This is a genomic window from Taklimakanibacter deserti (assembly GCA_003574785.1).
This window is the reverse complement of the sequence record QORU01000003.1, coordinates 1-226,224: the sequence shown is the minus strand read 5'-3', so window position 1 is coordinate 226,224 and position 226,224 is coordinate 1. Positions and strand designations below refer to the sequence as shown.

General features: G+C 61.6%; 227 protein-coding genes, 1 tRNA gene, 1 other RNA gene and 2 pseudogenes. 104 read left to right on the top strand and 127 right to left on the bottom strand.

The genetic code is table 11. From position 1 onward, the window contains the following. Window positions 1–247: 247 nt before the first annotated feature. Window positions 248–706, bottom strand: a complete 459-nt coding sequence (locus DS839_RS07160) for a GNAT family N-acetyltransferase (protein WP_119269613.1) — start codon at window positions 704–706, stop codon at window positions 248–250. A gap of 140 nt (window positions 707–846) precedes the next feature. On the opposite strand from DS839_RS07160, the gene DS839_RS07155 reads away from it, so the two are divergent. From DS839_RS07155 to DS839_RS07140, 4 genes are all read left to right on the top strand, one after another. Then, window positions 847–2,151: a M24 family metallopeptidase gene (locus DS839_RS07155; RefSeq protein ID WP_119269612.1), complete on the top strand. Its 1,305-nt coding sequence runs from the start codon at window positions 847–849 to the stop codon at window positions 2,149–2,151. Between the two features lie 9 nt (window positions 2,152–2,160). Continuing rightward, the gene (locus DS839_RS07150; RefSeq protein WP_119269611.1) at window positions 2,161–2,844 is read left to right on the top strand and encodes an isochorismatase family protein; all 684 of its coding nucleotides are present in this window, start codon (window positions 2,161–2,163) and stop codon (window positions 2,842–2,844) included. 94 nt (window positions 2,845–2,938) lie between these two features. Continuing rightward, a complete protein-coding gene (locus tag DS839_RS07145) occupies window positions 2,939–4,498 on the top strand; it encodes an ABC transporter substrate-binding protein (RefSeq protein WP_119269610.1) in 1,560 nt (519 codons plus the stop codon). Window positions 4,499–4,519: 21 nt separating this feature from the next. Beyond that, window positions 4,520–5,407: an alpha/beta hydrolase gene (locus tag DS839_RS07140; RefSeq protein WP_119269609.1), complete on the top strand. Its 888-nt coding sequence runs from the start codon at window positions 4,520–4,522 to the stop codon at window positions 5,405–5,407. On the opposite strand, the gene DS839_RS07135 is transcribed toward DS839_RS07140, so the two are convergent. From DS839_RS07135 to DS839_RS07105, 7 genes are all read right to left on the bottom strand, one after another. After that, window positions 5,355–6,113: an SDR family NAD(P)-dependent oxidoreductase gene (locus tag DS839_RS07135; RefSeq protein WP_119269608.1), complete on the bottom strand. Its 759-nt coding sequence runs from the start codon at window positions 6,111–6,113 to the stop codon at window positions 5,355–5,357. The genes DS839_RS07140 and DS839_RS07135 overlap by 53 nt on opposite strands. Then, entirely contained in the window at window positions 6,110–6,844 is a 735-nt protein-coding gene (locus DS839_RS07130; RefSeq protein WP_119269607.1) for an SDR family NAD(P)-dependent oxidoreductase, read from the bottom strand. Before DS839_RS07130 ends, DS839_RS07135 begins: the two co-directional genes overlap by 4 nt. Window positions 6,845–6,847: 3 nt before the next feature. Then, entirely contained in the window at window positions 6,848–8,170 is a 1,323-nt protein-coding gene (locus tag DS839_RS07125) for an aspartate aminotransferase family protein (protein WP_119269913.1), read from the bottom strand. Between the two features lie 20 nt (window positions 8,171–8,190). Continuing rightward, complete coding sequence (locus tag DS839_RS07120) at window positions 8,191–9,018, bottom strand: ABC transporter permease (RefSeq protein ID WP_119269606.1); 828 nt, start codon at window positions 9,016–9,018, stop codon at window positions 8,191–8,193. Continuing rightward, on the bottom strand, window positions 9,015–9,920 hold the full coding sequence (locus DS839_RS07115; RefSeq protein ID WP_119269605.1) for an ABC transporter permease: 906 nt from the start codon (window positions 9,918–9,920) through the stop codon (window positions 9,015–9,017). Before DS839_RS07115 ends, DS839_RS07120 begins: the two co-directional genes overlap by 4 nt. Window positions 9,921–9,981: 61 nt before the next feature. Next, complete coding sequence (locus tag DS839_RS07110) at window positions 9,982–11,133, bottom strand: ABC transporter substrate-binding protein (RefSeq protein WP_162918359.1); 1,152 nt, start codon at window positions 11,131–11,133, stop codon at window positions 9,982–9,984. 44 nt (window positions 11,134–11,177) lie between these two features. Further along, window positions 11,178–12,305, bottom strand: a complete 1,128-nt coding sequence (locus tag DS839_RS07105; protein WP_162918358.1) for an ABC transporter ATP-binding protein — start codon at window positions 12,303–12,305, stop codon at window positions 11,178–11,180. Between the two features lie 241 nt (window positions 12,306–12,546). Between DS839_RS07105 and DS839_RS07100 the strand changes: the two genes are divergently transcribed. Together DS839_RS07100 and DS839_RS07095 are read left to right on the top strand one after the other, a co-directional pair. Further along, complete coding sequence (locus DS839_RS07100) at window positions 12,547–13,407, top strand: MurR/RpiR family transcriptional regulator (RefSeq protein WP_119269603.1); 861 nt, start codon at window positions 12,547–12,549, stop codon at window positions 13,405–13,407. Next, window positions 13,404–14,363 carry a glutaminase gene (locus tag DS839_RS07095; protein WP_119269602.1) on the top strand — a complete coding sequence of 320 codons (960 nt, stop codon included), beginning with the start codon at window positions 13,404–13,406 and terminating at the stop codon, window positions 14,361–14,363. Before DS839_RS07100 ends, DS839_RS07095 begins: the two co-directional genes overlap by 4 nt. On the opposite strand, the gene DS839_RS07090 is transcribed toward DS839_RS07095, so the two are convergent. Genes DS839_RS07090 through DS839_RS07080 form a run of 3 tightly spaced genes read right to left on the bottom strand, consistent with a single transcriptional unit; the run spans window position 14,360 to window position 17,055 of the window. Then, the gene (locus DS839_RS07090; RefSeq protein WP_119269601.1) at window positions 14,360–14,971 is read right to left on the bottom strand and encodes a cysteine hydrolase family protein; all 612 of its coding nucleotides are present in this window, start codon (window positions 14,969–14,971) and stop codon (window positions 14,360–14,362) included. The two genes, DS839_RS07095 and DS839_RS07090, sit on opposite strands and share 4 nt — an antisense overlap. Before the next feature lie 4 nt (window positions 14,972–14,975). Further along, window positions 14,976–15,707, bottom strand: a complete 732-nt coding sequence (locus DS839_RS07085; RefSeq protein WP_162918357.1) for an N-formylglutamate amidohydrolase — start codon at window positions 15,705–15,707, stop codon at window positions 14,976–14,978. A 31-nt stretch (window positions 15,708–15,738) separates the two neighbouring features. After that, window positions 15,739–17,055, bottom strand: coding sequence for a glutamine synthetase family protein (locus DS839_RS07080; protein ID WP_119269599.1), 1,317 nt, complete (start codon window positions 17,053–17,055; stop codon window positions 15,739–15,741). A gap of 250 nt (window positions 17,056–17,305) precedes the next feature. Here DS839_RS07080 and DS839_RS07075 point away from each other — a divergent pair, with 250 nt between their 5' ends. Beyond that, the gene (locus DS839_RS07075) at window positions 17,306–18,604 is read left to right on the top strand and encodes an LLM class flavin-dependent oxidoreductase (RefSeq protein WP_119269911.1); all 1,299 of its coding nucleotides are present in this window, start codon (window positions 17,306–17,308) and stop codon (window positions 18,602–18,604) included. Window positions 18,605–18,607: 3 nt separating this feature from the next. On the opposite strand, the gene DS839_RS07070 is transcribed toward DS839_RS07075, so the two are convergent. Together DS839_RS07070 and cysP are read right to left on the bottom strand one after the other, a co-directional pair. Next, on the bottom strand, window positions 18,608–19,618 hold the full coding sequence (locus tag DS839_RS07070) for a heparin lyase I family protein (protein ID WP_162918356.1): 1,011 nt from the start codon (window positions 19,616–19,618) through the stop codon (window positions 18,608–18,610). Between the two features lie 94 nt (window positions 19,619–19,712). Next, window positions 19,713–20,717, bottom strand: coding sequence for a thiosulfate ABC transporter substrate-binding protein CysP (gene cysP / locus DS839_RS07065; RefSeq protein ID WP_119269597.1), 1,005 nt, complete (start codon window positions 20,715–20,717; stop codon window positions 19,713–19,715). A 257-nt stretch (window positions 20,718–20,974) separates the two neighbouring features. Here cysP and DS839_RS07060 point away from each other — a divergent pair, with 257 nt between their 5' ends. The 11 genes from DS839_RS07060 to DS839_RS07010 all read left to right on the top strand — a co-directional run bounded on the left by DS839_RS07060 (window position 20,975) and on the right by DS839_RS07010 (window position 33,505). Then, window positions 20,975–22,948: a GNAT family N-acetyltransferase gene (locus DS839_RS07060; protein WP_162918355.1), complete on the top strand. Its 1,974-nt coding sequence runs from the start codon at window positions 20,975–20,977 to the stop codon at window positions 22,946–22,948. Window positions 22,949–22,999: 51 nt separating this feature from the next. After that, the gene (locus DS839_RS07055) at window positions 23,000–24,736 is read left to right on the top strand and encodes an adenylate/guanylate cyclase domain-containing protein (RefSeq protein WP_119269595.1); all 1,737 of its coding nucleotides are present in this window, start codon (window positions 23,000–23,002) and stop codon (window positions 24,734–24,736) included. 249 nt (window positions 24,737–24,985) lie between these two features. Next, on the top strand, window positions 24,986–25,987 hold the full coding sequence (locus DS839_RS36885; RefSeq protein WP_119269594.1) for a helix-turn-helix transcriptional regulator: 1,002 nt from the start codon (window positions 24,986–24,988) through the stop codon (window positions 25,985–25,987). A gap of 159 nt (window positions 25,988–26,146) precedes the next feature. After that, the gene (locus DS839_RS07045) at window positions 26,147–27,373 is read left to right on the top strand and encodes an ABC transporter substrate-binding protein (protein ID WP_119269593.1); all 1,227 of its coding nucleotides are present in this window, start codon (window positions 26,147–26,149) and stop codon (window positions 27,371–27,373) included. 102 nt (window positions 27,374–27,475) lie between these two features. Then, window positions 27,476–28,201, top strand: coding sequence for an ABC transporter ATP-binding protein (locus tag DS839_RS07040; protein ID WP_162918354.1), 726 nt, complete (start codon window positions 27,476–27,478; stop codon window positions 28,199–28,201). A 1-nt stretch (window position 28,202) separates the two neighbouring features. Continuing rightward, window positions 28,203–28,886 carry an ABC transporter ATP-binding protein gene (locus DS839_RS07035; RefSeq protein WP_368911296.1) on the top strand — a complete coding sequence of 228 codons (684 nt, stop codon included), beginning with the start codon at window positions 28,203–28,205 and terminating at the stop codon, window positions 28,884–28,886. A 5-nt stretch (window positions 28,887–28,891) separates the two neighbouring features. Further along, entirely contained in the window at window positions 28,892–29,776 is an 885-nt protein-coding gene (locus DS839_RS07030; RefSeq protein ID WP_119269590.1) for a branched-chain amino acid ABC transporter permease, read from the top strand. Continuing rightward, on the top strand, window positions 29,773–30,798 hold the full coding sequence (locus tag DS839_RS07025) for a branched-chain amino acid ABC transporter permease (protein WP_119269589.1): 1,026 nt from the start codon (window positions 29,773–29,775) through the stop codon (window positions 30,796–30,798). The genes DS839_RS07030 and DS839_RS07025 overlap by 4 nt, the downstream gene beginning before the upstream one ends. An 11-nt stretch (window positions 30,799–30,809) precedes the next feature. Beyond that, window positions 30,810–31,949: an aromatic ring-hydroxylating oxygenase subunit alpha gene (locus tag DS839_RS07020; RefSeq protein ID WP_162918353.1), complete on the top strand. Its 1,140-nt coding sequence runs from the start codon at window positions 30,810–30,812 to the stop codon at window positions 31,947–31,949. A 10-nt stretch (window positions 31,950–31,959) separates the two neighbouring features. Next, window positions 31,960–33,039, top strand: coding sequence for an arginase family protein (locus DS839_RS07015; RefSeq protein ID WP_162918352.1), 1,080 nt, complete (start codon window positions 31,960–31,962; stop codon window positions 33,037–33,039). Between the two features lie 103 nt (window positions 33,040–33,142). Continuing rightward, entirely contained in the window at window positions 33,143–33,505 is a 363-nt protein-coding gene (locus tag DS839_RS07010; RefSeq protein WP_119269586.1) for a hypothetical protein, read from the top strand. A gap of 62 nt (window positions 33,506–33,567) precedes the next feature. Here the strand turns inward: DS839_RS07010 and DS839_RS07005 are convergent, their stop codons facing one another. Together DS839_RS07005 and DS839_RS07000 are read right to left on the bottom strand one after the other, a co-directional pair. Then, window positions 33,568–34,980 (bottom strand): ATP-binding protein, encoded by a 1,413-nt coding sequence (locus DS839_RS07005; RefSeq protein ID WP_119269585.1) that lies wholly within the window; start codon window positions 34,978–34,980, stop codon window positions 33,568–33,570. Then, the gene (locus tag DS839_RS07000; protein WP_119269910.1) at window positions 34,977–35,699 is read right to left on the bottom strand and encodes a response regulator; all 723 of its coding nucleotides are present in this window, start codon (window positions 35,697–35,699) and stop codon (window positions 34,977–34,979) included. The genes DS839_RS07005 and DS839_RS07000 overlap by 4 nt, the downstream gene beginning before the upstream one ends. 283 nt (window positions 35,700–35,982) lie before the next feature. Here DS839_RS07000 and DS839_RS06995 point away from each other — a divergent pair, with 283 nt between their 5' ends. After that, a complete protein-coding gene (locus DS839_RS06995; RefSeq protein ID WP_119269584.1) occupies window positions 35,983–36,267 on the top strand; it encodes a hypothetical protein in 285 nt (94 codons plus the stop codon). Window positions 36,268–36,320: 53 nt separating this feature from the next. Then, on the top strand, window positions 36,321–36,554 hold the full coding sequence (locus tag DS839_RS06990; RefSeq protein WP_119269583.1) for a hypothetical protein: 234 nt from the start codon (window positions 36,321–36,323) through the stop codon (window positions 36,552–36,554). Window positions 36,555–36,902: 348 nt separating this feature from the next. Here DS839_RS06990 and DS839_RS06985 read toward each other — a convergent pair whose 3' ends face one another. Continuing rightward, window positions 36,903–37,172, bottom strand: a complete 270-nt coding sequence (locus tag DS839_RS06985; RefSeq protein ID WP_119269582.1) for a hypothetical protein — start codon at window positions 37,170–37,172, stop codon at window positions 36,903–36,905. Window positions 37,173–37,786: 614 nt separating this feature from the next. On the opposite strand from DS839_RS06985, the gene DS839_RS06980 reads away from it, so the two are divergent. Continuing rightward, window positions 37,787–38,269 carry a Crp/Fnr family transcriptional regulator gene (locus tag DS839_RS06980; protein WP_119269581.1) on the top strand — a complete coding sequence of 161 codons (483 nt, stop codon included), beginning with the start codon at window positions 37,787–37,789 and terminating at the stop codon, window positions 38,267–38,269. On the opposite strand, the gene DS839_RS06975 is transcribed toward DS839_RS06980, so the two are convergent. After that, the gene (locus DS839_RS06975) at window positions 38,259–39,035 is read right to left on the bottom strand and encodes a metallophosphoesterase family protein (protein ID WP_119269580.1); all 777 of its coding nucleotides are present in this window, start codon (window positions 39,033–39,035) and stop codon (window positions 38,259–38,261) included. The genes DS839_RS06980 and DS839_RS06975 overlap by 11 nt on opposite strands. Window positions 39,036–39,233: 198 nt before the next feature. Here DS839_RS06975 and DS839_RS06970 point away from each other — a divergent pair, with 198 nt between their 5' ends. Continuing rightward, window positions 39,234–39,554: a hypothetical protein gene (locus DS839_RS06970; protein ID WP_119269579.1), complete on the top strand. Its 321-nt coding sequence runs from the start codon at window positions 39,234–39,236 to the stop codon at window positions 39,552–39,554. 28 nt (window positions 39,555–39,582) lie between these two features. Here the strand turns inward: DS839_RS06970 and DS839_RS06965 are convergent, their stop codons facing one another. From DS839_RS06965 to DS839_RS06915, 11 genes are all read right to left on the bottom strand, one after another. After that, a complete protein-coding gene (locus tag DS839_RS06965) occupies window positions 39,583–40,902 on the bottom strand; it encodes an anti-sigma factor antagonist (protein ID WP_119269578.1) in 1,320 nt (439 codons plus the stop codon). A gap of 8 nt (window positions 40,903–40,910) precedes the next feature. Beyond that, window positions 40,911–42,128 (bottom strand): HlyD family secretion protein, encoded by a 1,218-nt coding sequence (locus tag DS839_RS06960; RefSeq protein ID WP_162918351.1) that lies wholly within the window; start codon window positions 42,126–42,128, stop codon window positions 40,911–40,913. Between the two features lie 178 nt (window positions 42,129–42,306). Next, window positions 42,307–42,774 (bottom strand): cyclic nucleotide-binding domain-containing protein, encoded by a 468-nt coding sequence (locus tag DS839_RS06955; RefSeq protein WP_119269576.1) that lies wholly within the window; start codon window positions 42,772–42,774, stop codon window positions 42,307–42,309. Window positions 42,775–43,941: 1,167 nt separating this feature from the next. After that, on the bottom strand, window positions 43,942–44,511 hold the full coding sequence (locus DS839_RS06950) for a DUF2478 domain-containing protein (RefSeq protein ID WP_119269575.1): 570 nt from the start codon (window positions 44,509–44,511) through the stop codon (window positions 43,942–43,944). Then, window positions 44,498–44,806 carry a hypothetical protein gene (locus DS839_RS06945; RefSeq protein WP_119269574.1) on the bottom strand — a complete coding sequence of 103 codons (309 nt, stop codon included), beginning with the start codon at window positions 44,804–44,806 and terminating at the stop codon, window positions 44,498–44,500. The genes DS839_RS06950 and DS839_RS06945 overlap by 14 nt, the downstream gene beginning before the upstream one ends. A 10-nt stretch (window positions 44,807–44,816) precedes the next feature. Next, on the bottom strand, window positions 44,817–45,608 hold the full coding sequence (locus DS839_RS06940; RefSeq protein ID WP_438816506.1) for a peptidylprolyl isomerase: 792 nt from the start codon (window positions 45,606–45,608) through the stop codon (window positions 44,817–44,819). A gap of 114 nt (window positions 45,609–45,722) precedes the next feature. Then, a complete protein-coding gene (narI, locus tag DS839_RS06935) occupies window positions 45,723–46,502 on the bottom strand; it encodes a respiratory nitrate reductase subunit gamma (protein WP_119269572.1) in 780 nt (259 codons plus the stop codon). 13 nt (window positions 46,503–46,515) lie between these two features. Then, complete coding sequence (gene narJ / locus DS839_RS06930) at window positions 46,516–47,223, bottom strand: nitrate reductase molybdenum cofactor assembly chaperone (RefSeq protein WP_368911292.1); 708 nt, start codon at window positions 47,221–47,223, stop codon at window positions 46,516–46,518. After that, window positions 47,220–48,746 (bottom strand): nitrate reductase subunit beta, encoded by a 1,527-nt coding sequence (gene narH / locus DS839_RS06925; RefSeq protein ID WP_119269571.1) that lies wholly within the window; start codon window positions 48,744–48,746, stop codon window positions 47,220–47,222. Before narH ends, narJ begins: the two co-directional genes overlap by 4 nt. Then, entirely contained in the window at window positions 48,743–52,483 is a 3,741-nt protein-coding gene (locus DS839_RS06920) for a nitrate reductase subunit alpha (RefSeq protein ID WP_119269570.1), read from the bottom strand. Before DS839_RS06920 ends, narH begins: the two co-directional genes overlap by 4 nt. Window positions 52,484–52,497: 14 nt before the next feature. Continuing rightward, window positions 52,498–55,236 (bottom strand): nitrate/nitrite transporter, encoded by a 2,739-nt coding sequence (locus DS839_RS06915; protein WP_119269569.1) that lies wholly within the window; start codon window positions 55,234–55,236, stop codon window positions 52,498–52,500. A 159-nt stretch (window positions 55,237–55,395) separates the two neighbouring features. Between DS839_RS06915 and DS839_RS06910 the strand changes: the two genes are divergently transcribed. The 8 genes from DS839_RS06910 (at window position 55,396) to DS839_RS06875 (ending at window position 65,162) form a co-directional block, all read left to right on the top strand. Next, the gene (locus tag DS839_RS06910; protein WP_368911291.1) at window positions 55,396–56,136 is read left to right on the top strand and encodes a helix-turn-helix domain-containing protein; all 741 of its coding nucleotides are present in this window, start codon (window positions 55,396–55,398) and stop codon (window positions 56,134–56,136) included. 369 nt (window positions 56,137–56,505) lie between these two features. Beyond that, the gene (gene acs / locus DS839_RS06905) at window positions 56,506–58,464 is read left to right on the top strand and encodes an acetate--CoA ligase (RefSeq protein ID WP_119269908.1); all 1,959 of its coding nucleotides are present in this window, start codon (window positions 56,506–56,508) and stop codon (window positions 58,462–58,464) included. A 251-nt stretch (window positions 58,465–58,715) separates the two neighbouring features. Beyond that, window positions 58,716–59,021: a DUF485 domain-containing protein gene (locus tag DS839_RS06900; RefSeq protein WP_119269567.1), complete on the top strand. Its 306-nt coding sequence runs from the start codon at window positions 58,716–58,718 to the stop codon at window positions 59,019–59,021. After that, window positions 59,018–60,709, top strand: a complete 1,692-nt coding sequence (locus DS839_RS06895) for a cation acetate symporter (protein WP_119269566.1) — start codon at window positions 59,018–59,020, stop codon at window positions 60,707–60,709. Before DS839_RS06900 ends, DS839_RS06895 begins: the two co-directional genes overlap by 4 nt. 77 nt (window positions 60,710–60,786) lie before the next feature. Continuing rightward, a complete protein-coding gene (locus DS839_RS06890) occupies window positions 60,787–62,604 on the top strand; it encodes a DUF294 nucleotidyltransferase-like domain-containing protein (protein ID WP_119269565.1) in 1,818 nt (605 codons plus the stop codon). Further along, window positions 62,604–63,278 (top strand): 3'-5' exonuclease, encoded by a 675-nt coding sequence (locus DS839_RS06885; RefSeq protein WP_119269564.1) that lies wholly within the window; start codon window positions 62,604–62,606, stop codon window positions 63,276–63,278. Before DS839_RS06890 ends, DS839_RS06885 begins: the two co-directional genes overlap by 1 nt. Before the next feature lie 235 nt (window positions 63,279–63,513). After that, on the top strand, window positions 63,514–64,020 hold the full coding sequence (locus DS839_RS06880) for a cyclic nucleotide-binding domain-containing protein (protein ID WP_119269563.1): 507 nt from the start codon (window positions 63,514–63,516) through the stop codon (window positions 64,018–64,020). Between the two features lie 209 nt (window positions 64,021–64,229). After that, complete coding sequence (locus DS839_RS06875) at window positions 64,230–65,162, top strand: endonuclease/exonuclease/phosphatase family protein (protein WP_119269562.1); 933 nt, start codon at window positions 64,230–64,232, stop codon at window positions 65,160–65,162. 25 nt (window positions 65,163–65,187) lie between these two features. Here the strand turns inward: DS839_RS06875 and DS839_RS06870 are convergent, their stop codons facing one another. Then, window positions 65,188–66,261, bottom strand: a complete 1,074-nt coding sequence (locus DS839_RS06870; RefSeq protein ID WP_162918350.1) for an ABC transporter transmembrane domain-containing protein — start codon at window positions 66,259–66,261, stop codon at window positions 65,188–65,190. Between the two features lie 140 nt (window positions 66,262–66,401). Here DS839_RS06870 and DS839_RS06865 point away from each other — a divergent pair, with 140 nt between their 5' ends. Further along, on the top strand, window positions 66,402–67,742 hold the full coding sequence (locus tag DS839_RS06865; protein WP_162918349.1) for an OmpP1/FadL family transporter: 1,341 nt from the start codon (window positions 66,402–66,404) through the stop codon (window positions 67,740–67,742). A 90-nt stretch (window positions 67,743–67,832) separates the two neighbouring features. Here DS839_RS06865 and DS839_RS06860 read toward each other — a convergent pair whose 3' ends face one another. Next, complete coding sequence (locus DS839_RS06860; RefSeq protein ID WP_119269559.1) at window positions 67,833–68,672, bottom strand: universal stress protein; 840 nt, start codon at window positions 68,670–68,672, stop codon at window positions 67,833–67,835. 257 nt (window positions 68,673–68,929) lie between these two features. Here DS839_RS06860 and DS839_RS06855 point away from each other — a divergent pair, with 257 nt between their 5' ends. The 5 genes from DS839_RS06855 (at window position 68,930) to DS839_RS06835 (ending at window position 73,570) form a co-directional block, all read left to right on the top strand. After that, a complete protein-coding gene (locus DS839_RS06855; RefSeq protein WP_162918348.1) occupies window positions 68,930–69,439 on the top strand; it encodes a Crp/Fnr family transcriptional regulator in 510 nt (169 codons plus the stop codon). A 106-nt stretch (window positions 69,440–69,545) separates the two neighbouring features. Continuing rightward, complete coding sequence (locus tag DS839_RS06850) at window positions 69,546–70,073, top strand: Hsp20/alpha crystallin family protein (RefSeq protein WP_119269557.1); 528 nt, start codon at window positions 69,546–69,548, stop codon at window positions 70,071–70,073. Window positions 70,074–70,230: 157 nt separating this feature from the next. Further along, window positions 70,231–71,196, top strand: a complete 966-nt coding sequence (locus tag DS839_RS06845; RefSeq protein WP_119269556.1) for a helix-turn-helix domain-containing protein — start codon at window positions 70,231–70,233, stop codon at window positions 71,194–71,196. A gap of 137 nt (window positions 71,197–71,333) precedes the next feature. After that, window positions 71,334–72,854, top strand: a complete 1,521-nt coding sequence (gene adh / locus DS839_RS06840; protein WP_119269555.1) for an aldehyde dehydrogenase — start codon at window positions 71,334–71,336, stop codon at window positions 72,852–72,854. Window positions 72,855–73,150: 296 nt separating this feature from the next. Next, window positions 73,151–73,570: a c-type cytochrome gene (locus DS839_RS06835; RefSeq protein WP_162918347.1), complete on the top strand. Its 420-nt coding sequence runs from the start codon at window positions 73,151–73,153 to the stop codon at window positions 73,568–73,570. Between the two features lie 14 nt (window positions 73,571–73,584). Here the strand turns inward: DS839_RS06835 and DS839_RS06830 are convergent, their stop codons facing one another. The 3 genes from DS839_RS06830 to DS839_RS06820 all read right to left on the bottom strand — a co-directional run bounded on the left by DS839_RS06830 (window position 73,585) and on the right by DS839_RS06820 (window position 74,986). Continuing rightward, window positions 73,585–74,016 carry an ion channel gene (locus DS839_RS06830; protein ID WP_119269553.1) on the bottom strand — a complete coding sequence of 144 codons (432 nt, stop codon included), beginning with the start codon at window positions 74,014–74,016 and terminating at the stop codon, window positions 73,585–73,587. Window positions 74,017–74,078: 62 nt separating this feature from the next. After that, window positions 74,079–74,543, bottom strand: coding sequence for a thioredoxin family protein (locus DS839_RS06825; RefSeq protein WP_119269552.1), 465 nt, complete (start codon window positions 74,541–74,543; stop codon window positions 74,079–74,081). A 29-nt stretch (window positions 74,544–74,572) separates the two neighbouring features. Next, on the bottom strand, window positions 74,573–74,986 hold the full coding sequence (locus tag DS839_RS06820; protein ID WP_119269551.1) for a universal stress protein: 414 nt from the start codon (window positions 74,984–74,986) through the stop codon (window positions 74,573–74,575). 208 nt (window positions 74,987–75,194) lie between these two features. Between DS839_RS06820 and DS839_RS06815 the strand changes: the two genes are divergently transcribed. Both DS839_RS06815 and DS839_RS36340 read left to right on the top strand, forming a co-directional pair. Continuing rightward, window positions 75,195–75,995 carry a trypsin-like peptidase domain-containing protein gene (locus DS839_RS06815; RefSeq protein ID WP_119269550.1) on the top strand — a complete coding sequence of 267 codons (801 nt, stop codon included), beginning with the start codon at window positions 75,195–75,197 and terminating at the stop codon, window positions 75,993–75,995. A gap of 157 nt (window positions 75,996–76,152) precedes the next feature. Beyond that, complete coding sequence (locus DS839_RS36340) at window positions 76,153–76,467, top strand: hypothetical protein (protein WP_162918346.1); 315 nt, start codon at window positions 76,153–76,155, stop codon at window positions 76,465–76,467. A 54-nt stretch (window positions 76,468–76,521) separates the two neighbouring features. On the opposite strand, the gene DS839_RS06810 is transcribed toward DS839_RS36340, so the two are convergent. From DS839_RS06810 to groL, 6 genes are all read right to left on the bottom strand, one after another. Continuing rightward, entirely contained in the window at window positions 76,522–77,214 is a 693-nt protein-coding gene (locus DS839_RS06810) for a CBS domain-containing protein (RefSeq protein ID WP_119269549.1), read from the bottom strand. Window positions 77,215–77,238: 24 nt separating this feature from the next. Beyond that, a complete protein-coding gene (locus DS839_RS36880; protein WP_368911286.1) occupies window positions 77,239–78,078 on the bottom strand; it encodes a universal stress protein in 840 nt (279 codons plus the stop codon). 124 nt (window positions 78,079–78,202) lie between these two features. Beyond that, window positions 78,203–78,430, bottom strand: a complete 228-nt coding sequence (locus DS839_RS06800) for a ChaB family protein (RefSeq protein ID WP_119269547.1) — start codon at window positions 78,428–78,430, stop codon at window positions 78,203–78,205. An 11-nt stretch (window positions 78,431–78,441) separates the two neighbouring features. Next, window positions 78,442–79,608, bottom strand: a complete 1,167-nt coding sequence (locus DS839_RS06795; RefSeq protein ID WP_368911284.1) for a DUF2333 family protein — start codon at window positions 79,606–79,608, stop codon at window positions 78,442–78,444. 68 nt (window positions 79,609–79,676) lie between these two features. Continuing rightward, the gene (locus tag DS839_RS06790; RefSeq protein ID WP_119269546.1) at window positions 79,677–80,000 is read right to left on the bottom strand and encodes a c-type cytochrome; all 324 of its coding nucleotides are present in this window, start codon (window positions 79,998–80,000) and stop codon (window positions 79,677–79,679) included. A 21-nt stretch (window positions 80,001–80,021) separates the two neighbouring features. After that, window positions 80,022–81,644, bottom strand: coding sequence for a chaperonin GroEL (gene groL / locus DS839_RS06785; protein ID WP_119269545.1), 1,623 nt, complete (start codon window positions 81,642–81,644; stop codon window positions 80,022–80,024). Window positions 81,645–81,822: 178 nt separating this feature from the next. Between groL and DS839_RS06780 the strand changes: the two genes are divergently transcribed. Further along, window positions 81,823–82,347 carry an Hsp20/alpha crystallin family protein gene (locus tag DS839_RS06780; protein ID WP_119269544.1) on the top strand — a complete coding sequence of 175 codons (525 nt, stop codon included), beginning with the start codon at window positions 81,823–81,825 and terminating at the stop codon, window positions 82,345–82,347. Between the two features lie 105 nt (window positions 82,348–82,452). On the opposite strand, the gene DS839_RS06775 is transcribed toward DS839_RS06780, so the two are convergent. Beyond that, window positions 82,453–82,965, bottom strand: a complete 513-nt coding sequence (locus DS839_RS06775; RefSeq protein WP_119269543.1) for a hypothetical protein — start codon at window positions 82,963–82,965, stop codon at window positions 82,453–82,455. A gap of 113 nt (window positions 82,966–83,078) precedes the next feature. Between DS839_RS06775 and DS839_RS06770 the strand changes: the two genes are divergently transcribed. From DS839_RS06770 to DS839_RS06755, 4 genes are all read left to right on the top strand, one after another. Continuing rightward, window positions 83,079–83,576, top strand: coding sequence for a cytochrome b (locus DS839_RS06770; RefSeq protein WP_119269542.1), 498 nt, complete (start codon window positions 83,079–83,081; stop codon window positions 83,574–83,576). Window positions 83,577–83,607: 31 nt separating this feature from the next. Further along, on the top strand, window positions 83,608–85,998 hold the full coding sequence (locus DS839_RS06765; RefSeq protein WP_119269541.1) for a phosphoketolase family protein: 2,391 nt from the start codon (window positions 83,608–83,610) through the stop codon (window positions 85,996–85,998). A 127-nt stretch (window positions 85,999–86,125) separates the two neighbouring features. Beyond that, a complete protein-coding gene (locus tag DS839_RS06760) occupies window positions 86,126–86,419 on the top strand; it encodes a DUF1488 family protein (protein WP_119269540.1) in 294 nt (97 codons plus the stop codon). Between the two features lie 49 nt (window positions 86,420–86,468). Then, window positions 86,469–87,491 carry a magnesium transporter gene (locus DS839_RS06755; protein ID WP_119269539.1) on the top strand — a complete coding sequence of 341 codons (1,023 nt, stop codon included), beginning with the start codon at window positions 86,469–86,471 and terminating at the stop codon, window positions 87,489–87,491. 198 nt (window positions 87,492–87,689) lie between these two features. Here DS839_RS06755 and DS839_RS06750 read toward each other — a convergent pair whose 3' ends face one another. The 10 genes from DS839_RS06750 to ccoN all read right to left on the bottom strand — a co-directional run bounded on the left by DS839_RS06750 (window position 87,690) and on the right by ccoN (window position 96,464). Continuing rightward, the gene (locus DS839_RS06750) at window positions 87,690–88,121 is read right to left on the bottom strand and encodes a c-type cytochrome (RefSeq protein ID WP_119269538.1); all 432 of its coding nucleotides are present in this window, start codon (window positions 88,119–88,121) and stop codon (window positions 87,690–87,692) included. A 19-nt stretch (window positions 88,122–88,140) separates the two neighbouring features. Next, window positions 88,141–88,377: a hypothetical protein gene (locus DS839_RS06745; protein WP_162918345.1), complete on the bottom strand. Its 237-nt coding sequence runs from the start codon at window positions 88,375–88,377 to the stop codon at window positions 88,141–88,143. Between the two features lie 216 nt (window positions 88,378–88,593). Next, the gene (ccoS, locus tag DS839_RS06740; RefSeq protein WP_119269536.1) at window positions 88,594–88,749 is read right to left on the bottom strand and encodes a cbb3-type cytochrome oxidase assembly protein CcoS; all 156 of its coding nucleotides are present in this window, start codon (window positions 88,747–88,749) and stop codon (window positions 88,594–88,596) included. Then, complete coding sequence (locus DS839_RS06735; RefSeq protein ID WP_119269535.1) at window positions 88,746–91,043, bottom strand: heavy metal translocating P-type ATPase; 2,298 nt, start codon at window positions 91,041–91,043, stop codon at window positions 88,746–88,748. Before DS839_RS06735 ends, ccoS begins: the two co-directional genes overlap by 4 nt. Beyond that, window positions 91,040–91,528 (bottom strand): FixH family protein, encoded by a 489-nt coding sequence (locus tag DS839_RS06730; RefSeq protein WP_119269534.1) that lies wholly within the window; start codon window positions 91,526–91,528, stop codon window positions 91,040–91,042. Before DS839_RS06730 ends, DS839_RS06735 begins: the two co-directional genes overlap by 4 nt. Then, a complete protein-coding gene (gene ccoG / locus DS839_RS06725) occupies window positions 91,525–93,066 on the bottom strand; it encodes a cytochrome c oxidase accessory protein CcoG (protein WP_119269533.1) in 1,542 nt (513 codons plus the stop codon). Before ccoG ends, DS839_RS06730 begins: the two co-directional genes overlap by 4 nt. Window positions 93,067–93,073: 7 nt before the next feature. Beyond that, window positions 93,074–93,955, bottom strand: a complete 882-nt coding sequence (gene ccoP / locus DS839_RS06720; protein ID WP_119269532.1) for a cytochrome-c oxidase, cbb3-type subunit III — start codon at window positions 93,953–93,955, stop codon at window positions 93,074–93,076. 1 nt (window position 93,956) lies between these two features. Continuing rightward, a complete protein-coding gene (locus tag DS839_RS06715; RefSeq protein WP_119269531.1) occupies window positions 93,957–94,115 on the bottom strand; it encodes a cbb3-type cytochrome c oxidase subunit 3 in 159 nt (52 codons plus the stop codon). Between the two features lie 6 nt (window positions 94,116–94,121). Next, window positions 94,122–94,847 (bottom strand): cytochrome-c oxidase, cbb3-type subunit II, encoded by a 726-nt coding sequence (ccoO, locus tag DS839_RS06710; protein ID WP_119269530.1) that lies wholly within the window; start codon window positions 94,845–94,847, stop codon window positions 94,122–94,124. A 9-nt stretch (window positions 94,848–94,856) separates the two neighbouring features. After that, window positions 94,857–96,464, bottom strand: a complete 1,608-nt coding sequence (gene ccoN / locus DS839_RS06705; RefSeq protein ID WP_438816500.1) for a cytochrome-c oxidase, cbb3-type subunit I — start codon at window positions 96,462–96,464, stop codon at window positions 94,857–94,859. Window positions 96,465–96,590: 126 nt separating this feature from the next. On the opposite strand from ccoN, the gene DS839_RS06700 reads away from it, so the two are divergent. Continuing rightward, the gene (locus tag DS839_RS06700) at window positions 96,591–97,115 is read left to right on the top strand and encodes a hemerythrin domain-containing protein (RefSeq protein WP_119269529.1); all 525 of its coding nucleotides are present in this window, start codon (window positions 96,591–96,593) and stop codon (window positions 97,113–97,115) included. 16 nt (window positions 97,116–97,131) lie between these two features. Here DS839_RS06700 and DS839_RS06695 read toward each other — a convergent pair whose 3' ends face one another. The 5 genes from DS839_RS06695 to DS839_RS06675 form a co-directional block, all read right to left on the bottom strand. Beyond that, window positions 97,132–98,262 carry an ABC transporter permease gene (locus DS839_RS06695; protein WP_119269528.1) on the bottom strand — a complete coding sequence of 377 codons (1,131 nt, stop codon included), beginning with the start codon at window positions 98,260–98,262 and terminating at the stop codon, window positions 97,132–97,134. Window position 98,263: 1 nt separating this feature from the next. Next, complete coding sequence (gene rbbA, locus DS839_RS06690) at window positions 98,264–101,002, bottom strand: ribosome-associated ATPase/putative transporter RbbA (RefSeq protein WP_119269527.1); 2,739 nt, start codon at window positions 101,000–101,002, stop codon at window positions 98,264–98,266. Further along, window positions 100,992–102,089, bottom strand: coding sequence for an HlyD family secretion protein (locus DS839_RS06685; protein WP_119269526.1), 1,098 nt, complete (start codon window positions 102,087–102,089; stop codon window positions 100,992–100,994). The genes rbbA and DS839_RS06685 overlap by 11 nt, the downstream gene beginning before the upstream one ends. Before the next feature lie 198 nt (window positions 102,090–102,287). Beyond that, window positions 102,288–103,157, bottom strand: a complete 870-nt coding sequence (locus tag DS839_RS06680; RefSeq protein ID WP_119269525.1) for a universal stress protein — start codon at window positions 103,155–103,157, stop codon at window positions 102,288–102,290. A gap of 36 nt (window positions 103,158–103,193) precedes the next feature. Further along, a complete protein-coding gene (locus tag DS839_RS06675; RefSeq protein WP_368911275.1) occupies window positions 103,194–103,856 on the bottom strand; it encodes a Crp/Fnr family transcriptional regulator in 663 nt (220 codons plus the stop codon). A gap of 229 nt (window positions 103,857–104,085) precedes the next feature. On the opposite strand from DS839_RS06675, the gene hemN reads away from it, so the two are divergent. The 9 genes from hemN (at window position 104,086) to DS839_RS06630 (ending at window position 112,569) form a co-directional block, all read left to right on the top strand. Next, window positions 104,086–105,504 carry an oxygen-independent coproporphyrinogen III oxidase gene (gene hemN, locus DS839_RS06670; protein WP_119269523.1) on the top strand — a complete coding sequence of 473 codons (1,419 nt, stop codon included), beginning with the start codon at window positions 104,086–104,088 and terminating at the stop codon, window positions 105,502–105,504. Between the two features lie 248 nt (window positions 105,505–105,752). Beyond that, on the top strand, window positions 105,753–106,025 hold the full coding sequence (locus DS839_RS06665) for a host attachment protein (protein ID WP_162918344.1): 273 nt from the start codon (window positions 105,753–105,755) through the stop codon (window positions 106,023–106,025). 570 nt (window positions 106,026–106,595) lie between these two features. Beyond that, a complete protein-coding gene (locus DS839_RS06660; protein WP_368911274.1) occupies window positions 106,596–106,916 on the top strand; it encodes a c-type cytochrome in 321 nt (106 codons plus the stop codon). A gap of 237 nt (window positions 106,917–107,153) precedes the next feature. Continuing rightward, window positions 107,154–107,606 (top strand): host attachment protein, encoded by a 453-nt coding sequence (locus DS839_RS06655; protein WP_162918343.1) that lies wholly within the window; start codon window positions 107,154–107,156, stop codon window positions 107,604–107,606. A 27-nt stretch (window positions 107,607–107,633) separates the two neighbouring features. Then, complete coding sequence (locus DS839_RS06650; protein WP_119269520.1) at window positions 107,634–108,044, top strand: hypothetical protein; 411 nt, start codon at window positions 107,634–107,636, stop codon at window positions 108,042–108,044. A 14-nt stretch (window positions 108,045–108,058) separates the two neighbouring features. After that, entirely contained in the window at window positions 108,059–109,033 is a 975-nt protein-coding gene (locus tag DS839_RS06645; protein WP_119269904.1) for a zinc-dependent alcohol dehydrogenase family protein, read from the top strand. A gap of 92 nt (window positions 109,034–109,125) precedes the next feature. Continuing rightward, entirely contained in the window at window positions 109,126–109,971 is an 846-nt protein-coding gene (locus tag DS839_RS06640) for a universal stress protein (protein WP_119269903.1), read from the top strand. Between the two features lie 95 nt (window positions 109,972–110,066). Next, entirely contained in the window at window positions 110,067–111,623 is a 1,557-nt protein-coding gene (locus DS839_RS06635) for a PAS domain S-box protein (RefSeq protein ID WP_119269519.1), read from the top strand. Between the two features lie 76 nt (window positions 111,624–111,699). Then, a complete protein-coding gene (locus DS839_RS06630) occupies window positions 111,700–112,569 on the top strand; it encodes a universal stress protein (protein WP_119269518.1) in 870 nt (289 codons plus the stop codon). 96 nt (window positions 112,570–112,665) lie between these two features. On the opposite strand, the gene DS839_RS06625 is transcribed toward DS839_RS06630, so the two are convergent. Continuing rightward, window positions 112,666–113,394, bottom strand: coding sequence for a response regulator (locus DS839_RS06625; protein WP_119269517.1), 729 nt, complete (start codon window positions 113,392–113,394; stop codon window positions 112,666–112,668). Between the two features lie 134 nt (window positions 113,395–113,528). Between DS839_RS06625 and DS839_RS06620 the strand changes: the two genes are divergently transcribed. The 10 genes from DS839_RS06620 (at window position 113,529) to DS839_RS06575 (ending at window position 125,984) form a co-directional block, all read left to right on the top strand. Then, entirely contained in the window at window positions 113,529–114,233 is a 705-nt protein-coding gene (locus DS839_RS06620; RefSeq protein ID WP_119269516.1) for a helix-turn-helix domain-containing protein, read from the top strand. Window positions 114,234–114,242: 9 nt separating this feature from the next. After that, window positions 114,243–114,734: a hypothetical protein gene (locus DS839_RS06615; RefSeq protein WP_119269515.1), complete on the top strand. Its 492-nt coding sequence runs from the start codon at window positions 114,243–114,245 to the stop codon at window positions 114,732–114,734. Between the two features lie 84 nt (window positions 114,735–114,818). Further along, window positions 114,819–116,705 (top strand): heavy metal translocating P-type ATPase, encoded by a 1,887-nt coding sequence (locus tag DS839_RS06610; protein ID WP_119269514.1) that lies wholly within the window; start codon window positions 114,819–114,821, stop codon window positions 116,703–116,705. Window positions 116,706–116,711: 6 nt separating this feature from the next. Continuing rightward, complete coding sequence (locus DS839_RS06605) at window positions 116,712–119,456, top strand: bifunctional acetate--CoA ligase family protein/GNAT family N-acetyltransferase (protein ID WP_119269513.1); 2,745 nt, start codon at window positions 116,712–116,714, stop codon at window positions 119,454–119,456. Between the two features lie 43 nt (window positions 119,457–119,499). Beyond that, window positions 119,500–121,071: a bifunctional aminoglycoside phosphotransferase/ATP-binding protein gene (locus DS839_RS06600; protein ID WP_119269512.1), complete on the top strand. Its 1,572-nt coding sequence runs from the start codon at window positions 119,500–119,502 to the stop codon at window positions 121,069–121,071. A 74-nt stretch (window positions 121,072–121,145) separates the two neighbouring features. Next, window positions 121,146–121,985, top strand: coding sequence for a universal stress protein (locus DS839_RS06595; protein ID WP_119269511.1), 840 nt, complete (start codon window positions 121,146–121,148; stop codon window positions 121,983–121,985). Window positions 121,986–122,029: 44 nt separating this feature from the next. Continuing rightward, the gene (locus DS839_RS06590; protein ID WP_119269510.1) at window positions 122,030–122,347 is read left to right on the top strand and encodes a hypothetical protein; all 318 of its coding nucleotides are present in this window, start codon (window positions 122,030–122,032) and stop codon (window positions 122,345–122,347) included. Window positions 122,348–122,613: 266 nt separating this feature from the next. Further along, window positions 122,614–123,453 carry a universal stress protein gene (locus DS839_RS06585; RefSeq protein ID WP_119269509.1) on the top strand — a complete coding sequence of 280 codons (840 nt, stop codon included), beginning with the start codon at window positions 122,614–122,616 and terminating at the stop codon, window positions 123,451–123,453. After that, a complete protein-coding gene (locus DS839_RS06580) occupies window positions 123,429–124,055 on the top strand; it encodes a hypothetical protein (protein WP_368911271.1) in 627 nt (208 codons plus the stop codon). Before DS839_RS06585 ends, DS839_RS06580 begins: the two co-directional genes overlap by 25 nt. Window positions 124,056–124,349: 294 nt before the next feature. Then, window positions 124,350–125,984 (top strand): arylsulfatase, encoded by a 1,635-nt coding sequence (locus DS839_RS06575; protein WP_119269902.1) that lies wholly within the window; start codon window positions 124,350–124,352, stop codon window positions 125,982–125,984. A gap of 369 nt (window positions 125,985–126,353) precedes the next feature. Here DS839_RS06575 and DS839_RS06570 read toward each other — a convergent pair whose 3' ends face one another. From DS839_RS06570 to DS839_RS06550, 5 genes are all read right to left on the bottom strand, one after another. Beyond that, complete coding sequence (locus DS839_RS06570; protein ID WP_119269507.1) at window positions 126,354–126,863, bottom strand: hypothetical protein; 510 nt, start codon at window positions 126,861–126,863, stop codon at window positions 126,354–126,356. A gap of 13 nt (window positions 126,864–126,876) precedes the next feature. Beyond that, complete coding sequence (locus tag DS839_RS06565) at window positions 126,877–126,969, bottom strand: tryptophan-rich sensory protein (RefSeq protein ID WP_119269506.1); 93 nt, start codon at window positions 126,967–126,969, stop codon at window positions 126,877–126,879. 70 nt (window positions 126,970–127,039) lie between these two features. Then, window positions 127,040–127,426 carry a hypothetical protein gene (locus tag DS839_RS06560; RefSeq protein WP_119269505.1) on the bottom strand — a complete coding sequence of 129 codons (387 nt, stop codon included), beginning with the start codon at window positions 127,424–127,426 and terminating at the stop codon, window positions 127,040–127,042. A gap of 387 nt (window positions 127,427–127,813) precedes the next feature. Further along, window positions 127,814–128,263 carry a DUF6691 family protein gene (locus tag DS839_RS06555; protein WP_119269504.1) on the bottom strand — a complete coding sequence of 150 codons (450 nt, stop codon included), beginning with the start codon at window positions 128,261–128,263 and terminating at the stop codon, window positions 127,814–127,816. Window positions 128,264–128,268: 5 nt separating this feature from the next. Further along, the gene (locus DS839_RS06550) at window positions 128,269–128,700 is read right to left on the bottom strand and encodes a YeeE/YedE family protein (protein WP_119269503.1); all 432 of its coding nucleotides are present in this window, start codon (window positions 128,698–128,700) and stop codon (window positions 128,269–128,271) included. 415 nt (window positions 128,701–129,115) lie between these two features. On the opposite strand from DS839_RS06550, the gene DS839_RS06545 reads away from it, so the two are divergent. Further along, a complete protein-coding gene (locus DS839_RS06545; RefSeq protein WP_119269901.1) occupies window positions 129,116–129,490 on the top strand; it encodes an EF-hand domain-containing protein in 375 nt (124 codons plus the stop codon). Window positions 129,491–129,600: 110 nt separating this feature from the next. Here the strand turns inward: DS839_RS06545 and DS839_RS06540 are convergent, their stop codons facing one another. After that, window positions 129,601–130,248, bottom strand: a complete 648-nt coding sequence (locus DS839_RS06540) for a BON domain-containing protein (RefSeq protein ID WP_119269900.1) — start codon at window positions 130,246–130,248, stop codon at window positions 129,601–129,603. A gap of 487 nt (window positions 130,249–130,735) precedes the next feature. On the opposite strand from DS839_RS06540, the gene DS839_RS36330 reads away from it, so the two are divergent. From DS839_RS36330 to DS839_RS06525, 4 genes are all read left to right on the top strand, one after another. Then, window positions 130,736–131,014 (top strand): hypothetical protein, encoded by a 279-nt coding sequence (locus tag DS839_RS36330; RefSeq protein WP_162918342.1) that lies wholly within the window; start codon window positions 130,736–130,738, stop codon window positions 131,012–131,014. Window positions 131,015–131,184: 170 nt separating this feature from the next. Next, window positions 131,185–131,619: a CBS domain-containing protein gene (locus tag DS839_RS06535; protein ID WP_119269502.1), complete on the top strand. Its 435-nt coding sequence runs from the start codon at window positions 131,185–131,187 to the stop codon at window positions 131,617–131,619. 169 nt (window positions 131,620–131,788) lie between these two features. After that, the gene (locus DS839_RS06530) at window positions 131,789–132,568 is read left to right on the top strand and encodes a universal stress protein (protein WP_119269501.1); all 780 of its coding nucleotides are present in this window, start codon (window positions 131,789–131,791) and stop codon (window positions 132,566–132,568) included. A gap of 86 nt (window positions 132,569–132,654) precedes the next feature. Beyond that, the gene (locus DS839_RS06525; RefSeq protein ID WP_119269500.1) at window positions 132,655–132,870 is read left to right on the top strand and encodes a hypothetical protein; all 216 of its coding nucleotides are present in this window, start codon (window positions 132,655–132,657) and stop codon (window positions 132,868–132,870) included. A gap of 46 nt (window positions 132,871–132,916) precedes the next feature. Here DS839_RS06525 and DS839_RS06520 read toward each other — a convergent pair whose 3' ends face one another. Continuing rightward, window positions 132,917–133,333 carry a c-type cytochrome gene (locus tag DS839_RS06520; protein ID WP_162918341.1) on the bottom strand — a complete coding sequence of 139 codons (417 nt, stop codon included), beginning with the start codon at window positions 133,331–133,333 and terminating at the stop codon, window positions 132,917–132,919. Window positions 133,334–133,684: 351 nt separating this feature from the next. On the opposite strand from DS839_RS06520, the gene DS839_RS06515 reads away from it, so the two are divergent. Next, window positions 133,685–134,134 carry a universal stress protein gene (locus DS839_RS06515; protein WP_119269498.1) on the top strand — a complete coding sequence of 150 codons (450 nt, stop codon included), beginning with the start codon at window positions 133,685–133,687 and terminating at the stop codon, window positions 134,132–134,134. A gap of 57 nt (window positions 134,135–134,191) precedes the next feature. On the opposite strand, the pseudogene DS839_RS06510 reads toward DS839_RS06515, so the two are convergent. Beyond that, a pseudogene (locus DS839_RS06510) lies at window positions 134,192–136,198 on the bottom strand (mechanosensitive ion channel family protein). Window positions 136,199–136,746: 548 nt separating this feature from the next. Here DS839_RS06510 and DS839_RS06505 point away from each other — a divergent pair. After that, the gene (locus DS839_RS06505; RefSeq protein ID WP_119269497.1) at window positions 136,747–137,613 is read left to right on the top strand and encodes a sensor histidine kinase; all 867 of its coding nucleotides are present in this window, start codon (window positions 136,747–136,749) and stop codon (window positions 137,611–137,613) included. A 198-nt stretch (window positions 137,614–137,811) separates the two neighbouring features. On the opposite strand, the gene DS839_RS36325 is transcribed toward DS839_RS06505, so the two are convergent. Next, on the bottom strand, window positions 137,812–138,180 hold the full coding sequence (locus DS839_RS36325) for a hypothetical protein (protein ID WP_162918340.1): 369 nt from the start codon (window positions 138,178–138,180) through the stop codon (window positions 137,812–137,814). Window positions 138,181–138,280: 100 nt separating this feature from the next. Between DS839_RS36325 and DS839_RS06495 the strand changes: the two genes are divergently transcribed. Next, the gene (locus DS839_RS06495; RefSeq protein ID WP_119269495.1) at window positions 138,281–139,891 is read left to right on the top strand and encodes a CYTH and CHAD domain-containing protein; all 1,611 of its coding nucleotides are present in this window, start codon (window positions 138,281–138,283) and stop codon (window positions 139,889–139,891) included. Between the two features lie 38 nt (window positions 139,892–139,929). On the opposite strand, the gene cax is transcribed toward DS839_RS06495, so the two are convergent. Further along, complete coding sequence (gene cax / locus DS839_RS06490; protein WP_119269494.1) at window positions 139,930–140,979, bottom strand: calcium/proton exchanger; 1,050 nt, start codon at window positions 140,977–140,979, stop codon at window positions 139,930–139,932. A 696-nt stretch (window positions 140,980–141,675) separates the two neighbouring features. Here cax and DS839_RS36875 point away from each other — a divergent pair. From DS839_RS36875 to DS839_RS06475, 3 genes and pseudogenes are all read left to right on the top strand, one after another. Further along, entirely contained in the window at window positions 141,676–142,017 is a 342-nt protein-coding gene (locus tag DS839_RS36875) for a Na+/H+ antiporter NhaC family protein (protein ID WP_368911268.1), read from the top strand. A gap of 13 nt (window positions 142,018–142,030) precedes the next feature. Further along, window positions 142,031–142,944, top strand: a pseudogene (locus DS839_RS36870) (Na+/H+ antiporter NhaC family protein). Window positions 142,945–143,475: 531 nt separating this feature from the next. Then, a complete protein-coding gene (locus DS839_RS06475) occupies window positions 143,476–143,817 on the top strand; it encodes a hypothetical protein (protein ID WP_162918339.1) in 342 nt (113 codons plus the stop codon). A 322-nt stretch (window positions 143,818–144,139) separates the two neighbouring features. Here the strand turns inward: DS839_RS06475 and DS839_RS06470 are convergent. After that, window positions 144,140–144,215, bottom strand: a tRNA-Glu gene (locus DS839_RS06470). Between the two features lie 78 nt (window positions 144,216–144,293). Beyond that, on the bottom strand, window positions 144,294–144,644 hold the full coding sequence (locus DS839_RS06465) for a DUF6476 family protein (protein WP_119269491.1): 351 nt from the start codon (window positions 144,642–144,644) through the stop codon (window positions 144,294–144,296). Here DS839_RS06465 and DS839_RS06460 point away from each other — a divergent pair. After that, window positions 144,643–145,641 (top strand): RluA family pseudouridine synthase, encoded by a 999-nt coding sequence (locus tag DS839_RS06460; RefSeq protein WP_119269490.1) that lies wholly within the window; start codon window positions 144,643–144,645, stop codon window positions 145,639–145,641. The genes DS839_RS06465 and DS839_RS06460 overlap by 2 nt on opposite strands. Here DS839_RS06460 and DS839_RS06455 read toward each other — a convergent pair. Beyond that, window positions 145,636–146,394, bottom strand: coding sequence for a bestrophin-like domain (locus DS839_RS06455; RefSeq protein ID WP_119269489.1), 759 nt, complete (start codon window positions 146,392–146,394; stop codon window positions 145,636–145,638). The two genes, DS839_RS06460 and DS839_RS06455, sit on opposite strands and share 6 nt — an antisense overlap. Before the next feature lie 212 nt (window positions 146,395–146,606). Between DS839_RS06455 and rpoH the strand changes: the two genes are divergently transcribed. Beyond that, entirely contained in the window at window positions 146,607–147,521 is a 915-nt protein-coding gene (gene rpoH, locus DS839_RS06450; RefSeq protein ID WP_119269488.1) for an RNA polymerase sigma factor RpoH, read from the top strand. 68 nt (window positions 147,522–147,589) lie between these two features. On the opposite strand, the gene DS839_RS06445 is transcribed toward rpoH, so the two are convergent. Next, window positions 147,590–148,207, bottom strand: coding sequence for a CAP domain-containing protein (locus DS839_RS06445; protein ID WP_119269487.1), 618 nt, complete (start codon window positions 148,205–148,207; stop codon window positions 147,590–147,592). Window positions 148,208–148,421: 214 nt separating this feature from the next. Between DS839_RS06445 and DS839_RS06440 the strand changes: the two genes are divergently transcribed. Continuing rightward, a complete protein-coding gene (locus tag DS839_RS06440; protein ID WP_119269486.1) occupies window positions 148,422–149,210 on the top strand; it encodes a hypothetical protein in 789 nt (262 codons plus the stop codon). Window positions 149,211–149,721: 511 nt separating this feature from the next. Here the strand turns inward: DS839_RS06440 and DS839_RS06435 are convergent. Together DS839_RS06435 and DS839_RS06430 are read right to left on the bottom strand one after the other, a co-directional pair. Beyond that, a complete protein-coding gene (locus DS839_RS06435; protein ID WP_119269485.1) occupies window positions 149,722–150,588 on the bottom strand; it encodes a hypothetical protein in 867 nt (288 codons plus the stop codon). A gap of 1 nt (window position 150,589) precedes the next feature. After that, entirely contained in the window at window positions 150,590–151,882 is a 1,293-nt protein-coding gene (locus DS839_RS06430; RefSeq protein ID WP_119269484.1) for an adenylosuccinate synthase, read from the bottom strand. A 328-nt stretch (window positions 151,883–152,210) separates the two neighbouring features. Here DS839_RS06430 and DS839_RS06425 point away from each other — a divergent pair, with 328 nt between their 5' ends. Continuing rightward, a complete protein-coding gene (locus DS839_RS06425) occupies window positions 152,211–152,462 on the top strand; it encodes a hypothetical protein (protein WP_119269483.1) in 252 nt (83 codons plus the stop codon). Between the two features lie 30 nt (window positions 152,463–152,492). Here the strand turns inward: DS839_RS06425 and DS839_RS06420 are convergent, their stop codons facing one another. From DS839_RS06420 to DS839_RS36320, 4 genes are all read right to left on the bottom strand, one after another. Beyond that, entirely contained in the window at window positions 152,493–154,172 is a 1,680-nt protein-coding gene (locus DS839_RS06420) for a mucoidy inhibitor MuiA family protein (protein ID WP_119269482.1), read from the bottom strand. 95 nt (window positions 154,173–154,267) lie between these two features. Then, window positions 154,268–155,380 (bottom strand): helix-turn-helix transcriptional regulator, encoded by a 1,113-nt coding sequence (locus tag DS839_RS06415; RefSeq protein WP_119269481.1) that lies wholly within the window; start codon window positions 155,378–155,380, stop codon window positions 154,268–154,270. 16 nt (window positions 155,381–155,396) lie between these two features. Further along, the gene (locus tag DS839_RS06410; protein ID WP_119269480.1) at window positions 155,397–156,503 is read right to left on the bottom strand and encodes a helix-turn-helix transcriptional regulator; all 1,107 of its coding nucleotides are present in this window, start codon (window positions 156,501–156,503) and stop codon (window positions 155,397–155,399) included. A 402-nt stretch (window positions 156,504–156,905) separates the two neighbouring features. Further along, a complete protein-coding gene (locus DS839_RS36320) occupies window positions 156,906–157,133 on the bottom strand; it encodes a hypothetical protein (RefSeq protein ID WP_162918338.1) in 228 nt (75 codons plus the stop codon). A gap of 370 nt (window positions 157,134–157,503) precedes the next feature. Between DS839_RS36320 and DS839_RS06400 the strand changes: the two genes are divergently transcribed. Next, a complete protein-coding gene (locus tag DS839_RS06400) occupies window positions 157,504–157,797 on the top strand; it encodes a hypothetical protein (protein ID WP_119269478.1) in 294 nt (97 codons plus the stop codon). 107 nt (window positions 157,798–157,904) lie between these two features. Here the strand turns inward: DS839_RS06400 and serA are convergent, their stop codons facing one another. From serA to DS839_RS06385, 3 genes are all read right to left on the bottom strand, one after another. Continuing rightward, window positions 157,905–159,491, bottom strand: coding sequence for a phosphoglycerate dehydrogenase (gene serA / locus DS839_RS06395; protein WP_368911265.1), 1,587 nt, complete (start codon window positions 159,489–159,491; stop codon window positions 157,905–157,907). A 211-nt stretch (window positions 159,492–159,702) separates the two neighbouring features. Beyond that, complete coding sequence (locus DS839_RS06390; protein ID WP_119269476.1) at window positions 159,703–160,830, bottom strand: phosphoserine transaminase; 1,128 nt, start codon at window positions 160,828–160,830, stop codon at window positions 159,703–159,705. Window positions 160,831–160,939: 109 nt separating this feature from the next. Further along, entirely contained in the window at window positions 160,940–161,746 is an 807-nt protein-coding gene (locus DS839_RS06385; protein WP_162918337.1) for a FadR/GntR family transcriptional regulator, read from the bottom strand. Between the two features lie 176 nt (window positions 161,747–161,922). On the opposite strand from DS839_RS06385, the gene DS839_RS06380 reads away from it, so the two are divergent. The 7 genes from DS839_RS06380 to DS839_RS06350 are packed head-to-tail and all read left to right on the top strand — an operon-like array spanning window position 161,923 to window position 167,872. Further along, window positions 161,923–162,603 (top strand): amino acid ABC transporter permease, encoded by a 681-nt coding sequence (locus DS839_RS06380; protein ID WP_119269474.1) that lies wholly within the window; start codon window positions 161,923–161,925, stop codon window positions 162,601–162,603. A gap of 5 nt (window positions 162,604–162,608) precedes the next feature. Further along, on the top strand, window positions 162,609–163,268 hold the full coding sequence (locus DS839_RS06375; RefSeq protein WP_119269473.1) for an amino acid ABC transporter permease: 660 nt from the start codon (window positions 162,609–162,611) through the stop codon (window positions 163,266–163,268). 27 nt (window positions 163,269–163,295) lie between these two features. Beyond that, window positions 163,296–164,210, top strand: a complete 915-nt coding sequence (locus tag DS839_RS06370) for an ABC transporter substrate-binding protein (RefSeq protein ID WP_119269472.1) — start codon at window positions 163,296–163,298, stop codon at window positions 164,208–164,210. A 58-nt stretch (window positions 164,211–164,268) separates the two neighbouring features. Then, on the top strand, window positions 164,269–165,060 hold the full coding sequence (locus DS839_RS06365) for an amino acid ABC transporter ATP-binding protein (RefSeq protein WP_119269471.1): 792 nt from the start codon (window positions 164,269–164,271) through the stop codon (window positions 165,058–165,060). Then, entirely contained in the window at window positions 165,057–166,205 is a 1,149-nt protein-coding gene (locus DS839_RS06360) for a mandelate racemase/muconate lactonizing enzyme family protein (protein WP_119269470.1), read from the top strand. Before DS839_RS06365 ends, DS839_RS06360 begins: the two co-directional genes overlap by 4 nt. Window positions 166,206–166,236: 31 nt before the next feature. Next, on the top strand, window positions 166,237–166,611 hold the full coding sequence (locus DS839_RS06355) for a RidA family protein (protein ID WP_119269469.1): 375 nt from the start codon (window positions 166,237–166,239) through the stop codon (window positions 166,609–166,611). 13 nt (window positions 166,612–166,624) lie between these two features. Continuing rightward, complete coding sequence (locus DS839_RS06350) at window positions 166,625–167,872, top strand: FAD-dependent oxidoreductase (protein ID WP_368911372.1); 1,248 nt, start codon at window positions 166,625–166,627, stop codon at window positions 167,870–167,872. Window positions 167,873–167,940: 68 nt separating this feature from the next. On the opposite strand, the gene DS839_RS06345 is transcribed toward DS839_RS06350, so the two are convergent. After that, window positions 167,941–168,510 carry an outer membrane protein gene (locus DS839_RS06345; RefSeq protein WP_119269467.1) on the bottom strand — a complete coding sequence of 190 codons (570 nt, stop codon included), beginning with the start codon at window positions 168,508–168,510 and terminating at the stop codon, window positions 167,941–167,943. Between the two features lie 203 nt (window positions 168,511–168,713). On the opposite strand from DS839_RS06345, the gene DS839_RS06340 reads away from it, so the two are divergent. Then, window positions 168,714–169,640 (top strand): DMT family transporter, encoded by a 927-nt coding sequence (locus DS839_RS06340; RefSeq protein ID WP_162918335.1) that lies wholly within the window; start codon window positions 168,714–168,716, stop codon window positions 169,638–169,640. A 3-nt stretch (window positions 169,641–169,643) separates the two neighbouring features. Here DS839_RS06340 and glmM read toward each other — a convergent pair whose 3' ends face one another. From glmM to ruvC, 18 genes are all read right to left on the bottom strand, one after another. Continuing rightward, the gene (gene glmM / locus DS839_RS06335; protein WP_119269465.1) at window positions 169,644–170,990 is read right to left on the bottom strand and encodes a phosphoglucosamine mutase; all 1,347 of its coding nucleotides are present in this window, start codon (window positions 170,988–170,990) and stop codon (window positions 169,644–169,646) included. 72 nt (window positions 170,991–171,062) lie between these two features. Further along, a complete protein-coding gene (folP, locus tag DS839_RS06330; protein WP_119269464.1) occupies window positions 171,063–172,115 on the bottom strand; it encodes a dihydropteroate synthase in 1,053 nt (350 codons plus the stop codon). A gap of 298 nt (window positions 172,116–172,413) precedes the next feature. Further along, window positions 172,414–174,348, bottom strand: coding sequence for an ATP-dependent zinc metalloprotease FtsH (gene ftsH / locus DS839_RS06325; protein ID WP_119269463.1), 1,935 nt, complete (start codon window positions 174,346–174,348; stop codon window positions 172,414–172,416). Between the two features lie 120 nt (window positions 174,349–174,468). Next, complete coding sequence (gene tilS, locus DS839_RS06320) at window positions 174,469–175,740, bottom strand: tRNA lysidine(34) synthetase TilS (RefSeq protein WP_119269462.1); 1,272 nt, start codon at window positions 175,738–175,740, stop codon at window positions 174,469–174,471. Beyond that, window positions 175,727–176,767 carry a tol-pal system protein YbgF gene (ybgF, locus tag DS839_RS06315; RefSeq protein ID WP_119269461.1) on the bottom strand — a complete coding sequence of 347 codons (1,041 nt, stop codon included), beginning with the start codon at window positions 176,765–176,767 and terminating at the stop codon, window positions 175,727–175,729. Before ybgF ends, tilS begins: the two co-directional genes overlap by 14 nt. A 145-nt stretch (window positions 176,768–176,912) precedes the next feature. Continuing rightward, window positions 176,913–177,407: a peptidoglycan-associated lipoprotein Pal gene (gene pal, locus DS839_RS06310; RefSeq protein ID WP_119269460.1), complete on the bottom strand. Its 495-nt coding sequence runs from the start codon at window positions 177,405–177,407 to the stop codon at window positions 176,913–176,915. A gap of 354 nt (window positions 177,408–177,761) precedes the next feature. Then, window positions 177,762–178,262 carry a peptidoglycan-associated lipoprotein Pal gene (gene pal / locus DS839_RS06305; RefSeq protein ID WP_119269459.1) on the bottom strand — a complete coding sequence of 167 codons (501 nt, stop codon included), beginning with the start codon at window positions 178,260–178,262 and terminating at the stop codon, window positions 177,762–177,764. Window positions 178,263–178,386: 124 nt separating this feature from the next. Continuing rightward, entirely contained in the window at window positions 178,387–179,721 is a 1,335-nt protein-coding gene (gene tolB / locus DS839_RS06300; protein ID WP_119269458.1) for a Tol-Pal system beta propeller repeat protein TolB, read from the bottom strand. Window positions 179,722–179,731: 10 nt separating this feature from the next. Next, complete coding sequence (tolA, locus tag DS839_RS06295) at window positions 179,732–180,664, bottom strand: cell envelope integrity protein TolA (RefSeq protein WP_119269457.1); 933 nt, start codon at window positions 180,662–180,664, stop codon at window positions 179,732–179,734. A 3-nt stretch (window positions 180,665–180,667) separates the two neighbouring features. Further along, window positions 180,668–181,147, bottom strand: a complete 480-nt coding sequence (gene tolR / locus DS839_RS06290; RefSeq protein WP_119269456.1) for a protein TolR — start codon at window positions 181,145–181,147, stop codon at window positions 180,668–180,670. A gap of 2 nt (window positions 181,148–181,149) precedes the next feature. Beyond that, window positions 181,150–181,860 carry a protein TolQ gene (gene tolQ, locus DS839_RS06285; protein WP_119269455.1) on the bottom strand — a complete coding sequence of 237 codons (711 nt, stop codon included), beginning with the start codon at window positions 181,858–181,860 and terminating at the stop codon, window positions 181,150–181,152. A gap of 218 nt (window positions 181,861–182,078) precedes the next feature. Continuing rightward, entirely contained in the window at window positions 182,079–182,522 is a 444-nt protein-coding gene (ybgC, locus tag DS839_RS06280) for a tol-pal system-associated acyl-CoA thioesterase (protein ID WP_119269454.1), read from the bottom strand. Then, complete coding sequence (gene ruvB / locus DS839_RS06275; protein WP_119269453.1) at window positions 182,515–183,567, bottom strand: Holliday junction branch migration DNA helicase RuvB; 1,053 nt, start codon at window positions 183,565–183,567, stop codon at window positions 182,515–182,517. The genes ybgC and ruvB overlap by 8 nt, the downstream gene beginning before the upstream one ends. After that, complete coding sequence (locus tag DS839_RS06270; RefSeq protein ID WP_119269452.1) at window positions 183,564–184,007, bottom strand: hypothetical protein; 444 nt, start codon at window positions 184,005–184,007, stop codon at window positions 183,564–183,566. The genes ruvB and DS839_RS06270 overlap by 4 nt, the downstream gene beginning before the upstream one ends. After that, window positions 184,004–184,621, bottom strand: coding sequence for a Holliday junction branch migration protein RuvA (ruvA, locus tag DS839_RS06265; RefSeq protein ID WP_119269451.1), 618 nt, complete (start codon window positions 184,619–184,621; stop codon window positions 184,004–184,006). The genes DS839_RS06270 and ruvA overlap by 4 nt, the downstream gene beginning before the upstream one ends. Further along, a complete protein-coding gene (locus DS839_RS06260) occupies window positions 184,618–185,043 on the bottom strand; it encodes a type II toxin-antitoxin system VapC family toxin (protein WP_119269450.1) in 426 nt (141 codons plus the stop codon). Before DS839_RS06260 ends, ruvA begins: the two co-directional genes overlap by 4 nt. After that, window positions 185,043–185,300 (bottom strand): type II toxin-antitoxin system Phd/YefM family antitoxin, encoded by a 258-nt coding sequence (locus tag DS839_RS06255; protein ID WP_119269449.1) that lies wholly within the window; start codon window positions 185,298–185,300, stop codon window positions 185,043–185,045. The genes DS839_RS06260 and DS839_RS06255 overlap by 1 nt, the downstream gene beginning before the upstream one ends. A gap of 69 nt (window positions 185,301–185,369) precedes the next feature. Beyond that, window positions 185,370–185,897, bottom strand: a complete 528-nt coding sequence (ruvC, locus tag DS839_RS06250) for a crossover junction endodeoxyribonuclease RuvC (protein ID WP_368911256.1) — start codon at window positions 185,895–185,897, stop codon at window positions 185,370–185,372. 41 nt (window positions 185,898–185,938) lie between these two features. Here ruvC and DS839_RS06245 point away from each other — a divergent pair, with 41 nt between their 5' ends. Next, the gene (locus DS839_RS06245; RefSeq protein WP_119269448.1) at window positions 185,939–186,787 is read left to right on the top strand and encodes an alpha/beta fold hydrolase; all 849 of its coding nucleotides are present in this window, start codon (window positions 185,939–185,941) and stop codon (window positions 186,785–186,787) included. Between the two features lie 20 nt (window positions 186,788–186,807). Here DS839_RS06245 and DS839_RS06240 read toward each other — a convergent pair whose 3' ends face one another. The 3 genes from DS839_RS06240 to DS839_RS06230 are packed head-to-tail and all read right to left on the bottom strand — an operon-like array spanning window position 186,808 to window position 188,640. Then, entirely contained in the window at window positions 186,808–187,221 is a 414-nt protein-coding gene (locus tag DS839_RS06240; RefSeq protein WP_119269447.1) for a PIN domain-containing protein, read from the bottom strand. Continuing rightward, window positions 187,211–187,441 carry a hypothetical protein gene (locus DS839_RS06235; protein ID WP_119269446.1) on the bottom strand — a complete coding sequence of 77 codons (231 nt, stop codon included), beginning with the start codon at window positions 187,439–187,441 and terminating at the stop codon, window positions 187,211–187,213. The genes DS839_RS06240 and DS839_RS06235 overlap by 11 nt, the downstream gene beginning before the upstream one ends. A 56-nt stretch (window positions 187,442–187,497) precedes the next feature. Then, window positions 187,498–188,640, bottom strand: coding sequence for a helix-turn-helix domain-containing protein (locus DS839_RS06230; RefSeq protein ID WP_119269445.1), 1,143 nt, complete (start codon window positions 188,638–188,640; stop codon window positions 187,498–187,500). A 118-nt stretch (window positions 188,641–188,758) separates the two neighbouring features. Here DS839_RS06230 and DS839_RS06225 point away from each other — a divergent pair, with 118 nt between their 5' ends. Continuing rightward, window positions 188,759–189,562 carry a class I SAM-dependent methyltransferase gene (locus DS839_RS06225; protein ID WP_119269444.1) on the top strand — a complete coding sequence of 268 codons (804 nt, stop codon included), beginning with the start codon at window positions 188,759–188,761 and terminating at the stop codon, window positions 189,560–189,562. Between the two features lie 34 nt (window positions 189,563–189,596). Here DS839_RS06225 and DS839_RS06220 read toward each other — a convergent pair whose 3' ends face one another. Further along, window positions 189,597–190,346 carry a YebC/PmpR family DNA-binding transcriptional regulator gene (locus DS839_RS06220; protein WP_119269443.1) on the bottom strand — a complete coding sequence of 250 codons (750 nt, stop codon included), beginning with the start codon at window positions 190,344–190,346 and terminating at the stop codon, window positions 189,597–189,599. Window positions 190,347–190,580: 234 nt separating this feature from the next. Between DS839_RS06220 and DS839_RS06215 the strand changes: the two genes are divergently transcribed. Next, window positions 190,581–190,916, top strand: a complete 336-nt coding sequence (locus DS839_RS06215; RefSeq protein ID WP_119269442.1) for a hypothetical protein — start codon at window positions 190,581–190,583, stop codon at window positions 190,914–190,916. Between the two features lie 12 nt (window positions 190,917–190,928). Here DS839_RS06215 and DS839_RS06210 read toward each other — a convergent pair whose 3' ends face one another. From DS839_RS06210 to DS839_RS06195, 4 genes are all read right to left on the bottom strand, one after another. Next, the gene (locus tag DS839_RS06210) at window positions 190,929–191,750 is read right to left on the bottom strand and encodes a TIGR00282 family metallophosphoesterase (RefSeq protein ID WP_119269441.1); all 822 of its coding nucleotides are present in this window, start codon (window positions 191,748–191,750) and stop codon (window positions 190,929–190,931) included. A gap of 7 nt (window positions 191,751–191,757) precedes the next feature. Then, window positions 191,758–192,357, bottom strand: a complete 600-nt coding sequence (locus DS839_RS06205) for a 5-formyltetrahydrofolate cyclo-ligase (RefSeq protein ID WP_119269440.1) — start codon at window positions 192,355–192,357, stop codon at window positions 191,758–191,760. A 57-nt stretch (window positions 192,358–192,414) separates the two neighbouring features. Continuing rightward, window positions 192,415–192,573: non-coding RNA, 6S RNA (gene ssrS / locus DS839_RS06200), on the bottom strand. Between the two features lie 59 nt (window positions 192,574–192,632). Then, the gene (locus tag DS839_RS06195; protein WP_119269439.1) at window positions 192,633–193,346 is read right to left on the bottom strand and encodes a 3-keto-5-aminohexanoate cleavage protein; all 714 of its coding nucleotides are present in this window, start codon (window positions 193,344–193,346) and stop codon (window positions 192,633–192,635) included. 72 nt (window positions 193,347–193,418) lie between these two features. Between DS839_RS06195 and DS839_RS06190 the strand changes: the two genes are divergently transcribed. Next, window positions 193,419–194,009, top strand: a complete 591-nt coding sequence (locus DS839_RS06190) for a CGNR zinc finger domain-containing protein (protein ID WP_119269438.1) — start codon at window positions 193,419–193,421, stop codon at window positions 194,007–194,009. Here the strand turns inward: DS839_RS06190 and DS839_RS06185 are convergent. Next, window positions 194,006–194,359: a cell division protein ZapA gene (locus DS839_RS06185; RefSeq protein WP_119269437.1), complete on the bottom strand. Its 354-nt coding sequence runs from the start codon at window positions 194,357–194,359 to the stop codon at window positions 194,006–194,008. The genes DS839_RS06190 and DS839_RS06185 overlap by 4 nt on opposite strands. A gap of 5 nt (window positions 194,360–194,364) precedes the next feature. Further along, window positions 194,365–194,652, bottom strand: coding sequence for a DUF4164 family protein (locus DS839_RS06180; RefSeq protein WP_162918334.1), 288 nt, complete (start codon window positions 194,650–194,652; stop codon window positions 194,365–194,367). 164 nt (window positions 194,653–194,816) lie between these two features. Here DS839_RS06180 and tkt point away from each other — a divergent pair, with 164 nt between their 5' ends. The 4 genes from tkt to DS839_RS06160 all read left to right on the top strand — a co-directional run bounded on the left by tkt (window position 194,817) and on the right by DS839_RS06160 (window position 199,746). Beyond that, window positions 194,817–196,853 (top strand): transketolase, encoded by a 2,037-nt coding sequence (gene tkt / locus DS839_RS06175; protein WP_119269898.1) that lies wholly within the window; start codon window positions 194,817–194,819, stop codon window positions 196,851–196,853. 83 nt (window positions 196,854–196,936) lie between these two features. Continuing rightward, window positions 196,937–198,142, top strand: a complete 1,206-nt coding sequence (locus tag DS839_RS06170) for a phosphoglycerate kinase (RefSeq protein WP_119269435.1) — start codon at window positions 196,937–196,939, stop codon at window positions 198,140–198,142. After that, a complete protein-coding gene (locus tag DS839_RS06165; RefSeq protein WP_119269434.1) occupies window positions 198,139–199,161 on the top strand; it encodes a class I fructose-bisphosphate aldolase in 1,023 nt (340 codons plus the stop codon). Before DS839_RS06170 ends, DS839_RS06165 begins: the two co-directional genes overlap by 4 nt. 69 nt (window positions 199,162–199,230) lie before the next feature. After that, complete coding sequence (locus DS839_RS06160; RefSeq protein ID WP_119269433.1) at window positions 199,231–199,746, top strand: cupin domain-containing protein; 516 nt, start codon at window positions 199,231–199,233, stop codon at window positions 199,744–199,746. Here the strand turns inward: DS839_RS06160 and DS839_RS06155 are convergent. Then, window positions 199,743–199,919 (bottom strand): YdcH family protein, encoded by a 177-nt coding sequence (locus DS839_RS06155; RefSeq protein ID WP_119269432.1) that lies wholly within the window; start codon window positions 199,917–199,919, stop codon window positions 199,743–199,745. The two genes, DS839_RS06160 and DS839_RS06155, sit on opposite strands and share 4 nt — an antisense overlap. Window positions 199,920–200,081: 162 nt before the next feature. Between DS839_RS06155 and DS839_RS06150 the strand changes: the two genes are divergently transcribed. The 4 genes from DS839_RS06150 (at window position 200,082) to rpsU (ending at window position 202,278) form a co-directional block, all read left to right on the top strand. Beyond that, the gene (locus tag DS839_RS06150; RefSeq protein WP_368911251.1) at window positions 200,082–200,249 is read left to right on the top strand and encodes a YdcH family protein; all 168 of its coding nucleotides are present in this window, start codon (window positions 200,082–200,084) and stop codon (window positions 200,247–200,249) included. Then, a complete protein-coding gene (gene purE / locus DS839_RS06145) occupies window positions 200,246–200,740 on the top strand; it encodes a 5-(carboxyamino)imidazole ribonucleotide mutase (protein WP_119269430.1) in 495 nt (164 codons plus the stop codon). Before DS839_RS06150 ends, purE begins: the two co-directional genes overlap by 4 nt. 97 nt (window positions 200,741–200,837) lie before the next feature. Continuing rightward, entirely contained in the window at window positions 200,838–201,932 is a 1,095-nt protein-coding gene (locus DS839_RS06140; RefSeq protein WP_119269429.1) for a 5-(carboxyamino)imidazole ribonucleotide synthase, read from the top strand. Between the two features lie 112 nt (window positions 201,933–202,044). Continuing rightward, complete coding sequence (gene rpsU / locus DS839_RS06135; protein ID WP_119269428.1) at window positions 202,045–202,278, top strand: 30S ribosomal protein S21; 234 nt, start codon at window positions 202,045–202,047, stop codon at window positions 202,276–202,278. Between the two features lie 258 nt (window positions 202,279–202,536). Here the strand turns inward: rpsU and DS839_RS06130 are convergent, their stop codons facing one another. Further along, a complete protein-coding gene (locus DS839_RS06130; protein ID WP_368911249.1) occupies window positions 202,537–203,343 on the bottom strand; it encodes an inositol monophosphatase family protein in 807 nt (268 codons plus the stop codon). 133 nt (window positions 203,344–203,476) lie between these two features. Between DS839_RS06130 and DS839_RS06125 the strand changes: the two genes are divergently transcribed. Beyond that, on the top strand, window positions 203,477–205,375 hold the full coding sequence (locus tag DS839_RS06125) for a propionyl-CoA synthetase (RefSeq protein WP_119269427.1): 1,899 nt from the start codon (window positions 203,477–203,479) through the stop codon (window positions 205,373–205,375). A 45-nt stretch (window positions 205,376–205,420) separates the two neighbouring features. Here DS839_RS06125 and DS839_RS06120 read toward each other — a convergent pair whose 3' ends face one another. The 14 genes from DS839_RS06120 to DS839_RS06055 form a co-directional block, all read right to left on the bottom strand. Then, on the bottom strand, window positions 205,421–205,600 hold the full coding sequence (locus DS839_RS06120) for a hypothetical protein (RefSeq protein ID WP_119269426.1): 180 nt from the start codon (window positions 205,598–205,600) through the stop codon (window positions 205,421–205,423). Between the two features lie 16 nt (window positions 205,601–205,616). After that, window positions 205,617–206,732 carry a WD40 repeat domain-containing protein gene (locus tag DS839_RS06115; RefSeq protein WP_119269425.1) on the bottom strand — a complete coding sequence of 372 codons (1,116 nt, stop codon included), beginning with the start codon at window positions 206,730–206,732 and terminating at the stop codon, window positions 205,617–205,619. Then, window positions 206,729–207,217, bottom strand: a complete 489-nt coding sequence (locus DS839_RS06110) for a hypothetical protein (protein ID WP_119269424.1) — start codon at window positions 207,215–207,217, stop codon at window positions 206,729–206,731. The genes DS839_RS06115 and DS839_RS06110 overlap by 4 nt, the downstream gene beginning before the upstream one ends. Window positions 207,218–207,262: 45 nt before the next feature. Beyond that, on the bottom strand, window positions 207,263–209,290 hold the full coding sequence (locus DS839_RS06105; protein ID WP_162918333.1) for a sigma-54-dependent Fis family transcriptional regulator: 2,028 nt from the start codon (window positions 209,288–209,290) through the stop codon (window positions 207,263–207,265). Window positions 209,291–209,335: 45 nt separating this feature from the next. Continuing rightward, entirely contained in the window at window positions 209,336–209,824 is a 489-nt protein-coding gene (locus tag DS839_RS06100) for a hypothetical protein (RefSeq protein ID WP_119269422.1), read from the bottom strand. Between the two features lie 163 nt (window positions 209,825–209,987). After that, window positions 209,988–211,031 carry an NAD(P)-dependent alcohol dehydrogenase gene (locus DS839_RS06095; protein WP_119269421.1) on the bottom strand — a complete coding sequence of 348 codons (1,044 nt, stop codon included), beginning with the start codon at window positions 211,029–211,031 and terminating at the stop codon, window positions 209,988–209,990. 33 nt (window positions 211,032–211,064) lie between these two features. Then, window positions 211,065–212,696 (bottom strand): molecular chaperone GroEL, encoded by a 1,632-nt coding sequence (locus DS839_RS06090; protein ID WP_119269420.1) that lies wholly within the window; start codon window positions 212,694–212,696, stop codon window positions 211,065–211,067. A 49-nt stretch (window positions 212,697–212,745) separates the two neighbouring features. Then, window positions 212,746–213,570 carry an iron-sulfur cluster assembly protein gene (locus DS839_RS06085; protein ID WP_119269419.1) on the bottom strand — a complete coding sequence of 275 codons (825 nt, stop codon included), beginning with the start codon at window positions 213,568–213,570 and terminating at the stop codon, window positions 212,746–212,748. A 5-nt stretch (window positions 213,571–213,575) separates the two neighbouring features. Further along, complete coding sequence (locus tag DS839_RS06080) at window positions 213,576–214,595, bottom strand: amidohydrolase family protein (RefSeq protein ID WP_119269418.1); 1,020 nt, start codon at window positions 214,593–214,595, stop codon at window positions 213,576–213,578. Between the two features lie 104 nt (window positions 214,596–214,699). After that, window positions 214,700–215,071, bottom strand: coding sequence for an MmoB/DmpM family protein (locus tag DS839_RS06075; protein WP_119269417.1), 372 nt, complete (start codon window positions 215,069–215,071; stop codon window positions 214,700–214,702). Between the two features lie 6 nt (window positions 215,072–215,077). Continuing rightward, on the bottom strand, window positions 215,078–216,148 hold the full coding sequence (locus DS839_RS06070) for an aromatic/alkene monooxygenase hydroxylase subunit beta (protein WP_119269416.1): 1,071 nt from the start codon (window positions 216,146–216,148) through the stop codon (window positions 215,078–215,080). Window positions 216,149–216,206: 58 nt separating this feature from the next. Beyond that, entirely contained in the window at window positions 216,207–217,244 is a 1,038-nt protein-coding gene (locus DS839_RS06065; RefSeq protein WP_119269415.1) for an NADH:ubiquinone reductase (Na(+)-transporting) subunit F, read from the bottom strand. Between the two features lie 84 nt (window positions 217,245–217,328). After that, the gene (locus DS839_RS06060; protein ID WP_162918332.1) at window positions 217,329–218,999 is read right to left on the bottom strand and encodes an aromatic/alkene/methane monooxygenase hydroxylase/oxygenase subunit alpha; all 1,671 of its coding nucleotides are present in this window, start codon (window positions 218,997–218,999) and stop codon (window positions 217,329–217,331) included. A 474-nt stretch (window positions 219,000–219,473) separates the two neighbouring features. After that, on the bottom strand, window positions 219,474–220,211 hold the full coding sequence (locus tag DS839_RS06055) for a matrixin family metalloprotease (protein WP_119269413.1): 738 nt from the start codon (window positions 220,209–220,211) through the stop codon (window positions 219,474–219,476). Between the two features lie 192 nt (window positions 220,212–220,403). Here DS839_RS06055 and DS839_RS06050 point away from each other — a divergent pair, with 192 nt between their 5' ends. From DS839_RS06050 to DS839_RS06035, 4 genes are all read left to right on the top strand, one after another. Beyond that, on the top strand, window positions 220,404–221,549 hold the full coding sequence (locus tag DS839_RS06050) for an MFS transporter (RefSeq protein WP_119269412.1): 1,146 nt from the start codon (window positions 220,404–220,406) through the stop codon (window positions 221,547–221,549). A 30-nt stretch (window positions 221,550–221,579) separates the two neighbouring features. After that, window positions 221,580–222,335 (top strand): SDR family oxidoreductase, encoded by a 756-nt coding sequence (locus DS839_RS06045; protein WP_162918331.1) that lies wholly within the window; start codon window positions 221,580–221,582, stop codon window positions 222,333–222,335. A gap of 30 nt (window positions 222,336–222,365) precedes the next feature. Next, on the top strand, window positions 222,366–223,145 hold the full coding sequence (locus tag DS839_RS06040; RefSeq protein ID WP_119269410.1) for an SDR family NAD(P)-dependent oxidoreductase: 780 nt from the start codon (window positions 222,366–222,368) through the stop codon (window positions 223,143–223,145). Between the two features lie 164 nt (window positions 223,146–223,309). Beyond that, a complete protein-coding gene (locus DS839_RS06035) occupies window positions 223,310–224,095 on the top strand; it encodes a hypothetical protein (protein ID WP_119269409.1) in 786 nt (261 codons plus the stop codon). Window positions 224,096–224,119: 24 nt separating this feature from the next. Here the strand turns inward: DS839_RS06035 and DS839_RS06030 are convergent, their stop codons facing one another. From DS839_RS06030 to DS839_RS36865, 3 genes are all read right to left on the bottom strand, one after another. Next, window positions 224,120–225,136: an AraC-like ligand-binding domain-containing protein gene (locus tag DS839_RS06030; protein ID WP_119269408.1), complete on the bottom strand. Its 1,017-nt coding sequence runs from the start codon at window positions 225,134–225,136 to the stop codon at window positions 224,120–224,122. Between the two features lie 118 nt (window positions 225,137–225,254). Further along, a complete protein-coding gene (locus DS839_RS06025) occupies window positions 225,255–225,668 on the bottom strand; it encodes a hypothetical protein (protein WP_119269407.1) in 414 nt (137 codons plus the stop codon). A gap of 351 nt (window positions 225,669–226,019) precedes the next feature. Next, a partial coding sequence (locus DS839_RS36865) for a hypothetical protein (RefSeq protein ID WP_368911246.1) occupies window positions 226,020–226,224 on the bottom strand: 205 nt, incomplete at its 5' end.

Sequence of the window (226,224 nt, the reverse complement as noted above, 5' to 3'; positions counted from 1 at the left end):
GGATTTCGACAATGATGGCGAAGAACACGGCAATCTTCGCCGCCCATGGCGCAACGACGCGGTCGAGCGCCGCGCTTAGGCAGAGCATGCTGGTCATCTGATGGTCCTTGTCGGAAGAGAGAGCAACGGAATTTACAGAAGCAATGCGCCCGGCAGCAGGCACGCAGTTTCCGACTCTGATATTTTCCAACACCACGGCTTGGCCCGCAATGTCAAGAGATAAAAAACTGGAATAGTCACAGGCGGTTCATAGCGTCAGCTTGTAGCCGACATGGCTGCCGGTGAAGCCGAGCCTCTCATAGAAGCGATGTGCATCGGAACGTCTCTTGTCCGTCGTCAGCTGGACGAGATCGCAGCCCTTCGCCCGGCATTGATCGATCGCCCATTCGAACATCCGCTGCCCGAGCCCAGATCCGCGGTGCTTCGCCGCAACCCTGACGCTCTCGATCTGGCCGCGCCACGCCCCTTTGCGCGACAGTCCCGGGATGAAGGTGAGCTGCAAGCTGCCGACCACCTCATCGCCGAGGACAGCGACCGCTTGCAGTTGTCGGGGATCGGCGTCGATGGCCTGGAAGGCCTCCAGATATTTGGGGTTCAGCGGAGAGCCGGTATCCTCGCGCTGTCGACCCAGGCCATCATCGGCCAGAAGGGCGATGATCGCCGGGATATCTGCGGCCCGGGCGCGGCGAAACGTGACTCCTGTCATTGCGGCTGACTCCATGAGGGTATGAATAAGATCGCATCAGGCGATGATCAAAGCACATTTTTCTCTCAAAACTGCACATTCGTCACCGGCGAAGTCGGCCATTTTCGAGCTTTCCCGGCATTCGAAAGGATTTGCGGCATATGAGCATCGTCGTCTTCAACCCCGACAAGGTCGATGATGTCGACTTCGGCGATCATATGCGCCATCCGGCGGCCGATGAGCCCGCCAACAACATGTGGCTGTCGGACACCGAGCCCCCGGCCGTAGACGCCGTGGCGCTGCGGCGCGAGCGGCTCACGAAGCTGCGCCAATGGATGAAAAAGGCCGATTACGGCGCCGTGCTGCTGTTCGATCCCTACAACCAGCGCTATGCGACCGGCTCGCGCAACATGTTCGGCTATTTCCTGCGCAATTCGACGCGCTATTTCTTCGTGCCCGTCGAGGGCCCCATCATATTGTTCGAATATCCCCAGAGCTACCACGTCTCGACGAAGCTCGACACGGTCGATGAGGCACGCCCGAGCAAGCTCGTCTGGTCGTCGGTCTCCGGCAAGGACAATGAGACGGCGGGGCCCTTCGCGGCCGAGATCGCCGACCTGATGCGCGAGCATGCCCCCGGCAACCGCAAGATCGGTCTCGACCGCTGCAGCCACCTCCAGGCGCTGGCGCTCGAAAAACAGGGCCTCGATGTCAGGGATTGCCAGGGCGAGATCCTCGCCGTTCGCGCGGTGAAGACGCCGGAGGAGATCAAATGCCTCCAGATCAGCATGACGGGTGCTGAAGCCGCGGTCGCGGCGGTGCGCGATGCGATCAAGCCGGGCATCACCGAGAACGAGCTTTTTGCCGTCATGTATCACGAGGTCATCCGCCAGGGCGGCGAGTTCATCGAGACCAGGCTTCTGACCTCGGGCCAGCGCACCAATCCCTGGTTCAGCGAGGCGAGCGGGAGGCGCGTGCGGCCCGGCGAACTGGTGGCGCTCGACACCGACACCATAGGCTGCTTCGGCTATTATTCCGACTTCTCCCGCACCTTCCGCTGCGGTCCGGGCAAGCCTTCACCCTATCAGAAGGCGCTCTACCGCATGTCCCATGATCAGGTGCAGCACAATATCGGCATCATCAAGCCCGGCATGAGCTTCCGCGAGATCGCCGAGAAGGCCTGGAAGATCCCCGAGCGCTTCATCGATCAGCGCTATACCTCGGTCATGCACGGGGTCGGCATGCATGGCGAGACACCCTTCATCGCCCATGCTATGGACTTCGCGACTTATGGACGGGAAGGCACGATCGAGCCCGGCATGGTGGTGAGCGTCGAAAGCTATATTGGCGAGAAAGGCGGCCGGGAAGGCGTCAAGCTCGAAGACGAGCTCCTCGTGACCGAGAACGGACCCCAGCTGATTTCCCGCTTCCCTTACGAGGACGAGTTGCTGGGCACGGAAGTGTGAGAGTGTGAAATGAAGACGGCGATTTCCTTTGCAGACAAGAAGGTTGCCTTGCTGCTGGTCGACCTGCAGGAGGAGCAGCGCCGCGACCCGCTTTACTCCGTCTTCGGCTTCGACAATGTCCTGGCCAACGCCGCCAAATTGCTGGCGGGGGCGCGCGCGACCGGCCGCCTCGTCGTCCACGCGGCCTATCGGCGCGACTTCGCGCAGCACCCTCCCCGGCCTTTCGAGCCCGTGACATCGGACGGCAAGCCTACCTTCAGCGACGCGGTCAATCCGCTGACCGCGATCTGCACGGAAGTGGCGCCGCAAGGGTCGGAGCCCGTCATCTACAAGAACGATGCCAGCGCCTTCTGCGAGGGAAATCTGCAGCCCCTGCTGAGCGAAGCACAGATCGAATGGCTGGTGATCGCGGGGGTGTGGACGGAGGCTTGCGTCGCGGCAACGGTGCGCGACAGCGTCGCGCAAGGATACCGCGTTCTCCTGGTCAAGGACGCTTGCGGCAGTGCCACCTCGGCGATGCACAAGACCGCCGTGATCAATCTCGCCAACCGTCTTTATGGCGGCGCGGTCACCGATACGGCGGGCGCCATGGAGCTGCTCGACGGAAAGACGATCCAGGCCTGGGTCGCCGAGCGCCCCGTGCCGATCCTCTTCAATTTCACCGATGCGGCCGACCGCTATGCCGAACTCTGATCCCTGCACATAAATCGACGAGAGTTGAACATTTGAGCCTATGACTGCGGTCTAGTCTTTCTCCAAGCACAACAGAGTTTCGGAGGAGACTGTCATGGGAAAGCTCGACCGCCGCGCCTTCATGCAATCGGCACTCGCCGCGGGCTTAAGCCTCACCGCTGCAAATGTCCTCTGGTCGAAGGCCGCGCGCAGCGCGCCGGCCAAAGGCGGCTTGTTCCGCGCCGGCCTCGATGACGGCAACACCACCGACAGCATGGATCCCGCGACCACCAATTCGCGCTTCATGATCACCATGGCGCATACGCAGCGCAATTTCCTGACCGAGATCGCGCCCGACAACGGCGTCAAGGGCGAACTCGCCGAATCCTGGGAAACCTCCGGCGACGCCAAGACCTGGATGCTGAAGCTGCGCAAGGGTGTCGAATTCCACAATGGCAAGACCTTCGACGCCAATGACGCGGTGGCGTCCCTCAACCATCATCGCGGCGAGAAATCGACCTCGGGCGCCAAATCGCTGCTCACGTCGGTCGAGAGCATCAAGGCCGATGACAAGAACACCGTCGTCGTGAAACTGTCGAGCGGCAATGCCGACCTGCCTTATCTCCTCACCGACTATCACCTGGTGATGCTGCCGGCCGATGGCGAGGGCAAGGTGAGCTTCGCCAATGACGCAGGCTGCGGCGGCTATGTGGTGAAAAGCTTCGATCCGGGCGTCAAGGCGACGCTCGAGCGCTTCAAGAATTACTGGAAGGCCGACAGCGCCTATTTCGACGGGGTGGAATATACGGCGATCCCCGACGTCAATGCACGCCAGACGGCGCTGCTCAACAATTCGCTCGACGCCATGATCGAATGCGACTTCAAGACTGTGCATATGCTGGAGCGGGACAGCAATCTCAAAGTGGACGAGGTGCCGACCGGCACGCATGTCTCGATGCCGATGTTTCAGGATGTCGCTCCCTTCGACAATCCCGATGTCAGGCTCGCCTTGAAATATGCGGTCGATCGCGAGGCGACGGTCAAGATGGTGGTGAACGGCCACGGATCGATCGGCAACGACCATCCGATCAGCCCGATCATGCCCTATTATGACGGCTCGATCGAACAGCGCGCCTATGACCCGGAGAAGGCCAAATTCCATCTCAAGAAAGCCGGCCTCGAGAACCTCAAAGTGGACCTCTCGGCCGCCGATGTCGTCATCACCTCGGGCGTCGACATGGCGCTCCTTTTCCAGGAGACGGCGCGCGCCGCCGGCATCGAGGTCAATGTGATCCGCGAGGCCAATGACAGCTACTGGTCCAATATCTGGCTCAAGAAGCCCTTCTGCCTGGCCGGCTGGGGCCAGCGTCCGACGCCCGACATCATCTTCACGCTGGGCTATGCGGCGGGCGCCGACTGGAACGACTCGCATTTCAAGGACGATCGCTTCAACCAACTGATGCTGGAAGCGCGCGCCGAGCTCGACCAGAAGAAGCGGGCCGAGAAATATGGCGAGATGCAGCGCATCCTGCACGACAAGGGCTCGGTCATCATCCCCTTCTTTCGTAACTGGATCTATGCCCGGCGCGCCAATGTCGAGCATGGCGACAAGCTCACCTCGAGCTGGCCGCTCGATGGCGCGCGCGGCGCCGAGCGCTGGTGGTTCGCCTCATAGGCGGGGTATGCTGCCCGCCGCATGAGCAGACGCGATTCTCTTCGTCTCGACTGGCGGCGGGACAATATCAGGTTTCTGAGAGCCCATTATGAGCAGGCCTGCCGGGCCCCGCCCAAGGGCGCTCATGAATGGCTGAGCCTCGATGTCGGCGGGCGGCTGATCCGCCTTCTGATCCACGACGCTGCGGCGCCGAGCGACCGCGCGATCATCTACTTCCATGGCGGCGGGTGGATCGTCGGCTCGCCTTCGACCCATGCCGACATAACGAGCGCCCTCGCCGCAACGACCGGCCTGCCGGTGATCTCGGTCGACTATCGTCTGGCGCCCGAATTCGTGGCCGAGGACATGATCTCGGACGGTCTTGCCGTGCTGCGGCATTTTCTGGGCCGATATGAATCGGCCATTCTCTGCGGCGATTCGGCCGGTGGAGCTTTGGCGCTTGCGGTCGAGTGCAATGCCGGCGAGCTGAAGGAGGACATCATCGGCGTGGCGAGCTTCTATGGCTGTTTCGGGCTTTGGGCCAATGCCGCGCTGCATCAGGCTTCCGCCGTGAGCGACGGCCTCGATACCCTGAGCGTCAGACGCTATTGGCAGGCGGCCAATCGCAGCCAGGGCTTGAGCCCCTACTCCATCCCGGCGCTTGCTCATGCGCAAGGCTGCCCGGTCCATCTTCTGATCGCCGGCCGTGATCCGCTGTGCCGCGATTCATTGGCCTTGGCCAACGCCCTCAAAGAGAAGGGTCGCCCCGTCACCATCGACATGCAGGCCTTCGCGGATCACAGCTTCCTGCAGGATCCGCGTCTGCACCGCGCCAGGGAGAACGCCTATCGCGGGATCGCCGACTGGATCTGTGCTCTCAATAGCGCCCGACCTGAAGCCCGCCATCGACGACGATCGTCTGGCCGGTGATGTAGCGCGCGGCCTTGGACGCCAGGAAGGTGACGACATCGGCCACATCCTCGGGCTCGCCGAGCCGGCCCATGGGAATGATGGGTGCCGCGGCCTCCGCCCCATCCGGCCCCAGCGAATGCTCCTTCGACAGGAGCTGCGCCGTCCTTATATAGCCTGGTGCCACCGCATTGACCCGGATCCCCGACCGCGCCAGCTCGACCGCAAGCCCGCGCACCAGGCCGATGACGCCCGCCTTGGCGGAGGAATAATGCGCATGCTCGTTCCAGCCATAGGTGCTGCCCATGATGGAGGAGAGGGCGACGATGGCGCCCGACTGGCGCTGGCGCATGCCGGCGAGCGCCGGCCTGATGATGCGGAACACGCCCTTGAGGTCGATGTCGAAAGTGTAGTCCCAGCGTTCGTCGCTCAATTCGGCGAGCGGCACCTTATGCGCGATGCCGGCATTGGCGATGACGACGTCGATGCGGCCACGGCGCTTCTCGACCTCGCCGATGAGCGCATCGGCCGCCATGCTCGAGCGCACATCGAGCTTGCGGAATTCGGCCGAGCCGCCCGACTGGGTAATTTCACCGGCGACGGCGGTGCCTTCCTTCTCCAATATGTCGGTGACGACGACATGATCGCCGAGCGCGCCGAAAGCGCGGGCGGTGGCGCGGCCGATGCCGATGCCGCCGCCGGTGATGATGACGATGCGCCGGCTCATAGCATCACATCCCCTGAATTGGCGCCCAAAGTCTGGCCGACGAACAGGCTTGCCGCGGGCGAGGCCAGGAACGACACGACGGCAGCGATTTCCTCGGGCTCGCCGAAGCGGCCGAGCGGCAATTGCGCCGCCTTCCGGTCCTGCCAGTCCTGCGACAAGGCCCTGACCAGTGGCGTATTGATGGGCCCCGGCGCCACCGCATTGACCCTGACACCCTGGCTTGAAACCTCGCGCGCCAGCGACTTGGTCATGCCGATGATGGCCGCCTTGGCGCCGGAATAATGCACGAGCTCGACGCCGCCGATCTGGCCGAGCTGCGAGGCGATATTGATAATGACGCCGTCCCGGGCCTTGAGCATCTCCGGCAGGACGGCCCGCATCATGAGGAAGGTGCCCCGCACATGCACCGCGAACATGCGGTCGAACTCGGCGGGCGTGATCTCGGCGAATGTGGCCTGATGGACATGGCCGGCATTGTTGACGAGGAGGCCGATTTCACCCAATGCCGCGCGCGCCCGCGCCACCAGGGCCGCGACATCGTCTTCGCGCGAGACATCGCCTGCTTTCGCCGCGGCCTTTCCGCCCTTCGCCTTGATGCTGGCGGCGGTCTCTTCGGCGCGCTCGCCATGGAGGTCATTGACCAGCACGCCATAGCCGTCCTGCGCCAATCTCTCGGCGATGGCGCGGCCTATGCCCGATCCCGCACCCGTAACAATCGCTGACTTCGTCATCTATCACCATCCCGCAAATTGAGCGACGGCCGCATCATCGACGCGTCCCGCCTTGGCATCCTTGATCGCCTGATCGAGGATACCGACCGCAATGTCGACCTCATCGCGGCTGATGGTCAAGGGCGGCGTGATTTCGAGCACATTGCCGCCGACATAATGGACGACCGCACCGAGTTCAAAGGCGCGATAGACGGTACGCTGCGTCAGCTTGCGGTCGCGCCCATTGCTCTTGCGGTCGGTGACGAGCTCGAGTCCGATGGCAAGGCCATGGCCGCGTACATCGCCGATGACATCGCTCGCTGCCTGGCATTTGCGCAAGCTCGCCATGAAATAGCTCCCCGTCTCCTTAGCCCGCGCCGGCAGATCTTCCTCGATGAGCGTGCGCATCACCTGCCGGCCGACCGCGGTGCAGATCGGATTGCCGGCCGTGGTGAGAAGTGCCGAGGCCGCGGGACCATCGAGGATTTCCGCCGGTCCGACCGCGGCGCTGAGCGGCAGGCCGCCGCCGATGACTTTCCCGAAAGTGACGATCTCGGGCACGATGCCGTCGAGCTGGAAGGCATGCAGCACGCCCGGCCGGCCGAGGCCCATTTTCACCTCATCGACGGCGAGCGGCACCTTGTGCTTACGGCAGAGCGCATGGAGGGCGCGGAGATACCCCTTCGGCGGCACGACCAGGCCGCCATCCGACAGGATGGGCTCGACCATCAGGCAGGCGACATCGCCCTTGGCAAGCTCGCGGCCGATCTCATCGAGGCTCGCCTCGACGCTCGCTTTGACCGGATCGGGACCATCGACATGCGGGCGGAAGGGATTGGGATAGGTCGCGAGATAGAGATCGGGGTCGGCGGCGACGCCGGCGTCGATATGGACGCCGGACACCCGCATGGCGACGCCCATGCCGCCATGATAGCCATGATGGAAGGCGATGATGCGCCGGCGTCCCGTCGCCTTGCGGCAGGCGCGCAGCACGACGTCATTGGCATCGGTGCCGGCATGGCCGAAATAGACGCGGCGGTCGCCGCTGCCTGGTGTCAGCGCCAGAAGCTCCTCGGCGAAACCGACCGAGTCGGGATGCACCGCGGAAAGCCCGCCGGCGCCGGCGGGCCTTCGCGCCGCCCGCATCATCGCTTCGAGGATCTTCGGATGCCCATGGCCGAGGCCGGACGCGGTCCAGGTCGCCGAGAGATCGATCAGCCGGCGCCCGCCATCCTCGATGAGCCAGCAGCCCTCGCCCTCGACCACCGCCAAGGGGAAGAAGCGCAGCTTCTCTATGCCGGCGACGGCGAGGCGGTCGCGCTCGATCAGACTCAGATGGTTCGACATGTCGGTTCCTTTATGGAGATTCATTTGTCGCGGCGGCCGAACAGCAGCCAGAAGGCGATCCCCACGATCACGGTGCTGACGATGAGGATGATGACATTGAGCGAATAGATCAGCGGCACATTCGAGGTCTTGGTGGAGGCTTGCTGCCACAGATAGATCGGCAGGGTCTCGATCCGCCCCCTCAGATAGATCGAGCGGGCGATCTCGTTGAAGGAGAGAAGGAAGGCAAAGAGCCCGCCCGAAATGATCCCGTCCTTGAGCAGCGGGAATTCGATGTCGCGGAAGCGCTGCCAGGCATTGGCGCCGAGATCGGCGCCGGATTCGAGGAGCCGCGTGTCGAAGCGCAGCGCCACCACCAGCACCGCGAGGAGCGCGAAGGGAAACGACCAGACGAGATGGCCGGCGAAGAGCGACCACATGCCCATCTTGAGGCCGAGCAGCACTCTCAGATAGAGGAACAAGGCGGTGCCCACGACGACGCCCGGGATCATCAGGGGCAGCAGCGTCACCGCGAGGATCGCGCTTTTGCCGTGCCGGATGCGCGGAATGGCGCGCCCGACGAGCGTGGCGCAGACCATTGAGGTGAGCGCCACCGCGATGCCGAGCAGCACGCTCAGCCACAGAGGCCAGAGCCAATTCGTGTTGGTGGCGAGCGCATTGTACCATTGGCCGGTGAAGTCGCCCGGAATCCCGCTCAAGGGCTCGCCCGAGACCGACATGACCATGAGCCAGAAGATCGGCGCATAGATGCCGGCCAGCGCCAGAATGCCGGTGAGCGCGCCGAGCTTTTTCCAGATCGGCCATTCCGAGATGGAGGGCGTGTAGTTGAGCGGCAGGGCTTTGCTCATTTGGGCGCCTTCCGCGCCTGCCGTCTCTGTTTCAGGCGTCCACCGAGCATAAGCGCCAGCAGGGCGGCAAGCCCCGCCATGATCGCCAGCATGAAGACCGAGAGGGCGGCCGCCACAGTGTAGTTGAGTACCTGCAGCAGGCTTTTCACCGAGGAGGCCAGCACCACGACTTGGCCGCCGCCCAGGAGCTCCGGCACGACCGGATCGCCGATCATGGGGATGAAGGTGAAGATGAAGCCGGCGCCGAGACCGGGCAGCGCGAGCGGCAGGATGACATGCCAGAAGGTGAAGGCGGGCGAGGCGCCGAGATCCTTGCTGGCCGCCAGCAATTCATCATCGATGAGGCTGACCGCCAGATAGAGCGGGAAGACCATGGGCGGGAAGTAAGGCCCGATCAGCCCGACGATGACGGCGAATTCCGAGAACAGGAGCCAGTCCAGCGGCCGGTCGGTGAACCCGATAGTCATGAGAAACGCGTTCACCGGGCCGTTGAGCCCGAGGACGGCGCGCCAGACGATGGTCCGCGCCGATATGCTGAGGAAGAAGGGAATGGTGAGGGCGGCGAGCGTCACCACCTTGACCGGCGTCGAGCGCGTGCCTTTCGCGAGCCACACGGCGAAAGGCACGGCAAGTGCGAGCTCGATCGCCGTCACGACCGCCGCGATCCGCAGGGTCCGGATCGTCACCTCCCAGCGCCCGGAGGACAGAAGGTCGCGATAGGCTTGCAGGTTGGGCTCCCAGACGAGCTGGAAATTCTCGAGCTTGAGGAACGACCACAGGACGAGGCCTAAAAGCGGCAGGATGACGATGAGTGTCCAGGCCGCGATCACGCCGGAAAAGCCGAACGGGCTGACGCCGCTCGGGCTCACGAAGCGCGTTATGGAATTGGACGGCAAAGGCATCGATGGGGGCTCGAAAAGATGCCGGGGCTAGTTGCCTGCCCCCGGCCGTTTCAGGAGGTGATCAAGCCTGCTTGAAGCGCTGCCATTCGGCTTCGATCGCCTCGACATGCTTGGGCGCCGCATTCTGCCAGTAATGCGGCAGCGCCATCTTCTGCTCGACCTTGTCGATATTGAGCTTGATGGCGGCGAGGTCCGCCTCGCTCAAGCTCTTGGACTTGGCGAATTCGAGAGCGGCCTGCGGATTGGCCGTCGCATAGCCCTGCTGGATGGCCATTTGCGCGCCATAGTTGCCGCCGAGGAACCAGTCGAGCGCCTTGTAGGCGCGCGCCAATCGCTCGCCTTCCGCCTGCGACGGCAGATAGGCGCCGATCATCCACTTCGAATAACCTTCCTTCATCGAGGCGTAGCGCACATTCTTGCCGTCGCGCAGCAATTGCTTGATCACCGGCTCCCAGCATTCGGCGATGACGACCTCGCGGTTGCCGAGCAGATCGACCGACTCTTCATAGGAATGCCACAGCGCCCGGAACTGGCCGGCTTTCTTGCGCTCGATCAAGAAATCGGCGGTCATCTTGGCTTCTTCCGGCGTCATGTTGGAAGGATCGGTGATCGCCTTGCCTTTGCTCATCAGATAGAGCGCCGCATTGGGCAGAGTGGTGAGCCAGGTGTCTTCGAGCGCGATCTTGCCGAGGAGCTTCTCGTTCTCGAACACCATGCCCCAGGAGAAGGGCTCGCTCTCCTTGATGTCCTCGACGTGATAGCCGAAGGAATCGGCATTGAACACGATCGGCACGCCATATTGCGTGCCGTCGGGCCCTTGCAGCAGGGCGCTCGACTTCACCGAATCCGCAACCGCCCCCCAGAGCTTCATCGCATTGGGATCGATTTTCTGGAACTGGCCGCCGGTGCCGAGCCGGTCCTCGATGCCGCCATCGAAGATGAAGATGTCATAGGTGTCGCCGGCTTCATTGGCGACGACTTCCTGGACATACAGTCCGGGATCGCTGTTGACGCCGACGAAATCCATCTTGAGGCCGGTGTCGGCCTCGAAGGAGCTCCAGTCCGGGAGCGCCACCGTCGACACGCCCATGATCTTGACCGTGCCGCCATCGGCCAGCGCCGGCCGCGTGATCACATAAGGCATCGCCAGGGCTGCCGCACTTGCCTTGAGCAGCGTGCGGCGCGACAGCTTCGCATTATTGTTGGACTTCATCTGAGCATCTCCTCCTGTTTTCTGGTTGATCCGGCAGCCGTCCGTCAGGCCAAGGGAATGACGACGGTGTTGGCGTGTCGCCATTCGATCTTGAACTGATCGGGAAGCACGACATGGTCGTCCCACAATCTCAGGCGCACATCGCCCAACGGGCATGCAGCGACCACGTCGAGATATTTGCCCTTGTAGACTCGGGCTTTGAGCTTGGCCTCGAGCACATTTGTGTCGGATGCGCGCGGCGCGCGTTCCTTGGCGAGCTTCACCTTTTCCGACCGGAAAGCGATGGCGACCTGATCGCCTGCGCTGGGCGGCGTGGCGCCGGTCCACATGCCGCGCAGAGCCACGCCATTGGCCGTGGCCGATATGAGATTGCCGTCGACGCCCGTGACCGTGCCGGCAAGGATGTTCTCCATGCCCATGAATTCGGCGGCGAAGCGGTTGACCGGACGGTCGAACAGATCCTCGGGCCGGCCTTCCTGGACGATCTCGCCATGGCTCATCAGGAGGATGCGGTGGCTCATGGTCAGCGCCTCCTCCTGGCTGTGGGTCACATAGATGAAGGTCATGCCGAGCGCCTGATGCAGCGCCAGGAGCTCGATCTGCATCTCGAGGCGCAGCTTCTCGTCGAGCGCGCCCAAGGGCTCGTCGAGCAGCAGGATGGCGGGCTTCAGCACCAGGCTGCGGGCCAGCGCCACGCGCTGCTTCTGGCCGCCGCTCAACTCGCCGATGCGGCGGCCATACATGTCTTCGAGCTTGACGAGCTTCAGCATGTCTTCGGCCTGGCGGCGGCGCTCGTCGGGCGGCACCTTGCGGACATGCAAGCCATATTCGACATTCTGGCCGACGGTCAGATGCGGAAACAGGCCGTAATGCTGGAACACCGTCGATACATTGCGGTGATTGGCGGGCACATGCGCCATCTCCTGGCCTGAGAGCGTGAAGGCTGAGACCGAGGTCGGCATTTCGAGCCCGGCGATCATGCGCAGGAGCGTCGACTTTCCCGAGCCGCTCGAGCCGAGAAGAGTCAGGAACTCCCCGCGCCTGACCCTGAGCGACACGTCTTTCAGCGCGACCACCTGGCCATAGCGGTGATGCAGATTGTCGATCTCGAGGATGAGATCGGCGGGCGCCGGGGCTTTGCCGGCAACCCCTGCTGTGGCGCTTTCGCTCATGATGTGACTGTCGGGGGAAATATGCGCTCTCTCCATTGGCCCCTTGCGATCCTGTCGATCCCCTGCTCATCCCCGAAGGGCTTGCGAAGCTCTTCTACGGCTTCCTCATAAAACAAATACCTGTTTCATTTTCTCTCCGCAATATATAAAATGGATCAAATAGTCCAAATCGGGCATTGCCCGTCATTTCCAGCCGAAAGCCGGCACGGGTATAGTTGCGCGAGTAGCCAGAGGAGCACCGGTGAGCACCACGACAGCCCAGACCATCGCTGCGCGGATCCAGCTTCATGAGGAGACCTTCACGCGCAAGGAGAAGCGGATCGCCCGGGTGCTGACCACGGGCTATCCGACGGCCGGCCTCGAAACCGTCGCCGAGCTTGGCCGCAAGGCCGAGGCGAGCGGCGCCACCATCCTGCGCTTCATCGGCAAGCTCGGCTTCGCGAGCTATCCGGAATTCCAGGAAGCTTTGCGCGACGAGCTGACGGCGACGCTCGAATCTCCCCTCGCCCGCTATCAGACGGCCGATGCGCGCATGCATGAAGGCGACACGCTGGCGCAATATGCCGGCTGGGCCGGGATGTTGCTGCGCCAGGCGGCGGAAATGATTCCCGTCGCCGAATTCGACGAGGTGACGAAGCTGCTCGCCAACGAGAAGGTTTCGGTGCATTTGATCGGCGGGCGCTTCAGCCGCTCGATTGCCGAGATATTCGCTTTTGGCCTGATGGGCGTCCGCCGGCATGTCCATCTGGTGCATGTCGAGGCTCGCCGGATGGTCACCGACCTCCTGGAGATCGAGAAGAAGGACATCGTCGTCGTCTTCGATTTCCGCCGTTATCAGGACAATGTGATCGAATTCGCAAGACTCGCCCATGAAGCGGGCGCGACCTTGGTCGTCTTCACCGACAAATGGCAGTCGCCCGCGGCCAAGCTCGCCCATCATGTCTTCGCGCTGCCGGTCGCAGGTCCCTCGGTCTATGATTCGGCCCTTGCCACCGTCATGTGCGTCGAGGCCCTGATTTCGCGCCTGGCTGAACGGCTCGGCGCCAGCGCCGAGCGCCGCGTCGCGCGCATCGAGGAGCTGCACGGACGCCTGGCGGAATGACGCTCACTCCCGAAGGGCTTGAGCACACACCGACGCTCGACACGATCATCGAAGGGATCACCTGCCGCATCGCCGAGCGATCGGATCGCGGACGCCCCGCCGATTATATCCCTGAGCTCGCTCGCGCCGATCTCTCCCGCTTCGGCATCGCGGTCGCGACAGCCGACGGCCGGCTGGTCACGGGCGGCGATCGCGACATGGGCTTCTCTCTGCAAAGCATTTCCAAGGTCTTCACCTTGACTCTCGCTCTGGGCCAGGTGGGCGATGCGCTGTGGCGGCGGGTCGGGCGCGAGCCCTCCGGCAATCCCTTCAATTCCATCGTGCAGCTCGAATATGAGCAGGGCCGGCCGCGTAATCCCTTCATCAATGCCGGAGCGATCGCCGTCACCGATGCGATACTCTCCGGTCACCAGCCGCGCGAGGCGCTCGGCGCCATCTTGCGCTTCATCCGCTTCGTCAGCGACGACGACGGCATCACCATCAATGAGGACGTCGCCCGCTCGGAGAAGGAAAACGGCTTCCGCAACATCGCGCTCGCCAATTACATGCGCTCCTTCGGCATTCTCGAGAATCCGGTGGATTATGTCCTCGGCGTCTATTTTCACCATTGCGCCATCGAGATGAATTGCCGGCAACTTGCGATGGCGGGGCGCTATCTCGCTTTCGGTGGGCGGCACACGCCGGGTGGCGCGCGCGTCGTCTCGGCCGAGCGGGCGCGGCGCATCAACGCCCTGATGCTGACTTGCGGCCATTATGATGGCTCCGGCGATTTCGCCTTCCATGTCGGCCTCCCGGGCAAGAGCGGCGTGGGCGGTGGAATCCTCGCCATCGTTCCCGGCAAGGCATCGATCGCCGTATGGTCGCCCGGTCTCGATGCCAATGGCAATTCCTGGCTGGGCGCTGCGGCGCTCGAGCAATTGGCGAAGGAAATGCGCTGGTCGGTCTTTGGCGATTAACCGATCTCCGTAAGAAGTTCTTCCGTCGTCCGGATGCGGCAGTAGCCCTTGAAGGCGGCAAGCGCATTCTGGTGCCGCTCGGCGGTTTCCGTGGCGCAGGCATCGGCGATGCAGGTCATGTAGAAGCCGCGATCGGCCCCGTCCCTGACGGTGTGATCGACGCATTGATCGGTCAGGAAACCCGTCACCAGCACCGTGTCGATGCCGATATTGCGCAGCACATAGTCGAAGACCGTCGAATTGAACAGGCTCGAGGAGGTCTTCGGCAGGACAATCTCGTTCGGCTCGGGCGCGATCGCGGCCGGGATCTGCGCTTCCCACGATCCTTTGGGGAAATTGAAGCCGGAGAGCTTGTAGTCGAGGCTGCGATCGCGCCCATCGAGCGTCAGGCTTTCGATCACCGTGAAGATGACATCGATGCCGGCCTTGCGGCTCGCCCGGATGAGCTTACGGATATTGGGCAGCGTCTCGCGCGTCACGAGATCGTAAAAATAAGGACGCTTCTCGCGTTCCTTGTCGCTATAGGTGGCGTTCTGGACGTCGATCACCAGAAGAGCGGTCGATTTGGCAGAGATGGGCCTCGTCCGCGTGAGCGTGTGGGCGTCCATGGCATCAGCCGTTGAGCGTGGTTTCGGCATCGCGGAAGGCTGCTTCGAGCATCGCGGCCAGTTTGCGCTGGCCAGAGCAGCTCGCGATCAGGTCCTGGCAGATTTCGATCTCGATATAGGGTACCTGCCCCGCCGCGCCATGCACCGGCACCGTGTAGTCGCCCTGGAAATCGATCACATAAGGAACATTCCGCCCGACCCGGAATTCGCCAAAGCTTTGCAATCGCTGCAGCATGCGGTCGGCGATGGCGCTCGTTCCGCCATGGATCACGCCGATATCGCAATCGCGCGTCTGTCCGCCGAAGACGCGGGTGAAGCTGTGCATCGCGCAGAGGATCGGCGGGCGCCCGAGAGCTATGGTCCTTTGCTGGATCATCCGCGCCACCGCCTCGTGATAGGGCGTGAAGATCTCGGCGATACGCTGCTTGCGCTCAGCCTCGTTGATATCGACATTGCCGGGAACCTTGCGGCCGTCGCTCTCGATGGGCATCGATGTCGCGATGCCGGGCTTGCGGTTGCAGTCGATCACCAGGCGCGAGTAGCTCTGGCCCAGCAAGGGCGCATCGAGCCGGTGCGCCAGCCAATGGCAGGTGCTGAAGATGCCGATATCGACGGCGATGTGGTCCTCGAGATCGGCGGGCCCGACGCCCAGCGTTCCGAGCTTGGCCGGAATCGCATTGCCGGCATGATCGCACAGGAGCAGGAACGGTGATTGCCCGTTTTCGTGGGCGATCATCACCGGTTCTGGGTCGCCCTCTTGCAGGAGCTCAGTAGACTTCAACATAACGCTTGATCTGCTCGTTGAGATCGAGGTCCTTCACAAGCTTCAACTCGCTGCGCTTGTGGGTGAGATAGGCATTGACGAAATCGGCACCCATCCAGTCCGCGATGCGCTTGTCGGCGGCGAATTCATCGAGCGCCGCGCCGAGGCTTGCGGGCAAGCGGCTGAGACCGCGCTTGCGGCGCTCCTCTTCCGGCAATTGGCCTGGATCGCCTTCCGTTGCCGCGGGCAATGGCAGTCGGTCGCGAATGCCCTGCAGTCCGGCCCATACCAGGGCGCCGAGCGTCAGATAGGGATTGGCGGCGGCATCGGCGGCGCGATATTCGAGATTGAAGCTCTTCCTGGCATCGGTGCCCGGCAGCTTGGACAAGGGACAGATGCGCACGCCCGCTTCGCGGTCCTTGTCGGCAAGATTGTTGTAGCTGGCGCTCCAGCGGTTCGGCTGCAAGCGCTCATAGGAGACGGCCGAAGGCGCCGTCAGCGCCACCAGCGCCGGCATGGCCGAGAGGATCCCGGCGGTGAAATGCGCCGCCGCCTCGCCGATCCGATGGGGCCGTTCGGGGTCGAAGGTTTGCGGCTTGCCGTTCTTGTCCTCGAGACTGAAATGCACATGCACGCCATTGCCGACGGCGCCCGCTCCCATCACCGGCGAGAAGGTCGCCTTCTGGCCCAATGCGCGGGCGACGCTGCGCGTGATCTCGCGCAAGCGCACGGCATCGTCGGCGGATTTGAGTCCAAGCGCCGGCCGGCACGTGACTTCGAATTGCTGCGGCCCATATTCCGGCAGCACCATCTCGGGATCGATGCCGTTCTCATCCAGCGCCTGCATCAGACGCTGGGCGAAAGCGCCCTGCAGGCGCATCGCATCGAGCGAATAGGCATCGCCGAGGCGCGGTGTGGCACCGGTATAGTGGAATTCATGCTCGAAAGCGGAGTTGAGCCTGAGGCCCGTTTCCGCTTCGAGCGCATCGAGCCCCTTCTTGAGCCAGCTGCGCGGGCAGCAGGACCAGGGCTCGCCATCGAGATCAAGGAGGCTCGCCAACAGGAAACGTTCGCGCGGCCGGTCGGGACCGTGCTCGACGGTCACCTCGGTCTCCGGCGCCGGCATCATGATGAGCTCGCCGCGCGGTCCCCAGGGCGTGTCGACGATCTGCCCGAAAGTGGTGATCATCAGATTGCTCGGCGCGAGGCCCACCCCGCTGCGCAAGCGGCTCTTGAGATCCTTGCCGCGAAAGCCCTTGCCCTTCACCTGCCCGGCATAGTCGCAGATGCAGACCATCACGATATCGTCTGGTTTCTTCATCGCTATCGCGTTTCCCCTTTCGATGACGAGCCCTTATCAGAATGGAATGATAATTCCAATACACAAAAAACATATATCATATGGAATAAAAAATTCATTCCTGATCCGAGCCTCAGGATTTTTCCTCAGCGCGAGAGAAAATCTAAGTTGTCATAGGCAGGAGCCAATATCGATATCCAGGAAACCAGCCCCGTCCCGCCCCAAGAGGTCCCTCGTGTCCCCATCCCGCCAGCTCCGTCTCGGCGCCTTCATGCGCCCAGTCAGCATCCATACCAGCGCCTGGCGCTATCCCGGCGCCTTTCCCGATGCCAATTTCAATTTCGCGCATCTGAAACGCTTCATCCAGACGCTCGAGCGCGGCAAGTTCGATGCCTTCTTCATGGCCGATCATTTAGCGGTCATGAACATGCCGATGCCGGCCTTGAAGCGCAGCGCCACGGTGACTTCCTTCGATCCCTTGACCCTGCTGCCGGCGCTGGCGGCGGTGACCGAGCATATCGGCCTCATCGCCACCGCCTCGACCACCTATAACGAGCCCTATCATGTGGCGCGCAAATTCGCGTCCCTCGATCATCTGAGCGGCGGGCGCGCCGGCTGGAACCTGGTGACCTCCGCCAATCCGGACGAGGCGCTGAACTTCAGCCGCGATGAGCATGTCGAGCACGGCGCCCGCTACAAGAGAGCGCGCGAATTCTACGACGTGGTCACCGGCCTCTGGGACAGCTGGGCCGATGACGCCTTCACCCGCGATGTCGAAAGCGGCATCTATTTCACCCCTGAGAAGCTGCATGTGCTCGACCACAGGGGCGAGCATTTCAAGGTGCGAGGTCCGCTCAATATCGCGCGGCCCGTTCAGGGCTGGCCGGTCATCGTCCAGGCCGGCGCCTCGGAAGCGGGCCGGCAGATCGCCGCCGAAACCGCCGAGGCGGTCTTCACCGCGGTCAACACTCTTGCCGACGGGCAGCGCTTCTATGCCGATGTGAAGGGCCGCATGCGCGCTTTGGGCCGCGACCCCGATCACCTGAAAATCCTGCCCGGCGCCTTTGTCATTGTCGCCGACACGGTTGCCGAGGCCAGGGCGAAGAAGAAGCATCTCGACAGCCTGGTCCATCCCGACAGCGGCATCGCCTCGCTCTCGGTCAGGCTCGGCACCGATGTTTCAGGGCTGGATCTCGATGGCCCCTTGCCCGAGATCCCGGAATCGAATGCCAGCAAGAGCGGCCGCGACCGGCTCGTAGCGCTCGCCAAGGCGGAGAACATGACGGTCCGCCAGCTCGCCCAATATGTCGGCGGCGCCTTCGGCACGCTCGAGATGATCGGCACGCCTCAGACGATCGCCGATCAGATGGAGGAATGGCTTCTGACCGAGGCTTCCGACGGCTTCAACGTCATGTTCCCTTATCTGCCGGAAGGCCTCGATGATTTCGTGACCCGCGTCGTGCCGGAGCTGCAGCGGCGCCAAATCTTCCGGACGGAATATGAGGGCCGGACCTTGCGCGAGAATCTGGGCCTGCCCCGGCCGAAGAACCGATATTTCGAGAAGGATTAATCCTCACTTTGGAAGGACGACTGATCTGTCGCAATTGCCGACGTTCCGGCTGACGCAAATCTGATCGACCAGAATATCGGCGCTCGTCCTCACCTTGTCTCTGTAATGTCCGAACTTGAACTTGATCCGGTTGGGAAATTCGACCTTTTCCTGATAAGCGTGCTCGGCCCTGACGATGAAACGGCCATTCGCGTAGATCTCGAAGACGGACTCCCGCACCCCGCCGGCCTTCACCAGATAAGTCATGCGGACCCATTGCTTTGAAGGATCGGGCAGGCTGCTCAAATCATCTTGGGCGTAGGCGGTGAGCTTTAGATTTTGCGGTACGCACGGATCCGCCGGTTCATTCATCTTGTTGTTCAGGCACTCGAGCGGTGCGATGGGGATGAGCGTGGCGTTTCGCTTGCCCGCGATCTTGCTCGGATCGCCGGGGCTTTTGGCGATCATGCACCGGCAGAAGCCGTCCTCGACGGTGACGTGCAGCACGCCATTGTCGAAGCGCTGGGCGAGGAACGGACTGTCATTCGGACCGAGCTTCTCATATTTCCACTGGGCGTTGACCCACCGTTTCGAGCCGACAGTGGGCAACGCGTTCCCTTCCGCGCCGACGATCTTGAAGTTGATGCTGTACCAGTTGCTCTCATTGTCCTTGTGCCAGTCATTGCGGTCCTTGAAGCGCAACTCGTTTCGCTGAATGCTGCCACCATTGGCATCGACCGCCCTGCCCACGGCGAAGGGGTCGATGAGGCTAGGTCCGAGCCTCTCCATCGCGAAGGCTGGATCGCCGCAGCTGAGATCGGTCGAGCTTGGATTGATGCGATTGCGCAGGAAGCTATCGGGAGCCTCTGGAGCATGATCGAATTCCAGCTTCTTTGGGTCTGCCTGGCAAAAGTCCCAAATGGCCCTCGAAGCGGCTTCGCTGTCGAAATCGTCTTTCCGTTCAGTGCCCGCGGCCGGCAAGGACGCAGCCACAATGAGGAGGCTGAAGCCGAGGAGACGAAAGAGAGCGCCCATGACCGTCCACCAGAAGTCCGCAAAGGTGCCTTCGCGGCCAGGCAACTTTGCGTAGCTTTTCTGGTTTTAGCAACTGCGTCCCCTTCAGGCGCCTTCAGCGGGCGACATAGAGCTCATCGAGGATGCCGCCCGAGCCGAAATGTTCCTTCGTCAATTTGGGCCAGCCGCCGAACACGTCCTCTACGGTGTAGAGCTTCACCTCCGGGAATTCGGCCTTGTGACGCTCGACCACGCTCGGCTCATGCACGCGGTTGCCGAACTGGACGATGATCTCCTGGGCTTCCGGCGTGTAGAGGAAATTGAGATAGGCCTCGGCAATGGCACGCGAGCCACGCTCATCGGCAATCTTGTCGACGACGCTCACCGGGAATTCGGCGATGACGCTGGTGGGCGGCGTCACGGCCTCGAACTTGCCCTGGCCATATTCTTTGGCAATGACCCGCGTTTCGGCCTCGAAAGTGATCAGCACATCACCGATCTCGCGCTCGATGAAGGTGGTGGTTGAGCCGCGCCCGCCGGTATCGAAGACCGGCACATTGGCGAAGAGCTTCTTGATGAAGTCGCGAATCTTCGCCTCATCGCCGTTGAAGGCTTCCCGCGCATAGGCCCAGGCGGCGAGATAGGTGTAGCGGCCGTTCCCTGAGGTCTTGGGGTTGGGAAAGACCACTTTCACGTCTTCACGCACGAGATCGCCCCAGTCCTTGATGCCCTTGGGATTGCCTTCGCGCACCAGGAAGGACGCGAAGGAATAATAGGGGGAGGCGTTGTTGGGCAGCCGCTTCTGCCAGTCGGCCGCGACGAGGCCGCCCTTGTCATGCAGGATCTGGACATCAGTCACCTGGTTGAAGGTCACGACATCGGCTTCGAGTCCTTCGAGGACGGCGCGCGCCTGCTTGGAGGAGCCGGCATGCGACTGGTTGATTTCGAGATCCTTAGCCGTATCGGCCTTGTATTTGGCGATGAACGCCTTGTTGATCTCGACGAAAAGCTCGCGCGCAATGTCATAAGAGGCATTGAGGATGGAGCTCGGCTCTTCGGCCTTGGCCGGCGCGGCGAAGGTCATGGCGGCAATGGCCAGCGCCAGGAACAGCTTTTTCATAAATCCTCCAAGGGGATAGAGAAGGCGGGCAGGAGTTCTATTTAAAATCCCGATTGTTCTATAAAAAGAACGACATGGCTGTCAAGGCGAAGCGACAGATATTTCCTTAGGGCAAGTCTGAAAAAATGTATCTCGTGGGGGACTTTGTGTGTCCCGCCAAACACGATTCCGCCAATGACCGATCGCAGTTTTGTTTCTTGCCTGGTGACTGGTCGCGCGCGAATACTATGAGCGGCAATAGCTTGGGGGCAGGCAAAATGAGCGTTTCGGAAAATCCGACACTGGCAAGTCTCGGGGCAAAGCTTGTCGATGCGAAGCAGGCTCTGGCGGCGATAAAACCGGGAAACCGCATCTATCTCGGTACCGGCTGTGCGGCGCCGCGCGGGCTGATCGCGGCACTCGAAACGATGGAGGGCGCCCCGGCAGATCTCGAATATGTGAGTTTCCTGACGACACTCGCCTCATCCGACAAGCCGGCCGAGCCCATAAGCCGATATCGTCATCGTTCCTTCTTTGTCGGCAGCGACATCCGCGATCTCGCAAGTACGGGCCGCCTCGAATATGTCCCGATCGCCCTCGAGGACGTGCCGGTTCTCCTCGCCAATGGCAGGCTCCCCATCGATGTCGCTTTGCTGCAGGTCTCAGTCCCCGATGGGCGTGGCTTCGTCAGTCTCGGCGTGTCGGTCGACCTGGCGCCGGCGGTCCTGAAGGTCGCCCGCCATGTCATCGCCGAGATCAACCCGGCGATGCCGCGCACTCATGGCGCGAGCTTCGTCCATATCGACCGGTTCGACGCCTTTGTGAATGTCGAGACACCGATCACTGAATATCGTCATCCGCCGGCGGGCGACACGGCGGACCGGATCGCGCGCTATATCGCCGCCATCATCGAAGACGGATCGACATTGCAGATCGGCCTCGGCCGCGTTCCCAACGACGCCCTGCAATACATCAAGGATCGCCGCGATCTCGGCATCCACAGCGATGTCATTACCGACGGCGTCATGAGCCTCGTCGAATCAGGCGTCGTGACCGGACGCCGCAAGACACCGCACCGCGACCGGATCGTCGCCAGCTACTGCCTGGGGACACGGCAGCTCTATGATTTCGTGCATGACAATCCGCTCTTCGATTTCCGGCCCATCGAGGAAGTGTGCGATGCCCGCGCCGTGGCGGCCAACTATCGCATGGTCTCGATCACCCAGGCCTTTGCCATGGATTTGACCGGCCAGGTTTGCATCGATCAATTCGAGGGCCAGTTCTATGGTGGGCTCTCGACTCAGCATGCCTTCATGCGCGGGGCCGCCCAATCGGAAGGCGGCAAGCCCATCGTCTGCCTCGCCTCGAGGACCGAGGCCGGCGCCTCGCGGATCAAGCCCTTGCTCGAGGCCGGAGACGGCGTCGGCATCGGGCGCTTCAACGTGCATTATGTCGTCACCGAATATGGCATCGCCTACTTGTTCGGGAAATCCATTCGCGAACGGGCGCTGGCCATGATCGAGATAGCGCATCCCGATCATCGCGATGCTCTGATCGAAGCCGCCAGGAAGCTGGGCTATGTGCCGCGCGAGCAGTATCTCGGCTCTCAAGGCGCTTATCCCGTCCAGGAGGAACGGCGCCTGACGCTCCTCAATGGCGCCGAGGTCCTGATCCGTCCGGCGCATGCCGCCGATGCCGATGCGCTCCGAGCCCTCTTCCATCGCCTGTCACCCGACGATGTCTATACGCGTTTCTTCCGCAAGGTGCGCTCGCTCGCCTATCAGGACCTGCAGACGCTGTGCAATGTGAACCACGAGACGCAAGTGGCCTTCCTCGCGGTGACTGGCCCCCGCGAGCACGAGGTGGTGGTGGCGAGCGGCTGCTATTTCCTCAACCCGACCACCAACCTGGCCGAGGTCGCCTATATGGTGGCGCCCGAATGGCAAGGCCAGGGGCTTGGCAGCGCGCTGCAGGCGCGGTTGCAGGAATACGCCATGGCGCGCGGCGTCAAGGGCTTCATCGCCGAGATTCTGGCGAGCAACGAGCGCATGGTGCGCCTTGCCGCGAGTGCGACTGGTGTCGCCACTACAACGCGCGAGGACGACACGCTGCAGGTGACGACCCTCTTCTCGGATCGTCCGGCCGCAAAGCCCGCCGGCGAAGCAAAGCCCGCAAAGTCCGGCAATGGCGCCAAGGAGAAGCCGGCAAAAACGGCGCCCAAGCGCAAAAGCCGGCGATCCTCAGCAAAGTGAAAATCCTGCACCGGGGCTGGCGCTTCACTTGCCGCCGGGTTAGATGACCGCATGACCATCAGCCTGACGATCCGCAAGAAGATCATGGCCATCGCCGTGGGACTGATCGTCCTTATGGTGATTACCGCGATCCTGTCGCTGGTCTGGGTCATGCAGGTGGAGCATCGGATCCAGGATCTCGCCAACAGCTATATCCCAACCTATGGGCATCTGGCCCGGACGAATATCCGCTCGCTCGAGCGGGCATTGGCGCTGCGCCGCATGGTGATCGAGAAGATGCAATCGCCGGCGGGGAGCGAGAAGTTCGCGGAGATCCGCCAGCTGTTCGAAAGCAAGGACCGCGAGGTCGAGAAAGAGGCGCAAGCGGCGCGTGACCTGATCAACGGCCTGATCGAGAGACGCAAGGCCTCTGCCGAAGATGCCATCGCGCTGGTCCGGCTCGAGGACCGCATCGGCACCGCGATGGCGGACACGCGACGCCTGTTGAACAGCGAGATCGAGCATCTGTTCTCGGCACTCGATACCGGCAACGCCCCGGCGATATCCGACAGTCTCGGCCGGGTCGATGCCCTGCGCGACGACCTCATCCAGAAGCTCGATTCGATCCGCGCCGACATGCTGGCCCTGCTTCAGGCGGATGCGGCGGCGACCGTTGCGAAACAGCGCCAGGCCTTGGTGATCGCCGCGATCCTGACCGCCCTTGCCGCCCTGCTCGGTCTGGTGTTCGCGCTACTGGTCAGCGGCGGCATAACGCGCCCCGTTCTTCGCCTGCTCGAAGGAACACGCGCGGTCGAGGCCGGCAATCTCGACCAGACGCTCGCCGTCACGTCGCACGATGAGATCGGCCATTTGACCACGGCCTTCAACCGGATGGTCGAGCAATTGCGTCTCAAGGAACATATCCGCCGCACCTTCGGCAAATATGTCGATCCCCGCGTGGTCGAGGGACTGATCGATCACCCGGATCTCGCCGCCGAGGGAAAGCACCGGGTCATGACCGTGATGTTCTGCGATGTCAAAGGTTTCACCGGCATCAGCAAGGAGACGACGCCCGAGGGGCTGATCAAGGTCATGAACCTCTACTTCTCGGCGATGTCCGCGCCGGTCCGCGCGCAGGGCGGCATCATCGACAAATATATCGGCGATGCGATCATGGCCTATTGGGGTCCACCCTTCACCGAGCCTGGCGACCAGGCGCGCCAAGCGAGCCTTGCCGCCCTCGCCATGCTGGAGCGCGTGGCTTCCCTGCGGCTCGAGATCGCCGAGCTCCTCGGCATGCGCTCGCTCCCGATACAATTCGACATCCGCATCGGCATCGCCACGGGCGAGGCGCTGGTCGGCAGCATCGGTTCGGAGCTGATGATGAGCTATACCGTCCTCGGCGAGACGGTGAACCTGGCATCGCGGCTCGAAGGCGCCGGCAAGCTCTATGGCAGCCACATCCTCGTATCCGCCGACACGGTGGCGGGTGCCGCGGGGACCATCGAGACGCGCGAGATCGATCGTGTGGTCGTGCTGGGCGAGACCCGGCCGCAAGCCATGTTCGAAATCATGGGGCGCCCAGGCGAGCTCACAGGCCCCCAGATCGAGCTCAGGGCCCGGTTCGCCGAAGGCCTCGCGGCCTATCGGGCACGGCGCTGGGACGAGGCCCGCAGCGCCTTTGCCGCTGGCCTCGAAGCCGTTCCCAATGACGGGCCGTCACTGGCCTTCATCAAGCGCATCGACGGCTTCAGGACGGCACCGCCTCCTGAGAGCTGGGACCGGACCTGGCATCTGGATCATAAATAGGTTTCGACCAACGTTCCGGCGCGGTGCTCCCGCCGGCCCGGAAGGCGCAAAATCATTGATTTCAGAAGGCAGTTTTCCTAATCTTTCCAGTGAGAAGGGATAGGGTCGAACCATGCGAGCGAGAGGCCTGAGGCCGTTTCGGGGACCGAGAATGTGTGGCGCCACCCGTCCCTGCCGGGCCGTTTCGTGCTAGCGAAGACCTCTTCCTTTCCTGTCTCGACCGAACCCGCTCTGGACTTGCCGCGGCTCATGGCCGAATTGGCCGGCATGGCGGAAGCCATCGGCGCGCGCGACTTCTACGGCGTGGTCCTCTCCGCACTCGGCCGGCTTCTCGACTGCGAGCGCCAGATCGCCGTGCGCTATGCGCAATTCGCCAAACCGCAGTTTCTGGCCAACAATTCTCTGAGCGCCGAGGCCGAAGAGGTCTATATGCGCGAGCTCTATCGCATCGACCCGCTGCTGCGCCTGGTGCGCACCCAGGTTCGCGACCGCGTAATGACGGCGCTCGAGATGCATGGCGAGGAGACCGACAACCTTTATTTCAAGAACCTGTACCAGTCCGCCCGCATCTATGACGAGATCGTCGTCCTCTTGCCGGCGGTCGGCGGCGTCTGGGTGGCGCTCTGCCTCGATTTGCATGACCGGCCGTTCAAGCCGGCCGAGGTCGATTTCATCCGCCACATCTATCCGCTCATCGAGAACCTGCATGGGCTGCATATATCGAGCTGCCTGTCAGGCCATCGCGGCGGCTATCTCAATGACAGCCAGCTCGCCGTCATGGTCGTCGACGCCCAGGGCCTTCCCTGCTTTCGCAATGGAATATGGAGCGGCAAGGTGAGTGCCGGCGAGGAGGACATCATCTGCAGCGTGTCGCAAGGCTCGCGCGAGGGCGTCCATTCGCTCGATGAGCTCGATGTTGTGCATTGGGAGACGCTGGAAGCCGGCAACGCCGTGGCGCCCGGCGGCCGGATATTCATCATCGAGCGCCGCTCGCCCGGCTATCTTGCCGTCGACAGCCTGTTCAACCAGGTGACGACCGACTACCGGCTGACGCCGCGCGAATGCCAGATCCTCAGGCACGGCTTGCGTGGGCTTTCGACGGCCGCCATTGCCAAGCACCTCGATATCGGTGCCGGCACGGTGCGGAACCACAAGCATCGGCTCTACAGCAAGCTCGACGTCACCTCGGAACGCGAGGTCGCATCGCTGATCTTCGACCGGATTTTCACGGATTCGGCCCGCCGCAACTGATACTTGCGGGTGATTCAAGCGCTGAACATCAAGCCGCCCGCCAATGGTGTCTGTTGTTACCATTGTCAGTATTTGAGGCCGGTGATTAACTGCCTTCCCAAGCTGGTAACCGGCCGTCAGAGCCGGGAATCCAAGCGCCATAAGGGAAGGAATGCCTCAATGAGCCTCACATCAGTGCTGCGCACCGCAGCTCGCGGATTGGCCGTTTTTGCGCTCGCGGCCATCGTCGGTTCAACGTCCCTGGCCGCCCGTGCCGACACCATCAAGATCGGCGCGCCCATACCGCAAACCGGCCCCTTCGCCAGCGACGGCGGCGTCATGGAGAAAGCCATCAAGCTCGCCGTGGAGGACCTGAACAAGGCGGGCGGCGTCCTCGGCCAGCAGGTCGAGGTCACCTTCTTCGATATCGGCGACCTGTCGCCCGACAAGCTGCAGGCCGCCGCCGCCAACCTGATCGACCGCGGCAAGGCGGATTTCATCGTCACCGGCTATGGCGGCTTCGGCCCGGACATCCCGGCCTTCTGCCCGCAAGGCGTGCCCTTCATGCACAATGACGCCTTCACCAGCGTCGTCGACATGATGAACAGCATGGGCTGCACCGCTATCTTCAATGCCTCGGATGTCGAGTCCGCCTATGGCAAGGTGATGTTCGACCAGATCATGGCGCTCGGCCATCAATTCCCGAACAAGAAGCTCGCCATCGTCCACGGCCCCTATGAATGGGAGTCGGGCCTCACCAAGGCCATGGCCGATGCCGCCGTCGCGCAAGGCTGGGAAGTCGTCGTGAACGAAGAGGTGCCTTATGAGAGTGTGCAATGGCAGGGCATCCTGAGCAAGATCCGCGATGCTAGTCCCTCGCTCGTCCATATCGAGGTGCTCGACGCCGGGCTGACCTATACGTTCCTCCAGCAATATTTCGACAGCCCGGTCAAGGGCGCCCTGGTGAATGCGGGCTACGCCGCGAGCGTTCCGGCCTTCGGCGACGTCATCGTCCAGGGCAAGGTCGAAGGCGTGCTGGGCATGACGCTGTCGGCGCAATTGCCGGGGCCTGAGGGCGATGCCTTCGTCAAGAGATGGCAGGCCGCCTATAATGAGACGCCGCCCTGGAGCCTCGCCGCCCAGCTCTATGATGAAGTCAATATGTGGGCGGCGGCGGTCGCCAAGGCCGGCAGCGCCTCGGACCATCCCGCCGTCGTCAAGGCGCTCAAGGAGATGAGCTACAAGGGACTGACCGGCACGCTCAAATTCGACGATCGCTTCAAGATCCCGACCAGCGATGCCAGTCAGCCGGCCTTCCTCTTCCAGGTGCATGACAAGGGCCTGAAGACACTGATGATCGGGACCAAGAAGACCAGCGACTTCGCCTTGCCGGACTGGACGAAATAGGCCGGAGACGGCAACGGAGGAAATGGCGGCGAGACCAGGAACGCCATGCAGGCACATGCAATGCACTCAGGGGGCGCTGTCGCTCAACCGGCGGCGCCCATCATGTCGCTTCACCAGGTGAGCCGGCGCTTCGGCGCGCTGAAGGCGCTCGACGATCTGAGCTTCGACATCATGAGCGGCGAGATTTTGGGGATCGCCGGTCCTAACGGCGCGGGCAAGACCACGCTTCTCAATGTCTGTACCGGCGCGCTGACGCCATCGGCGGGCTCCATCACTTTCGAAGGCCGCGCCGTGGCGGGCCTGCCGGCGCACCGCTATTGCGGCCTCGGCATTGCGCGCACTTTCCAGATCCCGCAGATCTTCTCGTCCATGTCGGTTGCCGACAATGTCGCGACCGGCGCGCTGTTCGGCCCGGCACGCCATTCAGGCGCCGCCGCGGTCAAGGCCAAGGTGAGCGAAGTCCTGGCGATCACCGGCCTCGCGGGTGAGCGCGACCTGCCCGCGAGCCGCGCCGATCTCCTCACCCGCAAGCGCATCATGCTTGCCGCGGCACTCGCCACCGAGCCCAAGCTCATCTTCCTCGATGAGCCCCTGAGCGGCCTCAATGCCGAGGAAGTCGACATCTTCGTCGGCCTGTTCCACCGCCTCCATGCCTTGCTCGGCCTCACCCTGGTCGTGGTCGAGCACAAGGTGCGCGCGCTCGCCTCTCTCTCCGATCGCATCCTCATCCTCAATGCCGGATCCAGCCTATGCCTCGACCGGCCGGAGGCGGTGCTCCGCGATCAACGGGTGATCGACATCTATCTGGGAGCCCGGAATTTTGCTTAGCGTGCGGCACATCGACGTCTTCTATGACGATCTCCACATCCTGCACGGAGTCTCCCTCGAGGTCGGCAAGGGCGAGCTCGTCGGCGTCGTCGGCGCCAACGGCCATGGCAAGAGCACGCTGCTCAAGGCGGTCTGCGGCCTGGTGCCGGTCACGGCCGGCGACATCGTCTATGCGGGCGAAAGCATCAGGGGCAAGCCCGTATCCGATCTCGTCGCCCGCGGCCTCGTCTATGTGGCCGAGGACCGCCGGCTGTTCCCGGACATGACGGTCAGGGAAAACCTGCTGCTCGGCGCCTATCTCGACCGCGGCCGCCAATTGGAGCAGGACTCACTCAAGCGCGTCTTCGACCTCTATCCGAGGCTGGCGGAGCGGGAAGCACAGCTTGCCCGCACCTTGAGCGGCGGCGAGGCGCAGATGCTGGCCTTGGGCCGCGGCCTCATGTCGGCGCCTCTTCTGCTCGCCATCGATGAGCCGTCTCTCGGCCTCGCCCCCAAGCTCGTCGACACCATGCTGGAAACGATCGCCGCGCTGAAGCGCGCCGGCACCACGATCCTGCTCGTCGAGCAGAGCCTGGGCCTCATCGACGGCATCGTCGACCGGGTCTACCGGTTGGAGGAAGGGATCATCGTGGACGAAACGGTGTTCGCCTCGGCGGCAAAACCAGCCGCACATGTGAAAGGCTAGGCGCCGTGGAGCAGTTTTTCGCCGTGCTCTTCGGAGGGATCGCCCAGGCGGCGGTCTACAGCATCATCGCCGTCGGCCTGTCCTTGGTCTATGGCACCGCCCGCACGCTCAACTTCGCCTATGGCGGTCTCTACACGACCGGGGCTTATATTTCCTGGGTCCTGACCGTCGGCTATCTCGGTCTGCCTTTGTGGCTCGCGGTTCTCCTCTTGATCCCGATCCTCTTCTTCATCGGCGTCGCGATCGAGCGCTTCATGCTGAGGCCGCTCAGGCGCGGTAGGAACTGGAAGGTGACCGCCATGATGGTCACCTTGGGCCTCGCTTTCGTGCTCGACAACGCCAATCTCATCCTCTTCGGCGCGGTGGCGAAGCCGATGCCGGCCTTCATCGACGGCACCGTCTCGATCTTCGGTGTCGCGGTCTCGGCCTATAGGCTCGCCGTGCTCATCATCGCGCTCCTGATCGTCGCGGCCCTCGAGCTCTTCCTCAACCGCACCCGCTTCGGCTGGGCGGTGCGCGCCGTGGCCCAGGATATCCAGGGCGCGCGCCAGGTCGGCATCGATGTCAACCGCATCTTCAGTTTCACCTTCGGGCTCTCGGTCGTGCTGACCGGCTGCGCCGGCCTCCTGCTCTCGCCCATCTTTCTCATCTCGCCGCAAGGCGGCTGGGAGCCGTTCCTGAAAGCCTTCGTGATCGTCGTCCTGGGCGGGCTCGGCAGCACCAGGGGTGCCGTTGTCGCCGCCTTCTTCTTAGGGCTGGTCGAGGCGGCCGTCGTCTACAAACTGGGCGCCAGCTGGACCATGCCGGTCTGGCTGGTGACATTGCTCCTTGTACTGATGATCCGCCCGCAGGGCCTTCTGGGCCGGGGCCAGACCGAGGCCGCCGGATGACGGAGACCCATGCCACCATGACATCGCCGAGTGGTGCGACCAGGTCTCCGGCCCGCGGCGGCGACCTTCTCTACTGGGCGGTGGCGGCGGCTCTTGCCGTCGCCGGCATGCTGATCACCGACAGCTATGTCCAGCATGTCCTGATCCTGTGCTTCCTGTGGTGCATGGTCGCCGCCGCCTGGGACCTGACACTGGGCTATGCCGGCATATTCAACTATGCGCAGATCGCGCTCTTCGCCGCCGGCGCCTATGCGACCGCGATGCTCACCTTGAAGCTCGGCGTGCCGCCGCTCGCCGCCATCACGGCCGCGACCGCCATCACGGCCTTGCTGGGTCTGGCGATCGCCCTTCCTTGCCTCAGGCTCCAGGGCGAATATGTGGCGCTCTTCACCTTCTCGGTGCATCTCGCCATGCCGCCTTTGATCCAGCTCGCCAAGGGCTGGGGCACGGGCGGCACCATGGGTCTCCTGGGCGTGCCGCCGATCAAGATTTTCGGCGTCACGCTTGGACCGATGAACAAGATCGGCTGGTACTATCTCGCCCTCGCCACCGCCGCGGTCAGCGTTTATGTCATCTATTTCATCGTGCTGCGCAGCCGCACCGGGCGCGCTTTCGTCGCTTTGCGCGACTCCGCCAATTTCGCGCGCTCGCTCGGGATCAACGAGTTCAAATACCGGCTGCTCGCCTTCACTCTGTCGGCGCTGATCACCGGCTTCGCCGGCGCCCTCTATGCCCATTACACCTCGGTCGTGACGCCGAAGATCTTAGGGAACGAGTTCATCCTGCTCGCCATCGTGATGCTGGCCATAGGCGGCATCGGGCGTTTCCCGGGCGCCGTCCTCGGCGCCTTCGTGGTGACCATCCTCAATGAGCTTCTGCGCGATGCCGGGACCTACCGGCTGCTGATCCTCGGCATGCTTGTCGTGCTGACGCTGCTGTTGCTGCCGCAGGGGCTCGCCTCGCTGAAGGACCGGCTGCTCGGCCCAGGCGGCAAGCGCAAGACCAGAAACACAGGCGAATGAATGGAGGCGTGATGAAGCCGCAAGCGAATGAGAATATCCCCACACTGCGCGGCGCCAGGCAGCGCGAATATACCGATGCCCTGACCTTCGAGCAGGAGCTGGCCCAGGTCTTCGACAAGGACTGGGTGATGGTCGGCCGCCAGAACAGCATCCCCGAGCCCGGCAATTATCTGACCGCCGCCCTCGGCCAGCGTCCCATCGTCTGCATCCGCCAGAAGGACGGGTCGATCCGGGCCTTCGCCAATTACTGCCTGCACCGCTATGCCAGATTGCTCGACGGGCGCGGCAAGGCGCGCCGCATCGTCTGCCCCTACCACGCCTGGACCTACGAGATCACCGGGCAATTGATCGGCATCACCGATCCGAAGGGCTTCGGCAATGCCTGCAAATCCGAGATGGGCCTCGAAGAGCTCGCCTGCGAGGTCTGGCTCGGCTTCATCTTCGTTTCCTTGCGCCGCGACCTTCCCTCCATCGCGAGCAAGCTCGCGCCACTGGCCCAGCATCTGGCGCGTTACGATCTCTCTTCCTATGACGACCGCTACGTCTTCGACGAAGAGATCTGGGCCGGCAACTGGAAGCTGGTCTATGAGAATTTCATCGAGTGCTACCACGTGACCTATTCGCACAAGCAATCGATCGGGCCGACCAATCCGACCCGCCTGGCGGAGCTCGGGCCCCGCAGCCACCAACAATTCTCGGTCCACTACAATCCCTACCGGCCCGAGGACCTGCCCGAAGTGCATAATGACGCGCTCGATGAGGACGAGCGCCGGCGGCTCCTCGTCATCGGCATCTATCCTAACGCCCTTATCGCCATCGACGCCAATTTCGTGTGGTGGATGATGCTCGAGCCGCAGGCCGTCGACCGCACCAACGGCCGCTGGGGCCTCTCCTTCACGCCGCATGCCATGACCAAGATGAAGGACCCTGCCGCTTTTGCCGAGAAGATCCGCGAGGTGATCCATACCGCGACCATCGAGGACAAGCAGGTGGTGGCGGCGGTTCAGCAGGGCGTGCGCTTCGGCGCGGCCGAGCCCGGCTTCCTGCATGGCACGCTCGAGATCTATGTCGACGAGTTCCGCCAGTATCTCGACCGCATGCTGGGCCGGAACGAGCCGACGCTTGCCGGCAAAGCCAAAGCCAGACGCTAGAGGAGTGATGATGAAAGGTTTTTCGAAGGAGAAACGCGAACGCTTGCAGGCCTTGGCCAAGGGCGAGTTCCTGCAGAGCAGCGATCCCCGGATCGATGCCTTCCTCAAGCGCATGGAGACGGAGAAGGCGCCGGTCTTCGCCGATGTCTTTGCCGGCGAGATGAGCTTCTTCAATGCGCCGCGGCGCTCCGACCTTGCCGAAGTGGACTTGGCCTGCATCGGCATTCCTTTCGAGGCGAGCGCGCCGGTGCGTGGCGGCACGCGGCTCGGGCCGCGTTCGTTCCGCGAATGGTCGAAGGTCAGGGGGCCGGTGCATGACGTGTGGCGGACCATTCCCTTCGAGCTCCTGAGCATGGCCGATGTCGGCGATATCGGCTTCGACAGCCCGCATGATGTCGATGCCTGCGTCGCGACGATCCGTAAGACTTTCGCGGAATTCCGCCGCCGCGGCATCACGCCTTATGCCGTGGGCGGCGTGCATACGATGACCCATCCGATCCTTTCCGGCCTCGCCGCCGGCGAGCCGATCGGCCTGGTGCAGATCGACGCCCATGCCGACACCGCCCGCGGCAGCTTCCAGGGCAATCGGCTCAACGACTGCAGCGTCTTCCTCAATGCGGTGCTGGACGAGGCCATCGATCCCGAGCGGACGATCCAGATCGGCATGCGGGGCTCCCTCAGCCCCTATTGGGATTTTTCGCGCGAGGCGGGCATGCGCCTCATCCCCATGCACGAGGTCTATGAGCTGGGGGTCAAGGGCGTGATCCAGGAGATCCGCCGCGTCATTGGCGATGGGCCTTTCTATTTCACCCTCGACACGGACGGCATCGATGCGACCTACTTGCCTGGCACCGAGCTCCCCGAGCCCTTCGGCTTCACGACGCGCGAGATCGTCCAGATCATCCGCGGCATGCACGGCATGGACATCGTCGGCGCCGACCTGGTCGAGCTCTGCCCGCCCTATGATCCGAACGGCATTTCCGCCAATATCGGCGCGGCGCTCGGCTTCGAAACGGTCTGCCTATTGGCCGAGGCGCATGTCCGCCGTTACGGCCGGCGGCGGAAGACGCACTGGGACAAACCGCGCTGACCGCCATTTGATCCAGCTGAACGATACGTGTACAGAGCAAGCATGAGCGTGCTACTGTCGAGGGCCCCGCAGAAAGCTGGGTGCTCTGAGTGGAGTGCTAGCAATGTTCAAGCGTCTGAGTGCCGGTGGTATGGCCCTGCTTGCCGCTCTCGTCATTAACCCTAACATCGGCCAGGCCGGAGCCGATCTCGATGTCACCGGCGGAGCGGCCGCTTACCCGGTGCACTATTATCCCGACTATCGCGTCTATCCGGGTTATCCCTACTACTATGACTACGAGTATATTTCCTGCGCCGAGGCAAGACAGGTCGTTCGCGCCCATGGTTTCAATCGCGTCAAGGTGCTGCGCTGCGGCGGCGAGGTTTACAAGTATCAGGCCCTCAGGCGCTACCGTCCCTGGATCATCCGGGTGAGCGCGCGTTCAGGAAGAGTCATCAGCGCGAGACCGCTACCGGGCTATTATTGAGCGTGGACGGCGCTGGCGCATCTGCGGCGGCGTCGATGCTTTGAGCCATGAGGCCGCGAGGCTCACGCCACCTTGGGCAGCGACAGCACCACCCGCATGCCGCTCTCTTCGCGCCGATACATGCTGATGTCGCCGAGATGCGCCCGGGCGATGCCGCGGGCGATGGCGAGGCCGAGACCGATGCCGCCCGTCTCGCGGTTGCGCGAGCCTTCGAGGCGCTTGAACGGCTTGAACACCTGCTCGATGTCGCTTTGGGCGAGCCCCTGCCCTTCGTCCTCGATGACCACATTGATGTTCTGCGCCGCCTCCTCGATCGAGACGCTCGCTCTCTTTCCATATTTCACCGCATTGTCGATGAGATTGGTGAGACATCTTTTGAGCGCGATCGGCCGCCCGCTGCACAAGATGCGCGGCGGCGTCGCCTTTTGGTCGAGGCGGACGTCGGGATAATCATCGCACACCGCCTCCACCAGCGAGACAAGGTCGATCTTGGCATCGGGCTCTTTCTTCACCTCGTGGCTGGCGAAGTCGACGACCGACTGGATGATCTTCTCGATCTCCTGCAGGTCGGCGAGGAGCGCCGGCGTCCCGCTCTTCTTCTTTAGAAGCTCGAAGCGCAGGCGCAGCCGCGTGATCGGCGTGCGCAGGTCATGCGCCAGTGCTGCGGCCAGATGCTCGCGCTCGGCCACATAGTCCTGGAGCTTGGCCTGCATCGCATTGACCGCCTTGACCGCGGCCTTCACCTCGCCGCTGCCGGTCTCGGGCAGCGGCGGCCGGTTGAGGTCGTCGCCGAGCGCGCTCACCGCCCGCTCGAAGGCGCCATAGGGCGCCGTGAGCTGCCGGATCGTCCACAGCGACAGGAGGATGATGGCGATCGCCGCACCGCCATAGAGCGGCATGCTTTCCTGCGTCAGGACCGGCGGATCGGGCGTCACCGGCGTTGCGAAATTGAGCCACTGCCCGTCGCTGAACTGGATGGCGACGGTGAAGCGGCCGCTCTTGCCGAGGGTCGAGGCGGCCTGCAGCAGAAGCTCCTCGACATCGCCCGGCTGGTCGATGGGTGCCGCCGCATGGTTCGAGGGCGGGCGGTTCGCGCGCGAGGGCCCGTCCTCGCGCACCCTGATGTCGGTGACCCCGTTCTTGGCGAGCTTGGCGACCAGTATGTCCTCAAGCTCGGCCAGCTCGTCATCGCTCGGCAGCGCGGTCGCGACCGCGGGCTGGCCCGACATCGCCAGAGTGAGCGAGGGATTGGCCATCTCGGTGAGCAGCGTCTGGCGCAGATCGGGCGATGCCGCGTGGAAGGCCTTCGCCAGAGCGACGGTGCGCTCGCCGAGCCGGAAGAGCTCGAAGGAGCGGCCGGCATTGGAGACGCCGTGTGCGGCGATCACGAGGGTCAAAGCTTGCGTGGCGATGAGGCCCGCCACCAGGATCAGAAGGATCCAGGCGGGCAGCGATTGCGGGAAGAGCCGCTTCATTGCGGCCGGACCTCCGAGGAGAGCATGTAGCCGCCGCCCCGCACCGTGACGATCGGGTTCACCGCCTTGGCGCCGCCGGCGAGCTTCCGCCGCAGCCGGCTGACCAATATGTCGATGCTGCGGTCGAAGGACTGCGCCGCATGGCCTTGGGTGAAGTCGAGAAGCTGGTCGCGGCTCAAGGTGCGGCGCGGATGGGTGACGAACACGCCGAGCAGGTCGAACTCCGCCATCGTCAGCGTGATGACGACATTGTCGGCGCTCCACAGGCGGCGCTGCGCCAGGTCGATGGTCCAGTCGTCGAAGCGCAGCACCTGGCTCGGCCGGCCGTCGGGCTCGGCGGCCGCCGTCGCTGTGAAGCGGCGGATGACCGCGCGCACCCGGGCCAGGAGCTCGCGCGGCTCGAAGGGCTTGGCGATATAGTCGTCGGCACCCATTTCGAGCCCGACGATGCGGTCCGCCGTCTCGTTGATGGCGGTCACCATGATGATCGGCACTTGCGAACGGCCGCGGATGTCGCGGCAGAGATCGAGGCCGTTGCGGCCTGGCAACATCACGTCGAGGACCACGAGATCGAAATCGTGCCGGCGCAATTCGCTCTGCATCTGGGCTTCGTCATGCGCTACACCCACGCGATAGCCGTGGCGTTCGAAGAAATGCCGGATGAGATCGCAGATTTCGCGATCGTCATCGACGACGAGAAGATGGCCGGCCTGCTTCACCGTCAAGGATGCTCCATTACAGATCCGTAATGCGCCGAAGCGCTCATGCGTCGGGCCATATCACAGGGAGAGATCGCGTTCCAGTTAACGCTCGGCAAGCTTATGGAGATGCCGGCGGGGCGATTGTTTCCGTAGCCGGGAGACGGGAAACATGCCGTTACAAAGACAGGGTCCGGCGGAAAAATTGCGGAAACGCAGGGGCATTACTGATGGGCTCGACAATGACACGCAAGCGCCGACACCTTCAATGTCCCAAGTGATCCATATATCGAGGCGACGGAGCTTGCGTTTCATCTGTCTCGCGGTGCTGGCAGGCGGCCTCCTCATGCCGCCCGGCCTCGGCGATGCGGCGACGAGTGAGACGACCAGGTCTCAACGCTGCAGCATCCTGCAGGACCAGCTCAACGCCGAGATCAAGGCGCATGCCGGATCCGGCCGTTCTGCCAACGCCGCGACCATCGGAGCGAAAGCCAGGAAGCTCTGTGCCGGCGGTAAGCCGGCGCAAGGTCTCAGGGCCTATGTGAAGGCGCTCCAGCTGCTCGGGGTCCAGCCCATCGACCCTGAATGACGAAGGCCGCGGCGCTGCCTCGGTCTTTCCCAACGACTGGAAAGGATAATGCGATGAATAGACTCTCTCTTGCCGCTCTTGGCCTCGCCTCGGCTCTCATGATCTCGGGCGCAGCGCTCCAGGTGGCGCCCGCCCATGCGGCGACCACCGCCGCGACGGCCACGAAAACCAACGTCGTCCAGCAGGACACCACGAAGAAAAAGAAGAAGATCGTCCAGCATCACAGCAAGAAGCCGGTGAAGCACGCTTCGAAGAAGAAGAAAATGCCGGCGACGCCGGCGACCTGAAGCGGCGGACCGGGGTGAGCCCGGCAACGGGCTCACCCCGCATTTTTTCTTGCCGAATTTTTTACTGTTGCGAGGCCGCCATGACAGCCGCTGCCGCATTGCTCTGGTATATCGTCGTTGCTGGCCCGCAAGGCGGGCTCGCCGTCCTGCCGAGCCCGTTCGATGGCCGCGAGCAATGCCTCGCGGCCGTCAAGGAATAAGAAGCAACGAAGCCTCCGGCGAACTGGACGCTGCAATGCGTGCCGGGTGGTGCGACCGTCGGCGAGGACGATGTGCCGGATGAAGGCGCGCCGGCGGAGCCGGCGCAGTAGGCAAGACGGCTCAATATCGCCGTCACGCCGTCTCCGGCTACTTCAGCTGTTCCAGACAGTTCCCCGCCGCGTGGCCGGCAGCCTCACCCTCGGCCATCGTCAGCTTGCCTTCGGCGATCATCTTTTCGACTATGGAGACAACGATGCTGCGGCCCGTGGAGGGCGTCGGGTTGCTCGCAAGAGTGGATGCGTAGATCTGCTTGGCGGCAGGCGGAAGTGAAGCGGCGCACGCATCGGCGGCTTTCTGGTCCGCATAGGCCGCGGTCGTCAGGCAGGCAAGGCACAAAAAACACAAGATGGTCTTCATGTCGTCGCTCCTTCGCAAGCAGTTCAATGGACTTCCCAATCACGCAATCGACCCGATCCCCTCTCGCGAGAGGTCAAGCGAGAGATGGGCAGGCTGATGCCCAAATTCGCTCATTATTTAAGTCTGGATATTTTTGGTTCTCCCAAGGGAAACTCTAGCCCGCGCTGTGTTCTTCCACAAACAGAATAAAAAGATGACGGAATTCCAATGACTTGTGCGTCCAGGTTTGCGACAACCCAGCATGTCTTAATTCGTTGCTTTCGCTTGGCCCGGGCCAGGGTCCAAACTATGCCCATCTATCCGTGAATACGTCCCAAGGCAGCCCCGACATGAAGTCCCGCGCCATGACGGACATGTCACGCAGCGCCTGTGATCCTCCGGGCCGCTCCGGGCCGCCACGAAGATGCTCCCTCGCAGATCTTCATGAAGCGCATCGACGGCCTGATGGCGATACCCCTGGGCGACAGTTGGGATGGATCCTGGCGGCAGGACCAGACATAGCCGGGCTGCCGAAAATTTGAGCACGAATGGCCGCAGAACGCCCGGTTTTCGGCCTCGCTCGCCGTCTGCCTTCTCGATAGGATTGCAAGGCGACAGGCGGGAGACGTTCATTCGTGAAAAGAGGGCTTCCTCCCTACGAAGAGAGCAAGAAAATCGCGGTTGCGGCCGGCACGGTATTGCTGAGCGAGGGGACGAAATCGGGCCGCATCTATATTCTCGATGAAGGGACGCTCGAGGTCGCGCGCGGGGAGACGCAGGTCGCCGTCGTCAGCGAGCGGGGATCGATCTTCGGTGAAATGTCGCTGCTGCTCGATTCGGCGCACACCGCGACGGTGCGGGCCGTCACGCCGGCGGTCCTCTATGAGTTCATCGATGGCGCGGAATTCCTGAGGTCGGATCCCGAGACAGCATTGCTCGTCGCGCGCTTGCTGGCCCAGCGACTTTATTCGGCCACGACTTACCTTGTCGATCTGAAGCGCCAATATGCCGGCCACGGCACGCATCTCGCAATGGTCAGCGAAGTGCTGGCGAGCCTCGTCCACCAGCAGCCCGGCGAGTTCCTCCCCGGATCGGAACGGCAAGACTCTAAATCATGACCCAGGCTGGCGGCCGCGTGAGGCGCGGCAGGGGCAGCGCCAGCGGCTCGTCGAGGCGGAAGGATTGAATGCCGGCGGACGACATCCAGACCGCCTCCTGAAGCTCGGTGTCGAACATGATATGCGCCGGCGGCGCGCCCGAATGGCAACCGGTATTGAACACCCATGTCGGACCGATACGGTCGACCCATGAGCCGCCTTTGACGAAAGGCGATTGATGGACATGGCCCGACAGCACGATATCCGGCTGATAGCGGGCGATCCACCCGCTCAAGACCGAGTCGCCCGAATCGCGGCTGCCGGTCCAACTGATCGGCGAACGGTCGGGCGGCGCATGATGCACCCAGATCCACCGTCCGGTGCGCTTGCGCGCGTCGGCTGCGAGTTGGGCTTCGACGCGCTCACGCACCATGGGGCCGTCCCACCAGGGGCATACGGAGATAAGGGTATCCTCGATCTCGATTGTGTCGCCGTCGGACGAAACTCTACTGTGCCGGCAATCCGCGACCCATTTGGCGATCTTTTCGCCCGATGTATCGCGCGAATCGAGATCATGATTGCCGGAGCAGATGAGGATATGCGTCTTTTGGCACAGCAGCTCCATGTATTTCCGAATGACGACGGTTTGCGCCCAGCCTTGCACCAGCGAGCTGAGGTCGAGATGATCGCCCGCCAGGATCACCAGATCGAAGCGATCGGCCTCGTTCACCACCCAGTCGAATTGCGGCAGCGAATAGTGCAGATCGGCGACGACGAGACATCTCATGTGGAGTCCACCGCAGTGCTGGATGGACCCTAGACGAAAACGGGATCATGTCCAGCGCGGCAAATTGCTTGTCCGTCAAACGGTTCGACGTAGCAGGCTCAATCTGATATCATCTGTTCAGAAATGACCCGCGGCTGAAGCTCGAAAGCTTTCAAAAGGCATTGAACGAAATTATTCCAAAGGAAGCCTTTAAGCGCCATGACCTCTCGTAAGACCCGGAAGGACAGCAAAACCAAGGGCGGCCAGATCGGCGCTGAGCACGTCCGTTCCGTCGTCGAGCAGGCGCGCAAGAGCAGCCACGATCTCGTAGCCGCCGGCGTCAATCGTGAGCGCCTCGAGGGCCGCCTCAGCCAGATCGAAAAGCACCTGGACCAGGAGGATCATGATCCAGTGAAGCTTCGTTCGGTGCTCACCGAGCTGCAGGCGGACCTGATCGCAGTCGAGAACAGGCTGATCGACTCCGGTGTGCTGCAGGTGCTGCATCAGATCCTGGGTACTGGCGTCCCCCCGCCGCGCTGATCCGATCGAAAGCTTGCGAAGAATCGGCTCAGGCGTAGCTTGCCAGCGCCGCACCCTCGTCCGGGAAAATCTTGATGATCGCGTCAAATCCGCTGACCTTGAAGACCGTGGCGACGTTCTCCTTGAGGCCACAGATGGCGAACTGGCCGTTGTCTCCCTGCAGGCGCTTGGCCGCGACGAGCAGGCTGCGAAGCCCCGCGCTGCTTATGTTCGTGAGATCGGAAAAGTCGAGCAGGACGCTGGTTTCGCCGCCGTCGATCGAGGCGGATAACCGGCCCTGAAATTCGCCTGCGGTCCGGGCATCGAGACGCCCTTGCGCCGCCACCACCAGGACAGTGCCTTTCTTTGACTTCTGCATGTGCATGCCGGGCGTCCTCAGCGTGACTTCGCCGCTCCCCGTGCTGCGTGCAACGGTTCTCCCAAGAGGGGCCGCCGACAAGAGAATGGTGATTTCGGCGAGGGCGGAGACGTCGGCGCGGCTGATCTCCTCGGCGAGCGTCGTCTTCAGGGCCTCGACGCGGCGGTCCGCATCGCCGAGCGCCAGCTTGCCGTCGACTCCGAGCGCGACCTCGATGAACACCTTGTCGCCGGCGCGGCGCGAGCGCACATGCTCGAGATGGTCGTAGTCGCTGAAATGCCGGGCGAGCGCCCGGTTGACGGCGATCTGGATCTCTTCCTCGACCGTGCGGTCGAGCAGATCCGGCAGGCCGGACCGCATCATCTCGACCGCGTTGATGACCATGATTGCGGCGACGAAAGCCGAACCGATGGCGTCGGCCCAGGCGACGATCACCTCATTCAGCGAGACCGCGGCAACCGTCATGGTCGCCTGGACGAACAGCGAGGAGAAGAGCTTGACGACCCGCGCGCGCAATTGCGCGCGCATGATGATGGAACCGCCCGATCGTGCGGCGCGGCGCATCGCGTCCCAGGTGATGATGTTGGCCAAGGTGTTGACGGCGCCCAGCATCGCCGCAAGCGCAAGCCCGAACGGCGCGCCCAGCGACTTTTCTCCGGCGAGGATCTCCAGGACGCCGATCGCGATCCAGACGGCGCCGCCGAACATGCCGGCCGCGATCGACAGGCTCGCCACCTGCTCCAGCTTGCCGTGCCCGAACTCGAAACCGCTCAGGACGCCGCGATGGATCCGTCTCATGACGACCAGAGAGAAAATCTCGATGGCCAGCATCAGCGACGCGCGCAGCGCCTCGGCCAGCATGGTGAAGGAGCCGCCGAAGAGCGAGACCTGCACCATGGCGGCGACGATCGCGCAATCGGCCAGGATGGCCCAGAAGATGGAGCGCTCCCTGGCGTGCTGCTCGGCCGTGATCATCGAGTGCCGGGGCATCGCGCTCGTCACAGCCGCAGACGGGCCAGAACGACCTGGATCAGGCCGATATCAGGGAAGTCGACATGGGCGGCGTGACCGATCGCGCAAGCTCCGATCTCCGCCGGATCCGGCGGAAGCCTGACAATCGCCTGGCCGATGCCCGGATGCCGGCCCTTGGCAATGGCGGCCAGATCATCGGCACCCAGTGTTGCCGCCGACCCCCGCAACAGCAGGACGGTGCCATGATGCGTCGTGCTCTCGCCTTCGAGCACGACATCCGCCTCGGCTCCAACATTGAGCAGCGCCACTTCTATATCCGACACCGGGACATCGACGAGCAGAATGCCGCAGTCGATCCAGCTCGCCACCGGCGTGCCGGCGCGGACATCGCCGCCAGGCGCCTCGATCAGGCTCCATACTCTGGAGTCGGGCGGCGCCGAAACGACCGCGGTGCGCTGCTTGCTGTAGATATCCTTGGTTGCGTCGGCCACGGCCTGCGCCGCGGCCGCCTCGGCCTCGGCGACGGCAAGGTCCGCCTTGGCACGCTCGAGTTCGAGAAGCGCCGTTTCGAGACTGCGCTGCGCGGTGGCCCCGTCCGTGCCGTCATCGAGGAGGAAAACACCTCGCGCTGCCGCATCGAGTTGAACCGCCTCCTGCGCGAATAGGGTCTCGGTCTCGGTCAGAAGCCGCTGATGCTCGATGACAAGGCCCATCGCGGTTTCAAAGGCCGATTGCGAGGTCGCTCCGGTTTTTGCGAGCTTCGCCATCCGCTCGGCCTGGGCGCGTTCGAGCTCCAGCCGGTTGGATAGAAAGGCAATGATCTTGCGCGATCCGTCGATCTTGGCCTCGAGTTGCCGCCGGAATGTGGCGGCATAGTCGGACGCCAGCCGTCGGCGATCCTCGACCACACGCTCGAGCCGCGTGACCAGGTCCTTGTGGCCTTCCAGGCGGGCGATGGCGGCGTCGCGCTGGGCGAGCGCCTCGGCCAGCCGCGTGCTGTCCGCCAGCGGGTTGTCCAAGCCGACGATTCGCCCGTCACTCCCCACCCGGTCACCGGGGCGAAGCGGATTGGCGTCCAGATAGCCGTCGATCGGCGCGCGGACGATATTGATCCAGGTGGTGACGGCGGCGTCGCGGACGATGATCGAGCGCAGATACGGGCCACCGATCCAGATGATGTAAGCCAGCAGCGCGGCAAGTCCGAGGCCGACAACCAGCCGCGGCGACTCCATGAGCCGTTTCACGTGTTTCTTCCCCAGCACCCTAAGAAGGCGTTCTTTATATTACCAGCACCCTAAGAAGGCGTTCTTTGCATTACATGTATTTGAACATGTATTTGAATTTCAATGAGTCCCGGTTCGGCCGGCGCCGACGCTGGAAGCCGCAGAAGCGGTGCTCTCAGGGCTTTGATGTTTCGGCATTTCAGCCTGCAGGGCTCAAGAGCTTCTCCAGCTTTTCTATCGCCTTGTTGATTACCCCCGGGCGTTTGTCGGATTCCAGATCCCGTTTGATTTCAACAATGACTTCATTGGCGGCGTCGAGACGCCGCGCAAGTATCGCAGAAACGTAAAGCAAGGCCGCCACGTCCCCGGTCAGCAGCGAGGACGCCTTGGCAACGTGGAATTCGGACCGCTCTAGGGTGCGCACGTCGGCGGTGTGAGGCTTGTCCAACAGGAGGGCGAGCTCGCCAAATACCGCGCCGGGCTCGGAGACCGTGGCGATCTGCACGCCGTCTCTGACGATCTCGACCAGACCTTTCCGAAGAATGAACAGTTGCCCGGTCGTCGACCCGGCCGCCAATACGGTTTGTCCGGGATTGAAAGTCGATGCCGCGAGGGACGTGAGACTCTTACTGAAGGTGGCAAGGTCCGGAATTAACGCCATGTCCATGGTCCTTTCTCAGGTCTCCAAGGCGTCTCAGCAGGGTTTGTTGTGCAAGAGTTGGGCACCGGACCACTAAGGCGTCGAGGCGCTATGGCTAAGTCTTTGATTTGATTGGCGCCCCCTAGGGGAGCAGCGGGATCTAAGTAAATCAATGGGTTAACGAGAAGTGGGACACCGAAATCTCCCACACAATTATTAGCAATCTTGCCTCTAATGTCCCACCAAATTTACCCCCCCGCGGCCTCATGCCATCCTTGCCGTAGCTGAAGCAGGGCATCACAATTGCCTCCTATATTTTTTGCCTCTGGCGGGTTTTCCGGCGCACAGAATACTGCCACCGATGGTGACGGACTTCAACGATGGAAGCCACTAAGAAACACTGAGACGCGGGCAGACGTTTCCAGTTTGAGGCGGTCGCCCGCCCTAATCCCGCAGAGCCGTCCTATAGCCTCGAAGACGGCCGCCAGACTTTTTTGCCGCTGCGGTCCTGGTCTTGAGGACCGTCTTCTCATGCTCGATTCTGGCGTTGTCGGCAGAGGAATACGATCAGCATCAGGGCCTTGTAGCGCTTTGGTTGAATGCCATTCGGTCAGTTCCCGACCGGCCGCCGCTACGAGGGGAATTGGACACACTGCCGCAGCCGACGATACGGACTGGGAAATGAGAGGAGCACGCGTTCGGTCGAGGACACCGCGCTTAGTCTTGGCTAGCGAATACTTGAATTTCTGCGTGTTCGCGCCTCTCAGTACGCGCCGGAATTGTCGGATCCTAAACAAGGAGCACACAATTCTCTTCGAATAGCGCGAACTTAGGTCAGCCTATGACGCCACATGCAATCCTGGGAAAATCGAGAAAACAAGAGCCATTCAGGCGAAAAAGGCTGCGCATCTTCCCTTCCGGCTTAAGAGCCAAAAAGCCCGACTAGTGGCAGGATGAGCATTTAGCCATCAGGATTTTCATCAGTTCTCAAAGAAAGATGACCGAGCGAGAGGAGCTCCAATTTCTCTCTGGCTTGACACACTGCGCACACGGTCGCTCTAAAGCTCATTGATATCTCTAGACTGTCGACCCAATCCACAATTGGATTGCGGCGCTCATGCGAGAGGGCTCAAGATCCGAGCGGCCAATGGAACGACCAAATGAATGCCAGCATGCCGGCGACCGGCACCCGATTCATGCGGCCCCCGCCATTTCCGCACGCATCGGCCAGAGGTCTGACGTCAGATATTGCACCGCGGCGAGCCGATCAGAGTAGAGCCCGGGCAGTTCGATCTCACGCGCAAATCCTGCCGAGAAATCGCGAAACGCCGAGAGATTGATCAATGGAACACCGATCAGGACAGAAACGGATAGCTCGATCGCCTTGGCCATCAGCCCCCTGAAACCACCGCCTTCGACCTCGGTCTTGCCGAATTTGCAGAGGACTAACAAATCGGTTTGGTCAGACAGCCCAGCGGCGGCCGCTTCACAGGCGCGGAGCAGTTGATCGGTATTTAGGACACAACCACGAGCCTGCGGACCGCGATCGTCCGATATCCCCCGAAGTTCGCCAGTCGCGAGATCCTGCAGATGAATGTCGCATTTCAGGCGGCCAGGTTTCCGCTGACTACGCTGAATGAGGCCCGCCAATCGCATGCCGCGATCGGCCATGAGCGCGGTAACTTCCTGCAGAAAGGCCTCGAACTGCACGCTGTCGGAGTAAGCGATTGCAGTGATGGGATAGGTTCGATCAGCGAACTGCATGGTGGACTTCCTGCGTGCCTGGACTCTGTGGTAAAGCCTTCTCGAGAATGGCGCGCATGGCCGTCAGGCCCGGATCTTCCGCACGATTCATGATGCCGATGAGCTGGGTCCAGAGATCGTCAGAGGCGGTTTCCATAAAATTGCGCACGGCCGAGCCAACGATATCGGCCGGCAAGCGACCGGACTCCTCGGCAGCAGCGGCCAGGCGCGTGAGCAAAGCAGGCTCGTCGACAGCGGCGAGAAGGCCCATGGCGACCTCCGGATCATCAAGCGAAGCAATGAGGTTTCCGAGCATCGCGCGGCACTCACTGCACCAGCGGCGACGCGGAGCCGTCGATCGCAACTCCGCTGATATCCGCCCGGCCGACAAGCAGAGACAGATACTGCGCCGTCGCTTGCCGCTGGACATGCTCGAGCAGATAGGAAGCGATGCGCTCCCGCACGACCTCGAAAGGCAGCTGGCGGCCATCAATCCGCCGGGTCAGGCGAATGAGATGGACGCCATAGCGCGTCTCCACCGGAGCTGAGATTTCGCCGGGGGCGAGATCGACGAGCGCGGCTTCGAACTCCGCTGTCGTGTCGCCCGGCCCGATCTGGCCCAGGCTGCCGCCAAGGGACGCGGATGGGCAATCCGACCAATCCCGTGCCAATGCCGCGAAACACTCCGGCGCCGTTGCCAGGATAGCTCCGAGCGCTGACGCCCGTTCGCGCGCCGCTGCGAAAGCATCCTCATCATCGCGACGTGCGCCGATCAGAATGTGATCGGCTTCATAAAGCAACGGCGTCACGAAGCGATGGAGATTGTTCCCATAATAGCGGCGGAGCGTCTCTTCATCCGCCTCGGGAATGCGGACTTCGCGTTCGATGAGGCCACGCAACTGGGCGTCTTCTGCCGTCTCGCGGCGCCCATCCGCGTCGGTTTTCTGTTCCACACAAATGTCAAGACGGAGCGCTTCCTGTCGGAGCAGCTCCCGAATGACCAGCGCACGGGTCGCTGCCCGCCAGCCTTCGCCAGGATTGCGGGCCGGAAAATTCTGTACCTCGGCGGCGATCGCCTTGCGCGATATCGCCACGCCATTGACGGTCACCGGCGGCATCGCCACGCGTTCACGCGAAGGCTTCGTGTCAGGTGTCGCGGGTCGATGCTCGTGCGGATGCTCAGAGGATGGTTTGCGGCCGGCGGCGTGGTTGATGATGATCGCGGTCATGATTTACTCCGCAGGCTGACGGGCGGGGGCGCCAGCGGCAGATTGCACCGGCGCCTCGGACCGGACCGCCGGTACGGGCGCGGGCGATCGGCGCTCCGCAAAGCGCGTGCGCACGACCTGATAGCCGGGACGGCCGAGGTACCAAATCGGCGCACTCCAGACATGCACAAGCCTTGTGAAGGGGAAGACCAGGAAGATGGTCATCCCCAGAAGGAGGTGTGCCTTGAAGATCGGATGTACGTCGGAAACGTAGCTCGCCGCTGAGGGCTGCAAGGTGAGAATGCCCTGTGCCCAGGTCATGAATTTAACCATCTCGTGGCCGTCCATGTGACCGAGCGAGACAAAGATGGTGGAAAGGCCAAGAGCAAGTTGCAGCCAAAGCAACAACAAAATGGCGATGTCGCCAAAACTGGACGTGCTTCGGATCCGGGCGTCAAACAGCCTGCGGTGGGCAAGAAGGGCTATGCCAATAAAGCAGGCAATACCGGCGATGCCGCCGACAACGATCGCCAGCCCTTGCTTGAAGCTGTGCGAAATGCCGAGCGCGTCAAATATCCAGATCGGCGTCAGCAGGCCTACGAAATGACCGGCGAAGATCGCGAGGATGCCCACATGGAAGAGATTGGAGCCCCAGCGGAGCTGGCGCCGGCGCAGCAGCTGCGACGAGCCCGTCTTCCACGTGTACTGCTCACGGTCGAAGCGGATGAGGCTGCCGAGGAGAAAAACCGTCAGGCAGAGATAGGGATACCAGCCAAAGAGCACGTAGTTGATCGCGTTGGACATTGCTCCTCCTCCGCTAGGTCGCGTTGTGCCGCACGTCGCGATTGGCGGCGCGCATCTGGATTCTCAACCGGTCGATTGAGCATCCGTCGGTCGCATTTCCTGGGCCGAAGGTGACGGCGGTTTCCTCCCAGGCGGCATCGATGGCGGCCAGGTCAGCCGGCTCGTCGCCGGCTTCGATCGTGGCATCGACCCGGGCGACCTCGCCGGCAATCGAAAGTATGGCCGTGAAGACGGCGGCATAGGCTTCGTTCCGCTTGGCCAGCTGCTCCTCGAGCAGCGCGAAGATATGCGCGGTCTCCCTGAGAAGACCTCGCGCCTCTTCAATCGGGCTGGCGGAAAGGTATTCCAGGAATAGCGGAATAAAATCCGGCAGCTCCCTGGTGGACAAAAGTAACCCGCTCTTCTGATAGTGTTCGACCAGGTCGACCATCGCCTGACCGCGAACGCGGCTCTCGCCGTGAATGTGCTCGAAAAGATGCAGCGAGTGCCGCCGCGTCTTGTCGAACAACTCGACATAGCGTTCCTGCAGATCATACAGGTCCACTGTGCTCAGATCGGCAAGCAGAGGCCTCAACTGTTTCGCTGCTGCTTGCGATACCAGCCCCTCGCTCGCAATCGCCGCCTCGATTTCCGGGACAGCCGTCGCGAGCTCCCTGGTCGGATAGGTAAGGAGCACCGACAATGCCTTGAAGGTTCTGTTCGAGAGCTGTTCGGTCATCATGCGATCTCCATCGGGTTCGCCGGCCGCTTGGTCGGCTTGGTTCCGAAGAGATTCGTCTCCGTGGAGCCGCCCGAGCAGCCGTTTCCGAAGGAGAAGCCGCAGGAGCCGCGCATGTCCTGCGCATCCTCGCTCCATTCGCGGTGTGCGGTCGGGATGACGAAGCGATCTTCATAATTCGCGATCGCCATCACCTTGTACATCTCGTCGATGGCCGCACCCGTCAGGCCAACCCGCACGGCAATCGCCTCATCGAGGCGGCCGTCGATCGTCTTGGCCCGCATGTAGCTGCGCATCGCGAGCATGCGTTCGAGCGCCAGCGCCACCGGCTCTTCCTTCCCGGCTGTCAGAAGATTGGCGAGATACTGGAGCGGGATGCGCAGGCTGCGCACGTCCGGCATGTCGCCATCGACACCCATCTTGCCCGCGGCCGCTGCCGACTGGATCGGGGAGAGCGGCGGCACGTACCAGACCATCGGCAGCGTCCGGTATTCCGGATGCAAGGGGAAAGCGATCTTCCATTCCATCGCCATCTTCCAGACCGGCGAGAGCTTGGCGGCCTCGAGCCAGCTGTCGGGAATGCCATCGGCGCGCGCCCGGGCGATGACGGCCGGATCGTTCGGGTCGAGGAAGACGTCGAGCTGGGCCTGATACAGATCCTTCTCGTCCGGCGTGCTCGCCGCTGCCTCGATGCGATCGGCGTCATACAGAATGACGCCGAGATAGCGGATGCGCCCGACGCAAGTTTCGGAGCAGACCGTGGGCTGCCCAGCCTCGATGCGGGGGTAGCAGAAGATGCATTTCTCGGATTTGCCCGACGACCAGTTGTAGTAGATTTTCTTGTAGGGACAGCCGGAAACGCACATGCGCCAGCCACGACACTTGTCCTGGTCGATGAGGACGATGCCGTCCTCCTCCCGCTTGTAGATCGCGCCCGAAGGACAGACGGCGGCACAGGCCGGGTTGAGGCAATGCTCGCACAGCCGCGGCAGATACATCATGAAGGTGTTTTCGAACTGTCCGTAAATGTCCTTCTGCACACCGTCGAAATTCACGTCCTTGGAGCGCTTCTCGAATTCGCCGCCGAGAATCTCCTCCCAGTTCGGGCCCCACTCGATTTTTTCCATGCGCTCGCCGGTTATCGCCGAGCGCGGACGGGCGGTCGGGAAAGCCTTCGATTTCTTGGCCGTATGAAGGTGCTGGTAGTCGAAGGTAAACGGCTCGTAATAGTCGTCGATTTCAGGCAGATCGGGATTGGCGAAGATATTGGCGAGGATGCGCCATTTCGCCCCCATCCGCGGTTCGATCTTGCCATTGGCCTTGCGCCGCCAGCCACCGTTCCACTTCTTCTGATTTTCCCACTCCCTGGGATATCCGACGCCGGGCTTGGTTTCGACATTGTTGAACCAGGCATATTCGACGCCCTCGCGATTGGTCCAGACGTTCTTGCAGGTAACGGAGCAGGTGTGGCATCCGATGCATTTATCGAGATTCAGCACCATCGCGATTTGAGCACGGATTTTCATTCTGCGGCCTCCTTCGGCGCAAGCGGCCCCTCCAGCCAATCGACATTGACCATCTTGCGGACAACTATGAATTCATCGCGGTTGGCACCCACGGTTCCATAGTAGTTGAAGCCGTAGGACTGCTGGGCGTACCCGCCGATCATGTGCGTCGGCTTGAGAACCGTGCGCGTCACCGAGTTGTGGATGCCGCCCCGATTACCGGTCATCTCCGATCCCGGCGTGTTCACGATCTTCTCCTGGGCATGGTACATGAGCATCATGCCGTCCTTGACGCGCTGGGAGACGACGGCGCGCGCGGTCAGCGCGCCGTTCGCGTTGAAGACCTCGACCCAGTCATTGTCGACGATCCCCGCCTCGCCTGCGTCATTCTCCGATATCCACACCACCGGGCCGCCCCGATTGAGCGTCAGCATCAGGAGGTTGTCCGAATAGGTGGAATGGATGCCCCATTTCTGGTGCGGCGTGATGAAATTGAGGACAATTTCCTTGTGCCCGTTCGGCCGCATGTCCTTGACGGCCGCGATCGTCTTGAGATCGACGGGCGGTTTCCAGGTGACGAAGCCCTCGCCGAAGGCCCGCATCCAGAGATGATCCTGATAGAGCTGCTGGCGGCCGGTGAGTGTGCGCCAGGGGATCAGCTCATGGACGTTGGTGTAGCCGGCGTTGTAGCAGACTTTCTCGCTTTCGATACCGGACCAGGTTGGCGAGGAGATGATCTTGCGTGGCTGGGCCTGCACGTCGCGGAAGCGGATCTTCTCATCTTCCTTCGGGGTCGCGAGGTGAGCATGCTCACGGCCGGTGGTCTTGGACAGCGCCTCCCAAGCCTTCACCGCCACCTCACCATTGGTTTCGGGCGCCAGCATGAGAATGACCTCGGTCGCGTCGATGTCGCTCTCGATCTTCGGAAGGCCCTTGGCGGCGCCAGCCGCGTGCACGCCATTCAAGGCCGCAAGAGCATCGACCTCGTGTGCGGTGTTCCAGGCGATGCCTTTGCCGCCGTTACCGACGGATTTCATGAGCGGCCCGAGGGCGGTGAAGCGCGCATAGAGGTTCGGGTAATCGCGTTTCACCACGGAGACCGCCGGCATGGTCACGCCGGGAATGGGCGCGATCTCGTCACGCTTCCAATCCTTCACGTCGAGCGGCTGCGCCAGCTCTCCTGCTGTGTCGTGCTGAATGGGCGTCAGGACGACATCGTCCTCGACGCCTAAGACTTCCGGGGCGACGTCGGAGAATGCCTTGGCCAGGTTCCTGTAGATTTCCCAGTCCGAGCGCGCTTCCCAGATCGGATCCACCGCAGCCGAAAGCGGATGAATAAATGGATGCATATCGGAGGTATTGAGATCGTTTTTCTCGTACCAGGTCGCAGTCGGCAGCACGATGTCCGAGTAGATGCAGGTCGTCGACATGCGAAAATCGAGCGTCACAAGCAGGTCGAGCTTTCCTTCCGGCGCCTTGTCGTGCCAGACGACTTCCTGATTGCGGACCCGACCCTCGGCGCCAAGATCCTTGCCCATGACGCCGTGTGTCGTGCCGAGCAGGTGCTTGAGGAAATATTCGTGGCCCTTGCCGGAGGAGCCCAGAATGTTCGAGCGCCAGACGAACATGTTGCGCGGCCAGTTCGCAGGATCGTCCGGATCGTGGCAAGAAAGCTCAAGCTCCCCGCTCTTCAGCGCCTTGGCGACATACTCCTTCGTTTCGAGGCCGGCAGCCTTTGCCCTGGCTGCGATTTCGAGCGGATTCTGCTTCAACTGGGGAGCGGAGGGCAACCAGCCCATGCGTTCGGAACGAACATTGTAGTCGATGAAGCTTTGACCCCATTCGCCTTCCGGCGCGGTCGGCGAAAGAATCTCGGCCGCCGTGAGAGTCTCGTAGCGCCATTGGTCGGTATGGGCATAGAAAAACGACGTCGAGTTCATTTGCCGGGGCGGGCGATTCCAGTCGAGCGCGAAAGCGAGCGGTGTCCAGCCGGTCTGCGGCCGCAGCTTTTCCTGTCCCACATAATGCGACCAACCACCGCCGGACTGGCCTATGGCGCCGCAGAACACCAGAAGATTGATGACCCCCCGATAGTTCATGTCCATGTGATACCAATGGTTCATGCCTGCGCCGATGATGATCATCGAGCGGCCGTTGGTCTTCTCGGCGTTGGTGGCAAACTCGCGCGCCACCGTTATGATCGCCTCGCGTTTGACGCCGGTGATGCGCTCTGCCCATGCCGGGGTGAACGGGGTGTCATCGTCATAAGACGTCGCGACATCCTTGCCGTCGAAGCCGCGATCCAGGCCGTAATTGGCCATCATCAGATCATAGACGGTGGCAACCTTGACGCTCGTGCCATCGGCGCAGGTAATGGCCCGGACGGGAACGTTGCGCGTCAGGATCTCGCCTTCGCCATGGTTGGTCACGACAAAGTGCTCGGTTGCTCGGCCGCCGAAATAGGGAAAATCCACTGCGGCGATTTCAGCGCCAGCGCCTGCAAGCGTCAGTTTGAGGCGCGTGCCGGAGCCTTTGCCATCCTTTTCCTCAAGGTTCCACTTCGCCTTTTCACCCCAGCGGTAACCGACCGATCCGACCGGCGCCACCAGCGCGTCCGTGGTTTCGTCGATCGCGACGGTTTTCCAGTCCGGGTTGTTCCTCTCTTCCAGGCCACCCGGCAGTTCCGAGGCTCGCAGCAACCGATCCGGGACAAACTTGCCGTTCCTTTCCGTCAGTCGCACGAGGAACGGCATGTCCGTGTATTTGCGTGTGTAGTCTTCGAAATAGGGAATGTTCCGATCGAGATGGTACTCCCGCAGGATGACGTGACCCATGGCGAGCGCCAGCGCTGCGTCCGTGCCCTGCTTTGGGTTGAGCCAGATGTCTGCAAACTTGGTCGCCTCGGCATAGTCCGGGCTGACGACAGCGCTCTTCGTGCCTTTGTAGCGAACCTCGGTAAAAAAATGCGCGTCGGGCGTCCGCGTCTGCGGCACATTGGAGCCCCAGACGATGATGAAGCCGGCATTGTACCAGTCGGCGCTTTCGGGGACGTCGGTCTGCTCGCCCCAGGTCTGAGGACTGGCCGGCGGCAGATCGCAATACCAATCATAGAACGACATGCAAACGCCGCCCATCAGCGACAGGTAGCGCGAGCCCGCCGCATAAGAGACCATCGACATGGCCGGGATTGGCGAGAAACCGATGACGCGGTCGGGACCATGGGCTTTCACCGTATAAGCGTTGGCCGCCGCGATAAGTTCGTTCGCCTCGTCCCAGGTGGCACGCACGAAGCCGCCATGTCCCCGGATCGCGGTGTAGGACTTGCGCTTGTTCTCGTCGTTGACGATCGAGAACCAGGCCGCGACAGGCGGCATCGTGGTCCGCGCGGCGCGCCACAGTTTCAGCAGCCGCCCCCGGATCATCGGGTATTTCACCCGCGCGCCGGAATAGAGATACCAGCTATAGGAGGCGCCGCGCGCGCAGCCGCGGGGCTCGTGGTTGGGAAGATCGGGGCGTGTGCGCGGATAGTCGGTCTGCTGCGTCTCCCAGGTGACGATGCCGCCCTTGACGTAGATTTTCCATGAGCAGGAGCCGGTGCAGTTCACGCCATGCGTGGAGCGCACGATCTTATCGTGCTGCCAGCGCTTGCGATACGCGTCCTCCCAGGAACGGTCCTCGTTGGTGACGATGCCGTGCCCATCGGAGAACTCGTCTACGGTCTTGCGGAAGAAGGTAAGCCGATCGAGAAAATGCGACATTGCTGTGTCCCTGATTATTCGGCCGCGGCCGGATGAACGGACCCGCCGTGCTTGGCGCGCTCGATGTCGTGGAGAAGCGCGCCCTTGCGGGCGTAGACGGCCCAGGTGATCGCCAGGCAGCTTACGTAGAAGAGAAGGAAGCCCCAGAGCGCGGCCTCCGGCCCGCCCGTGAGGGCGATCGAGGTGCCGTAGCTCTTCGGGATGAAGAAGGCGCCGAAAGCGGCGATCGCCGAGGTGAAGCCGGTGATGGCGGCGGCTTCCTTTTCCGCCTGCCGGCGGCGCGTCTCTGTATCGGCCGTGGGCATCAGGCGGCCGATTTCCTTCGCCATGATCACCGGGATCATCTGGAAGGTGGAGGCGTTACCGACGCCGGTGGCGAAAAACAGCACGAGGAACGCCGCGAAGAAACCAAAGAAGGCGCCGGGCTGATCCTTGATGCCGATGAACCATAGGACTCCCGCGACGCCCGCCATCATCAGGGCGAAGACCCAGAAGGTGACGCGCGCCCCGCCATATTTGTCCGCCAGCCACCCGGTACCCGAGCGTGACAAGGCACCGACGAGCGGGCCGAGGAAGGCGAATTGAAGGACATTCACCTCAGGGAAGAGCATCTTCGAAAGGAGTGGAAAGCCCGCCGAATAGCCGATGAAAGAGCCGAAGGTGCCGGTATAGAGCCAGCACATGATCCAGTTGTGCTTGCGCTGGAAGATGACGGCCTGCTCGGCGAACGAAGCCCTGGCCGAGGCGATATCGTTCATGCCGAACCACGCCGCGAAAGCGGAGATGGCAATGAACGGCACGAAGACGAAGCCGGCATTCTGCAGCCAAAGGGGAGCATCACCCGCCGACCCCTTGACCATGGCCGGATCGCCGCCGAGCCAGCCGAAGATGCCGGCGGTGATCGCGAGCGGCACGACGAACTGGACGACGCTGACGCCGAGATTGCCGAGCCCCGCGTTGAGTGCCAGGGCATTGCCCTTTTCCGCCTTCGGGAAGAAGAAGGAGATATTGGCCATGGAGGAAGCAAAGTTGCCGCCGCCAAAGCCGCAAAGCAGAGCCAATATCAACAGGACAATGTAGGGCGTGTCCGGGTTCTGCACCGCATAGCCGATGCCGACGGCCGGAATGATGAGCGACCACGTTGTGAGGGTCGTCCAAAGCCTGCCGCCGAAGATCGGCACCATGAATGAATAGAAAATCCGTAGCGTCGCGCCTGAAAGGCCTGGAAGCGCCGCGAGCCAGAAGAGCTCATCGGTCGTGAAGGTGAAACCAACGAGCGGAAGCTGGGCGACGACGACGGACCATACCTGCCAGACGGCGAAGGAGAGCAGCAGCGCCGGGATCGAGAGCCAGAGGTTGCGCCGGGCGATCCGACGTCCCTTCTCCGCCCAGAAAGTCTGATCCTCTGGCCGCCAGTCGATCAGTGCGCTGCCCGACCGGGCTGCTGACACAGGTCTGGGCATGCCCTGCATTTCCGGGAAGGGCGGGAGCTTGGTCAGGGCTTCACCGGCGATTCCACGCTCCATCTGACGGATGGCGAGGTGCATCCACACAAGGGCGCCGGAGACAAGGACAAACAGCGCCATGAAGCAGCTCGTCCACAGGCCGGTCAGATCGAGCAGGACGCCGAACAGGATCGGCAGCAGGAAGCCACCCAGGCCGCCGATCATGCCGACAAGGCCGCCAACGGAGCCGACATGGTTGGGATAATAGGCCGGGATATGTTTGTAGACGGCGGCCTTGCCGAGCGCCATGAAGAAGCCAAGCACGAAGATCGTGATGATGAAGCCGACGAGGCCCATCTCGAGATGGAAGGACGTCGGGCCCTTGATGCTGTGGACGACATAGTCGGTCGGCGGATAGGACAGGATGAACGTCGCCGCGACCGAGACGAGGAAGGTCCAGTAGAGAACTCGCCGTGCTCCAAAGCTGTCGGAGAGATGCCCCCCATAGGCGCGGAAGATGCTGGCCGGCACCGAAAAGAAGGCAGCGATCATGCCGGCCGTCTTGATGTCGAGGCCATAGACGTTGATGAGATATTGCGGCAGCCACAGTGCCACTGCGACAAAGGCGCCGAAGACGAAGAAATAATAGAGCGCGAAGCGCCAGATCTGCACGTTCTTGAGAGGCTCAAGTTCGAGCCAGGCGCTTTTCGGCTTACTGCCGGATCGCCTGCGTTCCATGATGACCGGGTCATCGGCCGTCGTGAACCAGAAAATGGCGGCCATGAGGACGAGGCCCACCGCCCAGACCTGCGCCACGGTTTGCCATCCGAAAGCGACGAGCACGAATGGAGCTAGGAACTTGGTGACGGCTGCACCGACATTGCCCGCGCCGAATATGCCGAGCGCCGTGCCCTGTTTGTCGGCCGGATACCAGCGTGACACATAGGCGACGCCGACGGCGAAGGAACCGCCGGCAATACCGACGCCAAGCGCGGCTGCCAGCATTTGCGGATAGGTATGGGCATAGGACAGAAGGAACGTCGCCACTGCCGCAGCCAGCATGTTCGCCGTGAAGACGGCACGCCCGCCATAGCGGTCCGTCCAGATCCCCAACGCGACCCTTATCAGGGAGCCGGTAAGTATCGGCGTTCCAACGAGCAGGCCGAACTGCGTTTCGTTGAGACCGAGCTCCTGGCGGATGCTGATGCCGATGATGGAGAAGATGGTCCAGACTGCGAAGCAAACCGTGAACGCTGCCGTGCTCGCAGTTAAGATCTGTCCAGACTTGGGGTGAGCGATCGTTTGCATTGGTCGACAGCCTCTTCGACTGCAGGTCTCTGGGAGCGAGCTGATGCCCGCCCGAAGCCAAACTGGCGAAGCCGGCGTCTCCTGGCTTTGATCCAAGTCAAAGGCCGGCGTGATATTTGTCCTGTATGGATTGGGGTGCGGTTCGAAGGAGGCATGTTATTGGACGCACTGACGAATGCGGAATTGGCGCCGGAGGATCTATCTTTCTTTCAAGCGCTCTCCAGCTCGACACGAACGGATCTGCTACGAAACGCCGTGGTGCACGGCGTTGACTCCGGTACTGTTTTGTTCGAGCAGGGCGACGTGCCTACCTTCCAGCACGTGACGCTATCAGGGTCGGCCCAATTGTTCGGACGATCCACCGGAGGCCGAGAGGTATTGATCGAAACCGTTCGCGCCCCGGATCTCATTATTCCAGCCGCTGTCGTAACCGGCGCGCCCTATCTCATGCGGGCGCGAGTGCCGGAGCCCTCGCGCTTTGTGCTGATACATGCGACGGTGTTTCGCGCCGCGGTCGACAGGGACCCTGTCTTGGCGCATGCGGTAATCGGAAGTCTCGCGCAGCAATTTCGACGTATGGTACGGCAGATCAAGAACCTGAAGCTCAGATCCTCAACTCTGCGTGTCGGGTGTTATGTCTTGGCCTTGTCGAAGCGTCAGGGAACGCTCGATCGTGCGCTTCTTCCGTATGAGAAGACCCTCATCGCATCCGAACTCGGCATCACCCGGGAATCATTTTCGCGCGCGCTTTCGAAGCTAGAGAGTTGTGGCATCAAGGTCGAAGGGCAGACCATCGCAATCCGCGATCGCGAGCGGCTCGCTCTTCAGTGCGCGGCCGATCCGCTTATCGATGGGCCGGATGCTGATGGCCTTGCAGAGACTTCAGCGGGGCTGAGCTGACAGCCGCATCCTGCTCATGAGTTGGCTCCAATCGGAGCCCCGCTTTAGTCCGATGACCGAGCAGAGGCGGCGTGAGCGAAAACTTGCAGACAGATGGGAAGGCTCAATGAGCGGCCGACCTTCCTCGTCACCGACCTATGCAACGAAAGTCGCAGGTGTCACTTGATCTATCGCAATTCCATTCTCCTCGATCTCCCTTATGCGTCGGGCGAGCGGAAGGTCCATATCCGGTTCCTCGGAGCATCTTCCCGCAGGAGGAATTTCAAGATGAGCGAGAAGGACATCCCGCGCACTGGTCAGGAACCCCCGCCTTCCACTTCGAACCACCCCGGCAGCCTGACAACCAATGGCTCGGGAAAAGCTGCCGCAATCCCGGAAGCGCATGTTCACAAGGTCCAGCCGGCGTGGAAGAAGCGAGCGCTGATCGACAATGCAACATACCTCGCATGGTATGCCGAGAGCATCAAGAATCCTGAAAGGTTCTGGGGCAAGCACGGCAAGCGGATTGACTGGTCCAAGCCCTATAGGAAGGTCAAGAACACCAGCTTCAATCACGAGGTATCAATCAGGTGGTTCGAGGACGGCGAGCTCAACGTTTCTTACAATTGCATCGACCGGCACCTGAAGACACGCGGCAGCCAGACCGCGATCATCTGGGAAGGCGACAATCCCTATGATGACAAAAGGGTCACCTACAGCGAGCTCTATGCGCAGGTCTGCCGCCTCGCCAACGTGCTGAAGAAGCACGGCGTCAAAAAGGGCGATCGCGTCACTATCTATTTGCCGATGATCGTCGAAGCCGCTTATGCGATGCTTGCCTGCACACGAATTGGAGCGATCCATTCAGTGGTTTTCGGCGGCTTCTCGCCGGACTCGCTCGCGGGCCGCATCGTCGATTGTGGGTCGACCTTCGTGATCACCGCCGATGAGGGTTTGCGTGGTGGCAGGACTATTCCGCTCAAAGCCAACGCCGATGCGGCGATCGCGATTGCCAGGGGCGCCGGCGTCGACGTCAAGAACGTGCTGGTGGTACGTCGCACCGCCGGCAAGATCGGCTGGGTGGAGGGGCGTGACCTCTGGCACCACGAGGAGATAACAGCCGTGAAAGCCGAGTGCGAGCCCGAGAAGATGAAGGCCGAGGACCCCCTCTTCATCCTCTATACCTCAGGTTCGACCGGCAAGCCGAAGGGCGCTCTGCACACGACGGGTGGTTATCTCGTCTATGTGTCGATGACCCATCAATACGTGTTCGACTATCACGACGGTGATATTTTCTGGTGCACGGCCGACGTGGGTTGGGTCACCGGCCACAGCTATATCGTTTACGGGCCTCTCGCCAATGGCGCGACCACGCTGATGTTCGAAGGCGTGCCCAACTATCCTTCGCCCTCGCGTTTTTGGGAGGTGGTCGACAAGCACCAGGTCAACATCTTCTACACCGCTCCGACGGCGATCCGCGCGCTGATCGGTATGGGCGATCACCACGTAAAGAAGGCCTCGCGCAAAAGTCTACGCGTGCTGGGCTCGGTCGGCGAACCGATCAATCCAGAAGCCTGGGAATGGTATTTCAATGTTGTCGGCGAAAAGAAAGTGCCGATCGTCGACACTTGGTGGCAGACGGAGACCGGCGGCATCCTGATCACGCCGCTGCCGGGCGCCACCGACCTCAAGGCAGGCTCAGCGACTCGGCCTTTCTTCGGCATTCAGCCGCAACTGGTCGACAGCGACGGCAAAGTGCTGGAGGGTGCTTCCAACGGCAACCTCTGCATCATCGACTCGTGGCCGGGACAGATGCGGACGGTCTATGGCGACCACGATCGCTTTGTCCAAACCTACTTCTCGACCTACAAGGGCAAGTATTTTACTGGCGACGGCTGCCGCCGCGACAAGGATGGCTATTACTGGATCACCGGCCGCGTCGACGACGTCATCAACGTCTCGGGTCACCGTATGGGGACCGCGGAAGTCGAGTCGGCACTGGTCAGTCACGACAAGGTGTCGGAGGCTGCTGTTGTCGGTTATCCGCACGAGATCAAAGGTCAGGGAATCTATTGTTACGTGACGCTAATGGCCGGTGCGGCACCGTCGGAAGATCTGCGCAAGGAGTTGATTGCGCATGTACGCAAGGAGATCGGCGCCATAGCCTCACCCGACAAAGTCCAGTTCGCGACAGGCCTGCCGAAGACTCGCTCCGGCAAAATCATGCGTCGGATCCTGCGCAAGATCGCCGAGGACGATTTCGATGTGCTAGGCGATACGTCGACGCTTGCCGACCCGACAGTCATCCACCATCTGATCGATCACCGCCAGAACCGCAAGAGCCTTTGATGAGGCCCGGTGCTTCCAACCACTCGGCGGGCTGTCCGCTCGACTCAGTCGAGACTACTGACTGAGCACCATAGATAAGTTCGCAAGGGAAGACTGGTGTCATTGGGCTCACCGCCCTATTCAACGAAAGTCGCAGGGATCAATTGATCCATCGCAATTCGATACTCGTTGATCCCTCTTATGTGTCGGAAGAACGGAGGGGTCTGCGTTCGTTGCCTCGGACGCACCATCCTGCAGCAAGGAGTTTCAACATGGGTGAGAAAGACATTGCGCGCATTCGGCAGGAACGGTTGTTTCAAGAGCTCGTAGCGCAGCGAATGCGGTTCGCTCTGACCCTGTCAGCCGCGATCCTGGCGATCTATTTCGGATTTATCGCTGTCATCGCCTTCACACCGGCGGTGCTGGGCACGCCGCTGGGCGGTAGCGTGATCACGCTCGGCATCCCCGTCGGCCTCGCGGTCATCGTCTCCGCCTTTGCGCTGACCGGCATCTATGTCCAGCGCGCGAATAAACACTTCGACATCCTCACCCAGGAAATCAAGGAGAGGCTCAGATGATCCGCGCAGTTTTCATAGCCCTAACCGGGCTGGTGGCGGCGACGAGTGGGCTTTCGCAGGCTCTTGCCGCCGGTGCCATCGAGGGTGGCGGAAAGCAAGCGCTCAACCTGTCGGCCATCACCATGTTTTTCGTGTTCGTCGCGGCAACGCTCTTCATAACCAAATGGGCGTCGGCCCGGTCTCGGTCGGCGGCTGATTTCTATACCGCCGGCGGTGGCATTACCGGATTCCAGAACGGGCTGGCGATTGCCGGCGACTACATGTCGGCAGCTTCCTTCCTCGGCATTTCGGGGCTCGTCTTTGCCTCCGGCTTCGACGGGCTCATCTATTCGGTGGGATGGCTGGTTGGCTGGCCGATCGTCCTCTTCCTCATCGCTGAACGCCTGCGCAACCTCGGCAAATATACCTTCGCCGACGTGGCGGCGTTCCGGCTGGAGGCGACGCCGATCCGCTCGTTGGCAGCGATCGGGACACTCACCGTGGTGGCCTTCTACCTGATCGCGCAGATGGTGGGCGCGGGCAAGCTGATCGAACTCCTCTTCGGGCTGCCATACCTCTACGCCATCATCCTCGTCGGCGCGCTGATGATCGTCTACGTGGCTTTCGGCGGCATGGTGGCAACCACCTGGGTGCAGATCATTAAGGCTTGCATGCTTCTGGGCGGCGCAACCTTCATGGCCTTCATGGTGCTCGCCACCTTCAGCTTCTCGCCGGAGAAGATGTTCCAGGCCGCCGTCGACGTCCACCCGAAGGCGCTTGCCATCATGAAGCCGGGTGGCCTTGTTAGCGACCCCATCTCGGCGATCTCGCTCGGGCTTGCGCTTATGTTCGGCACCGCCGGCCTGCCGCACATCCTGATGCGGTTCTTCACCGTCGCCGACGCCAAGGCGGCGCGGAAGTCCGTGTTCTATGCGACAGGCTTCATCGGATACTTCTATGTGCTCACCTTCATCATCGGCTTTGGCGCCATCACGCTTCTGATGAGCGACCCCGTTTACTTCACGGTCGCGGCGGACGGCGCTTACGACAAGGTGAAGGATCTACTCGGTGGGACCAACATGGCGGCCATTCACCTCGCCAACGCGGTTGGCGGCTCGCTGTTCCTTGGCTTCATCTCAGCGGTCGCCTTTGCCACTATTCTGGCGGTTGTCGCCGGGCTGACTCTCGCCGGCGCATCGGCGGTCAGCCACGACCTCTATGCCTCGGTGATCGCAAAGGGAAAAGTGGCGGAAGACAAGGAGGTCCGCATCTCCAAGATCGCCGCCGTGGGGATCGGAGTCGTAGCCATCCTGCTCGGCTACATCTTCGAGAAGCAGAACGTGGCCTTCATGGTCGGGCTTGCCTTCGCAGTGGCGGCAAGCTGCAACTTCCCTGTCCTCTTGATGTCGGTGTTCTGGAAAGGGACGACCAGCCGCGGCGCGTTGATCGGCGGCCTGCTGGGCCTCGCAAGTGCCGTCGCGATGGTGGTGCTGAGCCCGGCGGTCTGGGTAAATACCTTCGGCTTCGCCTCGGCGATCTTCCCCTATGATAACCCGGCGCTCTTTTCGATGACGATCGCATTCGCGGGTATTTGGCTGTTCTCCAAGGTCGACGCGACGGCCCGCGCGCGCGGCGAGCGCGACGCCTTCGAGGCGCAATTCATCCGCGCCGAAACGGGAATCGGTGCCGTAGGAGCGGTGGTGCATTAGCCATCGCAGGAGTGACACGACGCGAGGGCCGGGCGCCAAGGCGCCCCACCCTCTCTGCATGATGGAGCCGGCCAGCGATGCCGCAATCCTTCGACAGCCGCAACCCTCCCTTTGACAGGCTGACGCACGACGAAATCATGCGGCTCAGAGCGGCGCTGGACATCGGCTATTTCCGCCCGGGCGAGGTCATCGTGGAGAACGGCACTGCTGCGGAGCTGCTCCATGTCATTATCAAGGGATCGGTGGAGGAGCGCGACGGCGAAACAGTCGAAGCACGCCTGGGTCCCAAGGATACTTTCGACGCGCGAGCGGTCGTGCACGGAACGACCGGCAGCTTCTTCGTCGCCGCCGAGGAGACACTTTGCTATCTGGTGCCGCGGTCCCTCGTCCTCGACCTAGTGAGGAGCAATCCCGGTTTCGCCGCCTTTTTCTATTCGGAGATTTCGCACAAGCTGGAAAGCTATTCGCGGCGCCGCGAGCCGGAGAACGTGGAATCGGTTCTGCGCGCACGGGTGCATGACGCGCGGCGCTTGCCTGCCGTATTCGTCGATGGGACTGTCAGTATCGAGGCGGCGGGACTCACCATGCGCGAACGCGACAACAACGCGCTGTTCGTGCGAGACGGCGAGCGCGTCGGGATCGTCACCGGCATGAATCTCTCCAAGGCAGCCGTACTTGACCGACGCCCACTCGACACGCCGGTGCGCGATGTCTGCCACTTTGATGTGGTCTCGGTCGGCAATGATGATTTCATCTTCGAGGCACTCATCCTCATGACGAGGCACAACAAGCGCCGCCTCGCGGTAAAGGAGAACGGCTACTATGTCGGCGTACTCGAGGATATCGACATACTCGGACTGGTGGCCGGAAACTCGCAACTCGTGGCGGGGCGGATCGACCGGGCGCGAAACGTGGATCACCTGGCCGATGCCGCATGTGACATCCAGGCACAGGTCGAACGGCTGGCCGGCCAGGGCGTGCGCGTTGGCGCCATCGCCGAGATCACCTCGGACCTCAACCGCCGTCTCTTCGCCAAGCTGTTCGAAATGATTGCTCCGCCGACGGTGCGCGAGACTGGCTGCATGATGATCATGGGCTCGGAGGGGCGCGGCGAGCAGACCGTGCGCACCGACCAGGACAACGGTCTGCTGCTCGCGACGCCCGTTCCCGCCGATGAACTCGCCTCATTCCGCGCCGCCTTCAGCAAGGCGCTGGAGCGCTTCGGCTTCGCGCCCTGCCCGGGCGGCGTCATGGTGAACAACCCGCAATGGTCGCAGCCGATCGACGAGTTCATCCGGCAGATCAGGTCGTGGGTGCTCACTCCTGACGAATTCAGTGCGATGAAGCTCGGCATCTTCTTCGATGCCGTTGGGATCGCCGGTCGTACCGAGCTTGTCAACCGAGCCAAAATGTCGATGGTGGAGCTCATGCGAGGCGAATCCGCCTACCTTGCCCGCTTCGCCCGCTACATCGACCAGTTCGCTGGCGCCAGCGCCGGCGTGCTCACCTCGCTGATGGCGACGATCGGTGTCGGCAGCGATGTAATCGATATCAAGAAGTCCGGCACCTTCCCGATCGTCCACGGCATCCGCACGCTGTCGATCGAGCACGGCATCCTGGCGACGCCGACGGTCGAACGCATCAGGGTTCTGACGCAATCGGGTGTGCTTGGCGAGGAGCTCGGCCGGGATCTGGCGGGCGCGCTGTACATACTGATGGAGATACGGCTGCACTCACAACTCCACGCCACGAAGATGGGCAAGCCCGAGCTTGAATCACTTGTCCGCGTCGGCGAGCTTTCCACTGCCGACCGCGACCTCTTGCGCGATGCGCTGCGCGTCGTGAAGCGCTTTCGCGAGCTCATCCGAAACCGCTATCATCTGGGACTCTTTTGATGGGCGCGTTGAACCAGCTGCGACGTGCAATCAACCGCGTCGCCCTTGCCGATCGCAATTACGCCTTCCTGTTCGAACCCGAGCCGGGGGACGAAGTGGTTTCGCTCGATTGCGAGACGACCGGATTCGACCCTTGGGTCGACGAGATTGTCAGCATCGCGGCGATCCGTGTCACCCACGAACGCATCCATGCAAGCTCGGCATTCCGTGCGCTTGTAAGACCGGAATCCGCCATCCGGCCGGCCTCGATCAAGGTCCATCGGTTGCGTGAGCAGGACGTCGCGGACGCTCGGCCGATGCAGGACGTGCTGCCCGCTCTTCTCCACTTCATCGGTTCACGCCCGCTCGTCGGCTACTGGGTCGATTTCGACGTGCGCATGCTCGACAAATACTTGCTGTCGATGCTGAACATCCGCCTGCCCAATCGCAGAATCGACGTCTCGCGGCTCTATTATGACCGCAAGTATGGGAGGGCGCCACCGGGGACACAGATCGACTTGCGCTATACCTCCATCCTGACCGATCTCGGCCTCCAGCACCACCCGCAGCACGACGCCTTCGAGGACGCGCTCGGTGCGGCCGAGATGTACCTGCTGCTCGACGACATGCGTCAGCGTGGGGTAACGCTTAGCCGGGAACCGATGAGGACACAGGACCAATTCGCTTTGGCTTGATGCCGGCGGATCGCGGCGGTCATTCGACATCGCCGGAGCAGGTTGCCATGAGATCGGCGTTTGCTTCGGAAATTCAGACTATGGAAGAACCGGCAATGCTGATTGATCTGGTCTGCAATTTAATTGCCTAATCGGTCTATTCCGACAGCATCCTGGTTTCGTCAGCTTTTTGATCTCGCTCAAAAGCTGGCACTAACTGTGGCGTTATCTTTCCCGACGAAAGGATGGGCCACCAATGAGCAATTGCTCCGAACGAAAAGGGCTGTCTGCGTCGGGCCTTGAGCTGTTTGCCGGGGTTCCGGCCGGGATCGTTGCCCATATCGAGGAGCAGTGCACATGGCACCGATTTGATGCGCACGAATTCGTCATTGAGAATCAATCAAAGCGATCGTATGGGGTTTTTTTCCTTGTCGAAGGAGAAGTGGAGATATTTAAGCCCATCTCCAACCGCGAATGCATGTCGCTCGTGAAGCTGAGCGCTCCGGATTGCTTTGGAGAGTTCGGCGCTGTCAGCCGCGAAATGGGCTCGGCAAGTGTTCGGACACTCACGCCCTGTGTCATAGCGGAGATTTCGAGCGAGCGATTTTTGAGCCTTCTGAATGCATGCCCGGCCGCATCTCTCTATCTTTTCAAGAAGGTTGTCTCACTCATAAAAAATCTGGGTGAAGAATCGATCCACCACCATTCGGCTCACCACGCTCTGGAGACGGCACATAGAAACGCTGTCTTGAGGTCACCGTAAATCTTACCAACCCAAGTCTTCACAAGAGCCGGATCGTCTTCCAGCCGAGAGGCGGGAAGGGTCGAATCCGGCGCACAAACATTCGATTTGTAAAGACTCGTCTTCTAGGGAGCACCCCTACAGGTCGAGGGCCCCGCAAACTGGAATCGGTCATTTCCCAACTGGGTCCAAGAGCGATTTTCCTGTAATTGAAGGACCAGCTCAGGACCATGCGCATCGCAACTTTCAACGTCCAGAACCTTCGCCTTCGTCACCCCAGTGGACGTCCGCGGTTCGATGGCGCCCGGGACGGCGACGTACCCCAGGACGGAGGGTTGGAAGCCACTGCACTCGACCTAGCCGACCGACGCCTGACGGCAGCCGTTCTCGCGCATGCCGGTGCGGACGTGGTGTGCCTACAAGAAGTATTCGACATCGAGGCGCTCGACTTCTTTCACGACCACCTTCTGCGCCACGCGGGCGGGCAGGTCTATCCGCATCGCTTCTGCTTTCCAGGCAATGACGGCGCCGGGCGGGATGTTGCGTTGATGAGCACACGCCCAGTCGACGAAGTCGTCAGCCATGCGAAACTCACCGCTGCCGACCTTGGTCTTGAGGAATTTGCGGCCCGAAAGGCCAATACGCCGGTGTTTTGCCGCGATTGCCTCACGGCAAAGATTGGCGGGCTAACGCTCTTTTTGTGCCACTTCAAGGCACCCTGGCCAGACGCCCATGCCGCCTGGTCGGTGCGGCGGCTTGAGGCCCTAGCGGTAAGACGGCTAATCGAGCGCCGGTTCGCGGGCGAGGAAAACGCACTCTGGCTGGTCCTTGGCGACCTTAACGAGTCTCGCGACATAGAGGATACGGAGCAGGCAATCGCCCCACTCACTCAGGGTTTTGCGGCCGATCTTCTGAAACGGTTGCCGGAATCCGAACGGTGGTCCTCCTACGAACCAAATTCGGGGTCCTATGCGCGCCCCGATTATCTGCTTGCCGCCCCCGCCTTGGCCGAAAGATGGCCGGATGCCAAACCGAGCATACTGCGTGAGGGATTATCCCGAGAGGCCAGACGGTACCAGGGTCCGCGATTACCCGGAGTGGGATCGCATCGTCCCCGAGCGAGCGATCACGCTGCCTTGGTCGTAGAGTTTATCGGGTTGTGATCAAGGGCTGTGCGAAAGGCTTAGTCTAGGAGATTTCCCCCTGGGTCCCTACAAGCCTTGCGCGGATCATGTCGAACATTACGCCGGTATTCGAAACCGTCCGATAGAAGGTAATCATCTGATCCCAGGGATCGGCAACCTTCTGCAAACCGGAGATGAACACGAACAGCGTGCTGACTTCCGTCTCCCCAGCAATGACAAGATAGCCTCCGACAGAGAGCACCATGACGGGCCCAAGCGAGTCGAGGAAATTGCCAAGTTCGGTAATAAAAAACTTGCGCAGATAGATCCGGATGCGAATGCGATAGAGCCTGTCGATGAAGACCTGCCCAACCGTTTGTCCGCGCCCGCGTCCTTTCGAGGATCCATGGATCGCGAGATGGCTGAGATTGCGCAACTGCACAATGCGTAACCGCGCCAGACGATTGATGGTGAATTGGATTGCCGGCACGATGACTATTTGTGGAAAATACAGGATGAGAGCTATCGCGGTGATCAAAGGCTCGATCCACATGAGGTAGCCCAAGACCCACATCATTGTCCCGCCGGTCAAGAGAGGCAAGGAGAGCGCATCTCCTGCGAAGCCGCTCATGTCTTCGGTCTCGGCGCCGAGCATCGAGATAGCCGTGCCGATTTTCTCATCATCGGAATCATCGTAACTTCGCGGCCATATTGCCTGCCTCCCCCTCATGATTCTAAGTCTCATGTCGCGGGCGATCGTCTCGGCAGTTCTGCCTTTGACAATATCGGCCGCATATTTGAGCAAGAGCCTGAGACTGATCAGGGCGACATATCCGGTGCCAAGCGCAATCAGCAACCGAACATTTCGTGCGCCAAGCGCATCATCGATAATACGACGCTGAAACTCTAGGCTGACCATGGGCAGCGGAGTTATGATCGCAACGAGCAAGCAAATTCCGATCTGTTTGGAGCGGCTCGTGCGCCAGATGTAGCGATAGAGCGGGCGCACGGAATACCACCCCCCGCTGTGGTCTGGCTGGTCCGTGCTTACCAAGGATGTTGTCAAGGCAGGCTCTTGATTTAATGTTTCCTCCCTAGTTTGCTCCAAACCGCTGGCCGATTGATTGATCAGGGTCAAGTGCGCCACCATCAATTGGATCAAGATCAAAAAGAAGGTTAGGGGCGAATTGCCTGGTGTTTATTCCTGTGACCCGATGGACGACAATGAAGTTACAGGACGTCGAGTCTGGATTAGGCACACTTGTATGATGGGTTAAATTGAGCATTCGCGGCACAAATCACGTCCATGGCAATCTGGCCAAGTGGTCAGACGCGTTGCGCATGCATGCGCTGCTCATCGCTTCGACAGTGCTGGCGATGGCGGCGGCGGTCGCGACGGCGGCGGCAGGAGGGTTCGCCATTCGCGCGCAGTCTGCTTACGGAGAAGGCTCAAGCTTTGCCGGGATGGCCGCCCCCGGAGATTCGATAAGCTCTATGTTTTGGAACCCGGCAGCTGTAACTGCCGTGACCGGCACAACGGTCGAGGGCAGCGCAGCGCTTGTCTTGCCGCGGTCGGAGCTTGATGTCGATCCTACTCTTTCGACGCTGACGACGCTCGGCATCACGGGTACTGGCGGTGATGTCGGCAAGACCGGCATTGTGCCCGCGACCTATTTCGCAACGCCGGTCACCGACAAGATCTATCTTGGGGTGAGCGTCACCGCGCCTTTTGGCCTCGCTTCCCGTTCGAATGAGCCATGGGTCGGGATGTTCAGTCATCTCGAGGCAGACGCGTGGTCGCTCAACGTCAGTCCGATTTTCGGCATCAAGATCAACGACGTATTGAGCGTCGCGGTCGGTGCTCAGATCCAGTATTTCGAAGTCGACATCAAAACGGCCTTGGCACCGATCGCTTCACCACCCTTGCAAGAGTTCGAGGCCGATGACGTCGGCGTGGGTTTCGTTGCCGGCATAACGTTTAAACCTCTGGACGGCACTACTGTCGGCATCGGCTATCGTTCGGCACTGAAGCATTCACTGGCCGGCAGTCAGAGTTTCGATATCCCCCTGGCAACAAGCGTCGGCATAGTTGCCGCAGGGACATTTCCTGTGTCGGCGGATGTCACACTGCCTGAAACCGTCTCGGTCGGCGTACGTCAGCAGGTCAATGAGGCATTCACGGTCATGGCTGGCCTAGAATGGACAAATTGGAGTCGTTTACAGATCGTCCCGCTCGAGGGCTCGCCCGCCGGTTCGAGCCTGACCTTCAACTACGAGGATGGTTGGGTCTTCTCTCTCGGAGCCGATTACAACTTAAGCACTGACCTGACGCTCCGTGCCGGTCTCAGCTATGAGATCTCGCCGACCAGCGACGAGGCAAGGTCCATGAGACTGCCGGATGCCGACCGTATTTGGGCAAGTGTTGGGACAAGCTACAAATGGGACGAATGGCTTTCCATCGACATTGGTTATGCGCATCTTTTCGTAGAGGATGCGCCAGTCGACGAGACGATTTTCGGCATCCGCTACGCCGGTTCGGCCCAGGGCAGCGTCGACACTATCTCGGTTGGTCTGCGTTACCGCTTTGCCCCGAGGCCTTGGCGACAGAGCCCTGACTGATCGCCCTTATATTTGGCGAACTTCTCCATCTGGAGCGCTGAATGTTCCACTGGAACCGTCGCGGTGCACTATCTTCCTCGGTCCGATCCTCTAGTGTGAGAATAAGACCGGTACCGTCATTGCTTTGAGCACTGATCTTGTTGCCCCTCCGAGAATAAACTCACGAAACCGGGCGTGGCCGTAGGCGCCCATGACGAGCAACCCGGCGCCCCGGCTTTCGACCTCCTCCAGGAGCGCCTGCCCCGCCTCCAGAGAACTGTGAACGTCAAATGGCCGAACTTTGATGCCATGCCGCGCAAACGCCTTGGTAAGATCGATGCCTGACGATGCGGGGTGACCGGGATTCCCGCTCTCGGGCTCAACCAGGATGATGAGGACTTCATCGGCAAGCTTTAGCAGCGGAATGCTGTCAAACGCTGCTCGCGCCGCCTCGTGTGAACCGTTCCAGCCGACGATTACGCGATCGGTCCGCACAGCAGCCTGCCGGTCAAGTGGCATGAGCAAAGTAGGCCGCGCGGAGGAAATGATAATCTCCTCCGAAAAACCCGAACCAATGGCGCGATTGCTGCAAGAGTTCGAATGGCCAATTATCACAAAGTCGGCCTGACGGGAGTGCTCAATTACGGTCGACGCGACCTTGTGTTCCAATGCATCCACTACCCGAAACTCTCCCTCGATCCCCGCCGAGAGAATGGCTTTCTCAAACGCCTGGCGGGCCGCGGCCTCCTGCCCTTGAAAGTACCTCCTGTCACCGTCCAGTTCCACCATGACAGCCTCAACCGCGTTTGAAAAACGATGCTCAGGTGCCGGGATCACATATAGCCCAATGACATATGAAGCGCACTTTTCCGCGATCGCAGCAGCAGCGCCGAGCAGAGAATGAAGCTGATAAACCTCATTGAGGCTGACTAGAATGGTTTGGTAGCCCATCGGCAATTCCCGTGAGAAATGATTATCATGAGCTTACAAGGCCCCTTTCCAGGGAAGACCGCCTTGACCTCGGTCAAAAGGTCGATGGCTCCGTGCGGATAGGCTTGAATCGTCACCCTAATGCGACTGCGGGGGTTTCGGGCCTAGCCCAGTTCGACACACCAGGGATTCGGAAAAAGTCTCGGGACCGCCTTTACCCTCCCTGAAATTTGATCCAGCGCAATGAAACTCAGCGCGTGGCGCCGTATGAACACCCCATGACACAGATCGCTTGCGCAAAGCCAACGGCTTCACTTGACGATGTCGAGCTCTTTTCTACCCTCCCCGCCGAGGAGCGGCAGAGACTCGCCGACCGATGCCTCTGGCATCGGCTTGAGCCAAAACACCTGTTGATTGACGGCGACCACTCCTCGCCGCATGGCGTATTCGTGCTGACCGAAGGGATCGTCGAGCTGTCGCAACGCGATAGCAAGTGGGATATCGTTCCGGTCGGTTGGTTGAGCGCACCAGCCTGTTTTGGTGAATTTGCCGCGATCATGAGCTGTCCTGGCGCCATATCGGTGCGCACGGTTACAAGTTGCGAGGTGGGGGAGCTTTCAGAAGAAACGTTCAATCGCCTTCTGAGCGAATATCCTTCGTTTTCCCTGAAGCTCCTTAAAAAAACCATCTCGATCGTCCGCGCGCTCGATGACGATATTGTTCGCCTGCATCTCGCAGACAGCATTCTCGCGGCGGCACACAGGAAGACTTTGTTGTGCACCTTATGATCGCCGCTTCTCGTGGGCCGATGCTCAGGTTGTGAACTTGATCGAGAGATCAAAGAAGGCTGCCATTGGCCAGGATAGGAAAACTTGCGTTTTCAAGGAGGACATCATGACACAAAGCGTCACGAAGGTTCCCGTGACCAAAGAGGAAAGGGCTGGCCGGCAGGATCTTGCACTTGCGCCCTTGCAGAACCTGCAGCGTGAAGTCAACCAGCTCTTCGACCAGTTCGATCGCGGCTGGCGTCCGTTCTTCCGCAGCCCGATCTTCGACTATGTGCCAATGGCCCGGCTCGAATCTTATTGGGCCGCACCTGCGGTCGACATCCGTGACACGGAGAGGTCCTATGAGATTGCCGCAGAAGTGCCGGGCATTGGCCCCGACAATCTCGATGTGAGAATCGTAGACGGCCGGCTCCTCATCAAGGGTGACAAGAAGGACAGCTGGGAAAAGAACGGGGGTGGCTGCCATTTGTCGGAAAGACACTATGGCGCCTTCGAGAGATCCTTCCCTCTTCCCGAGGGCATCGATCCCGACAAGATCGAAGCGTCGCTGAGCAGCGGTGTCCTGACGGTGGTCGTGCCCAAGGGTACTGCTACACAGAAGGACTCCAGGAAGATCGAAGTGAAGGCGGCCTGATAGGGCAGGCCGCCCACAGCCTGGAGCGCGGATGAATCCCCCGGTTGTCTCGCGCTCCAGGCAAGTTTGTTTGAGTAAGCCCAATTGCCAGAAATTGATCGGCGAATACCCATTTGCGAACGGTCTACGGTGCTGCGATCATAGGAGGATTGCGGACATGGCCAAGACAAGCGTCAGGCATAGCGATCACGTCCTGAATGAAGTGCAATCAAGCCAGGCAGCCGCCTTGTCGGCCGTGGCGGCGTCGTGGCGCCGCTCGGCGCTGCATCATGGCCTGGATCCCGCTCAAACTGCGCGCACCGAACGCCTGGGTGGAAGCGAAACGAGGAGGCTGTGCGAAGCCAATGGCGAGTTGCTGGCAGTCGCCGCCCCTGTGCTCGGTTCGTTGTTCAGCACTCTTGCTCGCACCGGATGTGGCATTTTCCTGGCGGACCTGAATGGCGTCGTGCTCGAAGGCCGTTCCATGGCCGGCGATGCTTCCCTATTCGATTCGCTCAACCTCGTCCCTGGTGCGCACTGGAGCGAGGCGGCAGAAGGGACAAACGGGATAGGCACGTGCCTCATCGAGGCCAGGCAGGTCGCGATCCTGCGCCATGAGCATTTCGCCAGCCGGAATATCGGGGTGAGCTGCCTGGACTCCCCCATCCATGATCATGAGGGCCGCCTCGTCGCGGCGCTCGACGTATCGACCTGTCGTCCCGACCATGGCGAAGCCATGGCCGGCGTGATTGCGGCGCTGGTGCACAGTGCGGCACACCAGATCGAACGCGATTATTTCTGCCGGCGCTACGCCCATGCGAGGATTTTCTACGCCGGCGGCGAAGGTTCGCCCGCAGGGCCATCGCTCCTGGCAGTCGATCAGGATGATCTCGTGATCGGCGCAACGCTTGTGGCACGCCAGCGGTTTCGTCTCGGACTGCAACCGCTGGCCTCTCCCCGCCCGCTTGGGGACCTCATCGGCGTGGGTGACAGGACCAGCTTCCGGGACGGCGAAAGGGCGGTCCTGCATCAGGCGCTGGCTCGCTCCGGCGGCAATGTCACTGCCGCGGCGCGCCGGCTCGGTATCGGCCGGGCGACGTTCTATCGGCGCATGGAACGCGCCGAACCGGCTTGTGCGCATTGATGAGCCTTGTGTCTCGCCAATGAGACAGATGGCGCTTCTGAGTGTGGTCCCCTCCTTCTCCTGCCAAGCCTGACATGAGAGTCTGATTGGCAGAGGCGAACATTGGGTTCGCCAAGTGTATAAAGGAGGATATGCACATGAACATACATGTCGCCGAGCGCGCCCTTTGGACGGCGCCATTTGCCAAGAGCTACGACAACTTCATCGGTGGACGATGGGTGGCACCCCAGGCCGGCCGTTACTTCGACAATATCTCGCCGATCACCGGCAAGCCTGTGTGCCAGGTCGCCCGCTCCGATGCTGCCGATATGGAGCTCGCGCTCGACGCCGCCCATGCGGCCAAGGAGGCCTGGGGCCGCACTTCGCCGGCCGAGCGGTCGGTCATTCTCAACAGGATCGCCGATGTGATGGAGGCCAACCTTGACCTCCTCGCCACCGCCGAGACCTGGGACAACGGCAAGCCGATCCGGGAGACAAAAGCCGCCGACATTCCCCTCGCGATCGATCATTTCCGCTATTTCGCCGGCTGCATCCGCGCGCAGGAAGGATCGATCGCCGAGATCGATCACGATACCATGGCCTATCATTTCCACGAACCTCTGGGCGTGGTCGGCCAGATCATTCCCTGGAACTTTCCGATCCTGATGGCTGTTTGGAAACTCGCTCCCGCGCTTGCGGCGGGCAATTGCGTGGTGCTGAAGCCGGCCGAGCAGACACCCGCCTCGATCATGGTGCTCATCGAGCTCATCGCCGATCTGCTGCCCGCGGGCGTGGTCAATGTCGTCAACGGTTATGGAATTGAAGCTGGAAAGCCGCTTGCCTCGTCCAAGCGCATCGCCAAGATCGCCTTCACCGGCGAGACCTCGACCGGTCGGCTCATCATGCAATATGCCAGCGAGAACCTCATCCCGGTGACGCTGGAGCTGGGCGGCAAGTCGCCCAACATATTCTTTGCCGATGTCGCCGCTCATGACGATGACTTCTTCGACAAGGCGATCGAGGGATTTGTCATGTTCGCGCTTAATCAGGGCGAGGTCTGCACGTGCCCGTCGCGTGCCCTAATCCATGAAAGCATCTATGACTGCTTCATGGACCGGGCCCTCGCCCGGGTCGCGCAGATCGTCCAGGGCAACCCGCTCGATGCTGCCACGATGATCGGTGCCCAGGCGAGCGCCGGGCAGCAGGAAAAGATCCTGCGCTATCTCCAAATCGGCCGCGACGAGGGTGCTGAGGTCCTCGCCGGCGGCGGTGCCGCGCAGCTCGAGGGCGAGCTTGCCGGGGGATACTACATCCAGCCGACCGTATTCCGGGGACACAACAAGATGCGGATCTTCCAGGAGGAGATTTTTGGTCCGGTCGTTTCCACCACCACCTTCAGCACGGCGGAAGAGGCGCTTTCCATCGCCAATGAGACATCCTACGGCCTTGGCGCCGGGGTTTGGAGCCGCGATGCCAATACCTGCTACCGTTTCGGCCGGGCGATCCAGGCCGGTCGCGTGTGGACGAACTGCTATCACGCCTACCCGGCTCACGCCGCTTTCGGCGGCTATAAGCAATCCGGCATCGGACGCGAGACACACAAGATGATGCTGGACCACTATCAGCAGACCAAGAATCTCCTGGTCAGCTACAGCCCGAAGAAACTGGGCTTCTTTTAGCAAGCACGGCGCGGTCGGCCTTCCCTGGCGGACCGCGTCGATTCGGCTGTCCGCTTCCCTGGATTGATTCAGGTCAATGCAGGGTCGGGATCATCCTTGCAGTCTTATTGCCTATTTGGGAGCGAGGATGACCATGACGACATATGATGAAATCTACTTGGTGATGGTAGTTGCGGCGTTTCTGTTGTTTGGTACGACACTATACATCGTGACCTGGTTGAATCGCCGATGATTCAGGGTCTTTGCTGCAAAAGTCGATGAGGAATCGGTGAATGCGATACGGCAGAGAGGTCCGCATGTCGTATTTGGCTCGGATCCCGGTCGCCGGGATTTTCTTGGTTCTGATCCTTTCAAATGCTTCCGGCGCCGGCAATGCTGAGCCATCGCCCGAGGCGGATTTCCGCATGTCGTGCTCGAGCTGCCATGGCGAAGATGGGCGAGGCGGAGGAGGAAAGGCCTTTGGCCTGAGCGCAGAGCCGCCAGATCTGACCACGCTGAGCCGTCGCAATGGCGGCGTCTTTCCGCGGGAAAGACTGCGCCGCATTATCGATGGCCGCGAAGACATCAAGGTTCATGGCGACCGTGAGATGCCGGTATGGGGGCAGTTGTTCAAGCTGGATGCCGAAGAGGGTTTGGGCGGAGCCGAGGGCGATGAAGCCGCTATCGAACAGCGAATAGAGGCTCTGATAGATTTCATCGAGTCACTGCAAAATTGAAGAGCAGCCATCCGTCAGAAATGCTCACCTGAACGGAATGGCCCTACTCGGGTCGATGCTGCGACCAGATAGGCCGTCGACCAGCCAATGACCAAGAAACCATTGACCGCTTCCAACGCCGAGAAGAGACGCCACCTTTCAGACGGCAGCACATCGCCAAGTCCAAGAGTCGAGAAAGTCACGGTGGAGAAATAGAGTGCCGTCTCGATGTCACTGAAGGCACCCACCAAGAGATAACAGATAGCCCAAAGCCATACCTCGAGTGTCAGAATGCCGAACAGACCCAGCACCACCGTCACGATCGCCACCACACGGCTCCTGCGACCATGCATCCGGAAATGACCCACAAGCCACGCCATGGCGTGGGTGACGCCGATGAGGCCCGCAGTGTGGATGAAAACGGTGGTCAGGATGACAGCCGTTCCGGCGGCAAGGTTTGACAACATCCTAAGCGATGTCCTCTACAGTTCCCGGCCTTGCCAGAGCCGGCCATTCTTTTCGTCGCGTATCATCCGCCTGGCGCAGCAGACCGAGGATTCCTGAGGTTCTCCTGCGCCCATTCGACTATCCGGCGCGTATCCATGACGCCTGTGTGACGGGCGAGGATCTTGCTTTTCCAAATGAGCAGCAGCGTCGGTATCGAGCGGATTTCGAGCTTGGCCGATAGAGATCGGGCATCATCGAAGTTGACCTTGAGCAGGCGCAGCTCAGGCTCGAGGAGCCGCGCTGCCTGGCCGAACATGGGAGCCATGGCTCGACACGGGCCGCACCAGGGCGCCCAGACATCGACCAGCAACGGTATCTCGTTACGCGCGGCATGGCGCTCGAAAGTTGCTTCGTCGACCTCGAACGGAACGCCGGCAAACAGGGCCTGGTGACATTTGGCGCATTGCGCCTGGTGCGCGGGCCTGTTCGCGGCAAGGCGGTTCACCTGACCACAATGGCCGCAGACAATGTGGCGGCTGCCTTCCATTGAACCTTTAAGCCCCCTGCCCTCTCGATTCAGCGGGCAATTGTCACCGTGCAATGGGCGCGCCGCGCCACATCGGCCGCTACAGACCCAAGCACAAGCCTCGATATGCTGCCCTTGTCGCCCGTCCCGACGACGATGTGATCGATCTTCTGCTCGTCGGCATATTGCACGATGCCGGAATCCGCTTCGCGGCTGAGGATCGCGACTTCATGGACATCCTTGACACCCGCCAAACGCGCCTTTTCAACCGCACTGCTGGTAATCTTTTTGGCGTCCGCCTCGCTATAGGAATAAAGCACCGGCCCGCGCATTCCGCCCATTGCGACGTTCACCATGGCAATCGTCAATTCCGCCTTGCTCATGATCGCGAGGTGAATGGCGTAGGCCACCGCAAGCTTCGAATGTTCCGTATCGTCGGTTGCCACAAGTATGTGTCTATCCATGTTCAGCTCCCATCCTTCAGTTAAGCGCGGCCTGAGAATTGCTCTTTTACCGGCGTGAAGCTTTGATCCGGGTCAAATTGGGGTACGTCTCACGGTATCCGAAAGTTTTCCCGCAAGTGGGAGTGCCGGGTCCAGGTTGGTTTGATCCGCGTCAAAGGTTCGCAGCGCTGATGGAGGTAATGGTTAGCCAGCCAAGACGGAGAGAGGCATGTGCGGCATTCGCGCGATACTGGTGCTGTGCTGGTTTGTCCAACTCAGCATTGTCGGACATGCTCAGGCAGTTGTGCCTGACGTGCCGAGCTTGGCGCCCATGCTGGAGCGTGTCCTGCCGGGCATCGTCAGCATTGCATCCCACGGGCGTGCGCCAAATGAACAGGATCAGCTTCTGTCCGATCCTTATGTCCGAAAGTTCTTCGGGTTACCCGAGAATGCCGATCCAGGTCAGCATGAGTTCTGGAGCGCCGGCTCAGGCGTGATCGTCGATGTCCAGGAAGGCTATGTGCTGACCAGCCGGCATGTCGTCGAGAGCGCCGACGACATAACCGTAGTCCTGATGGATGGCCACCGCCTTGCCGCCACTATCCTCGGTGTTGACGATCCGACGGATCTTGCAGTCATCCAGGTTGGACCGAACGGTCTTGTCGCCCCTACCCTTGGCGATTCCGACCGCATCAGGGTTGGAGACTATGTAGTCGCCGTCGGCAATCCCTTCGCGCTGGGACAGACCGTTACGCTCGGCATCGTCAGCGGCCTGCGCCGGCATGGTCCGGGGATGAGAGAGTACGAAGACTACATTCAGACCGACGCCTTGATAAATCCCGGGAATTCGGGTGGCGCATTGGTCAATCTCAGCGGTCAAGTCATCGGGATCAACAACATGGTGTTTGCCCCTTCAGGCAGCAGCAGCGGCATCGGCTTTGCCATTCCGATCAACGTCGCACGTGACGTCATGCGCGAGCTCATCAGGCGTAAGAAGGCGACTAGCACATCCGGCAAAGTCGAAAATTAGCCCGCGAGACTGCAACTCTTGATCAGGATCAATACGGCCAGCTCCGTCATAGTATTCTGTATGTGACACGGCCTATATGCAGAATTGGAGGTGCGATCATGAATGACAAAGAGCTGAGACAAAGTTCTCCGCTGTCATTCGCGTCGTAATATCGTATATGGACAATGATCTCCTCATTCATCATTTATCCATTGCCCGTCGTCATGTTGAGCAAGGGCGCCGCCATATTGCCAAGCAGGAGGAGATCATTGCCAAGCTGGAGGCGCACGGCTTGGACTCATCCAACGCGAGAAACCTGCTTGCGTTGTTTGAAGATACTCTGAAGCTTCATATCGCCCATTGCGCCAGACTAGAAGACGCACTGAAGGCCATGGAGGCGCCGCAGCAATGGCATCAAAGTGAGGCAGCCCGACCAGAAGCTTCAATTCCACTGGCTTCTAAGAGATTGCCACGCGCCGTCATCGCGGGCTAGCTTTACCTTTGAAGACGGCCAGGATCTCATCAAGCGTTCCTCGACATCCACTCTTCAATCCTTCCGCTCATTATCGCCCGCCTTACTACTCAAATGGTCAACCACTCTCTTTACGCCGGGGACCCCCTCGGCGGCAGCCACAACCGCTTGCCGTTGGGTCTCCGCCTCGACATCGCCCAAGATTTCCACGACGCCGTCTCTTACACATAAGTCGATGTGAGCGAGAGGTGCCCAGGGCTCCCGCGTATATATTGCAAGAATTGCCCGTTTGATATCCTCATCGCTATGCTCTTCCTGTGATATGCGCCTCGCATTCCTGACGAAGGATTCGAGGATATTCCTGCGCGTGATGATGCCGCTGAATTTTTTCCCGCTGGTGACTGGCAGCTGCTTGAAGCCATGGCGCTCAAAGAGCCGAATCGCGTCTTCGATCAGAGTCTCCTCGTCGACCGATACACAGTTCTTGGTCATGAGCTCGCGGACATATCCGCCATGCGAGCGGACAAAGTCGGCGGCCATCTTTTCGACGCCGACTTTTACGGTGGCAAATCCCGGGTACTTGCGATCCGTTCCCGCCTCCCAGCGGCGCATCAGGTCGCCTTCCGTAATAATGCCGACCAGTTGGTCGCCGCTTACCACCGGCAGAGCCGAGACATTTGCTGAAAGCATGGCTTCGGCCGCATCCAGCAGCCGGGCGGCCGGTGAAGTCGCCACCGGCAACCTCGTCATTATCTCGAGCACTTTCATGGCAAGCTCTCCTGCCGCGTTGGTTCAATGGGAGAACAGCACTGGACACTTCATGTCTTTGAGCACGGACCGGGTGGCACCCCCCAGGATGAACTCGCGCAACCGGGCGTGACCATAGGCGCCCATGACGATGAGATCGATTTCACGCGTCTCTGCCCTTTCGAGGAGAACCTTACCGGCTTCGCGCGAGCTATCGAGATCAATGGCACGGGCACGGACGCCATGGCGGAGAAGGGTTCTTACCAGGCCTTCCCGACGTGTCTCGGTTCGCGATCGATGTTCTGAATCGGTACCCGCGAAAGCGACCAGGACCTCATCGGCATGGTGAAGCAACGGGATGCTGTCAAAGATAGCGCGGGCCGCCTCTCGCGAGCCATTCCAACCAACAAGGATCCGGTCAAGCGCCAATCCGCCATGGCTGTTGGCCGGCACTACAAGCGTTGGCCGCCCGGACCCGATCAACAGCCGCTCGGAAAAATCGGCGCCAAGCGCGCGATTGCTGGCAGGACTCGAATAGCCGACGATCACCAGGTCAGCTTCCCTGGATTCCTCAACAACCGTGGCTGCAATATGAGGCTCCAGCGCCTCGACGACGCGAAACTCTCCTTGAATTCCGTCTTTCAAGATCGTGTTCTCGAAGGCTGTCTTTATCGCCTCTTCCTGCTGTTTGAAGTATACCCGAAGTTCATCGTTCTCGACGGGGAGAACCTGGATTTCAGAGCCTACCAGCAGCTCGACCGCTGGAATAACATAGAGGCCGATGACATGGGCCTCGTCCTTGCGGGCGATAGAGGCCGCGACGCTCAGGACAGAGCGCAACTGGGAGACCTCGTTCAGACTGACAAGGATGGTTTTGTAGGTCATGTGTCTCATTCCTCAAGGTGGCATGCCGCAACATAGCCTTTGAGGGTCGAACGAAGGTTGACCTGGGTCAAAGATGGCGATCAGGGTCGTCGTTGGTTGAAAAATGCCTGGATTGGCCGAGCTCTTACGGGGCCCGACCTCGATCCGCTCTACCCACCCATTTGCCAGCCAGCTTCAGGTATGATCGCTTGACAGCGGCCCAGGCAATGCGGTGCGCTGCTTCTTCCTGACGCGGGTCCCCCGCATGGGCGACGAAAGCGTGATTGAAAGCCTCGCGATAGATGTCCTGCGCATGCTCAGGAAGATTCCACTGCACAGATTGGGGAAGATCGGCATTGATCACATAGGGCATCGCGGATCCTCCTACCGATCGAGCACGAGCCTGATCTCAACGAGATTTGAACGGGCGCGTAAGATGTAGAACCCGAGCGCGGTCAGATGGGAAGGCATTAGCCAACCGGATTCCGCGCCATTTGAGACGATGAAGGGCTGAAGATCGAGCGCGCCGCGCATCTGGCGCTCCGCCGTTCGCCACAGTTCGGAAAGGCGGCGCTGGGCTATCACATCCTGGAAGTCAAGATGGGCGGCTCGCAGAATCCCATAATAGGCATAGAGCTGGCCGTAGGCAAACCAGAAGCGGTCATCGGCGCGTGTGTCGAACCACCCGCTATTATAGCGCTCCGCGCGCTCTCGCAGGACGGCCGAGGTCCCCCCAATATCATTGGCAATGCGATCGATGAATTGGATGAGATTGTCGGCGCGCGGGTCGAACACCGCCAGGCATCTTTCCAGCCTGTCATTGAAAGCACGCAGGTCCCTCATCGCGGAACGGTAAAAGCTCGGCGTCGGCGTCTTGGGACCGAACGGGTGAACGCCGAAATACCACGTATACTCATCGAACTGCAGATTCCCACGGGCATCCTGCAAATTCGGATCTGCCTGGGAAGTGCCACGCACACGGGCCAGAGTATCGACGAGCTCGACCGTGGTTCGTCTCAGGGCTTGGTTCACGCCCCTTTGGAACGCCGCCTTGTTGTCGAAGAAGGGCGTCGCGTCCCAATCAAGCCCGAAAAGCCCAATCTTATAGAGGACCATCGATGAAGCCCAATCGTTCTGATTGACGTTGAAGTCGATGAGATCGGCTGTCACGTCGACGATGGCGGAGCGTCGGCAAACCTCCTTTTCCTTGATCGTGCCGCCTTGCGTCACTCCCCCGCCTCCCCCCGATGCCGGAGCACCGCTGCTGAGCTGATAGTCAGGATTAAAGTCTGTCCAGCGCTGCGTGCTCCAGAAGAAATGAGCGTAAAGCGCAACGAGGCCCAAAACCGCTACTGCGAGAAGCCCGGCGGCCAGGAACCCCTTTCTCCGTACGGGCGCGCCAATCGCCATGGTCTGCCCGCCGGCGGGCCTGAACCAACGCCTGGCGCCGTCAAGAAGTCCCTCAGCAATGGCCAGCGGATTCATCATGATACCCTTCCCGGCTACAGCCGAGCCGACGCGCGTGCCGTCCTTGAGCGACGGAATGACCATGAAACTATCGACTTGGAAGGCCTATGAGTTGATCTGCGTCAAAAGCCACGCACCGTGTCTTCAAGGCGCTAGCGAGTCAGACTGTCGATATATGCTGTAATCGCCGCGGCTTGGTCTGCGGTCATTTGAAATTCGGGCATCGCCGGATGCCCGACAACGATGCCTTCCACAAGGGCTTCCTCGAGATCAGATGCCTTATAGATGCGCGCAACGACGCGAAATGCCGGTGCTTCAACGAAGGGGCTATCGCCCGTACGTCCTATACTGTGGCACCGCTGGCAATTCGCTTCCGCGATCAAGCGCCCTGTCTCGAGCAAAGTTGCGTCCGCCAGCGCGTGACGAGCAGCGATTGCCACGAACAGAAAGAGAAGAAATCCAGACTTCAGCAGCATATCTCGGCCCTCGGACAGGATCTACATGGACATTTCAGGCTCGGCCACACGCTCCTTGGCCTGCTCCGGAACATCAGTCATGGTCGCTTCCGTGAGCAGCAATACGCTTGCGACTGACACTGCGTTCTCCAACGCAATGCGGACGACCTTTGTCGGATCGATGATGCCGGCCGCGATCAAGTCGACATATTCCTTGCGGCCCGCGTCGAATCCGAAATTGCCCTTGCCCTCGATCATCTTCGCGACCACCACGCCGCCATCGACGGCGGAATTCTCGGCAATCTGACGCACCGGCGCCTCCAGCGCCCGCCTCAGGATCTGAGCGCCAGTGCGTTCATCGCCTTCGCAAGTCTTCTCTTCTTCAGCGACCGGAGCGATGCATTTCAGCAAGGCAAGCCCCCCGCCGGGAACTATACCTTCAGCAACCGCGGCCTTTGTCGCGCTTATGGCGTCATCCAAGGCTTCTTTCTTGGACTTCATTTCCGCTTCCGTCGGCGCCCCGGCCCGGATCACAGCCACACCTCCCGCGAGCTTCGCCAGCCGTTCCTTCAACTTGTCACGATCATAGTCGCTTGTCGTATCCTCGATTTCCCGGCGCAGCTGGTCTGAGCGGTTCTTGATGGCACCCGTATCGCCAGCGCCGCCGATGATCGTCGTCTGATCCTTGTCGATAACCACGCGCTTCGCCCGGCCGAGCTGCTCCATCGTCACATTCTCTAGCTTCACACCAAGATCCTCGGAGATCACCTGCGCGCCTGTCAGGATCGCAATATCCTGCAGTATGGCCTTGCGCCTGTCGCCGAATGCGGGCGCCTTGACCGCGCAATTACGGAAAGTGCCGCGCACGTGATTGAGCACCAGGGTCGCCAATGCTTCCCCTTCCACTTCCTCCGCGATTACCAGGAGCGTCCCCCCAGCCTTCGCCACTGCCTCCAAGAGCTTGATCAGATCGTGAAGCGTCGAAATCTTCTTATCGACAAGAAGAACCATCGGATCGTCCAGGACCGCCTCCATCTTCTCCGGATCGGTGACGAAGTACGGGGAGAGAAAGCCGCGATCGAACTGCATGCCTTCGACGACCTCCATCGTCGTTTCCGTGGTCTTTGACTCCTCGACGGTGATCACGCCTTCTCCGCCCACCTTCTCCATGGCCTCGCCAATAAGCTTGCCGATCGCCGGATCATTGTGAGCCGAGATCGTGGCCACCTGCTCCTTCTCAAGCCTGGTCTTGACCGGACGGGAGATCTCCCGCAGCGTCCTGGTCGCGCGCAGCAAAGCCCTGTCCAGGCCACGCTTTATATCGATGGCGCTGGCGCCCGCGACCACGTTCCGCACCCCGTCGGCAAATATCGCATGTGCGAGAATCGTCGATGTGCTCGTCCCGTCGCCGACCATGTCACCGGTCTTTTCGGCCGCCTGGCGCAGCATGCGGGCGCCGAGATTCTCCTCAGGGTCCTTGAGATCGAATTCCTTTGCTATGGTCACGCCGTCATTGCAGACCACGGGTGCCCCCCACTTCTTCTCGATCAATACTGACTTCGAACGGGGGCCAAGCGTAACGCGGACAGCATCCGCCAGCTGCGTCGCGCCACGAAGAATTTTTTCCCGCGCCGCCGAGCGGAAGAGCACTTGCTTGTGGGCCATGGCTTTACCTTCCCGATGGATTCTGCATGGTGATGTGTACCTAACTCCATTTCAGAGCAGGTTGACCCAGATCAAATCCCTCGTTTTCTCCAGAGACGGGCGGCACAGCTTGATCGAGATCAAGGAAAATTGGCCCAAGAGCCATCATTCTATCTTTTATTGATGAAAGGAGGACATTATGACCGTCACCAAATTGCCCGTAACAAAGGAAGCCAAGCTAAGCAGGCCGGAGCCTGCAACGTGGCACCCGCTGCTGAGCTTGCAACGCGAAATCAACCAGATCTTCGATCAGTTTGATCGCGGTTGGCGCCCGTTCTCTCAACGCTTCCTTTATGACACCGAGCCGTCCAGCAGAGTCTACGCCATGTGGTCTTCGCCGGCCGTCGACATCGTTGACACCGAGAAGGCTTACGAAATCACGGTCGAGGTTCCTGGCATGACTCCCGAAAACCTCGAAGTGAAGGCCGTAAACGGCAGGCTTGTCATCAAAGGCGAGAAGAAGGAATCGAAGCAGGAGAAGCGCGGCGACACTGAACTGTCCGAGCGGTGCTACGGCGCTTTCGAACGCAGTTTCCAGCTCCCGGAGGGCGTTGACAGCGGCAAGATCGAAGCCACTCTTGAGGCCGGTGTCCTGACTGTTCTTCTGCCCAAGAGCATCGAGGTGCAGAAATCCGCCAAGAAGATCGAAGTGAAGGCGGCCTGATTCAGCGGCGACGATCCGGCCGCTCACTGCCTGGAGCGCGAGCATACGCCCCCGTTGCTTCGCGCTCCAGGAACCGTTTCCAAGGCGGTCTGGTTGGTGGATCCATCAGCTTCCGGGAACAGGAGTTGGCCCTGGTGCCTTCATCAGCAGATAGGAACCGCAACGGAATTCGAATATGTGCGAAGCGAAGCTTTCCTCACCCTGAGTTTCGTCTATCCTTCGAACCGGCCGGCCTGCCAGCTTCACACCTGAAAAGTTATAATTCAGGGGATCTTCCATCAGGCGCAACCTGCTCGCCAGCTCGGCTATGGCTTGCCGCGGCCATAGGGTGACGTCGAAGGCCAGGATATCAGGGTTAAGGATGCTCGCGCTTGAGCGGCGGCACATGGCGCTGTCCGACTTGTCAAACTTCTCGCTGCTGGACAGCTGTCTGGCAGGATCCACACCGTTGAAGTCTATACTGCTGCACATCATTCCGGCGGCAACGCGGCCGTGATCGAATGATATGGCCAGGAGCGCCGTATTGTCGTCTTCGGCGCGGAGGTTGCCTGCCTGGAGAAGTAGGAGTCCTGCTGAGGTCCAGGTCATCAAGATGCCGCGAAGGAACGCCTTAAGCATGGCAAAAGTCTAGGCCATATGCGATAGATCACTTTGATCTGCGTCAAGACTTGGATTCCTCAATCATCATATTGATATCCCAGAATTGGTTTCCGGACTCTCTTGGAGCTTCAATGTCTGTTCGTTCCGTGTCAGGCTACACTGGCTTCCAGATAGGCCTGCACTGGCTTATCGCGGCGCTGGTCGTTCTCCAACTGATCTTTGGAGAGTCCATCGCTGAGCAAATTGAAGCCGCTGAGAACGGCACCACCGCATCGGCCTTTGATCAATTCTTTGGCGGAGTGCACTATTGGGCCGGAATTGCGATCCTTGCTTTTGTCGCTGCGAGAGTGTGGTTGCGAGTGATCGCCGGCGCGCCACCCGCGCCGCAAGCAGGATGGATGGCCACGGCTGCGAAGCTCAGCCATGCCGTATTCTACGTGCTTCTGATCCTGATGCCGATTACCGGATTTCTTGCATTCTATGTCGGCGATCCTTTCGGCGAGCTTCACGAGCTCGGGAAACCGATCCTGATCATACTCATCGCGGTTCACGTCGGCGCCTCCCTCTATCATCAGTTCTGGCTCAAGGACGGCACGTTGCGGAGAATGTTCGTGCCCCGCAGCCAGTAAAGCATCCTGTCCTCTGCGAACGGAGCTTCAAATGACCGTGCAAACAACGAAATCAGCCTTTGGCAACCACCTGCCGGCAGAGTTCGAAGCCATCGATGCCTACTGGCGCGCGGCAAACTATCTGACCGTCGGGCAAATCTACCTGCTCGACAATCCGCTGTTGCGCGAGCCCTTGCGCCTCGAGCATGTCAAGCCCCGGCTGCTCGGACACTGGGGCACCTCGCCTGGTCTCAATTTCATCTATGCCCATCTGAACAGGATCATTCGCCAACGGGACGCCAATCTGATCTATGTCTGCGGCCCGGGCCATGGCGGCCCGGCGATGGTTGCCAATACGTATCTCGAAGGGACCTATAGCGAGCTCTATCCGGACGTACCCCTTAACGAAGATGGGATGCGCAAGCTCTTCCGCCAGTTTTCCTTTCCCGGAGGAATTCCGAGCCACGCGGCGCCTGACGTCCCAGGCTCCATCCATGAAGGGGGTGAGCTCGGCTACGCCCTGTCTCATGCCTTTGGCGCGGCATTCGACAATCCGGAACTCGTCGTTGCCTGCGTGGTTGGCGACGGAGAAGCAGAGACCGGCCCGCTGGCAACGGCGTGGCATTCCAACAAGTTCCTCAATCCGAAGCGCGATGGCGCGGTGCTGCCCATCCTGCATCTCAATGGCTACAAGATTGCCAATCCGACGATACTGGCGCGCATCCCGCCTGATGAACTGAGCGCGCTCTTCATTGGCTATGGCTATGAACCTCTTTTCGTCGAGGGCGACGACCCGGCCGTGATGCATGGGCAAATGGCAGTTGCGCTCGATGAAGCCTTCGATCGGATACGAGCCGTCCAAAGCGTTGCGCGCCGGAGAACGGACGAAACTCACTCGCGACCGAAGTGGCCAATGATCATCCTGCGGAGCCCCAAGGGTTGGACCGGCCCGAAGCTGGTCGATGGGCTCAAGACCGAGGGCTTCTGGCGATCGCACCAGGTGCCGTTGTCCGGGCTTGCGGACAATCCGGAGCATCTTGAGCTTCTCGAAGACTGGCTCAGCAGTTATCGGCCGGAGGAACTGTTCGACGACAGCGGCGCCCCGCGGGCTTTCATTCGCGCGACGGCTCCCCAAGACTCGCGGCGAATGAGCGCCAACCCGCATGCCAATGGCGGCCTGCTGCGCAAACCCCTCCTTCTCCCTGACCTGCATGAACATGCTGTGGTCGTGAATGGGGCAGGCACGCGAAAGGCCGAATCCACCAGGGCCATGGGCCGATATTTGCGTGACGTACTGAAGTTGAATGCGCCCACGAATAATTTTCGCATCGTCGGCCCGGATGAGACGGCTTCAAACCGCCTCCAGGATGTCTTCGAGGTGACCGACAGAGCCTGGATGGAGACGGTCCGCGCCGAAGACATCGCTCTCGGGCGAGAAGGCAGAGTGCTCGAAATCCTGTCCGAACATACCTGTCAGGGCTGGCTCGAAGGCTACATCCTGACAGGCCGGCATGGGTTCTTCTCCTGCTACGAAGCGTTCATCCACATCGTCGATTCGATGTTCAACCAGCACGCAAAGTGGCTGGACGCTTGCCGCGAAATTACGTGGCGGCAGCCAATCTCGTCACTGAACTACTTGTTGTCGAGCCATGTCTGGCATCAGGAGCACAATGGGTTCAGTCACCAGGATCCAGGCTTCATCGACGTCGCGCTCAACAAGAAAGCCGATATTGTCCGTGTCTATCTGCCGCCCGACGCCAACACGCTGCTTTGGGTCACCAATCACGTCCTGCGCACCTGGAACAGGATCAATATCATCGTAGCCGGAAAGCCGCCTTCGTGGCAGTGGCTGGCGATGGACGATGCGATCAGTCATTGTCAATCGGGGATCGGCATATGGGAGTGGGCCTCGACCGCCAATGGCAAAGAGCCGGACGTGGTCCTGGCCTGCGCCGGCGATGCGCCAACGCTTGAAACGCTTGCCGCCGTCCAGATTCTTAAGGAACACGCACCGCAATTGAAGATTAGGGTCGTCAATGTCATCGACCTGATGACGCTGCTGCCGAAACAGGTCCATCCCCATGGACTCTCGGACGGCGAATTCGACAGCCTGTTCACGACGAGCAAGCCCGTCATTTTCGCCTATCATGGCTACCCCGCGACGATACACAGGCTGACCTACCGCCGCACAAATCATCCCAACATCCATGTGCGCGGCTACAACGAGGAAGGGACAACGACCACGCCTTTCGATATGACCGTGCTCAATGGCCTGGACAGGTTTCACCTCGTCCAAAGCGTGCTCAACTGGATTCCGGAACTCCAAACTGCACGAGCCGACCTGAAGCGACTGATGGACCACAAGCTCGAGCAGCATCAAGCCTATATCCGCGAGCACGGCCAAGATATGCCTGAAATCCGCGAGTGGCGTTGGCGAGGTTAGCGCCGCCATTCCGGACCAATTGGACGTTTTGTCACTTTGATCCTGGTCAAGATTCGGATCGCGAATGACGACTATGAAGGGAGCGTAATTCCAAGATTGACTGCCTTGGGAGCATGAGGTCAGGCGCATGGGTCAGCTTGCTTTCCTGGACGAGGACAGATTGTTTGACGGACAGTGCATCCGGTTCACGGGCTTCGACAGCACGGACGAGGTTACCTGCGGAGTGACGGTTGCGGCGCTCAAGGCGTGCGATCCTGGCTTGCAGCGTCATGGTCTCGTGCCCGCGGAGGTCTTCCTGGCTTCATTCGACGGGCTGTTGGTCGCGATCCACGATGCCGCGCGCCGGAAATACGACCGCGGCGAATTCGAATCCGAAGGCGACCTGCGGATCATGGTTCATCGCCGCGATCTGTCGCCCTGAAGCCCTATGCCGGCCAGAGTCGAGTGTCATTGTCACTGTTTGAGGCACGATGTCGAGCGAGTTCCAGCTTGAGTTCGGGGATCATAGAGGCGGAGAGCACGCCAGCCTTTCGCCGCATGCCGTCGGCCAATACATGGTTCGCGCGGTGCCTGTGGCCCGTAGCCACGAGACGGCTGGTACCGTTCGAGCCCGCCTGGCAGGGCAGAAGTTCGATGACGCCGCGCATGTCTTCGTGACCACTGATGACGGCGTGCTGTCGGGAATAGCCAGTCTCACCAGTCTCATCGGTGCCCACGCGGAACTACCGATGGGCCAGCTCATGATTCCTGCATCCGGCCATGTCGTCACCGCCGACACGGACCGGGAGGATGCGGCAAGTCTGGCTATCCGCCGGGAGGCCGGCGCGCTCGCGGTCACGACCCGCGACGGGCGGCTTATCGGCGCGATCCCGGCCACGGCGCTCATGTCGATCCTGCGGGACGAGCATCTCGAGGACCTGCATCACATGGCCGGCATCCTGGGCAAGTCGGAGGCGGCACAGAAAGCGCTTTCCGCGTCTCCGTTGCGGCGCGCGATCTTCCGGTTGCCCTGGATCCTGATCGGCCTCGCTGGCAGTGCGCTGTTCACCACCATCATGACGCGCTTTGAGGCTCCGCTTTCGGCCCATATCGCCGTCGCCTTCTTCGTACCTGCGCTCGTCTATCTGACCGACTCGATCGGAACCCAAGCAGAAACTGTCGTCATCAGAACATTGTCGCTGACAGGCGCGCCCCTGACGCCTCTATTCGCAGCGGAGTTTGCAACCAGCCTGATCTTGGGGTTTGTCCTATCCAGCCTTGCCTTGCCGCTCGTGTGGCTATCCTTCGGCAACTCCATGCTTGCATTGGCAGTAGCCATCTCTCTCTTTTTTGCCACCGCCGTCGCAACCGGCCTTGGCGTCCTTCTTCCATGGACTTTTGACCGCTTGGGCTTTGATCCGGCGCTGAGCAGCGGCCCGATTGCCACCGTGTTTCAGGATGCCTCGACATTGATCATCTATCTGGCAACGGCCGCGACACTGTTGGCCAGCTGATGCAGCCGGAGAGCGCGCGGACATACATTCTCCGACCTTGACAATTCCCAAATCTCACGCTCATGCACACAATCTCAATAGGGCGAGCAAATTTTTCTCTTCGCCAACGACTTCGCCGTGCCGATTACAAAGAGCCGTGTTTTGCCCGCCAGTTTCCTGCAGTTACCTACCGGTGGTGCTGCCGAGGGGCCCGCCGCATTACGGACCTTTCGTCTGGAGCCCTTCCAGATACTTGACGATGGCCATGATCCGCTGCTCGACCTCCCGCTCCGCAGCTTTCGCCGTATCGAGCGACGTACTGTCTTCGACGGCCTCATCCATGAGCCAATCTCCCCAGATCGGCATTTCGCGTGAGCCGTGCGACTCGGTCATCTTGAGACCGAGGATCCAGTCGTAGACCGCCTTCTCGTCGAATACACCATGCGCCCGCTCTCGAATGCGCGTGAGGTCCGGCGGAATCTTCGTGAGATTCTTCGCCAAGGGGCCGTTGCCCTTGGCATCGGCATTATGGCAGTCGGCGCAGAGCTCCAGGAAGTCACGATGGGCGCTGTCGGAACCCGCATTTGCGGTATCAACCTGGTAGATCAGGGCTATGAGTGCAGCGGCGAAAGGAAGGGGATGGAAGTGCATCGGAGCTATCCAGGCCTGGCTAGTCGGGAGCGGAAGCTGCAGAGACGCTGGCGATAATCGCCATGATGCAGAGGACGAAGTAGGCGATCGAGGCGATCGTCAATCCGTGCCAGAAAACCCCCGTCTGCGACCAGATAACGACAATCCAATAGAGCTCGGCAAAGAACGGGGCGATAAAGGTAATGAGCGCTGCGACATAGCCTGAGGCCAGGAAAGCCAGGATCGTCGCATAAAGGTGGATTATGCCACCCGCCACCGAACATATCATGATGGACGTCCCTGCCATGGCCAGAGACAGCTTCAGCAATAGCTCGCGGAACCTACTCGATCCCAGCGTCAGGGGCTGCGCGCCATCTTTTCTTGCTGCACACATTTGAACCAGTCGACCTTGCGAAATACCAACCTGCAATAGATAGCCCGCAGAGAAAGGAAGCCGATTGATTTCGATCAAACCCGCCCGGGCTGATGCCGGTCAGGCTTTCGGACGATCCTGGTCATCGTCGATGCCCCGCCACGCGGCGCCGTCGAGATCGTCATACTGACCTGCCTTGAGGCTCCACAGAAATGCGACAAGCCAGATAGCGCTGATCAGCAAAGCGAGTGGTATCAGAAATATCAGGCCGCTCATGCGGGCCTCCGCTGCCGCCCTGCCAAGCCCGGCATTCCAAGGGGGTCCGGAGCCGGCACATTTACCGCCTTCCAGCCCGGCAGGCTTACACCCAAGCGCAGTGCGTTGGCGATCACGATCAGGCTCGAGGATGACATGGCAACTGCCGCGACGAGCGGCGTCGCCAATCCGGCCATCGCGATCGGCACCGCCAGCAGATTATATCCGATCGCAAGCGCGAAATTCTGCCGGGCTATGGCTTGCGCCTTGAGGGCGACGCGCCTCGCGAAGCTGACCGCGGCGAGCGACTCGCTCATGAAGACAATGCCGGCGGCAGTGCGGCCGATATCGCTCGCTGTCGAGGGCGCCATCGAAACATGGCCCGCCGCCAGCGCCGGAGCGTCATTGATCCCGTCACCAACCATCAGCACCTTGCGACCCATGCGGCGAAGCTGCTCGATACGGTCGAGCTTCGCTTGCGGCGACAGGCTTGCGAAACAGCTTTCGATCCCGGTTTCCGCCGCAACCCGCTCTACCGCGGCGCTGCGGTCGCCCGACAGGAGCTCGACCGACAAGCCCTCGGATCTCAATGCAGACACGGTCTGGCGGGCCTCCGGACGCAGCCTATCCTCAAAATGGAAGAAGATGGGTTGATCCGACTGGCGGCGAAACGCGATCTCGAGACGGCCGTCGTCATGATCCCTGGCCGGGACGCCGCACCACGCCCGGCTCCCCAGGCGCAGGGCCTCGCCCTTCGAGGCGCCTTCCAGTCCCTGGCCCGGATGTTCGGTCACGCGATCGAGCGGCGTTGCCGCAATACCAAGCTTGCGAAGTCCCGCTGCAAGAGCCACCGAGAGCGGATGGCGGCTTTCCCGCGCCAGTCCATGGGCAAGCGCCAGCATACCGGCCGGTGCTGCCGTCAGTCCTTTCATCTCGGGACTTCCCAAAGTCAGGGTTCCCGTCTTGTCGAACACGACCGTGTCGACATCCGCCAGCTTCTCGAGCGCGGCACCGTCCTTGATCATGATCCCGCGCCTGAACAACATGCCGGAGGCCACGATCTGGACAGCCGGGACGGCAAGTCCCAAGGCGCATGGACAAGTGATGATCAGAACAGCGATCGCCGCCATCAGCGAGTCATGCCAACCGTAGCCCAATGCCAGCCAGCCCGCCAAGGTGGTTGCAGCAAGGATATGAACCGCCGGGGAATAGAAACGGGCAAGACGATCGGCGATCCGCACATAGGCGGATTGGTTCTGCTCGGCCGCGGCCATGAGCCGGATGAGGTCGGCCAGAAACGTATCGTTGCCGGTCGCCGTAACCTTCACAAGGAGGGCGCCTGTGAGATTGAGCATCCCGGCCTGGACCGGGTTTCCGCGTTTCACGGCTTCAGGCGCGCTCTCACCGGTCATGATCGACCGGTCCACGTCGCTCGACCCTTCAGCAATCTCGCCATCGGCGGCAAATCTCTCGCCCGCCGCCACGGCCATCATCATGCCGGGCTTGAGCCCCTTGGCCGGAATTTGCCGGTGACTGCCATCGGCTTCGACCGCCGTCGCAACCGCCGGCGTCAGTGTCATCAGCTGGGAAATGGCGCTCCGGGCCCGCGCCCGCATGAGGTGATCGAGATAGCGTCCGACCAGCAGGAAGAAAAGCAAGGATACCGCTGCGTCGTAGTAAGCATGTGCCCCGCTGTTGATCGTCTCGAAAAGGCTCATCAGGGTGGCAAGGCTTACTCCCAGTGAGATCGGCACATCCATATTCACCCGGCCATGGCGCAAGGCGGCAAGTGCCGATGCGAAAAAAGGCCGGCCGGAATAGATGACAGTCGGCAATGCGATCAGGGCCGAAAGCCAGTGAAAGAGATCGCGGCTTGCCGCATCCGCGCCTGTCCACACGAAGCCTGAAAACAGCATGATATTTGACGCAGCGAAGCCGGCAACGACAAACGCGCGCAGGAGAGCGCTGCCTTCCCGATCGTCCTGTAGGAATCCGCTTTCGCGCGGGTCGAACGGCCGGGCAAGATAACCGAGACCTCCAAGCCGCTCGATGAAGGCTTGTGGCTCGACCTCGCCATCGCGCCAGGTGATGGTGACCCTGCGCGCCGTGAGGTTGACGCGCGCGCTGACCACACTCTTGATCTCTTGCAGCGCCGCTTCAATGTTTCTTATGCAGGCGGCGCAGTGAATGCCGGGAACGATCAGCTCGATCCGACTGAGCCCGGGCCCGGCGAAACTCACCCATCGTTTCGCCTCTTCGGCTTCGAGACGCGGCAGCTCGCAGTCGCCTGCAACCGGGCTGGGACAGCATGTCATTTATCGGCACCTCTCGGAGCAAGGAAGCGATAGACGCGACGCAAGGTCTCCCCGGTCGCGGTGCGCGCTGTCGCTTCAGCATCCCAAAGGCCGGGCGAGAGTGCCACAGCCAACTCATATCTCCCCGACGCCGTCTCGTTCAGCAGGAGCTGCCGGTCCTCGCGGTCAGTCGAGGGACGCTTCAGGGTGACGCTCACTTTTGCCCGCTCAACCGGACGCCGCTCAGCATCGCCCAGCGTCAAGGTCAGTCTGCCCCTCGCATAGCCGAGACTTTCCTGCCAGCCGAGCAGCGCCTGGCGGCGCGCTTCCGCCAGCTCTTCGTTGAAGCCCTGGCTTGCAACATAACCGTTCTGGACCACGAGGCCCGTCCAGCTTCTCATGGCAAAGACGGCGAGCGTGGTGTTGACGGCAATGATGACCACAAAAAACGCGGCCATGACTGCGAAGACCTGGCGACCGGTTATGCCTGCGGCACGGGCGCTCATGGTTCGTCTCCTGTCCTGGATGGGCCATGGAAGATCGCCGGATATTCGCTGCGCTCGGCGGCTTCCGTCTGACTGCTGTCGGTTATCACGAAGGAGAAGCCGGTCGTTTCGCCAGTCATGGCCTCCCGCGGCATGGCGACATAGGTTTTGATGCTGCGCAGCTTGTCGGCTTCGACCTCGACCTCGAAGGCACGCGACGGCGGCTGCTCAGACCCGGCCAGCGTCATCACCGCCGCCGGAGCTCCCTCGATCGACAGGCGGAAATTGCGTGGCCGCTGCTCCATGTTCAGGATCTTGATCGTGTAGCCGTTGCGGATGGACCCGTCCGAGAGCGTCACGAACAAGGGATTGCGGTCGGCCACCACATTGATGTCGAGACGCTCGCGCATCGCGAGCGAGACCAGCATGACGAGGCCGGCCACGACCCACAGTGCCGAATAGACGATCGTGCGCGGCCGGATTAGTGCGCCGCGAAGCAGGGTCTTGGGTGAGACGGACTTTGCCGCCTCGAAGACCTTGAGGCTGGAATAGGAAATGAGGCCCCTGGGCTTGCCGATCTTATCCATGACGGAATCGCAGGCATCGATACACAGCGCGCAGGTGATGCAGGCCAGCTGCTGACCGTCGCGAATATCGATGCCCATCGGGCAGACCGCGACACAGGCATTGCAATCGACGCAATCACCCGCCGACTTACCCTCGGCCAGGAGCTTCTTGCGGTGGGCCGATCGCGGCTCGCCGCGCCAGGCATTGTAGGTTACGACAAGCGAATCCTCATCGACCATCGCCGCCTGGATGCGCGGCCAGGGACACATATAGATGCACACCTGCTCGCGCATGAAGCCCGCGAGCACATAGGTCGTCGCGGTGAGGAGCCCGATCGTCGAATAGGCGACGGGCGCTGCCTCCCCTGTCACCAGGTCGCGGGCAAGCGAAGGCGCATCGGCAAAGTAGAAAATCCAAGCCCCACCGGTCGCCACGCTGATCACCACCCAGATCGCATGCTTCATCACCCGCTTGCGCAGCTTGTCGAGGGACCAGGGCGCCGAATCGAGCTTTATGCGGGCATTGCGGTCACCTTCCACCCAACGCTCGACCACGAGGAACAGGTCGGTCCAGACGGTCTGCGGACATGTATAGCCGCACCAGGCCCGCCCCACGACGGAGGTGACGAGAAACAGCCCTACCCCGGCCATGATGAGAAGGCCGGCGACATAGTAGAATTCCTGCGGCCAGATCTCGATGAAGAAGAAGTAGAAGCGCCGATGCGCAAGATCGACCAGGATCGCCTGGTCCGGCGCGTAAGGTCCACGATCCCATCTGAGCCATGGCGCGATGTAGTAGATGCCGAGCGTCACCGCCATGATCAGCCATTTGAGCCGGCGGAAGTCGCCGGAAGCGCGCTTGGGATGTATCTTCGTGCGCGGCGCATAGAGCTTCAGTCGCTGGGGTGCGTTGACCGCCTCGACATTGTGGCGCTCTATATCGGCTGGCCTGCCGCCGGTGTCCTGCTCTGCCAATGGATATGAATCGGCCATTGCAATCTCATTGTGGCTGGAGCGTTTCGCCGCCGCCGAGCGAGTAGACATAGATCGCCAGTTCCTTGAGCGTGACGTCGTCGAGGCGGTGGCCCCAGGCCGGCATGACGCCCTGGCGCGGCCTCGTGATCTGCGCGACGATGGCCGCTTTGTCGCCGCCATAGAGCCAGATGGCATCGTTCAGACGGGCGCCCCCCGCCTCCCGCAGCCCTTGGCCCCGCTCGCCATGGCAGGCGACGCAGTTTGCAGCGTATAGTGGCTCGCCCTTGGCCGCCGCCTCGGCATCGTGTGGCTGTCCTGACAATGCCAGCACGAACTCCGCGGTCGAATTGATCTCATCCGGGTTGAGCATGCCGTCGCCGAAGGCCGGCATCTGAGAAATGCGTGTCTCGGCATCGGCCGCATAGCGGATACCACTCTTGAGCGTCTTGTGGATCTCCTCGTAGGTTCCGCCCCACAGCCAGTCGTCGTCATTCAGGTTGGGATAGCCCTTGCCGCCCGCGGCCCCCGATCCATGGCACTGCACGCAATTGACCTTGAAGGCGGCGGCACCGCCAGCGCGGGCGAAGTCAAAGAGCTTGGGATCCTGCGAGATCTGGCCCAGATCATTGGCCTTGATCCTGTCGCGCCATTCGCTCTGAGCCGCAGCCGCATCGGCGATCTCCTTCACCACATCCTGGCGGCTGGAATAGCCGAGCACTCCGCTCGTGGCGGAATTGATCAGCGGCCAGGCCGGATAGGCGATCGAATAAACCAGCGCCCAGACAATCGTTGCATAGAAGGTCCATAGCCACCAGCGCGGCAATGGCGTGTTGAGCTCCTTGATGCCGTCCCATTCATGTCCGGTCGTCGAGGTTCCGCTGATTTCGTCCCGTTCGATCTCGGACATGTCAGATCTCCTTGTCGTCATCGAGCGGCAGCCGGGAAATGCGCGAATAGACCTTGCCGGCCCCGGGGCGCATTGCGAAGGCGACGATGCCAATAAAAATCACGAACAGAGCCAGAAGACCCCAGCTGTCGGCAAAATGTCTGAGCGCGTCATAGGTCATTTTTCATCACCGCAGATTGGCTTCGGCCTTGTAGGCATTGAAGTCGACGAGCGTCCCCAGCATTTGCAGATAGGCGATGAGAGCATCCATTTCGGTGATCTGCCCGCGCTGCCCGTCGAAATCCCGTGCCTCCGCCTTCGGATAGCGCTTTTGGAAGGCATCAACGTCGCCGGCGTCAGGATTTGCCTGGGCAGCGAAATCCGCAGGCGCGTTGGCGATCATTTCATCGCTATAGGGAACGCCGACGCCGGCATTGGCGCGCAAATGGTTGGCAATGTCCTTCCCCGAGATCGGCGTCTCGAGCAGGAACGGGTAGCCGGGCATGATCGATTCCGGCACGACCCCGCGCGGATCGACCAGATGGTCACGATGCCATTCGTCGGAATAACGCCCGCCGACGCGCGCCAGGTCGGGACCCGTGCGCTTTGATCCCCATTGGAACGGATGGTCATACATGCTCTCGGCAGCGAGACTGTAGTGGCCGTAGCGTTCGACCTCATCGCGGAAAGGCCGGATCATCTGGCTGTGGCAGAGATAGCAACCCTCGCGGATATAGATATTGCGACCGGCAAGCTCGAGAGGCGTATAGGGACGCATCCCCTCCACCTTTTCGATCGTGTTCTGCAGATAGAAGAGAGGCGCTATCTCGACGATGCCGCCAATGGTGACGACCAGGAGACTCAGGATGAGCAGCAGGGTGGCGTTGCGCTCGATGAATGCGTGGCGGAACATGAGGTCCTCCTAAGCCACTGCCGCGGCGGGGGCCGGGACCTGCTGACGGATGCCGCCTCTCACGGTGCGGATCAGGTTGTAGGTCATGACCAGCGCCCCTGCGAGGTAGAGGATGCCTCCCAGCGCGCGGATGAAGTAATAGGGATGCATGGCGGCAACGCTCTCGGCGAAGGAATAGACGAGGAAGCCCTGGTCGTCGTATTCGCGCCACATAAGCCCCTGCATGATGCCGGCGACCCACATGGACGCGGCATAAAGGACGATGCCGAGCGTCGCGAGCCAGAAGTGCCAGTTGACCAGCCTCAGGCTGTAGAGTTCCTGCCTGCCCCAAAGCCTGGGCACCAGATGATAGACGCAGGCGATGCTGATCATGCCGACCCATCCCAAGGCGCCCGAATGGACATGGCCGATAGTCCAGTCAGTGTAGTGGGATAGTGAATTGACGGCCTTGATCGACATCATCGGCCCCTCGAAGGTCGACATGCCGTAGAAGGCGATGGCGAGGACCATGATGCGCAGGACGGGATCAGTTCGCAGCTTGTCCCAAGCTCCGGAAAGCGTCATCAGGCCGTTGATCATGCCGCCCCAGGACGGCATCCACAGCATGATCGAGAAGATCATGCCGAGCGATTGCGCCCAGTCCGGCAGCGCGGTGTAGTGGAGGTGGTGCGGTCCGGCCCAGATATAGAGGAAGATCAGCGACCAGAAATGTACGATCGAGAGCCGGTACGAATAGATCGGCCGCTGCGCCCGCTTGGGAACGAAATAATACATCATGCCAAGGAAGCCGGCGGTCAGGAAGAAGCCGACGGCATTGTGCCCGTACCACCATTGGGTGAGCGCATCCTGCACGCCCGAGAACAGCGAATAGCTCTTCGTACCCAGAAGCGAAACCGGCAAGGCCAGGTTGTTGACCACATGCAGCATCGCGATCGTGACAATGAACGACAGGTAGAACCAGTTGGCGACGTAGATATGCGGTTCCTTGCGCCGGATGAGGGTGCCGAGGAACACCGCCAGATAGGCGACCCAGACGACCGTCAGCCACAGGTCGACATACCACTCAGGTTCCGCATATTCGCGCGACTGCGTGATGCCGAGCAGATAGCCGGTCGCTGCGAGGACGATGAAGAGCTGGTAGCCCCAGAACACGAACCAGGCGAGGTTGCCGAAGGCGAGCCTTGTGCGACAGGTGCGCTGGACGACATAGAAGCTCGTCGCGATCAGGGCATTGCCGCCAAAGGCAAAGACGACCGCCGAGGTATGAAGTGGCCGCAAGCGGCCGAAATTGGTCCATGGCAGGTCGAAATTGAGCGCCGGGAAGGTGAGCTGCAGGGCGATGACGACGCCCACCAGGAAGCCCGCAAGCCCCCAAAAGACCGTGGCGATCATCCCGGCCCTGACGACGCCGTCGAGATAGACGGATTCGCTGACCGCAACCGAATGGCCATTGGGAAATCGGCGGGCATAGTAGACGATGAGGCCGGCTACGGCGATGAAGCCGATCCAGGCGTGGACGGCAAAACCATCATCCTTCGTCATTGCCGCGAGCACGACCAGGAAAAGGGCGACGCAGCCCAAGACGGCTGTCCGCGCCAGTTGTTCCGACTCCGACATGTGCCTCAGCCCTCCTTGTCTTACCGAATTCGCTCTTACGGGAGGCACGGCGAGGCGGCTTTGATCTGTGTCAATGCGCCAAAGGCGCGGGGCGCCCAAAAATCAATCCAAGGAGCTATTTGTCCTATGATGTCCACCCAACAGATCCAATCCGACGGCTGGCTGCGTCGAAGCCCTCTCGACCTTATCGAGCATGAGCACTTGGCTCAGGCCCAGCTTTGCGACTCGCTTGAGAGGATCGCCGACGACCTGCCGGACAATGTCGATCGCCGGTTGTGCATGCAGGTCATCGATGCACTCCAGTTCCAGATGCCCGTGCATCATCGCGACGAGGAGCTCGGCCTGTTTCCGCTGATCGAGAAGCGGGCTTTGCCCGACGACAATATCCATGACATCCTCGCCCGCCTGGCGCTCGAACATGCGACCGACGAAAGCTTTGCAAGCGAGCTGCTGGAAAGCCTGGAGGGCTTGCGGGAAGGCAAGAAGCTCAAGAACCCCGATATGGTCGGCTATATGCTGCGCAGCTTCTTCGAGAGCTACCGCAGGCATATTCACTGGGAGAATGCGATCGTCCTGCCCCTGGCGCGCGCCCGCTTGACGAGTGAGGATCTGGAAGAGCTCAATCGCGCCATGGTGAGCCACCGCCAATAGAGCGCGCGACCGGTGCTCAGATCATGGCAGCCGCTGTGATCTTGCGAAAGCGCATCAGCGAGAGAGCGAAAAAAAGAGCTCCCATGACCGTTACTTGCAGAAACTGTGGCCAGACGACTTCGATTCCGGCGCCGCGGTAGAGGATAGCTTGGGCGAAGCTCACGAAGTGTGTTGACGGCGACAGCCGCATAACCGACTCGAGCAGCGGCGGCATGCTGTCAAGCGGCGTGTTGCCGCCGGAAAGAATGTTCATCGGCAGGGCGACCAGAAGGAAGAGGAGCCCGAGCTGCGGCATCGAGCGGGCCACCGTACCGAGAAATATGCCGATCGCGGTTCCGAAGAACAAATAGAGCATGACGCCGGCCATGAAGAGGGGGATCGATCCGACGATCTCAATTCCGAACAGTGTCCGCACAACAAGCCATAGCGACAGGCCGACCGCGACCGTGATCACGAGATTGTTCGCCCAGACTTTTGCGGCCATGATCTCGAAGGGCGTGAGCGGCATGGTGAGCAGGTGATCCATCGTCCCATGCTCGCGCTCGCGGACGATTGCTGCGCCAGCGAGAATGATCGCCAGCATGTTCACGTTGCCGATGATCGCCATGGCTGCGTTGAACAACTGGGTCGTGACATTGGGATTGAAGGCGACACGCGCCACGAGTTTGACCGGCATGGACTCGACGACATCGACGCGAGCAACGTGGCGGGCGACCTCGGTGTCGATGATCTGCTCGAGGTAGCCGGAGCCGATTCCCGCCTGCATCGAGGCGGTGGCATCGATGTCGAGCTGCAGGGCTGGACGGCGACCTGCCCGCACGTCCCGCTCGAAGTTCGGAGGGATGTCGATGACGAATGTCTGAAGCGCCGTATCCATCGCGCGATCGATCTCATCTACTCGGATTTCGGCCGGAGACTTGAAGTAGGGCGGCAGGAGAACCTGCTTGATGGCGCGCGAGAGGCTCGAATGGTCCTCGTCGACCACGGCGACCGCCGCGTCACGGATTTCCTGGGCCGGGTTTTGCGCCTGCGTGTACACCGCCAGCGTGAAGGAGTAGATGACGAACCCGAACATCACGAAATCACGCGCGAAACTCCGCAATTCTTTCGTGCCGAGCCAAAAGATGTTCTTAAGCCGCCGGCGCATGTCAGCGCTCCTGCTTTCGCAACAGCGCGAGGCTGAGGAGCGTCAGGACGGGGATGAAGAGGGCGAGCACGAGCAGGCTGCCAGCAAGCTCCTGGAACCCGAGGGCTTTCGTAAAAGCGCCGACAGAGATCGTGAGAAAATACATCGTCGGAAAACTGTGCGCCATGAAAGCGGGGAAACCCGACAGGGACGAGACCGGCGTCAGCAGGCCGGAGAACTGGACGGCCGGCATCGCCGTCAAGATTCCTGTTCCGAAGAGCGCAGCCATTTGGCTGCGAGTGAAGCTCGATACGACGAGGCCATAGCCGGTCATCGCTATTACGTAGAGGAGCCCACCCAGCAGCAGGACCGGGAGGCTGCCCTTCAGCGGTACATCGAACAGGAAGATCGCCATGGCGAGCAGGCCGAGCAGGCTCACAAATGCCACGACGACATAAGGAAGCTGCTTGCCGAGAAGAAACTCCAGGCGGGTAACCGGAGTCACATAGAGATTGGTTATTGAGCCGAGCTCCTTCTCCCTCACTACCCCGACGGCCATGAGGATGGATGGGATGAAGGCGAGGAGCATGGCGATCGTCCCTGGTACCATCGCGAACACGCTCTTGAAATCCTGGTTGTAGCGGAAGCGGGTCTCGATCGTGGCAGCAGGCGTCAGCGTCGCATGGCCGGTTCGGCTGGCGAGGTTCGCCAGGTAGGATCGGTGCACGCCGGCAAGATAGCCGCGCGCTGTCTCGGCGCGAAATGGCATCGCGCCGTCGATCCAGGCGCCAACCTCGGTCGCAGCGCCGCGGGCGAGATTGCGACCGAAGCCGGGTGGAATCTCGATCGCGACCAGGATCTCTCCGGCTTGCAGCCGCCGCTCAAGACCTCCGTAAGCATCGAGCGGTGGCTTTTCCTCGAAATAGGGAGACCCGCGAAGCTCCTGCAAATAGGCGCGGCTTTCCGGCGTGTTGTCACGGTCGAGCACGGCAAAGGACAAGCCATTCACGTCCGTGTTGATGCCGAGCCCGAAGGCCACCATCAGGAAGGCCGTGCCGAGAAACGCGAAACCGAGCCGGATCGGATCGCGCCACAATTCGAGACCCTCGCGCCAGGCATAAGTGAGAAGCCGGCTGAGGCTGAAGATCTTGGGACGGGCCGCCCGCCGCATTGGCGCGACATTGCGACGCGCTGGAGCCGGGAGGTCCGCCGATACGTCCCGGCCCCCGTCCGCTTCTTCCAGGTAGGAGATGAAGGCGTCCTCGAGGTCTGTTGCCCCGCGCGCCGCAATGAGCTCGGCGGGGCTGCCGCTCGCCAGGACCTTGCTCGCATGCATCAGCGCAATACGATCACAACGCGCCGCCTCGTTCATGAAATGCGTCGATACAAAGATCGTGACGTCCTGGTTGCGCGAGAGATCGACGAGCAGCTCCCAGAAGCTGTCGCGGGCGAGCGGATCGACGCCCGATGTCGGTTCATCCAGGATGAGGAGCTCGGGTTCGTGAACCACCGCCACGGCGAGCGCCAGTCGCTGACGGATTCCGAGCGGCAGCTCGGCGGCTCGTTGATCGACATGCCGGTCGAGGCCGAATCGCTGAATGAGCTCGGCGATCCGCGTTTTCGCCCTGTCGGGCGGAAGGTGGAAAAGCCGGCCGTGCAGATCGAGATTCTGCCGGACCGTCAGCTCGGTATAGAGGGAGAAGGACTGCGACATATAGCCGACGCGGTTGCGGAGATCGTCCTTGGTCTCCGTGATCGGCCGGCCGAAGAGCCACGCGCTGCCGCTGCTGGCGGGCAGGAGTCCCGTGAGCATCTTCATCGTCGTCGTCTTGCCGGAGCCGTTCGATCCGAGAAACCCAAAGATCTCGCCGCGCTCGATTGCAAAGCTTGCGCCGTCCACAGCAACGAAATCGCCGAAGCGCCGCGTCAAGCCCTCAGCCTTGATGGCAATGGACCGCTCGCATGCCGGGCGCGGTGGGATGTGGAGTGCCCTGTGAGCGCGGCGAATTGTTTCGGGGAGTAGGGCCATGAATGCCCCTTCCAGGTCCGCACTTCCCGCGGCTGACTTGAACTCGGAAGGCGAGCCCCTGGCCAATATCCGGCCTGCGTTCATCGCAAACAAAAAGTCGAAACGTTCCGCCTCCTCCATGTAGGCGGTAGCCACGATCACGCTCATCTCTGCGCGCTCTTGGTGCATCCGCCCGATCAGGTCCCAGAACTGGCGGCGTGACAGCGGATCGACGCCGGTCGTCGGCTCATCGAGGATGAGCAAGTCGGGATCGTGCACGAGAGCGCAACAGAGGCCGAGCTTTTGCCGCATGCCGCCGGACAGCTTGCGAGCCTGGCGATCACGGAAAGGCGCGAGGCCGGTTGCTTCGAGAAGCTCCTCCAGCCGCTGCCGCCGCTCCGCCGGCGGCTGACCGAACAGGCGGGCGAAGAAGTCGATATTCTCCTCGACGCTCAGGTCGGGATAGAGGTTCCTGCCCAGCCCCTGCGGCATATACGCAATGCTCGGGCAGATGCTCGCCCGATGTCGGGGATCAACCATGTTCCCACCGAGCACCAGCACATGGCCCGACTGCAGCCGCTTGGTGCCCGCGATCAAGCCGAGAAGCGTCGATTTGCCGACGCCGTCCGGGCCGATAAGGCCGACGAATGCGCCAGCGCCGATCTCAAGGGAGATATCCTCGAGTGCCGCCGTCGCCCTGTAGTGATGGCGAAGCCCCAGGATCTCGACGACCGGCTCGATGCTATTCGGCATCCGAGTGCACCGGTTTGAGCGCGGCAGGCCAGTCGGCGGTCGCGTCCAGAAGGACGAAGCCGATGCCCGGCGAGCCTGCGCGGATCTGGTTCGGATGTGCGCGGAGAAACTCGTTGTCAGTCCGGATTCGAACGCGGAACATCAGCTTGTCGCGCTCGCTCTTCGTCTCCACCGCCTTTGGAGTGAACTGCGCCTGGTCCGAGACGAACACGACCTTCGCCGGGATCGGGCTTTCCGGAAAGGCGTCGAGCACGATACGCGCGTCGGCTCCGACGGCAGCGCGCCCAGCTTGCGCGGTCGGCAGGAAAAGGTCCATGTAGACATATCCCAGATCGAGCATGGTGAAGACCTTTCCGCCGGCCGCGAGTACCTCTCCGGTGTTCGCCAGGCGATACTGAATGCGACCGTCGCGCGGGGCCACCAGCGTGGCGTCGGCGATGTCGACCTCGGTAGCGTGGGCATCATGGCGGGCACCCTCGAGCGCCTGCTCAGCCGCTTGCAGCAGCGCTTTCATCCCGGCGAGGTCCGCCGTTGCGGCGTCGAGTTGCTGCTGCCGCTGATCGAGCAGTTCCGTCGTCGCGTAGCCTTTCTGGAACAGAAAGCCGGTTCGCTTGAAGTTCTGCACGGCGAGAGTGACTTCTGTGTTGCGCCGATCGACATCCGTTTTCGCTCCTTCGCGCACGCTCTCCAGCCGTCTGATTTCGGCTTTCTTCTTTGCCAGCGATGCTTCGAGGTCGGCGGTATCCATCCGTCCTACGACCTGGCCGGCAGTCACGGTATCGCCCTCATCCGCCAAAAGCTCCGCGACACGGCCGCCGAGCTTGGTCGCAATGTCAATCTGGTCTGCCTCCACACGCCCGTTGCCGGATGCGATGCCGGCCGGCAATCCCGGTGTAACATACTGCCACCAATAGCTCGCCCCGACGGCGCCTCCGGCCAGGACCACGAGGGCGAGGCCGATCCATAAATGCAGGCGGGGTTTTCTGGTCGCGGGCGGAAGCAGGACGGTGGCAGGCACGCCCGCCTTCGGCGGCGAAAGCGGTGCCAACGCCGTTCCAGCCTTGTCAGCGACGTCGGTCTGGGTCATTACGCAGTCTCCCGGGCGAACCGAGCCATTTGTCCAATAAGGCATAGTTTCAAGCGCGACGGTTGGTGAACGGCATTGATGTATGTCAAGGCGGTCAGGAGCGCTCCTGAATTGCCGGGCGACAAGTGGCTTGAAGATCAGTGGACGCGCATCGATCGATCTCAAATGAGACCGATATTGCTGTCATTTCCCTCTTTTTCAGTGTGAGAGGAGGACGGAACATTTCATGTCCCGCAATACCGTGCGCGTGACGCCACCGAGGATGAACTCGCTCAAGCGCGAATGTCCATAGGCACCTATAACCAGCAGGCCGGCGCCCGCATCGGCTGCCTTCTGCAAGAGGATCTCCCCTGCAGTCTTATCGCTGCCCGCGACCGGAGTGACCACGACCTTGATCCCATGCAGGTTCAGGGCGTCGGCGATCCCCTCGCCCGGACTTGTCTCGGACCGCGAGCGCTCGGCCGGTGGATCGACCCAGATCACATGAATCGTCTTGGCACGCTGGAGGATGGGCAGGCTGTCGAACAGGGCGCGAGCGGCCTCACGCGAGCCGTTCCAGCCGATGACGACCGTTTCGGGAACGGAAGTCATCGGCTTCTTGAATGGGACGACCATGACCGGCCGGCCGGCCGCCACGGCTATGCGTGGCACAAAATCCAGCTCGACACCGAGTTCGGATTTCGTGTCGGTCTTGCTCAGCAAGATGAGATCGTAGCAACGGCCCGATTCTATCACACTGTCGGCGATCAGAGGGCTGGCTGACTTGTCGATTCGCAGCCGATGGCGGGCCGAGCCTTCCGGAAAGCCGGCTCTGAACGCTGCCTCGACCGAGGCGGACTGGCGGCGGAAGAACTCGCGGTGGGTTTCAAACATCTCCGGAATCGGCTCATAGCGGGCAGCCGGATAAACCGGCGCCGCCGGCACGACATAGAGTCCTGTCACACGTGCTTCGAATTCGCGCGCCAGGGTGGCCGCAGTGGCAATGACGGCTTCGTTATTGGCTGTTTCGTTGAGGTTGGTGAGAATGGTTCGGAATGACATGGTGCGGCCCAGAGAATGAGCCGGCATTCTGGCACCGCCTCACCCGTCCTCCATTGACTTGCGTCAAAGCCCCGTATCCTGCCCGGCAGCTTCCGCCAAGGCCTCGATATCAGGCACTTCCAATGTACGCGTGTCGATCATGTCGACGATTCCAGCCGCCTTCAGCCTTGTCAGTTGACGGCTGATCGTCTCGATCGTGAGCCCGAGATAGTCGGCGATATCCGCACGCCTGAGAGGAAGGTCGAACCGTCTCACGACGGGCTCGCTCTCGCCTGGGCAATCGGCCATCACGCTTCGACGGGCGAGCAACAGCAGGAAGCTTGCGACCTTCTCTTCGGCGGTCTTGCGTCCGAGCAGGAGCATCCACTCGCGCGCCGCGTCAAGCTCGTCCAAAGTGCGTTCGAACAGGCGGTGCTTGAGCTCGGGATAGATATCGATCAGGCGCTCAAAGCCCTCGTTCGGGAACATGCACACTTCGACATCGCTTGCCGCCTCGGCAAAATAGGGATTGCTGCGGCTGAATGTCCGCCCGAGGAAGTCCGGCGGAAACAAGAGGCCCACGATCTGTTGCCGGCCGTCGGCAATCGTCTTGGTGAGCTTGATGGTGCCCGAGATGACATTGGCAAAGAAGGTGACCGGCTCCTGGTCCGACATGATCATCTGTCCGGCCGCGTATTTCTTGCGGTGCGATATTTCGCTCAACCGGGCGATCTGCTCATCGCTCATTGCCCCACAGACAGCGCGGTTGCGCACGGCGCAGTGCTGACAGCGAAAAATCGGGGCAATACGTTCTGAGCTTTGCAGTGTCTTGGTCATGGGCCGCGGGTTCAGTTTGCCGAAACTTACCCCAGACTAGGGAGCAAGGGTCGGGCCGCTTTGATCCAGATCAAATTCCGAAGGCCACCTTGATCGAGATCAAGGCATTCGCCAGAGACGCGGTGAAATATCGCATCCCATGGACCAGCGCCCTCCCCTCAAATGCAACCTGAAACACGATTGCGATCCGGCCGGTGATCCGCCGTCATCCTGTCTCGTCGACAAATATGACGGTCGCGTGCCGCGCTATACAAGCTATCCCACTGCGGTGAACTTCCGCACGGATATCGGGCCGGATCAGTATCGCAGCTGGCTCGCCGCTCTCCCCAGGGATCAGCCGCTATCGCTTTATCTCCATATCCCCTTCTGTGAACGCCTGTGCTGGTACTGTGCCTGCCATACCGGCGTCACCCACAGGCGGCAGCCCATCGTCGATTATCTCAAATCCCTGATGGCGGAGATCGACCTCGTGACCGCTTCCATCCCGCATCGGCCTGTGGTTTCCGCAGTACATTTGGGCGGCGGCTCGCCGAATATGCTCTCGACATCCGACCTGGCCCGGCTTTTCACCCGCCTGCGCGAGAGATTTGCATTTGCCGACCAGGCGGTGATCGCGGCCGAGCTGGACCCGCGCTCGCTCACTCACGAATGGATCACGGTCGCGGCAGATCTCGGCCTGAACCGCGCAAGCCTCGGGGTCCAGGATCTCGATCCTGCCGTCCAGGCGGCAATCAACCGCATCCAGCCCTTCGAGATGCTCGAATGGTCGATCGCGACATTGCGCTTTGAAGGCGTCGACTCGGTCAATCTCGATATCGTCTATGGCCTGCCCCGCCAGACGACTCACGGATTGGCCAAGACCATCGACCAGCTCGTCAAGCTCGAGCCCGACAGGGTGGCACTCTTCGGCTATGCCCATGTTCCCTGGATGATGCCTCGGCAGAAGCTCATCAGGGAAGACGAGCTTCCGGATGCGCGGCAGCGCTATCAGCAGCAGCTCGTGGCCGCCAACAAGCTTCAGGAAGCCGGCTACATCCCCATCGGCCTCGATCATTTCTCGCTGCCTGCCGACGATCTCGCCATCGCGGCCGAGAACGGACTCCTGAGGCGGAATTTTCAAGGCTATACCAGTGATGACGCAACGACCGTGATCGGCTTTGGCGCTTCCTCGATCAGCACCCTTCGACAAGGCTTTGCGCAGAACCACCCGGACATCCGGAAGTGGCGGGAGGCGATCGTTGATGGTCGGTTCGCAACCTATCGCGGTACCGCTTTAACCCATGACGACCGCTTCTGGTCCGATATCATTCAAGCCCTCATGTGCGACCTTGAAGTCGATTTCGCGCCCATCCTGCGCCAGTGGAATATGTCGGCGTCTGCTCTTGCCCCGGCCCTGACCCGGCTCCATGAAATGGAGAGGGACGGGCTGGTGCGGCTATGCGGCTCCGTCCTCGCGGTGACCAGGCTGGGACGGCCGTTTTTGCGGACGATCTGCGCGAGCTTTGACCAGTATATTGTCGACCACAGTCCCACCGCCCATCATGCGCGGGCGATCTGACCGACCTTCGACAGCACCTTCTCGTCTCCGCCTTTGACAGAAGTCAAAACTGAACGCCCGCTCAAGATTATTGTGCGTCGTTGGGTCAAACGAAGGCCGTGCGGATGCATAATCAGAGAATACTCTATGTACTGGCGGGCACTGGAGGTGTTCGATGGGTAGAGCGTGTCGGCGGACGATCCTTCAGGACATATCGGAGACTGAAATTTCCCGCAGGCGCATCGGCTCATGACCACCAGAATGAGCCAATGGCCATGCGCAATCTTCTACGTTTGATGCTGACGGATGTGCGCGGAAACAACACACAGTGCTTCGACAGCTTGATCCTGGTTGCGCCTTGCACCATTCTCGATACGCTTCGCGCTTCTCTCTCCCTCGATGCTCCGACAAAAATCGTTGCTTGCGTAGACCGGGACCTGAGCAGGATCCGCGACCAGGAGCTGTGCCGCTATCTGCCTCTGCATCTTGTCTACCGGTCTAATGTGCCGATGCTAACAGCCAAGACAGTCAATGAACTCTGAAAGCGGTCTTTGCGCTGGCATAACGAGTTCCAGTGAACTCAACGGATCAGCCCCTTGATCCAAATCAAAGCCTTGCCCGCAAAAGCCTGACACCCAGCGGCAAAGGTCAGTGAACACCGATGAAGAGCAGAGCCAAGCGATAAGCGCTGCCCCCGGCCGAGCAGATCTGTTCCTCGATTGTCGGGCATGATGGCTGTCTATGGACTTGGCCAGGATCGACCCGATCAAACCACCTACCCCACCTGCCAAGGAATTTCGGAGGTCCTTTTTGATCGATGTCAAGAGAGTCTTCTCTGATCAGTTGTAGTGAGACAAGGCACTTCTCCCCCGCCGTCGCCAACCCCGAACGACGGCAAATCAGGGGTCGGCGTCTTTTCCCCTCGATGCCGACCCCAACTCTTTCTTCCTGGCGCTCCCAGCGATCTGACGTGAATTCGCCGCTTTGAAAGAACAGGGGCGCGCCATTGAGATTGGTCCGGCTGCATTGATCCTGGTCAATGCTGTATCCAAGCAACCGGGCAAAACTTCAAATTGCAAATATGTTCCACATCATTTCCAAAGGGTGTGGCTATGCAGATCCTTGGGAAAATGCTCGTTCTGATGGTCGCGCTTTCCGCGCCTGTCATGAGTCAACAAATCGGCGATCCAGAGAAAGGGCTTCGCTTCGCCTTGGAGGTTTGCTCGGGGTGTCATGCCGTGCATCCCAAGGAGCTCGTATCGCCCCTGCCGCAAGCTCCGCGCTTTGAGGATGTTGCCAATACCCGCGGAATGACCGCTATCGCCCTCACTGTCTGGTTTCAAACATCGCATCCAACGATGCCAAACATTACCATGGGGGACCAGGAAATGAGAGATGTCATTCAATACATCCTGAGCCTGAAAGAGCATTGAATTAACAAATCAACTTTGCTCCCGCATCATATCATCGACTATCTGTTCCGATCGCGCGGTAGTATCGTCACTCGGGTTTGCATGGTCTGGATCCGATTACTGCTTGCCGTGCGCGCTGTCTTTGCGCTGGCACAACGAGTTCCGGCGACCCAAGCGGACCAGCATCCTTGATCCAAATCAAAGCCACGCCCGTTTGAGGCTTCTAGGGATGGTCTTGAAAAGGAGCCTCTCATGCGAATGCCAAGAACACTTTACCTGATCGCCGACGGCGGCCGAGTTCGCTATGTCGAGCGTACCGGCCCTGGACATTTCACTACATTCCGCAAATTCGTATCCGCCCATATGCATGAGAAGGCTTCCGCGCTCGGTCGCGACAGGCCAGCACGGGTTCAGGAAAGTATGACGGCTACCCGTCACGGCATAGAACCAAGGATCAAGCCACGGGACAAGATCGAGCTGGAATTCATTGAGGCGATAGCAGCGGATCTCCGGGAAGACGAGACGGTTGGCGACTTTGACAATCTGGTGATCGCTGCGCCAGCAAAGCTCCTCAAAGCCTTGCGCAAGTCATTGCCTGCCGCGTTCACGGCCAAGCTTGTCGACTCGATCGACAAGGATTTGACCAAGATTCCTGACAGTGACCTGTATCGACATCTGCCTGTTTTCCTCGCTTCAAAAGCAGCAAGCTAGTTCATTCTCATCGATGAGGGATCTGTGATGGCCCTGTCAAAAACACACCAACCTGCCAGCAGACGGTTTCCGGAGGGCTTTGCCAAGGTCAGGCTGCGCCTGGCGCGCGAGCACGGCCATCCGCAAGGAAGCCCCGAGCATGGCTACGATCTGGTCATGCCGCTGGACAACGCCGGCTGCATCGATGGCAAATTGTGGAAATCCCACCGTGACCTTTGCCGCGTCGTGCATTACCGGTCGGGCGAAGAACATGACCTCGGGCATTTGGTCCGTCAGCCTGGCGGTCAGTGGAAATTCCATTACGACATCAAGGGCGATGAGGGCGATCCTCAGGGTTATCACTTTACGGATGAGCGGTTTGTTGTAGGCGAGTATATATCCGTCATAGAGGACGACGGTCCGCACACCTATCGCGTGGTCACGGTCGAGAGGCTGTGACGACATCGCGCGCCATGATGCTGGTCGAATATGGCCAGCCACTGGTGATGCGCGAGCGCGCTTTGCCCGTTCCACGGTCCGGCGAGATTCGTGTCAGGATTGGCGCTTGCGGGGTCTGCCGGACCGATTTGCACGTCGTCGACGGCGAATTGCCCAAGGTCCCGCTGCCTCTCGTTCCCGGCCATGAAATCGTCGGCTATGTGGAAGAGATCGGCGCAGGCGTCGCTGGCTTTGAACTCGGCCAGCGGGTCGGAATTCCCTGGCTTGGCCATACATGCGGTCAATGCGCCTATTGCCTGTCCGGACACGAAAACCTCTGCAATCAGCCACTTTTTACGGGCTACACGCGGGATGGCGGCTATGCCACTCACGCGATAGCCGATGCCCATTATGCCTTTGCCTTGGCGGACGGAAAATCCGATGAGTGCCTGGCGCCGCTCCTCTGCGCCGGTCTGATCGGTTGGCGGTCACTGAGGATAGCGGGCGATGCAAAGCGTCTCGGCTTGTACGGCTTTGGCGCCGCCGCCCATATCGTGGCCCAGGTCGCCAAGTGGGAAGGCCGGCGGATCTTTGCCTTCACCCGAAGGGCGGATACGGAAAGCCAGGCCTTCGCACGGCAACTCGGCGCCGAATGGGCCGGGGCGTCCGATCAGCCCCCGCCCGAGCAACTGGATGCCGCCATCATCTATGCGCCAATCGGGACGCTTGTCCCGCAGGCGCTGAAGGCCGTACGCAAGGGCGGTCGCGTCGTCTGTGCCGGGATACATATGAGCGACATACCAAGCTTCCCTTACAGCTTGCTCTGGGAGGAGCGCCAGGTCGTTTCCGTCGCCAATCTTACACGCGACGACGGGGACAGCTTCTTACGCCTGGTTCCAAAGATAGGAATCGAGACGACAGTTTCTGCCTATCCGCTCGCCGAGGCCAATCAAGCGCTGTCCGACCTGCGCCAGGGCCGATTACGGGGCGCAGCGGTGCTTAAGATATGAGGAAAAATGATATGCTCGAGCCTTCGCAATTGCGCCAAATCAAAATACCCGGTCCGAGCTCGAGTAAAGGATCGCGCAAACGGGAGAAGATCATGCGGCAGATCCGCGATATCGAGAACATACTCATCGGCCTGACCGTCGAGGCGAAGGAAGAGCCGACCGCTGCCATCAGCTACGGGCTCTCATTGGCAAAGCGCGCCAACGCGCAGGTGACCGTCTACGCGCCATCGGCGAAGCTCGTTCTGCCGCACGCTTTTGTCAGCGGAACTGCCGCGGGGATAGTGGCAGCGGAAAACCGGTATCTTGAGGAGTTGGCACGGACCGCCGTCGGCCGCATCCAGGACCAGGCAAAGGAGGCCGGTGTCGAGGCCACCGTGGCATCTCCCCAGCTCAAGCGCCTGAAACTGGTCGAAGGCTTCACCAAGGAGACCCGCCTGCACGACTTGTGCATTCTCGACAGCGAATCCCAGGCGCTCGACATCGACCGTGATCTCATCGAAGCCGCCCTGCTCGACAGCGGCCGGCCGCTCATCGTCGTGCCGCCGGAAAGCAAAACCTTCAGCGCCCGGCATGTTGTCGTCGCCTGGGATGGAAGCGGAAAGGCGGCCCGTGCACTTTTCGATGCATTGCCCATCCTGCACGCCGCAGAGACTGTCGAAGTCGTGCAAGTAGAAGGTGAAAAGGACCTCGCAAACATACTTCCGGGTTCAGCCCTCGCCGCGCACCTGCTGGCCCACAGGATCGAGATCGTGGCCAAGACCATCGGCGCACGCGACGGCGACGTTGCCGAAGCGTTGCGCCAGCATGCCGATCGCTCGAGCGCCGACCTGATCGTGATGGGCGGCTTCGCCCATGCCCGTATCAGGCAGCTCATACTGGGCGGCGTAACGCAATCCATGCTACGGCATTGCCCTGTTCCGCTGTTCCTTTCTCACTAAAGACAGGCGGCCAGTTTCGCCATGCAAGGCTCTACCGGCTTGAGCCGGTCTGATGCTACAATGCCGTCCGAGCGAGCAGGAGCGGCTTGAGAAACATGCGAAAGAGAAATCCGGGCACGCCAACCGGGGCGTCGAAGCTCGAGGCCATTCTGAATTCGGCGGTTGCCGCGATCATCACCATAGACACCAAAGGCATCATCGACTCGGTGAATCCGGCAACTGAGCGGATTTTCGGCTATGCGGCGAGCGAGCTGGTCGGACAGAATGTCCACATACTGATGCCCGAGCCTTTCCACAGTGAGCATGACGGATATCTTTCCAACTATCTCACCACGGGAAAGCGAAAGATCATCGGCATTGGCCGCGAAGTAGTGGGAAAGCGCAAGGACGGCACCACTTTTCCCCTCGATTTGGCGGTCAGCGAGTTTTTCGCCGATGGAACGCGCTACTTTGCAGGCATCATAACCAATCTCAGCGAGCGCAAGCGCGTGGAGGAAGCCCTGCTGGACAGCGAGCGCAAGCTTGCACAGGCCCAGCGATTGGAGGCGGTGGGCCAGCTTACCGGTGGTATCGCCCACGACTTCAACAATCTTTTAACCGTGATCACCGGCAATCTCGAGCTGATCGAGATGCATATCCAGGATGACAAGCTCCGCAAGATGCTGCGCGACAGCCAGGAGGCCGCTGAGCTTGGTGCAAAGCTCACGTCCCGGCTTCTCGCTTTCGCCAGAAGAAGCCACCTTGAGCCGGAGGTGCTCGAGATCAACAATCTGGTTCTCAATGTCACGAGCATGCTGCGGCGCACATTGGGCGAGCAAATATCCCTATCCACGATCCTGGCGCCGGATCTGTGGCTGGTGAAGACAGATCCCACGCAAGCCGAGAGCTCGCTGGTGAATTTGGCCATCAATGCGCGTGATGCCATGCCCAAGGGCGGAAAGCTGATTGTCGAGACAGGAAACGCCCATGTGGATGAGATTCGAACCGGCAGCAACATCGAATTGCCGCGTGGCGACTATGTGCGGATATCCGTATCCGATACCGGCATGGGCATGCCGGACGAAGTCAGGGATCGTGCCTTCGAGCCGTTCTTCACCACCAAGACGAGAGGCCACGGGACAGGCCTCGGGCTCAGCATGGTCTATGGTTTTGCCAAGCAGTCAGGCGGTCACGTCACGATCTACAGTGAAGTCGGTCACGGTACGATCATCAACATCTATCTACCGCGTGCGGACGGAGCTGCGGCACCCAGCGAAGCCGGGTTTGAGCCAGACGCGGCTAGCCACAACAGGGTTGTCCTCGCGGTCGAGGATGATGAAGCCGTCAGAAACTTGACGGTCACACGGCTGAAGACATTGGGGTACGAGACCTACGAAGCGCCCGATGGCGCCACCGCCATCAACATGCTCGAAAAGGGACTCAAGGTCGACCTGCTGTTCAGCGACCTGGTGATGCCGGGCGGTCTGTCAGGCTACGACGTGGCCAAGAAGGCCAAGGAAATCGATCCGTCGGTCCGGGTCCTGCTGACATCAGGATATGCGGAAGACCTTGTTCGAGCTGAGAACCTCGGCAATCTGAAACTGCTGCGAAAGCCCTATCGCCTCACGGACTTGCGCAAGGCGCTCGACATGGCGTTCGGTGATGACGCATGAACTTTCATTGATTTGCGTCAAAGTCGGGCGATGCCGAACGTCATAGATTTGCGCCGTTCTGTTGAATGGTGCAGTCATGAAGTCAATTCTCGTCGCCGTCAGCGGCACCAGTTCCGATCTCTCCGTTCTCGATGCTGCGTATGCCGTAGCAGCGCCCCTGAAGGCGCATATCGAGTTCATTCATATTCCGCTCGCCGCGATCGATGTCGCGGATTTCAATCATCACATCGAGTTTGCGCGCGGGAGCGGGCTTGACGTCGCCCTGAGGGATACGCTGGCAAGAAGCAAGGATGCCGAAGCAAAAGCGCGCGCCCATGCAACGGACTTCTGCGCCTCCAGGAACATTCTTCGGATATCTCAGCCGATGTCGAGCGAGCAGGTGACTGCAAGTTGGATGGCAAATCCTGTCACTCCCGATGCCGACGGCTTCGTGCGGGCAACCCGCGCACATGATCTGACGGTGATTGGAAGGTCGGCCAGCAAACGCAGCTGGTCGCAAATGCTGTTGGAGGACCTTGCCATGGACTCCGGCCGCCCTATCCTGATCGTTCCACCCGGTGCGGCCAAGCTCAAGCTCGACAGGATCGCAGTCTGGTGGAAGGACCATAGCGCCGCGGCCCGGGCCCTGACCGCGGCTCTGCCGGTTCTTGGCGTAGCCCGCAAGGTCGCCATAGTCAGCGTTCTGGAGAACGGCAGCCAGACAAAGGAGTCGACCGAGAATGTCGCCCTTCAGCTCGGATGGCATGGCATCGAAGCCACGACCGAAGTCCATGCCCCTGATCATCGGCCGACGGTTGACGTTCTCTGGTCGGCAACCCTCGCCAGGCAAGCGGACCTCGTCGTCATGGGCGGCTTCAGCCGACCCAGAATTCGGGAGCTGATCTTCGGCGGCTGCACCCAGTCAGTGCTCGAGACCGGTGCGCGGTCTGTATTCTTGCTGCACTAAAGCGCGACGGCTTTACATCGAGTCGCCATCGCGCGTTATTCTTTTGTTTGCGCATGATCTTTTCGGAAAACCGGTATCCACTTTCCGGATCATGCGCTAAGATTTCGTCACCTTAGCCGTGAAGCTGTAGCCGACACCTCTTATGGTCTTGATCAGGCTCGATGTTTCGGAGCCTCCCCCCAGCTTCTTGCGCAGCCGCGAGATCTGGCTGTCGATGGCCCGGTCATTGGCGGCCCAGTCATGGCCCTTGAGCTGGTCCATGATCGCATCGCGCGACAATACGTGGCCGGGCCGCTTCACCAGCACGGCCAGGAGGTCGATCTCGGCTGTGGTCAATTGGCACAGTTTGCCCCCGGGCTCGCGGAGCTCGCGCCTCGTCAGATTGAATTCCCAATCATCGAACCTGTATATCAGTTCCGTAGCCGGCCCGGCTGTTCTTTCCTCTGTCTGGCTGCCGGTGCGCCGGAGAACTGTCCGGACCCGGGCGAGCATTTCCCTGAGATGGAAGGGCTTGGCGATGTAATCGTCGGCACCGATCTCGAGCCCCACCACGCGGTCGATCACATCTCCCTTGCCGGTCACCATGATGATGGGGATTTGCGATCCGGCACGCAGGTTTCGCGCAATCTCCAGACCGCTTTCGCTTCCGAGGGTCAAGTCGAGGGTTATGAGGTCGACATTGCCGCCATTCACGAGCTTCAGAAGCTCGGCTCCGGATGCTGCTTCACTGACACGGTAACCTTCCTGCTCAAAGCAATTCCGCAGAAGGGTGCGGATGGGCGCTTCGTCATCCACAATAACGATATGGGCTTGACCTTCGTTCACGACGGACTCGCGGGATTGGCATTTTGGCGAGAATTATCACAGGACACAAATCGCCACAAACCGGCACAATCGCGGCAAACCCCGGCAAGGCAAGGAGCGCTTCCTATGCACGCACAAGCGCTCAGGAGGGAACCATGCTCGCACTTGCCGCACATCCGACTTCGGGCCACCCAGCTCCGTCGCCCTTCGTCGATGGACTATGCAAAGGCTTGAAAACATTCGATGAAATGCTGTCCGGCCAATCTGCTCGGAAGCTCGAGCGAGGCCAACATCTCTTTCACCAGGGGGACGATGACCGCAATATCTACAAGATCGAATCGGGACTGGTCCGGCTCTATCGCATCCTGAACGACGGAAGGCGCCAAATCATCTCGTTGAGATTCGCCGGTGACGTCCTGGGATTCGAGGCCGGAAGCGAGCGCCACTATAGCGCGGAAGCCATCACGCCCGTGAGGGTCCGCAGCCTGGATGAAAACAGCACCTATCGTCGTCTTCGCGACGAGCCGGCGCTCGCGCCGCAACTGGTAAGCCTGCTGTCGCAGGAGCTCGAAAATGCCCGCGAGCAGATCGCCGTCCTGAACCGCCGTTCGGCCATCGAAAAGCTCGCAGCCTTCATCCTCGAGCTGCACCGCCGCCAGGGCGAGTGCGGCACGGTCGAAATCCCGTTGAGCCGTACGGACATAGCGGATTTCCTCGGCCTGACCATCGAGACCGTGAGCCGCAACCTGACCAAGCTTCGAACCAGGCGGATCATAGACCTGCCGCGGATTCATAGCCTGGTCATCGTCGATTTCGAGCGCCTGGAGGCCTTGGCCGAAGGTGAAGGCGAAGACTGGTAGGAGCCAACCGTGAAAGACAGAGCGCATCGGCGTTTCGCCCTGGCGGTCGTCGCCAATCTCGAAGACGCGCTGACCGTCACCCGACACCTGATACAGACGGATCTCGAACCGCAGCTCATTTCCGTCATCGGCCAGGAGGCAAGCTTCGCGGGCGAACGGCAGAACGCCACCGAGCTTGCGCGACTCGTGAGCCGGAGCGCGGCAACGCCCAAACTTCTGGTCGACTCGAACAGGATCGTGGTCCTGGCGCGCGATTGTGATAGCCTGCCCAGGGCCATCGCGAAGAACGCAGCTTCATTCGGAAAAACGCTGCTGCAGTGGCTACCCCCAGAGCATGCCGAGCGTCTGGCCGGCGCCGTCAACCGCGGTGAGTTTTTGCTCCTCGTCGAGGTGCACAGCATGGTCGATGAACGTGTTGCAACCAGGATCCTGCTGCGCAACTGCCGCGGGTCCGTCGAAGTGCACGATGTCGATGCAGCCGCGGATGAGCTTCGGCTGTGAGCGCAGGCGTGCTGAAGCTCCAAATGAGGAATTGCGCAGCTCGGCTATCGTCTTGATCACGCCGCCTGAGGGGCGCCAGAAGCCATGACCGCGCAGACTTCCATCGCTCCCGGGGGAACCGCCAAATCAGCAGCGAATACGAATATCAATCGCCCGCATGATTTGACCGCCGTCCTGCTGATAATCGCAACGGCAGGCCTCTGCCTCGGTCTTTGGTCGCAACAAATCGACAATCATGCCGCATCGGGCGTCATCTGGTCCGTCGCCACTCTTCCGGTGCTCCTGTCGTTGTTCGTCCAGATCGTGCAGAGTCTGAGGCGGGGGGATGTCGGTCTCGATATCGTTGCTGCTCTGTCGATGTCGGCAGCCTTGCTCTTCGGCGAGAACCTGGCCGCGAATGTCGTGGCCATCATGTATGCCGGGGGACAGTTCCTGGAGAGTTTCGCCGACAGGCGCGCCGGACGCGAGATGACCGCCCTGCTCGCCCGCGTGCCCCGTACCGCCATTCGCCAATCCAGCCATGGACTAGAGGAAGTGTCCTTGGAGCGGCTTATTCCCGGCGACCACGTCGTGGTGCGAAGCGGGGAAGTCGTGCCCGTCGATGGACATGTCCAAAGCGACGCAGTGCTCGACTATGCCAGTCTCACCGGCGAAGCCTTGCCGGTCAAGTGTGCGGACGGCGCGCTGGTGCTGAGCGGCGCAGGAAATGTCGGCCAGACCTTCATGATGACCGCACTGCGCACCGCTGACGAAAGCACCTATTCCGGCATCGTGCGCCTGGTCGAGCGCGCCAGGCTGTCAAAGGCGCCCATGACCCGCCTGGCGGATCGCTACGCAATAGTCTTCCTGGCCTGCACGGTCGCCCTGGCCGGCGCGGCATGGGCTTTCACGAGCGATCCCATTCGCGGCTTGAGCGTGCTGGTGGTGGCAACGCCTTGCCCTCTGATCCTCGCTGTTCCCGTGGCGATCGTCGCCGGTCTCTCGCGGGCGGCGAGAGCCGGCGTGCTGGTAAAAGGGGGAGCCATTCTCGAGATGATGGCGACGATACGCACGATTGTGCTCGACAAGACCGGCACGCTGACCGGCGGCACACCCAAGCTTGTCCTTGTCAACGTGGCCTCCCCCTCTTTGTCGGAGGATGAGGCGTTGCGCCTTGCCGCGTCACTCGACCAGGCGTCGACCCATCCGATCGCCAAGGCGCTTGTGGGCGAGGCAAAGCACCGGCATCTGGACCTCGCTTCTCCCACGCATGTCGTGGAAACTCCGGGTGAAGGATTGCGCGGCAAGGTCGAAGGCAAGACCATTGCCATTGGCGGCATCGACTATGTGGCCAAGCATGCACGAAAGAACCGCAAACTTCTCGCTTCGGTCAGCGCGAGCGCCGGAACGGTTCTCGCGGCCTTGGCCGTCAGTGGCAAAGTCGTGGCTCTCTTTGGCCTTGCGGACAAGCCACGCGAAGGCATTCCGGCGCTGCTTGACTCGCTGCGCGAAGCGGGCATCCGCCGCATCATCCTGGCCAGCGGAGACCGCCAGGCCGTCGCCGAGGAGATCGCGCGCGACCTGCCGTTCGACCTGGTGAGAGGCGACCTCGACCCTAACGCCAAAGTGGCGATCGTTCATGCCGAGGGCAAGCAGACGCCCGTCATGATGGTTGGCGACGGTATCAACGATGCCCCGGCCCTGGCGGCGGCGAATGTCGGGGTGGCCATGGGCGCGACCGGCGCCGCCGCCTCGTCGGAAACCGCCGACGTCGTCATTGTTCAGGATCGCCTGGATGCGCTTTTGCCGGCGATCAGGATCGCACGGCGCAGCCGCAACATCGCGCTCGAGAGTGTCACGATTGGTCTCGGCCTGTCCGGGATCGGCATGCTGGTTGCCGCTTTCGGCTATCTCACGCCGGTCCGCGGCGCGATTGTCCAGGAAGTCATCGATGTCCTGGTTATCCTGAACGCGCTTCGTGTGCTGAGATAGCCGACCATGAGCATCTATCGACTCGACAAGTTGTTCAACCCCAAATCGGTGGCGGTGATTGGCGCCAGCCCAAAGAAGCGATCGCTGGGGAGGGCTGTCCTCGCCAATCTCAAATCGGCAGGGTTCAAGGGCCGAATTGACGTAGTCAATCCCAATCATCCGCTCATAGACGATATCGCAACTTCACCTTCACTGGCCGCGCTTGGCGTTCTTCCCGACCTGATCGTGGTGACCGCGCCGGCACCCGCCGTGCCGCAGATCGTGGCGACAGCCGGTGAAGCAGGCGTGCCGGCGGCAGTCGTCATATCGGCCGGCCTGGGCCATGGCGCAGGCTCGCTCGCCGATCAAATGCTGAAAGCCGCGCGCAGGAAAGGCCTCAGAATATTGGGGCCGAATGGTCTCGGCCTGCTGGTTCCTCCGATCGGGCTCAATGCCAGTTTCGCAGCCCGGTCAGCCAATCCGGGGGATCTGGCTCTTGTCTCCCAGTCGGGCGCCATCGCCGCGGCCCTTGTCGAGTGGGGCGCCAGGCGCGCTGTCGGGTTCTCGGCCGTCGCATCGATCGGCGACGCTCTCGATGTCGATTTCGCCGATCTTCTCGATCATTTCGCCTTGGACCCCAAGACGAGAGCCATACTGCTCTATGTCGAAGCGATTACCAATTCTTCGAAATTTATTTCCGCCGCGCGGGCGGCGGCACGCATCAAACCGGTGATCGTCATGAAGGCCGGCCGCCATCACCAGGCTTCGCTCGCCGCCGCCACGCATACGGGCGCGCTGGCCGGCAGTGATGCCGTTTATGATGCCGCTTTCCGCCGTGCCGGGCTGCTACGCGTAGCCGATCTCGACGAGTTCTTTGCCGCAGCCGAGGGCCTGGGGAGGTTGCGACCCTTTCCCGGCCGCAGATTGGCCATTCTGACCAATGGCGGCGGCCTTGGCGTCCTGGCGACCGACCGTCTGGTCGATTTCGGCGGCACTCTCGCCGATATATCCTCGAAGACCATGGCGGCGCTCGACCATCGCCTGCCCGCAAACTGGTCCCGGGCCAATCCGGTGGACATCATCGGTGACGCGGATGCCGATCGTTATGGGGCGGCGCTGCAGGCGCTGCTCGAGGATGACGCCAATGATGCCATCCTGGTGCTGAACGTGCCGACGGCGCTTGCTTCTTCGAAAGCCTCAGCAGCGCAAGTCGCCAAGGTCGTGGCGGCGCATGGAACGCAAGCTTCCGGCAAGCCGGTTTTCGCCAGCTGGACCGCCGACGATGCGGATTCGGCCGAGCATTTCGAGGCGGCCAGGATCCCGCATTTCCCGACCGAAGCGAAAGCCGTGCAGGGCTTCATGCACTTCGTTCGCTATCGCGAGGCGCAAGAAGGTCTGACGGCGACGCCACCTCCCGTCTCGGATAATCCGAGACCTGACATCGAATCCGGACAGGCGATCATTACCAAGGCGCTCTCTCAAGAGCGCTCATGGCTTGATCCTTTGGAGGTAACCGCCCTGCTCACAGCCTATGGCATTCCGGTCGTGGAGGCGATTTTCGCAGCCGATCCGGAGGAAGCGATGCGCCACGCATCGCCTCTCCTTGGGAAGCATGCGGCAGTCGCGCTCAAGATCCTGTCCCGCGACATCATTCACAAGTCGGACATTGGCGGTGTTCATCTCAATCTCAAGACACCAAGCGAGGTTCGGGCTGCTGCTGCTGAAATCCTGGCGACCGCCCGCAAGGCGCGGCCCGATGCCGATATCGCCGGCGTCACGCTCCATCCCATGGTCACGCGGCTGCAGGCGAGAGAACTCATCGCCGGCATCGCCGATGATCGGACCTTCGGGCCGGTCATCGTGTTCGGCGCCGGCGGCATATCCGTCGAGGTCGCCAACGACAAGGCTCTCGCATTGCCGCCATTGGACCTGGCGATGGCGCGCGAGCTCATGGCCAGAACGAGAGTTTTCCGCCTTCTCGGCCAATACCGCAATGTGCGCGCTGCCAGGATCGACGCCGTTGCCGACATATTGACCAGGCTTTCTCAACTATCGGCGGACTTTCCCGAGATCCGCGAAGTCGACCTCAACCCGATGCTCGCCGACGCGGATGGCGCCGTGGTTCTCGATGCGCGCATTGCGATAGCCCGGTTTCTTCCGGAGGAATTCCGCGCTGCACCCAATACGCGCTTAGCGATCAGACCCTATCCGAGGCAATGGGAAAGCCACGAGAACCTCCGCGGCGGCGAGAAGCTGTTCATAAGACCGGTCAAAGCCGAAGACGAGCCGGCGCTGCTTTCCTTCCTCGAGAAGATCGATCAAGAGGATATCCGCCTGCGATTTTTCGCGCCCTTGCGCCATTTCAGTCATCATTTCATTGCCAGGCTGACCCAGCTCGACTATGGCCGGACGATCGCATTCCTGGCACTCGGCCGTGCTTCGGATGAGGTCCTCGGCGTGGTGAGGCTGCATGCCGATCCCGACCACAAAACCGCGGAATTTGCGATTCTGGTGAGATCAGACTTCAAGGGTCGCGGCTTGGGAACCAGCTTGATGAACCTGGCCGTCCGCTACGCCAGATCGGAAGGATATAGGGTCATCACCGGCGAGGTCCTGGCCGAGAACAAGGCGATGCTGCAGCTATGCCGGGAGCTGGGCTTCGAGAGCTCGCCAAATGAAGCCGGGATCCAAAGCGTGCGCCTTGTCCTTTCCCCGGAAGCGGCGAACCTCGCAATTGATCTGGATCATAGCCCGGAACCCGTCACACCTTAAGGTATTCGCCATATGTTACGATTGACTTCGGGTGCCATGTGCCATGGGAACCATTATTGGTGATAAACTGCAGGAAGAGGTGTTGGACTATCTCGGCAGTGCCGCCGCTCATGGCCTTGCCGACGCGCCTGTCAGGATCGACACGCACTGCTCGGTAGTCTTTCTCGCCGGTGAGAATGTCTACAAGGTCAAACGCTCTATCAAGCTGCCCTTCCTCGACTACTCTACCCTTGAGAGAAGGAAGCACTTTTGCGAACGCGAATTCGCCATCAATCACAAGCTGGCACCTCAGCTCTACAGGGGCGTGATAGCGATCAGGAGGGGTCCGGAAGGCCTGCACCTTGGCCGCTCGGGCGAAGTGGTCGAATGGGCGGTGCACCTGCAGCGCTTCGATGAGCGCCGGACTTTGGACCGGCTGGCCGATGCAGGAAAGCTCGACCCGCAGATCATCCGCGATCTCGCCGCGGCCGTGTCCGCGGCGCATTCCGCCGCCAAGGTGGTCAGGAACGGACATGCGACGGAGGCATTGGAAGTCGTCATTCAAGAGACGTTGAATGAGCTGCGCCAGGCGGCGGATATCTTCCCGCGCGCGACGAGCGAAGAAGTCAGCCGGGCGATGCGGGCGTCATTTTGCGAGGTTCGCGGCCTTCTGGCCATGCGCGAGGCTACCGGCCATGTAAGGAGTTGCCATGGCGATTTGCATTTGCGCAACATCGTACTGCTCAAGGACAAGGTGACCCTCTTTGACGCCATCGAATTCGACGACAAGCTGGCGACAACCGATGTTCTCTATGACCTCGCTTTCCTGCTGATGGATCTGTGGCACAGAAACCTCAAGAGCGAGGCAAACACAATCCTGAACCGCTACTTCTGGCACGCCGGCGACATGATCGATGAGCTGGCCGGTCTGAGCGCCCTCCCGTTGTTTCTCGGCCTCAGAGCGGCAATCAGGGCCAAGGTGGCGGCATTGAATGCGGCTCGATCTGTTACTTCGCGGCACGCAGCCATTGACGCCCGGCTTTATTTCGAGACCGCGCGCGAATTCCTGCAACCACACCACCCGACGCTGATCGCCATAGGTGGCCGCTCCGGCACCGGCAAGAGCACGCTTGCGGCTTGCCTCGCTCCCTTGGTCGGGCGCCCGCCAGGAGCAATTCATCTGCGAAGCGACATCGAACGCAAGCGCCAGTTTGGCGTCGCCGAGACCTTCCGGCTTGCGCCATCTGCATACGACCCACAGGTGTCGAACCGTGTCTATGAGGCGTTGGACAGGCAGGCTGAGGCCGCCTTGCGGTCGGGCCAAAGTGTGATTGTCGATGCCACTTTCCTGAGCGAATTCGAAGCAAATGCCGTGGCAGAGATCGCAAAACGGGCCAAGGTGAATTTTAGGGGCATCTGGCTCGAGGCACCAACGGGTCTGCTGATGCGCCGCCTGTTCAATCGTTCCAATGATGCCTCCGACGCTACGCCCAAGGTCCTCCGCCGCCAACCCGTTGCCGAAGCACCAGCTGGATGGGCGTGCTTGGATGCCTCCAACACGCCTGCGGAAATTCAATATGCCGCCACGCATTGCCTGGGCATCAAACCGTTCTTTGCGGACCGATTGGCCGGCTAAGCGCTTGATCTTGGTCAAATATTGCCTGGACCTCTCGCCTATAGTCGATCCCGGATTTTCGCGAGGAGACCGCAATGTCATACAAGACGATTTTGGTGAGCCTGAATGATCTTCAGCGCAACCACCCCCTCCTAGAGGCCACCGCTGGACTGGCTAGGGATTTGGAGGCCCATCTGCGAGCCATCTACGTCATTCCCGCCGTCGAGATCTACGATGGCGCCGGACCAGAGGCCACAATTTTCGAGGGCAACCGGCAATTGTTTACCCAGGCGGAGAAATCGGTCCGCTCGGCGTTCGACTCAGCGCGGGAGCGCTTTGGCATTCGCGGGGACATCATAGTTATCGACTCGACCTGGCCCGACATTACTGGTCACGTGATAGACCAGGCTCGCTTGACCGATATCGCCATCGTTAATCAGCCACCTGGGGAAAGCAGCTTCTCTGTTGTCGGCCGCAACTTCGTCGAGCGAATTCTTCTGTCGACAGGCCGGCCGACGCTAGTCTTACCGAGGGAGGGCAGAACGAGTTTTGGCGCCGACGTTGTTGTCCTGGGCTGGAGCGGCACTCGTGAGTCGACACGCGCGGCATTCGATAGTGTACCGCTCTTGAAGCGAGCCAAAAAAGTCGAGATCGTCTGGGTAGATCCGGAAAAGAACTATCCACATCCAGGCAGCGTTCCCGCCGACGTGCTTGCCGCCACCTTGTCGCGTCATGGTGTCAATACCGAAATCAGGCCTGCCTCGACCGGCGGGACAGAAGCGGGCGAGGCCCTGCTCACCGTCGTGGCTAACAGCGGCGCCGAGCTTCTCGTCATGGGTGCATACGGCCATTCACGTCTAAGCGAGATGATTCTGGGCGGCGCGACCAAGTCGGTTCTCAGGGGCATGAAATGCCCGGTGCTGTTTTCTCATTGATAGCCCGCCCGCAACCATACAACTCGCGAGTCGAGAAAGTCGCAATGACGACTGCGGAGCATGCGACGGTCGAGGTGCGGGTCGATGACATCGCCCAGCTCTTCGACACGCTCGATCCCTATCCCTTTCCGGAAAGGGATCTGAGCCGCGACGCCGAGGACTACATAGTTGGCTGGGCCCGCGAGCTTGCGTCGCATCTGCCTATCACGATCGTGATCCACTATCCGAATACGGCGCATCAGGGGCGCGCCTTTCAAGCCCTCAAACAGGCCATGGCTGGATTCTTCGCGGCGCGGTCGCGGTCCATTCAGCGAGATCTGATTTCAGGGGCCTCTGGCTCGATGCACCAACGGGTTTGCTGATGCGCCCGCCTGTCCAACCGTTCCAATGATGCCTCCGACGCTACGCCCAAAGTCCTCCGCGGCCAGCCTGTTGCCGAAGCACCAGCTGGATGGACGTGCCTGGATGCTTCCAGCACGCCTGCGGAAATTCAATATGCCGCCACGCATAGCCTGGGCATCAAACCGTTCTTTGCGGACCGATTGGCCGGCTAAGCGCTTGATCCTGGTCAAATATTGCCTGGACCTTTCGCCTATAGTCGGTCCCGGATTTTCGCGAGGAGACCGCAATGTCATACAAAACGATTCTGGTGAGCCTGAATGACCTTGGGCGCAACCAGCTCCTTCTGGACAGCGCCGCCGGGATGGCCCGCAGTTTCGGTGCTTTCTTGCTGGGCGTCTACGTCGTGCCGGCCATCGAGGTCTATGCCACCTTCGGGCTCGAGCCCGTGATTTTCGAAGGCAATCGGGATTTGTTCCAGAATGCGGAAAAGTCTGTCCGCGCCGCTTTCGATACCATCTTGAAGGATACGGGCCTTCACGGCGATATCAAAGTGATCAACTCGACAAGTCCGGCAATAGCGGGAGAGGTTATCGGCTGTGCCCGCAGATCCGACATCACCATTGTCCATCAGCCGTCGGAGAACACCGCACTGTCGGTTGTCGGTCGTGACTTCGTCGAGCGAGTATTATTGTCCACGGGCAGGCCGACGCTTGTCCTGCCGAGAAGCGGCAGGACAGATCTTGCCGCCAACCTCGCTGTCATCGGCTGGAGCGGAAGGCGCGAGGCGGCACGCGCGGTATTCGACAGCCTGCCGCTCCTGAAGCAGGCCAAAAGGGTTAAGGTGATTTGGGTGGATCCCGAGATGGAGTATCCGCATCCGGGGGGTCTGCCAGGCGCCGAACTCGCTGAGACTTTGTCGCGCCACGGCATAGAGGCGACAGTCGAACCGATCTCGACCGGCGGCCGCGAGGCAGGCGAAACCTTGCTGACCGCCGTCGCGGACAGCGGAGCTGAACTTCTGGTCATGGGCGCTTACGGTCATTCCCGTCTCAGCGAGATGATCCTGGGTGGCGCGACCAAATCGGTTCTCAGGGGTATGAAATGCCCGGTGCTGTTTTCTCATTGATTACCCGCAACCCGCAGCCGCACAACTCGCGGGTCGAGAAAGCCGCAATGGCGACTGCTGAGCACGCGGCAGTCGAGGTGCGCGTCGATGACATCGCCCAGCTCTTCGACACTCTGGATCCCTATCCCTTTCCGGAAAGGGATCTGAGCCGCGACGCCGAGGACTACATAGTCGGCTGGGCGCGCGAACTGGCGGCGCATCGGCCCATCACGATCGCGATCCACTATCCGAATACGCCGCATCAGGAGCATGCCTTTCACGCCCTCAAACAGGCCATGGTTGGATTTTTCGCGGCGCGGTCACGCTCCATTCAGCGAGATCTGAATGAACTGTTCCGTGTCGGGCGCTATTCGCTCGCCATCGGTGCCGTCTCGCTCATCGCGTGCCTACTGCTCGCCCAGCTGGCGACGCGCCTGTCCCTTGACCCTCCGCTTGGCCGGCTGATCGAGGAGAGCTTCTTGATCCTGGGTTGGGTCGCGAACTGGCGGCCGTTGGAGATATTCCTCTATGAATGGTGGCCGCTGGTCCGCAACCGCAATCTTTACCGGCGGCTGGCCGAGGCCCGGATCGAGGAGCGGCCTTACGATCCGGGGATGAATTGATTATCCAATACACGACGTCCACACCGTTTAAATTTTGCGCATCTTTCGTCGCGTCGGTTACTGCCTTCGAAACCCGGCGATGTTCGGCGCCTGCGCGGCGACCTCTGGTGAACAGGCTGTGGTTGGCTGGCGGGCTTTGATCTGGGACAAACGGCATGAACTCGAACCCCATGGACCAAGGTCCAACTTGCAGAGGCGTTTGCTGGCCCCGATGCTGGCAATACAGCCGATCGGTCACGCGGCCGGCTTAACGGGGGCTCCCATGCGGACGGTGGAGAAAACACCATGGCCAGGATGGAGCAGTCAGAACCAACAGTAATTGAACGCGAACCTGAATCGACCCTCAAGCGACGAGACGTACTGCTTAGGGGCGCTTCATTGCTTGCCGTGTCCGCACTTTCCGATGGCGTGCTCACGTCCTCGGTCCAGCCGGCAGAAGCGCAGACGACGGCGGCAAAGCCCAATATCCTGATCATTTGGGGCGACGACATCGGCTGGTGGAACATCAGCGCCTATAATCAGGGCATGATGGGCTACAAGACGCCGAACATCGATCGCATCGCCAAGGAAGGCGCGCTGTTCACCGACTGGTATGGCCAGCAAAGCTGCACCGCCGGCCGCGCCTGCTTCATCACCGGTCAGGTCGGCTATCGCACCGGGATGCTCAAGGTAGGACTGCCGGGTGCAAAGGAAGGCCTGCAAAAGGAAGACGTGACGATCGCCGAGCTGCTCAAGGCACAAGGCTACATGACGGGCCAGTTCGGCAAGAACCACCTTGGTGATCGCGACGAGCATCTGCCGACCGCGCACGGCTTCGAGGAGTTCTTCGGTTCGCTCTACCATCTGAATGCCGAGGACGAACCGGAGCATCCGGATTATTTCAAGGACCCGGAGATGCGGAAGAAATATGGTACGCGCGGCGTGATCCGTGCCTCTGCCAACGCCGACGGCACCCAGAAAATCGAAAGCACGGGCCCGCTCGACAAAAAGCGCATGGAAACGATCGACGAAGAGGTCACCACGGCCGCGAAGGATTTTCTGCAACGCGCCAAAGCGGCCAACAAGCCGTTCTTCCTTTGGTGGAACTCGACCCGCATGCACATCTGGACGCGGCTGAAAAAGGAGAGCGAGGGCAAGACCGGGCTCGGCATCTATCCCGACGGCATGGTCGAGCACGATGGCATGGTCGGCGAGATGCTCAAGGCGCTCGATGATCTCGGCCTCGCCGACAACACCATCGTCATGTACTCGACCGACAATGGCGCTGAGAAGTTCACTTGGCCCGATGGCGGACAGGCGCCGTTCCGCGGGGAGAAGAATACCAACTGGGAAGGCGGCTACCGGGTGCCATGCGCCATTCGCTGGCCCGGCGTCATCAAGTCCGGCACCGTGCTCAACGACATCTTCGCCCATGAGGACATGCTGCCGACACTCGTGGCCGCTGCCGGCGTGCCCGACGTGAAGGAGCAGCTGATGAAGGGCATGAAGGTCGGGCCTACGACTTTCAAAGTGCATCTCGACGGCTACGACATCACCGAGGCCCTTGCCGGCAATGCACCGAGCCCACGCAAGGAGTTCTTCTACTTCAATGACGATGGCTCGCTCGTCGGGCTTCGCTACAATCAGTGGAAGGTCGTCTTCTCGGAGCAGCGCGCGCACGGGTTCGATGTCTGGGAAGAGCCGTTCGTGCCGTTACGCCTGCCGAAGCTCTTCAACTTGCGGTCGGACCCGTTCGAGACCGCCGACCATGAGTCGATGGACTATGAACGCTGGCGGGTCGAGCACCTCTTCGTGATGGTGCCGGCGCAGGAATATGTCGCGAAGTTCCTGGCGACCTTCAAGGAGTTCCCGCCGCGCCAGAAGCCCGGCAGCTTCTCGATCGATGCCGTGCTGACGTCGCTGCAGTCGAGCACTCAGGGCGGAAACTGAGCACCAACTTCCGCGCTGGTCGGATTGCGGTTGAAGATTGTTTCATGGATCGTATCCGGCCAGCCAGAACATATATTACCGGGCAAATAGCTGAGTTCCGTGAGATCGAAACCAGGAAGCTCTCGGCCCCAATAACAAAAGCTGGGTGTAATCTGATGTAGTAGAATTGCCTGCGAAGCTGGGTCCGCCGTTGCCGGGAACTCTATTTCTGCGATCCGTTTCTTTGAGTCCAAAGAAGCGCAACAATCCCACATCTCCAAGTAACTCACTAGGCCTGCGCTGCTGCCCTCCTCAACGATCCCCAGCTTGGGTCAGGCACGTTCAAGTTAGCCAACAACTCAGTTCGCAAGCGGGCTTGTAACCATGCTCTCATAGGTTTCGGCTGTCATAAGCCCAATGCAAGAGCGCCTGGCGTTGGCGCCGACGACACATGCGATCGCCAGGCTCGCAATACAGCTTGATCTGCGCCACATGTCGCTTCATCGCCTTCCATCGCCGGATCTGACGAGCATCCTCCTCGGGCACGCGCCGGCCCACGTAGTATCGGCAGTACCACTGGAACCAGCCGCGCGGATCGTCGGGATGGATCCAGCCCTTCCTTCGCCACTCCGCCAACGACTGGCTCGCGTCCACGCCAAAATAGTTAAGCGAGCAGTCCCGGCTCGAAGGCGACAGCTTTGCCCGCGCAAACCAGCTCGCAGGAAATTCGTCTCGACAATCGATGAGGTACTTGCCGCAGAACACTCCAAGTTCGAGCATCTGCTTGGGTGTCAAATCGGGCCGAAACTCCGGGTCGAAATTGCGACCCGGTGACGCGGTCAGCGCGTAACGATAGCCGTGCTGCATCTTGTCGTTGACGATGACGATACGGCGACCCATCCTGCCCCTCTAATCAGTTCAACAGCCAAATCGCGCTGTTCAGCACCGAAGCGAAAGCTACCCAAGCCACGTATGGCGCGAACAGGCACGCCGCCGGACGGTGCATTGCCTAGTGTTGCCATTTACACCGCAGTTCCAAACGTTTGTTCCGATGCCGGCGGTCACGGAGAAAGCGGCTAAGTGGTCTTCTTCATCTCGATGCGAACGCCGTGGACAGTCTTACCCGAAGCATTGAGCACCCGGCCTGCTGGCTGAGGCGCCATATGAACGACCAGACAACCGCGACCATCCCAAGCTGCAACCGCTTTTACTACATCTCGATTGTCTGGAAGCTGGGTGCCATCTGGTGCGAAGTCGTGAATCGGACCTTGCACCTGATCGAAGACAAATACTGACGGCCATCGATGGTGATGCACGGGCTCTTCGTCGTTGGGTTCGAGCGTTACCTCGAGCACACGAAGGCTCTCATTCTCGAATAAGACCCTGTGATGTTTAGGCGCCGCGGCAACGGCATCCAATGCCGGATTCCAAGTTGATGGATCAGAAGCAAACACATCGGCCATAGTGGTCTCCTTTTTCTAGCTCTCTGCATAAGACCCCGGCGCCTCTAGCTGTGAGCATGGTGCCCCGGCTGAGACTGCGACTTTCGCGGGTCGTTGTCTATCGCCGCCCGGCATCCATTTCATCGTCCTGGAATAGCCGGCCATTTGGTAAGTCCTTGAACTGGGGCAAAGGTCGACCTGTTGCGTCGAGCAAGCTTCTTGTGATCGCCGAGTGACGAAATGCCGATGGCCTTGAGGTCGTCACCTGTGCACGGAATCCTTCGGTCGGAACGTTGCGGCGCAAAGTATCGTATAGATGGGCCATTGTAACTGAGCCAATTTTGATCAAATCATTCAGCAAAGGTAGTGCAGGCACCAAGACATTGGCGAACAGCGTTCTTCATCGCCTCATCCTTCGAATTGCCGTGGAGATATAGTCCGTTCAGTAGTGGCGGTCGCGGCATTGCGCGCCAACCACATGCCGACGAGCATGGCCGGAACAAAAATGATTGTGCCCGGAGCAAGAAGACTAAGGCTGGTGAAAGCGGGGCCCGGACAGTAACCGCCCAATCCCCAGCCGATACCGAAGACGACTGCGCCAATTACGAGACGACGATCAATGGCGGTGGTCTCAGGGAGATGAAACCTGTGATCGAGCACGGGTCTCTCATTGCGCCATGCAAGTCTGTAGCCTGTAAATGCCGCCGCGACCGCGCCGGCCATGACGAAGACAAGGCTTGGGTCCCAAGTGCCAAAGAAGTCGAGGAAGTTCTGGATCTTTGCCGGATCGACCATGCCGGAAACGACGAGTCCCAGGCCGAACAGCAATCCGATGGCGAAATGGATGGCGACGCGCATGGCTCTCACGCCCCGATCACATGGCGCAAGAGGTAAACGGTAACTGCAGCGGAGCCCATGAACACCACCACTGCCACCACGGATCGCGGCGACAGCCGCGCCAGGCCGCAAACGCCGTGGCCGCTGGTGCAGCCGCCGCCATAGACCGAGCCGAAGCCAACCAACAGGCCGGCCACCATCATCACAAGCAGGTTTCCAGGGACCGTTTGCGTGGCCGGCGAGCCCGTCGCGGCGAACCAAGCGATCGGGGCCGCAATCAGCCCGACAATGAAAGCCAGTCGACTGGAGAAGCCCGTGCGGTCCGCGGGCGGGAGCAATCTCGCGGCAATACCGCTGACCCCGGCAATGCGCCCGGTCAGCATCATCAAGGCGGCAGCCGCGAGCCCGATAAGCAGCCCGCCGATCAGCGCGGAATAGGGAGTGAACTCAGTGACCATGAATGCAGTACCGCGATAAAAGGCTACATCTCGCCGCACGAGCGGCCAATCTGTTTGTCTCAAGCAGTGTTATTCCAGCACTTGGGGAAGATGCGGGCATTGACCCTGATCAAGACGCGGTGCGCCCGGCCGACGTTAGAGGGACAGATGCGCGGCATTGAGCTCGCGGTCACAGGTGAATGACAAGCGGTATTACCTTGCCGCGTGCTGATGCCTCGAGAAGATATCCGCGGACTAATGAATCTGATCTTGAATTGACATGTCGGTACTATCCGGCCGAATTCTCAGAGCAACATGCGCGTGGAGCCTTAGACGCGCAGCGCGGCGGGCGGCGGGTTTGACCCAAGTCAAAGCACAACGCGCGCTACTCCTTATGGTTGTCAAGAATGGCATCAAACCAAAGGAGGTCACAAACATGAAAGCGCTATATTTGATGCTGATCGCCTCTGGCATCCTTCTGACAAGCAGTATCGCTAGAGCACATGAATGCCCGATGGGCCAAAGCATGATGGGCCAAGGCATGACGGGCCACGGCATGATGGGCCAAGGTATGATGGGCCACGGCATGATGGGCCGAGGGATGGGCGCCATGGGCATGATGGGGCAGAGACAGGATCTGCGTCTCATGACGATCTTGATGGACACAGATGGCGACGGCGCTTTATCACTTGAGGAAGTCCAGGCAGCCCATGTCAAGATCTTCAAAGCGGTCGACGCCGATAAGAACGGAAAGATTGCGGTCGAAGAGATACAGACATTCTTTGGCGGCGGCCCTTCGCCTTCCCCCTGAGAGACCACCCAACTGCAGAGTGAATTGGTTCTGGCTGCGGCCCTGCACAATCATCTCACAATCATCGCGGCTGCGGCGACCCGCCTGGGTTACGGGGAGACAGCGATCTCTCAGAGTACTATGAGATTGTCTTCGACTGCCTTGACGCCAGGTGCCGACCACGCCGCACGTCCAATTGCGGCTTTCTCCGTCCATGCACTGACCCGTCCGTCCAACGTCACTTTGCCATCAGCAACCTGAATTATGACGTCTTTGGCGTGGACTTCCGCCTGACGCCTGAGAGCCTCCTCGATCCGCTTTCTCACATCAGGCACGGATGCGCGCGGCGTGACGCTGATGTTGTTGAGGACACCCAGGATGCCGGAAAGACCTTGGATGGCGTCGGCTGCGTTCTGCTTCTGGTACTGCCACTCGACCATCCCCGTCAGCGTAACCCAGCCGTTCTGGACCTTGACCTGGATCGCATCCTCGGGAACGGTTGAATTCCATTTGAACGTGTTGAGGACGCGCTTGGCGATTTCGTCATCGGATGTCCCAAGAGTCAAAAAGGGTCGGACTTCGATGTCCTGGGCAATGCCCTTGACTCCCTTGATGCGCTGCACCACTTCCTCGGCCATCATCCTTTGTGCATAAGTGGGCACGTGCCCGGTCAGCGTCACGACGCCGCTTTCCACGGCTACCCCGATATCGGCCGAATCGATGCTGGGCTCAAAATCGAGCTGTTTGATGATATCCTGCCTCAGTTCCTTATCGTTCATGATCTTTGCCTCCAGTTTGGAAACACAATCAAAAATATAATCAACGAGGCTTTTCTTCATTGATCAAGGTCAAGGTACCTCCCCAGCTGAAGAAACTTCTGCGCGCCAGTCGCGGGCAACATCGTTCCGCCCGAGCTCCTCGAGCCAGATCACATGATCGATGCTGCGAACCATGCTTTGCCTTTCCTTCCCAAGTTCCGCCCAACTCAAACGAGCCGATGAGGCCGAGGCAAATTCTGTGCAAGGCCCCCTGCACTGCCACCCAAACTTAAAGAGGCCATGCAAGCCGGGACGGCTTACATGGCCTCACGCACCGTCGACAGAACGTTCTTGCGCACGACAACGCGCTGTCTTATCCCGCAAAGAACGGAACATGTTCTTGATCCAGATCAACGGATCCACTTTGGAACCGCAGAACTAACCCTTCTAAATTTTAAGTTGCATCCAAGCAAAAGCACCTGTCCGCCAAGGAGCCGGACAACTCCCCATGGGAGGGTCGCCGCTTTCCGTCACCACCAGCGTCATAAAACAAGGCACCGAACGCGATGAAACCGCCGGCGCGAAGTCCAAGGACGACAAGCCCGATCATGTCCCGATTGGCCCTGGCCATCCCGCCTTCTCGCACGTGAGCGCCATTTCAGGAGGCGGGAACGCATCGAATCCAGCGGTGCTCATTCTAACCCGGGTCGCCGCGTTGATCTGTATCAAAACCAAAGCTGCGCATTGTGAGAATGTCGTGCTTGAGCCAGTCACCAACTTGGTTTGATCATTCACCGGAGCGTCATAAGCCGCGCCAAGCACAGACTATGAGACACAGGCAGGGAACTATCAAGCTAGGTGAACCAAGTCGCGGAGCGCGCCGTTGTCCTCGCAGATGACCACAGCAGATGTTAAGGCGATCGTTACTGAGTAAAATGCATCTAAGGAGTTCTCTTCATGCTGGTGAAAGATGCAATGGTGGCTTACGCGGCATGGCTCGATATCGGTCGAACGGTGCGCGAAGCGGCACAGTTGATGCAAAGGCTGGATATTGGTTGCCTTCCCGTAACACACGCAGGCCGAGCGGTGGGCCTCATAACGGATCGCGATATCGCCTGCCGCATCGTTGCCGAGGGCCGCAATCCTGAAACGGAGAAGGTGCGTGCCGTGATGAGCGATAACGTCGTGTCCTGCACGGAGGATCAAACACTCGACGAAGCGGCCGAAATAATGGAGGCCAACGGCGTCCGTCGCTTGCCCGTGCTCGACAAAGAGGGCCGGATCGCGGGGTTAATCTCGGTCGATGACATTGCACGCTACGCCGACTTTCAGGTTACGGGGCAATTGTTGCATTTGCTTTGCTTGCCTCGTGAAAAACAGCCTGGGCACTGACAGTGAAGGCCGGCAGACTTTCGCTCCAGCGGGTTCCAGAGACGGCACGTGATGGCCAGCGCAAGAGCATGGCGCTTGCTGCTCGTGCGATTTGATCCATGTCAAAGACGCTTCGCCTTGGTCGGGGCAACTTTTCAAAACAGGTGCTTATTTCTGAACGGAGTCATTTATGAGCTACAAAGACATTCTCGTCTTTCTCGATGGCTCGCCCGACAATGAAGCCCGTCTTGATTTTGCAGTCTCGCTCGCGAAGACACTCGGCGCAAGGCTGACGGGCGTCGATGTGAGCTCCGAGAAAGCTTTCGAAGGCGAGTGGTCCGACCGGGCCAGCATGGTGGGAGAATTGCTTGACTCGAAGGCGCGGGCATCGGGCGTAGTCAGTCGGTTCAGGATTGCCGATCGCAAATCGCCAGGCTGGAAGGACTTCTTTGCACATTATGCGGATTTACTCGTTGCGACACAACCCAACAGGGAGTCTTCGGGCAAGATCCTTCCGTCGGTTCCTGAAGATGTCCTGATATCGGCAGGCGTTCCGATGATCGTGCTGCCGCATCGATCGAGATCGACGCGAAGAATTCAGAATGTCGTCATCGCCTGGTCTCCAAGCGGCCAGGCAACGCGTGCCGTGCACGATGCGATGCCGATCCTCGCCCAGGCGCAAAAGGTGTCGGTGTTTGCGTTCGATCCACGTTCCGACGAGACGGATGCCGATATCAAGCTGCTGAGCGACCATCTTCTCGCTCATGGGATAACAGTCGAGGTTGATCAATGGCCCGACACAGGGGATTTGTCGGTCATCGAGGCATTGTTTGCTTCTCGGGCAATGGAAGACGCCGACATGATCGTTGCCGGAGCCTACAGCCACTCTCGCTTTCGCGAGACTCTCCTCGGCGGCGCGACCCGCGACTTGTTACATCAATTTTCCGTACCGGTTCTCGTATCGCACTAGCGCGAACCATTAGGCCGGAATGAAGTCGCGGCAATGAGCGCGTGGGATGGCCGAATCTTAAAGCGAAGAGCCTTTTGAGTATATGCATGACCGACGGAGTGAGGGCATCAGAGGTGATCAATACACGCTACAAGAAGCTTTCTGGGATGCACGCAGGCCATTCATTTGTCGTAGTCGCTCCTTATGGAGAGATTGAGACCCCGATGCGCTGGATGCTTCATATGGAAGGCGCTGAAGAAGAAAAGTTCGTCGTGGCCGAGAATGAGCTGGCTGACAGGAAGATCTGGCAGCCCCTGGGCTAGATGATTTATCCAATCGGCACGTCGCTATCGAGACCGTCTGCGGGACTTATTTCTTGACCTGGATCGTCTCAATATACTTGACCAGCCGTCTGATCCGGTCGGTGACCTCAGCGGTGGCTTCCTGGGCATCCTCGATCGATACCGACTGATCCAGGGTCTCACCAATGAACAGGTCGCCCCAGACCGGCATTTCCCGAGTGCCATGAGAGGCCGGCATATCGAGCCCGGAGATCGTCCCGAAGATCACAGCTTCCGGAAAAACGCCGCCATTCCGCTCGGCGATCCGCGTCAAATCAGGCGGCTCAATCTTCAAGACTCGCGCCACCGGTCCGTCGCCCTTGCCATTGGCACCGTGACAAGCCGCACAGTGAAATTGGAAATCCTGCTCAACCGTCGGCATGTCTTCATTGGCCAGAACATGATTTGAGCCAAGCGCGCACGAAAATATGAGGGCGACAGCCACTCTCGATCTCAGGTAGAATATTTCTGAAAGTTCAAACGAGCGAGGCATTTGTTTCTCTCCGAGCTCTGGGGCTAAGGGATCGCGGCGATAGGCCATGATACTTGCGGGCGCCGCGCAGGTCGAGGGTCCGGCAAACCGGAATTGGTCGCGTCCCCGATTGGGCCTGGCGCGATCCTCCTGCAACTGGGGGACCGTCAGAGCCATGCGCATTGCAACTTTCAATGTCCAGAACCTTCGCCTTCGTCGGAAATGGCCGCGTGATTCTGACCCAGATCAAATCTGCTCCGCAAGGGCTTTAGTAAGCGGAAGTGGGACCGTTCTATAGTGCGTCAGAGCTAATTGGAGCATCACGTGTACAAACATATTCTCATCCCAACCGATGGTTCTGAGCTTTCTCAAAAAGCTATCGAGCATGGCATGGCCCTCGCCGCGGCCCTCGGCGCCAATGTGACCGTTCTTACGGTTACGGTCCCATTTCATTCCATGGAATCCGACCCCACACCCGTTGTGGATATTCCCGGCGCTGCTGACTTTGTTCATGAAATTCTCCACGGACACTCAAGGCGATACCTTGAGGCGGCCAAGGGTGTTGCAACAGCGAAGGGTGTTGTCTGCGAGACTGTCCAAATCGAGCACCGACATCCCTATGCGGCGATCATCGAAACGGCCGAAGGCAGGAGCTGTGATCTCATCGTCATGGCTTCACATGGGCGGCGAGGGATGTCGGCGATTGTCCTGGGAAGCGAGACGGTGAAGGTCCTGACACACAGCAACATTCCCGTGCTCGTCCACCGTTCCTGAACTGCTAGGATCAACTCCCGATAAGGCGATTGTAGATCCTGCACACTGCGAAGCGGATCACGCTGCATCCGCCCCTTGAGCGGCTCGCGCCGTGTCCTGATTCATTTTGACGATCTGACCCGCTGCGGCGACCGCATCTCTATCACCGCCGTCGACGTGCACCGTCGGCATGGCAATTTTTATGCCATTCTCAGCGAAGGCTTTCTTGATCATCATATAAGCCTTGCGTTTGACGACGAATTGCGCGTTAGGCTTTGTCATGAGCTTCATTTTGAGCACGATAGCGAAGTCGCCAAAACTATCGATGCCCTGCATCTTCAGCGGTTGCAGGGTATCTGCCGCGAATTCCGGATCGGCCGCCAGCTCCTGGCCGATCTTCTTGACGAGCTTTCGCGCCAGCTCGACATCCGAATCGTAAGTGACGTTGATCGTCATTTTCTCGATCACCCAGTCCCGGCTCATGTTCTGGATAGCCCCAAGCTGTCCGAACGGGACGGTAAAGACAGCTCCGCGATGGTGTCTGAGCCGCACGGAGCGGACGCTGAAGGATTCCACCGTGCCCTTGTATGAGCCGCTCTGGATGTACTCGCCGACCCGGAAGGCATCGTCCAGCATATAGAACACGCCGCTCAACACGTCCTTGACCAATGTCTGCGAGCCGAAGCCGACGGCGACGCCGAAGATGCCCGCACCGGCGATCAACGGCGCGATCTGTACCCCGAGCCCAGACAAGATCGTGAGCACCGTGACGACGATAATGAGCACGGCAAGCGCATTACGGAAGATCGGCAGAAGAGTGAGGAGCCTGCTGCTACGGGCCAGTTCGTCTGAACTGGCGCCCTCTTTCGGCGGAAGTTCCATCTTATAGGTGATCAACGATTTCGCCATCTGCCAAACCAGATCAGCCACGAGGAGAATGATAATGGCATTCAGCGCACCGGCTATGATGGTCGCCCCAGTTTCGCTGCCCGTCAGACCCGCCAAAGATGCGGTCCGGATGCGCCAGATGTGGGCAAGCCACACAACCGCCGCGGCTATGACCGCCGCTCAGGCGCCTCTAACGATCACTACCTCGAGAATAACACCCAACGGGCCCTTGCGCTTCGCGCTGGCGGCCCAGATCGCCGCGAGGCGGCCGACTCCACGCACGGCAGTCGGCAGGACGAGCGAAAAGATTCCCAGCCACAACAAAACGAGCAAGCCGCCAACCCAGGTCACCCAAAGCATGGCGAGGTAGAGAGTCAGCAGAATCCGTTTGGCCAAGGAGGGCTGACGGCGCCAGGCGATGTCAATGGCGATCCCCAGAAGGCCCAACCCGAACGCCAGAGCGACAAGCTTCCCGACTTCGGGGCTGAAGCCCAAGGCCTGCGTCAGACTGACAATGGCCCAGCCGACGAGAAAGACGCCGGAGATCAGGCTGACGCGGAAGGACCAGAAATCGGCGGCATGACTTTCCAGAAGCGGTGGGGATTTGTCCGTCAAAGCACCGGCACGAGCGAAAACCAGCTGGTCGGCAGCTGCGCGAACAACCCGAAACCCAATGACCGCCAGAAGCAGTGTAAGAACGATCCGTCGGAGCAATGGCGGCCATTCGAACGCCATGAACGTACCTGCGCTCGCGAGGGCGAAGGTCAGCAGAGCGGCGACCTCCGAAAGGACCGCCTGCCCCGCATTCGGTTCAGTGGTTCCTTTCTGCGCCCGGCTCAGCGCCCATCGTATCAAATACTCAGCTCCAAAGCCCAAGGCGATCAGGAGAGCGAGTATTCCAAGCACCAGCCCCGGTCTGCCTGAATTTACGTCGCGGGTCACTATGTCCGCCGCGTTCGCCAGTTCGTGCGGGATGCGTGGTACGGCAGACACGAGAGCAATGACGTGATCGCGGATGGCCGCTTCCCACCCGGAAATCGAGTCCGCGATCGACACCTCGCGCTCATTGGGTGCTGCCGGAATTTTCCTTTCCAGCCATGTCTTCACGTCCGGATCGGACAGCAGGTCAAGGAATTGCCTGGCCTTCTCAGGTGGCATGTCCAATTGAGCCTGCTGTGACCACGCAGGTGCAAGCATCAACAACAATATACCAAAGCCGACAGCGTAAGCTTTCCACCATTCGCCGGTGAATGGTCTTCTCTGGACAGGGATCCGAACGAACCGGCTCATAGCTGGCGCTGAACGGCAAAGGAGCCGGCCAAGTGCGATGCTCCACATTCCGTCGTGAAAGCAGGACAAGGGCGGCACATCATTCGCGCCATGCGGCCAATGGCCGGTGAAACCCCGACAAGACAAAATGTTCCGACCCAAATCAATGCTTCGTTTCCCATATGTCGCTGTCATTACCGCCGGCGGGACGCTAGCAGTTGGCGAGCTGAGGTTTTTTGATGCAGATCAATTCCAGCGATTACATACCCACGCAGGTTGGGAGGGTGTCTGCCTCGCGGGTATCTGTGCCCCGTTGCACGCCCTCCAAAAGGCTGGACAGCGAGAGCAGCCGGCTACCAGGGTGGCGTTTTGACCTGTGTCAATGCGCGCTGCGGATGGGCGGAATGAAATACAATTGCAAAATGAGAGTTACCTGACCGCCCAGTGCAATCGGCTTTCGTCGGGAGAGATGCAACTTGCAGACTATCGCAATCTTTACCGTGACCATTCTACAAGCGGGCTTAGTCTCCTGGCTGCTGCACGAGCGAGGCAAACGACGGCGCTCTGAAGCCGACGCCAGCGATCTGAGTAGACAACTTATCCATGCGCAAGAGGCCGAGCGTGCCCGCCTCGCATGTGAGTTGCACGACGATGTTACGCAGCGCCTGGCGCGCTTGGCTATTGACGCGGCTCGCCATGCCCGCGGCCCGGTGAACCCTGGCGTTCATAACGGCATGAAATCAATACATGACGGCTTAGTTCGTCTTGGCGAAGATGTGCACGCTCTTTCTTACAGACTTCACCCTTCAATTCTCACGGACTTGGGCCTGGCCGAAGCAGTGAAGTCCGAATGCGAGAACTTTTCGCAATCATCGACTCAACTGGAGGTGAAGACGCTTGATATACCTGACGACCTGCCACATGACATCGCTTTGTGCCTCTACCGCATCGTTCAGGAAAGCTTGCGGAATGTTGCGCGCCACTCAAAGGCAAGTCGAACGGAAGTTCATCTGAGCCGGCTCGACGATGGATTGCAGATCACAATCTCGGACAATGGTGTCGGCTTCGACCCCCGGCATCGTCGAGAAGGGATGACTCTCGGCCTCGCCAGCATGCGACAGAGGCTTGCTTCACATACCGGGAGGCTCGACATCGCAAGCAGTCCTGGTCATGGCACGACCGTTACAGCATGGGTGCCGCTGAGCCCGGCCGGAACCGACCCCGCGAACTTGAGTAAGGCAAGCGAACGTAATCTCAACAAATCCGTCCCCGCTTGCAGGCGCCACAAATACTTGATGCGTTTCCAGTCATTTCTCTTGCATCCATATCTGCGGAAGAGTTGAGGCGCCGTCATTTATTCGCATGCTGAACTGGGGGGCGGTAGCTCTGGCTGGCTTCATTTCCGATATTAGAAGCCGGTAGGCTGGTCATGGTGCGCGGCAACGGCCTGGGCGGAGCGTCTACCGATGCGCGACGTTCTTGCGTTCTTGTTCTCCACTTCGGCCGTGATCTGACTCGGGCACACGCGGCTTACTGAACAATCAGCACATGCGGAAGCGATATTGGCGCAACCCCGGGGACAGGGCAAGCCGTAGGTCACGGCGGCGCGGCACATCGGCGCAGGCGATACTGTCAACCAGCCAGCGCGCCCCGTGAAAGGACAATATGTAGACGATCAGCACCCACCCCAAGCTTGCAATACTTGCAAGGACAATCAGCGAGAACAGAAGCTTATGTTCCGACATGAACTCCTCCCTCGAAACTTCATGCGGACCCAGGATGTCTTCATTTGGTCGCCGCAGGTTGTCGCAATTGTGCTTGTTTGTGGCAGTTTGTGGCCGGTGACGCGCGTCGCCAGGAATCGCACCGGTATTCAAACCGGGGAAAACAGCTCCGTAGAACGCCCGCATATTCAGATCTTACTGACCCTGGATCTTGATACAGATCAATGCGTCCGCAGGCTCAATGGGATGAGTAGGTATTGTTTTCATTCACCGCAAGAGAACCGGAATGGTTGAACTGGTGAGCTTCTCAGATGCAACTCCGCCGTGTACGGCTGATCCGGCGGCAGGCGGTGGTGCGCAGGAAATTGAAATAAAATTTCGGACTGACGTTGTCGGGCTGGAGTCCGCTCTGGAGTCGCGGATCTTTGAATCGGCTTCGCCATCACGCATCGAGAACTTGCGGTCAATCTACTTTGACACGGCTTCCAACGATCTGTGGAACAGCGGCTATTCCCTCCGCATCCGGGAGAAGCAGAATAAGGGCAACTCCAGGCCTGTTCTCACCCTCAAATGGAAGCCCTCGGTGGCCCGTGAACCCTTCCGGCGGGGGGAACTCGAAGTCCCTTCGGTAGATCTTCAGCCCGATCTCTCGCTATTTGATGCGCAAACGGCGGATAGTTTGGCCGCCCTGCTGGGCGGAAAGCCCCTCAAACAAGAATTCGAGACTCTGATCAAGAGGCGGATCGCCGAGGTCACCTGCGGCTCGTCCAGAATCGAAGTCGCATTCGATGAGGGCCATATTGTCGGCGGCGGACAGCGCGTGCCGGTGACGGAGATCGAGCTCGAGCTGAAATCGGGCGTGGAAGCGGATCTCTGCGATCTGGCGATGAAGCTCGCCCAGGATATTCCCCTGCGGCTCGATTTTGTCAGTAAATCCGAAAAGGGCCGCCGCATCGCTCTGCACAGGAAGCCCACTCCCGTGAAGGCCGAGCCCGTCAAGTTTGAGCCGAAAGCCATGCTCGACGGTGCGGTGGACGTCATTTTGTCCCACACGCTCGCGCATTTTGTGGCGAACTGGGCGCCGCTGCGGGAGTCCAACGATCCCGAATCCGTTCACCAGCTGCGAGTTGCGCTTCGCCGTATGAGGAGTGGTCTTGCGATCCTAAGGCAGGGTATACCCTTTCCTGACTTTGAGATCCTGCGCACTGAAGCCAAACGCATTTCGACGGCCCTGGGGCCGGCGCGCGACTGTGATGTCATCCGCCAACTTGCCGAGGGGCCGCTGTCCAGCCCAGACTGCCCGCCGGGGGGCGAAGCATTACTGACCGAAATTGAACGCCGCCGGGCTGTTGCGTATGAGGACGCTAGGGCGGTGATCGACGACAGCGAAACGACCCTCTTCGTCCTTAAGGTTCAACGACTTCTGGCCAGCCGCGCATGGTGCAACGCCTTGTCGGGTGCCGACGCGCAGCTTCTCGCAGTACCGGCAACCGATTTCGCGCGAGAAACTTTGGACAGGCTGGCGAATCGGGTTCTGAAACGGGGAAAGAGCCTGCCCGATCAGTCCGACGAGGCGCGCCACAAGTTGCGCATCGCCTTCAAGAACCTGAGATACGGGGTCGATTTCCTGGCCGGAGACTTCAGCCAAAAGCGCCAGTATCGCACCTTCGTCAAAAGGATCGCCGAAATGCAGGACCTTCTCGGCGCGCACAATGATGTCGTGGCCGCCAGACAGTTCCTGGATAAACTGTCTCCCTCGCTCGGCGAGGAAGGTCAAAGAGCATCGGGCTACATACTTGGCTGGTTCGCGCGAGGCGCCTCTCTGGCCGATGGGAAACTGCGCAGGTGCTGGAGAAGATTCAAGAAGACAGACCGCTTTTGGGATCCGCACGCCTGAGCGGTTTTTTCCAACAGCGCCAGCGGAACGTCCGCTTGTTACTTGGTTGGCAGGAAAAAGAAGGTCAGGCCAAAGACAATATATACGGCGAGCAACTGCAGGCCTTTAAGCCAGTCGGACCGGCCGTCGCCAGCAACCTGACTCGTGATGAGCGTGGACAGAAGGACCATCAGGACGAGTCCGCCCGTAAAGGCAAGATCCATCTGGCTCGGGCCTAGAAAGATGCTCGTAAGCAGAAGAACCGGAGCTACGAAGAGCGCCACTTGTATGCTGGAGCCCATGGCAATTGAGAGCGCAAGGTCCATACGGTCTTTCAACGCTGCAGTAATGGCTGTTGCGTGTTCGGCGGCGTTTCCCAGGATCGCGACAACGAACACGCCGACGAACACGGCGCTGAGGCCAAATTCGTGCGCTGTGGGTTCGATCGCACCCACCATGATCTCACTCATCCAGGCAATTCCCACTGTCGCCGCCGCGAGCGCTAGGATGGCCCGGCTGACGGACATGTGGGCTTCTTTTTCTTCTTGCCGGTAAGGGCCCTGGAACAGAGCAGAATGGGTGATGAGCACAAACGCGAGGTACAGCACGTAAACAACGAGGAGGACGATGGAAATCGTGACACTGAGTTGGTCGAGCATCTCGGCGGTCGCACCCACCCTGAGCTGAAAGGCAGCGGGAAGAATCAAAGCTATCGCCGCAAGCATGAGCATCGTCGCTTGAGAACGCGCCCCAGCGGCGTTGAAATGCTGCTCGGAATGGCGGAGGCCTCCGGCCAACATGGCAGCACCAAGCACAAGCAGAATATTACCCACTATTGAACCGGCGATCGACGCTTTCACCACGTCGTGAAGCCCGGCACGCAATGCGGCGAGCGCGATGATAAGTTCAGCTGCGTTGCCAAAGGTCGCGTTAAGGAGTCCTCCAACTCCATCCCCCATTCGCGCCGCAAGATGCTCCGTGGCGCGGCCCAACCAGCCGGCAAGAGGCACGATGGCAAGCGAGGAGCTTAGGAAGACAAGGAGATAGCGCTCGGGAGCGAAAATTTCCAGAGTGATTGCAATGGGCGCAAAGATGAGAAGTAAGTTCATCCTAATTTGGCTCAGCTTTAGTGGGCTCGCGAAGGCCAGCCTGCCGGAAGCCGGCCATTTCGTCCTTGCTGGCAGAACGCTCGTGACGGCTCATGCCATGATGCTCCCCTCATATGACCAATCTTTCTATCACTGCCGCCCAGTTGTTCATTTTGACTTTGATCAACTCTGCGGGAGTGTAGCTGGCTGCGGGGGCACATTCACCCCTGTCGAGCAATAAGCAAGGATCGGGAATTCGGACTCTCCGGCGACCACGACGGCGATCCGGGGACTTTAAGGACCTATCGCTGGACTACGGGCGAGACAGGAGCGCCACTTGACGCCTCGGGGCCAGGCGCGAATTCTTTTCACTCTTGACCGATATCAAGGCGAGCTCCGATCTTGCGACTAGTGATTGCGACAATGCCGAGGTCGTTTTTGTCGATTGAGGCTGGCGCCATGATTGGAGAACGCAAGGGCCGGCACGATCGCATGAACCGTGCGCGAGGAGGAAATGATGGAAACCGGGGCTAGCAACGACAAACGAAGCAAAATGCCCACCGGGCCACGGCCGATTGGCCTGCCGGCGGCGCTCGTCCCGGTCGTTACGCTGATAGGGCTGCTAGGACTGTCCTTCTATCTCTTCCACGATGGCGCCGCTGGCGGCCCGAACCAAGTCGCGCTGGTTTTCTGTTCAATTGTCGCGGCTTTCGTCGGTTGGCGCCGCATTCTCTCGATGAGTTGCGCGACGCTGCGGTCGCCAGCGTTACCACCGGGCTATCCGCCATCTTCATCCTGCTCGCAGTTGGCTCGCTGATTGGCACCTGGGCGCTCAGCGGCACGCTGATCGCGATGGTCTATTACGGACTCATGCTGCTCAGCCCTGACTACTTCTACATGACCACGTGTTTGATCTGTGCCGTCGTTGCGGTCTCGATCGGAAGTTCCTGGACCGTCGCCGGCACAATCGGCATCGGGTTGATGGGTGTCGCGCAAAAAATGGGCCTCGACCCGGCCATCACCGCCGGCGCCGTGATCTCCGGCGCTTATTTTCGGTGACAAGTCGTCGCCATTGTCCGACACGGCCAATCTCGCTTGTGCTGCCGCCGATGCCGATCTCTACGAGCATGTGAGGGAGTCCCTATGGACCTCGATGCCGTCGCTTGCTATCGCTCTTGCACTCTTTTGGAGCTTCGGCTCGGCAGGCAATTTTGATGCCTCCGCCGTGACGGCGCGCATCGAAGCCGCTTTCCACCCCTGGCTGGTGCATTTCCTGCCACTGGCGCTCGTCCTGGCGCTGGCCCTGCTGCGCTGGCCGCCCTTCGTGACAGTATTTCTTGGCGCACTTGCCGGCGGCATCCTCGCCGTAGCAATTGCTCCCGACCGGGTCGTAGCTCTGGCAGGATCCGGTTCACCAGATCTGGCACTGCTCAAGGGTGTCTGGTCGGCTCTCGCCACCGGCAACACCTCTCATACCGGCGAGCCGGCGGTCGACCAGCTGCTGTCTCGCGGCGGCATGCAAAGTATGCTCGGACCGTCTGGCTTATCGTCGTTGCGCTCGCCTTCGGCGGCATCATCGAGAAGGCCGGCGTACTCGAGCGCTTGATTGGCTCCGTGATTGCGGCGGCCCGGTCGGTCGGCACACTGGTGGCATCGCTTGTGGGAGCAGCTTTCGCGACGAACGTCCTTGCTTCCAACCAGTACATTGCCGTCGTGCTACCGGGCCGCATGTTCCGCAAAGCCTTCGAGGATCAGGGGCTCGCTCCGGTCATCCTGTCGCGCGCACTTGGCGATTCTGGGACCGTGACTTCGCCCCTGATCCCCTGGAACTGCTGCGGAGCCTACATGGCCGCGACTCTCGGAATCGCCACGATAAGCTTCGTGCCATTCTGCTTTTTCAACATACTGAACCCAATTGTCGCGATCGTTTTTGCGATCCTCGGCATCCGCATGCTGTCTCCAAGAGCGCCCTCTCGCAATATCTAGATTCTCAATCGCCGGGCATATACCCATGAGACTGCGATACGAAGATTGGAAGGCTTCCGGCACGGCAGGCGTCCGGGTTAAAACCGGAGCACCCGCGCACCGACGCCCGCTTGCGAACCTAACCGGACTTTGACCATGCGCCTCATTGATAAGTTCCTCATTGGCCTGTTCGTGGCTCTCACTCCGGCAACCCCAATGAGCCAGATCATCGGTGATGCAGAGAAAGGTAGGCAGTACGCTTCTGAGGTCTGCTTCCAGTGTCATGCAGTACCCGGGCGAGCGTCAATCACCAGTCGCTGAAGCCCCATCGTTCCAAGACATCGCCAATACGTCGGGGATGACGTCTATTGCGCTCGCGGCATGGTTTCAGTCATCGCACCCAACGATGCCCGATATCCACATGAGTGACGCCGAGATGAGGAATGCCATAGAATACATTCTTAGCTTAAAGGACAAATGACATTCGTGCTCGGTATGGCGCAGGGTAAGTGCGCAGCCGAAACGGTCCGACTCAGGATCAGCGCGGCGTGAATGACTTGGGATCCTTCAACGGCGAACTCGCCTTCTGATGACGTGGCCGACATAGACGAAACGATTTACCTCCAGCGTTTTCTGCAGTCTTTCGGCGGTTACGCTGGTATTTTCCGCAAGGCGCTTCCGTTCGCGTCTGCCAATAGAGCCAGCTCTCTTGGTGTTGCTGTGCTTTCGTTAGATATGCCGGATTGGAAGCCGTACACCTATGATTTAGAGGCGCACGTTTTGGATCTCAAATTGGCGGAAATGGCCGGTGATGCCGCCAAGTCCCATTCTGCCGTCAGCTCTCGGGCAGTGGGTCGAGATGAGCTAACGCGTCCAGGCGGGACGTTCTGGTAAGGCCGCCATTGAAGTCTATGCCGGAAACCGTTTCATTGTGCGAATAACAGGCAAAATCGGCTATGAGCCCGATCCCTACAAACCGTCGCCGGCAAAATTCAAGCTGGGCCATTATCGGGACTATATGCCCTTCGTGCATGCCATGGTAATCGACTGGCTAAAGGTCGAGCCGATCAACGATAAGAACTGGCCACCTACCCTAGTTGCGACGCATCCTTAGCAACGAGCATGCGTCCGCTGCAATACTGGCACTCGCGGAATGAGCTGGAGTTGGGCAAAGGACCAAACCGCCCTCTTGAATTGCCCAAGTGCTTGAAAAGATTGGCGCCCCCTAGGGGACTCGAACCCCTGTTTCAGCCGTGAGAGGGCCGCGTCCTGGGCCGCTAGACGAAGGGGGCGCACTGTTCGAGAGGCCTCGATATACGGGCCCCATGGGCAAAGCGCAAGATGCCCTCCGAAGCTTTAGCGAAGGAGGGTCAGGGCGTTTCGGGCTTGAGTCGGATCCGGCTCACCACCACCCCCTTGCGGGTGTCGACGACCACCACCTCGTGGTTCCCGCCCGCGACCACCTGGACGGCCATGGTGTTGCCGTCGAGGGTGACGCCCGCAATCGTGGCGCCGGCGGGCGTTGCGATCTCGACCAGGCTCGCTTTCGGCGGCGCTTCCGGCGCCTTGCCGCGCGTCACTTTCCAGGCGATGCCGCCCAAGAGCACCAGCAGCATGATGACGAGCAGCCCGCCCATGATATAGACGGTCATTTCGAGGAATCGTAAGCCCGGCTGCGGCGGGGTTTCATCTGTCTCCGCCGGTTGCTGGTTATCCGTCATGACCTCTCCATCATCTGAGTCCTTGGAAGCGGCCGTTGCCGCGGAGGATGCGGGCGAGCGGCTCGACCGCTTCCTCGCGCACCGGTTTCCGGAAACGAGCCGGGCCCGCTTCCAGGCCCTTATTGCCAATGGCTGCGTCGCTGTCGAGGGGTCGGCCGTGACCGAGGCGCGCCGCAAGATGAAGGCGGGCGAGCGGGTCAGCGTGCGCCTGCCCCCGGCGGTCGCCGCCGAGCCCCTGCCCGAGACCATCCCCCTCGACATTATTTATGAGGACGACGCCCTCATCGTCATCGACAAGCCGGCGGGCCTCGTCGTCCATCCGGCGGCCGGCCACGAGACCGGCACCCTGGTCAACGCCCTCATCGCCCATTGCGGCGAAAGCCTGTCGGGCATTGGCGGCGTGAGGCGCCCAGGGATAGTCCACCGCCTCGACAAGGACACATCGGGCCTCCTTGTGGTGGCCAAGACCGATCAGGCCCATAAGGGCCTCTCCGAGCAATTCGCCGCCCATGGCCGCGACGGCCGGCTGGAGCGCGCCTATCTCGCCCTCGTCTGGGGCGCGCCCGAACGCCGGCACGGCACCGTCGATGCGCCGATCGGCCGGCATGCCACGGCGCGCGAGAAAATGAGCGTCGCCCGCCGCGCGGGCGCGCGCCAGGCGATCACTCATTATGATGTTGAAGAGCGCTTCGGCGCGCCGCCCTATGCGAGCCTTTTGCGCTGCCGGCTCGAGACCGGCCGCACCCATCAGATCCGCGTCCATATGGCCCATATCGGCCATCCGCTTCTCGGCGATGAGACCTATGGCAAGGGTTTCAAGGCCTCGATCGGCAAATTGCCGGAGAAGGCGCGGATCGCCCTCAAATCGCTCAGCCGCCAGGCGCTGCACGCGGCGGTGCTGGGCTTCGAGCATCCGGTCTCGGGCGAGCCGATGCATTTCGAGAGCGCGCCGCCCGGCAACCTCGCCCTGCTCATCGCGGCGCTCTCCGCCTCATGAGCCCCGCGCTGCGGCGATCACCGATTGAGGTTCGAGCGCATCCCAGCCGATGAACGGCCGGTCATGGGCGATGAGCAGGAAAAGCGCGGTGCTCACGATCACCGCGATGAGGCCGAGGGCGAGGGCCCGCCCGCCGTCGCTGTCCCCATGCACGATGGTGACGGCGACGCCCAGCGTCAGAGCCAGGATCAGCATCGCCGCCCATTGGTCGGGACTGAGATTGTTGCGGGCGATGTCGAGCCGGCGCTCGCGCGCCTCGCCCACCGCCTTGAGCGCCGCCATGAATTCTTGGCCCAGCATCTGCTCATGGGGCGCCAGCGACAGGGCGGCATTGTAGAGCGCCGCCAGCACCCGCTCGGCCTCGCGGCTGCCGCCCAAGTCGTCCATATGAGGCCATTCGGCGGCCGACTGCCCGGCATAGTCGGTGACGAGATTGCCCACCTCGCTGCGCCGGGGCTCGGGCAGGAGATGCGACAGGGTTCGCAGCAGGCGCACCTCGCGGGCCTCAATGGCGACCGCCTCATAGGCACGGTCCTCGACGGCCCAGACATTGGCGGCGAGGAAGGTGGTGGCCATCACGAACAAAGTGCCGCAGATGGTCTGGATCACGGGCGACATCTCCCGCCCGGCCCGCACCAACGTAAACGTGACCGAGAGCTTGGGCAGCCACCAGAGCCCGAAGGCGGCGGCGCCAATGAACAGGCTGAGGACCAGCAACAGCCCGATTGGCGGCAAATGGTAGAGCCAGATCATAGACTTGCATCAATCCCCCGAATCCTGCCCCCGAGCAAGGGCCATCCGCCGGGTCGGACAATCTACCGTAACGTCAGCCTCAGACATATATTGCAACTTATTAAGTTTCTTTTTTTCGGGAACGGTCTTAAATTCCGCGCATTGAACCCTATATCCTCATCACCGGCGGAGGCTCTCGTCTCCACCCGGCCCGTGAAAGGGGGGCACATATCATGGCTAAACCCGTCGCTTCACTTCCGAGCGTCTCGAGCGAAGGCGGTCTTTCCCGCTATTTGCAGGAAATCCGGCAGTTTCCCATGCTGCAGCCGGACGAGGAATTCATGCTCGCCAAGCGCTGGAAGGAGCATGGCGACCGCGAGGCGGCCCATAAGCTCGTGACCTCGCATTTGCGGCTCGTGGCCAAGATCGCCATGGGCTATCGGGGCTACGGCCTGCCCATTTCCGAGGTCGTCTCGGAAGGCAATGTCGGCCTCATGCAGGCGGTTAAGCGCTTCGAGCCCGACAAGGGCTTCAGGCTCGCGACCTATGCGATGTGGTGGATCAAGGCCTCGATCCAGGAATTCATCCTGCGCTCGTGGAGCCTCGTCAAGATGGGCACCACCGCCAGCCAGAAGAAGCTGTTCTTCAACCTGCGCAAGGTGAAGGGCCAGATCCAGGCCCTGGAGGAAGGCGATCTCAAGCCCGACCAGGTCAAGGAGATCGCCCGCCGCCTCGGCGTGCCGGAAGAGGACGTCGTGTCGATGAACCGCAGGCTGTCGGGCGATGCCTCGCTCAATGCACCGGTGCGCGCCGAGAGCGAAGGCGAATGGCAGGACTGGCTGGTCGATGATAGCGACACGCAGGAAGACATGCTCGTCGAAAGCGAGGAGAAGAAGCTGCGTCTCGACCTTCTGACCGAAGCCATGGACAAGCTCACCGATCGCGAGCGCCGCGTCTTCGAGCAGCGCCGCATGCAGGAAGAGCCGGCGACGCTCGAGGATCTGAGCCAGGAATTCGGCGTGTCGCGCGAGCGCATCCGCCAGATCGAGGTCAGAGCCTTCGAGAAGGTGCAGAAGGCGGTGAAGAACGCCGCCCAGAAGGCGCTCGCTCCCAAGCCCGCGATCGCCGCCGCCGAAGCCAGGGTCTGATCAATCAAATCCAAAGCGCCGTTCCCTGACCGGAACGGCGCTTTTTGTTTGCGTATGCCAAACGCCGCCTACTCGACGCCGATGATCAGCGGATTGCTGTTGGGCGGCGCCGGCTTCGACCAGAACATCTGCACCGCCCATAATTCATCGCCGCGCTGGATGACGCCGGTCGAGACATAGTCATAATCCCGCTTCATCAGGTTGCGCCGGTGGCCGCCGCTGGCGAGCCACAGAGCGAACAGCGCCCGCGCCTTGCTTTCGTCCGCCGGCCCCTTCTTGCGGTCGCTCGCGGCATTCTCGCCCTTCGCCCGATAGAGCTCCACGTCCTCGACATAGGCGCCGAAGCGCTGGTCGAAACTGTGGCCCGAGCGCGAGCGGTGGTTCGACTTCCCCGTGAACATCATGTCAGCGGCCTGGGCTCTCGCCGCCTCGCGCATCAGATCCGAGGCGATGAGGCCCTTGCGGCCCTTGGACTGGCGGTAGGAAGAGACGAGCTTGTCGAGATATTCTTCGAGATCAGGCCTGGCGCCGGCATTCTCGGGCAGCTTGCTCAGAAGTGCGCGGGCATAATAGGCATAATCGCTCGAGGCCTGCGCCGTCTGGCCAGCGGGCAGAATGGACGCCGCGGCCAGCAGCAAAAGCGCAACGAGCCGGATCACGTGCTTGCGAGAGGATAGCATGCTCATAGGGGGTTGCCGTCGGGATCGGTTTTGGCCCGTCTTAGAGCAAATCCCGCCAAAGTTGAAGACTTTGGCGATAAGGATTTGCTCCAAGATATTGATTTGGCGCGCGTCCTTTCGGCGAAGTGAGTCCACTTCGCGAAAGGATGCGCGTTGAGCTTGGTGGCTTGACGGGCGCTTCGGGCTTTCTTAAGGCGGACGGCGAGGAGACACAAGTTAAATGCCCCGTCCGCTTCCCGCCGGCCAATGCATCGGTCACGCTCTGAGCAGCGTGCGCAACAATATCGCCTATGCCTTCCGCATCAGCTGGCCCTGGTATGCGGTTTTCGTGCCGGTCGTCGTCGCTCTTTCCGCTTTGCTCGATCGTACGACCGGCGGCAATCCGGAAGCCAGTCCCGGAGCCACCTTCCTGATCAACCTTATCATCGCGCTCGTCACCTTGCTGGCTTTCGCCTCGATCGCCGTGAACTGGCACCGCTACATCCTTCTCGATGAGGTGCCGAAGGGCCGCGACATCTTCCGGCTCGATGACAAGACCTGGCGCTATTTCGGCAACCTCCTCCTGATCTCGCTTGCCGTGGTGGCGGCGGGCCTCGTCGTCGGCCTGCCGCTCGGCCTCATCGGCGGACTGCTCGGCCAGATCGATGCCTCCATGATCCTCATCGCCATCGTCATCATTCCGGTGATCGGCGTGCTGGCCTTGCGCTTGGGCGTGAAGCTTCCCGCCATAGCGCTCGGCCGCAGCGATTTCGGCATGCGCGATGCCTGGTCGGTGACGAACGGCAACAACCTGCCGATATTCCTGATCTTCCTGTTCGAGATCGTCGTCGCGCTCGGTGCCGGGCTCATGCTCGGCGCGCTCGCCTATGCCGCCAATGCTGTCCACGGCATGCTCGGCATCGCCGTCGGCTTCGGGCTTCAGCTGGTGGTGAACTGGATCTTCACCATCTTCAGCATCACGGTCCTCACCTCGCTCTACGGCTTCTTCGTCGAGGGGCGGAATTACTGATCGCTATTCCGTCGCTATCTTATCCTTTGCCGGCAGGAGCGGCGGGAAGTCCTCTGGCGTGATCGTCTCCTTTTCAAGCAGGATCTTGGTTCCCGCCTCCAAGTCCTTGCGCCGACTCGTCAAAATCTTCTTGGTGTTCTTGGCCGAGCTCCCTTCGCCATGCCGAAGCAGCTAGAGCTTCCCGCTCCGCCCATAGGCCCTGATGAAGAGGACCAGCGCCACGATGGTGATGACGGCGATGACGATCTTGAGCGCCAATGACGGGTTGAACAGCAGGATGGGATGCATGGCGAACTCCAGTTCCCTGATGCCATATATAGGGCTGACGGCTAGGTCCTGCGAGGTCTCCCATACAGGCGGCCGGCCAACCTCCGAGCCCGCAGTGCGAAAGCCCGCTTTTTCGATTTTTCCCTGTAATTTACCCTGTATCCAGCGAGAGAGCGGCACAGGGATGCTCCGCCGACACTGCGCTCCGGCGACGTCGAGAGCAGTGCCAACAGGGCTCCTGAGACTACGACGGTGGTCCAGGCGCATAGCCGACCTCGACATGAATGTGATCGTCATGGCGCGCTGCGCGACAGCCCTGGAACCGGATCAGGGGTGATGAGACTTGTAGCCTCTTTGCCACATGCGGTTCGAGCAGGATCTTCTCGACGCCCTGGGTCGAGCCGCGCTCGGTGAGCCAGCGCAGCATGACGGCAGTCCTCTCCTCATCGAGGACGAGGTCCTGGCGCACAAAGGCCTGGAACCAGCCCATGTCCCAGCGCAAGGTGAGCCAACGTTCCTTGTCATCGCAAGGCGAGGCGTCACCGGTGGAGGGCGGCTCGAAGCCCCAATAGCCCAGAAGCGACGGCGTCGCGAGCGGCTGGTAGGTCCCTGCCCGATCCTTGTAGAAATAGGCGAGATCGATGCGCCGCCCGTCGTGATGGGAGAGATGCGGCGGCAGCGGGAAACCGTCGAAGAACGGAAATCCGGCATCGAGATAGGCGACGGTGAGACCGGGATAGTGTTGGGCGAGATCGGATGCCATGGCGTCCAGCATGGCCCTGGCTTCAGGGCGCACATAGTTGCGTCCCAGGGCGCAATAAAGCGGCGACAGAGCGGCATAAGGCTGCTCCCCCGTCGCCGCGCAGGGCAAAGGGGCGCGTCCGAATTGCGCCGCGAGCGGCGGCACGATGAAGCGATTGGCTATCCCGAGGCCGGCGATGAAGAAGACGATCCCGGCAATCACCGCGACGGATTTGCGCATGCCGGAGCGGCGCACAATCCAGACGAGGAGCAAAGCGAGAAGGAAAGCCACGCCGCCCAATTGCGTGACGGCGGTCGCGAGCGCGAAGATGAGAGTGGCGCCGACGATCCCGATGAGGCGCCGCAACATGTCAGTCCTCGAACGGATCCTTCATCAGGATCGTGTCGTCGCGCTCGGGCGAGGTTGAGAGCAGCGCCACCGGGCAGCCGATCAGCTCTTCGAGATATTTCACATATTTGATCGCCTGGGCCGGGAGGTCGGCCCAGGAGCGGGCACCCGCCGTCGTCTCCTGCCAGCCTTCCAGCGTCTCATAGACGGGCACGACATTCTTCTGGGCTTCCTCGGCGGCCGGCAATCGGTCGATGCGCTTGCCGTCGAGCTCATAGCCGACGCAGACCTTGATCTCGGGAAGCCCATCGAGCACGTCGAGCTTGGTGAGCGCCACGCCATGGATGCCCGAAACCTTGATCGTCTGGTTGACCAGCACCGCATCGAACCAGCCGCAGCGCCTTTTGCGCCCCGTCACCGTGCCGAATTCGCGCCCCCTCTGGCCGATGAGCTCGCCGATCTCGTTCTGCTGCTCGGTCGGGAACGGGCCCGAGCCGACGCGGGTCGTATAGGCCTTGGCGATGCCGAGCACATAGCCGATGGAGGACGGCCCCATGCCGGAGCCGGCCGAGGCCTGCCCCGCCACCGTGTTGGAGGACGTCACATAGGGATAGGTGCCGTGATCGATGTCGAGCAGGATGCCTTGCGCGCCCTCGAACAGGATGCGCTTGCCGTCGCGCCTGGCCTCGTCGAGCAGGTGCCAGACCGCATCGGAATAGGTGAGAAGCTTGGGCGCCACTTGCGCCAGCTGGTCCTTGAGGTCGGAGGCCTTGACCTCGGGCTGGCCAAGGCCGCGGCGCAGGGCATTGTGATGGGTGAGCAGCCTGTCGATCTTGGGATCGAGGGTCGCGAGATTGGCGAGGTCATGCACCCTGATCGAGCGGCGCCCGACCTTGTCCTCATAGGCAGGCCCGATGCCGCGCCCGGTGGTGCCGATCTTGCCCTCGCCCGCCGCGGCTTCCCGCATCTGGTCGAGCTCGCGGTGCAAGGGCAGGATGAGCGTGGCATTGCCGGCGATCCGCAGGTTTTCGCGGCTGACCGCGACTCCCTGCCCCGAGAGCTTGTCGATCTCGGCACAGAGCGCCCAGGGGTCGATGACGACGCCATTGCCGATCACCGAGAGCTTGCCCTTGCGCACGATGCCGGAAGGCAAGAGCGAGAGCTTGTAGGTCACCCCGTCGATCACCAGCGTGTGGCCGGCATTGTGCCCGCCCTGGAACCTGACCACGATATCGGCGCGTTCCGACAGCCAGTCGACGATCTTGCCCTTGCCCTCGTCGCCCCATTGGGCGCCCACTACCGCGACATTCGCCATCGTGATTCCTTGAACCGAAGCCCAGCCAGACATGAAACCGGCCCCGAAGCGCTGTGCGCGCCGGGGCCGTTGCAGGCTTTTACACCGGAATAGGATAAAGGCAAACGCGTATTGAACTGGCCCAGCGCATGATCCGGAAAAGTGGATACCGGTTTTCCGAAAAGGTCATGCGCAAACAAAAAGATAAAGCGCGATGGCGACCCGGTGTTAAGCCATCGCGCTTTATAATGCGACGAGAATTCCATTTGTTAACGAGTATGGCAGCGGCGAATCGTCTATCGATAAACTGTGACTTGAGGGAACCCAAGGCTGGGATTAAACTGACACCATGGCTAGAAAGAAGAAATCAAGTCCGGTCCGCGCGCTGAAGATCGTCATCATGGTCATCGTGCTCGCCGGCGTATTGGCCTATCTCGGCCCGTGGCTCACCGGCACGATCGGCGTATTCAATTCGAGCCTCATCCTGGCGGTCCTCATCGTCGCTTACTTCCAGAGCGAGACCGACGATCTGTCCGCCCGACTCGAGTTCCTCGAAAAGAAGGTGCTGGGCGCCAGCGCGAAAGACCCCGCGGGCAGGTAGCCGGGGGGTCCCCGCGCTTGCGCGGCGAGCTCACTCTTCATTGAGTCCGAGCTTGAGGTCGCGTGGCCAGCTCACCTTATAGCCATGCCGCAAGACCTTCGTGTCCTGGGGCGCGAGCTCGAAGGTCCAGGCGAGGACGCCGCGGCGGCGCTCATAATCCCTGACCGTCGGCGGCGTCATGCCGGAGAGCGTGTCGACCGTGATCTTGCCCTCGGTCGAATAGGGCATCTGGTCGAGGATGGTGATCGGGATCTCTGCCTGGTGCAGGTTCTTGACGGTGATGTCGAAGGCGCGCTCATCGATATTGGAGGTCGAGATCAGTCCCTCCTCGGCGGTACGCCGTTTCACCTCGATGCGCTTGACCTTCACCAGGTCGTCGGCGCCGAAGCCGAGCCGGCCCTCTTCGCCGGGCGAGAGCATCGGCAAGGCGCCTTCGCCCATGAACACGCCGTCGCGATAGAGCATGACCGGGCCCGGCAGGAGCGGCGTCTCGCCTGAGAGCGTGAAGGCCGCCGTCAGATAGGCATTGGGATCGAGCTTGGGGGCGGCGAGCGCCGACAGTTTCGCTTGTATCCTGTCGGTCGCGATGCGCACCTTCTTGGCGGTGCCGGTGTTGTCGACCGTGACCCGCCCGCCTATGCCGTAGAGCGCCTGGAAGCCCGCGATGGCGACATTCGCCTGTGCCTGCACGATCGGCGCCACATCGGCGACTCCATCGTCATCGCTGCGCTTGTCCTGCATTTGCTGCGGGGCAGCCAATTCGCCGCCCGCATTGCCGGTGCCGCGCGCGGTGAAGTTCTCGCGCCGGCCTTCGATGAAGCCGTTGATGGCCATGGGCATGAGATCGGGCGCCGCGGTGGCACCGATCGGGCGCGCCGTCGATAGCGTCAAGGCGACATTGTCCCAGCTTTCCGCCGTCGACTGCGCGACATCGGCGCGCCGCACCAGCTCGATCGGCGCCTTGCCGTCCTTGTCCATCGCGCCGAGGCGCGCATCATAGATCGGCTGCCAGCCGGCATTGTGGATGCGGTAGCGCAGGCGGAAGGTGCCCTCCGTTTCCTGCGCCGCCGTCAGATGCACGCTCACCTTGAGCCGCTGCTCTTCTTGCGGCGCGAGGCTTGCGAGCTTCTTGTTGAGATCGCCGGTGAGACGGTCGATCTCGCGCTGGCGCAGCCTGGCATCGAGGACGGTCTTGCCGAGGCTCGCGAGCTTGGTGCCAATGAGATCGAGGACGCCGCCCAGGCTCTGCGCATCGAGGATGCGGGTCTCGCCTTCCTTGGGACGGTCGGTCAGGGTGATGCTCGCCATCTGCTGGATGAGATCTTTCTGATAGTCGGCATCGGCGATCGCCTGGTCGAGCGCCGCGCGCTCGTCATTCAAGGCTTCGATGTCCTTCTCGATGCGCTTGCGGTCTTCGCCCCGGCTGTTGTCAGTGGCGAAGACGAGCTTGGAGTCGACCGAGCCGATCTCGATCTTTGAACCGCCCGCGCCTTCGACCCGCAAGGTCTCGGGTGCGAGCTCGGCCGGGAGGCCCTCGAAGACGAGCGTATGCTCGCCCTCTGCGATGCGGGCCTCGGCGATGCGGGTGACCTCCGCCCCTCGCGGGAAGACGGTCACGGCATCGATGCGCGAAAGGGCGGCGATATCGGCGGCCAAAGCCGGCGTTAATGACGTCGTGGCGAGGAAAAGCGCAATGGTGATCGTACGCATGGGGATGCTCCGTGGTTCCCTGTCCCGGGAACCATCAGAGGCGGACGTTGCGGCAAATTATGGGCTGGAAAAGGTCAGAGCTGGGGCGGAGCTGCTCAGCGTCCGAACGAGGACACAAGGATTGCCAGCTCGGTCTGGCGATGTGTTCCGGTCTTGGCCAGGACCAGCTTCAGGCGCGATCGCGCCGTTTCGATCGTGATGTTCTCGGCCGCCGCGATGTCCATCAGCTGCTGGCCCGCGGCAATCCTCGACGCCATTCTCGCTTCGGCCTGCGTAAGGCCGAACGCTTCGCGAATAGGCGCTGAAGCCCGGTTCAGATTGGCCAGCGGATCGGAGATGATGAGCACGGCGCGGGCGAGCATGAAGATGTCGTGTGCGCCGCCGACGATCGGAATGACCTCCCCGATGAACGGCACACCACCGCCCTTCCTCGGCAGGGCGAATGACGGGGCCACACGTGCTTCCGGCGAAGCCCTGCTTACGGCACGCTTCACGGCCGATGACAGGCGTTCATTGGCGGCCGGGTTCCAGGAGGAAATCGTTTCGGCATGGAGACAGACGGCATCGCCGAAATGCGCCTCGAGCGTTGCCGGTGCATGGAGAACACGCCCTGATTCACTGAACAGGACGGTTTCCCTGCCCGCCTGGCTCAAGCCGGCCGCCAGGCCTTGGGCCGCCGAGAAACCAACATTCAAGGCAAGGCTCGTCGCGCTTTTGAGGGATGCCAGGAGCTTGTTCATCTTGGCGATCTCGGCTGGTTCATAGGGCTCGTCCGCTAAAGGCTGGACTATCGTGATCGGCATGATGAGGTCTGGCGGGTGATTGACGAGGAGCATGCCGGCCTCGTGTCCAATACCGACCTTCTTCCGCCATTCGTTGGTGAAAGGATCACGGGCCATCTCTTCAGGTGTGAACATTTCGGCGGAAGAGATCAGGCCCTGCCGTCCGGCTCGCGTCAGCGCGAGACCACGCCGCATGTAGGTATTGTCGGGAAACCAGCGGCTGGTGACCAAATCCCGGACTGTTTCCTCGGTTTCGGGCATGCAGAGCGCGGAATGCCGGCCGGCTTGTATCGGGAACAGATTGACGCCCAGCGCGCCGATGCTGTTTCCAAGAAACTCGAGCGCGCTCGGCCATCGATCGGGCAGTGCAGCCGCTTCGTAGAAAAGCTCGGCAGCGCGATCAAACTGATGCTCGTTGATCCTCATCCGACACGCCTTCCCCTCAGCGCCCGAACGAGGAGATAAGAAGCGCTAGCTCCGTCTGACGATGAGTACCGGTCTTGGCAAGGACGAGCTTCAGCCGCGATCGCGCCGTTTCGATCGTGATGTTCTCGGCAGCCGCGATGTCCGCCAGTTGCTCGCCCGCGCCAACCCTCGATGCCAGTCGCGCTTCGGCTGGCGTGAGGCCGTATAATTCACGAACTGGTGTCGAGGTCCTGTCCTGGTTGGCCAGCGGATCGGTGATGATGAGGACGGCTCGGGCGAGCATGAACACATCGTGCGCGGCGCCCGTAAGAGGGACAACCTGACCGATGAGCGGCCGGCCGCCATGCTTGCGCGGCAGGGCGAAAGATCGAGCGACGCGCTCTCCTGGTGGAGCGGTGCCTGTGGCGCGCTTGACTGCCGACGATAGGCGTTCATTGGCGTCGTGATTCCACGCGCCGAGGGTTCCAGCACGCAGATATAGGGCATCGCCGAAGCGCTCCTCCAGCGCAGCCGGCGCATGAAGGACGCGCCCCGATCTGCTGAACAGAATGATTTCCCGACCTGGCTGACCGACACTGTCGGCCATTCTTCGCGACGCTGAGAACCCGACTTTCAAAGCGAGGTTAACTGCCGGTTTTAGCAGGGCGAGGAGTCCGTTCATCTTGGTGAGCTCAGCTCGCTCATAAGGCTCGTCGCTCAGACGCTGTTCAAACACGATCGGCATGATAAGGTCCGGCGGCTGGTTGACGAGCACCATGCCGGCTTGAGGTCCAAGGCGGAACTTCCTTCGCCACTCGTTGACAAACGGATCACGCACCATCTCCTCAGGCGTCAGCATCTCAGCGGAAGAAATCAAGCCTTGCCGTCCGGCTCGCGTGAGCTCGAGACCACGCCGCATAAAGGGATTATCTGGAAACCAACGACTGGCGACAAAATCCTGCACTACTTCGTCCATTGCAGGGGAGCAGACCAGGGAACCGGTGTGCACCGGGAGCATTTCAACACCCACCGCACCAAGGCTGTTTCCAAGGAACTCGAGCGCACCCGGCCATTGCTCGGGTAGCGCGGCCGCTTGGAAGAAAAGCTCGGCAGCGCGGTCGAATTGGCTCTCCTTGATCCTCATCCGATGCGCTCATTCACTTTCGGACCGGCCGCGTCAGCCACCCCGTCACAAACAGCGACCCAACTCTGGGGTGCAGTGACTGCATCACAGAGTGATTCCCGCAATAATGCGTGTGATTGTTCCCTCACGGCGCCGCTCCCTCGAGGTCGAGAACCATGCTATCTTACGCTTAGTAAATAGTCATTCGTTCTTTTAAGTTGCTGAAATGTGACAGATTTGCCGCTATTTTGAGCAGGCCCACTCTTATAAACCGGATAAATTATTCCGGGCCGGGGGATGGCCTCGCTTGCGACGGTCGCGGCCTTTCCTTCGCCACCTTGCACCAGATCTGGCGCTTTGCCCTGGTCAACGCCCGGGCAAGGACGGATCACCGCGGCCCTTCCTCCTGCCACAGGTCTCTCATCACACGGGCTTCGTCGCGGCAATCGGCGTGTCGAACCCGCGTCCGGCCTCGATCGATGGCCTGCCGCTGGCGGAGCGCCTGCCGCCAAGGGCGTGGCGCCGAGCGCCGGGATCCTGCTCTATGACCTCAAATCGGGCAAGGTCGCCCACTCGATCGAATTCACCAGCGGCCTCGATAAGCTCTATGACGTGGCCCTCCTTGCCGGGCACGAGCTCTGCGGAGCTCATCCATCCGGCTTCAGCGAAAGCCGCGCAAAGCTACGCCCTCGAGCCGCCGCCGACTAAAGCCAAGGCCAAGCGAAATACTCTGCAGTGATGAGGGGCAACTGGCGCCTCAGGACAGCATCGAGATCCAGATCCAAGCTCGCATCCCCGTTCGCCCGTTGCCGCTCGGAGCTTTTCTCGCTCGGCATGTTCAGCCTAGCTTGTTGCGTAGATGAACCTTCCATTGGCTATCGCGAAAAGTCCAGGAAATACCCCCTAAATGGGGGTTTCGCCCGGGTTCGAATGGCCTAGCGTAAAATCATCATGTAGCCTGGAGTGGCTTGGCAGATCAAAGCCGTCAGTGTTGCATTGAAACCACGAAAGGGAATCTTCCATGAAAATGCTGTTCATTTTCGCGACGAGTGGACTCCTGTTCACCACTGCCACCGCTATCGGGGCAGAGCTGGAAAAATGTGGAGAAATGAAGCCGGACGAGCGCATGGCGTGCTTGGAAAGAAATATCACGACCCTCAACGAGGCGCTCAAAAATGCCTTGATCTCCGGACATGAGGTCCGAATACGCACTCGGGGCAACTGGTGCCTTAGCTGGACAGACAATAATAAACCGCCCAGGATGTTGACGTGCGATCACCCAGATCTGCAAAACTACACGATCTCAACTCCATAGCAAAAGAGCGCAAGACCACGACTCTTCTGTCCCAAGAGGAAACGCGATGAGCGGAAACATCCGCTCATCGATAGATTGACCGTGCCCTCCGCGAAGGACAAGAAAGACTAAAACGCCAGCCTTTTCGCCTGCTTGACCTGCGGCAGCTTCTCCACCGCCTGAAGCACCGCATCGGGCACCGGCTCGTCGATCTGGACCAGGCAGATGGCGTCCTGGCCCTGCGCCATGCGGCCCAGATGGAAGGTCGCGATATTGACCCCGGCATTGCCGAGCAGCATGCCGAGCGCTCCGATGAAGCCCGGCTTGTCCATGTTGGTCACATAGAGCATATGCGGGCCGAATTCCGATTCGAGCTCGATGCCCTTGATCTGGATGATGCGCGGCTTGCCGTCGGAAAACACCGTTCCCGCGACCGAGCGCTCCATCTTCTCCGTCCTGATGGTGAGGCGGATATAGGTCTCATAGGCCCCGCGCTGCGTCTGGCGCACCTCGTCGACCTTGATGCCGCGCTCCTTCGCCACCACCGGCGCCGACACCATGTTGACGTCGCCCAGCATCGGCTTGAGCACGCCCGCGAGAGCGGCGGAGGTGAGGGCGCGCGTATTCATGTCGCCGACCTCGCCCGCATATTCGATGACGATGCCGGTGATCGGCTCGTCGGTGAGCTGGCCGGCAAAGGAGCCGAGCCGTTCGGCGACCGCGATGAAGGGCCTGAGCCGCGGCGCCTCGTCGGCCGAGATCGAGGGCATGTTGAGGGCGTTGGAGACCGCCCCGGTGATCAGGTAATCCGCCATCTGCTCGGCGATCTGGATCGCGACATTCTCCTGCGCTTCCGCCGTCGCTGCGCCGAGATGCGGTGTCGCCACGACATTCTCGAGCCCGAAGAGCTTATGCTCTTGTGCGGGCTCGGTCTCGAACACATCGAGGGCAGCACCTGCGACATGGCCGGATTTGAGCGCCTCATAGAGCGCATCCTCGACGACGAGTCCGCCCCGCGCGCAATTGATGATCCGCACCCCCTTCTTCATCTTGCCGATCGCCGCCCTGTCGATGAGGCCGCGCGTCTTCTCGGTCAGGGGCGTGTGCAAGGTGATGAAATCCGAGCGCTTGAGGACGTCCTCGAGCTCGACCTTCTCGACCCCGATGGCGATCGCCCGTTCCGGCGACAGGAAGGGATCGAAGGCGATCACCTTCATCTTGAGACCCAGTGCGCGGTCGGCGACGATGGCGCCGATATTGCCGCAGCCGATGACGCCCAGCGTCTTGTTGAAGAGCTCGACGCCCATGAAGCGGTTCTTCTCCCATTTGCCGGCATGGGTCGAGGTGTTGGCTTCGGGGATCTGGCGGGCGAGCGCCATCATCAGCGAGATCGCGTGCTCGGCGGTGGTGATGGCGTTGCCGAAAGGCGTGTTCATCACGATGATGCCGCGCTGGGTCGCCGCGGGAATATCGACATTGTCGACGCCGATGCCGGCGCGGCCGATCACTTTGAGCTTGCCCGCCGCGGCGATCAGCTTCGGCGACACCTTCGTCGCCGAGCGGATGGCGAGACCGTCATAGGCCGGGATGGCCGTCAAGAGCGCATCCTTGTCCTTGCCGAGATCGGGCTGATAGTCGACATCGATGCCGCGGTCGCGGAAGATCTGGACAGAGGCTTCGGACAATTTATCGGAAACGAGTACACGGGGTTTCATGATGAACTCCGGAAATTTTATTCAGCTAGAGTGTGACGACGTAAGAAGGCAGCGCCAACAAAACCACCCTCATGCTGAGGTGCGAGCGAAGCGAGCCTCGAAGCATGATCCAGGTACAAAGGTCTTGCCGCTGGCCACCCTTCGAGGCCCGCCTTCGGCGGGCACCTCAGGGTGAGGGATATGAGTCGGCCAAAACTCCTCACGATCGGGTTCAACGCGTGGCCTGGCCATAGGCCCAGTCGAGCCACGGCATCAGCGCCTCGACATCCGAGGTTTCGACGGTGGCGCCGCACCAGATGCGAAGCCCCGGCGGCGCGTCGCGATAGGCGCCGATGTCGAAGGCGGCGCGCTCGGCTTCGAGCAGCTTCACCATCGTCTTCGGCACCTGATCGCCGCCATCGAGGGTGAGGCACACCGAGGTGTTGGAGCGTGTCTTCTTCTCCTTCGCCAGATGATGCGCGAAGGGCCGTTCGGCGACCCATTTGTCGATCACCTGGGCATTGGCATCGGCGCGTTGGCGCAACATCTTGAGGCCGCCGATGCCCTGCGCCCAGTTGAGCGCCACCAGATAGTCCTCGACGGCGAGCATCGAGGGCGTGTTGATGGTCTCGCCGGTGAAAATGCCTTGATTGAGCTTGCCGCCTTGCGTCATGCGGAAGATCTTCGGCAACGGCCAGGCGGGCACATGGGACTCGAGCCGTTCCACGGCCCGCGGCGAGAGGATGATGACGCCATGCGCCCCCTCCCCGCCCAAGACCTTCTGCCAGGAGAAGGTCGTGACATCGAGCTTGGTGAGATCGAGGGCCTGCGCGAAAGCGGCAGACGTTGCATCGCAAATGGTGAGGCCCTGGCGGTCGGCCGCGATCCATTGGGCATCGGGCACGCGCACGCCCGAGGTGGTGCCGTTCCAGGTGAAGACGACGTCGTGGCTGAAATCGACGTTTGTGAGATCGGGAAGCTCGCCATAGGGCGCTTTCAGGATGCGTGCATCCTTGAGCTTCAACTGCTTGACGACGTCGCTGACCCAGCCTTCGCCAAAACTTTCCCAGGCGAGGAGATCGACGGGACGGGCGCCGAGCAGCGACCACAGCGCCATCTCCACGGCGCCCGTGTCGGACGCCGGCACGATGCCGATCAGATGGCTGTCGGGCACTTCCAGGATCGCGCGTGTCAGCGTGATCGCCTGTTTGAGGCGCGCCTTGCCTTCGCTCGAGCGATGCGAACGTCCGGTGAGCGCTTGGGAGAGGAGATCAGGTGACCAGCCCGGGATCTTGGCGCACGGGCCGGAAGAGAAGTGCGGATTGGCCGGCCGCACGGCCGGTTTGTCTGAGGTCGTCATGTCTGCTCCATCCTTTCAGATGGGCCGCCTCTCGGTGGGGAGAGGTGTCCCGGCGACGCTCATGCCCGAGACGGGGGATTTCGTCAACAGCCTATTCTGCGTCGCCTGCTCATCCATCCTTTCCGGCGGGCGCATAGGCCGTCACTGGAAATTCCGGCGCCTTCACGCCGAAAGTGCCGAGCGGCGGCTCGTCATGGATGTGCTTGCTCAGATAATCTTCGTAGGGCATGCGCACCAGAAGCTGCGAATAATGATGCGCGGCGACGGCATCGCCGGCATCGATGGCGCGGGCGACGCTTTGGTGAAGCGGCAGGCCATGGGCGAAGGAGCCGGGCTCGGCCGTGGTCTCGATCACCTGGCGCGCCATGATCTCCGAGATCATCCCGCCGAGATGGGTGAGGAGCCGGTTGCCGGAGGCCTTGAAAATCGCGCTGTGGAAATCGAGATCGCAGGCGATGGCCTGCATGATGTCGCCGCCCTTGCTCAAGGTTTCATTGGCCGCGATGACCTTGTCGCACAGATCGAGAATGGCCTTGCGCTGCTCCGGCGTCGCCCTGAGTGCTGCCTGATAGGAAGCGATCGGCTCGAAAGCCAGCCGGAACTCGAGGAAGTCCTTGACATACTGGGCCCGTCTTCCGTGCCGCCACAGCCAGTTCAGCACGTCGATATCCATCAGATTCCACTCGGCCTCGGGGCGCACCTTGATGCCGACCTTCGGCAGCGCTTGAAGCATGCCCTTCTGGGCGAGCACGCGTGTCACTTCGCGCATGACGCTGCGGCTGACACCCAGATAGGCGCAGAGATCATGCTCGCGCGGCAGCGATCCGGTGGCGGCGAACTTGCCTTGCACGATATCGCTGCCCAGCTTCTCGAGCGCATGAGCAAAAAGCGAAGGACGGACGGCCTGTCTTGTCATCGATTGCTTTCCTGAACGGGACTTGAGGATCGTCTCGACCGTTCGTTGTTCGAAATATTCAACCCCATAGCACCCTTCGCGGCATCGCCAGCGGCGACTCGCGGGTTCATGCCTTGACTCTCTACTCATATTATATTCTTGTATGTGTAGAAAAGCCAAGGAGGACAATCGGGGGCATGGGCGGGTTCTGGGAAATTCTGGGGCGGGAGCTGCCCCGCTTCCTTCCGATCCTGCTCGATGGCTTTCGCATCACCATCGGGGTCGCGGTTTTCAGCTTCGTCATTGCCATGGCGGGCGGCCTCCTGCTCGCCATCGGCAAGATGTCGAAGCTCCGGCCGGTCTCGCTCGCCTGCAACTGGTACATCGAGCTGATCCGGGGCACCCCTGCTTTGACCCAGCTCTTCATCATCTATTTCGGCCTCTCCCAATATGGCATCGACGTTCCGGGCTTCCTCGCCGCCGTCCTGGGGCTCGGCCTCAATGGTGCTGCCTATGTCGCCGAGATCTTTCGCGCCGGGCTCACCGCCATCCCCGACGGGCAGCGCCAGGCCGGCCTGTCGCTCGGCCTGACGCCGGTCCAGATCTTCACCCACATCCTGGTGCCTCAGGCCTTCCGGCTGATGCTGCCGCCTTTCTGCAGCTATGGCGTCCAGCTCCTCAAGGATACATCGCTCGCTTCGGTCGTTGCCGCGCCTGAGATCATGTTCCGCGCCAGGATCCTCATCGCCGAGACCTATCTGTCGATGCAGATCTATTTGCTGGTCGCCGTCATCTATCTCTGCGTCTCCATTCCTCTCGGTGTCTTCGCCAACTGGCTCCACCGCCATCTTCATTCCGCCAAGACCGTCCGGGCCTGAGAGCGATGGGGGAATACTGGACATATCTCGAGCAATGGTCGCCGGAACTGGCCGCGGCGGCCTTGCAGACCCTCAGGCTGACGCTCCTCTCCTTCCTCGTCGCGGCCGTTCTCGGCATCCCCATTTGCGCCATGCGCGTTGCCGACAATCCTGCGCTGCGCTATTTCACCGCCTCCGTCATCGAGGTCGTGCGCGGCCTGCCGGTCCTTGTCCTCTTGTTTCTCCTCTATTTCGGCCTGCCGACGCTAGTTCCCGATCTGCGCTGGAGCTCCAATGCCTGCGCCATCATCGCTTTCGGCGTACAAGGCGGCGTGCAGCTTGCCGAGGTCTATCGCGCGGGCCTCGGCGCCGTCGACCGCGGCGAGAAGGAAGCCTTCAAGGCCTTGGGCCTGACGCCGGTCCAGGGTCTTGTCCATGTCACGGCGCCACAGGCCTTCAGGGTGAGCCTGCCGCCCATCGGCAATTATCTGGTCGGCCTTCTCAAGGACACATCGATCGCATCGATCATCGCCGCACCCGAGCTCATGCTGCGGGCGAAGGACCTCTCCTCATCGAGCTTCATGCCGATGCCGATCTATATCCTCGTCGCCCTCATCTATTTCGTCATGAGCTATCCGCTGTCGATGGCGGTCCGCTATGCCGAGCACAAAACCGCAAAAGCTTGAAAAGAGCGTTCAACCCAGGAGGAAACCATGTCGAGAGTAAAAAGTGCCTCATCGCCTCTGTCCCGCCGCATGGCGCTGCTATGCGCCGGCCTCGCTTTCGGCGCGCTGGCCGCAAACTCCGCCTTCGCCGACAACATTGAAACCCTCGCTCCCGGCAAGCTCACCATCGGCATGCTGGGCGACATGCCGATGACCGGCACCAAGGACGGCAAGCTCATCGGCACCGACGGCGACCTCGCCGTCGAGATCGCCAAGAATCTCGGCCTCGAGATCGAGATGAAATCGATGGAATGGAACGCTCTCATCCAGGCGACGAAGCAGGGCCAGGTCGATGCCCTGATCGGCTCGGTCGGCTGGACGGAAGAGCGCTCGAAAGTGATGCTGCTGTCCGATCCCGTCTATTATTTCGGCACGCTGCTGATCCAGAAGAAGGACACGAACTGGAACACCTTCGCCGACATGAAAGGCCGGGTCGTCGGCACCGTGTCTGGCTTCACCCTCGTCCCCGAGCTCAAGGCGGTCGAGGGCATCGGCGAGGTGAAGCTCTATGACACGCAGGATGCGGTGATGCGCGACATCGTCGCCGGCCGCCTCGATATCGGCATCCTCGATCCGGCCCTCGTCGAATATGCCATCAAGCAGCATCCGGAATGGAACATTCACCAGGTGGCGGTGCAGCCCGAGCCCGAGAAATATCCGATCATGTCGAAGAAATATTATTCGATCTTCGCGACGCCGACGACCCGCAAGGCTTTGGCGGACGCGATCAATGTGGAGATCGGCAAGATCTGGGCGAGCTGCGCCAATGTGAAGTCCATGGCCGCCTATGGTCTCGGCGACAAGGCCTGGTTCGATCCGCCGGCCGACAATTACCGTGTCGGCGTCGACCGGCCGGAAGGCTGGAAGGCGCCGGTGGCGGCAGACTCCTGCTTTGCGAAATAAGGAAGGATGACGGGCGGGCGTCCGCTGGCCGGACGCCCGCTCTCAAACGAGCAAGCGGATGCCTATTCTGCGCGTGACAGATCTCTGCAAGAGCTTCGGGCCGGTGACGGTGCTGGACCGCGTGACCTTCGAGGTCGAGCGCGGCCAGAAGATCGCCATCCTGGGGCCGTCGGGCTCCGGCAAGACCACGATGCTTCGCTGCATCAACTTCCTCGATCGCCCGACGGGCGGCAGCATCGAGATCGACGGCAGGCGTTTCGGCGCGAAACTCGCCGGCGGGCGCGAGCGCTATGAAAGCGACCGGGCGCTCGCCAAGGAGCGCGCCGATATCGGCTTCGTGTTCCAGCGCTTCAATCTGTTCTCGCATCTGAGCGCGCTTAATAATGTCGCTTTGGCGCCGCGCCTGGTGCGCAAGCTGCCGCGCGCCGAGGCCGAAACGCTCGCCCGCCAGATGCTTACGCGCGTAGGCCTCGCCGCCAAGGCCGACTCGATGCCCGACGCCCTCTCGGGCGGCCAGCAGCAGCGTGTCGCCATCGCCCGCGTCCTCGCCATGCAGCCCAAGCTCATTCTCTTCGACGAGCCGACCTCGGCTCTCGACCCCGAGCTCGTGGGCGAGGTCCTCAATGTCATGCGCAGCCTCGCCGCCGACGGCATGACGATGCTGATCGTCACGCATGAGGTGAGGTTCGCCGCCGACGTCGCCGATCGGATCCTGTTCATGGATCACGGCCGCATCGCCGCCGACGGCAAGCCGCGCGACGTGCTCTTCGACAACCCGACCGACCGCATGCGCCAGTTCCTGCGCACGCTCTCGAATGACGGGCCGGCAAGGCCCGAGACCACGCCATGAAAATCGCCAAAGTCGACCTCCTTCCCGTTTCCATCCCCTACACCCATGTCGAGATGAGCGCGCGCGTGGCCCGGCAGGGTGTCAGCGACGTCGTCGTCAGGATGGAGACCGATGACGGTCTCGTCGGCTGGGGCGAATGCTGCAGCGGTGCCGATACCGCCTCGGTCGCCGCGGCGGCACGCGCCATGCTGCCGCTCGTCATCGGCAAGGATCCGCGCAATGGCGAGCTGATCCGCAAGGCGGTGTTTCAGACCGGCCTCTGGGACTATCGCCTGCATACCGGCAATTTCGCCTATGCCGGGCTCGACATGGCGATGCTCGATATTTCCGCTCGCGCCCTCGGCACGCCGCTATGGCGTCTCCTCGGCGGCCTCGCGAGCACGGAGCCGGTCACCTATTTCTGCTATCTGCAGCGCGCCGACGAGACGGACCTCGCGCGCCAATGCGCGGCGGCGCTGGCACAGGGCTATGCGCATTTCTATCTCAAGGTAGGCCTCGAGCCTCAGGACGATGAGCGCATGTTGCGCGCCGTGCGGCGTGCGATCGGCCCGCGCTCGAGGCTCAGGATCGACGCCAATGAGGCCTGGACACAGCCCCAGGCGGCGAAGCTCCTCACCCGCTGGGATGCCGAATTCGACCTCGACTTCATCGAAGCCCCGGTCAAAGCGCATCCGATCCGTCTCATGGCTGATTTCAAGCGCAAGCTGCCCCTGCCGCTTTGCGCCAATGAAGGCCTCGACGGCGAGAACAATGTGATGGAAGTCATCCATCATGCGGCAGCCGACGTCCTGTGCTTCTCCAGCTATTGGGTCGGCTCGCTCAGAGCCTTCATCACCTTGAGCCGCACTGCGGGCCTTGCCGGCATCACCGTCTGCAAGCATACGCATGGCGAATTCGGCATAGCGGCGGCGGCCCATCAGCAGGCACTCCTCACCATCGGCAACGGCATCGGCGGGCATCAGCAGACCGCTTCCGTGCTTGCCGATGACATCGTGACGGCGCCTTTGCCGATCGCCTCGGGTCCATCCTGGCAAGCCTCCGAGGCACCGGGTCTCGGCATCGCGATCGACCAGGACAAGCTCGATTTCTATCACCGCGCTTTCGAGAAAGATGGGCAGTTCCTGCCCTGGGCCGGCGCCAACTAAGCTTCCCAACCTAGCAAGACAGGAGAAAACGATGCGAAAAGTCGTAAAAACCCATTTGCCGAGCGACAAGGCGCCGATCGAATGGGCGACGAAGGGCGGCAACGTCCTCTATACCGCCCATATCCCGATCCGCGAGGACGGCAGCATCGAGACCGGCGACATCAAGGCGCAAGCGCAGCTGACGCTTCAAAACCTGAAGCGCACCGTCGAGGCCGCCGGCGGCACCATGGATGATGTCACGCAGGTCCTCATCTATTTGCCCGACAAGAACGACTTCGCCGGGATGAACGAGGTCTATCGGACCTTCTTCAAGCAGCCCTTTCCCAATCGCGCGACCGTGGTGGCAGGCCTGATGGTGCCCGATGCCCGGATCGAGATCGTCGCCTACGCTCACATCGGCGGGTAAACTCTTGCACGACGTGATCGTCGTCGGGGCGGGCGTCGTCGGCATGACGACGGCGCTCTACCTCGCCCGCGAGGGCCTCTCGGTCGCCGTCATCGACGAGCAGCAGGGGGCCGGATTGAGCACGAGCTTCGCCAATGGCGGTTTGGTGACGCCGTCGACGGCGATGCCGTGGTCCTCGCCCGCCGCTCTGAAGCTGCTGCTGCGCTGGATCGGCCGCGAGGACGCGCCGCTGCTGATGCGGCCGGAAGCGATACCGCGGCTCGGCCTGTGGGGTTTGAAATTTGCCGCGAACTGCCGGCCGGCAGCGCATCTGCGATTATCGAAGACCTTGACGCATTTCGCGCGCGAGAGCCTGGAGGAGCTCGACGGCCTCATCGCCCAGCGCATGATCGACTTCCCCTTGGGTCGTGGCGGGCTGCTCGCGATCTACAGGGATGAGGCGGGCCTCGCCGCTCGTGATCGCTATGTCGAGTTGCTGCAGGGCCTCGCCATCGAGACCAGGACGCTCGACGCCGACACGACGGTGGCGATGGAGCCGAGCCTCGCTCCCATCGCATCCAGCCTGTGTGGCGGCCTGCTCCTGCCCAATGATGCCTGGGGCGACGCCTGGCGCTTCTCACGCGCTGTCGAGGAGGCCAGCCGCAAGCTCGATGTCGCCTGCCACTTTGGCACGAGGCTCGCGAGCCTTGTCGTCGAAAACGGGAAGATTTCCGGCCTGCGCACGGCCGAGACCTTGATGAAAGCGCGTTATGTCGTGATTTGCGCCGGCCCGCGCACGCCTGCGCTGCTCGGGCCTCTCGGCATCCGTGTGCCGATCATGCCGGTCAAGGGTTATTCGATCTCGCTCAGCAAGAGCGATATCGGCTTCCTGCCCCGCCGGCCGATCGTCGATGATCTGGCGCATATTGGCGTGACGCCTCTGGGCGATCGCTTGAGGATCGCCGGAACGGTTGAATTCGCCGGCTATGACGGCGCGATCCGGCCGCAGCGCATTGACAATCTGAAGCGGGCCGTGACGGCGCTGTTTCCCGGCATGACGATGCCGGACGATCTGTCGCCCTGGGCGGGCTTGCGGCCGATGACGCCGGATGGGCTGCCGATCATCGATGCCATCCAGATCTCAGGGCTCTATGTCAATAGCGGTCATGGCGCGCTGGGCTGGACGCTGGCCTGCGGCTCGGCGCGCCTGATGACCGCCATCATCATGGGGCGCGAGCCCGCGGACGGCTCGCCCTTCCGCCTCGCCCGAAGCTTCTGGTGAAATGCAAAGCGGCGGTGGATTTCGCCACCGCCGCCATAGTTCTTCAAGCGAGATCTCTCGATCGCGCCTCAAAACTTGAAGCGGATACCGGCGAGACCGGAGTGATCGGCGGGATCCTCGCCGCTGATCATCAATTCGCGATAGCGATAGCCGACGTCGAGCGCGATGCTCTCCGACAGGTCGATCGACGCACCCGCCATCAAGGCATAGGCGAAGCCGTCGTCGCTCAGGCCGTGATCGGCATCGACCCAGCCGTAACCGGCGCCGGCGCCGATATAGGGCGTGAAGATCGAATCGTTCTTCCAGTCGAAGTAGATGTTGCCGAGGACGGTCGTCAGGCTGGCATTGGCGTCATCGCCGACATCATAGTTGCCCGACCAGTCGACGCGCAGATCCGAGCGCAGATAATCGTTGAACTGATAGCCGACACCGCCGCCGACGGCGAAGGCGTTGTCTTTGTCGCCCCAGTCCAGGAACGACCAGCCGAGATCGCCGCGCAGATAAAAGCCCATCGCCTGATACTGCTCGGGAGTCGGGGTCGGTTCCGGCTCCGGCACGTTCGGATCGGCGGCCTGCGCTGCGACGGCGAGTCCTGCGGTCATCGCGGTAGCAAGCAAAGCGAGCTTCAAACACTTCATTGATATTCTCCTCTCCCGGTTCCCCGGTAATTCACGTCCCTCGTGATGGTTCCTAGTTAGGAGCGGGCTGTGACAGGAGCCGGGCCCCAATCGGGCAGCAAAAAGGCAGTTCAGAACTGTTGTAAAAACATCACGCTTTCCTGTGTCTGAACAGGACACGTCATTGACCGTGTACTGACTGTCCCTTATTGGACTGCGGCATCATGACACCCGCCGCTACGACAAGAGACTGGATCACGCTCGCAGCACTCGTGGTGACGTGGGGTTCGTCCTTCGCCATGACGAAAATTGCCGTAGCGTCGATCGATCCGGCCTGGGTTATGGCGCTGCGTCTCCTGGTTGGCGGCGTGTTCCTTGCTGTCATCGTGACGCTGACCCGGCGGCAATGGCCGCGGAACAAGCGCTTATGGACATGGTTTGCCGGTCTTGGCCTGATCGGTCACGCCATCCCCTTCTTTCTCATTTCCTGGGGCACCCAGTTCATCTCTTCCGGTCTCTCCGGCGTGCTCATGGGATCCATTCCGCTTTTCGTCATCGTGCTCGCTCATATTTTCCTGCCCGATGAGAAGCTGACCCGCATGAAGAGCCTGGGCTTCGTCACCGGCTTCATCGGTCTCATGATCGTGCTCGGCCCGGAGAAGCTTCTGCGCTTCGAAGGCCAGGGCATGGCGCTGGTCGGCGAGCTCGCCATTCTCATCGCCTGCATCTGCTATGCCGTGCACAGCCTTCTCGCCCGCCGCATCCCGTTTCAGGGCCCGCTGGAACAGGCGGCCGCCGTCTGCCTCACCGGCGGCCTCATGGGATTGATCTTCGCCGTCCTCTACGCGCCGCACGGCCTCTCGCACGCGACGCCACTCGCTTATCTCTGCGTCCTCGGCCTCGGCATCGTGCCGACGGCGACCGCCACCTTGCTGGTCTATGCCATCGTGCGCTCGGCCGGCGTCAGCTTCGTCGCCTATTCCAACTATCTGGTGCCGGTCTATGCGCTGGGCCTCGGCGCCGTGGTCTTGGGCGAGACCTTGACCGCCAGTGTCGGCTTCGGCCTACTCCTCATCCTCGCCGGCATCGCCGCGAGCCGCATGCGCAGCCGGAAAGCCGCGGTGCCTGTCGAAGAAAAGTCCTCGTCCTGAGAGTTAGGCGGCTTTGCCGATCACCGTGCAGATCTCATCGACGATCTTGCTGACGAGGCCGGCATCGTCGCCTTCCGCCATGACGCGGATCAGGGGCTCGGTGCCGGACGGGCGGATCACCAGGCGGCCCGAGCTGCCGAGCTTCGAGGTCGCATCGGCGATCGCTTCCTTCACGATCTTGGCTTCGAGCGGCTTGCCTTCGCCATAGCGCACATTCTTGAGCACTTGCGGCACCGGCTCGAAGACGTGGCATACCTGGCTCACCGGCTTGCCCGTGCGCACCACTTCCGCCAGCACCTGCAGCGCCGCGATGAGGCCATCGCCGGTCGTGGCGAAATCCGACATCACGATATGGCCCGACTGCTCGCCGCCGATATTGAAGCCGTGCTGGCGCATATGCTCGACCACATAGCGGTCGCCCACCTTGGTGCGCGCCAGCGTGAGCTTCTGGTCATTGAGGTGACGTTCGAGGCCGAGATTTGACATGATCGTGGCGACGAGCCCGCCGCCCGAAAGCCGTTCCTGGCGATGCCAGGAGGTGGCGATCAACGCCATCAGCTGGTCGCCGTCGACGAGCGTGCCGTGCTCATCGGCGATGACCACGCGGTCGGCGTCGCCGTCGAGCGCAATGCCGATATCGGCGCGCGTCTCGACGACCTTGGCGCTCATCGCTTCCGGCGCCGTCGAGCCGCATTTCTCATTGATGTTGAAACCGTTGGGATCATTGCCGATGGCGATGATCTCGGCGCCGAGCTCCCACAGCGCCGCTGAGGCGACCTTGTAGGCGCCGCCATTGGCGGTGTCGATGACGACGCGCAGGCCCTCGAGCCGCAATTTCTTGGGAAAGGTTCGCTTGGCGAATTCGATATAGCGTGCCTGCGCATCCTCGATGCGCTTGGCGCGGCCGAGCTTGTCCTGTGCCGCGGCAAGGCTCGCGCCGTCGGCCGTGTCGATCAGCTTTTCGATCGCCAGCTCCTGCTCGTCGGAGAGCTTGTAGCCGTCGGGTCCGAAGAGCTTGATGCCGTTGTCGTGATAGGGATTGTGCGAGGCGGAGATCATGACGCCGAGATCGGCGCGCAGCGACCTGGTCAGCATGGCGACGGCGGGCGTCGGCAAGGGGCCGAAGAGGAACACATCGACGCCGGCGGACAGGAGGCCCGCGGTCAGCGCCTGCTCGATCATGTAGCCCGAAAGCCTGGTGTCCTTGCCGATCACGGCGCGGTGGCGGTGATTGCCCTTGGAATAGAGGCTGCCGGCGGCGAGGCCGATCTTCATCACCATATCGGGCGACATCGGCGCACGGTTGGCGACACCGCGCACGCCATCGGTTCCGAAATACTTACGCGACATGGTTACCCTCTTGTTAAACCCGACAAGCCGTCTCCAATCCCGCTAATCTATACCAGATCAGGCTGACAAGGGTTAAATGCCGGAGGCTTCCGGATCGGCGGCGGCGAGCGCCACCGCCAGGGCCTGCCGGGTCGGCTTGACGTCATGGATGCGCAGGATCTGGGCGCCATTGAGGGCGGCCTGGACGGCGCCCCCGACCGAGCCCATGACCCGCTCGCCCGCTTTCTTTTCGCCGGTGAGCGCGCCGGTAAAGGCCTTGCGCGACAGGCCGACCAGCAGGACGGCGCCCAGGCCGTGGAACAGCGGCAGCTGGCTGAGCAGCGCCAGATTATGGGCAAAGGTCTTGCCGAAGCCGATGCCGGGATCGATGGCGATGCGGTGGCGGCTGATGCCGGCGGCCTCGCAAGCGGCGATCCGCCCTTCGAGCATATCGTAGACGTCGAGCGCCACGTCCTCGTAAATCGGATTGTCCTGCATCGTCTTCGGATCGCCTTGCGCATGCATGAGGACGACCGGGCAGCCGAGCTTCGCCGCGACGCCAAGGCTTTCGGGATCGAAGCTCAAGGCCGACACGTCGTTGATGATGGCGGCACCCGCGGCGACGGCGTCCCGCATCAAGGCCGCCTTGCGCGTGTCGATCGAAAGGCGATGCCCTGCATCGGCGAGCGTCCGGATGACCGGGATGACCCGTTCCGCTTCAAGCGCGAGCGACACGGCGTCGGAACCGGGCCTGGTCGATTCTCCGCCGACATCGAGAATGTCGGCGCCCTCCTCGGCGAGTCTCCTGCCATGGGCGATGGCGTCGTCGGGGCCGGCGAGGCGGCCGCCATCGGAGAATGAATCGGGTGTCACATTGATGATGCCCATGAGCTTCGGCCGGCCGAGAGCAAGACCGGCGAAATCGGGACGGCGCGCTTCGATGCACCGGAGCTTCTCCGAATGGGCCTGCGCGTCCTTGTAGGAGACGACGCGTCTTGCGATGCGCCCGCCGGCGCGCTCGATGAGCTCGACCTGCGTGAAGGCGATGAAGTCCGACCCGCCAAGCGCGCCCCCCTCGCGCGCGCCGACCGCCCGGCGCGCATCCGGCCCGTAGAGCAGGCTCAAGGGACGGAGATAGAGAGTCATGCGACTTACCCTCGCCCCGCTTCAGCGGGGAGAGGGAGGGGCCCATTGCGCAGCAATGGGAGGGTGAGGGGCATCCGGATGATTTTGTTCGAGGGAGAAGCTTGAATGCTGTGAAGGGCGATAAGAGGGACGAAGAAAGACATTACTCTGCCCATGCCCCTCACCCTTCCCGCCGCTCTCGCCTTCGCGAAGCCGAGGCTTCGCTTCGTTGGATCAAGGAGGCTTCGCTTCGGCGGAGCAAGGTCGCGGCGGGCGCCTACCCTCTCCCCGCTAAAGCGGGGCGAGGGTAATGCCACCTTCAGCTCTGCGGCTGCGGCTCCATTTCGCCGGGGGCCTGGCCGCCTTTCGGACGACCGGTGACCGGCACGGACGAAGCCGCCTTTTCCGGCCGCTTCGAACCGCCGCCTTGATCGTCGCGATGGATCGTCTCGCCCTTGAGCACGGCCTTCACCTCATCGCCCGACAGTGTCTCGAATTCGAGCAGCGCCTTGGCGAGCTGATGCAGCTTGTCCCGGTTCTTCTTGAGGATGTCGCGCGCCTTGCGCTCGCCGTCCTCGATGAGCTTGCGGATCTCGTCGTCGATGACCTTGGCGGTCTCGTCCGAGATGTTCTTGGTCTGGGTGACGGAATGGCCGAGGAAGACTTCCTGCTCGTTGCCGCCATAGCGCACCCGGCCGAGCTTGTCGGACATGCCCCATTCCATGATCATGGAGCGCGCCAGCTGCGTCGCCATCTGGATGTCGCCGGTGGCGCCGTTGGTGACGTTCCTCTCGCCGCCGAGGGCGAGCTCGGCCTCGCGTCCGCCGAACAGGACGGCGAGCCTCGCTTCGCACCATTCACGCGTGCGCGAATAGCGGTCGCCCTCCGGCAGGTTCATGGTGACGCCGAGCGCCCGGCCGCGCGGAATGATCGTGACCTTGTGCAAGGGATCATAGGGCACCGACAGGCCGACGATGGCATGGCCCGCCTCGTGATAGGCGGTGTTGCGTCGCTCCTCTTCGCTCATGACGAGCGAGCGGCGCTCCGCACCCATCATCACCTTGTCCTTGGCGTCCTCGAACTCGTGCTGGGTGACGAGGCGCTTGTTGCGCCTTGCCGCGAGGAGTGCCGCCTCGTTGACCAGATTGGCGAGATCGGCGCCGGAGAAGCCGGGCGTGCCGCGCGCGATGACCTTGGGATCGATATCGGGCGCCAAGGGCACATTGCGCATATGGACGCGCAGGATCTGCTCGCGCCCGATGATGTCGGGATTGGGCACGGTGATCTGGCGGTCGAAGCGGCCCGGGCGCAAGAGTGCCGGATCGAGCACGTCCGGCCGGTTGGTGGCCGCGATCAGGATCACGCCTTCATTGGCCTCGAAGCCGTCCATCTCGACGAGGAGCTGGTTGAGGGTCTGCTCGCGCTCGTCATTGCCGCCGCCCAAACCGGCGCCGCGATGGCGGCCGACGGCGTCGATTTCGTCGATGAAGATGATGCAGGGCGCGTTCTTCTTCGCCTGCTCGAACATGTCGCGCACGCGCGACGCGCCGACGCCGACGAACATTTCGACGAAGTCGGAGCCCGAGATGGTGAAGAAGGGCACATTGGCCTCGCCCGCGATGGCGCGCGCCAGAAGCGTCTTGCCGGTGCCGGGAGGACCGACCAGCAAGGCGCCCTTCGGAATCTTGCCGCCGAGGCGCTGAAACTTGTGCGGGTCTTTCAGGAATTCGACGATTTCCTGCAGGTCTTCCTTCGCCTCATCGACGCCCGCGACGTCTTCGAAGGTCACACGGCCATGGCGCTCGGTCAGGAGCTTCGCCTTGGACTTGCCGAAGCCCATGGCCTTGCCGCCGCCCGATTGCATCTGGCGGATGAAGAACACCCACACGCCGATCAGGAGCAGCGTCGGCAGCCAGTAGAACAGCGCATTGGAGAGGAACGAGTCGTTCTGCGCCGGCTTGGCGTTGAAGGTGATGTTCTTCTCTTTGAGGGTCTTGATAAGATCGTTGTCTTGTGGCGCATAGGTCGCGAAAGTCTCGCCGCTGGTCAGCTTGCCGGTGATATAGCTGCTATTCATGCCGGCATCGGTGATGGTGACGGTCTGCACTTCGCCGGCATTCACCTTGCTGAGGAATTGCGAATAATCGAGATCGTCGGTCTTCGAGCGCGACGCCTGGCCCTGGAACAGGCTGAACAGGGCGAAGAGCAGGATCGCGATGACGATCCAGACGGCAAAATTACGGAAATTATTCACGTCGTTCCTCTCTCAAAGGCTCAGGACGCCCGGACCAGGGCGATCTTGCCGCCCAAAAGTTAAAGCTAACATAGGGATCAGGGTCCGGATTGCCAAGCGTAACGGCTTTTCGGGTACGATTTAAAGGCCAATTTTCTGAAATTCCACCAAAGGCCTGAAGCCTGGCGGCGCCGCTTTTCCCACAATTCCAAGGGAAGGTACCGCGGCAAATTCGCCCTGGGTCAGGATGGCCGGCAGGCTCTCCTGGACGAAGGCCGGGAGGTCGCGCTGGCGCGCCAGCCTGAGGGTCCTGACCGGCACGATGGCGCAGGGGTGGTCGGTGCTCCCGATCGAGACCGTGAACCGGTTGTCCCATAAGATGTTTTGGCCCGGGGCGATCGCGACGGGCTCAGGGCTGATGCGGCCGGCCTCGCGCCCGATCAGGAGATGGCGCGTGCGCCGGGCGATGCGGCAGCCGGCGAGCGTCCTGACCTGGCTTTCGCCCCGCCTGAGCCATGCTTGCAGCGCCTCGACGGCCATCAGCCGCGGCGGCTCGCTACCCCCGCCCAGATGCAAGAGGAGCCGTTCCAGCGCGTGGATGGCGATCTCGTCGTCGAGCTTGCGGAAGGGGGTGAGATCGACGATGGCGAAGCCTTCCCGTCTCACCTCGACATGCCGGGCCATGAAGTCCCGGGCCATCTCCTCGAGAGGGATGAGTGCCCGTTCGAGCCTTGCGGCCGAGCGGGCGATGGCCTCGGGCTTCAAGCCGAGGGCGCCAAGGACCGGTGCCGCCTTGCGCAGGCGCACCCGCTCGAAGCGCTCATCTTCATTGCTCGGATCATCGATCCAGGGATGGCCCGCCGCTTGCAGCGTCGCCCGAAGCGCGGCGCGGCTTGTCCCGAGCAGCGGCCGTTCCAGCAGTACATCGCCCCTTTCATCCGGGCGCATGCCCGAAAGCCCTTTGATCCCGCTGCCCCGGGCAAGGCGCATGAGGACGGTCTCGGCCTGGTCCTCCAGCGTATGGGCGGTGACCAGCAGCGTGGCGCCTTGCGCCCGGCACCAGTCGCGCATCAGGCCATAGCGCATCTCGCGCGCCTTGGCCTGCAGCCCGCTTTCAGGCTTCTCGCCCATAGAGGTGAGGATATGGGCCTCGAGGCCGAGCGCCTTGGCCCAGTCTGCGACGGTCGCGCATTCCCGCACCGCTTCCGGCCTGAGACCATGGTCGACCGTCAGTACACTGATCTTCGCCGCATGGGGAACGGCCTTGGCCCAGCGCGCCGCGAGCCACATGAGGGCCACGGAATCGCTGCCGCCCGAGACGGCAAGCGCCACATGGGCATGAAAGGCTAAAGTCTCGAAAAGGTCTTTCGATCGCGCGAGGCTGATCGGCCGGGCTGCCTCAGCAGCCGGCACGCTTGATCTCCGATTGCGCGCGCTTGCGAGCCTCGGCGGCTTTCGGGAATTGCGAGCCGACCTGCATATAGGCGGCACAGGCCTGTTCCTTCTGGCCGAGGCGGTTGAGCGACAGGCCGAGCTTCAGGAGGCTGTCGGCCGCCTTGCGGCTCTTCGGGAAATCGCGATAGCCCGATAGGAAAGCTTGCGCCGCCTGCTTGTAGTCGCCCTGCACATAGTAGGTCTCGCCCAGCCAATATTGCGCATTGCCGGCAAGGCTGTGCGTGCGGTGCTGTTCGAGGAAGCCGCGGAAGCCGACCTCGGCGTCGTTGAACTGGCGCCGGAGCAGGCTCTCATAGGAGCGCTCATAGACGGCCTCCGGGTCGCCCGAGGCGGCATTGCCGAGCGCCACCGTCTCGACCTTCTCGGGAACGAGATCATTGCCGCCGCCACCACCGTTTTCCGGCGGAACCAGAACCTGGCCGCCGCCGTCATTGTTGCTGGGCGCCACGAGGACCCGGCCTTGCACCTGATCGTCGCCGCTGCCGCTGGCTGGCGGCACCAGGACCTGGCCCTGGAATTGGCCGTTCTGATCGTAGCCGCCACCGCCCTGCTGGCCGCCATCATTGCCCTGCTGATAGTCGCTGCTGGGCAAGGTGCCGAGGATCTTGGGGCCGGGCGCCCTTTGCACCGCCCCCTCCGGCAGCTCGTCATCGCCGACGGTCCTGAGCTGCTCCTGCTGGGTATATTGGGTGTCGCCCTCGATCTGCTCGATGCCCTGGCTTTCAACCTGCGGGGCGGCGGCGACCTGGCGCTTCTTCTGCTGGACCGGCTGGTCGAGATCGCCCGACTTGCGCTGGCCCTGCAGGCGGCGGACCTCGAAGGTCAGCTGCTCCACCTGGCCCATCAATTGCTGCATCTGCTCTTCCATCCGGCTGAGGCGGCCTGCCAGCTCATCCTCGGACTGGGCGAGCGAGGGGTGGGCACTACCGACGGCAAACGCCATCAGGAGGGCTGCCGGGAGCGTGAACTTCAATACTGTCTTCATCACGTAAACCGCTGCTGTGCCAAGCCGTCCCCAGCACCCCGTATGTGGGCATGATCTTCAAAGGCGGTAAAAATGAGGCTTCCCGAGGCGCGAGAAATAAGATCTGGGACCTGTTGCCGGGCGGCCACAGGTCTCCAGCCGTCAACTAGCCCGATACGGCGCCCCCGGTGATCACCGTGACCGCACGCCGGTTCTGCGAGTAGCATTGTTCCGCATCGCACAATGCCACCGGGCGCTCCTTGCCATAGGCGATCGAGGAGATGCGGTTGCCCTGAACCCCTTGAGCGATCAGGAATTCGCGGGTGGCGGTGGCCCTGCGGGCCGAGAGCGAGATATTGTATTCGCGGGTGCCGCGCTCGTCGGAATGGCCTTCGACCTGGACGGTCACATTGGGATAGCGCTTGAGCCAGGCAGCCTGGCGCCTGAGCGTCTCCTGGGCTTCCGGCGTCAGCGTCGAGGTGTCGACGATGAAATAGATGCGGTCGCCGACATTGATGGCGAAATCCTTCTCGGAGCCGGGAACCGCCGACCCCGCACCATCGCCCTCGAGATCCGGCTGATTCTTCTTCGAGCACGCCGCCAAAGCCAGAAAACAGCAACAAATCAAAGCGATCTTGAATTCCGCCAAACGACGCAACATCTCATCCCACTCCTATGTCCCGCCCTGTGCCACGCGGCCGATTTTGACCGGCGCTGCTTGCCCACTACAGGACCAAATTGCTACCGCACTGTGCTCAAGCAGGGTTAATATTCCCTTCCTGGCCAAGCCAGGGAGCACGGAATGCTGGCTTATGACCGTAACAGCGCGGCGATTCTGTGACCATCGCCGCCCCGGGAATGAAAACTGCTAGGAAATAAGAGAAAAAGACAACCGGTGGCAAGCCGGCTTTGCGTCAGGCCAGCCATGCGCCGGTCATTGTGTCGCGATCTGCCAAGCAAGGGGCGAGCCCGGAGACCAGGCTCGCCCTTTTCGAAGAAGCTCAGGTCCCTGCCGTCAGCTCGTCTTGGCGCCGGAGGTGATGACCGTGACGGTGCGGCGGTTCTGCGTCCAGCACTGTTCGGCATCGCACAAGGCCACGGGCCGCTCCTTGCCATAGGCGATGGTCGAGATGCGGCTCGCCTGGATGCCCTGGGAGACCAGGAATTCGCGTGTCGTGGTGGCGCGCCGGGCCGACAACGAGATGTTGTACTCGCGCGTGCCGCGCTCATCGGCATGGCCTTCGACCTGGATCATCACGTCGGAATATTGCTTCAGCCACGCCGCCTGGCGGCGCAGCGTCTCCTTGCCTTCCGGCGTCAGCGTCGACTGGTCGACGAGATAGTAGACGGTATCGCCCACTTCCGTCTTGAACTGGTTCTCCGAACCCGCAATGGCGGCACGGCCGAGGCCGTTATTGGCCTCGAGATCCGGCGAGTTCTTCTTGGAACAGGCCGCAAGGGCCAGGAAACAGAAACACAAGGCTACGGCCTTGAACCCCGCACTGAAACGCAACATGCTATCCCACTCCTTCAAGTCGTTGGCGCCTGCGCGAGAGACAACCTCAAGTGCAAGCAGGACCCCCAAGCCCCTTGACCAACTCAATATCCGCGCGACGGATGGATTTTCATCCGTAGACGGATCAGTTCAACAATGGCGACCACGCCGGATCCGACGCGAAACTCGGCGTCTTGACGAGCTGCTCGTTGTAGCCCGAAACGTCGACCGAATAGAGCCGCGGGCCACCATTCTCCCCCGGCTCGTCGCGGAAAAACATGATCACGCGACTGTTCGGTGCCCATGTCGGACCTTCATTATGAAAACCTTCGGTTAATATTCTCTCACCGCCACCGTCGGGATTCATGACGCCGATGGCGAAGCGCCCGCTGCCCTGCTTGGTGAAGGCGATGTATCTGCCGTCCGGCGACCACACCGGCGTCGCATAGCGGCCGTCGCCATAGGAGATGCGGCGCTGGTTCGAGCCGTCGGCATTCATCACATACACCTGCTGCGAGCCCTCGCGGTCCGACTCGAACACGATCTGGCTGCCGTCGGGCGAGAAGGAGGGCGCGGTGTTGATCGCCGGCACGTTGGTCAGCTGCTGCATCTGGCGCGAGCGCAAATCGAGCAGGTAGATGTTGGAATTGCCCTCGTCCTGCAGGCTCATGATGACGCGCTGGCCGTCCGGCGAGAAGCGCGGCGCGAAGCTCATATTGGGGAACTCGCCGACGATCTCGCGCTGCCCGGTCTCGATATTGTAGAGATAGACGCGCGGCGTCCCCGAGCCGAAGGCCATGTAGGTGATCTCGAGCGAATTGGGAGAGAAGCGCGGCGTCAGCACGATCTGCTTGCCGTCGCTGATCGAGCGCACGTTGAAGCCGTCCTGGTCCATGATCGACAGGCGCTTGACCCGTTTGTCTTTCGGTCCCGATTCCGAGACGAAGACGATGCGCGTGTCGAAATAGCCCGGAACGCCGGTGATCTGCTGATAGATCTTGTCGGAGATGAGATGCGCGAGCCGGCGCCAGTTCTTGGGCGAGGTTGCGAATTCGAAGCCGGCGAGCTTCTGCTGCGAGCCCGTGTCCCAGAGGATGAACTGCGCCTTGAGCCGTCCGCCCTCCATCGTGGCCTGGCCGGTCACCAGCGCCTTGGCCTGGATCTGCCGCCAGTCGCCGAAGCGCGGCTCCTGGTCGAAGCTGGTGATCTGCTCGATGAAGGATTCGGGCGGCAACGGACGGAAATAGCCCGAGCGGCCGAGATTGTTGGCGATGACGCCGGCGATGTCGGCGCCGGACTGGGCGCTTTCTGGCGATGCGCCGACAAACGCCGTGATGGCGATGGGCAAGGGATCGATCTGGCCCTTGTTGATGTCGACGTCGAGGCCCTGCGCCCGCGCGCCCGTGTGTAGCGTGAGCCACAGGACAGCGGCGAGAACCGTCGCGAAGAAATGTGAATCGGGGATGCGCTTCAGGATCATGCCGCCTCGCCTAGCTCGGATACATCTGGTTCGGATTGAATGTGAAGGTTATTTCACGCCACATGTCATACTTGTCCTGCGGCAGGAAATCGTAGGCCTGGCAGCCCATTACTGCCGATACCGCCGATTGCGCGGTCACGCCGAACAGCGGGTCCGAGCTGCTGTTCACCACATCGGGCATGCCGCTCACCGTGCCGTCGGGATTGAGCATGAAATGGACTTTGACGACGATGGCCGCCTCGCGCGCGCCGGGCGGGATGTCCCAGCACTTTTCCAGATGCTGGCGCAGGGCATCGCGCAATGTCGCCGCGACGCTCTCATCGATGCCCGACAGATTGTACTCGCCCTGTTTCGGCGTGCCGGTCTCGGTCTGCGGCTTGAGCGGGGCGGTGCGCTTCTCGTCGGTCTTGTTGAGGAAGGCCGAAATCTCGTCCGGATTGAATTCCTTCTTCGGCTTCAGCTTCTTCTCGGGCTTCTTTTCCGGCGGCTTCTCGACCGGCTTCTTTTCGGGCTTCGCCTCCGCCTTCTTCGGTTCTTCCTTCTTGGGCTCGGGCTCGTCCGTCTTCTTGATGAGCTCGGCGAGTTCCTCGGGCTTGGGCTCGGGCTTCGGTTCTTCCTTCTTCGGTTCTTCCTTCTTGGGCTCGACCTTGGGCTCGGGCGGTGCGGAGGCTTCCTTGGCCGCGGTCTTGATCTCAGGCGCCACTTCCGGCGCCGGCTTGACCGGCGTCAGGACCTCGGCGGGCTTGGGGGCAGCCTTCTCCACCGGCTTTTCCGGCGTCTTCACGGTCGCCTGCCTCTTGCCCGTGTCCTCGGTCGTGATGATCTCGATCGGGATCGATTCCTGGTCCTCGACCTTGAACTCGTCAGGATTGGGCAGCACGACAAAGGCCGAGGCGAGGATCGCCGCATGCATCAGGAGCGATATCGTGAGGCTGCGCCGCATCCCTCAGTTCTGTGCCTTCTTCTGTGGCTTCTTGTCGGGTTCGGCACCGGTGACGAGGCCGATCTTCTTGAAGCCCGCGGCATTGAGCGAACCCATGATCTTCATCACCGCACCATAATCCACATTGGTGTCGGCGCGCACGAAGATGCGCTCCTCATAGCCGTTCTTGGCGATCGCCTCGAGCTTGGCGATGAGCGTCTCGGGATCGATCTCGGTTTCCTGCAGGAACAGCTTGTGATCCTTGTCGAGCGATATGTTGATCGGCTCGCTGTCGCCCTGCAAGGGCTTGGCGCGGGTCTCGGGCAGGTCGACCGGAACGCCGACGGTCATCAGGGGAGCGGCCACCATGAACACGATGAGCAGCACCAGCATGACGTCGACGAGCGGCGTCACATTGATCTCGCTCATTGCCGAGAAGGAGGAGCGCCTGCGGCTGCCGCGCCTGGTATATCCCCCGTTCCCTCCACTTGCCGAAGCACCCATGCCTACACCCGCTCGTCCAGCTGCCGCGAGATGATCGCGGAAAATTCGTCGGCGAAATTCTCCAATCTGGCCCCGATCTTCGAAGCGTCGGCGGCGAACTTATTGTAGAAGATTGTCGCCGGTATGGCAGCAAGGAGGCCTAGCGCCGTCGCGATCAGCGCCTCGGCGATGCCGGGCGCCACCACCGCCAGATTGGTGTTCTGTGAATTGGCGATGGCCTGAAACGAGGTCATGATGCCCCAGACGGTGCCGAAGAGGCCGATGAAGGGGGTGGCCGAGCCGACCGTCGCCAGAAACAGAAGCCTGGACTCGATATAGCCCATCTCCTTCTGGATCTGGACGTCCATCACCTTCTCGATGCGCTTCTGGACACCCTGGAAGCCGGCCCGCGTGGCCGCCCCCTGGCTTCTCTTCCATTCCCGCATGGCGGCCATGAAGATCGCCGCGAGCCCGTTATTGCTGCGGGCGCCGAGCGCCATATAGAGGTCCTCGAGCGACTGCCCGGACCAGAAGGTCTGCTCGAACTTCTCCGATTGGGCCTGGGTGCGCCGGTAGACGAAGAATTTCTCGAAGATGATCGCCCAGGACCATATCGAGGCGGCGGCAAGGCCCAGCATCACCAGTTGGACCACGAAACCCGCATTCCAGATGAGATGCCAGAGCGAGAGCTGTCCCGCCGACTGCGCCACGTTCTGTACCGTCTCAACTTCCATGCTTTGCTTTCTTTCCCACCGCCGGCTTTTCGAATCCAAAAGCCCCGCCCGATCTTCTGGGTGAAGAGAGCGAGGTAAATAAGGTTAAATCTGTCCAAACTGCGGCGTAACCGGCGTTTTCACGCCGAATCCACCGCCCTCCCGCTCCTTCCGGACCGGGTTCCCGCCTCAGAACAGCAAGCTATGGTTAATGTATCGTTACGGCCCCAACCCTTGCGTCAAAAGGTCTTGAGGGCCTCCGCCATGGCCTTGGGGAAGCGCCTCGGCCGGCCCGCCGCATCGACCAGCGCCACGGTGACCTCCGCCGCGAACAGGACCTCGCCTTGCCGCGCGACCTTCTGCTCGAGCTCCATGCGGGCCCCTCCCATCTCGCGGAACCGGGTCTCGACCTCGAGCAGGTCGTCGATCCGGGCGGGCTTCAGGAAGTCGCAGACCATGCGCCTGACCACGAAGCCCATGCGCCCTTCGGTCTCGTGCCAGTGCATCTCATGGTGGTGGATGCCGAGGAGGCGCAGGCAGTCGGAGCGGCCGCGCTCGCAGAATTTGAGATAATTGGCGTGATAGACGGCGCCCGAGAAATCCGTGTCCTCGTAATAGACGCGCACCGGCAGCACATGCAGGCCCCGCTCGAGACGCCCGGCCAAGCCCTGCCACTCAGTCATCGCCATTCTCGAGCGGCAGGACGCCTTGCGTGATCTCGGGCCGCTGCGGCACTTGCAGCCCCAGATGCCGGAAGGCATGCGCCGTCAGCAGGCGCCCGCGCGGCGTGCGGTTGACGAGGCCTTGCTGGATGAGGAAAGGCTCGATCACTTCCTCGATCGCATCGCGCGCTTCCGAGAGCGAGGCGGCGATGGTCTCGACGCCGACCGGCCCGCCGCCGAAATTGACCGCGATGCAGGTGAGATAACGATGATCGAGCGCATCGAGCCCGCGTGAATCCACTTCGAGATTACGCAAGGCCTTGTCGGCAACCTTGGCATCGATGGTCGCCGAACCCGCGACCGAGGCGAAATCGCGCACCCGGCGCAGCAGCCTGCCGGCGATGCGGGGCGTCCCGCGCGAGCGCCGTGCGATCTCGCGCGCCCCCTCTTCCGCCATCGCCACCTGCAGCACGCGCGCACCGCGCCGGATGATGTCGAGCAGCTCCTCTTCGGTGTAGAAATCGAGACGCACCGGGATGCCGAAGCGATCACGCAAGGGATTCGTCAGCAGGCCGGTGCGGGTCGTCGCCCCGATCAGCGTGAAGCGCGCGAGATCGATGCGCACCGAGCGCGCCGCCGGTCCTTCGCCGATGATGAGGTCGAGCTGGAAATCCTCCATCGCCGGATAGAGGATCTCTTCCACCGCCGGATTGAGCCTGTGGATCTCGTCGATGAACAGCACGTCGCGCTCTTCGAGATTGGTGAGAAGGGCCGCGAGATCGCCGGCCTTGGCGATGACGGGGCCCGACGTGGCGCGGAAATTGACGCCGAGCTCGCGCGCCACGATCTGCGCCAGCGTGGTCTTGCCGAGACCCGGGGGCCCGGCGAAGAGCACATGATCGAGCGCCTCGTTGCGCCCCTTCGCCGCCTCGATGAACACATGCAGGTTCTGCTTGGCCTTCGTCTGGCCGACGAATTCCTTGAGCAGCTGCGGCCGCAAATGCGTGTCGAGCTGATCTTCGGGGCGAGAATCCCGGTCGATCAGACGGTCGCTGGCCGCATTCATGCTTCTGCTCTCTGCCAATAGGCCTTTACCAGCCACCAAGCGACAAGGGCTGGCACTACATGAATAAGCATACTCTCAATAAGACCCTCGCCGAGCATTCCAAAAACAATGAATTTGAAGGCGGAAGCCAGCGGCAACGCGATCACGATTGGGAGCCACATCGGCAGCCTGCCGAACCGCCAGCCATAGAGGGCGAAGGTAAGACCGCAAAGGGCCGCCTGAAATCCGCCCGCAACATAGCCAAGCAGCAGCACGAACAAAACGGATCCGCCTCGCACAAACGTCGCGATCAAAACCATGTCGCCAGTCGCAATGGCAAGAAAGACCATCGCCGTTCCGACCATGGGGCCGACGCTGACGGTGAGGAGGACGGTCATGACCAGCTTTTCCCAGAGCCCCGCCGCGCTTGCCGATGCCACCTTCATGCCCGCTTCACTCATGCCAGAGCCAATTCCTTGAGCGCCAGCCGGATGAGCTGTTCGGTCGCCGCATCCTCACCCGCCTTGCGCATGGCCGCACTCACTGCCGCCCCCGCCTGGGTCTGGCCATAGCCCAGATTGACCAGCGCCGAAACCGCGTCGGTTGCGGCCGTGGGCTTCGGTCCGCCGAGTTCCGCCTGCAGCTTCGCGAGACCGGGATCGACCGGCGCGAAGACGGGCGCCTTGTCTTTGAGCTCGCTGACGATCCTTTGCGCGACTTTGGGACCGACACCCGGCGCGCGCGACACCATCGCCTTGTCCTGGAGCGCGATCGCATTGCCGAGCTCGGCCGTCGTCAGCGTCGACAGCAGAGCGAGCGCCACTTTCGTGCCCACCCCTTGCACCGTCTGCAAGAGCCTGAACCATTCGCGCTCGCTCTGCGTGGCGAATCCGACGAGCCGGATCATGTCCTGGCTCACCAGCATCTCGGTCAGGATTTCCGCGAATTCGCCCACCGCCGGCAGATGCGACAGCGTCTTCGTCGAGCAGGAGCAATGATAGCCGACGCCGTTCACGTCGATGACGACCCAGTCCGGTCCATAGGCGTCGATACGGCCTTTGAGCTTGCTGATCATGCGGCATAGCTCCATGGATTGACGAGAGAAACTCCCGTCGAAGCAAAGTCGGCAACATTGCGCGTGGCGACCGTCATGCCATGGACAAGCGCTGTAGCGGCGATCAAACCGTCCTGGATCGGACGCGGATCAGGCACGTGAAGCGCCGCACTCCGTCGTGCGACAACAGCGTCGACCGGCAGGATGCGTTCGGAGAAGCTGGGCACTATCTGATTGTCCAACCATGTGCGCAAGACAGCTCCTTGGGTGGGATCACGCCGCATAGCAAGCAACACGCCGATTTCCAGTTCCTGGATGACAATGACTGAGGTGAAGAGGCTTTCGGCCGGGATGCTTCGCGCCCACGCGACTACGTTGTGATCCGCCCTTCCCCACTTGGTCTTGCGTAGTTCGGAAATGACGTTCGTGTCGAGCAGAAACATCAGTCGAAGTCAGCCGACCGCGCGAGATCGCGCCTGGGTGGAATCTCAAGCTCGACGTCTTCCGTGCCCGGCGGCATCGCCAGCATGTCGACAATGCTGCGGCCTTTATTTTTCAACCGCTGGTATTCCTCAATACTGAGCAAGACGTGAGCCGGCCTTCCGCGATCGGTGATGAAAACCGGGCCCTTCTTGGCCGCCTTCTTCGCGCGGCTCGTATCCTGGTTGAATTCCCGGCTGGTCAAAGTGGTGATCGTCATGCAGCCCTCCATCGGAAGGTGATATTGTAGAAACATAGCTACATTATTTAGCGCAACTCTGAGAACAAGTCAAGAACGCGCCAGCCGCTTGGCCAGGCTCTGGGCGCCGCGGTGATGGGCATGGCAAATGGCGACGGCGAGCGCATCGGCGGCGTCGGCCGATTTGGGCTGGGCCCTGGGCAGCAGCACCTTCACCATATGGTGGATCTGCTCCTTCTCGGCATGGCCCGCCCCCACCACCGTCTTCTTCACCTGGTTGGGCGCATATTCGGCGACCATGATGCCCGCTTCCGCTGGCACCAGGAGGGCGATGCCGCGCGCCTGGCCGAGCTTCAAGGTGGCCCTGGCGTCGGTGTTGACGAAAGTTTCCTCGACCGCCGCCTCATCCGGCTGCCATTCGGCAATGACCTTGGCGAGTTGCTCGCGCAACTGCACCAGCCGCTCGGCCAGGGAGAGCGCCTGGTCGCTTAGGATGAGGCCATCGGCAATATGCGACAGGCGCGTGCCCTGGCAGGCGATCAGGCCCCAGCCGGTGCGCCTGAGGCCCGGGTCGATGCCGATGATTCGCACAGTGGACAGGACCATGGCGCGAGGCATAGCATCCTTTCCCGGCTGTCACATCTTCGCGAGAGGGCATCATGCGCAGATTTCTTCAGTCCATCGCCATCACGATCGCGGCGATCCTCTTCGCTCTCCTGCCGCTTCGGGCGGAAGAGCTGTGGAAGACGTTGCCGGCACCGCAACCCTTGCCGCCGCCCACCGAAAGCGGCGAGGCGCCGGTCAACGGCATCAAGATCTATTATGCGGCCTGGGGCGACGGCTCGCCGCTCATCCTGCTCCATGGCGGCCTCGGCAATACCGAATATTTCGGCGGCCAGGTGCCGGAGCTTGCCAAGCAATACAGGGTCATCGCCATGGACAGCCGCGGCCATGGCCGCTCGACGCGCGATGCGCAACCCTATAGCTACGGCCTGATGGCCAAGGATGTCGTCGCGCTGATGGACTATCTCAAGATCGACAAGGCTTCGATCGTCGGGTGGAGCGACGGCGGCATCATCGGCCTCGACATCGCGATGAACTATCCCGACCGCCTCGACCGGCTCTTCGCCTTCGGCGCCAACACCAATGTTGCGGGCCTCAAGCCCAATATCGACAAGGACCCGATCTTCGCCAAATACATCGAGAACGCCGGCAAGGACTATGAGCGCCTGTCGAAGACGCCCAAGGAGTTCAACGACTTCGTCACCCAGATCGGCCAGATGTGGGCCAGCCAGCCCGACTACAAGCCGGACCAGCTCGCCAAGATCCAATCACCGGTCGCCATCGCCGATGGCGAGCACGACGAAGCGATCAAGCAGGAGCACAATACCGAGATGGCCAAGGCCATTCCCGGCGCCAAGCTCGTGATCCTGCCGGGCTTGAGCCATTTCGCCATGGTGCAGGATCCGGCGGCCTTCAATCATGCGGTGCTGGAGTTCTTGAAGTAGCCTAAGCTGACCGTTGCAAACTACGTGAAGGGATTGACGGCGCGAACCGATCCATAGGTCTGGCCGTAATGGAGATCCTCGGTATACAGAACGACCGCCTCGAGTGCTTGGGCGGCGGCGATGATAGCGGCGTCCCAATGTGAAATCTTGTACCGCTGAGAAATCTCGATCGCATGTTTGACCAGTCCCGCGTCGATCGGAACGACCGGTCTTAGGGCCAGGCGATCTATCCATTCAGCGGCGTCGAAAGGTGTAAGTGGCGACTTCACCTTGCGCGTCACGACGACGAAGAATTCTTGCAACACTTGACCGGACGTACCGAACCCCGCTTCTTCGAGAATGTCGAGCGCTCTCTGGCGTTTCCTTTCGTCCGCGCCATGTCCCGTCGCTGCATAAACGAGGATGTTGGTATCGAGAAAACAGTCAACGTTCATGGACGTCTTCGCGCATCCATGTCACAGGCCCCGTCTCGGCGTTAGAGCGGTCGCTCATCTTGCGAAGTTCGCGCATGGCGCGCTTGACGCGGTCATCTTGCCGGGCAATGCGCTCGAGCTCCGTCCTGACCAGAGCATTCACAGTCGTGTCATGGTCGGCCGCATAACGGCGAACTTTTGCCAAAATGTCTTCGTCGACAGAAAGAGTGATATTTTTCATGAGCGAGCCTTGTTACACAGTATATGTGCAACTGTGGAGCAAAATCAAGAAGGAATTCAGTCCCGCGGGACTCCGGCGGCGGCCAGGCCATCGGTCAACTGCTCCATGAAGCTTGGCCGGCAGGGCCAAGCCGTGCCGGCGATGGCGACCGTGAGTTCCGGATCCTTGCGCATCAGCGCCCGGGCGCGCCGGCGCGCTTCCGCGCGGGCGCCGGCATGCATGGCACCCGCAATCACGATCCGCTCGCCCCAGAACGCGGCAGGAAGCACTTCTACGCCGCTCTTCGCCCAGACCGCCGCGCGCTCGTAGCGGCCCGCCGCGAAATGCGCACAGCCCATCCCGATAAAGGCGGTGTGGCGCAGCGCATCGAACGGCATCAGCCGACGAAAGCCGCGCAAGGCCGCGGCGCTGTCACCCTGATAGACGGAGAGCCAGGCGCGGCGACTGACGGCGAGCGGCGAATAAGGATCGATGGCCAAGGCACGCTCGACCAGACGGTCCGCGGCGTCGACGCTGTGCAGCAAGGCGAGTGTGCCGCTGCACAAGGTCAGAGCCATGCCATCGTCGGGCGCCAGGCGCTCTGCTTGTTCAACGAGTTCACGCGCGCAGGCGCGGTCTTGCTCCGGCGTTGCACTGAAATGCTGCGCCGCGCGTTGGCTCCAGCACCACGCGGCGAGCGCTTTGGCCAATCCATAAGACGGCGCGATCGTCTGGGCGCGCTCGAGATCCTCCAGCGCCGCATCACAGGCATGAGCTGCGACTTGCAATGCCGCCGGCAGGGCACGCCAGGTCAATCTCAGCGCTTCATCGTCAAGCGCCGCATCCGGCATGCGAGCGCGGCGCAGAGTTTGCGACGGCAATTCACCGAACATGGCGTGATAACGAGCGGCGAAGCGGCCGAGTTGATTGAACCCGCTCGCCAGCGCGATCTCGGTGACGCTTTGCTCTTTGGATTCCAGCAGCAATTGCCGGGCAGCCTGCAGCCGCATCATGCGCAGCCAGCCGAGCGGCGTCGTGCCGAGGAACGTTTGGAAATGCGTTTCGAGCGTCCGCGGCCTGACCCCTGCGACATACGCCAGCGTTTCCAGATGCATTGGCTCATCAAGCCTTTGGCGCATCCACGTCAGCACCCGCGCCAGGTCGCTGGGCAGGACCTGGTCGCTCGCTCCGCCAGGCGCGGGGTTTTCGCGGCGTCTCATAGTCCTTATCCTATCCTATCAAACGAAATACCGGCGGTTTTTGCACAAGCCGGCGAAAGGGGGATGGCGGCCCGCCGCGCGGACGCAGGACAATCGCGAATAGCGATGGGAGGTATCCATGCCCGAGGGCTTGCAAGGCCAAGTGACAGGCAGCGCGGCGGAAATCTATGAAACCTTTTTCGTGCCGGCGCTCTTTCAGCAATGGACGTGCGTGGTGGCGGATGCGGCGCGCATCGCTCCTGGACAATCAGTGCTCGACGTCGCCTGCGGCACCGGGATATTGGCGCGCGCGGTAGCCGAGCGGGTCGCACCTTATGGATCGGTGGTGGGTCTCGACCGGAACGAAGGCATGCTGGCGATAGCGCGGTGCAAGGCCCCGAATGTGGATTGGAAGTCGGGTCGTGCCGAGAAGCTTCCGTTTCCCGACGCCACGTTCGATGCCGTGATCAGCCAGTTTGGCTTGATGTTCTTCGACGACCGGCGGGTAGCGGTGCGGGAAATGTGGCGCGTGCTGGCGCCGGGCGGCCGACTGTCTATTGCCGTGTGGGATGCGCTCGAGAACAATCCGGGCTATGCCGCAATGGCATCGCTTTTGGAGCGTTTGTTCGGTGCGCGCATCGCATCGGAGCTGCATGCGCCCTTCGCTCTCGGAAATCGCGAAACGCTGCATTCGCTGTTCGCCGGATCCGGCATTCCGAATGTCGGTGTTTCGACCCATCCGGGCGAAGCGCGTTTCCCCTCCATCGAGGATTGGGTGCGCACCGATGTCAAGGGATGGACGCTCGCCGACTTGATCGATGATGAGCAGTATCGGTTGTTGCTGCACGAGGCCGGGACTGCCCTTCGTCCCTATGTCCAGGCGAATGGCGAGGTGGCGTTCGAAGCGCCCGCGCACATCGTTACGGCGGAGAAAGCGGCATAGTCGCGAGCTCGCCGTGAGCGATGGATCGTCTGTCTCACGCCGCGGTGAGCTTCTTCATCACTTCGTCGGAGACTTCGAAGTTGGTGAAGACGTTCTGCACGTCGTCGTCCTCATCGAGGGCGTCGATGAGCTTCATCAGCGTCTGCGCGGTCTCCTCATCGACCGGCGTCACGGTCTGCGGCTTCCACACCACTTTCACCGTCTCGGCCTCGCCGAGCTTGGCTGAGAGCCCCGAGGTCACCTCGCCGATATTCTCGAAGGCGCACAGGATGACATGGCCGCTCTCGTCCGACTGCGCGTCATCGGCGCCGGCTTCGATCGCCGCTTCCATGATGTCGTCGGCCGAGCCTGCTTGCGCCTTGTAGGTGATCTCGCCCGCCCGGTTGAACATGAAGGCGACCGAACCCGTCTCGCCGAGATTGCCGCCATATTTCGCGAACAGCGAGCGCACATTGCTGGCCGAGCGGTTGCGGTTGTCGGTGAGCGCCTCGACGATGATGGCAACGCCGCCCGGCCCATAGCCTTCATAGCGGATCGCTTCATAGGTGTCGGCATCGCCGCCCAATGCTTTCTTGATGGCGCGCTCGATATTGTCCTTGGGCATGTTCTCGGCGCGGGCGTTCTGCACCGCGAGCCTGAGCCGCGGATTCTTCTCAGGGTCGGGCAGTCCGGTTTTCGCCGCAACCGTCACTTCACGCGCGAGCTTGGAAAAGAGCCGTGACCGGATGGCGTCCTGCTTGCCCTTCCGGTGCATGATATTCTTGAATTGGGAATGACCTGCCATAGACCCTCGAACCTCTGAATTCTGGGGGCCTTATAGACCCCGTCCAACAAGATTAACAAGTCCATGGCCGGGTTTAACCCAGGGCCTGACCCGGCCATCCAGCGAGCAGTCAATCATCCCGTTTCTGACCGGCTTTACCCGTCATTAACGCCGGCTCGCAACGGGTTCAGCGTTTAACCCGTCCTTAAGGCGGATGGCCGAATTTTACTCGAAAGTGAGTAACAGGAGCGTCCCATGACGGTGAAGCCAGGTTCGATCGAGTCTATTGCTTTTGCGGCGGAAGGCATGGCGGGAACCGCCGGCGCCGCGGCCCTCAAGAAAGTGCGATCCCTTGCCAAGGCCGCTCCCGCGGGGCGGGCTTTTGCCGCCATCGCGACGCTGAGCGACTTGTCGCAGGCCGCCGAGAACCATCTCCGGGCCGGCCAAGGCGCACTCGAGCGCGGCAATGTTCCGGGCGCCAAGGACGAATGGACGCGCGCCGTCAAGGTGATGGACCGGATGGCGAGCGAAGCGCGCGGCAAGGAGCCGGCGCTGACCGCCGACAATCCGGGCTTCCTGCGCCGCCGCTGAGCAGCGCAAAAATTACCAGAAGTCGATCTTCGCTTCCGACAGCCGGCCGCCGATCCGAAGCGGCGCGACCTTGACGGCGAGGCCGGTCTGATCGTCGGTCTCGACTGCAAGGCCCGAGACCGTCGCCTCGCCTTCGGCCGGTCGCATGCGTTCGACCGGCAATTTGCGCGTGAAGCGCGTCAACGGCTCTTCCTTGTCCATGCCGATGACCGAATCATAGTCGCCGCACATGCCGGCATCGCTCATATAGGCGGTGCCGCCTTTCAGGATCTGGTGGTCGGCGGTCGGCACATGCGTGTGGGTGCCGACCACGAGGCTCACGCGCCCGTCGACATAATGGCCGAAGGCCGTCTTCTCCGACGTCGCCTCGGCATGGAAATCGATGATCGCCGCATCGCACGCCTCGCCCAGCCGGCATAGTTCGAGCTCGCGGTCGACGGCGCGGAACGGATCGTCGAGCTGCGGTTCGATCATCACCCGGCCCATGATGTTCATCACCAGCACGCGCTTGCCCGTCTTGGTCGTGAAGATGCCGACGCCCTTGCCCGGCACGCCCGGCGGATAATTCAGTGGACGGAGCATATTGGGCACGCGCTCGATGAAGACGAGCGCCTCGCGCTGGTCGAAGGAGTGGTTGCCGAGCGTCACCACGTCGGCGCCGGCATCGATCAGGCCCAGATAGATGTCCTCGGTGATGCCGAAGCCATGCGCCGCGTTCTCGCCGTTGATGACGACGAGGTCGAGCGCCAAGTGTTCGCGCAATGGCGGCAGCACGCGCGCCACTGCCTCGCGGCCGGTCCGTCCGACAACGTCGCCGAGAAACAGGAGACGCATCGCGAGATCAGCGTTTCGGCTCGATGACGCCGCGCTCGGTCAGGATCCAGTCCAGCGGCTCGTCATAGGAGGCGATCGGGACCTCGTCCATTTCCTGCTCGGCATAGGCGACGCCGATCGCCACGACCGGCTTCAGCTTGCGCAGTTCGGCAAGCGTCCGGTCATAGAAGCCGCCGCCATAGCCCAGGCGATAGCCGCGCCGGTCGAAGGCGAGCATCGGCACCAGCAGCACGTCGGGTTGGAGTTCAGGAGCGGTCTCGAGCGGAACGTGGATATCCCAGATGCCGCGTCCGGTGGGCTCGCCCGGCGCCCAGGCGCGGAAAGTGAGCGGCTCGCCCTTGGCCATGACGACCGGCAGCGCCGTCAGCCAGCCTTCGCTGACGAGCCTTGCGAGCAGCGGCAGCACGTTGATCTCCGCCTGATAGGGATAGAAGCCGGAGACGGAACCAAAACCGTCCTTGCGGTTGATGGGCAATTCATGCTGCGCCAGCATGAGGCCCGATCGTTCGCCCAGTGTCTTGTGGGCCTGCATGCGCAGCGCATTGGCTGCCGTTCGCGCCCGGCGTTTTTGATCGATAAGGTCGCCGGAACGTTTTGCAACTTGCATGTCAGCCCTCCATGGCCGGGCTCGACCGGCCATCCATCAGTTTTCCAAAAAACACAGTGGCGGGCCGCCATGGCCGTGGGAGAGTGACGATCCCGGGTACCTACAAGTGTAGGTGGGCGCCATGTGGGCAAGGCCACGGCCAAGCCTAGGGACAGCTCCCGCGAGAATCGTATAGGCCCCAGGGAAAAGATCTCCTCACGCACCGGGCAGCTCGCCGCTCCCTATTTAGGCGCAAGCGGCGGGGAAATCCAGAACCTGCTTCAATCAGTCCACATTCAGCGTAGCGCACGCGCAGCAGCGATGATGTCGCGGTTGTCGGCGGCGACACGACCGTCGGGAAGATGGATGCCGTCCTCGAATCCGAGTCGCGCATCGATCTTGAGCGACCGCGACTTGCGATAGAGCGGCCACACGGTCTGATCGAAGCCATGCAGGAGCAGAGGCAGTGCGACGTCATGCTGCCTGAGGACGGCGATGATCTCATCGGCGAGATCGAGGGCGTCTGCGACATCTTTCTCGAAATCGATCTCGACGAGGACGCGCAGGCAATCCTTCATCGTCGGGAGCTTCACCCATCGGCGCGCATCGGCAACGGTCGCGAGGCCAGCCTCGACGCCGATGCCCTTGGCCAGCATGAGTTCGATGATTTCAGGCGCATCCGCTTCACTCAGATTGACCGACACATAGTCGGGCAGCACGCGCCAGGCCTTCAGCTGATCGAAACCGCGGCTCGCATCGCTCCTGACGCCTTCGGTCGTCGTGAGGCCGACGGGAATGCCCGGCACCTTCGCCCGGATGGCCGTGAGCGCCGCCGCGGTCAAGCCCGGATCGAGCGTCTCGGCGCCATCGGGGCCATGCGGATGGACATGGAGCTCCGCGGCACCGGCCGCGATGACTTCCGCGGCATCCTGCGCCAGCTCCTCAGGGCTCAGCGGGACCTTCGGGTGATCCTGGCGGGTGCGGGCGCCGTTGAGACAGGCTTGCAGCATGGGTCTCTCCATCTAGGAACCGGTTTAACTGGTCCCTAGCTTAACAGAGAGGAACCGGTTATACAAGTACCCATGGACCAGACCGATCCGCTGGCAAAACTTCATCCGTCCGAATGGGAATTCCGCTTCCGCTCCGGCCGGCTGTGCCTGGATTTCATCGCGACCGTCGGCGACCGCGAGCACATGCCCTTCGACCGCTGGCGTGGCACGCAGGATCTCGGCCGCTGGTGCGTGGCGGCGGGCCTCATCTCCAGGGCAGGCATCGTCGGCGATGGTCAGATCGAAGCAGCGCGCGGGCTTCGCGAAACGCTATTCCGCCTGTTCACCGCGGCTCTCGCCGGCACTCGGCCGAGCCCAGCTGATCTCCGCCATGTCAATGAAGCGGCACGCAAGCCCGCTTTCGTCCCGCAGCTCGCAGGCATAGGGCAGCCGCATGACTGGGCATCGGACTCACCCTATGAGTCGGTGCTCGCCACGGTGGCGCGCGACGCCATCGACCTTCTGTCGAGCCCCGCTCTGGCGCGGGTGCGCAAATGCGCCGATGGCCATTGCTCAATCCTGTTCCTCGACACATCGCGCCCCGGCAAGCGGCGCTGGTGCGCGATGAATGGCTGCGGCAACAAGGTGAAGAAGGCGGCCTATCGCAAGCGGCAGAAGCGCTAGCCGATCTTGCCGGCGAGCCCCACCAGGCGCTCTGCGGCGGTCTCGAGGCGCTCGGCGAATTTCAATTCCATGTCGCGCGCCTGCTGGGCGGTGGCGTTCCGCGCTTCGCGGGCGCCGCGCAGCTGGTCTTCGAGTTCCTCGATGCGCCTGACCGATTCCGACAGGCGGTCGGCCACCATGAGGCCGGCCATCACCAGGAGCCTGATATCGCCGACGGTCCCGACATTGCTCTTGATGCGCGACACTTCGGTGTCGAGCAGCTTCGCCAGCTCGCGCAGATGGTCTTCCTCGCCATCCGGGCATTGCATCGTATAGGGCCGGTCATTGACCTGGACGATCACTTGCGCCATCGGGCTCACGATCCTCCGCTGTTGCTGTGGAGGACGGCCCTGATGCGCGACATCGCCGCATCGATCTTGCCGACGGCCTTTTGATTGGTGGAGACGAGATCATTGGCCTTGGCGCGCACGCCGTCGAGCTCCTGGGCCAGGCGCGAGCGATCGAGCCGCAAGGCTTCGGCCGCCGCCTCGAGCGACTCCTCCTCAGTCTTGCGCTCATTTTGCCGCGACAGCGCGGCTTCGAACTGCCTGAGCGCCGCGTCGAAGCGGTTGAACGCCTCGTCGAGCTTGCGCGTGTCCGCCATTTTACCCCAACTGCTGGCCGGCCTCTGCGAATCCCTTCCGGCACTGCCCATAAGTTAAGCGCAGCCGTTCATCCACGCAACCGCTTCGGTGCCCCCCCGGGAGGTTGACTCAAGGGGCTCGGATGCTATCTGTGACCCCCGCATTCACCGAAAGCGAGCAGCCCATGACCTCCGACACGGCCGCGCCAGCCGCGATTTCCCTAAGCTCCCCCCTCAATTCGGATGCAGAACGCCTGAGGCTCAGGACCTATGCCAATGCCATCCGCGCCTTGAGCATGGATGCCGTCCAGAAGGCCAATTCCGGCCATCCGGGCCTGCCCATGGGTGCGGCCGACTTCGCCACGGTCCTGTTCACGCGCTTCCTCAAATTCGATGCCGCCGACCCGCACTGGCCGAACCGCGATCGGTTCGTGCTCTCCGCCGGCCACGGCTCGATGCTGCTCTATTCGCTGTTCTATCTGCTTGGCTACAAGGACATGACGATCGAGCAGATCAAGAATTTCCGCCAGCTCGGCTCCAAGACGGCGGGCCATCCGGAATATGGCCATGCCGAGGGGATAGAGACGACGACCGGCCCCTTGGGCCAGGGTCTCGCCAATGCGGTCGGCATGGCGATCGCCGAACGCCATCTCAATGCCCGCTTCGGCAATGATCTCGTCAATCACAAGACCTATGCGCTGGCGGGCGATGGCTGCCACATGGAAGGCATCTCGCAAGAGGCGATCACGCTGGCGGGCCACCTCAAGCTCAACCATCTGATCGTGCTCTTCGACGACAACAGCGTCTCGATCGATGGCAAGGTCTCGTTGGCCGATTCGACCGACCAGCTCGCCCGCTATGCCGCCTCCGGCTGGAACGTGACCCGTGTCGACGGCCATGACGTCCAGGCCGTCGCCGCGGCGCTCGAAGCGGCGCAGACCAGCGACAGGCCCTCCTTCATCGCCTGCAAGACGATCATCGGCTATGGCGCGCCCCACAAGCAGGGCACCGCCGCGACCCATGGCTCGCCCTTGGGCGCCGATGAGGTGGCCGCCGCCCGGAAAACCCTGGGCTGGGAGTATCCGCCTTTCGAGGTCCCGGCCGACATCTTGGGCTTCTGGCGTGCCGCCGGAAGCCGCGGCCGGTCCGAGCGCGAGGCCTGGGAGAAGCGGCTTGCCCAGAGCAGCGCCAAGGCTACGTTCCATCATGCCATCTCGGGCGCCCTGCCCGAGAATTTCGATGAGGTCATGGCCGCCTACAAGAAGGAGCTGGCGAAGTCGCCGCCGACGCTCGCCACGCGCAACTCCTCGCAGAACGCGCTTGATGTCATCAATCCGGCGGTGCCGGAAACGATCGGCGGTTCGGCCGATCTCACCGGCTCGAACAACACCAAGTCGAAGGACCTGAAGCCGCTCGACGCCGCCGACTATGGCGGGCGCTATATCCATTACGGCATTCGCGAGCATGCGATGGCGGCGTCCATGAACGGCATGGCGCTGCATGGCGGCGTCATTCCCTATGGCGGCACCTTCCTCGTCTTCACCGACTACTGCCGGCCCTCGATCCGCCTCTCGGCCCTGATGGGCGTTCGCGTCATCTATGTGATGACGCATGACTCGATCGGTCTCGGCGAGGACGGGCCGACGCATCAGCCGGTCGAGCATCTCACCGCCTTGCGCGCCATTCCCAATCTCCAGGTCTTCCGCCCCTGCGATGCGGTGGAGACGGCGGAATGCTGGCAATTGGCGCTGCAATCGCAGAAGACGCCGAGCATCCTGGCGCTGACGCGCCAGAAGCTGCGTCCGGCACGCATCCCCTATTCCGCTAAGAACCTCTGCGCCCAGGGCGCCTATGAGATCGCCGCCAGCGCAAAGAAATCGAAGGCCGTCATCTTCGCCTCGGGGTCCGAGGTCGAGATCGCCCTCGATGCCAAGGCTCTGCTCGACAAGGCCGGCATCCCGGCCCGCGTCGTGTCGGTGCCCTCGATGGAGCTCTTCGAGAAGCAGAGCAAGGCCTATAAGGAAAAAGTGCTCGGCACGGAGAAGATCCGCGTCGCGATCGAAGCGGCAGTGCGCGGCTATTGGGACCGCTTCATCGGTCAGGACGGCATCTTCATCGGCATGTCGGGCTTCGGTGCTTCCGGTCCCATCGAGAAGCTCTATCCGCATTTCGGCATCACCGCGAAGCACGTGCTGCAAGCAGTGAAGAAGAAGAAGCGCTGACACCCTCGCTCCGCTTTGGCGGGGAGAGGGCAGCAAAGCATCTCCGCAGACGGCGCGGGTGAATTTCAAGGAGCCTTGTACTGATGCCCGTCTTCAAGACCCTCGATCACCTCGACGCGAAGGGCAAGCGCGTCGTCGTGCGCGTCGACCTCAACGTGCCGATCGAGAAGGGCGAGGTGCGCGATGCGACCCGTATCGAGCGCATCGTGCCGACCATCGGGGAACTGCTCGACAAGGGCGCTGCCGTGATCCTGCTGGCGCATTTCGACCGGCCCAAAGGCAAGGTCGTGCCGGAAATGTCGCTCAAGCCTGTGGAGTCGGCGCTGGAGAAGGCGCTGGGCCGGAAGGTCGACTTCATCTCCACCGACTGGCACGATGGCAAGGCGCTCGCGGCGGCCAAGGCAGCGAAGCCCGGTCAATGTCTCCTCATGGAGAACACCCGCTATCATCCGGGCGAGGAAAAGAATGACGAAGCGCTCGGCAAGCTGTTCGCAAGCCTGGGCGATGTCTATGTCAACGACGCCTTCTCCGCCGCCCATCGCGCCCATTCATCGACCGAGGGCATTGCGCGCGTGACCCAGTCCTATGCCGGGCGCGCCATGGAGGCTGAGCTCAAGGCTCTCGAGGCCGCGCTCGAGAAGCCGCAGCGGCCGCTCGTGGCGGTCGTCGGCGGCGCCAAGGTCTCGACCAAGCTCGAATTGCTCGGCAACCTCTCGGGCCTCGCCGATGTGATCGTTATCGGCGGCGGCATGGCGAACACCTTCCTCGCCGCCTTGGGCCATCCCGTCGGCAAGTCGCTGTGCGAGCATGATCTCGCCCCGATCGCCCGGGACATCATCGCCACGGCAAAGTCGAAATCCTGCGAAATCCTGCTGCCCGTGGACGCCGTGGTCGCCAAGGAATTCAAGGCGGGAAGTCCCCATCGCGTGGTGGACATAGCCGATGTCAAGGCCGATGACATGATCCTCGATGCCGGGCCCCGGAGCGTTGCCGCCATCAAGGCCGCTTTCGACAAGGCGCGCACGCTCGTATGGAACGGGCCGCTCGGCGCCTTCGAGCTCAAGCCGTTCGACGTCGCGACCAATGAAGCCGCCCGCCACGCGGCGGCCTTGACCAAGGCGGGCAAGCTCGTTTCGATTGCCGGCGGCGGCGACACGGTCGCCGCCCTGAGCGAGGCGGGCGCTGCCGATGGTTTCACCTATATTTCAACGGCAGGGGGTGCCTTCCTCGAATGGCTGGAAGGCAAGCCTTTGCCAGGTGTGGACGCATTGAGAGGAGTTACGACATGACCGACAAACTCGCGAAAGTCGCCGCAGCTATGGTGACGCCCGGCAAGGGAATCCTCGCCGCCGATGAGAGCACCGGCTCGATCAAGAAGCGCTTCGATTCGATCAATCTTCCGTCCACGGAGGAAAATCGCCGCGATTATCGCGAAATGCTGTTCTCGGCCAAGGAAGGCATGTCGAAATACATCTCGGGCGTGATCCTGTTCGACGAGACGATCCGCCAGAAGGGCAAGAACGGCACGTCGCTGGTCGACGTCATCAAGTCGTCGGGCGCCATACCGGGCATCAAGCTCGATGCCGGCGCCAAGCCTTTGGCGCTGTCGCCCGGGGAGACGGTGACCGAAGGCCTCGACGGCCTGCGCGAGCGCATCAAGGACTATGTCGGCTTGGGCGCGCAATTCGCCAAATGGCGCGCCGTCATCGATATCGGCCCCGGCCTGCCGAGCCACAACTCGATCCACGCCAATGCCCATGCGCTCGCGCGCTATGCGGCACTCTGCCAGGAAGGCGGCCTCGTGCCCATCGTCGAGCCGGAAGTGCTCATGGAGGGCAATCACGATATCGACACCTGCATGAAGGTTTCGGAATGGGCGCTGAACGAGCTCTATCGCGAGCTTTATTATGCCGGCGTCGTGCTCGAAGGCACGATCCTCAAGCCCAACATGGTCGTCTCCGGCAAGGATTGCCCGAAGCAGGCTTCGCGCGAGGAAGTGGCGGAGAAGACCATCACCGTCTTGAAGCGCTGCGTGCCGTCCGCGGTGCCGGGCATCGCCTTCTTGTCGGGCGGCCAGTCGGATGAGGATGCGACCGCCCATCTCCATTACATGAATGCGATCGGCAATCTGCCGTGGAAGCTCACCTTCTCCTATGGAAGGGCGCTGCAGGCGGCGGCGCTCAAGACCTGGAAGGGCAAGGCAGAGAATGTCGCCGCGGCGCAGCGGGCTTTCAACCACCGCGCCGAGATGAATGCGCTCGCCGCTTCCGGCAAGTGGTCGGAGAAGCTCGAGAAGAAGGCGGCCTGACGCGCTCTCTGCTGACATGAGCCTGCCAGGGCCGGTAGTATCGTCGAAACCTCATGAGGAGATTCAACGATGACCGGCCCTGTCGATTTCTCGGCCTTTGTCGCCCACTGGCGCGATATCGAAGGCGAAGACGACAATCACTATAAAGGCTCGGACGAGTTGCAGACCATCAGCGCGTCCTATGGCACTGATTTCGGCCTGATGCGGCTCGGCATTCATCATGAGCGCGTGAAGCCCGGCCGGCGCGTCTCCTGGCCGCATGCCGAAGCCGATGAGGAAGAATTCGTCTTCGTGCTCGAAGGCGAGCCCGATCTGTGGGCCGACGGCTATCTCAAGCGGCTGAAGCCGGGCGACGGCGTGGCTTTTCCCGCGGGCACCGGCCTTGCCCACACTTTCATCAACAATACGGAAAAGGATGTGAGGCTGCTGGTGGTCGGCGAGGCGACCCGCCGCCGGAGCCGCATTCATTACCCACTTCACCCGCATCGCAACGCCGAAATTGGCGCGCGCCACTGGAAAATTGACCCCTCGCGGTCCCTTGGGCCGCATGACGGCCTGCCGGACCGGCTCCGTGGGAAAGGCTAGTGCTTGATCTGCACTTCCAGCTTGGTCATTTCGTCCTTGATTCGGAGTTTCTTGCGCTTCAGCTCGGCAATTTCGGCATCTGTCGAAGCGGGGTGGGACATGCAGTCCTCAAGCTCCGCTTCGAGAGCCTTGTGTTTTGCCGCGAGTTCACCGAGATGCGCTTGAACGCTCATCAGAGCCTCCTCTGTAGTGACCAAATCAGTTTGACACAGACTTGGGGGCTTGTCGAACCCTCTGCAAGGGCATAGGTGAGTGTGGAAAAATCGGTGCGTAACGGGGTTTCAAGGCGCCGGATGATCGACGGGACTGAAGAGAATCTTTTACAGACGAGGCTCATGACGCTGCGGCAGCAACATCGCGACCTGGATGCCGCCATTTCCTCGCTCGAGGCCTCGGGCACCGGCGACCAGCTGCAATTGCGCCGGCTCAAGAAGATGAAGCTCCAGATCAAGGACGAGATCCAGAAGGTCGAGGACAAGCTGATCCCCGACATCATCGCATGACGAAGCCCAAGGTTGCGATCATCATGGGCAGCCAGTCCGACTGGCCCTCCACCATGAAGCATGCGGCCGATACCCTCACCGAGCTCGGCATCGCCCATGAGGCCCGCATCGTCTCGGCCCACCGCACCCCGGAGCGGCTCTATGCCTTTGCCAAGGGCGCCCGGGACGAGGGCTTCGAGGTCATCATCGCCGGCGCCGGCGGGGCGGCGCATCTGCCTGGCATGACCGCCTCCATGACGACGCTGCCGGTCCTCGGCGTTCCGGTCGAGAGCCAGGCGCTGAAGGGCCAGGACAGCCTCTATTCGATCGTCCAGATGCCGCCCGGCATCCCGGTCGGCACGCTCGCCATCGGCAAGCCCGGCGCCATCAATGCCGCTCTGCTCGCCGCCAGCATCCTCGCCCTCCATGACAAGGCGCTGGCCAAGCGGCTGGAAGCCTGGCGCGCCAAGCAGACGGCCGCGGTCGCCGAGCATCCCAAGGACAGCGCATGATCCGGAAAAGTGGATACCGGTTTTCCGATAAGATCATGCGCAAAAAACAAAAGGATAAAGCGCGATGGCGGCTCAAGCCATCGCGCTTTAACACCTGATGAGATTGGAAAGGCCTCTGCCGCCCAATTCCGTCATCGGCATACTGGGCGGCGGCCAGCTTGGCCGCATGCTGGCGCTCGCTGCCGCGCGTCTTGGATTGAAGTGCCACATATTCGCGCCCGAGCCCGAGAGCCCGGCCTTCCAGATCGCGGCGGCTCACACATGCGCGGCCTACCCGGACGAAAAGGCCCTCGCGGCCTTCGCCGCCGCCGTCGATGTCGTCACGTACGAATTCGAGAACGTGCCGGCCGAGACGGCCGCCCTGCTCGGCCGTCTCAAGCCCCTGGCGCCGGGAGCTGAGGCCCTCGCCACCAGCCAGGACCGGCTCGCCGAGAAGACCTTCCTGTCGAAGATCGGCCTCACCACCGCGCCCTTCGCCGCGGTCGATGACAAAGAGGGCCTTGAGAAGACCGTTGCCCGGATCGGCCGGCCTGCCATCCTGAAGACCCGCCGCTTCGGCTATGACGGCAAGGGCCAGGTCACCCTCAAGGCGGATACGGCCCTCGACAAGGCCTGGACGGCGATCGGCGCCAAGCCCGCCATCCTCGAAGGCTTCGTCGCTTTCGAGAAGGAGGTCTCCGTCATCGCCGCGCGCGGCTGGGACGGGGCCATTGCCGTCTATGACGTTCCGGAAAACCGGCATGCCGATCATATCCTGCGCGAATCGATCGTGCCTGCCGCCATCGCAGCCGAGACCCAGGCAGCGGCCCGCGACATCGCGGCCCGGATCACCACGGCCCTCGATTATGTCGGCGTCATCGGGGTCGAACTGTTCCTGGCCCGCGAGAACGGCCAGGAAAGGCTCATCGTCAACGAGATCGCGCCCCGCGTCCACAATTCCGGCCATTGGACCATGGATGCCTGCCTGGTCTCGCAATTCGAGCAGCACATCCGGGCCGTCGCCGGCTGGCCCTTGGGCAGCCCCGACCGCCACAGCGACGTGGTCATGACCAATCTCCTAGGCGGAGAGGCCGATAACTGGCGGAATCTCGCCGGCGAGCCCCATACGGGGATCCATCTCTACGGCAAGGCGGAAAGCCGCCCGGGCCGCAAAATGGGCCATGTGAACAGGCTGACCCCTCGACAGGACTGAAACCCTGTGCTATCTCGCCCGCCAGCTTGAAAGGGGCGACCCTTTCGGACGGCTCGGTCTATTCGGGCCATTTCTGTCACAACCCTTTGCAAAGGAACCGAGGTCAAAACTCGTGCAAGTCATCGTTCGCGACAACAATGTCGACCAGGCGCTCAAGGCCCTCAAGAAAAAGATGCAGCGTGAGGGCATTTTCCGCGAGATGAAGCTCCGCGGCCACTATGAAAAGCCCTCCGAGAAGAAGGCCCGCGAAAAGGCGGAAGCCGTTCGCCGCGCCCGCAAGCTGGCCCGCAAGCGGCTGCAGCGCGAAGGCCTGCTGCCGGCGCCCAAAAAGGTGGTCAAGCCGTAAGACCTTGCCTAGCGGCAAGAATGAACAAGGCCGGGTTCTGTCCCGGCCTTTTGCTTTTCGCAATTGCGCCCTTGCTTATGCGGGCCAGGACATGAGATTTGGGAAATATCAGTCTACCGAAATCGGGTAGGCATGTTGGCCGCGATCCCTGCTTTGGAATCTCAAATTCCCTGCTCGAAATGCTAACCTATTGATATTGCTAGGAGCAGCATTTTTTCGTGAAAATCCCTGATAATCCCTGCAAATCCCTGAATCCGGTCAGGCGGCCGCTTTGCGCGCCTGGGCGATCTCGGCCTTGATCAGCGGCACGAGATCGGCATTGCCGGCGAGGATCGTGCCGGTCTCGAAGGGGGTCTTCTCGCCTTCCGCCGACATGGTGACGCCGCCCGCCTCGCGCACCAGCAGGATGCCGGCGGCACTGTCCCAGGGATTGAGGCCCCTCGCCTGCATCACATCGATGCGGCCGGCGGCCACATAAGCGAGCTCGAGCGCTGCCGATCCGATCTGGCGGATGCCTGAGACCTTGGGCTGGATCTGCGCCACCTCGCGCTGGAACTGGGCATGGCGGTCCTGGTCGCCGATGATCGGAATGCCCCAGGCGACGACGCTGTCGGAGAGCGTCTTGCGCGCCGCGACCCGCAAGCGCCGGTTGTTGAGGAAGGCGCCCTGCCCGCGCTCGGCGGTGAAGAGCTCGTCGCTGATCGGATTATAGGTGACGGCGGCGAGGAGATCGCCCTTGCGCTCGAGCGCCACCGTCAGCGCGAAGAACGGTATGGAGTGGATGAAATTCGTCGTGCCGTCGATCGGATCGATGATCCAGCGATGATCGGCGTCCCGGCCGGTGACGCTGCCCGATTCCTCCATCAGGAAGCTGTAGCCGGGACGGGCCTTCTCGAGTTCTTCGCGGATGACCTTCTCGCAACGCTTGTCGGCGGCGGTGACGAAATTGCCCGGTCCCTTGACCGAGACCTGGAGATTGGCGATTTCGCCAAAATCGCGCTGCACGCCGCGCGCTGCCTTGCGCACGGCATTGATCATGACGGTGAGATGAGCCGACTGGGCCAAGATGCGATCCTGATTGAGGTGGGGAAACGGGCTTCGTCCTAGCAAGTCTGGGTCCCTGAGACTAGACCATTTTCTTGTTGTTCCGCCCACGGCAATGGCGAAAACTGACCCACGGAATACGCAAGGATACGCGATGAGCACCTACGAGAAGACCTATCGGCGCTGGCAATCCGACCCGCATGCCTTCTGGGCCGAGGCCGCGCGCGAGATCGACTGGATCAAGCCCTGGGACGAGGTCTATGCCAAGGTCGACGGCCTCGACCGCTGGTTCATCGGCGCCTCGTGCAACACCTGCTGGAATGCCATCGATCGTCACGTGGCGGCGGGCCATGGCGCAAGGACGGCGCTCATCTATGACAGCCCGCTCACCGGCAAGAAGCAGAGCTTCACCTATGCCGAGCTCCAGGACGAGGTGGCGACGCTCGCCGCCGGGCTCGTCGATCTCGGCATCGCGAAGGGCGACCGCGTGCTGATCTATATGCCGATGATCCCCCAAGCCGTCTTTGCCATGCTGGCCTGCGCGCGGATCGGCGCCATTCACTCGGTGGTGTTCGGCGGCTTTGCCGCGGCGGAACTTGCGACCCGCATCAACGACGCCAAGCCTAAGCTCATCATGTCGGCCTCGTGCGGCCTCGAGCCCGGGCGCGTCATCGCTTACAAGCCGCTTATCGACAAGGCGATCGAGATCGCGACGCATAAGCCAGGCGCAGGCCTGATCTGGCAGCGGCCCGAGCTCGCCGCCGAGCTCACGCCCGGCCGCGACCGCGACTGGGCGGAGCTCGTGGCCAAAGCGCGCAAGGAGAACCGCAAGGCCGACTGTGTCGCGGTCAAGGCCACCGATCCGCTCTATATCCTCTATACGTCCGGCACCACCGGCCAGCCCAAGGGCGTGGTGCGCGACAATGGCGGGCATCTGGTGGCGCTCAAATGGACGATGTCGAACATCTATGGCGTAGCACCCGGCGAGACCTTCTGGGCCGCTTCCGATATCGGCTGGGTGGTCGGCCATTCCTACATCGTCTATGCGCCGCTGCTGCACGGCGCGACCTCGATCCTCTTCGAGGGCAAGCCGGTCGGAACACCCGACGCCGGCACCTTCTGGCGGGTGATTTCAGAACATGGCGTCAAGGCGCTGTTCACGGCACCTACCGCCTTCCGCGCCATCAAGAAGGAGGACCCCGAAGGCACCTTCATTCGCAAATACGACCTCGCACAATTCCGCACCCTGTTCCTCGCCGGTGAGCGCGCCGATCCCGACACGGTGAAGTGGGCCGAGGAAAGGCTCGGCGTTCCGGTCATCGATCACTGGTGGCAGACCGAGACGGGCTGGCCGATCGCCGCCAATCCGATGGGTCTCGGTCAATTGCCGGTGAAATACGGCTCGCCCACCGTCGCCATGCCGGGCTACGACGTGCGCGTCCTCGACGAAGGCGGCCATGAGGTGAAGCGCGGGAATCTCGGCGCCATTTGCGTCAAGACGCCCCTGCCGCCCGGCTGCCTGCCCACTCTGTGGAACAATGATGCCCGCTTCCGCTCGAGCTACCTCGAGCATTTCCCCGGCCACTATGAGACCGCCGATGCGGGCTTCATGGACGAAGACGGCTATCTCTACATCATGGCCCGCACCGACGATATCATCAACACCGCGGGCCATCGCCTCTCCACCGGCAGCATGGAGGAGGTCCTCGCCAGCCATCCCAATGTCGCCGAATGCGCCGTCCTCGGCATCGCCGACGAGCTCAAGGGCCAAGTGCCGGTGGGCTTCGTCGTGCTCAAGGCCGGTGTTGCGCGTGCGCCACACGAGATCGAGGCCGAATGCGTGAAGATGGTGCGCGACCAGATCGGACCCGTGGCGAGCTTCAAGACGGTGATGATCGTCGCTCGCCTGCCCAAGACCCGCTCGGGCAAGATCCTGCGCTCGACCATGCGCAAGATCGCCGACCGCGAGGAATGGAAGATGCCGGCGACCATCGACGATCCGGCGATCCTCGACGAGATCACCGCGGCGCTGAAGACGAAGGGATTGGGGTAGCCGACCTTCACTCTATCGCGCTTAGGGCCACGGTGCCGCGTCGGATCAATTGCCCTTCGGAGCTTCAGTGAAGGTCTTACCCTCCGCCACGAAACGCGCTGCGAGGACCAGCGCTCCCATGCAGAAATCTTTGCCATGGGCGTCGATCATCCGCGAAGAAATATCGGCCAGCTCGGCAAAGAAGCCATCCTTGCTCGTTGCTTCCACATTCGGGTTGGCATTCATCGTATCCTCCTTGCCGCTACTTGAAGAAATACGAAGGGAAAGCCACCAGCGCGACGTCCCCTTCCTGGGTTCCGATGGCAAGTTCATTGCCGCTTGCCGACCAGCGCAGTGCGGTGACGGCACCACCGGCTGCCGGCTTGACGACCACCTCGGATGGGCTGCCGATCTGAGCCATGGCCACCATGCCATTGCCGTAACCGGTGGCGACCACCGGTCGCTCGAGGCTCATGGCGATCGCCGTTGCGGGTATGAAACATGGCTTGCCGGTTTCGATGCTGCCGATCCCCGCGGACTTGCGCAACTCCTCGACCGGCCAGACAATGGTGCGGAAAGCCCCGTTCGTGGCCAAGCGGCGAGAAGCGCCGTCCCAGGACACGCCGTCGACGGGAGCCGGATAATTCTTGATCCGCTGCAACCGTCGGGCCGTGATCTCGATCACGGCGAGGCCTTCCTTTCCAAGCGCCGCCGCCAGCCAATGGCCGTCCCGGCTCCACGCCAGGTTGCGGCAGCGACCTTGCACCGCGAAGTCGAGCTTTGGATTTGGCTCCCTCCCCATGGGGAGGATCAGGATACGACCGTTGACTGCCGCGGCGAGTTGATTGCCGGTTGGCGAAGGAGTGAGACAATCGACCGGTTCGTCCATTCCCGCCAGGGCCCTCAATGTGCCATCTGTATCGAGGAGCCGAACGCCCTTCTCGGTGGCAACTAGAACACCACCATTGGCAGCTGCGGCAAGACAGCGGATGCCGTCATCGCTGAAACACGCAAGCGGTTCGGTTTCTCCCTGCCTGTTGATCCGCATCAGCTGCCCCGATGGAGTCCCGGCAAGGAAATCATCACCATAGGCGACGAAATGAATTTCAGCTTCACCAGGCTTGACGTGGGTAAGCGGCGGCAGCGGCCTGCGCCGGGGCGCGACGGTGATCCGGCCATTTTCCGCGCTGATATGCTGCCGTTTTTCCGGTGGGTCGCCGTCGGCGAGACCAGCCAGGACAAGCGTGCCGTCGGCGAGGGCGAAGGCGGCGGTGCTTTCGCCTCTGTCGAACATGATGTCGGCAACGGGCGCCGCCACGGTCCAGTGACGCGCCAGGATCGAAAACAGGGTGGGAACTTCGGGGACCGCGATGTTCATGGCATTCCTCCCGGCGCGCATTGCGACGAGGCGCGCGCCGCATCCCGCCTCGCGCTCTCGGCATCGGCGATCAGTTTCCGCAGCCCGCCGACATCCGATACGAAATGGTCTTCCGCGTTGGCGATATAGTCGCGCAGGGTGTCCCAGATGTCGGCGCGCAACAGATGCATGGGATCTCCCGCCATCCTCTCCACTGTCTGAAGACCTAACTGATGTGTAAGACCAAGTCCGCCAACGACGAAATCCGAAAGTTCGCGTGCGTGGGTCTCGACGAACCCGCGCAGCAATGGATAGCTGTCATAACCCATGTCACACTGCACGAGCTCACGCTCGATGAACTGGATGAAGTGCCGGACCAGCAAATGCTGGCTTTCACCCGTCAATCTCGGCACGAAGGCAATGTCGCGATCGGCGCGCGCCAAAATGTCCGACGCGACGGTGTCGGCGCCAACGGGCAAAGGGAACGGACGTTCGACATTCGGCATCTCTCAGGTCTTTCGCTTGCACATCCGCCCTTCCGGCTGATGTCTTCAGTCATCTGATGATTTGTAGCTGCGTAGCTTCCGATAGATGGTGCTGCGTGACAAACCGAGCAGGTGAGCCGCCCGGGACATGTTGCCGTTCGCAGCTTCCATGGCGTGTTCGATGATCTTGCGTTCCTCTTCGTCGAAGCTTGCCGTGTAATGCCCGCCCTGGGCTGTGATATGATCGGCTATCCGCTGGTGGGCCGGCGCGGTGATGTCGCTAGGAAGATCCGCCGGACGGATCAGCGGGTCGGACGCCATGATGCTCAGCGTTTCGACCAGATTGCGCAATTCGCGCACATTGCCGGGCCAGCCGTAGCGACGCAGGCATTCCAGCGCGTCATCGCCGAAACGCAGGAGTTCGACGCCGCGCTCGGCGCTGAGCCGCCGGCTGAAATGATCGAGCAGGAGTTCGATATCGCCGGCGCGCTCACGCAGAGGGGGGATGACGATGTGGATGACCCCGATGCGGTAATATAGATCCTTGCGGAATCGTCCTTCGGCCACTTCCTGCTTCAGGCTCCGATTGGTCGACGCCACCAGGCGCACGTCGATCGGACGCGGTCTTGTATCGCCGAGCCGATAAACCTCTTTTTCCTCCAGCACCCGAAGCAGATAAGGCTGCAGGTCGAGCGGCATCTCGCCGATCTCATCGAGGCTGAGGACGCCGCCATTGGCGACTTCGAAGCGGCCAGGCCTGCCCTCGCGTGTGGCGCCGGTAAAGGCGCCCGGCGCGTGACCGAAGAGCTCGCCGCCCAGGATGTCCTTCGATATGGCGCCGCAATTCATCGCGACGAAAGGTACAGGACCCGCGGTCTCGGCGCAGGCATGCACGAGCCTGGCAAAGAGCTCTTTGCCGACACCGGTCTCACCTTCGAGGAGAATGGAAGTCGAGGCCGTAGCGGCACGTTCCACTCGGTCGATGGTATCGAGCAATAAATCGCTTCGGCCGACGATTGCCGCGCGTGCCGCTTGTACTTGCGCGTTGACCGGAGGTCGCGGCCGCGCGGGCCGGGCGATCCTCGCCGCGTCCCTGAGAATAAGAAAGGCGCCGGCAAACGTGCCGTTCGACAGCAATGCTTCGATTTTCGCATCGCGGAGCTTCATCGGCAAACGGTCATGAATGTCGCTGTCGGTGCGCACGCGCTCGAAATCGGCGAGCCTCTGGCCGACACTTGGCCCGGTCGTGCTGTCGACCGCTTTCCAGCACGACACGGCTTGTTGGTCGAAATGTACAATCCGACCGCGGCGGTCGAGAAGCACCAGCCCCTTGCGGTCATCCTGGCCGGGCAGCCGCGCCAGGCAGGATTCCAGGAGTTGCGCCTTGTCGAGTGCGGCCTGCTTGGCCAGCGCCAGCTCTATCTGGCTGGCAGCGACGACACTCAGCACGATATTGTGGCGGCGGAATATTTCTGGCGGCCCGGATATGTCGATGAGGCCGATGACTTCGCCGTCGATGGGGCTGCGGATCGGAGCGCCGGCGCAGGTCCAGGTCTTGACGCCCTCGCAATAATGTTCGGCGGCATGCACGTAAACAGGCTTGCCCGTGAAGATGGCGGTGCCGATGCCGTTGGTTCCGGCCGCGCGCTCGCCCCAATCGGCACCCGCCTCGAGATGGATCGCCTCGGCTGCATGAATGATCCGGGGATCGCCGATGGTGCTCAGGATGACGCCGCTCTTATCGGTAATGATCAGCATGGCGCCCGAGTCTTCCAGAAGCGCGCCCGACTGCGTGGCTGTGTCCTCGGCGGCCGTGAGGAGCTCCTGATTGGTGTCGCGCAGCGCCTCGAGCTGGTCACTCGCCAGGATGTGACGGCTGCCGCGGCCATGGGCATCGACCTTGGCCAGGGAACTGCGCGTCCACGAACTCTCGATGACGTTGCGGACGACGCCGCTGTTCGGCGCACGGCCTGGAGCGGTCAGGAAATCCTCCCAGGCCTTCATCAATACCGAATGTCTGTAAGGTGCCATGCGTTCGACGGCATCGTCATCGAATTCCATCGATCCGCCGGTATCTTCATTGAGCTCCAGCATCGGTAAGGCTCCTTGGGGTTGACCTGCCGCCTCCATGACGTCGCCTCAGTCGATATCACCTGCCGTTTCGGGAAGCCCGAGACATCGGCATATGTCGCGGGCAAGCTGCTCTTCGGGATATTCCGTCGTGAGCTTGAGGCCGTCGAAGCGCTCGAGCTGGCGAGCGATATCGCCATCGAGCGGGCCGACGAAACCGTTCGCCTGGCTGGCAAGAACGAAGTGCGTCTGGCCACCGGCCATGCGCAATTCTCCCAGGAAATGCATCTGCAGCCCCGAATTGAGATCCATCACGATGACGCGATTATTGGGGCTGATGCGCAGATAGGGCTCAGGATCGCCACTCACCGGCCTCGGCCGCCGCCGCGCCTCTACCAAATTCTTCAGAGGATCACGGTTCTCCTTGATGTGCTGCCAGCGGCCGGCCGTCAGATGATTCGCCAGCTGATGAATCTTGGCGCGGTTTTCCTGAATCAGCCGCTTGGCAGCGGCATCTTCCTTATACGGACCATCGCCCTTCGAAATGATCGTCACCATCAAGTCCTCCCTTATGGTGTCGGCTCCGTCGGGAACTCACTCCTGTTTCTCATGCCGCGCTTGTTTCCGGCGGCTCTATGGACATTCATACCATCCAGTTCAAACCCGTAGGTAGTATCCCACTACGACATGGCAGCCTGCCGCTCGGTCAGCATTCATTCGTCTACGGCACCACGACGGCGCGTCCGGCGAAGCGGCCCGCCTTGAAATCGTCGATGGCCGAGTTGATGTCGGCGAGCTTGTAGCGTGACGAATGCATCTTCACCTTGCCCTGGGCGTTGAGCTCCATCAGTTCGACCAGCTCGGTAAAGTTGCCGACCAGGCTACCGCCGAGATTGACCTCGTTGATGATCATGTGCAACGTGGGTACCTCGATCTTGCCGCCATAGCCGACGGCGATGTATTGCCCGCCGCGCCGTACCATCTTCCAGCACAGATTCTCGACGCCGAGCTCGCCGACGAAGTCGATGACCACATGGGCGCCGCCGCCGGTGAGCTCGCGCACCTCCTCGACCATGTTCTTGCCGCCATCATGGACTGCAGTGGCCCCCATCGACTGCGCCATTTCGCGCGCCTTCGGGTTGCGATCGATCGCCACCACCTTGGCGCTGCACAATTCGTTCAGGCACTGAAGCGCAATATGGCCGAGCCCGCCGATACCGAGCAAGGCGCACCAGGTTCCGGGTGGCAGCACCTTCGCGGCCTTCTTGGCGGCGCGATAGGCGGTGATGCCGGCATCTGCCATGGGCGCGACGTCGATGGGGGTGACGTTCTTGTTGAGCTTGATCAGGGCGCGCTCGCTGGTGATGAAGTATTCCGCGAAGCCGCCATTGGTTCCGAGACCCGGAAAAATCCCGCTTTCACAATGCATGTCGTGGCCGTGGCGACAGGACAGGCAGATGCCACATGTGCGCAGCGGATGGCAGATCACGGAGTCGCCGACCTTCACCGATTTGACGCCGCTTCCTATTGCTTCGACCCAGCCTGCATTCTCATGGCCCATGATGTAGGGGAGCAGATTTCCATTCGGGTCCATTGCGTCACGCCAGACGCCCTCGATGATATGGAGGTCGGTACGGCACAGGCCGGCGGCCCCAACGCGGACCACGACCTCATCCGGCGCGTTGATCGTCGGATCGGCGACCGTCTCGTATTTCAGCTGGACGTTCATCTTCTCGTCATATTGGTACAGTCGTGCGGCTTTCATGGCCGTGATCTCCCTGTGAATGGTCTTGCGGACTCAGGCGCGGCCGAGCTTCTCGGCGCCGCCGCCAAGCGCCGGACCGGCTGTCGGATCGAAATCTTCCGGCAGGTTGACGACGAGGGTCTCGGTCGTCAGCACCAGATTGGCGACCGAGGCCGCGTTGCGCAGCGCCGCACAGGTGACGCGCACCGGGTCGATGATGCCGGCATCGATCATGTCGGCGAAGACCCCGTTCGCCGCATCGAAGCCGGTGCCCGGCTTCGACTGCAACAGCTTTTCCACGATCTCGGAGGGATCGTAGCCGGCATTGCCGGCGATCAGCGCCGCCGGCCGCACCAGGACGTCGCGTACCAGGCGTATCCCCTCGCCGAGATCGCCATTGATGTTGCCAAGCTTGCGGCCGACGGTCGCTGCGCATTGCGCCAGCGCGGTGCCGCCCCCGGGAACGATGCCCTCTTCCGCCGCGGCGCGTGCTGCGTGCAGCGCGTCGTCGATCAGCTGGATGGTCCGTTTCTGCTCCACCGGCGTTACGCCGCCGGCGAGGATCACGGCGGTCCCGCCGGAAATCTTCGCCAGGCGTTCGCGCAGCTTGTCCTGCTCGATGTTGGGCGGCGCCAGACCATATTGCCGCGCGATTTGCGCGCGCCGGGCAGCGATCGCGCTCGCGTCGCCGCCGCCACGGATGATGACGGTCTCCCGCGCGCTGGCGCGAATCTGCCATGCGGTTCCAAGATCGGCAGGCGTGGCGCTCTCCAACTTGCCGCCGAGGTCACGGGCAATGACCTTGCCGCCGGTGAGGATCGCCAGATCGTCCATCATCGCCTTGCGCCAGTGGCCATAATCCGGCGGGTTGACCACGAGTACCTTGCCGCGATTGCCATCGCCCAGCAGCGTCATCACCACCTCGGGCGCGACATCCTCGGCGATGATGACCAGGGGACGCCCCTTGGCCGAGACCGCTGCACGGATTTTTTCGAGCTGGCCGGGCGACTGGATCTTGAGATCGGTCAAGAGGATGTAAGGCTGGTCGAGCACCACCTCCATCTTCTCCACATCGGTCACCATGTGGTGCGAAATGTAGCCGCGATCGAAGGACATGCCTTCGACGATCTCGAGAGTCGTGTCGACGGTGAGGCCGAACTCGGAGGTGATGATGCCGTTGCGTCCCACCCGATCGATGGCCTCGGCGATCATGCGGCCAAGGTCGCCGTTGGTTGCGGCGATGGTCGCCACCGCCTCCAGGGATTTGCGGTCGGAGGCCGGCTTTGCCATCTCCTTGAGAGATTCGAGGACGACATCGACGGCACGGTCGATGCCTTTGCACAGATCGACGGGCTTGGCGCCGCGCTTCAGGGCGGAGACGCCGCCCTGGATGAGGCCATTGGCGAGAACCATGGCCGTCGTCGTGCCGTCGCCTGCAACCTCGTTGGTCTGCATCGACACTTCCCGCACGATCTGCGCCCCCATGTTTTCAAACCGGTCCGGCAGTTCGATTTCGGAGGCGATGGTGACGCCGTCGCGCGATACGATCGGTGTGCCGAGCGGCCGGTCGACCATCGCATTCATGCCCTTCGGGCCAAGCGTCGGCTCGACCGCGGCCGCGAGCTTCGATACGCCCCTCGCCAGGGCCTCGCGGGCCTCGTTCTTGTGCAGCAGGTGTTTCGCCATTTTCGTCTCCTCTTCGTTATGCGTCCTGGCGCGTTCTGTTGCTGGGCCCTTACGGGTGATCCGGCACGCCTTCACGTCCGTTGTCGGCTTGTTTTCGCGGTGGCACCCGGTCGAGCATGAAATCGACCAGGGTCGGCTCGTCCTTTTCCGGGTCGAACTCCCGGTAGCGGGCGGCAAGAAGCCCCCGGCACAGGGCGCCGCCAAATTCCATGTTGATGCGGACCGCCTTCAGGCGCTGCAAGTGGCCGGCGAGTTCGTCTGCCGCGATGGGCGAGCCGTCATAGGTGACGAAAGCCCGGCTTATCGGTCCACCGACATGCCCCAGCGCCGCCAGCAGATCGAGATAGCGCCGGCGCTGCCGCGCGGCACTTGCATCCTCGATCAAAAGCTCTGCAAGGAGGCCTGACGTCATCGCGCTGATGTGGGCGTCGGCCAGACCCTGCGCCAGCAGCGCCCGCAGTACCGCCTCCTGCCGCCGCTCGAAGGCCTTGCGCCGGAACTTGTCCCGCACCTCATCGAGCGAACCGGCAGTCCCGAAGCCGGCAAGCGCCTTGTCGAAAGGCATGTCGTTTTGCACGCCGTGATTGATGTCATCGGCACACATATGGTCCTCGAGCCGCGGACGCACCCTGGTGACCCAGGGAAGCGCCGACACCTGCCGCCTGATGTCATCGGCCATCAGGAAGGCAAAGTTGGCCGAACACCAGTAGGTCGGAAGCCTGAAGGCGATGTCGACCTCGCCGGTATCCGAAACCTCGACGCTTTCGATGAAGTCAAGATCCGTCACGGCCTCATCGAGCTCGGGGTCGGTCACGGCGTCGAGCCGTGACCAGACTTCCGCAATCGGGCCCGTCGCGTGGCGGCGCGCGCCCATCGGCCCTACTCCGCTGCCGCCGGCTGGCGCGGCTGCAACTTGGCGAGTTGCTTCTCGACATCGATGTCGTAGAGGCGCGCGGCGTTGAGGCCGAGGATCTTGCGCTTGGCCTGCGGGGTCAGGTCGACACCGCGCTCCTGCTTGATGTCCTCCGGCAGTTCGAAGCTCCAGAACTTCTCCACCAGCCAGCGCGGCGTCCAGATGGCATAGTCGCTGCCGAACAGCAGCTTGTCCTCGCCCAGCCAGAACAGCAATTCGGCGATGACCTCCGCGAAGTAGCGCGGACGGCTGTGGATGAAGGGCAACGCCACCGCGAGACCGCCAAGCACATTGGTTTCCTGCACCGCGATCCAGCAGAAATCATCGAGGCGCGGCAGGCCGCAATGTTCGATGATGAAGTTGAGCCCCTGGAAATCGGTGGCCGCATGGTCGACGTCATGAACGTCGAAGGCGTCCTTGTCGAGCGGGATGATCGTCGGACCCTTGTGGACGTGGATATTGACGATACCCAGCTTGTCGCAAAGTTCGAGGCACTTGTACGCATCCTTGTCGGTGAGTCTCCAGCCGCGCGAATCTCCGTTCCATTCGGCGGTGTAGAGCTTTACCCCCTTGATGTTGAACTCCTCCTTCATGTGCTTGATGTAGTCGAGCGCCTTGTTGCCGTGGCGCGGATCGAAGGATCCGTTCAGGATGAAGCGGTCCTTGTACTTCTTCGCCATCTGGGCGTTCTGCTCGATGGTGTTGAAGCCTTTCTTGTAGAAATCGGTGAGATAGGTGGATTGCACGATGGCCATGTCGTCGGGGCCATCGACAAAAAGATCGTTGTACATGTCTTCGGCGCTGTACTTCTCGAACTTCGCCTTCGGCCACAGCTTGTCCTTGGGGCTCAGCGCCGTGTGATAGGCGTAGAAGCATTCGATGAACTGCTTGCCGTGGATGTTCTTCTGGTTCTCCGGACTGCCGTCCCAGAAATGCGTATGGCCGTCGATGACGAAGACCTTCTCGCCTGATGGTGTCGTGAACATTCTCGTTCTCCTCTCCTTGGGCGGGCAGGCCGCCTCCCGTGTCCTGGTTGCCGGCGGACCATCGGCCGCCGGCGCTGTCGTCGATCCGGTACCGATAACGCCGGCTACTGGATGTATTCGAACATGTCCTCCATGTTGCCGAACAAGGTGACGGTGTTGTCGTCGACACGCACCATGCGGCCGTAATGCGTCGAGGTGTTCACCTCGAAGATCGACGCCGTCATCTCCTTGCCGAGAATTTCGCTGATTTCGTCCATCTTGAAGACCAGCTTGCCGCGGCCGTCGATACGGATGAGCGCCGGCTGGTAGGTCACCGTGACGCCCGGCTTCTGCGCCATGAATTCGGCGATCGCCCTGGCCTCGACGCTGTCGTTCATGGTGACACCGCACTGGTCCGAGATGGTGTCCTCAAAGACGATGTCGCTCATCTTCTTGAAGACGGTGTGGCTGGTTGCAGCTCGTGAAGCTTCCGACATGCCTGGTTACTCCTGGGGAAGGGCGAGACCGAGCTCGCTGGTGATGGACTTGATGCGTTCGACCGACTGAGCCCGCGCATCGGCGAACTGAACCGGCTTGGCATGCGGCTGCGACCAGATCGGCTGCAGACCGGCAGCGGCTTTGTTGGCGAGACCGACGTGCCGTTTCAGCCAGCCGCCGAACAGCCGCTTGTTGTGCGCGGCATGCCCGTCGTCGTGACTGAGAAGATGGAACAGATCGATGGCATTGGCGAGGTTGCGTTCATAGTCGGCTTCCGCCGCCGAGATGACCGAGGGTGTGATGAAGTCCCCGTTCTGGGATGCCGCCTGCATCAGGAAGCCGCTGCGGAACAATTCGCCGACCAGCGGTTCGAACACGATGTTGGTGGCGAAGTACTGTTCGAGATAATCTTCCGAGCCCATGATCGACTCGACCGCTTCGCGCGTTCCCTGCCAGATCTTGTCCTCGAGCCAGGCGCGCTTTCCGGCCTGATCGTCGAAGCCCGAAATATCCATGCCGATCTCGGCGAGGTAGAGCGTGATGTCCTGGGCAAGACGCAGCTTGTAGGACGAGTTGGTCAACGTGGCATTGTTGATCATCTGCGTGTAGCCATAGCGCTGCGCCTGCATGAGGGCGGTGCCGAGGCCGAATTCGGCGTGTTTCCAGGCGCCGAGATGGGTCTGCAGGATCTTTACCCACACCTTGTTGAAGCTTTGCGGTGCGCGCGCCTTGCGGCCATTGGCGATGACGCTCTGCACCATGGCTTCGATCTTCGATTGCCGCTGGTAGTGCGTGCGTTCCCACTCCTGGTCGGGCGCGCGGAAAGCATGCCAGTTGGAGCTCTTTGCGGCAGTGGCGTCCTTGTAGTAGGCGCCTTTGCCATTCGGAAAATTGATGATCCAGTCCTGCAGGAGATAGCGTTCGGGATCTGGCTGAACGTCAACCGTTACATCCTCATAATGGGTGGCGCGTTTGCCCTTGGGTTCGAAATACCGGTATCTCCGGCTGTCGGAGTCGGCGAACACGGCGGAGCCTGCTGCGCCTGATTTTGCTGCTGTGCCTGCTGCTGTACTCATGAGTTCCTCCCTTCGAGTATCGGGTTGAGTGGCGTTGCGTTCATCCAGGCCGCGTCCATCACGTGGGCGCCGGCGTGAATTTGTCGAAGTAGATGCGGTCGCTCTCGACGTCGTGCATCACCAGGACCGGCGTCAGCGCGTCGATCATTGGCGTCGGTCCGCAGGCATAGACATCGACATTGCTGCCCAGACCGAGGCGCTTCAGATAGGCGGCAACCGTCTCGTGAACGAAGCCCTTCTCGCCGGTCCAGCCGGCATCGTCGGCGGCATTTGAAAGCACCGGCACAAAGGTAAAGGCCGGATTTTCGCCGGTGATGCGGGCGAAGTCCTCTAGGTAGAACAGATCGTTGCGGGTGCGCGCACCATAGAAGAAATAGACTGGCTTCGGTTCGCCGCTGGCGAGATGGTCGTGCAAGATCGACCACAGGGGCGACATGCCGGAACCGCCGCCGACCAGGATCATGGCTCCGTCTCGTCCTTCTCGGCGAAAGCAGGTTCCGTAGGGGCCTTTGATCCGCACGGCCGTTCCTGGCTCGAGGTCACCGTCGAGGCGGGAGGAGAATTTCCCGTTGGGGTATTTTTTGATGATGAACGCGAATTTTTTGGTTTCGCCCGGCGGATTTGCCATGGAAAACGAGCGGGTAATCGTCTCCGCCCCCGAGAGCGTGATGTCGGCATATTGCCCCGCCCAGAATTTCATGGGTTGCGCCAATTCGATTTCAAGTCGGCGGATATCGTGGGTCGGCTGGGTGATCTCCGTCACGATGCCGTCGAATTCCTTCACCGGAATCGACTTGGACAGCACTTCCTCATCGTAGTTCAGCAGCTCGACATCGACGTCCGAATAGACCAGCGTGCGGCACAGAAGGATGTGATTTTGCGAGCGCTCCATCTCATTGAGCGCGAAAGTCGAGTACTTCTTCAGTTCGACTTCACCATCACCGAGAATGCATTTGCAGGCCGAGCATTGTCCCTCCTTGCAGCCATGCGGCAGGGCAATTCCCTGGCGGAACGCCGCATTGAGGACGGTCTCTCCTTCCTCGACCTCGAACTCGATGCCGACGGGCTGAAGTCGAACGGTATGGACATCGGCCATGACTAGGCTCTCCCGATGATCGCCATCTGGTCGTTGAGGATGAAGAGGGGCGGAGCCGGCCGAAGCCGGCTCCGGGGTCACGGATCAGTTGCAGGGCCTGATCGTGAATCCCTTGCGATATTCGGCAAGATGCTTTTCCCGATCGGCCGGCGACATCTCGCGCAGCGTGATGAGCGGGCTCTTCAGCGTGTAGCCGCGCACATCATCGAGCGTCCACATCTCCTTGTCGTCGAAGCGCAGATGCGGCTGGGCGACGAGCGTCTTGCCGTCGGTACGGACGAAGCCGAGATCCTTGATGGCGTCGGCCAGATCCCAGTTGTGATAGACGCTTTCCCACTCGCGCCGACCACTGAACCGGCCCATGGCAGGGGTCGGGCGGCCCTCATACTCCCCGGCAAAAGCGGTGACCGCCGTCCACCGGTCGATCTCGTGGCAGAAAGTGTGGAGCTTGCCGTCGATGGTGTCGACGGCGATGTCCTCACGGATCACGCATGGGATCATGCTCGACCAGCAGCGATGCGGATAGACATAACCCGTGTCGCCATTGAACAGGATGTTGGTCTGGCCGCGATGCGAGAGCTTGTCGTACCACTTCCAGAATTCGCCGAACTGGGCATACCAGCCCGGATATTTGTGCTCGAACCATTCGAAGTCCTTGTCGGTCTGGGCTTCGATGCGCCAGAAGGCGACCGGCCAGCCGACGGCGAAGAACTGCGCCACCTTGTGGACATAGAACTTCTCGGTCAGGCGCTTCCAGGCCGTCTGCACGTCGTCGTGATGGATCTTGATGCCGTATTTCTCGAGCGGCAGCATGTAGGTGCGGTAGTAGTCCTCGAAGATCCAGCGATGCCACATTTCCGCGTAGGATTCCTTGTTCTTGTCGCGGTTGGTGGTGCCGTACTCGATGAAGGTGCCGATAGCGGCATCGACGATGGCATGGTTCTGCCAGAAGGCATATTTGAGATCGCGCTCGAGCAGCAGGTGATTTTCCGGCTCCTTGAGCATCGACATCAGCATTGAATGGCCGTTGCCGATATGCCGGCTCTCGTCGGATTGCACGGACAGGAACACAGTCGGCAGGGCGTAGTCGCCGTTGCGGGCGGCTTCCGACGGCATGGCGACGAACAGCGTGTTGGTGAATGCCGTCTCGGCGACTACCGTGAGGTAGACATTGGCCGAGGTAATGGCATCGCCGGTGATGAAGCCTTCACCGAACTGACGGCCGATGGTGGTGGCATAGCATTTGCCGAAGGCTTCTTCGGTGATGTCGAAGCCGGCCGGATCGATGTAGTTCTCCATGTACCACTTCTTGAGGTTCATCTGGATGGTCGAGTGACGGAACTCGTCGACCATCTGCATGGTGAAGCCGGTCCTCAGATCCTCGCCCGGCGCCAGGCGTCCGACCATGGCCATCGACCGCGCGGCGGAAATTTCGGGGAACGGTATGATCGCCAGGAATAGCTTCATCCATTCGACCCAGCGCGGCTCGACGTTGCGGAACATATCGCCGCGCAACGCCGCGTCGAGCGCACCATAGACGCGGTTGTCTTTTTCCTCCTGCATCGGGAAATATGAGCGCAGCACCTGGCGCATCGGATCCTTCGGCGCCTTGGTGATCTTATAGTCGGTCGGGAAGGTCATGGCTTCCTGGACATAGGAAGGGTTCCAGCCGAGATCTGCGATCTTCTTCGCGGCTTCGCTGACCGGAATGCCTTTTTGGGCGGTGATCTTGTTGAGGGTCAAAGCTGTCGACATGCGAGTCGTTCCTCCAGAGTTGCTGTCCATCACCTCGGCTCTGTGCCGCCGCAGTGGACCAGTTCACGTGCCAAATGTGTGTGTACGGAAGTCCGCCACCGCGGACCGTCTGTCCGATCACTGATTTTCAACTTGGCAAGGTTGTCGGGAGACCTGGGAAGCGCAGCTGCAATGTTGCGTCACGAAAATCCAACGCTCGCCGTGCGGGCGAAGCAAGAATCCTCTGCAGCGTGCAGTGCGCTTCTGAGGGCCTCCCTCCCTCGTTCTTTGGCGTGGCTCGTCCGTGGGACCAGTCATCGTTATTGTGGTTAATCCATAAGCAAGGCACGTGCCAGTTCGCGGCACGAGTTCAAAATCGGCGAATTCACTTGCAAATCGGTGCGGGCAACGCCGCGCCGCACGTCTGCTGTCCAGTCAAATTGCAACAGTGATTTATTTTGCCCTATTCAGGCAATGAAATCGGCAGATTGCCGACTAGCGCGCGCCCGTCCCATAGAGCCGCTGCGCCGCCTCGACGTCGCCTTTCGTCAGGCTCTTGTGCTTCTCGTCATAGCGAAAGTCCATGAGCGCGCCGGCGACGCCCGGATGATCGAGCCCGATGGCATGGCCGATCTCATGAGTCAGCGTATAGCGCAGGTCGTAGACATCGAGCTTGCCGTCGAAGCCGATCTTCCACCTGGTAAGGGGATTGAAGCAGATGAGCGCCTTGCGGATCGAGCGCAGGCCTTGCGGTCCTGTTCCGCGCGGCGGCTCTGCCGATATGGCGAAGCCGCGTTCGGTCGCCGCGGTCTGCGCAACCGGCCCTGCATCGAGCTCGACATTGGTGAAGGCGCGACCGGTCGGATTGCCCTGGGCGCCGATGACGATGTCCGCCCGCGCTGGATCTTTCGTCTCGACGAAAGTGAGGCCGGTGACTTGCGCCCAGGAGGCGAAGGCCATTGCCGCTTCGCTCCACACCTGGCGCTGCGGCAATCCGGTCCGCCTGACCAGCTCGTCGAACGGCAGGAGCGATGAGCAATTGCGGGCGCTTGGTGAAGTTTGCGGATGCGACGCGAATGCAAAACTCACGATGGCGCCCGAGCCCCATTGGGGCTTGCCCCATTTGACCCAGGAGCCTTCCAGCACCAGAAGCCGATGGTCGTCAGCCTGGCACATAGTGTTCATCATTGCCGCCAGGAAGATCATGGCGGCAGCGAATCTGCCCAGCATCATGCCGTTAGTCCCTCACTCACCCATCTGTCGTCATTGGCAATGGCGCAATCTGCCCGCTTCCGTGGCGGCACACATGTCCTGCGCAGGGTGTTTTCTCTTACACTTTGCCCGCCAACGCAATCAGCATTTTGTCTAGCTGCGACAAAGTGATAGGGGAACTTCTCGACGCAACCGAATCTCGACCGGGGTTCCATGCTCTCTTCCGCCATCCACAAAGCGCGCTGGGCCATCGCGCTCACCTTCTTCGTGCACGGCACCATTTTGGGCAGCTGGATCCCGCTCATTCCGCTCGCCAAGGAACGCCTCGCCGTCGGCCCCGGCATTTTCGGATTGGCGCTGCTCGCTATTGCGATCGGCGCCATCATTTCCATGCCGCTCTCCGGCGTCCTCATCAACCGCTTCGGCAGCGCTCGCGTCACCACGACCGCCGGCGTCGTCTTCTGTCTCGCTTTCATCCTGCCGCCGATGATGCCGGACCTCTGGACCTTCCTGCCCGCCGCGCTGATCTTCGGCGCTGCGATCGGCAGCATGGATGTCGCCATGAATGCCCATGGCATCGCGGTCGAGAAGGCCCTGCGGCGTCCGACCATGTCGCTCCTGCATGCGGGTTTCAGCATCGGCGCCATGACGGGCTCGCTGTGGGGCGCGCTGTTGCTCAGGCTGATCGGCGAAACCGGACATGTCTTTCTCAGCTCCGCCGTCTGCTTCCTCGTGTTTCTGCTCACCATCCGCTTCTACCTGCCGACGACGATCGACAAGGGATTGTCGGGCGAGGGCTTCGTCTGGCCGACCCGCGCGACGATCGGCCTCGGCCTGTTGTGCTTCCTGGCCTTGATGGCGGAAGGCGCCGTCGTCGACTGGTCGGGTCTCATGCTGCTGGAGCGTTTCGCGCTCGATGCCAGCACGGCGGCCCTGGGCTTTGCGGCTTTCGCCGCCGGCATGTCCTTCTCACGCCTGCTCGGCGACTGGATGCGCATGAAGATCGGCGCGGCGCGGCTGGTGCGCTGGAGCGCGCTTCTGATGGCGGCAGGGCTCGCCTTGGCGCTGGTCATCCCTTCCGTCCCGATCGCGATCGTCGCTCTCGCTTTTGCCGGCATCGGCATCGGCAATGCCGCGCCCATCCTCTTCGCCGGCGGCGGCCGGCTCGAGCCATCCGCACCGGGCCGCGGCATCGCCGCGGTCACGACACTCGGCTATGCCGGCTTCCTCGCCGGGCCGCCGCTCATCGGCTTTGTCGCCGAGCTCACCGGATTGACCATGGCGCTGGGCCTGGTCGTGCTCGCTTCGCTGGTGATTGCCGCCTCGGCGCGGGCTGCTGGCGCTGCCGATGCCTATTAGCTAGGATCGAGAATGAGCAAGGGGAGAAAGATGGACAGGCCGGATTTCACGGGCAAGATCGCGGTCATCACCGGCGCCGGCCGGGGGCTCGGCGCCGCCTTCGCCGTCAGCCTCGCCGATCTCGGCGCCGAGGTCATCATGACCGGCCGCAACACCGAGCAGGTCACCACCATGGCCGAGGCCATCGGCGATCGCACCGGCAAGCGCCCGCAGACGCTGGTCTTCGATCTCGCCGATCCGGGCCAGGTCACGCAGACCGCCAAGAAGATGCGCGATGAGATGCCGCACATCGACATCCTGATCAACAATGGCGCGCAATGGCTGCCGGGCCGGATGGACGAGCATGATGCCTATGCCATCGTCACCACCATCTCGTCCGGCGTCACCGGCACCTTGCTCTTCACCCGCGGCCTCATCAAGCCGCTCGAGGCTTCGGGCGCCGGCGACATCCTCAACATCATCTCGGTCGCAGGCCTGCCCAATGTGCCGCTGCATGGCGAATCGATCGCCTTCCACGCCGCCAAGCATGGACAGACCGGCATGACCGAAGGCCTGCGGCAGGAGCTCAGGGGCCGGTCCATCCGCGTGAGCGCGCTCTATCCGCCCGATCTCGTCGACATATCGCCGCTCGATGCGCAAGCCTGGAACGCCCCGCGCCCGCTTTCTTCGCTCGCCACCAATCGCGATATCGTCGAGGCGGGCATTTTCACCTTGTCGCGCCCGCGCCATGTGACTCTGGCATCGATCGTCATCGATCCGGAGCACGGCGGAACACTGCCGGGCTGATCATCATCCGAAAAACAGAGTGCAGGTAGAATGAAGCTGAAGGACAGGATAGCCATTGTCACGGGTGCCGCGCGAGGCATCGGCCGCGCTTGCGCCGAGCGTCTCCTGGCGGAAGGAGCCCGCGTGGTCCTCGCCGATATCGATGATGCGACGGGGACGGCGACGGCCGTATCCCTGGGCGGTGCCGCGCATTATCTCCACTGCGATGTCGGCGACAAGGCCGACGTCGACCGGATGATCGCTGAGGTCGTCGATACGCATGGCGCCATCGACATCCTCGTCAACAATGCCGGGATCACCATCTCCGGCACCATCCTCGACATTTCGGAAGCCGATTTCGACCGGGTGATCAGGGTCAATCTCAAGGGGGCCTTCCTGGTCGGCCAGGCGGTCGCACGCCAGATGGTGAAGCAGGTGGAGGCGGGCCGCAAGCCGGGCGCCATCGTCAACATGTCCTCGGTCAACGCCGTCGTCACCATCGCGACGCAAGTGCCCTATTCGGCGTCCAAGGGCGGCGTCAACCAGCTCACCAAAGTGATGTCGCTCGGCCTTGCCGAATACGGCATCCGCGTCAACGCCATCGGGCCGGGCTCGATCATGACCGACATGCTCACCACCGTGAACGCCGATCCCGCGGCGCGCCAGCGGCTTCTGTCGCGCACGCCTCTGGGCCGTATCGGCGAAGCGGCCGAGGTCGCCGCGATCGCGGCTTTTCTCGCCTCCGACGATGCGAGCTATGTCACCGGCCAGACGATCTATGTCGATGGCGGCCGCCTGCCGCTCAATTACACGGTTCCAGTCAAATCGTAATCGATCAAGACGAGCGTCATACGCCGCGGGACTGAGGGCTGTCGGTATTTGAACTTTCATGTGTTAACTTACGGCAGATATCAGGGCGGTTGGACCATAGTCCAACTATGTATCGAACCGTGGCGGGGGTACGGGATGCAGGCATCGTCGGTGAAAGGGTGACCATGAAGGCTCCTCGCTATCTCGCATGCAGCGTCGCTGCGCTCCTAGGGCTCACCGGCCAGGCGGCCTCGGCCGATCTGCTGGCGCCCGAGCAGGCGGAGTTCACGACCGAGAGCGGGTGGGAATTCGCCTTCGCACCTTATGTCTGGGCCGCCGGACTCGACGGCGACATCGCGCAGTTCGGTCTGCCCGCGGTCGAGGTGGATCTTTCCTTCAGCGACATTCTCAAGCATTTCGACGTCGGCTTCATGGGCGCGGGCGAAGCCCGCTATGGCCGTCTCGCGTTCCTGACCGACCTCCTCTACGTGAAGCTCTCGGCCGATGACGAAGTCGAGGCGCGCCGGGTCGACGCCGATATCGAGCTGACAACCGAAGTCCTCACACTCCTCGGGACGGCTGAATATCGCCTGATCGACGCGGAAGGCGGAACTCTCGATGCGCTGGCCGGAGCGCGAGTCTGGTGGGTGAAGACGGATCTCGACTTCTCCGGCAACGTCATCAATGCTTCGGGCAGCGACAGCGCGACCTGGGTCGATCCGATCATCGGCGCCAGGGGCAGGCTCAATCTCGGTCCGGAATTCTTCCTCACCTCATGGGCGATGATCGGCGGGTTCGGCGTATCGTCCGAACTCACCTGGGACCTGATGGGCGCCCTCGGCTATGAGGCGAGCGATTCGGTATCACTGATCGCCGGCTATCGCGGTCTCAGCGTCGACTACGAGGATGATGGTTTCGTGTTCGACGTGGTTCAGCAGGGCCCGATCCTGGGCGCCGTGATCCGTTTCTGACCCAGCAAACAGGTGCTCGTGCCATTAGCCTCCGAGCGCCAGCCCGCCGGCCGCTCCCTCCGGCGTGATGCTCCTTGCCGTAATCCGCTTGCGGTAGCCTGACGGCGTATCGCCGAAATGGCTGCGGAAGCAGCGGTTGAAATAGGACATGTCGGTGAAGCCTGAGTGCCGGGCGATGGCGGAGATCTTGAGATTGCCCTTCTCGGCATCGCTGAGCTGCGTCTCGACCAGCTTGAGCCGGCGGACGAGGACATGCTCGGAAAAAGTGCGGCCGCTTTCCTCGAGGAGGAAATGCACATAGCGCGGCGTGACGCCGAGCCGTTCCGCGACCGAGGCCGCGCTCAGCCGGCTGTCGCGGATGTTCCGCTCGATCTCGCGCAGCACGGCGGCGTGGCGCACGGCCCTGACCCCGCGCCGCTCGGCCAGCTGCCGGGTTTCGCCCTCGGCGCCGATCGCCATGCCGATGAGATCGAGGAGATGCTCGCCGAAGATGCGCGCTTCGCGTTCATCGCCCACGGCATCGCCGCCTTGCAGGCTGTCGAGATAGCGCGCCAGGAGTTTTACCGCCATGCCGGTATTGTTGAGCTTCAGTCCGGCGAAGCGCTTGATGTGCGGCACCAGCTTCGCCATGTCGGCGCGCGTCACCTTCAGCGCCCAATAGCGCGTCGCGGTTTCCATTTGCAGTCCGCCGGGTTCGACGCTGTCGCAGACGACGCCTTCGCCCGGGCCGATCCTGACCGGCTCTTCGGCCTGCGTGCACAGCATGCTGCCATCGAGGCAGATGACCACGAACACCGCATCGCGCCCATCGCTGACCAGTTCGGGCGTGCGCACGTAGCTCGCGACCGTGGTCGTGATCTTGGCCACGTCGACGGTGCCGAGAAGGCAGCGCTTGATCGTGCCCGAGAACTGCATGTCCTGCTGCGGTACTACATCGAGCGCCGCCTCGTGCCGGATCATCAGGTCTTCGTAAAACACCGGTAAGCGCTCGCTTTCCGGCGACACATTGGTGCTGAATTCATGCCAAACGAGTTTGTTCATCGCTATGCCGCTTCATTATGAGCGGAGATCGCCCAAGGCCGATCCCCGCTCGGTTGCCACAATCTGGCGTCGGCTCGGAGAACCGGCGCCCCTTCGTCAAGTGAGTGACCTCCTCACCTCAGTTCCAGACAGGCATTCCATAAATCTTCTTCTTGCGGTGATCGCGGACGGTCGGGCCATCCGCTGTCTCCGAAACCGTGACGCCGCCGCCGTTGCTGCGGTGATCGCGCACGACGGGCTGGGTCCGATGATCGCGGACGATCGGTCCATCGCCCGTATCCGACACCGTGACGCCGCCATTGTTGCGGTGATCACGGACGACGGGCTGGCCCGTCATCGGCATTTTCTTCAGCTTCTTGCCGACCCACTCGAAGCCGCCGTCCTCGCTGCGCTCCCAATGACCCGGCACCTGTTGGCTCGGCACGTCTGGTTTCTTCTTTTTCGCCAGGGCCGGATCGGCGGCGCCGACCGCGGCGACCGCGGCGATCAGCGCAAGGGAAGCCAGGGTTTTGAAAGTGAATGCCTTGAACATAATATTACCTCCATTGTTGCCATTACAACATGGGATTCACTTTCTGAACGAGCCCCTGCCCGCCCATTCATCTCCAGTTCATAAATCTAAATACCTGTAAAAGCTAAGTTTTTTACGTTGTCCGACGCGCAGGAAAGTTAGTCGCAAAAAGAAGTGGCGTTGTGACAGTTTTAGGTTGGTTTCTATCTTACACTAGTGATGTTGCACTTACAACATATTTGAGCGGAAAAATGTGTTTTTTCGTTCCTGACAGGAAAAAACTAAAAATTTTCAGGAATAATACCGGGAGTCCGCGCGTAGCGGCGCGATCTGAAGGGATATTGAACTGAGGGCGGCCGGAAGCGGCTCGAATTAGAGCAAATCCCGCCAAAGTTGAAGACTTTGGCGATAAGGATTTGCTCCAGGATATTGATTGGCGCGAATCCTTTCGGCGAAGTGATTCCACTTCGCCGGGATGCGCGCTAAGGCTTGTTTACAATCACTGGATGCGAGGAAGGCTGCGACGATATTGATGAAGCCAGCAAAGCATCTGTCGGTCTTTTCGTAGCGCGTGGCA

Bases quoted from the DNA above. Each gene is read 5' to 3' on its own strand.
- DS839_RS07160 (WP_119269613.1), bottom strand. From the start codon at position 706: ATGACAGGAGTCACGTTTCGCCGCGCCCGGGCCGCAGATATCCCGGCG.
- DS839_RS07155 (WP_119269612.1), top strand. From the start codon at position 847: ATGAGCATCGTCGTCTTCAACCCCGACAAGGTCGATGATGTCGACTTC.
- DS839_RS07150 (WP_119269611.1), top strand. From the start codon at position 2,161: ATGAAGACGGCGATTTCCTTTGCAGACAAGAAGGTTGCCTTGCTGCTG.
- DS839_RS07145 (WP_119269610.1), top strand. From the start codon at position 2,939: ATGGGAAAGCTCGACCGCCGCGCCTTCATGCAATCGGCACTCGCCGCG.
- DS839_RS07140 (WP_119269609.1), top strand. From the start codon at position 4,520: ATGAGCAGACGCGATTCTCTTCGTCTCGACTGGCGGCGGGACAATATC.
- DS839_RS07135 (WP_119269608.1), bottom strand. From the start codon at position 6,113: ATGAGCCGGCGCATCGTCATCATCACCGGCGGCGGCATCGGCATCGGC.
- DS839_RS07130 (WP_119269607.1), bottom strand. From the start codon at position 6,844: ATGACGAAGTCAGCGATTGTTACGGGTGCGGGATCGGGCATAGGCCGC.
- DS839_RS07125 (WP_119269913.1), bottom strand. From the start codon at position 8,170: ATGTCGAACCATCTGAGTCTGATCGAGCGCGACCGCCTCGCCGTCGCC.
- DS839_RS07120 (WP_119269606.1), bottom strand. From the start codon at position 9,018: ATGAGCAAAGCCCTGCCGCTCAACTACACGCCCTCCATCTCGGAATGG.
- DS839_RS07115 (WP_119269605.1), bottom strand. From the start codon at position 9,920: ATGCCTTTGCCGTCCAATTCCATAACGCGCTTCGTGAGCCCGAGCGGC.
- DS839_RS07110 (WP_162918359.1), bottom strand. From the start codon at position 11,133: ATGAAGTCCAACAATAATGCGAAGCTGTCGCGCCGCACGCTGCTCAAG.
- DS839_RS07105 (WP_162918358.1), bottom strand. From the start codon at position 12,305: ATGAGCGAAAGCGCCACAGCAGGGGTTGCCGGCAAAGCCCCGGCGCCC.
- DS839_RS07095 (WP_119269602.1), top strand. From the start codon at position 13,404: ATGACGCTCACTCCCGAAGGGCTTGAGCACACACCGACGCTCGACACG.
- DS839_RS07090 (WP_119269601.1), bottom strand. From the start codon at position 14,971: ATGGACGCCCACACGCTCACGCGGACGAGGCCCATCTCTGCCAAATCG.
- DS839_RS07085 (WP_162918357.1), bottom strand. From the start codon at position 15,707: ATGATCGCCCACGAAAACGGGCAATCACCGTTCCTGCTCCTGTGCGAT.
- DS839_RS07080 (WP_119269599.1), bottom strand. From the start codon at position 17,055: ATGAAGAAACCAGACGATATCGTGATGGTCTGCATCTGCGACTATGCC.
- DS839_RS07075 (WP_119269911.1), top strand. From the start codon at position 17,306: ATGCGCCCAGTCAGCATCCATACCAGCGCCTGGCGCTATCCCGGCGCC.
- DS839_RS07070 (WP_162918356.1), bottom strand. From the start codon at position 19,618: ATGGGCGCTCTCTTTCGTCTCCTCGGCTTCAGCCTCCTCATTGTGGCT.
- cysP (WP_119269597.1), bottom strand. From the start codon at position 20,717: ATGAAAAAGCTGTTCCTGGCGCTGGCCATTGCCGCCATGACCTTCGCC.
- DS839_RS07060 (WP_162918355.1), top strand. From the start codon at position 20,975: ATGAGCGTTTCGGAAAATCCGACACTGGCAAGTCTCGGGGCAAAGCTT.
- DS839_RS07055 (WP_119269595.1), top strand. From the start codon at position 23,000: ATGACCATCAGCCTGACGATCCGCAAGAAGATCATGGCCATCGCCGTG.
- DS839_RS36885 (WP_119269594.1), top strand. From the start codon at position 24,986: ATGGCCGAATTGGCCGGCATGGCGGAAGCCATCGGCGCGCGCGACTTC.
- DS839_RS07045 (WP_119269593.1), top strand. From the start codon at position 26,147: ATGAGCCTCACATCAGTGCTGCGCACCGCAGCTCGCGGATTGGCCGTT.
- DS839_RS07040 (WP_162918354.1), top strand. From the start codon at position 27,476: ATGTCGCTTCACCAGGTGAGCCGGCGCTTCGGCGCGCTGAAGGCGCTC.
- DS839_RS07025 (WP_119269589.1), top strand. From the start codon at position 29,773: ATGACGGAGACCCATGCCACCATGACATCGCCGAGTGGTGCGACCAGG.
- DS839_RS07020 (WP_162918353.1), top strand. From the start codon at position 30,810: ATGAAGCCGCAAGCGAATGAGAATATCCCCACACTGCGCGGCGCCAGG.
- DS839_RS07015 (WP_162918352.1), top strand. From the start codon at position 31,960: ATGAAAGGTTTTTCGAAGGAGAAACGCGAACGCTTGCAGGCCTTGGCC.
- DS839_RS07010 (WP_119269586.1), top strand. From the start codon at position 33,143: ATGTTCAAGCGTCTGAGTGCCGGTGGTATGGCCCTGCTTGCCGCTCTC.
- DS839_RS07005 (WP_119269585.1), bottom strand. From the start codon at position 34,980: ATGAAGCGGCTCTTCCCGCAATCGCTGCCCGCCTGGATCCTTCTGATC.
- DS839_RS06990 (WP_119269583.1), top strand. From the start codon at position 36,321: ATGAATAGACTCTCTCTTGCCGCTCTTGGCCTCGCCTCGGCTCTCATG.
- DS839_RS06985 (WP_119269582.1), bottom strand. From the start codon at position 37,172: ATGAAGACCATCTTGTGTTTTTTGTGCCTTGCCTGCCTGACGACCGCG.
- DS839_RS06975 (WP_119269580.1), bottom strand. From the start codon at position 39,035: ATGAGATGTCTCGTCGTCGCCGATCTGCACTATTCGCTGCCGCAATTC.
- DS839_RS06970 (WP_119269579.1), top strand. From the start codon at position 39,234: ATGACCTCTCGTAAGACCCGGAAGGACAGCAAAACCAAGGGCGGCCAG.
- DS839_RS06965 (WP_119269578.1), bottom strand. From the start codon at position 40,902: ATGCCCCGGCACTCGATGATCACGGCCGAGCAGCACGCCAGGGAGCGC.
- DS839_RS06955 (WP_119269576.1), bottom strand. From the start codon at position 42,774: ATGGACATGGCGTTAATTCCGGACCTTGCCACCTTCAGTAAGAGTCTC.
- DS839_RS06950 (WP_119269575.1), bottom strand. From the start codon at position 44,511: ATGCAGTTCGCTGATCGAACCTATCCCATCACTGCAATCGCTTACTCC.
- DS839_RS06945 (WP_119269574.1), bottom strand. From the start codon at position 44,806: ATGCTCGGAAACCTCATTGCTTCGCTTGATGATCCGGAGGTCGCCATG.
- DS839_RS06940 (WP_438816506.1), bottom strand. From the start codon at position 45,608: ATGCCGCCGGTGACCGTCAATGGCGTGGCGATATCGCGCAAGGCGATC.
- narI (WP_119269572.1), bottom strand. From the start codon at position 46,502: ATGTCCAACGCGATCAACTACGTGCTCTTTGGCTGGTATCCCTATCTC.
- narJ (WP_368911292.1), bottom strand. From the start codon at position 47,223: ATGATGACCGAACAGCTCTCGAACAGAACCTTCAAGGCATTGTCGGTG.
- narH (WP_119269571.1), bottom strand. From the start codon at position 48,746: ATGAAAATCCGTGCTCAAATCGCGATGGTGCTGAATCTCGATAAATGC.
- DS839_RS06920 (WP_119269570.1), bottom strand. From the start codon at position 52,483: ATGTCGCATTTTCTCGATCGGCTTACCTTCTTCCGCAAGACCGTAGAC.
- DS839_RS06915 (WP_119269569.1), bottom strand. From the start codon at position 55,236: ATGCAAACGATCGCTCACCCCAAGTCTGGACAGATCTTAACTGCGAGC.
- DS839_RS06900 (WP_119269567.1), top strand. From the start codon at position 58,716: ATGGGTGAGAAAGACATTGCGCGCATTCGGCAGGAACGGTTGTTTCAA.
- DS839_RS06895 (WP_119269566.1), top strand. From the start codon at position 59,018: ATGATCCGCGCAGTTTTCATAGCCCTAACCGGGCTGGTGGCGGCGACG.
- DS839_RS06890 (WP_119269565.1), top strand. From the start codon at position 60,787: ATGCCGCAATCCTTCGACAGCCGCAACCCTCCCTTTGACAGGCTGACG.
- DS839_RS06885 (WP_119269564.1), top strand. From the start codon at position 62,604: ATGGGCGCGTTGAACCAGCTGCGACGTGCAATCAACCGCGTCGCCCTT.
- DS839_RS06880 (WP_119269563.1), top strand. From the start codon at position 63,514: ATGAGCAATTGCTCCGAACGAAAAGGGCTGTCTGCGTCGGGCCTTGAG.
- DS839_RS06875 (WP_119269562.1), top strand. From the start codon at position 64,230: ATGCGCATCGCAACTTTCAACGTCCAGAACCTTCGCCTTCGTCACCCC.
- DS839_RS06860 (WP_119269559.1), bottom strand. From the start codon at position 68,672: ATGGGCTACCAAACCATTCTAGTCAGCCTCAATGAGGTTTATCAGCTT.
- DS839_RS06855 (WP_162918348.1), top strand. From the start codon at position 68,930: ATGACACAGATCGCTTGCGCAAAGCCAACGGCTTCACTTGACGATGTC.
- DS839_RS06850 (WP_119269557.1), top strand. From the start codon at position 69,546: ATGACACAAAGCGTCACGAAGGTTCCCGTGACCAAAGAGGAAAGGGCT.
- DS839_RS06845 (WP_119269556.1), top strand. From the start codon at position 70,231: ATGGCCAAGACAAGCGTCAGGCATAGCGATCACGTCCTGAATGAAGTG.
- adh (WP_119269555.1), top strand. From the start codon at position 71,334: ATGAACATACATGTCGCCGAGCGCGCCCTTTGGACGGCGCCATTTGCC.
- DS839_RS06835 (WP_162918347.1), top strand. From the start codon at position 73,151: ATGTCGTATTTGGCTCGGATCCCGGTCGCCGGGATTTTCTTGGTTCTG.
- DS839_RS06830 (WP_119269553.1), bottom strand. From the start codon at position 74,016: ATGTTGTCAAACCTTGCCGCCGGAACGGCTGTCATCCTGACCACCGTT.
- DS839_RS06825 (WP_119269552.1), bottom strand. From the start codon at position 74,543: ATGGAAGGCAGCCGCCACATTGTCTGCGGCCATTGTGGTCAGGTGAAC.
- DS839_RS06820 (WP_119269551.1), bottom strand. From the start codon at position 74,986: ATGGATAGACACATACTTGTGGCAACCGACGATACGGAACATTCGAAG.
- DS839_RS06815 (WP_119269550.1), top strand. From the start codon at position 75,195: ATGTGCGGCATTCGCGCGATACTGGTGCTGTGCTGGTTTGTCCAACTC.
- DS839_RS36340 (WP_162918346.1), top strand. From the start codon at position 76,153: ATGGACAATGATCTCCTCATTCATCATTTATCCATTGCCCGTCGTCAT.
- DS839_RS06810 (WP_119269549.1), bottom strand. From the start codon at position 77,214: ATGAAAGTGCTCGAGATAATGACGAGGTTGCCGGTGGCGACTTCACCG.
- DS839_RS36880 (WP_368911286.1), bottom strand. From the start codon at position 78,078: ATGACCTACAAAACCATCCTTGTCAGTCTGAACGAGGTCTCCCAGTTG.
- DS839_RS06800 (WP_119269547.1), bottom strand. From the start codon at position 78,430: ATGCCCTATGTGATCAATGCCGATCTTCCCCAATCTGTGCAGTGGAAT.
- DS839_RS06795 (WP_368911284.1), bottom strand. From the start codon at position 79,608: ATGGTCATTCCGTCGCTCAAGGACGGCACGCGCGTCGGCTCGGCTGTA.
- DS839_RS06790 (WP_119269546.1), bottom strand. From the start codon at position 80,000: ATGCTGCTGAAGTCTGGATTTCTTCTCTTTCTGTTCGTGGCAATCGCT.
- groL (WP_119269545.1), bottom strand. From the start codon at position 81,644: ATGGCCCACAAGCAAGTGCTCTTCCGCTCGGCGGCGCGGGAAAAAATT.
- DS839_RS06780 (WP_119269544.1), top strand. From the start codon at position 81,823: ATGACCGTCACCAAATTGCCCGTAACAAAGGAAGCCAAGCTAAGCAGG.
- DS839_RS06775 (WP_119269543.1), bottom strand. From the start codon at position 82,965: ATGCTTAAGGCGTTCCTTCGCGGCATCTTGATGACCTGGACCTCAGCA.
- DS839_RS06770 (WP_119269542.1), top strand. From the start codon at position 83,079: ATGTCTGTTCGTTCCGTGTCAGGCTACACTGGCTTCCAGATAGGCCTG.
- DS839_RS06765 (WP_119269541.1), top strand. From the start codon at position 83,608: ATGACCGTGCAAACAACGAAATCAGCCTTTGGCAACCACCTGCCGGCA.
- DS839_RS06760 (WP_119269540.1), top strand. From the start codon at position 86,126: ATGGGTCAGCTTGCTTTCCTGGACGAGGACAGATTGTTTGACGGACAG.
- DS839_RS06755 (WP_119269539.1), top strand. From the start codon at position 86,469: ATGTCGAGCGAGTTCCAGCTTGAGTTCGGGGATCATAGAGGCGGAGAG.
- DS839_RS06750 (WP_119269538.1), bottom strand. From the start codon at position 88,121: ATGCACTTCCATCCCCTTCCTTTCGCCGCTGCACTCATAGCCCTGATC.
- ccoS (WP_119269536.1), bottom strand. From the start codon at position 88,749: ATGAGCGGCCTGATATTTCTGATACCACTCGCTTTGCTGATCAGCGCT.
- DS839_RS06735 (WP_119269535.1), bottom strand. From the start codon at position 91,043: ATGACATGCTGTCCCAGCCCGGTTGCAGGCGACTGCGAGCTGCCGCGT.
- DS839_RS06730 (WP_119269534.1), bottom strand. From the start codon at position 91,528: ATGAGCGCCCGTGCCGCAGGCATAACCGGTCGCCAGGTCTTCGCAGTC.
- ccoG (WP_119269533.1), bottom strand. From the start codon at position 93,066: ATGGCCGATTCATATCCATTGGCAGAGCAGGACACCGGCGGCAGGCCA.
- ccoP (WP_119269532.1), bottom strand. From the start codon at position 93,955: ATGTCCGAGATCGAACGGGACGAAATCAGCGGAACCTCGACGACCGGA.
- DS839_RS06715 (WP_119269531.1), bottom strand. From the start codon at position 94,115: ATGACCTATGACGCGCTCAGACATTTTGCCGACAGCTGGGGTCTTCTG.
- ccoO (WP_119269530.1), bottom strand. From the start codon at position 94,847: ATGTTCCGCCACGCATTCATCGAGCGCAACGCCACCCTGCTGCTCATC.
- ccoN (WP_438816500.1), bottom strand. From the start codon at position 96,464: ATGTCGGAGTCGGAACAACTGGCGCGGACAGCCGTCTTGGGCTGCGTC.
- DS839_RS06700 (WP_119269529.1), top strand. From the start codon at position 96,591: ATGATGTCCACCCAACAGATCCAATCCGACGGCTGGCTGCGTCGAAGC.
- DS839_RS06695 (WP_119269528.1), bottom strand. From the start codon at position 98,262: ATGCGCCGGCGGCTTAAGAACATCTTTTGGCTCGGCACGAAAGAATTG.
- rbbA (WP_119269527.1), bottom strand. From the start codon at position 101,002: ATGCCGAATAGCATCGAGCCGGTCGTCGAGATCCTGGGGCTTCGCCAT.
- DS839_RS06685 (WP_119269526.1), bottom strand. From the start codon at position 102,089: ATGACCCAGACCGACGTCGCTGACAAGGCTGGAACGGCGTTGGCACCG.
- DS839_RS06680 (WP_119269525.1), bottom strand. From the start codon at position 103,157: ATGCCGGCTCATTCTCTGGGCCGCACCATGTCATTCCGAACCATTCTC.
- DS839_RS06675 (WP_368911275.1), bottom strand. From the start codon at position 103,856: ATGAGCGATGAGCAGATCGCCCGGTTGAGCGAAATATCGCACCGCAAG.
- hemN (WP_119269523.1), top strand. From the start codon at position 104,086: ATGGACCAGCGCCCTCCCCTCAAATGCAACCTGAAACACGATTGCGAT.
- DS839_RS06665 (WP_162918344.1), top strand. From the start codon at position 105,753: ATGGCCATGCGCAATCTTCTACGTTTGATGCTGACGGATGTGCGCGGA.
- DS839_RS06660 (WP_368911274.1), top strand. From the start codon at position 106,596: ATGCAGATCCTTGGGAAAATGCTCGTTCTGATGGTCGCGCTTTCCGCG.
- DS839_RS06655 (WP_162918343.1), top strand. From the start codon at position 107,154: ATGCCAAGAACACTTTACCTGATCGCCGACGGCGGCCGAGTTCGCTAT.
- DS839_RS06650 (WP_119269520.1), top strand. From the start codon at position 107,634: ATGGCCCTGTCAAAAACACACCAACCTGCCAGCAGACGGTTTCCGGAG.
- DS839_RS06645 (WP_119269904.1), top strand. From the start codon at position 108,059: ATGATGCTGGTCGAATATGGCCAGCCACTGGTGATGCGCGAGCGCGCT.
- DS839_RS06640 (WP_119269903.1), top strand. From the start codon at position 109,126: ATGCGGCAGATCCGCGATATCGAGAACATACTCATCGGCCTGACCGTC.
- DS839_RS06635 (WP_119269519.1), top strand. From the start codon at position 110,067: ATGCGAAAGAGAAATCCGGGCACGCCAACCGGGGCGTCGAAGCTCGAG.
- DS839_RS06630 (WP_119269518.1), top strand. From the start codon at position 111,700: ATGAAGTCAATTCTCGTCGCCGTCAGCGGCACCAGTTCCGATCTCTCC.
- DS839_RS06620 (WP_119269516.1), top strand. From the start codon at position 113,529: ATGCTCGCACTTGCCGCACATCCGACTTCGGGCCACCCAGCTCCGTCG.
- DS839_RS06610 (WP_119269514.1), top strand. From the start codon at position 114,819: ATGACCGCGCAGACTTCCATCGCTCCCGGGGGAACCGCCAAATCAGCA.
- DS839_RS06605 (WP_119269513.1), top strand. From the start codon at position 116,712: ATGAGCATCTATCGACTCGACAAGTTGTTCAACCCCAAATCGGTGGCG.
- DS839_RS06600 (WP_119269512.1), top strand. From the start codon at position 119,500: ATGGGAACCATTATTGGTGATAAACTGCAGGAAGAGGTGTTGGACTAT.
- DS839_RS06595 (WP_119269511.1), top strand. From the start codon at position 121,146: ATGTCATACAAGACGATTTTGGTGAGCCTGAATGATCTTCAGCGCAAC.
- DS839_RS06590 (WP_119269510.1), top strand. From the start codon at position 122,030: ATGACGACTGCGGAGCATGCGACGGTCGAGGTGCGGGTCGATGACATC.
- DS839_RS06585 (WP_119269509.1), top strand. From the start codon at position 122,614: ATGTCATACAAAACGATTCTGGTGAGCCTGAATGACCTTGGGCGCAAC.
- DS839_RS06580 (WP_368911271.1), top strand. From the start codon at position 123,429: ATGCCCGGTGCTGTTTTCTCATTGATTACCCGCAACCCGCAGCCGCAC.
- DS839_RS06575 (WP_119269902.1), top strand. From the start codon at position 124,350: ATGGAGCAGTCAGAACCAACAGTAATTGAACGCGAACCTGAATCGACC.
- DS839_RS06570 (WP_119269507.1), bottom strand. From the start codon at position 126,863: ATGGGTCGCCGTATCGTCATCGTCAACGACAAGATGCAGCACGGCTAT.
- DS839_RS06565 (WP_119269506.1), bottom strand. From the start codon at position 126,969: ATGCACCGTCCGGCGGCGTGCCTGTTCGCGCCATACGTGGCTTGGGTA.
- DS839_RS06560 (WP_119269505.1), bottom strand. From the start codon at position 127,426: ATGGCCGATGTGTTTGCTTCTGATCCATCAACTTGGAATCCGGCATTG.
- DS839_RS06555 (WP_119269504.1), bottom strand. From the start codon at position 128,263: ATGCGCGTCGCCATCCATTTCGCCATCGGATTGCTGTTCGGCCTGGGA.
- DS839_RS06550 (WP_119269503.1), bottom strand. From the start codon at position 128,700: ATGGTCACTGAGTTCACTCCCTATTCCGCGCTGATCGGCGGGCTGCTT.
- DS839_RS06545 (WP_119269901.1), top strand. From the start codon at position 129,116: ATGAAAGCGCTATATTTGATGCTGATCGCCTCTGGCATCCTTCTGACA.
- DS839_RS06540 (WP_119269900.1), bottom strand. From the start codon at position 130,248: ATGAACGATAAGGAACTGAGGCAGGATATCATCAAACAGCTCGATTTT.
- DS839_RS36330 (WP_162918342.1), top strand. From the start codon at position 130,736: ATGGGAGGGTCGCCGCTTTCCGTCACCACCAGCGTCATAAAACAAGGC.
- DS839_RS06535 (WP_119269502.1), top strand. From the start codon at position 131,185: ATGCTGGTGAAAGATGCAATGGTGGCTTACGCGGCATGGCTCGATATC.
- DS839_RS06530 (WP_119269501.1), top strand. From the start codon at position 131,789: ATGAGCTACAAAGACATTCTCGTCTTTCTCGATGGCTCGCCCGACAAT.
- DS839_RS06525 (WP_119269500.1), top strand. From the start codon at position 132,655: ATGACCGACGGAGTGAGGGCATCAGAGGTGATCAATACACGCTACAAG.
- DS839_RS36325 (WP_162918340.1), bottom strand. From the start codon at position 138,180: ATGCGGGCGTTCTACGGAGCTGTTTTCCCCGGTTTGAATACCGGTGCG.
- DS839_RS06495 (WP_119269495.1), top strand. From the start codon at position 138,281: ATGGTTGAACTGGTGAGCTTCTCAGATGCAACTCCGCCGTGTACGGCT.
- cax (WP_119269494.1), bottom strand. From the start codon at position 140,979: ATGAACTTACTTCTCATCTTTGCGCCCATTGCAATCACTCTGGAAATT.
- DS839_RS06475 (WP_162918339.1), top strand. From the start codon at position 143,476: ATGACTTGGGATCCTTCAACGGCGAACTCGCCTTCTGATGACGTGGCC.
- DS839_RS06460 (WP_119269490.1), top strand. From the start codon at position 144,643: ATGACCTCTCCATCATCTGAGTCCTTGGAAGCGGCCGTTGCCGCGGAG.
- DS839_RS06465 (WP_119269491.1), bottom strand. From the start codon at position 144,644: ATGACGGATAACCAGCAACCGGCGGAGACAGATGAAACCCCGCCGCAG.
- DS839_RS06455 (WP_119269489.1), bottom strand. From the start codon at position 146,394: ATGATCTGGCTCTACCATTTGCCGCCAATCGGGCTGTTGCTGGTCCTC.
- rpoH (WP_119269488.1), top strand. From the start codon at position 146,607: ATGGCTAAACCCGTCGCTTCACTTCCGAGCGTCTCGAGCGAAGGCGGT.
- DS839_RS06445 (WP_119269487.1), bottom strand. From the start codon at position 148,207: ATGAGCATGCTATCCTCTCGCAAGCACGTGATCCGGCTCGTTGCGCTT.
- DS839_RS06440 (WP_119269486.1), top strand. From the start codon at position 148,422: ATGCCCCGTCCGCTTCCCGCCGGCCAATGCATCGGTCACGCTCTGAGC.
- DS839_RS06435 (WP_119269485.1), bottom strand. From the start codon at position 150,588: ATGTTGCGGCGCCTCATCGGGATCGTCGGCGCCACTCTCATCTTCGCG.
- DS839_RS06430 (WP_119269484.1), bottom strand. From the start codon at position 151,882: ATGGCGAATGTCGCGGTAGTGGGCGCCCAATGGGGCGACGAGGGCAAG.
- DS839_RS06425 (WP_119269483.1), top strand. From the start codon at position 152,211: ATGGCTAGAAAGAAGAAATCAAGTCCGGTCCGCGCGCTGAAGATCGTC.
- DS839_RS06420 (WP_119269482.1), bottom strand. From the start codon at position 154,172: ATGCGTACGATCACCATTGCGCTTTTCCTCGCCACGACGTCATTAACG.
- DS839_RS06415 (WP_119269481.1), bottom strand. From the start codon at position 155,380: ATGAGGATCAACGAGCATCAGTTTGATCGCGCTGCCGAGCTTTTCTAC.
- DS839_RS06410 (WP_119269480.1), bottom strand. From the start codon at position 156,503: ATGAGGATCAAGGAGAGCCAATTCGACCGCGCTGCCGAGCTTTTCTTC.
- DS839_RS36320 (WP_162918338.1), bottom strand. From the start codon at position 157,133: ATGAGCTCCGCAGAGCTCGTGCCCGGCAAGGAGGGCCACGTCATAGAG.
- DS839_RS06400 (WP_119269478.1), top strand. From the start codon at position 157,504: ATGAAAATGCTGTTCATTTTCGCGACGAGTGGACTCCTGTTCACCACT.
- serA (WP_368911265.1), bottom strand. From the start codon at position 159,491: ATGAAACCCCGTGTACTCGTTTCCGATAAATTGTCCGAAGCCTCTGTC.
- DS839_RS06390 (WP_119269476.1), bottom strand. From the start codon at position 160,830: ATGACGACCTCAGACAAACCGGCCGTGCGGCCGGCCAATCCGCACTTC.
- DS839_RS06385 (WP_162918337.1), bottom strand. From the start codon at position 161,746: ATGACAAGACAGGCCGTCCGTCCTTCGCTTTTTGCTCATGCGCTCGAG.
- DS839_RS06380 (WP_119269474.1), top strand. From the start codon at position 161,923: ATGGGCGGGTTCTGGGAAATTCTGGGGCGGGAGCTGCCCCGCTTCCTT.
- DS839_RS06375 (WP_119269473.1), top strand. From the start codon at position 162,609: ATGGGGGAATACTGGACATATCTCGAGCAATGGTCGCCGGAACTGGCC.
- DS839_RS06370 (WP_119269472.1), top strand. From the start codon at position 163,296: ATGTCGAGAGTAAAAAGTGCCTCATCGCCTCTGTCCCGCCGCATGGCG.
- DS839_RS06365 (WP_119269471.1), top strand. From the start codon at position 164,269: ATGCCTATTCTGCGCGTGACAGATCTCTGCAAGAGCTTCGGGCCGGTG.
- DS839_RS06360 (WP_119269470.1), top strand. From the start codon at position 165,057: ATGAAAATCGCCAAAGTCGACCTCCTTCCCGTTTCCATCCCCTACACC.
- DS839_RS06355 (WP_119269469.1), top strand. From the start codon at position 166,237: ATGCGAAAAGTCGTAAAAACCCATTTGCCGAGCGACAAGGCGCCGATC.
- DS839_RS06345 (WP_119269467.1), bottom strand. From the start codon at position 168,510: ATGAAGTGTTTGAAGCTCGCTTTGCTTGCTACCGCGATGACCGCAGGA.
- DS839_RS06340 (WP_162918335.1), top strand. From the start codon at position 168,714: ATGACACCCGCCGCTACGACAAGAGACTGGATCACGCTCGCAGCACTC.
- glmM (WP_119269465.1), bottom strand. From the start codon at position 170,990: ATGTCGCGTAAGTATTTCGGAACCGATGGCGTGCGCGGTGTCGCCAAC.
- folP (WP_119269464.1), bottom strand. From the start codon at position 172,115: ATGACTCTCTATCTCCGTCCCTTGAGCCTGCTCTACGGGCCGGATGCG.
- ybgF (WP_119269461.1), bottom strand. From the start codon at position 176,767: ATGAAGACAGTATTGAAGTTCACGCTCCCGGCAGCCCTCCTGATGGCG.
- pal (WP_119269460.1), bottom strand. From the start codon at position 177,407: ATGTTGCGTCGTTTGGCGGAATTCAAGATCGCTTTGATTTGTTGCTGT.
- pal (WP_119269459.1), bottom strand. From the start codon at position 178,262: ATGTTGCGTTTCAGTGCGGGGTTCAAGGCCGTAGCCTTGTGTTTCTGT.
- tolB (WP_119269458.1), bottom strand. From the start codon at position 179,721: ATGATCCTGAAGCGCATCCCCGATTCACATTTCTTCGCGACGGTTCTC.
- tolA (WP_119269457.1), bottom strand. From the start codon at position 180,664: ATGCGGCGCAGCCTCACGATATCGCTCCTGATGCATGCGGCGATCCTC.
- tolR (WP_119269456.1), bottom strand. From the start codon at position 181,147: ATGGGTGCTTCGGCAAGTGGAGGGAACGGGGGATATACCAGGCGCGGC.
- tolQ (WP_119269455.1), bottom strand. From the start codon at position 181,860: ATGGAAGTTGAGACGGTACAGAACGTGGCGCAGTCGGCGGGACAGCTC.
- ybgC (WP_119269454.1), bottom strand. From the start codon at position 182,522: ATGACTGAGTGGCAGGGCTTGGCCGGGCGTCTCGAGCGGGGCCTGCAT.
- ruvB (WP_119269453.1), bottom strand. From the start codon at position 183,567: ATGAATGCGGCCAGCGACCGTCTGATCGACCGGGATTCTCGCCCCGAA.
- DS839_RS06270 (WP_119269452.1), bottom strand. From the start codon at position 184,007: ATGAGTGAAGCGGGCATGAAGGTGGCATCGGCAAGCGCGGCGGGGCTC.
- ruvA (WP_119269451.1), bottom strand. From the start codon at position 184,621: ATGATCAGCAAGCTCAAAGGCCGTATCGACGCCTATGGACCGGACTGG.
- DS839_RS06260 (WP_119269450.1), bottom strand. From the start codon at position 185,043: ATGTTTCTGCTCGACACGAACGTCATTTCCGAACTACGCAAGACCAAG.
- DS839_RS06255 (WP_119269449.1), bottom strand. From the start codon at position 185,300: ATGACGATCACCACTTTGACCAGCCGGGAATTCAACCAGGATACGAGC.
- ruvC (WP_368911256.1), bottom strand. From the start codon at position 185,897: ATGCCTCGCGCCATGGTCCTGTCCACTGTGCGAATCATCGGCATCGAC.
- DS839_RS06245 (WP_119269448.1), top strand. From the start codon at position 185,939: ATGCGCAGATTTCTTCAGTCCATCGCCATCACGATCGCGGCGATCCTC.
- DS839_RS06240 (WP_119269447.1), bottom strand. From the start codon at position 187,221: ATGAACGTTGACTGTTTTCTCGATACCAACATCCTCGTTTATGCAGCG.
- DS839_RS06235 (WP_119269446.1), bottom strand. From the start codon at position 187,441: ATGAAAAATATCACTCTTTCTGTCGACGAAGACATTTTGGCAAAAGTT.
- DS839_RS06230 (WP_119269445.1), bottom strand. From the start codon at position 188,640: ATGAGACGCCGCGAAAACCCCGCGCCTGGCGGAGCGAGCGACCAGGTC.
- DS839_RS06225 (WP_119269444.1), top strand. From the start codon at position 188,759: ATGCCCGAGGGCTTGCAAGGCCAAGTGACAGGCAGCGCGGCGGAAATC.
- DS839_RS06220 (WP_119269443.1), bottom strand. From the start codon at position 190,346: ATGGCAGGTCATTCCCAATTCAAGAATATCATGCACCGGAAGGGCAAG.
- DS839_RS06215 (WP_119269442.1), top strand. From the start codon at position 190,581: ATGACGGTGAAGCCAGGTTCGATCGAGTCTATTGCTTTTGCGGCGGAA.
- DS839_RS06210 (WP_119269441.1), bottom strand. From the start codon at position 191,750: ATGCGTCTCCTGTTTCTCGGCGACGTTGTCGGACGGACCGGCCGCGAG.
- DS839_RS06205 (WP_119269440.1), bottom strand. From the start codon at position 192,357: ATGCAAGTTGCAAAACGTTCCGGCGACCTTATCGATCAAAAACGCCGG.
- DS839_RS06195 (WP_119269439.1), bottom strand. From the start codon at position 193,346: ATGCTGCAAGCCTGTCTCAACGGCGCCCGCACCCGCCAGGATCACCCG.
- DS839_RS06190 (WP_119269438.1), top strand. From the start codon at position 193,419: ATGGACCAGACCGATCCGCTGGCAAAACTTCATCCGTCCGAATGGGAA.
- DS839_RS06185 (WP_119269437.1), bottom strand. From the start codon at position 194,359: ATGGCGCAAGTGATCGTCCAGGTCAATGACCGGCCCTATACGATGCAA.
- DS839_RS06180 (WP_162918334.1), bottom strand. From the start codon at position 194,652: ATGGCGGACACGCGCAAGCTCGACGAGGCGTTCAACCGCTTCGACGCG.
- tkt (WP_119269898.1), top strand. From the start codon at position 194,817: ATGACCTCCGACACGGCCGCGCCAGCCGCGATTTCCCTAAGCTCCCCC.
- DS839_RS06170 (WP_119269435.1), top strand. From the start codon at position 196,937: ATGCCCGTCTTCAAGACCCTCGATCACCTCGACGCGAAGGGCAAGCGC.
- DS839_RS06165 (WP_119269434.1), top strand. From the start codon at position 198,139: ATGACCGACAAACTCGCGAAAGTCGCCGCAGCTATGGTGACGCCCGGC.
- DS839_RS06160 (WP_119269433.1), top strand. From the start codon at position 199,231: ATGACCGGCCCTGTCGATTTCTCGGCCTTTGTCGCCCACTGGCGCGAT.
- DS839_RS06155 (WP_119269432.1), bottom strand. From the start codon at position 199,919: ATGAGCGTTCAAGCGCATCTCGGTGAACTCGCGGCAAAACACAAGGCT.
- DS839_RS06150 (WP_368911251.1), top strand. From the start codon at position 200,082: ATGACGCTGCGGCAGCAACATCGCGACCTGGATGCCGCCATTTCCTCG.
- purE (WP_119269430.1), top strand. From the start codon at position 200,246: ATGACGAAGCCCAAGGTTGCGATCATCATGGGCAGCCAGTCCGACTGG.
- DS839_RS06140 (WP_119269429.1), top strand. From the start codon at position 200,838: ATGAGATTGGAAAGGCCTCTGCCGCCCAATTCCGTCATCGGCATACTG.
- DS839_RS06125 (WP_119269427.1), top strand. From the start codon at position 203,477: ATGAGCACCTACGAGAAGACCTATCGGCGCTGGCAATCCGACCCGCAT.
- DS839_RS06120 (WP_119269426.1), bottom strand. From the start codon at position 205,600: ATGAATGCCAACCCGAATGTGGAAGCAACGAGCAAGGATGGCTTCTTT.
- DS839_RS06115 (WP_119269425.1), bottom strand. From the start codon at position 206,732: ATGAACATCGCGGTCCCCGAAGTTCCCACCCTGTTTTCGATCCTGGCG.
- DS839_RS06110 (WP_119269424.1), bottom strand. From the start codon at position 207,217: ATGCCGAATGTCGAACGTCCGTTCCCTTTGCCCGTTGGCGCCGACACC.
- DS839_RS06105 (WP_162918333.1), bottom strand. From the start codon at position 209,290: ATGCTGGAGCTCAATGAAGATACCGGCGGATCGATGGAATTCGATGAC.
- DS839_RS06100 (WP_119269422.1), bottom strand. From the start codon at position 209,824: ATGGTGACGATCATTTCGAAGGGCGATGGTCCGTATAAGGAAGATGCC.
- DS839_RS06095 (WP_119269421.1), bottom strand. From the start codon at position 211,031: ATGAAAGCCGCACGACTGTACCAATATGACGAGAAGATGAACGTCCAG.
- DS839_RS06090 (WP_119269420.1), bottom strand. From the start codon at position 212,696: ATGGCGAAACACCTGCTGCACAAGAACGAGGCCCGCGAGGCCCTGGCG.
- DS839_RS06085 (WP_119269419.1), bottom strand. From the start codon at position 213,570: ATGGGCGCGCGCCGCCACGCGACGGGCCCGATTGCGGAAGTCTGGTCA.
- DS839_RS06080 (WP_119269418.1), bottom strand. From the start codon at position 214,595: ATGTTCACGACACCATCAGGCGAGAAGGTCTTCGTCATCGACGGCCAT.
- DS839_RS06075 (WP_119269417.1), bottom strand. From the start codon at position 215,071: ATGTCGGAAGCTTCACGAGCTGCAACCAGCCACACCGTCTTCAAGAAG.
- DS839_RS06070 (WP_119269416.1), bottom strand. From the start codon at position 216,148: ATGAGTACAGCAGCAGGCACAGCAGCAAAATCAGGCGCAGCAGGCTCC.
- DS839_RS06065 (WP_119269415.1), bottom strand. From the start codon at position 217,244: ATGGCCGATGTCCATACCGTTCGACTTCAGCCCGTCGGCATCGAGTTC.
- DS839_RS06060 (WP_162918332.1), bottom strand. From the start codon at position 218,999: ATGTCGACAGCTTTGACCCTCAACAAGATCACCGCCCAAAAAGGCATT.
- DS839_RS06055 (WP_119269413.1), bottom strand. From the start codon at position 220,211: ATGATGCTGGGCAGATTCGCTGCCGCCATGATCTTCCTGGCGGCAATG.
- DS839_RS06050 (WP_119269412.1), top strand. From the start codon at position 220,404: ATGCTCTCTTCCGCCATCCACAAAGCGCGCTGGGCCATCGCGCTCACC.
- DS839_RS06045 (WP_162918331.1), top strand. From the start codon at position 221,580: ATGGACAGGCCGGATTTCACGGGCAAGATCGCGGTCATCACCGGCGCC.
- DS839_RS06040 (WP_119269410.1), top strand. From the start codon at position 222,366: ATGAAGCTGAAGGACAGGATAGCCATTGTCACGGGTGCCGCGCGAGGC.
- DS839_RS06035 (WP_119269409.1), top strand. From the start codon at position 223,310: ATGAAGGCTCCTCGCTATCTCGCATGCAGCGTCGCTGCGCTCCTAGGG.
- DS839_RS06030 (WP_119269408.1), bottom strand. From the start codon at position 225,136: ATGAACAAACTCGTTTGGCATGAATTCAGCACCAATGTGTCGCCGGAA.
- DS839_RS06025 (WP_119269407.1), bottom strand. From the start codon at position 225,668: ATGTTCAAGGCATTCACTTTCAAAACCCTGGCTTCCCTTGCGCTGATC.